General features: G+C 72.8%; 217 protein-coding genes, 5 tRNA genes and 1 pseudogene (1 of these 223 cut by a window edge). 77 read left to right on the top strand and 146 right to left on the bottom strand.

The features are described from left to right. A partial coding sequence (locus tag E8D34_RS09285) for an HNH endonuclease signature motif containing protein (protein WP_136594362.1) occupies positions 1-345 on the top strand: 345 nt, incomplete at its 5' end. 186 nt (positions 346-531) lie between these two features. Here the strand turns inward: E8D34_RS09285 and E8D34_RS09290 are convergent. Then, a complete protein-coding gene (locus E8D34_RS09290) occupies positions 532-1,530 on the bottom strand; it encodes an RNA polymerase subunit sigma-70 (RefSeq protein ID WP_206056649.1) in 999 nt (332 codons plus the stop codon). Between the two features lie 205 nt (positions 1,531-1,735). On the opposite strand from E8D34_RS09290, the gene E8D34_RS09295 reads away from it, so the two are divergent. Further along, positions 1,736-2,503 (top strand): SDR family NAD(P)-dependent oxidoreductase, encoded by a 768-nt coding sequence (locus E8D34_RS09295; protein ID WP_136594364.1) that lies wholly within the window; start codon positions 1,736-1,738, stop codon positions 2,501-2,503. 90 nt (positions 2,504-2,593) lie between these two features. Further along, on the top strand, positions 2,594-3,076 hold the full coding sequence (locus tag E8D34_RS09300; RefSeq protein ID WP_136594365.1) for an SRPBCC domain-containing protein: 483 nt from the start codon (positions 2,594-2,596) through the stop codon (positions 3,074-3,076). A 604-nt stretch (positions 3,077-3,680) separates the two neighbouring features. On the opposite strand, the gene ligD is transcribed toward E8D34_RS09300, so the two are convergent. Together ligD and E8D34_RS09315 are read right to left on the bottom strand one after the other, a co-directional pair. After that, positions 3,681-4,574: a non-homologous end-joining DNA ligase gene (gene ligD / locus E8D34_RS09310; protein WP_136594366.1), complete on the bottom strand. Its 894-nt coding sequence runs from the start codon at positions 4,572-4,574 to the stop codon at positions 3,681-3,683. Next, positions 4,571-5,554, bottom strand: coding sequence for a DNA ligase (locus tag E8D34_RS09315; protein ID WP_240771252.1), 984 nt, complete (start codon positions 5,552-5,554; stop codon positions 4,571-4,573). Before E8D34_RS09315 ends, ligD begins: the two co-directional genes overlap by 4 nt. A 51-nt stretch (positions 5,555-5,605) precedes the next feature. Between E8D34_RS09315 and E8D34_RS09320 the strand changes: the two genes are divergently transcribed. Further along, entirely contained in the window at positions 5,606-6,556 is a 951-nt protein-coding gene (locus E8D34_RS09320) for a Ku protein (protein WP_136594367.1), read from the top strand. Positions 6,557-6,565: 9 nt separating this feature from the next. Here E8D34_RS09320 and E8D34_RS09325 read toward each other — a convergent pair whose 3' ends face one another. From E8D34_RS09325 to E8D34_RS09345, 5 genes are all read right to left on the bottom strand, one after another. Then, positions 6,566-8,284 carry an FHA domain-containing protein gene (locus E8D34_RS09325; RefSeq protein WP_136594368.1) on the bottom strand — a complete coding sequence of 573 codons (1,719 nt, stop codon included), beginning with the start codon at positions 8,282-8,284 and terminating at the stop codon, positions 6,566-6,568. Positions 8,285-8,408: 124 nt separating this feature from the next. Beyond that, entirely contained in the window at positions 8,409-9,458 is a 1,050-nt protein-coding gene (locus E8D34_RS09330) for a hypothetical protein (RefSeq protein ID WP_168929388.1), read from the bottom strand. Between the two features lie 190 nt (positions 9,459-9,648). Further along, entirely contained in the window at positions 9,649-10,791 is a 1,143-nt protein-coding gene (locus E8D34_RS09335) for an ABC transporter permease (protein WP_206056650.1), read from the bottom strand. Beyond that, positions 10,788-11,687: an ABC transporter ATP-binding protein gene (locus E8D34_RS09340; RefSeq protein ID WP_136594370.1), complete on the bottom strand. Its 900-nt coding sequence runs from the start codon at positions 11,685-11,687 to the stop codon at positions 10,788-10,790. Before E8D34_RS09340 ends, E8D34_RS09335 begins: the two co-directional genes overlap by 4 nt. Before the next feature lie 43 nt (positions 11,688-11,730). After that, the gene (locus E8D34_RS09345) at positions 11,731-16,620 is read right to left on the bottom strand and encodes an NAD-glutamate dehydrogenase (RefSeq protein ID WP_136594371.1); all 4,890 of its coding nucleotides are present in this window, start codon (positions 16,618-16,620) and stop codon (positions 11,731-11,733) included. 172 nt (positions 16,621-16,792) lie between these two features. On the opposite strand from E8D34_RS09345, the gene E8D34_RS09350 reads away from it, so the two are divergent. Next, complete coding sequence (locus E8D34_RS09350; RefSeq protein ID WP_136594372.1) at positions 16,793-17,275, top strand: DUF2505 domain-containing protein; 483 nt, start codon at positions 16,793-16,795, stop codon at positions 17,273-17,275. A 107-nt stretch (positions 17,276-17,382) separates the two neighbouring features. Here the strand turns inward: E8D34_RS09350 and pruA are convergent, their stop codons facing one another. Both pruA and E8D34_RS09360 read right to left on the bottom strand, forming a co-directional pair. Next, entirely contained in the window at positions 17,383-19,020 is a 1,638-nt protein-coding gene (gene pruA, locus E8D34_RS09355) for an L-glutamate gamma-semialdehyde dehydrogenase (RefSeq protein WP_136594373.1), read from the bottom strand. Between the two features lie 63 nt (positions 19,021-19,083). After that, positions 19,084-20,526 carry a wax ester/triacylglycerol synthase family O-acyltransferase gene (locus E8D34_RS09360; protein WP_136594374.1) on the bottom strand — a complete coding sequence of 481 codons (1,443 nt, stop codon included), beginning with the start codon at positions 20,524-20,526 and terminating at the stop codon, positions 19,084-19,086. 135 nt (positions 20,527-20,661) lie between these two features. On the opposite strand from E8D34_RS09360, the gene E8D34_RS09365 reads away from it, so the two are divergent. Beyond that, positions 20,662-21,051, top strand: coding sequence for a hypothetical protein (locus tag E8D34_RS09365; RefSeq protein ID WP_136594375.1), 390 nt, complete (start codon positions 20,662-20,664; stop codon positions 21,049-21,051). Beyond that, positions 21,048-22,397: a hypothetical protein gene (locus tag E8D34_RS09370; RefSeq protein ID WP_136594376.1), complete on the top strand. Its 1,350-nt coding sequence runs from the start codon at positions 21,048-21,050 to the stop codon at positions 22,395-22,397. The genes E8D34_RS09365 and E8D34_RS09370 overlap by 4 nt, the downstream gene beginning before the upstream one ends. Here E8D34_RS09370 and E8D34_RS09375 read toward each other — a convergent pair. After that, positions 22,387-23,637 (bottom strand): chromosome partitioning protein, encoded by a 1,251-nt coding sequence (locus tag E8D34_RS09375; RefSeq protein ID WP_136594377.1) that lies wholly within the window; start codon positions 23,635-23,637, stop codon positions 22,387-22,389. The two genes, E8D34_RS09370 and E8D34_RS09375, sit on opposite strands and share 11 nt — an antisense overlap. A 28-nt stretch (positions 23,638-23,665) precedes the next feature. Then, complete coding sequence (locus tag E8D34_RS09380; RefSeq protein ID WP_136594378.1) at positions 23,666-24,337, bottom strand: hypothetical protein; 672 nt, start codon at positions 24,335-24,337, stop codon at positions 23,666-23,668. Between the two features lie 101 nt (positions 24,338-24,438). Here E8D34_RS09380 and E8D34_RS09385 point away from each other — a divergent pair, with 101 nt between their 5' ends. Next, the gene (locus E8D34_RS09385; RefSeq protein ID WP_136594379.1) at positions 24,439-24,675 is read left to right on the top strand and encodes a helix-turn-helix domain-containing protein; all 237 of its coding nucleotides are present in this window, start codon (positions 24,439-24,441) and stop codon (positions 24,673-24,675) included. Positions 24,676-24,725: 50 nt separating this feature from the next. On the opposite strand, the gene E8D34_RS09390 is transcribed toward E8D34_RS09385, so the two are convergent. From E8D34_RS09390 to sigE, 3 genes are all read right to left on the bottom strand, one after another. Next, complete coding sequence (locus tag E8D34_RS09390) at positions 24,726-26,228, bottom strand: trypsin-like peptidase domain-containing protein (RefSeq protein WP_136594380.1); 1,503 nt, start codon at positions 26,226-26,228, stop codon at positions 24,726-24,728. Positions 26,229-26,340: 112 nt separating this feature from the next. Then, a complete protein-coding gene (locus E8D34_RS09395; RefSeq protein WP_136594381.1) occupies positions 26,341-26,838 on the bottom strand; it encodes a hypothetical protein in 498 nt (165 codons plus the stop codon). After that, positions 26,835-27,431: an RNA polymerase sigma factor SigE gene (gene sigE / locus E8D34_RS09400; protein WP_206056651.1), complete on the bottom strand. Its 597-nt coding sequence runs from the start codon at positions 27,429-27,431 to the stop codon at positions 26,835-26,837. Before sigE ends, E8D34_RS09395 begins: the two co-directional genes overlap by 4 nt. Before the next feature lie 189 nt (positions 27,432-27,620). Between sigE and E8D34_RS09405 the strand changes: the two genes are divergently transcribed. Beyond that, positions 27,621-28,277, top strand: a complete 657-nt coding sequence (locus E8D34_RS09405; protein ID WP_240771255.1) for an O-methyltransferase — start codon at positions 27,621-27,623, stop codon at positions 28,275-28,277. An 81-nt stretch (positions 28,278-28,358) separates the two neighbouring features. Here E8D34_RS09405 and E8D34_RS09410 read toward each other — a convergent pair whose 3' ends face one another. From E8D34_RS09410 to dapE, 5 genes are read right to left on the bottom strand one after another with little or no spacing between them, the layout of a single operon-like run. Continuing rightward, a complete protein-coding gene (locus tag E8D34_RS09410) occupies positions 28,359-29,927 on the bottom strand; it encodes a leucyl aminopeptidase family protein (RefSeq protein ID WP_136594383.1) in 1,569 nt (522 codons plus the stop codon). Further along, the gene (locus E8D34_RS09415) at positions 29,924-30,091 is read right to left on the bottom strand and encodes a DUF3117 domain-containing protein (protein WP_136594384.1); all 168 of its coding nucleotides are present in this window, start codon (positions 30,089-30,091) and stop codon (positions 29,924-29,926) included. The genes E8D34_RS09410 and E8D34_RS09415 overlap by 4 nt, the downstream gene beginning before the upstream one ends. Positions 30,092-30,149: 58 nt before the next feature. Then, positions 30,150-30,692 carry a DivIVA domain-containing protein gene (locus tag E8D34_RS21045; RefSeq protein ID WP_240771257.1) on the bottom strand — a complete coding sequence of 181 codons (543 nt, stop codon included), beginning with the start codon at positions 30,690-30,692 and terminating at the stop codon, positions 30,150-30,152. Between the two features lie 51 nt (positions 30,693-30,743). Next, complete coding sequence (locus E8D34_RS09425) at positions 30,744-31,472, bottom strand: TIGR00730 family Rossman fold protein (RefSeq protein WP_136594385.1); 729 nt, start codon at positions 31,470-31,472, stop codon at positions 30,744-30,746. Next, positions 31,469-32,641, bottom strand: coding sequence for a succinyl-diaminopimelate desuccinylase (dapE, locus tag E8D34_RS09430; RefSeq protein ID WP_240771258.1), 1,173 nt, complete (start codon positions 32,639-32,641; stop codon positions 31,469-31,471). Before dapE ends, E8D34_RS09425 begins: the two co-directional genes overlap by 4 nt. Positions 32,642-32,745: 104 nt before the next feature. On the opposite strand from dapE, the gene E8D34_RS09435 reads away from it, so the two are divergent. Further along, positions 32,746-33,588 carry an LLM class F420-dependent oxidoreductase gene (locus E8D34_RS09435; protein ID WP_136594386.1) on the top strand — a complete coding sequence of 281 codons (843 nt, stop codon included), beginning with the start codon at positions 32,746-32,748 and terminating at the stop codon, positions 33,586-33,588. Positions 33,589-33,704: 116 nt separating this feature from the next. Here the strand turns inward: E8D34_RS09435 and ileS are convergent, their stop codons facing one another. Beyond that, positions 33,705-37,007: an isoleucine--tRNA ligase gene (gene ileS / locus E8D34_RS09440; protein ID WP_136594387.1), complete on the bottom strand. Its 3,303-nt coding sequence runs from the start codon at positions 37,005-37,007 to the stop codon at positions 33,705-33,707. 338 nt (positions 37,008-37,345) lie between these two features. Between ileS and E8D34_RS09445 the strand changes: the two genes are divergently transcribed. Both E8D34_RS09445 and E8D34_RS09450 read left to right on the top strand, forming a co-directional pair. Continuing rightward, positions 37,346-37,870: a DinB family protein gene (locus tag E8D34_RS09445; RefSeq protein WP_136594597.1), complete on the top strand. Its 525-nt coding sequence runs from the start codon at positions 37,346-37,348 to the stop codon at positions 37,868-37,870. Between the two features lie 46 nt (positions 37,871-37,916). Further along, positions 37,917-38,705 (top strand): thioesterase family protein, encoded by a 789-nt coding sequence (locus E8D34_RS09450; RefSeq protein ID WP_136594388.1) that lies wholly within the window; start codon positions 37,917-37,919, stop codon positions 38,703-38,705. 33 nt (positions 38,706-38,738) lie between these two features. Here E8D34_RS09450 and E8D34_RS09455 read toward each other — a convergent pair whose 3' ends face one another. Continuing rightward, positions 38,739-39,071, bottom strand: coding sequence for a hypothetical protein (locus E8D34_RS09455; protein WP_136594389.1), 333 nt, complete (start codon positions 39,069-39,071; stop codon positions 38,739-38,741). A gap of 120 nt (positions 39,072-39,191) precedes the next feature. Here E8D34_RS09455 and dapD point away from each other — a divergent pair, with 120 nt between their 5' ends. Together dapD and E8D34_RS09465 are read left to right on the top strand one after the other, a co-directional pair. Beyond that, positions 39,192-40,130, top strand: a complete 939-nt coding sequence (gene dapD / locus E8D34_RS09460) for a 2,3,4,5-tetrahydropyridine-2,6-dicarboxylate N-succinyltransferase (RefSeq protein WP_136594390.1) — start codon at positions 39,192-39,194, stop codon at positions 40,128-40,130. 91 nt (positions 40,131-40,221) lie between these two features. Next, positions 40,222-41,181, top strand: coding sequence for a hypothetical protein (locus E8D34_RS09465; protein ID WP_136594391.1), 960 nt, complete (start codon positions 40,222-40,224; stop codon positions 41,179-41,181). Positions 41,182-41,208: 27 nt separating this feature from the next. Here the strand turns inward: E8D34_RS09465 and E8D34_RS09470 are convergent, their stop codons facing one another. Both E8D34_RS09470 and E8D34_RS09475 read right to left on the bottom strand, forming a co-directional pair. Then, a complete protein-coding gene (locus tag E8D34_RS09470) occupies positions 41,209-41,397 on the bottom strand; it encodes a DUF1918 domain-containing protein (RefSeq protein ID WP_136594392.1) in 189 nt (62 codons plus the stop codon). A gap of 99 nt (positions 41,398-41,496) precedes the next feature. After that, positions 41,497-43,512 carry a hypothetical protein gene (locus E8D34_RS09475; RefSeq protein ID WP_136594393.1) on the bottom strand — a complete coding sequence of 672 codons (2,016 nt, stop codon included), beginning with the start codon at positions 43,510-43,512 and terminating at the stop codon, positions 41,497-41,499. A gap of 56 nt (positions 43,513-43,568) precedes the next feature. Between E8D34_RS09475 and E8D34_RS09480 the strand changes: the two genes are divergently transcribed. After that, a complete protein-coding gene (locus E8D34_RS09480) occupies positions 43,569-43,958 on the top strand; it encodes a cupin domain-containing protein (RefSeq protein ID WP_136594394.1) in 390 nt (129 codons plus the stop codon). Positions 43,959-43,999: 41 nt separating this feature from the next. Here the strand turns inward: E8D34_RS09480 and dapC are convergent, their stop codons facing one another. Together dapC and fdxA are read right to left on the bottom strand one after the other, a co-directional pair. After that, the gene (gene dapC / locus E8D34_RS09485; protein ID WP_136594395.1) at positions 44,000-45,121 is read right to left on the bottom strand and encodes a succinyldiaminopimelate transaminase; all 1,122 of its coding nucleotides are present in this window, start codon (positions 45,119-45,121) and stop codon (positions 44,000-44,002) included. Positions 45,122-45,128: 7 nt separating this feature from the next. Next, positions 45,129-45,455: a ferredoxin gene (fdxA, locus tag E8D34_RS09490; protein WP_136594396.1), complete on the bottom strand. Its 327-nt coding sequence runs from the start codon at positions 45,453-45,455 to the stop codon at positions 45,129-45,131. A 109-nt stretch (positions 45,456-45,564) separates the two neighbouring features. On the opposite strand from fdxA, the gene E8D34_RS09495 reads away from it, so the two are divergent. Further along, positions 45,565-46,500 (top strand): GNAT family N-acetyltransferase, encoded by a 936-nt coding sequence (locus tag E8D34_RS09495; RefSeq protein WP_136594397.1) that lies wholly within the window; start codon positions 45,565-45,567, stop codon positions 46,498-46,500. Positions 46,501-47,201: 701 nt separating this feature from the next. On the opposite strand, the gene E8D34_RS09500 is transcribed toward E8D34_RS09495, so the two are convergent. Then, complete coding sequence (locus E8D34_RS09500; protein ID WP_240771260.1) at positions 47,202-47,696, bottom strand: GNAT family N-acetyltransferase; 495 nt, start codon at positions 47,694-47,696, stop codon at positions 47,202-47,204. Positions 47,697-47,733: 37 nt separating this feature from the next. After that, positions 47,734-49,146, bottom strand: coding sequence for a cystathionine beta-synthase (locus E8D34_RS09505; protein ID WP_136594399.1), 1,413 nt, complete (start codon positions 49,144-49,146; stop codon positions 47,734-47,736). Between the two features lie 128 nt (positions 49,147-49,274). Between E8D34_RS09505 and E8D34_RS09510 the strand changes: the two genes are divergently transcribed. Beyond that, positions 49,275-50,360: an SGNH/GDSL hydrolase family protein gene (locus tag E8D34_RS09510; protein ID WP_136594400.1), complete on the top strand. Its 1,086-nt coding sequence runs from the start codon at positions 49,275-49,277 to the stop codon at positions 50,358-50,360. Between the two features lie 294 nt (positions 50,361-50,654). Here the strand turns inward: E8D34_RS09510 and E8D34_RS09515 are convergent, their stop codons facing one another. The 10 genes from E8D34_RS09515 to E8D34_RS09560 all read right to left on the bottom strand — a co-directional run bounded on the left by E8D34_RS09515 (position 50,655) and on the right by E8D34_RS09560 (position 58,047). Next, positions 50,655-51,500 (bottom strand): Bax inhibitor-1/YccA family protein, encoded by an 846-nt coding sequence (locus E8D34_RS09515; protein ID WP_240771261.1) that lies wholly within the window; start codon positions 51,498-51,500, stop codon positions 50,655-50,657. Positions 51,501-51,661: 161 nt separating this feature from the next. After that, positions 51,662-52,369: a class I SAM-dependent methyltransferase gene (locus tag E8D34_RS09520; protein WP_136594401.1), complete on the bottom strand. Its 708-nt coding sequence runs from the start codon at positions 52,367-52,369 to the stop codon at positions 51,662-51,664. A gap of 66 nt (positions 52,370-52,435) precedes the next feature. Next, positions 52,436-52,509, bottom strand: a tRNA-Leu gene (locus E8D34_RS09525). Positions 52,510-52,548: 39 nt separating this feature from the next. Beyond that, the gene (gene def, locus E8D34_RS09530; protein ID WP_240771262.1) at positions 52,549-53,148 is read right to left on the bottom strand and encodes a peptide deformylase; all 600 of its coding nucleotides are present in this window, start codon (positions 53,146-53,148) and stop codon (positions 52,549-52,551) included. Continuing rightward, positions 53,145-53,669: an ACT domain-containing protein gene (locus E8D34_RS09535; protein WP_136594402.1), complete on the bottom strand. Its 525-nt coding sequence runs from the start codon at positions 53,667-53,669 to the stop codon at positions 53,145-53,147. Before E8D34_RS09535 ends, def begins: the two co-directional genes overlap by 4 nt. A gap of 89 nt (positions 53,670-53,758) precedes the next feature. Next, on the bottom strand, positions 53,759-54,688 hold the full coding sequence (locus E8D34_RS09540) for a Ppx/GppA family phosphatase (protein ID WP_240771263.1): 930 nt from the start codon (positions 54,686-54,688) through the stop codon (positions 53,759-53,761). Next, a complete protein-coding gene (locus E8D34_RS09545) occupies positions 54,681-55,223 on the bottom strand; it encodes a DUF501 domain-containing protein (RefSeq protein WP_136594403.1) in 543 nt (180 codons plus the stop codon). The genes E8D34_RS09540 and E8D34_RS09545 overlap by 8 nt, the downstream gene beginning before the upstream one ends. Before the next feature lie 2 nt (positions 55,224-55,225). Further along, the gene (locus E8D34_RS09550; RefSeq protein ID WP_136594404.1) at positions 55,226-55,840 is read right to left on the bottom strand and encodes a septum formation initiator family protein; all 615 of its coding nucleotides are present in this window, start codon (positions 55,838-55,840) and stop codon (positions 55,226-55,228) included. A gap of 36 nt (positions 55,841-55,876) precedes the next feature. Then, on the bottom strand, positions 55,877-57,154 hold the full coding sequence (gene eno / locus E8D34_RS09555; protein WP_136594405.1) for a phosphopyruvate hydratase: 1,278 nt from the start codon (positions 57,152-57,154) through the stop codon (positions 55,877-55,879). A 125-nt stretch (positions 57,155-57,279) separates the two neighbouring features. After that, complete coding sequence (locus E8D34_RS09560; protein WP_136594406.1) at positions 57,280-58,047, bottom strand: ferritin-like fold-containing protein; 768 nt, start codon at positions 58,045-58,047, stop codon at positions 57,280-57,282. 322 nt (positions 58,048-58,369) lie between these two features. On the opposite strand from E8D34_RS09560, the pseudogene E8D34_RS09565 reads away from it, so the two are divergent. Beyond that, positions 58,370-59,557: pseudogene (locus tag E8D34_RS09565) on the top strand (DEAD/DEAH box helicase); the annotation flags it as partial. Positions 59,558-60,054: 497 nt separating this feature from the next. On the opposite strand, the gene E8D34_RS09570 reads toward E8D34_RS09565, so the two are convergent. Together E8D34_RS09570 and E8D34_RS09575 are read right to left on the bottom strand one after the other, a co-directional pair. Continuing rightward, entirely contained in the window at positions 60,055-60,843 is a 789-nt protein-coding gene (locus tag E8D34_RS09570; RefSeq protein ID WP_136594408.1) for a L,D-transpeptidase, read from the bottom strand. Between the two features lie 10 nt (positions 60,844-60,853). Next, the gene (locus E8D34_RS09575; RefSeq protein ID WP_136594409.1) at positions 60,854-61,651 is read right to left on the bottom strand and encodes a ParA family protein; all 798 of its coding nucleotides are present in this window, start codon (positions 61,649-61,651) and stop codon (positions 60,854-60,856) included. A 62-nt stretch (positions 61,652-61,713) separates the two neighbouring features. Here E8D34_RS09575 and E8D34_RS09580 point away from each other — a divergent pair, with 62 nt between their 5' ends. Then, positions 61,714-62,475 (top strand): SDR family oxidoreductase, encoded by a 762-nt coding sequence (locus tag E8D34_RS09580; protein WP_136594410.1) that lies wholly within the window; start codon positions 61,714-61,716, stop codon positions 62,473-62,475. Between the two features lie 116 nt (positions 62,476-62,591). Next, positions 62,592-63,563 carry a PDR/VanB family oxidoreductase gene (locus E8D34_RS09585; RefSeq protein WP_136594411.1) on the top strand — a complete coding sequence of 324 codons (972 nt, stop codon included), beginning with the start codon at positions 62,592-62,594 and terminating at the stop codon, positions 63,561-63,563. A 308-nt stretch (positions 63,564-63,871) separates the two neighbouring features. On the opposite strand, the gene E8D34_RS09590 is transcribed toward E8D34_RS09585, so the two are convergent. Both E8D34_RS09590 and E8D34_RS09595 read right to left on the bottom strand, forming a co-directional pair. Continuing rightward, positions 63,872-65,155: a cytochrome P450 gene (locus E8D34_RS09590; protein WP_136594412.1), complete on the bottom strand. Its 1,284-nt coding sequence runs from the start codon at positions 65,153-65,155 to the stop codon at positions 63,872-63,874. 50 nt (positions 65,156-65,205) lie between these two features. Then, positions 65,206-66,558: a glutamine synthetase family protein gene (locus tag E8D34_RS09595; RefSeq protein WP_136594413.1), complete on the bottom strand. Its 1,353-nt coding sequence runs from the start codon at positions 66,556-66,558 to the stop codon at positions 65,206-65,208. A gap of 123 nt (positions 66,559-66,681) precedes the next feature. Between E8D34_RS09595 and E8D34_RS09600 the strand changes: the two genes are divergently transcribed. Next, positions 66,682-67,512 carry an acetoacetate decarboxylase family protein gene (locus tag E8D34_RS09600; protein WP_240771265.1) on the top strand — a complete coding sequence of 277 codons (831 nt, stop codon included), beginning with the start codon at positions 66,682-66,684 and terminating at the stop codon, positions 67,510-67,512. Positions 67,513-67,529: 17 nt separating this feature from the next. Then, the gene (locus E8D34_RS09605; RefSeq protein WP_136594414.1) at positions 67,530-68,027 is read left to right on the top strand and encodes a MarR family transcriptional regulator; all 498 of its coding nucleotides are present in this window, start codon (positions 67,530-67,532) and stop codon (positions 68,025-68,027) included. Between the two features lie 54 nt (positions 68,028-68,081). On the opposite strand, the gene E8D34_RS09610 is transcribed toward E8D34_RS09605, so the two are convergent. Both E8D34_RS09610 and E8D34_RS09615 read right to left on the bottom strand, forming a co-directional pair. Then, positions 68,082-68,387 carry a YciI family protein gene (locus E8D34_RS09610; RefSeq protein ID WP_136594415.1) on the bottom strand — a complete coding sequence of 102 codons (306 nt, stop codon included), beginning with the start codon at positions 68,385-68,387 and terminating at the stop codon, positions 68,082-68,084. Positions 68,388-68,484: 97 nt separating this feature from the next. Then, positions 68,485-68,928, bottom strand: a complete 444-nt coding sequence (locus E8D34_RS09615) for a MarR family transcriptional regulator (RefSeq protein WP_136594416.1) — start codon at positions 68,926-68,928, stop codon at positions 68,485-68,487. A gap of 57 nt (positions 68,929-68,985) precedes the next feature. Here E8D34_RS09615 and E8D34_RS09620 point away from each other — a divergent pair, with 57 nt between their 5' ends. Beyond that, positions 68,986-69,576: a maleylpyruvate isomerase family mycothiol-dependent enzyme gene (locus E8D34_RS09620; protein WP_136594417.1), complete on the top strand. Its 591-nt coding sequence runs from the start codon at positions 68,986-68,988 to the stop codon at positions 69,574-69,576. A gap of 114 nt (positions 69,577-69,690) precedes the next feature. Continuing rightward, entirely contained in the window at positions 69,691-70,530 is an 840-nt protein-coding gene (locus E8D34_RS09625) for a methyltransferase domain-containing protein (RefSeq protein ID WP_136594418.1), read from the top strand. A 112-nt stretch (positions 70,531-70,642) separates the two neighbouring features. Here the strand turns inward: E8D34_RS09625 and E8D34_RS09630 are convergent, their stop codons facing one another. Genes E8D34_RS09630 through E8D34_RS09645 form a run of 4 tightly spaced genes read right to left on the bottom strand, consistent with a single transcriptional unit; the run spans position 70,643 to position 74,760 of the window. Further along, complete coding sequence (locus tag E8D34_RS09630; RefSeq protein WP_136594419.1) at positions 70,643-71,377, bottom strand: gamma-glutamyl-gamma-aminobutyrate hydrolase family protein; 735 nt, start codon at positions 71,375-71,377, stop codon at positions 70,643-70,645. Between the two features lie 34 nt (positions 71,378-71,411). Next, positions 71,412-72,272 (bottom strand): fumarylacetoacetate hydrolase family protein, encoded by an 861-nt coding sequence (locus E8D34_RS09635; RefSeq protein WP_136594420.1) that lies wholly within the window; start codon positions 72,270-72,272, stop codon positions 71,412-71,414. Between the two features lie 40 nt (positions 72,273-72,312). Further along, positions 72,313-73,278, bottom strand: a complete 966-nt coding sequence (locus tag E8D34_RS09640) for a 3,4-dihydroxyphenylacetate 2,3-dioxygenase (RefSeq protein ID WP_136594421.1) — start codon at positions 73,276-73,278, stop codon at positions 72,313-72,315. A 3-nt stretch (positions 73,279-73,281) separates the two neighbouring features. After that, positions 73,282-74,760 (bottom strand): aldehyde dehydrogenase, encoded by a 1,479-nt coding sequence (locus E8D34_RS09645; RefSeq protein WP_136594422.1) that lies wholly within the window; start codon positions 74,758-74,760, stop codon positions 73,282-73,284. A gap of 196 nt (positions 74,761-74,956) precedes the next feature. On the opposite strand from E8D34_RS09645, the gene E8D34_RS09650 reads away from it, so the two are divergent. Both E8D34_RS09650 and E8D34_RS09655 read left to right on the top strand, forming a co-directional pair. After that, positions 74,957-76,498, top strand: coding sequence for an APC family permease (locus E8D34_RS09650; RefSeq protein WP_136594423.1), 1,542 nt, complete (start codon positions 74,957-74,959; stop codon positions 76,496-76,498). 126 nt (positions 76,499-76,624) lie between these two features. Continuing rightward, a complete protein-coding gene (locus E8D34_RS09655) occupies positions 76,625-77,362 on the top strand; it encodes a type 1 glutamine amidotransferase (RefSeq protein ID WP_136594424.1) in 738 nt (245 codons plus the stop codon). A gap of 21 nt (positions 77,363-77,383) precedes the next feature. Here the strand turns inward: E8D34_RS09655 and E8D34_RS09660 are convergent, their stop codons facing one another. The 3 genes from E8D34_RS09660 to E8D34_RS09670 form a co-directional block, all read right to left on the bottom strand. Continuing rightward, the gene (locus E8D34_RS09660; protein WP_136594425.1) at positions 77,384-77,998 is read right to left on the bottom strand and encodes a MarC family protein; all 615 of its coding nucleotides are present in this window, start codon (positions 77,996-77,998) and stop codon (positions 77,384-77,386) included. Between the two features lie 77 nt (positions 77,999-78,075). Continuing rightward, positions 78,076-78,717 (bottom strand): DUF6758 family protein, encoded by a 642-nt coding sequence (locus E8D34_RS09665; RefSeq protein WP_240771266.1) that lies wholly within the window; start codon positions 78,715-78,717, stop codon positions 78,076-78,078. Positions 78,718-78,750: 33 nt separating this feature from the next. After that, positions 78,751-79,323, bottom strand: coding sequence for a histidine phosphatase family protein (locus tag E8D34_RS09670; RefSeq protein WP_136594426.1), 573 nt, complete (start codon positions 79,321-79,323; stop codon positions 78,751-78,753). A 66-nt stretch (positions 79,324-79,389) separates the two neighbouring features. Here E8D34_RS09670 and E8D34_RS09675 point away from each other — a divergent pair, with 66 nt between their 5' ends. Genes E8D34_RS09675 through E8D34_RS09685 form a run of 3 tightly spaced genes read left to right on the top strand, consistent with a single transcriptional unit; the run spans position 79,390 to position 82,220 of the window. Next, the gene (locus E8D34_RS09675; protein ID WP_346763608.1) at positions 79,390-80,655 is read left to right on the top strand and encodes an MFS transporter; all 1,266 of its coding nucleotides are present in this window, start codon (positions 79,390-79,392) and stop codon (positions 80,653-80,655) included. 5 nt (positions 80,656-80,660) lie between these two features. Beyond that, positions 80,661-81,164 (top strand): DUF6174 domain-containing protein, encoded by a 504-nt coding sequence (locus tag E8D34_RS09680; RefSeq protein ID WP_136594428.1) that lies wholly within the window; start codon positions 80,661-80,663, stop codon positions 81,162-81,164. Between the two features lie 51 nt (positions 81,165-81,215). Then, positions 81,216-82,220 carry a hypothetical protein gene (locus E8D34_RS09685; RefSeq protein WP_136594429.1) on the top strand — a complete coding sequence of 335 codons (1,005 nt, stop codon included), beginning with the start codon at positions 81,216-81,218 and terminating at the stop codon, positions 82,218-82,220. A gap of 72 nt (positions 82,221-82,292) precedes the next feature. On the opposite strand, the gene E8D34_RS09690 is transcribed toward E8D34_RS09685, so the two are convergent. The 6 genes from E8D34_RS09690 to E8D34_RS09715 all read right to left on the bottom strand — a co-directional run bounded on the left by E8D34_RS09690 (position 82,293) and on the right by E8D34_RS09715 (position 88,727). Beyond that, positions 82,293-83,327 (bottom strand): MaoC family dehydratase, encoded by a 1,035-nt coding sequence (locus E8D34_RS09690; protein WP_136594430.1) that lies wholly within the window; start codon positions 83,325-83,327, stop codon positions 82,293-82,295. A gap of 34 nt (positions 83,328-83,361) precedes the next feature. Next, positions 83,362-83,559: a DUF5302 domain-containing protein gene (locus E8D34_RS09695; protein WP_136594431.1), complete on the bottom strand. Its 198-nt coding sequence runs from the start codon at positions 83,557-83,559 to the stop codon at positions 83,362-83,364. Positions 83,560-83,635: 76 nt separating this feature from the next. Next, the gene (locus tag E8D34_RS09700) at positions 83,636-85,726 is read right to left on the bottom strand and encodes an acyltransferase family protein (RefSeq protein ID WP_168929389.1); all 2,091 of its coding nucleotides are present in this window, start codon (positions 85,724-85,726) and stop codon (positions 83,636-83,638) included. After that, complete coding sequence (locus E8D34_RS09705) at positions 85,719-85,997, bottom strand: DUF6752 domain-containing protein (RefSeq protein WP_136594433.1); 279 nt, start codon at positions 85,995-85,997, stop codon at positions 85,719-85,721. The genes E8D34_RS09700 and E8D34_RS09705 overlap by 8 nt, the downstream gene beginning before the upstream one ends. A 14-nt stretch (positions 85,998-86,011) precedes the next feature. Next, a complete protein-coding gene (locus tag E8D34_RS09710) occupies positions 86,012-87,568 on the bottom strand; it encodes a class I SAM-dependent methyltransferase (RefSeq protein ID WP_168929390.1) in 1,557 nt (518 codons plus the stop codon). A 136-nt stretch (positions 87,569-87,704) separates the two neighbouring features. After that, positions 87,705-88,727 (bottom strand): hypothetical protein, encoded by a 1,023-nt coding sequence (locus tag E8D34_RS09715; protein WP_136594435.1) that lies wholly within the window; start codon positions 88,725-88,727, stop codon positions 87,705-87,707. 100 nt (positions 88,728-88,827) lie between these two features. Between E8D34_RS09715 and E8D34_RS09720 the strand changes: the two genes are divergently transcribed. Beyond that, positions 88,828-90,072, top strand: a complete 1,245-nt coding sequence (locus E8D34_RS09720) for a glycosyltransferase family 4 protein (protein ID WP_136594436.1) — start codon at positions 88,828-88,830, stop codon at positions 90,070-90,072. Between the two features lie 50 nt (positions 90,073-90,122). On the opposite strand, the gene E8D34_RS21535 is transcribed toward E8D34_RS09720, so the two are convergent. Together E8D34_RS21535 and E8D34_RS09730 are read right to left on the bottom strand one after the other, a co-directional pair. Beyond that, on the bottom strand, positions 90,123-91,289 hold the full coding sequence (locus tag E8D34_RS21535) for a hypothetical protein (protein WP_136594437.1): 1,167 nt from the start codon (positions 91,287-91,289) through the stop codon (positions 90,123-90,125). A 23-nt stretch (positions 91,290-91,312) separates the two neighbouring features. After that, a complete protein-coding gene (locus E8D34_RS09730) occupies positions 91,313-92,509 on the bottom strand; it encodes an acyl-CoA dehydrogenase family protein (RefSeq protein ID WP_136594438.1) in 1,197 nt (398 codons plus the stop codon). A 120-nt stretch (positions 92,510-92,629) separates the two neighbouring features. On the opposite strand from E8D34_RS09730, the gene E8D34_RS09735 reads away from it, so the two are divergent. The 4 genes from E8D34_RS09735 (at position 92,630) to E8D34_RS09750 (ending at position 96,745) form a co-directional block, all read left to right on the top strand. Continuing rightward, entirely contained in the window at positions 92,630-93,679 is a 1,050-nt protein-coding gene (locus tag E8D34_RS09735) for a glycosyltransferase family 2 protein (RefSeq protein ID WP_136594439.1), read from the top strand. Between the two features lie 55 nt (positions 93,680-93,734). Next, positions 93,735-94,133, top strand: coding sequence for a hypothetical protein (locus tag E8D34_RS09740; RefSeq protein ID WP_136594440.1), 399 nt, complete (start codon positions 93,735-93,737; stop codon positions 94,131-94,133). 111 nt (positions 94,134-94,244) lie between these two features. Next, positions 94,245-95,615: a phospholipase D-like domain-containing protein gene (locus E8D34_RS09745; protein WP_136594441.1), complete on the top strand. Its 1,371-nt coding sequence runs from the start codon at positions 94,245-94,247 to the stop codon at positions 95,613-95,615. Between the two features lie 5 nt (positions 95,616-95,620). After that, positions 95,621-96,745 carry a hypothetical protein gene (locus E8D34_RS09750; RefSeq protein WP_136594442.1) on the top strand — a complete coding sequence of 375 codons (1,125 nt, stop codon included), beginning with the start codon at positions 95,621-95,623 and terminating at the stop codon, positions 96,743-96,745. Between the two features lie 31 nt (positions 96,746-96,776). On the opposite strand, the gene E8D34_RS09755 is transcribed toward E8D34_RS09750, so the two are convergent. Beyond that, complete coding sequence (locus tag E8D34_RS09755; RefSeq protein ID WP_136594443.1) at positions 96,777-98,261, bottom strand: endonuclease/exonuclease/phosphatase family protein; 1,485 nt, start codon at positions 98,259-98,261, stop codon at positions 96,777-96,779. Positions 98,262-98,566: 305 nt separating this feature from the next. Between E8D34_RS09755 and E8D34_RS09760 the strand changes: the two genes are divergently transcribed. Beyond that, on the top strand, positions 98,567-99,622 hold the full coding sequence (locus tag E8D34_RS09760) for a cache domain-containing protein (RefSeq protein ID WP_136594444.1): 1,056 nt from the start codon (positions 98,567-98,569) through the stop codon (positions 99,620-99,622). Between the two features lie 79 nt (positions 99,623-99,701). After that, positions 99,702-100,880, top strand: a complete 1,179-nt coding sequence (locus tag E8D34_RS09765) for an endonuclease/exonuclease/phosphatase family protein (RefSeq protein ID WP_136594445.1) — start codon at positions 99,702-99,704, stop codon at positions 100,878-100,880. On the opposite strand, the gene E8D34_RS09770 is transcribed toward E8D34_RS09765, so the two are convergent. Genes E8D34_RS09770 through E8D34_RS09780 form a run of 3 tightly spaced genes read right to left on the bottom strand, consistent with a single transcriptional unit; the run spans position 100,846 to position 103,750 of the window. Next, positions 100,846-101,928: a hypothetical protein gene (locus E8D34_RS09770; protein ID WP_136594446.1), complete on the bottom strand. Its 1,083-nt coding sequence runs from the start codon at positions 101,926-101,928 to the stop codon at positions 100,846-100,848. The genes E8D34_RS09765 and E8D34_RS09770 overlap by 35 nt on opposite strands. Beyond that, on the bottom strand, positions 101,928-102,131 hold the full coding sequence (locus E8D34_RS09775; RefSeq protein WP_136594447.1) for a DUF6752 domain-containing protein: 204 nt from the start codon (positions 102,129-102,131) through the stop codon (positions 101,928-101,930). The genes E8D34_RS09770 and E8D34_RS09775 overlap by 1 nt, the downstream gene beginning before the upstream one ends. Beyond that, entirely contained in the window at positions 102,128-103,750 is a 1,623-nt protein-coding gene (locus E8D34_RS09780) for a class I SAM-dependent methyltransferase (RefSeq protein WP_136594448.1), read from the bottom strand. The genes E8D34_RS09775 and E8D34_RS09780 overlap by 4 nt, the downstream gene beginning before the upstream one ends. A gap of 191 nt (positions 103,751-103,941) precedes the next feature. Between E8D34_RS09780 and E8D34_RS09785 the strand changes: the two genes are divergently transcribed. The 4 genes from E8D34_RS09785 to E8D34_RS09800 are packed head-to-tail and all read left to right on the top strand — an operon-like array spanning position 103,942 to position 107,329. Next, entirely contained in the window at positions 103,942-105,201 is a 1,260-nt protein-coding gene (locus tag E8D34_RS09785) for a CBS domain-containing protein (protein WP_168929391.1), read from the top strand. Further along, positions 105,194-105,772, top strand: coding sequence for a DUF1003 domain-containing protein (locus E8D34_RS09790; protein WP_168929387.1), 579 nt, complete (start codon positions 105,194-105,196; stop codon positions 105,770-105,772). Before E8D34_RS09785 ends, E8D34_RS09790 begins: the two co-directional genes overlap by 8 nt. Before the next feature lie 10 nt (positions 105,773-105,782). Continuing rightward, positions 105,783-106,958 carry a P-loop NTPase gene (locus E8D34_RS09795; protein WP_136594451.1) on the top strand — a complete coding sequence of 392 codons (1,176 nt, stop codon included), beginning with the start codon at positions 105,783-105,785 and terminating at the stop codon, positions 106,956-106,958. Positions 106,959-106,993: 35 nt separating this feature from the next. Further along, the gene (locus E8D34_RS09800) at positions 106,994-107,329 is read left to right on the top strand and encodes a sec-independent translocase (protein ID WP_136594452.1); all 336 of its coding nucleotides are present in this window, start codon (positions 106,994-106,996) and stop codon (positions 107,327-107,329) included. 103 nt (positions 107,330-107,432) lie between these two features. Here the strand turns inward: E8D34_RS09800 and E8D34_RS09805 are convergent, their stop codons facing one another. From E8D34_RS09805 to E8D34_RS09820, 4 genes are all read right to left on the bottom strand, one after another. Continuing rightward, positions 107,433-107,969: a hypothetical protein gene (locus E8D34_RS09805; RefSeq protein ID WP_136594453.1), complete on the bottom strand. Its 537-nt coding sequence runs from the start codon at positions 107,967-107,969 to the stop codon at positions 107,433-107,435. Positions 107,970-108,030: 61 nt separating this feature from the next. After that, positions 108,031-108,621, bottom strand: a complete 591-nt coding sequence (locus tag E8D34_RS09810) for a TetR family transcriptional regulator (RefSeq protein ID WP_136594454.1) — start codon at positions 108,619-108,621, stop codon at positions 108,031-108,033. 40 nt (positions 108,622-108,661) lie between these two features. Continuing rightward, positions 108,662-109,348, bottom strand: a complete 687-nt coding sequence (locus tag E8D34_RS09815; RefSeq protein ID WP_136594455.1) for an ABC transporter ATP-binding protein — start codon at positions 109,346-109,348, stop codon at positions 108,662-108,664. Next, on the bottom strand, positions 109,345-110,475 hold the full coding sequence (locus tag E8D34_RS09820; RefSeq protein ID WP_136594456.1) for an ABC transporter permease: 1,131 nt from the start codon (positions 110,473-110,475) through the stop codon (positions 109,345-109,347). The genes E8D34_RS09815 and E8D34_RS09820 overlap by 4 nt, the downstream gene beginning before the upstream one ends. 168 nt (positions 110,476-110,643) lie before the next feature. On the opposite strand from E8D34_RS09820, the gene E8D34_RS09825 reads away from it, so the two are divergent. Both E8D34_RS09825 and E8D34_RS09830 read left to right on the top strand, forming a co-directional pair. Further along, complete coding sequence (locus tag E8D34_RS09825; protein WP_136594457.1) at positions 110,644-111,297, top strand: hypothetical protein; 654 nt, start codon at positions 110,644-110,646, stop codon at positions 111,295-111,297. A gap of 13 nt (positions 111,298-111,310) precedes the next feature. Then, the gene (locus tag E8D34_RS09830; RefSeq protein ID WP_136594458.1) at positions 111,311-111,859 is read left to right on the top strand and encodes an Rv3235 family protein; all 549 of its coding nucleotides are present in this window, start codon (positions 111,311-111,313) and stop codon (positions 111,857-111,859) included. A gap of 72 nt (positions 111,860-111,931) precedes the next feature. Here the strand turns inward: E8D34_RS09830 and secA are convergent, their stop codons facing one another. From secA to E8D34_RS09855, 5 genes are all read right to left on the bottom strand, one after another. Next, the gene (secA, locus tag E8D34_RS09835) at positions 111,932-114,745 is read right to left on the bottom strand and encodes a preprotein translocase subunit SecA (RefSeq protein ID WP_136594459.1); all 2,814 of its coding nucleotides are present in this window, start codon (positions 114,743-114,745) and stop codon (positions 111,932-111,934) included. A gap of 90 nt (positions 114,746-114,835) precedes the next feature. Continuing rightward, positions 114,836-115,330, bottom strand: coding sequence for a DUF4233 domain-containing protein (locus tag E8D34_RS09840; RefSeq protein ID WP_240771267.1), 495 nt, complete (start codon positions 115,328-115,330; stop codon positions 114,836-114,838). Then, positions 115,327-116,679: a folylpolyglutamate synthase/dihydrofolate synthase family protein gene (locus E8D34_RS09845; RefSeq protein WP_136594460.1), complete on the bottom strand. Its 1,353-nt coding sequence runs from the start codon at positions 116,677-116,679 to the stop codon at positions 115,327-115,329. Before E8D34_RS09845 ends, E8D34_RS09840 begins: the two co-directional genes overlap by 4 nt. Before the next feature lie 493 nt (positions 116,680-117,172). Next, complete coding sequence (locus E8D34_RS09850) at positions 117,173-118,057, bottom strand: alpha/beta hydrolase (protein WP_136594461.1); 885 nt, start codon at positions 118,055-118,057, stop codon at positions 117,173-117,175. A gap of 29 nt (positions 118,058-118,086) precedes the next feature. Further along, positions 118,087-118,983, bottom strand: a complete 897-nt coding sequence (locus tag E8D34_RS09855) for a GNAT family N-acetyltransferase (protein ID WP_136594462.1) — start codon at positions 118,981-118,983, stop codon at positions 118,087-118,089. Between the two features lie 154 nt (positions 118,984-119,137). Between E8D34_RS09855 and E8D34_RS09860 the strand changes: the two genes are divergently transcribed. After that, entirely contained in the window at positions 119,138-119,899 is a 762-nt protein-coding gene (locus tag E8D34_RS09860; RefSeq protein WP_136594463.1) for a VOC family protein, read from the top strand. Between the two features lie 51 nt (positions 119,900-119,950). Here the strand turns inward: E8D34_RS09860 and E8D34_RS09865 are convergent, their stop codons facing one another. The 5 genes from E8D34_RS09865 to E8D34_RS09885 all read right to left on the bottom strand — a co-directional run bounded on the left by E8D34_RS09865 (position 119,951) and on the right by E8D34_RS09885 (position 126,749). Next, positions 119,951-120,895 carry a TIGR03619 family F420-dependent LLM class oxidoreductase gene (locus tag E8D34_RS09865; RefSeq protein ID WP_240771268.1) on the bottom strand — a complete coding sequence of 315 codons (945 nt, stop codon included), beginning with the start codon at positions 120,893-120,895 and terminating at the stop codon, positions 119,951-119,953. Between the two features lie 116 nt (positions 120,896-121,011). Next, the gene (gene metG / locus E8D34_RS09870) at positions 121,012-122,805 is read right to left on the bottom strand and encodes a methionine--tRNA ligase (protein ID WP_136594464.1); all 1,794 of its coding nucleotides are present in this window, start codon (positions 122,803-122,805) and stop codon (positions 121,012-121,014) included. 90 nt (positions 122,806-122,895) lie between these two features. After that, positions 122,896-124,149 carry an N-acetylmuramoyl-L-alanine amidase gene (locus E8D34_RS09875; protein ID WP_136594465.1) on the bottom strand — a complete coding sequence of 418 codons (1,254 nt, stop codon included), beginning with the start codon at positions 124,147-124,149 and terminating at the stop codon, positions 122,896-122,898. Positions 124,150-124,252: 103 nt separating this feature from the next. Then, positions 124,253-124,918: a DsbA family protein gene (locus E8D34_RS09880; RefSeq protein ID WP_136594466.1), complete on the bottom strand. Its 666-nt coding sequence runs from the start codon at positions 124,916-124,918 to the stop codon at positions 124,253-124,255. A gap of 127 nt (positions 124,919-125,045) precedes the next feature. After that, positions 125,046-126,749, bottom strand: a complete 1,704-nt coding sequence (locus tag E8D34_RS09885) for a CHAP domain-containing protein (RefSeq protein WP_168929392.1) — start codon at positions 126,747-126,749, stop codon at positions 125,046-125,048. Positions 126,750-126,938: 189 nt separating this feature from the next. Between E8D34_RS09885 and pepN the strand changes: the two genes are divergently transcribed. Both pepN and E8D34_RS09895 read left to right on the top strand, forming a co-directional pair. Further along, a complete protein-coding gene (gene pepN, locus E8D34_RS09890) occupies positions 126,939-129,527 on the top strand; it encodes an aminopeptidase N (protein ID WP_136594468.1) in 2,589 nt (862 codons plus the stop codon). A gap of 175 nt (positions 129,528-129,702) precedes the next feature. Beyond that, positions 129,703-130,158 carry a GNAT family N-acetyltransferase gene (locus tag E8D34_RS09895; protein ID WP_136594469.1) on the top strand — a complete coding sequence of 152 codons (456 nt, stop codon included), beginning with the start codon at positions 129,703-129,705 and terminating at the stop codon, positions 130,156-130,158. A 75-nt stretch (positions 130,159-130,233) separates the two neighbouring features. Here E8D34_RS09895 and E8D34_RS09900 read toward each other — a convergent pair whose 3' ends face one another. Then, positions 130,234-130,587, bottom strand: a complete 354-nt coding sequence (locus tag E8D34_RS09900) for a DUF5130 family protein (RefSeq protein ID WP_136594470.1) — start codon at positions 130,585-130,587, stop codon at positions 130,234-130,236. Between the two features lie 24 nt (positions 130,588-130,611). Continuing rightward, positions 130,612-130,980 carry a hypothetical protein gene (locus E8D34_RS09905; protein ID WP_136594471.1) on the bottom strand — a complete coding sequence of 123 codons (369 nt, stop codon included), beginning with the start codon at positions 130,978-130,980 and terminating at the stop codon, positions 130,612-130,614. An 84-nt stretch (positions 130,981-131,064) separates the two neighbouring features. On the opposite strand from E8D34_RS09905, the gene E8D34_RS09910 reads away from it, so the two are divergent. Both E8D34_RS09910 and E8D34_RS09915 read left to right on the top strand, forming a co-directional pair. Continuing rightward, on the top strand, positions 131,065-132,102 hold the full coding sequence (locus tag E8D34_RS09910; RefSeq protein ID WP_136594472.1) for a mechanosensitive ion channel family protein: 1,038 nt from the start codon (positions 131,065-131,067) through the stop codon (positions 132,100-132,102). A 7-nt stretch (positions 132,103-132,109) separates the two neighbouring features. Next, complete coding sequence (locus E8D34_RS09915) at positions 132,110-132,496, top strand: globin (protein WP_136594473.1); 387 nt, start codon at positions 132,110-132,112, stop codon at positions 132,494-132,496. 45 nt (positions 132,497-132,541) lie between these two features. On the opposite strand, the gene E8D34_RS09920 is transcribed toward E8D34_RS09915, so the two are convergent. After that, positions 132,542-133,432 (bottom strand): thioesterase family protein, encoded by an 891-nt coding sequence (locus E8D34_RS09920; RefSeq protein ID WP_240771270.1) that lies wholly within the window; start codon positions 133,430-133,432, stop codon positions 132,542-132,544. A gap of 111 nt (positions 133,433-133,543) precedes the next feature. Between E8D34_RS09920 and E8D34_RS09925 the strand changes: the two genes are divergently transcribed. After that, on the top strand, positions 133,544-134,758 hold the full coding sequence (locus E8D34_RS09925; RefSeq protein ID WP_136594474.1) for an acetyl-CoA C-acetyltransferase: 1,215 nt from the start codon (positions 133,544-133,546) through the stop codon (positions 134,756-134,758). Positions 134,759-134,922: 164 nt separating this feature from the next. Then, positions 134,923-135,429 (top strand): MarR family transcriptional regulator, encoded by a 507-nt coding sequence (locus tag E8D34_RS09930; protein WP_240771271.1) that lies wholly within the window; start codon positions 134,923-134,925, stop codon positions 135,427-135,429. Positions 135,430-135,717: 288 nt separating this feature from the next. Here the strand turns inward: E8D34_RS09930 and ettA are convergent, their stop codons facing one another. From ettA to E8D34_RS09955, 5 genes are all read right to left on the bottom strand, one after another. Then, positions 135,718-137,400 carry an energy-dependent translational throttle protein EttA gene (gene ettA, locus E8D34_RS09935; protein ID WP_136594476.1) on the bottom strand — a complete coding sequence of 561 codons (1,683 nt, stop codon included), beginning with the start codon at positions 137,398-137,400 and terminating at the stop codon, positions 135,718-135,720. 110 nt (positions 137,401-137,510) lie between these two features. Continuing rightward, complete coding sequence (locus E8D34_RS09940; protein ID WP_136594477.1) at positions 137,511-137,933, bottom strand: single-stranded DNA-binding protein; 423 nt, start codon at positions 137,931-137,933, stop codon at positions 137,511-137,513. 181 nt (positions 137,934-138,114) lie between these two features. After that, positions 138,115-139,740 (bottom strand): GTPase, encoded by a 1,626-nt coding sequence (locus E8D34_RS09945; protein WP_240771272.1) that lies wholly within the window; start codon positions 139,738-139,740, stop codon positions 138,115-138,117. Further along, on the bottom strand, positions 139,737-141,488 hold the full coding sequence (locus tag E8D34_RS09950; RefSeq protein WP_136594478.1) for a dynamin family protein: 1,752 nt from the start codon (positions 141,486-141,488) through the stop codon (positions 139,737-139,739). The genes E8D34_RS09945 and E8D34_RS09950 overlap by 4 nt, the downstream gene beginning before the upstream one ends. After that, on the bottom strand, positions 141,485-142,606 hold the full coding sequence (locus tag E8D34_RS09955) for a PrsW family intramembrane metalloprotease (RefSeq protein WP_136594479.1): 1,122 nt from the start codon (positions 142,604-142,606) through the stop codon (positions 141,485-141,487). Before E8D34_RS09955 ends, E8D34_RS09950 begins: the two co-directional genes overlap by 4 nt. A 59-nt stretch (positions 142,607-142,665) precedes the next feature. Here E8D34_RS09955 and E8D34_RS09960 point away from each other — a divergent pair, with 59 nt between their 5' ends. After that, complete coding sequence (locus E8D34_RS09960) at positions 142,666-144,105, top strand: aminopeptidase P family protein (RefSeq protein ID WP_240771273.1); 1,440 nt, start codon at positions 142,666-142,668, stop codon at positions 144,103-144,105. A gap of 79 nt (positions 144,106-144,184) precedes the next feature. Here E8D34_RS09960 and E8D34_RS09965 read toward each other — a convergent pair. Further along, positions 144,185-144,258, bottom strand: a tRNA-Arg gene (locus E8D34_RS09965). A 137-nt stretch (positions 144,259-144,395) separates the two neighbouring features. On the opposite strand from E8D34_RS09965, the gene E8D34_RS09970 reads away from it, so the two are divergent. Further along, complete coding sequence (locus E8D34_RS09970) at positions 144,396-145,547, top strand: carboxypeptidase regulatory-like domain-containing protein (protein WP_136594480.1); 1,152 nt, start codon at positions 144,396-144,398, stop codon at positions 145,545-145,547. A gap of 86 nt (positions 145,548-145,633) precedes the next feature. Beyond that, on the top strand, positions 145,634-146,548 hold the full coding sequence (locus tag E8D34_RS09975) for a CPBP family intramembrane glutamic endopeptidase (protein WP_136594481.1): 915 nt from the start codon (positions 145,634-145,636) through the stop codon (positions 146,546-146,548). Positions 146,549-146,555: 7 nt separating this feature from the next. Here the strand turns inward: E8D34_RS09975 and E8D34_RS09980 are convergent, their stop codons facing one another. From E8D34_RS09980 to E8D34_RS09990, 3 genes are read right to left on the bottom strand one after another with little or no spacing between them, the layout of a single operon-like run. Further along, positions 146,556-147,581, bottom strand: a complete 1,026-nt coding sequence (locus tag E8D34_RS09980) for an adenosine deaminase (protein ID WP_136594482.1) — start codon at positions 147,579-147,581, stop codon at positions 146,556-146,558. 40 nt (positions 147,582-147,621) lie between these two features. Beyond that, positions 147,622-148,371: a thioredoxin domain-containing protein gene (locus E8D34_RS09985; protein ID WP_136594483.1), complete on the bottom strand. Its 750-nt coding sequence runs from the start codon at positions 148,369-148,371 to the stop codon at positions 147,622-147,624. 23 nt (positions 148,372-148,394) lie between these two features. Continuing rightward, positions 148,395-148,958, bottom strand: coding sequence for a MauE/DoxX family redox-associated membrane protein (locus E8D34_RS09990; RefSeq protein ID WP_136594484.1), 564 nt, complete (start codon positions 148,956-148,958; stop codon positions 148,395-148,397). Positions 148,959-149,041: 83 nt separating this feature from the next. Here E8D34_RS09990 and orn point away from each other — a divergent pair, with 83 nt between their 5' ends. Both orn and E8D34_RS10000 read left to right on the top strand, forming a co-directional pair. After that, positions 149,042-149,659 (top strand): oligoribonuclease, encoded by a 618-nt coding sequence (gene orn / locus E8D34_RS09995; protein ID WP_136594485.1) that lies wholly within the window; start codon positions 149,042-149,044, stop codon positions 149,657-149,659. 70 nt (positions 149,660-149,729) lie between these two features. Next, positions 149,730-149,802, top strand: a tRNA-His gene (locus E8D34_RS10000). Between the two features lie 205 nt (positions 149,803-150,007). On the opposite strand, the gene E8D34_RS10005 is transcribed toward E8D34_RS10000, so the two are convergent. Genes E8D34_RS10005 through E8D34_RS10015 form a run of 3 tightly spaced genes read right to left on the bottom strand, consistent with a single transcriptional unit; the run spans position 150,008 to position 153,614 of the window. Further along, positions 150,008-150,736 (bottom strand): exonuclease domain-containing protein, encoded by a 729-nt coding sequence (locus E8D34_RS10005; RefSeq protein ID WP_206056656.1) that lies wholly within the window; start codon positions 150,734-150,736, stop codon positions 150,008-150,010. After that, complete coding sequence (locus E8D34_RS10010) at positions 150,733-152,643, bottom strand: DUF294 nucleotidyltransferase-like domain-containing protein (RefSeq protein ID WP_136594486.1); 1,911 nt, start codon at positions 152,641-152,643, stop codon at positions 150,733-150,735. Before E8D34_RS10010 ends, E8D34_RS10005 begins: the two co-directional genes overlap by 4 nt. Before the next feature lie 53 nt (positions 152,644-152,696). Continuing rightward, entirely contained in the window at positions 152,697-153,614 is a 918-nt protein-coding gene (locus E8D34_RS10015; RefSeq protein ID WP_136594487.1) for a phosphatase PAP2 family protein, read from the bottom strand. Positions 153,615-153,726: 112 nt separating this feature from the next. Between E8D34_RS10015 and E8D34_RS10020 the strand changes: the two genes are divergently transcribed. Both E8D34_RS10020 and E8D34_RS10025 read left to right on the top strand, forming a co-directional pair. Further along, on the top strand, positions 153,727-154,233 hold the full coding sequence (locus tag E8D34_RS10020) for a SigE family RNA polymerase sigma factor (RefSeq protein ID WP_136594488.1): 507 nt from the start codon (positions 153,727-153,729) through the stop codon (positions 154,231-154,233). Then, positions 154,230-155,084, top strand: a complete 855-nt coding sequence (locus tag E8D34_RS10025; protein ID WP_136594489.1) for a hypothetical protein — start codon at positions 154,230-154,232, stop codon at positions 155,082-155,084. The genes E8D34_RS10020 and E8D34_RS10025 overlap by 4 nt, the downstream gene beginning before the upstream one ends. On the opposite strand, the gene E8D34_RS10030 is transcribed toward E8D34_RS10025, so the two are convergent. From E8D34_RS10030 to E8D34_RS10040, 3 genes are all read right to left on the bottom strand, one after another. Beyond that, positions 155,065-155,814, bottom strand: coding sequence for a hypothetical protein (locus E8D34_RS10030; RefSeq protein ID WP_136594490.1), 750 nt, complete (start codon positions 155,812-155,814; stop codon positions 155,065-155,067). The two genes, E8D34_RS10025 and E8D34_RS10030, sit on opposite strands and share 20 nt — an antisense overlap. A gap of 75 nt (positions 155,815-155,889) precedes the next feature. Beyond that, complete coding sequence (locus E8D34_RS10035; protein ID WP_136594491.1) at positions 155,890-157,251, bottom strand: ATP-binding protein; 1,362 nt, start codon at positions 157,249-157,251, stop codon at positions 155,890-155,892. Beyond that, entirely contained in the window at positions 157,248-157,934 is a 687-nt protein-coding gene (locus tag E8D34_RS10040) for a response regulator transcription factor (protein WP_136594492.1), read from the bottom strand. Before E8D34_RS10040 ends, E8D34_RS10035 begins: the two co-directional genes overlap by 4 nt. 141 nt (positions 157,935-158,075) lie before the next feature. On the opposite strand from E8D34_RS10040, the gene E8D34_RS10045 reads away from it, so the two are divergent. Then, entirely contained in the window at positions 158,076-158,393 is a 318-nt protein-coding gene (locus tag E8D34_RS10045; protein WP_168929393.1) for a PepSY domain-containing protein, read from the top strand. Positions 158,394-158,420: 27 nt separating this feature from the next. On the opposite strand, the gene E8D34_RS10050 is transcribed toward E8D34_RS10045, so the two are convergent. Beyond that, positions 158,421-160,337: a penicillin acylase family protein gene (locus E8D34_RS10050; protein ID WP_136594494.1), complete on the bottom strand. Its 1,917-nt coding sequence runs from the start codon at positions 160,335-160,337 to the stop codon at positions 158,421-158,423. Between the two features lie 385 nt (positions 160,338-160,722). On the opposite strand from E8D34_RS10050, the gene E8D34_RS10055 reads away from it, so the two are divergent. Further along, positions 160,723-161,628 (top strand): hypothetical protein, encoded by a 906-nt coding sequence (locus E8D34_RS10055; RefSeq protein ID WP_136594495.1) that lies wholly within the window; start codon positions 160,723-160,725, stop codon positions 161,626-161,628. A 219-nt stretch (positions 161,629-161,847) separates the two neighbouring features. After that, positions 161,848-162,447 carry a hypothetical protein gene (locus E8D34_RS10060; RefSeq protein ID WP_136594496.1) on the top strand — a complete coding sequence of 200 codons (600 nt, stop codon included), beginning with the start codon at positions 161,848-161,850 and terminating at the stop codon, positions 162,445-162,447. Here the strand turns inward: E8D34_RS10060 and E8D34_RS10065 are convergent. Both E8D34_RS10065 and E8D34_RS10070 read right to left on the bottom strand, forming a co-directional pair. Next, positions 162,429-163,040 (bottom strand): hypothetical protein, encoded by a 612-nt coding sequence (locus E8D34_RS10065; RefSeq protein WP_136594497.1) that lies wholly within the window; start codon positions 163,038-163,040, stop codon positions 162,429-162,431. The genes E8D34_RS10060 and E8D34_RS10065 overlap by 19 nt on opposite strands. Before the next feature lie 23 nt (positions 163,041-163,063). After that, positions 163,064-166,597 (bottom strand): VWA domain-containing protein, encoded by a 3,534-nt coding sequence (locus tag E8D34_RS10070; RefSeq protein WP_136594498.1) that lies wholly within the window; start codon positions 166,595-166,597, stop codon positions 163,064-163,066. A 361-nt stretch (positions 166,598-166,958) separates the two neighbouring features. Here E8D34_RS10070 and E8D34_RS10075 point away from each other — a divergent pair, with 361 nt between their 5' ends. Beyond that, the gene (locus tag E8D34_RS10075) at positions 166,959-167,318 is read left to right on the top strand and encodes an MmcQ/YjbR family DNA-binding protein (protein WP_136594499.1); all 360 of its coding nucleotides are present in this window, start codon (positions 166,959-166,961) and stop codon (positions 167,316-167,318) included. Between the two features lie 317 nt (positions 167,319-167,635). On the opposite strand, the gene E8D34_RS10080 is transcribed toward E8D34_RS10075, so the two are convergent. Continuing rightward, positions 167,636-168,451, bottom strand: a complete 816-nt coding sequence (locus E8D34_RS10080) for an SDR family NAD(P)-dependent oxidoreductase (RefSeq protein WP_136594500.1) — start codon at positions 168,449-168,451, stop codon at positions 167,636-167,638. A gap of 47 nt (positions 168,452-168,498) precedes the next feature. Then, positions 168,499-169,449 (bottom strand): pirin family protein, encoded by a 951-nt coding sequence (locus E8D34_RS10085; RefSeq protein ID WP_136594501.1) that lies wholly within the window; start codon positions 169,447-169,449, stop codon positions 168,499-168,501. A gap of 101 nt (positions 169,450-169,550) precedes the next feature. On the opposite strand from E8D34_RS10085, the gene E8D34_RS10090 reads away from it, so the two are divergent. Continuing rightward, entirely contained in the window at positions 169,551-171,146 is a 1,596-nt protein-coding gene (locus tag E8D34_RS10090) for an NAD(P)/FAD-dependent oxidoreductase (RefSeq protein WP_136594502.1), read from the top strand. Between the two features lie 107 nt (positions 171,147-171,253). Beyond that, positions 171,254-171,326 (top strand) — tRNA-Lys (locus E8D34_RS10095). A 65-nt stretch (positions 171,327-171,391) separates the two neighbouring features. On the opposite strand, the gene ppk2 is transcribed toward E8D34_RS10095, so the two are convergent. The 3 genes from ppk2 to E8D34_RS10110 form a co-directional block, all read right to left on the bottom strand. Continuing rightward, complete coding sequence (gene ppk2 / locus E8D34_RS10100; protein ID WP_136594503.1) at positions 171,392-172,255, bottom strand: polyphosphate kinase 2; 864 nt, start codon at positions 172,253-172,255, stop codon at positions 171,392-171,394. A gap of 172 nt (positions 172,256-172,427) precedes the next feature. After that, positions 172,428-172,748 carry a DUF1905 domain-containing protein gene (locus E8D34_RS10105; protein ID WP_136594504.1) on the bottom strand — a complete coding sequence of 107 codons (321 nt, stop codon included), beginning with the start codon at positions 172,746-172,748 and terminating at the stop codon, positions 172,428-172,430. 37 nt (positions 172,749-172,785) lie between these two features. Further along, on the bottom strand, positions 172,786-173,193 hold the full coding sequence (locus E8D34_RS10110) for a hypothetical protein (protein ID WP_136594505.1): 408 nt from the start codon (positions 173,191-173,193) through the stop codon (positions 172,786-172,788). An 89-nt stretch (positions 173,194-173,282) separates the two neighbouring features. Between E8D34_RS10110 and E8D34_RS10115 the strand changes: the two genes are divergently transcribed. Both E8D34_RS10115 and E8D34_RS21050 read left to right on the top strand, forming a co-directional pair. Beyond that, on the top strand, positions 173,283-174,566 hold the full coding sequence (locus E8D34_RS10115) for a solute carrier family 23 protein (protein WP_136594506.1): 1,284 nt from the start codon (positions 173,283-173,285) through the stop codon (positions 174,564-174,566). Between the two features lie 55 nt (positions 174,567-174,621). After that, positions 174,622-175,971 (top strand): TIGR04338 family metallohydrolase, encoded by a 1,350-nt coding sequence (locus E8D34_RS21050; protein ID WP_136594507.1) that lies wholly within the window; start codon positions 174,622-174,624, stop codon positions 175,969-175,971. Between the two features lie 35 nt (positions 175,972-176,006). On the opposite strand, the gene E8D34_RS10125 is transcribed toward E8D34_RS21050, so the two are convergent. The 9 genes from E8D34_RS10125 to E8D34_RS10160 all read right to left on the bottom strand — a co-directional run bounded on the left by E8D34_RS10125 (position 176,007) and on the right by E8D34_RS10160 (position 182,020). Next, positions 176,007-177,014, bottom strand: coding sequence for a WYL domain-containing protein (locus E8D34_RS10125; protein WP_136594508.1), 1,008 nt, complete (start codon positions 177,012-177,014; stop codon positions 176,007-176,009). Continuing rightward, complete coding sequence (locus E8D34_RS10130; protein ID WP_136594509.1) at positions 177,014-178,021, bottom strand: WYL domain-containing protein; 1,008 nt, start codon at positions 178,019-178,021, stop codon at positions 177,014-177,016. Before E8D34_RS10130 ends, E8D34_RS10125 begins: the two co-directional genes overlap by 1 nt. Before the next feature lie 75 nt (positions 178,022-178,096). Then, a complete protein-coding gene (locus tag E8D34_RS10135) occupies positions 178,097-178,864 on the bottom strand; it encodes a crotonase/enoyl-CoA hydratase family protein (RefSeq protein ID WP_136594510.1) in 768 nt (255 codons plus the stop codon). 34 nt (positions 178,865-178,898) lie between these two features. Then, on the bottom strand, positions 178,899-179,198 hold the full coding sequence (locus E8D34_RS10140) for a co-chaperone GroES (RefSeq protein ID WP_136594609.1): 300 nt from the start codon (positions 179,196-179,198) through the stop codon (positions 178,899-178,901). Positions 179,199-179,243: 45 nt separating this feature from the next. Beyond that, a complete protein-coding gene (locus tag E8D34_RS10145) occupies positions 179,244-179,492 on the bottom strand; it encodes a DUF3618 domain-containing protein (RefSeq protein WP_136594511.1) in 249 nt (82 codons plus the stop codon). Continuing rightward, a complete protein-coding gene (locus E8D34_RS10150) occupies positions 179,489-180,253 on the bottom strand; it encodes an ABC transporter ATP-binding protein (protein WP_136594512.1) in 765 nt (254 codons plus the stop codon). Before E8D34_RS10150 ends, E8D34_RS10145 begins: the two co-directional genes overlap by 4 nt. Further along, the gene (gene cbiQ, locus E8D34_RS10155) at positions 180,250-180,936 is read right to left on the bottom strand and encodes a cobalt ECF transporter T component CbiQ (RefSeq protein ID WP_136594513.1); all 687 of its coding nucleotides are present in this window, start codon (positions 180,934-180,936) and stop codon (positions 180,250-180,252) included. Before cbiQ ends, E8D34_RS10150 begins: the two co-directional genes overlap by 4 nt. A gap of 5 nt (positions 180,937-180,941) precedes the next feature. Continuing rightward, the gene (locus tag E8D34_RS20750; RefSeq protein WP_168929394.1) at positions 180,942-181,310 is read right to left on the bottom strand and encodes a PDGLE domain-containing protein; all 369 of its coding nucleotides are present in this window, start codon (positions 181,308-181,310) and stop codon (positions 180,942-180,944) included. Beyond that, positions 181,307-182,020: an energy-coupling factor ABC transporter permease gene (locus E8D34_RS10160; protein ID WP_168929395.1), complete on the bottom strand. Its 714-nt coding sequence runs from the start codon at positions 182,018-182,020 to the stop codon at positions 181,307-181,309. Before E8D34_RS10160 ends, E8D34_RS20750 begins: the two co-directional genes overlap by 4 nt. Positions 182,021-182,145: 125 nt before the next feature. Between E8D34_RS10160 and bcp the strand changes: the two genes are divergently transcribed. After that, positions 182,146-182,631 carry a thioredoxin-dependent thiol peroxidase gene (bcp, locus tag E8D34_RS10165; RefSeq protein ID WP_136594514.1) on the top strand — a complete coding sequence of 162 codons (486 nt, stop codon included), beginning with the start codon at positions 182,146-182,148 and terminating at the stop codon, positions 182,629-182,631. Between the two features lie 107 nt (positions 182,632-182,738). After that, positions 182,739-182,820 (top strand) — tRNA-Leu (locus tag E8D34_RS10170). A 16-nt stretch (positions 182,821-182,836) separates the two neighbouring features. On the opposite strand, the gene rdgB is transcribed toward E8D34_RS10170, so the two are convergent. The 6 genes from rdgB to murI all read right to left on the bottom strand — a co-directional run bounded on the left by rdgB (position 182,837) and on the right by murI (position 188,058). Beyond that, the gene (gene rdgB, locus E8D34_RS10175; protein WP_276606592.1) at positions 182,837-183,466 is read right to left on the bottom strand and encodes an RdgB/HAM1 family non-canonical purine NTP pyrophosphatase; all 630 of its coding nucleotides are present in this window, start codon (positions 183,464-183,466) and stop codon (positions 182,837-182,839) included. Between the two features lie 462 nt (positions 183,467-183,928). Continuing rightward, positions 183,929-184,636 (bottom strand): ribonuclease PH, encoded by a 708-nt coding sequence (gene rph, locus E8D34_RS10180; protein WP_136594515.1) that lies wholly within the window; start codon positions 184,634-184,636, stop codon positions 183,929-183,931. A gap of 59 nt (positions 184,637-184,695) precedes the next feature. Continuing rightward, positions 184,696-185,499, bottom strand: a complete 804-nt coding sequence (locus E8D34_RS10185) for an ABC transporter permease (RefSeq protein WP_136594516.1) — start codon at positions 185,497-185,499, stop codon at positions 184,696-184,698. After that, positions 185,496-186,407: an ATP-binding cassette domain-containing protein gene (locus E8D34_RS10190; protein WP_136594517.1), complete on the bottom strand. Its 912-nt coding sequence runs from the start codon at positions 186,405-186,407 to the stop codon at positions 185,496-185,498. Before E8D34_RS10190 ends, E8D34_RS10185 begins: the two co-directional genes overlap by 4 nt. A gap of 47 nt (positions 186,408-186,454) precedes the next feature. Then, a complete protein-coding gene (locus E8D34_RS10195; protein WP_240771275.1) occupies positions 186,455-187,240 on the bottom strand; it encodes an MBL fold metallo-hydrolase in 786 nt (261 codons plus the stop codon). After that, positions 187,237-188,058: a glutamate racemase gene (murI, locus tag E8D34_RS10200; protein ID WP_136594518.1), complete on the bottom strand. Its 822-nt coding sequence runs from the start codon at positions 188,056-188,058 to the stop codon at positions 187,237-187,239. Before murI ends, E8D34_RS10195 begins: the two co-directional genes overlap by 4 nt. 74 nt (positions 188,059-188,132) lie before the next feature. Here murI and E8D34_RS10205 point away from each other — a divergent pair, with 74 nt between their 5' ends. Then, entirely contained in the window at positions 188,133-189,269 is a 1,137-nt protein-coding gene (locus E8D34_RS10205; protein ID WP_136594519.1) for an alkaline phosphatase family protein, read from the top strand. 40 nt (positions 189,270-189,309) lie between these two features. Here the strand turns inward: E8D34_RS10205 and E8D34_RS10210 are convergent, their stop codons facing one another. From E8D34_RS10210 to clpS, 6 genes are all read right to left on the bottom strand, one after another. Then, entirely contained in the window at positions 189,310-190,260 is a 951-nt protein-coding gene (locus E8D34_RS10210) for a cysteine synthase (protein WP_136594520.1), read from the bottom strand. Positions 190,261-190,307: 47 nt separating this feature from the next. Then, the gene (locus E8D34_RS10215; protein ID WP_136594521.1) at positions 190,308-190,865 is read right to left on the bottom strand and encodes an NYN domain-containing protein; all 558 of its coding nucleotides are present in this window, start codon (positions 190,863-190,865) and stop codon (positions 190,308-190,310) included. A gap of 15 nt (positions 190,866-190,880) precedes the next feature. Next, positions 190,881-191,153, bottom strand: a complete 273-nt coding sequence (locus tag E8D34_RS10220; protein WP_136594522.1) for a MoaD/ThiS family protein — start codon at positions 191,151-191,153, stop codon at positions 190,881-190,883. Further along, positions 191,153-191,593: a M67 family metallopeptidase gene (locus E8D34_RS10225; RefSeq protein WP_136594523.1), complete on the bottom strand. Its 441-nt coding sequence runs from the start codon at positions 191,591-191,593 to the stop codon at positions 191,153-191,155. Before E8D34_RS10225 ends, E8D34_RS10220 begins: the two co-directional genes overlap by 1 nt. 78 nt (positions 191,594-191,671) lie before the next feature. Beyond that, positions 191,672-192,271 carry a DUF2017 domain-containing protein gene (locus E8D34_RS10230; RefSeq protein WP_136594524.1) on the bottom strand — a complete coding sequence of 200 codons (600 nt, stop codon included), beginning with the start codon at positions 192,269-192,271 and terminating at the stop codon, positions 191,672-191,674. Between the two features lie 36 nt (positions 192,272-192,307). Then, a complete protein-coding gene (clpS, locus tag E8D34_RS10235) occupies positions 192,308-192,568 on the bottom strand; it encodes an ATP-dependent Clp protease adapter ClpS (RefSeq protein ID WP_240771282.1) in 261 nt (86 codons plus the stop codon). 163 nt (positions 192,569-192,731) lie between these two features. On the opposite strand from clpS, the gene E8D34_RS10240 reads away from it, so the two are divergent. Together E8D34_RS10240 and E8D34_RS10245 are read left to right on the top strand one after the other, a co-directional pair. Next, positions 192,732-193,274 carry a helix-turn-helix domain-containing protein gene (locus E8D34_RS10240; protein ID WP_136594526.1) on the top strand — a complete coding sequence of 181 codons (543 nt, stop codon included), beginning with the start codon at positions 192,732-192,734 and terminating at the stop codon, positions 193,272-193,274. Then, a complete protein-coding gene (locus tag E8D34_RS10245; protein ID WP_136594527.1) occupies positions 193,271-194,557 on the top strand; it encodes an MFS transporter in 1,287 nt (428 codons plus the stop codon). The genes E8D34_RS10240 and E8D34_RS10245 overlap by 4 nt, the downstream gene beginning before the upstream one ends. Here E8D34_RS10245 and E8D34_RS10250 read toward each other — a convergent pair. The 3 genes from E8D34_RS10250 to E8D34_RS10265 form a co-directional block, all read right to left on the bottom strand. Beyond that, positions 194,529-195,074 (bottom strand): DUF1697 domain-containing protein, encoded by a 546-nt coding sequence (locus tag E8D34_RS10250; protein ID WP_136594528.1) that lies wholly within the window; start codon positions 195,072-195,074, stop codon positions 194,529-194,531. The genes E8D34_RS10245 and E8D34_RS10250 overlap by 29 nt on opposite strands. A 65-nt stretch (positions 195,075-195,139) precedes the next feature. Further along, the gene (locus E8D34_RS10255; protein WP_136594529.1) at positions 195,140-195,757 is read right to left on the bottom strand and encodes a TetR/AcrR family transcriptional regulator; all 618 of its coding nucleotides are present in this window, start codon (positions 195,755-195,757) and stop codon (positions 195,140-195,142) included. An 87-nt stretch (positions 195,758-195,844) separates the two neighbouring features. Further along, complete coding sequence (locus E8D34_RS10265) at positions 195,845-198,118, bottom strand: arylsulfatase (RefSeq protein WP_136594530.1); 2,274 nt, start codon at positions 198,116-198,118, stop codon at positions 195,845-195,847. Positions 198,119-198,249: 131 nt separating this feature from the next. Between E8D34_RS10265 and E8D34_RS10270 the strand changes: the two genes are divergently transcribed. Continuing rightward, positions 198,250-199,209, top strand: a complete 960-nt coding sequence (locus E8D34_RS10270) for a bile acid:sodium symporter family protein (RefSeq protein ID WP_136594531.1) — start codon at positions 198,250-198,252, stop codon at positions 199,207-199,209. Between the two features lie 265 nt (positions 199,210-199,474). Continuing rightward, positions 199,475-199,792: a hypothetical protein gene (locus E8D34_RS10275; RefSeq protein WP_136594532.1), complete on the top strand. Its 318-nt coding sequence runs from the start codon at positions 199,475-199,477 to the stop codon at positions 199,790-199,792. Between the two features lie 108 nt (positions 199,793-199,900). On the opposite strand, the gene heR is transcribed toward E8D34_RS10275, so the two are convergent. Together heR and E8D34_RS10285 are read right to left on the bottom strand one after the other, a co-directional pair. Beyond that, positions 199,901-200,677, bottom strand: coding sequence for a heliorhodopsin HeR (heR, locus tag E8D34_RS10280; protein ID WP_136594533.1), 777 nt, complete (start codon positions 200,675-200,677; stop codon positions 199,901-199,903). A 123-nt stretch (positions 200,678-200,800) separates the two neighbouring features. Then, complete coding sequence (locus tag E8D34_RS10285; RefSeq protein ID WP_136594534.1) at positions 200,801-201,280, bottom strand: PaaI family thioesterase; 480 nt, start codon at positions 201,278-201,280, stop codon at positions 200,801-200,803. Between the two features lie 62 nt (positions 201,281-201,342). Between E8D34_RS10285 and E8D34_RS10290 the strand changes: the two genes are divergently transcribed. Then, positions 201,343-201,855, top strand: coding sequence for a helix-turn-helix domain-containing protein (locus tag E8D34_RS10290; RefSeq protein WP_136594535.1), 513 nt, complete (start codon positions 201,343-201,345; stop codon positions 201,853-201,855). Between the two features lie 24 nt (positions 201,856-201,879). Here E8D34_RS10290 and E8D34_RS10295 read toward each other — a convergent pair whose 3' ends face one another. The 7 genes from E8D34_RS10295 to E8D34_RS10325 form a co-directional block, all read right to left on the bottom strand. Next, positions 201,880-203,466, bottom strand: coding sequence for a hypothetical protein (locus tag E8D34_RS10295; RefSeq protein WP_168929396.1), 1,587 nt, complete (start codon positions 203,464-203,466; stop codon positions 201,880-201,882). 279 nt (positions 203,467-203,745) lie between these two features. Next, positions 203,746-205,467: a DEAD/DEAH box helicase gene (locus E8D34_RS10300; protein ID WP_240771283.1), complete on the bottom strand. Its 1,722-nt coding sequence runs from the start codon at positions 205,465-205,467 to the stop codon at positions 203,746-203,748. Between the two features lie 86 nt (positions 205,468-205,553). Further along, a complete protein-coding gene (locus E8D34_RS10305) occupies positions 205,554-205,811 on the bottom strand; it encodes a DUF3039 domain-containing protein (RefSeq protein ID WP_240771284.1) in 258 nt (85 codons plus the stop codon). An 18-nt stretch (positions 205,812-205,829) separates the two neighbouring features. Continuing rightward, a complete protein-coding gene (locus tag E8D34_RS10310; protein WP_240771276.1) occupies positions 205,830-207,323 on the bottom strand; it encodes an MFS transporter in 1,494 nt (497 codons plus the stop codon). Next, entirely contained in the window at positions 207,320-207,877 is a 558-nt protein-coding gene (locus E8D34_RS10315) for a TetR/AcrR family transcriptional regulator (protein ID WP_136594538.1), read from the bottom strand. Before E8D34_RS10315 ends, E8D34_RS10310 begins: the two co-directional genes overlap by 4 nt. Positions 207,878-207,971: 94 nt before the next feature. Continuing rightward, positions 207,972-208,538: a YqgE/AlgH family protein gene (locus E8D34_RS10320; protein WP_240771277.1), complete on the bottom strand. Its 567-nt coding sequence runs from the start codon at positions 208,536-208,538 to the stop codon at positions 207,972-207,974. 52 nt (positions 208,539-208,590) lie between these two features. Further along, the gene (locus E8D34_RS10325) at positions 208,591-209,127 is read right to left on the bottom strand and encodes a hypothetical protein (protein ID WP_136594540.1); all 537 of its coding nucleotides are present in this window, start codon (positions 209,125-209,127) and stop codon (positions 208,591-208,593) included. A 209-nt stretch (positions 209,128-209,336) separates the two neighbouring features. Between E8D34_RS10325 and E8D34_RS10330 the strand changes: the two genes are divergently transcribed. Continuing rightward, complete coding sequence (locus tag E8D34_RS10330; RefSeq protein WP_136594541.1) at positions 209,337-210,077, top strand: TetR/AcrR family transcriptional regulator; 741 nt, start codon at positions 209,337-209,339, stop codon at positions 210,075-210,077. A 23-nt stretch (positions 210,078-210,100) separates the two neighbouring features. Here E8D34_RS10330 and E8D34_RS10335 read toward each other — a convergent pair whose 3' ends face one another. The 5 genes from E8D34_RS10335 to E8D34_RS10355 form a co-directional block, all read right to left on the bottom strand. Then, positions 210,101-211,120: a DUF3048 domain-containing protein gene (locus E8D34_RS10335; RefSeq protein WP_168929397.1), complete on the bottom strand. Its 1,020-nt coding sequence runs from the start codon at positions 211,118-211,120 to the stop codon at positions 210,101-210,103. A 162-nt stretch (positions 211,121-211,282) separates the two neighbouring features. Further along, on the bottom strand, positions 211,283-212,050 hold the full coding sequence (fabG, locus tag E8D34_RS10340) for a 3-oxoacyl-ACP reductase FabG (protein WP_136594543.1): 768 nt from the start codon (positions 212,048-212,050) through the stop codon (positions 211,283-211,285). Positions 212,051-212,110: 60 nt separating this feature from the next. Continuing rightward, positions 212,111-212,524, bottom strand: coding sequence for an HIT family protein (locus E8D34_RS10345; protein WP_136594544.1), 414 nt, complete (start codon positions 212,522-212,524; stop codon positions 212,111-212,113). 21 nt (positions 212,525-212,545) lie between these two features. Beyond that, entirely contained in the window at positions 212,546-213,583 is a 1,038-nt protein-coding gene (locus E8D34_RS10350; protein WP_136594545.1) for a glycerophosphodiester phosphodiesterase, read from the bottom strand. A gap of 102 nt (positions 213,584-213,685) precedes the next feature. After that, positions 213,686-214,807: a prolyl oligopeptidase family serine peptidase gene (locus E8D34_RS10355; protein ID WP_206056659.1), complete on the bottom strand. Its 1,122-nt coding sequence runs from the start codon at positions 214,805-214,807 to the stop codon at positions 213,686-213,688. A 120-nt stretch (positions 214,808-214,927) separates the two neighbouring features. On the opposite strand from E8D34_RS10355, the gene E8D34_RS10360 reads away from it, so the two are divergent. Beyond that, positions 214,928-215,587, top strand: a complete 660-nt coding sequence (locus tag E8D34_RS10360) for an SDR family oxidoreductase (RefSeq protein WP_136594546.1) — start codon at positions 214,928-214,930, stop codon at positions 215,585-215,587. Between the two features lie 34 nt (positions 215,588-215,621). Here E8D34_RS10360 and E8D34_RS10365 read toward each other — a convergent pair whose 3' ends face one another. Both E8D34_RS10365 and E8D34_RS10370 read right to left on the bottom strand, forming a co-directional pair. Then, the gene (locus E8D34_RS10365) at positions 215,622-216,047 is read right to left on the bottom strand and encodes a DUF1801 domain-containing protein (protein ID WP_136594547.1); all 426 of its coding nucleotides are present in this window, start codon (positions 216,045-216,047) and stop codon (positions 215,622-215,624) included. A gap of 200 nt (positions 216,048-216,247) precedes the next feature. After that, positions 216,248-217,975 carry a PxKF domain-containing protein gene (locus tag E8D34_RS10370; protein WP_136594548.1) on the bottom strand — a complete coding sequence of 576 codons (1,728 nt, stop codon included), beginning with the start codon at positions 217,973-217,975 and terminating at the stop codon, positions 216,248-216,250. 287 nt (positions 217,976-218,262) lie between these two features. On the opposite strand from E8D34_RS10370, the gene E8D34_RS10375 reads away from it, so the two are divergent. Beyond that, positions 218,263-218,613: a DUF805 domain-containing protein gene (locus E8D34_RS10375; RefSeq protein ID WP_136594549.1), complete on the top strand. Its 351-nt coding sequence runs from the start codon at positions 218,263-218,265 to the stop codon at positions 218,611-218,613. 18 nt (positions 218,614-218,631) lie between these two features. On the opposite strand, the gene E8D34_RS21055 is transcribed toward E8D34_RS10375, so the two are convergent. From E8D34_RS21055 to E8D34_RS10390, 3 genes are all read right to left on the bottom strand, one after another. Then, positions 218,632-219,354 (bottom strand): hypothetical protein, encoded by a 723-nt coding sequence (locus E8D34_RS21055; protein ID WP_206056661.1) that lies wholly within the window; start codon positions 219,352-219,354, stop codon positions 218,632-218,634. A 148-nt stretch (positions 219,355-219,502) separates the two neighbouring features. Continuing rightward, positions 219,503-222,049, bottom strand: coding sequence for an ABC transporter permease (locus E8D34_RS10385; protein WP_136594550.1), 2,547 nt, complete (start codon positions 222,047-222,049; stop codon positions 219,503-219,505). Position 222,050: 1 nt separating this feature from the next. Further along, positions 222,051-222,839 carry an ABC transporter ATP-binding protein gene (locus E8D34_RS10390; protein ID WP_136594551.1) on the bottom strand — a complete coding sequence of 263 codons (789 nt, stop codon included), beginning with the start codon at positions 222,837-222,839 and terminating at the stop codon, positions 222,051-222,053. Between the two features lie 214 nt (positions 222,840-223,053). On the opposite strand from E8D34_RS10390, the gene E8D34_RS10395 reads away from it, so the two are divergent. Both E8D34_RS10395 and E8D34_RS10400 read left to right on the top strand, forming a co-directional pair. After that, complete coding sequence (locus E8D34_RS10395; protein ID WP_136594552.1) at positions 223,054-224,373, top strand: sensor histidine kinase; 1,320 nt, start codon at positions 223,054-223,056, stop codon at positions 224,371-224,373. Then, positions 224,370-225,352 carry the 5' end (the start) of a hypothetical protein gene (locus E8D34_RS10400; RefSeq protein ID WP_136594553.1) on the top strand. The gene runs 1,111 nt beyond the window's last position, so only the first 983 of its 2,094 coding nucleotides appear in the window; the start codon lies at positions 224,370-224,372; the stop codon falls past the right edge of the window. The genes E8D34_RS10395 and E8D34_RS10400 overlap by 4 nt, the downstream gene beginning before the upstream one ends.

The raw sequence follows: 225,352 nt of genomic DNA on the forward strand, positions 1-225,352 counted from the left end.
ATTTCGGCGGCCCACGCCCGCCGCCTGGCCTGCACCGCCAAGATCGTCCCCGCCGTCCTCGGCAGCAAGTCCGAGGTCCTCGACCTCGGCCGCGCCCACCGCCTCTTCACCCCCGCCCAACGCAAGGCGCTCCGGCTCCGCGACACCACCTGCCGCGCGGAAGGCTGCTCGGTCCCCGCCACCTGGTGCGAGGCACACCACGAACACCCCTGGTCCCGCGGCGGCGCGACCGACCTCAAGAACGCCGTCCTGCTGTGCGGGTTCCACCACCACCGCACCCACGACCCGGCCTACGACACCGACAAGCTCCCCAACGGCGACCACCGCTACCACCGCCGCCGGTGACATCCGCCCCGCCTTCTGTGCGCCCCACCCGGCGCGCCCACAGGCGGGCGGAGTGCGTCAGGCGCGGATCGCTCGGTTGGCGTTGTGGGTGACCGGGCGCGACATACACGTGCACGGGCCTCAGGTCGCGACGCGCCAGGGGCGACGCTGTCGGCCAGGTGGAGGTCGCGAGACCTACCGCCCCGATCAGGCAAGCATCCGAGGGAGCCCGAGCTTCACCCCGACCGACGACTCGAAATGGGTGAGCGCGGCGATGGCACCCTTGCGGAGGTCCAGCACGAGGACGCCGGTCAGACACTCGTGCCCCGTCGAGGGGTCTGCGACGTACTCTCCCCACCCGAGCTGGCCGTTGCAGCTGACCGGAACCATCGAGGTCAGGCTGGCGGTGTGTGCTCGGACTGCCTCGAGGAAGCTGGCAGCCGCCTCTCGACCGTGGTACTCAAGCGTCAGCGGTGGCATCCGAACCCAGATCTCGTCATCGAAGAGCTCGACGACCCCAGCCACGTCGCCACCGGTGAAGCGCTCCACGAACGTGTCGACGAGACGCTGCTCATCGCCCGTGACCTCACGGGACCGTGTCCCGTCGACCTGCTCCTCCTTCAGTCGGGCGCGCGCCCGCTTGAGGGCGCCGTTGGCGCTGTCCACCGAGATCGCCAACAGCTGGGCGGTCTCGCGTGCGGAATAGCCCAGCACATCGCGGACGATCAGGACGGCGCGCTGCTGCGCGGGGAGCTGTTGCAGCGCCCGGATGAAGGCCAGCGAGATGGCCTCCTTCATCTCGAAGCGGCCTTCCGGGCCCGGCGCGGTCTCGGGTAGGTCCACGAGATCGAGGTCGCCGATCGGCTGCAACCACACGACCTCGCCGTTGCTGCTCGGCGACGGTGGGCTTCCCGGCAGGGGGTTCGCGATCTGCGGTCGGCGCGCCACGGCCCTGACGTGGTTGAGACATCGATGAGTGGTGATCCGGTAGAGCCACGTGCGGATCGACGAGCGGCCCTCGAAGCCCGGCAACCCCAGCCATGCAGCGACGAGCGCCTCCTGCAGAGCGTCCTCAGCGTCTTCGTAGGAGCCGAGGAGCCGGTAGCAGTGCACCAGGAGCTCGGTGCGATGCGGCTCCACCAGCTCGTCGAACGCCTCGCGGTCCCCCGAGCGGGCCGCCCGCAACAGCTCGTGCAGGTCGCCCACGTCAACCTCCTTGGTCGTGACCGACTCCCTTGATGAGTAGACACCCGGTTTCTCCAGAAGTGGTCGTCGGGCTGGTCCCGCCCCCGGTTGGTCCCGCCGCTCGTGGATCGGCGCGCACGTTCCCTCGATCGCGCACTGGCGCGCCGAGGGCGCTGGCGTCGACGCATGGGGGACGTGACCAGTTCCTCGTGGCGACGGTGTCTTCATGGATGTGCGCTCCGGGAGCGCCGCCACCAGAGAGGAGAACCCGATGGTCCACCACGCAGTCACGAGACTCGACGGGGCAACAGTGCTGATCACAGGTGCCAACCGCGGCCTGGGCGCGGAGCTGGCGAGGGCGGCGAGACAGCGCGGCGCCGACCTGGTCATAGGCGCCAGCAGGAAGGCACCAGCCGACAGCGGAACCGAGTGGGTCGAGCTGAACCTCGACGACGACGCCTCGATCGACCACGCCGCCCGACAGGCGGGTGCGGTCGACCTGCTGGTCAACAACGCCGGCCTGTGCGTGGCCGACTGGCTCACCGACGGCACGCTTCTCCATCGGCACCTGCGGACGAACGTGGAGGGTCCACGCCGGCTCACCGACCTGATGCTGCCGGGCCTGCGGGCCCGCGGCGGTGCGGTGGTCAACGTCTTGTCCTTGGCCTCCATCTACCCCATCCCGGGCATGGCGTCCTACTCGGCGTCGAAGTCCGCGGCCATGTCATGGACCCAGACGCTCGCGATCCGCGAAAGGGCCCGCGTCGCGGTCCACGCCGTGTACGCCGGTCCGATGGACACCGACATGGTGCGAGACCTCGCCATCCCGAAGTCCCCGCCGGGCGACGTCGCTGCCGCTGTCCTCGATGCCGTGGACGACGGGGTGCTCGACATCTTCCCCGACGCGATGTCAGCCAGCTTCGCCGACGCCTGGCTCCAGGGCCCAGCCGTGGGTCTGCAGCGAGCAAACGCTGCCATGGCTGAGGCGAGATGAGGGAGCGCGTGCTCGACGCCACCGCCCGTGCGATGGCCGGCGGCGTTCCTCCCTCGGCCCACCACCGACCCATCAGAGAAAGGGAACTCAATGCAGCCACACTCCTTCACCACCACCTACCTCGTCGACCGCGCACCAGGTGAGGTGATCTCAGCCATCTGCGACGTCCGTGCCTGGTGGTCCGGCGACATCGTCGGTCCGACCCGAGCGCCCGGCGACGTGTTCGAGTACCGGTTCGAGGACATCCACCACTCAAGGATCCGTGTCGAGGCGGTGAGTGACACGCGCGTCGTCTGGCTCGTCCTCGACACCCACCTCGCCTTCGTCGAGGACCAGTCCGAGTGGGTGGGCACCCAGATCGTCTTCGACGTCGACGACGCAGGAGAGGCCACCCGGTTCACCTTCACCCACGACGGGCTGGTCCCCGACTTCGAGTGTTACGACGCCTGCCAGCAGGGCTGGACGATGTACGCGGGCGGAAGCCTGCAACGCCTGCTCCGGACCGGTCGGGGCGACCCCGCCGGTGACGGCAACGCGCGCACCGCGGCCGAAGCCGCTCAGCTCGCGAACTGAGAACCAGGCAGCGCCAGTTCTGGGTCGACTCGACGGACGCCTCGGGCCTCGCACCCTTCTGCTCACCACCATCACGGAAGGTCAGGGCACACCTGATGAACATTCTGGTCACCGGAGCCAACGGACATGTCTGCAATGCGCTCCTCGGCGCGCTCGCGCGGCAGTCGGCAGCGGACGTTCGGGCACTCGTACGCCACACATCACGAGCGCCGGACCGCTCCGACGTCGCGACGTACGTCGGTGACCTTGACGAACCGTCGTCCCTGGCTGAGGCGCTCGCCGGTGTCGACGTGCTGTGGTTGCTCACTGCCATGGGAGCCAACGCTCCGCACGCCAGCTCCAACGCGGTCGCAGCGGCCAAGGGCGCCGGCGTGCAACACGTCGTGCGCATGTCGGCTGTCGGTGCGGCCTACGACGCTCCCACGCGCAACGGTCGGATGCACGCGCTGTCCGACGCAGAGCTCCAGTCATCAGGCCTGGGCTGGACGATCCTGCGACCACACTTCTTCATGCAGGTTCTCCTCGGAGCGAGACGGCCCCCCCGCAACAACCTGTCACGCTGGGCACCCGTCGCCCCTCCCCGCCCGGCGCACGCGCACGCGACTCAGGCGAACAGGTCGCCGTGCTCCTCCACTCGCGCCAGCACCGCCGCCGGGCCGAGCTGCTCCAGCGCCAGCGGGTCCTCGGCGCCGGCCTCGACCTCCGCCCAGGTGAGCGGCGCGGCCACCTGCGGCCGGTCCGTCCCGCGCAGCGAGTACGGCGACACGGTGGTCTTCGAGCCGGCGTTCTGCGACCAGTCCAGGAAGACCTTCCCGCGACGCCGCGACTTCGTCATCGAGGCCGTCACCTGCTGCGGGTGCGCCGCCTGCAGCTCCTCGGCGACCAGCCGGGCCACCTCCGAGGTCTCCTCCGAGGGCAGGTACGCCGACAGCTCGGCGTACAGGTGCAGGCCCTTGCTGCCGCTGGCCACCGGCCGGGCGTCCAGGCCGCGGCGACCGAGGGCCTCGCGCACCAGCAGCGCCACCTGGCTGCACTCCCCCAGCCCGGCGCCGTCGCCGGGGTCGAGGTCGACGACCAGCCGGTCGGCGCCCCGCGGCTCCCCCGAGTCGTCCACGGTCCACTGGTGCACGTGCAGCTCGAGGGCCGCCAGGTTGACCATCCACATCAGCGTGGCCAGGTCCTCCACGATCGGGAACTCCAGGGTGTCGCCGTGCCGGCTCGGCCCGCGGGACCCGGTGGTCGGCACCTCGACCGTGCGCACCCACGACGGTGTGCCGGCGGGAGCGTTCTTCTCGAAGAAGCTCATCGCGTTCACCCCGTGCGGCCAGCGCACGCGGGTCACCGGGCGCCCGGCCAGGTGCGGCAGCAGCACCGGCGCGACCCGCGCGTAGTAGTCCAGCACCTCCCCCTTGGTCGTCCCGGTCGCCGGGTAGAGCACCTTCTCCAGGTTGGTCAGCTTGAGGGTGCGACCCTCGACCTCGACCCAGGTCTCGCTCATCGCGCTCCCGCCTCCCCCGCGGCACCGGGCAGCAGGTCCGCGGGGACCAGGTCGCCCCGCACCCCCTGGTACGACGGCTGCCGGAGCCGCTCGTAGCCGACCCCGTGGGTGTCCACGTCCACCACCAGCAGCGGCTCGACCCAGTGGGTGCCGGCCGCGTCCACCCGGGGCACCTCGTCGGCGAACGGGGAGTCCGCGCGCCCCAGGCCGGCGACGAGCTCGGCGAGCAGCCGCGACTGCTTCGGGCCGATCCCGCTGCCGACCCGACCCCGGTAGCGCAGGCCGTCGGCGGTGGGCTCGCCCACCAGCAGCGCAGCCAGCCGTTCGCTCCCGGGGCGCGATCCGGTCTGCGGGCGCCACCCGCCCACCACGTAGGAGCCGCGGTGCCGGTGGGCGAACTTGAGCCAGGCCGCGGACCGCTCGCCGGGCCGGTAGGTGGAGTCGAGCCGCTTGCTGACGATCCCCTCGAGCCCCTGTTGCCGGGTCGCCTCCAGCAGCATCTCGCCGTCGTCGTACTGCGCCGGGACCTGCCACCCCGAGGCGCCGAGGTCGAGGCCCTCCAACCGGGCCCGACGCTCGGCCAGCGGCAGGCCGGTGAGGTCCTCGTCGCCGACGCGCAACAGGTCGAAGGCCATGAACGTGGCCGGCGTCGCGGCCGCGTGCCGGGCGACCGCGCTCGCCCTGCGCACGTGGATCCGCTCGGCGAGGACCCGGAAGTCGGGGAGTCCGCGCTCGTTGAGCGCGATGATCTCGCCGTCGACCACCAGGCCCGGTCCGGGCGGCGGCGTGGCGAGCTCGGGCCACGCCTCGGTGATCCGGTTGCCGTTGCGGCTGCGCAGCTCCACGCCCCCCTCGTCCCCGGTGGTGAACGCCAGCGCGCGCACCCCGTCCCACTTCACCTCGTGCCGCCAGCCGGCGCCGGCCGGGACGTGCTCGCCCGGTGCGGCGAGCATCGGACGCAGGTCGGCGGGGGCGGGCACGTTCCCATCTCACCAGAACCGGGGGTCGGTGCGGGCGCGTAGGCTCGGCCCATGCGTGCGATCTGGAAGGGCGCGGTCTCCTTCGGGCTGGTCAGCGTCCCGGTGAAGCTCTACTCCGCGACCGAGAGCCACGACGTCTCCTTCCGGCAGGTGCACGCCGCCGACGGCGGCCGGATCCGCTACCAACGGGTCTGCTCCATCGACGGCGAGGAGGTGGCCTACTCCGACATCGCCAAGGGCTACGAGACCGAGGACGGGGAGATGGTGGTGCTCACCGACGACGACCTGGCCGGGCTGCCCTCGACGTCGTCGCGCGAGATCTCGGTGGAGAAGTTCGTGCCCAGCGACCAGATCGACCCGATGCTCTTCGAGAAGTCCTACTACCTCGAGCCGGAGTCGACCGGGGCCAAGCCCTACGCGCTGCTGCGCCAGGCGCTGGTCGAGGCCGACCGGATGGCCGTGGTCACCATCGCGCTGCGGCAGCGGACGACCACCGCGGTCCTCCGGGTCCGCGGCGACGTGATCGTGCTGCAGACGATGATGTGGCCCGACGAGATCCGCACCCCGGACTTCACCGTCGAGACCGGCGAGGTCAAGGACGCCGAGGTGCAGATGGCCCGGATGCTCGTCGAGACGCTGGCCGGCGACTTCGACCCCGGCGAGTTCGAGGACGACTACGCCGAGGCGGTGCAGGCCGTGGTCCGGGCGAAGATCGAGGGCGGCGAGGTGCAGCGGACCCCGACGTCGACGAAGACCGGCGGCGAGGTCGTCGACCTGCTGGCCGCGCTGCAGCGGTCGGTGGAGGCGGCGAAGACCGCGCGCGGAGAGGACGCCCCCGAGGCGGCGGAGCAGGACTCGGAGTCCGACGACGCTCCCGCGAAGAAGGCCCCGGCGAAGAAGGCACCGACGAAGAAGACAGCGGCCCAGAAGGCACCGGCGAAGAAGACAGCGGCCAAGAAGACAGCGGCCAAGAAGGCCCCCGCCAAGAAGAAGGCGAGCTGAGCCGAGGGCTCAGCCGACCTTTGCCTCGGCGTCGGCGATCAGGTCCTTGACCGCGTCGATCGACCGGATCCGGCCGCTGGCGACCGGGCTCGACGGGTCGATGTAGAGCGACGTCGGGATGCCGATCAGCTCACCGTCGTCGTCGATCGCCATCCCGCCCGAGTTCCCGGGCGCGATCCGTGCGTCGGTGTCCAGCTCGGAGCGGGGGCCCAGCTGCGGGTCGTTGAGCACGGTCGAGATCACGCCGGTGGTCACCGTGATCGAGTCGCCGGCGCCGGCCACCGCCGGGAAGCCGAGCACCGTCACGTCGTCCCCGGCGCGCAGCGGCGCCGAGCTGCCGATCGGGACCGTCGGCAGGTCCGGCTCCGTGGTCAGCGGCCTCCCACCGGCGTCGGCGTAGATCTCGATGATCGCGGCGTCGAGGTATCCGTCGGCCTCCACCACCCGCGCCCGATAGGCGGCCGGCTCGCTGGTGTCGGTCAGGCCGTCGGTGAGCGAGATCAGCAGATAGTCGGGGTTCGCGATCGCCTCGCCCTGGCCGTACTGCTCGGCGATCCCCGGCGCCTCCGGCGCCGCGACGTGGGCGTTGGTGAGGATCAGCCCGTCCGAGCGCAGGATCGATCCCGATCCGCCGTAGGTGATCACGCTGCGCCCGGGGTCGTCGAGGTAGTAGCTCTCCGCGCTGATCTTGACGGTGGCCGCCTTCGCCGCGTCCAGGTCCGCCCGGGCGAGGCCACCCGACCCACCCGTCCCGCTGGGCGTCGGCTCCACGGGCCGGCCGACCGACTGGTCGCGGTCGCCGGTCCACCAGGCCACCCCCGCCACCACGCCGACCAGCAGCACGACCACCGCGGCCGCGACGCCGACCACGGCGAGCCGACGGAGCCGGCGGCGGCGGGCGATGCGCTGCTCCTCCTCGGCGGCGGAGAGGATCGGGACCAGCGTGAGCTCGGGGCCGGCCACGGGATGGCCGAGGCGCAGCACGGTGCGCTCGTGGAAGCGGAGCGTCGCCACGCGCCGCCCCTCGTGGAAGGTGCCCTCACCGGAGACGTTGGTATAGGTCCACGCGCCGGGCACCCCCTGGACCAGGCCGTGCTGCCGCGAGCACGCGGGGTCGGTCAGCACCACCGTGCAGTCGGTACGCCGCCCGACGCTGATCTGGGCGGGGTGCCGGAACCGGTACTCGCGCCCCTCGGCCACCAGCAGCAGGTCCGGCCCCGTCCGGTCCGGGGCCGGCCCGCGGGGCCCGGCCGCCCGCGGTCCGGGATAGGCGGCCAGGACCTCGGTACGGTCCTCCCCCGGCGGCACCGGGGCCTCCGGCGCAGGCGGGGCTGGCGCCGGGGCAGGCCGCTCCGTGCTGGTCGTCCCCGGCGGCTCCGCGATCGGCGCCGGGGACACCGGCGCCGACGCGTCCGCCTCGTCGGCGGGCACCTGGTCCGCGGGGGTGATCACCAGCTCGACCCCGGAGGCGGGCGGTCCGCAGCGGACCACGACCCGGCCCTCGATCCTCAGCTCGCCGATCCGGCGCCCGTCCACGAAGGTGCCGAACTGGCTACCGGCGTCGACCAGCAGCCAGCCGCGCTCGTCGGCCCGCAGCTCGGCGTGCCGGCGCGAGACCGAGGTCGCGGTGAGCAGCACGTCCGCCTCGATCGCGCGGCCGATCAGGAACCGGCTCTTGCCGTCCAGGCGCAGCACACGGCCATCGACCTCGACGACGAGCGGCGTCACCCGTCCACCTCAGGCGCCTCGGCGTCCGCCTCGACGCCCGCAGCCAGCACCATCGGTGGGAACCTCCGTGCTCGCTCGACCTCTCCTCGCCAATGTAACGCCTCGCGCCGAGCCGGGGAGCGGCTCAGAACACCCGGTCGTAGAGGGCCCGCGGGTCCTCCGCGCCGGCGTCGCTCAGCTTGATCCAGCACGGGCAGGAGGTGTCGTCGAGGTAGAGGGCAGGCTGCCCGGTGGCGTCGGTGTAGCCGAAGATCTTGCCCTGCTCGGGCTCGCCGCGCTGGCGGCCCTCCTCGCCGTTGGTGTCGTGGAACCAGAAGTCGGCGAGCCCCTCGTCCTGGTCGTCCGCCGCTGCCGCCGCCTCGGCGCGCAGCGACAGCAGACCGCCGGCCGCCTCGAAACGGCCGACCCGCGCCGTGGTGCCGTTCCAGCGGCACTCGCTCTCCTCCGACTCCCCCGCGATCCGGACCGGGACCCGGCGGCAGTCGGTGAGGGAGAAGATGCCGGCGAGCTCGGTGAGCCCGCGGTCGGCCGGCACGGTCGGCGCCGTCACGCTCGGCTGGGCGCTCGCGGCGGCCCGGCGCAGGGTGGCCAGCGCGGCGCCCCGGTCCCCGACGAGGTGGGCGGACTGCCGCGCCGCGCGGTCGTCCCAGTAGATCGTCGCCCGCGCGGAGCCGCCCGCCACCGCCGGGTCGAGGCTGTAGTAGGTGGCGGCCCTCCCGGGCGCGGCGAGGGACCCGACCCGCTGGTCGAGGACGTCGCCGCGCGCCGCCACCAGGTCCTTGGCGGCGGCGTACGTGGTCAGCTGGAGCGTGCCCCACTCCGTCGGGCAGCGCAGCACCTCGCTGCGGCCGGAGCCCGTCCGCCGCGGCGACCCGCAGTCCCGGGTCAGGCGGCGGAGGTCGGCCGCGAGCGCGGCGTACCGCTCGTGCGGCTCCGGCGCGGCCGTGGTCTCCTCCGAGGAGGCGGACGCCGTCGTGGCGGTGGAGCCCGACGACACCGCCGGGGTCGTCCCCGCCGACGGCGGTGCGGACGGCTCGGCGCCACTGCTCACCACCAGGTAGGCGGCGAGGGCCACGGCGAGCACGATCGCCACGACCCCGAGCACGAGACCGGCGACCGGGACCCGGGCGGGACCGCGCGCGGCACGCTGCGCCTTGCGCCGACCACCGCTCATGCCCGCCCTGTTCTCCGTCTGCCCGTACCCGCCGGTGATCCTACGTACGAACCGCGCCCCCCGACGAAGTCGCGGCCACGATCCGAGCAGGGATCCGAGCCGGGATCCGAGCCGGGATCCGAGCAGGGATCCGAGCCGGGATCCGAGCCGGGATCCGAGCAGGGATCCGAGCAGGGAGCTCAGTCGGCCCTCAGGCGGTGTCCCACCGGAAGACCTTGGCGGCCACCAGCGTCGTCACGGTGGCGAACGCGGCCAGCACCAGCATCGGCACGATCGCCGAGGACGCCGGCTCGCCGCGCACCATGACGTCCGTCATCGCCTCGTTGAGCCACTTGAGCGGCATCAGGTCCGACAGCGTCTGCAGCCAGCCGGGCGCGCCGTCCAGCGGGAAGAACGCCCCGCTGAGGAACGCCATCGGGAGCACCAGGAAGTTCGCCATGTTGACCGCTCCCTCGGTGGTCTTCGCCACCGCGCCGGACAGCAGGCCCACCGCCATGAAGCAGAAGGTGCCGGCGACGATGAGGGGCACCGACATCCACCACGCGCCGGTCAGCTGCAGCCCGAAGAGCAGCACGCCGGTGGCGAGGAAGATCGTGAGCTGGCCGAGCGCGACCACGACCGTCACCGCGACCCGGGCGCCGACGACCGTGGTGGTCGGAACGGGGGCGAGCTGCAGCCGCCGCAGGAGCTTGGACTGCCGCCACCCCTGCAGGGTCGCGGCCGCGCCGAACGCGGCGCTCATCGCGACCGCCCAGCCGAGCAGGCCGGGCGTGTAGAACTGGATCGCCGTCAACGACTCGTCCTCGACCCGCTCGGACTCGAAGCCGTACGTCGGCGGCTGGCCGCTCGCGGCCACGTTGCTCGCGTCCACGAGCGATCGCAGCACGCCCTGGGTGACCGCCGCCTGGACCTGCTCGGTCTCGGCGTAGTGCGCGACGAGCGTGTCGCCCCGCTGCTCGATCGCGACGTCCGCGTCGCCGGAGCGGACCTCGCCGACCGCGGCGTCGACGTCCGAGGAGGTGGTCACCTCGAAGGTGTCGTCGAAGACCGCGCGTGCACTGTCCGGGAGGTCCTCGACCAGTGGCACCTCGCCGACCACGATCATCTGCACCTTCCCCTCCCCCAGGTTGCCCAGCAGCCCCCCGAAGAGCACGAGGAACATCAGCGGGAACACGACGGCGAAGAAGACCGACGGGCGGTCCCGGACGAAGCCCCGCATGATCGCCGCCGACAGCGACCAGAACGGCGACGACGCGCGGTCGCCGACCTCCCCCGCGGCGCCTCCGCTGGTCCGCCCGCTGGTCCGCCCGCTGGTCCCCTCGGTGCGGCTCATGCGCGGTACGCCCGTCCGGTGAGGGCGAGGAAGACGTCCTCGAGCGTCCCGGTGTGGACGCTCACCCCGTCGAGCATCCCCCCGGCAGCGAGCGCGCCGATGACGCCCGCGGGGTCACGCGTGGTGATCACGGTGCCCTCGGGCTCCTCCTCGGCCCGGTCGACCCCGGCGATGCCGCGGGCCCGCTCGGCGCGGAGGACGCCCGGCGCCACGGTGATCCGCGTCGGCGCGTCCAGCCCTCTGACCAGCGCGGCGGGGGTGTCCAGCTCGAGGATCCGGCCGGCGTCCATGACGGCGACGCGGTCGCACAGGGCCTCGGCCTCATCCATGTAGTGGGTGGTCAGCACCACCGTCCGGCCCGCCTCGTTGATGTCGTTGAGGAGGTCCCACAGGTTCCGGCGCGCCTGCGGGTCCAGCGCAGCCGTCGGCTCGTCGAGGAAGACCAGCTCGGGATCGTGGACCAGGGCGCACGCGATGGAGAGCCGCTGGGCCTGGCCGCCCGAGAGGTCCTCGACCCGGTTGCCGGCCTTCTCACCGAGCCCCACCCGCTCCAGCCAGGCGTCCGCGGCCGAGGCGGGCACGCCGTACAGCGAGGCGAAGGTCCGGATCTGCTCCCGCGCGGTCAGCCGCTCGAAGAACGACGAGGCCTGCAGCTGCACCCCGACGCGGCGCTGCAGGCCGGGGTTGCGCGGGTACACCGAGCCGCCCAGCACCTCGACCTCCCCGCGGTCGGGCGGCCGCAGCCCCTCGACCATCTCCAACAGGGTGGTCTTGCCGGCACCGTTGGGACCGACGACGCCGAAGAACTCGCCCTCCTCGACGACCAGGTCGACGCCGTCGACCGCCACGAGGTCCCCGTAGGCCTTGGTCAGGTCGCGCGCCGCGATGGCAGCCATGGCACGACCCTAGCCAGCGCGCTCGGCCGCGTGCAGGAAAGCGTCAGGACCGCAGCGAGCGGACCACCCGCAGCCCGACCGAGGCCCGGGCGAGGTCGACATGCTCCTCGGCGCAGACCTCGCGCAGCGTCGCCTCCGCCTGGCCCACGATCGGGCCGGCCTGCTCGCTCCACTGCGCCACCCGGTCGGCCGCCGGGAGGCCCTCGTCGGTGCCGGCGAGCACCTGGGCCGTCAGCTGGGCGTGCACGGAGTGCAGGTCGTCGCGCAGCGCCGCGCGCGCCATCGTCTGCCACTGGTCCAGCCGGGGCAGCGAGACGATCCGCTGCTGCAGCTCCGAGAGTGCGAGCCGCTCGCCGAGGGCGAAGTGGACCCGCGCGACCTCCTCCGCGTCCAGGTCCTCGCGCGCGGCGATCTCCACCATGTTCAGCAGGCTGTAGGCGACGTCGAAGGTCGCCACCCGGGCGGCCAGGTCCTCGGGCACGCCGAGCCCCTCCAGGGCGCGCCGGCGGCCGTCGTACGCCTCGAGCTCGCGGCCCACCAGCAGCGTCGGCAGCGCCGCCATCGTGCGCTGCACCGGGCCGGAGAAGAAGTCGACGGTCGCCTGGCTGTCCAGCGGCGGACGGCGGTTCGTGACCAGCCAGCGCGAGGCCCGCTCCACGAGGGTCCGCATCTCCACCCGCATCCGGGTCTGCAGGCCGGCGTCGATCACGTTGTCGTAGGTGGCCAGCTCCTTGCGGACCGCCAGCGAGCCGAAGATCTCGCGGGCCACGAAGTTCGCCCGGGTCAGGTCCGCGGCGGTCGCCCCGGTCTCGCCGGCCAGCCGCGCCCAGTAGGTCATCCCGGCGCCGTTGACGATGTCGTTGACCACCTGGGTCACGATGATCTCGCGGCGCAGCGGGTGCTGGGCGACCTGGTCCGCGAAGCCGTCGCGCACCGGCTCCGGGAAGTAGCCCATCAGGTCCTGCACCAGGTACGGGTCCTCGGGCAGGTCCGTGGCCAGCAGCTCCTCGGCCAGCGCGATCTTGGTGTAGGACATCAGCACCGCGAGCTCGGGCTGACTGAGCGCCCCCTTCGCCTCGACCCGGCGCGCCACCTCCTTGCTCGAGGGCAGCGCCTCCAGGTCCCGGTCCAGCACCCCCTTCGCGCTCAGGTCCCGCATCCACTGCTCGTGCACGTGCAGCAGCGAGGGGGCGTTGCGCGCGGCGTTGGCCAGCGCCAGGTTCTGGTCGTAGTTGTCGCGCAGCACCAGGTCGGCGACCTCGTCGGTCATCGAGGCCAGCAGCGCGTTGCGCTGCTTCTCGGTCAGGTCGCCGTCGGCAACCACCCGGTCCAGCAGGATCTTCAGGTTGACCTCGTGGTCGGAGGTGTCCACGCCGGCGGAGTTGTCGATGAAGTCGGTGTTGATCCGGCCGCCGTTGCGGGCGTAGGCGATCCGCCCCCGCTGGGTCAGCCCCAGGTTGCCGCCCTCGCCCACGCACCGCACGCGCAGCTGCCCGCCGTCGACCCGGATCGCGTCATTGGCCTTGTCGCCGACCTCGGCGTTGGTCTCCTCCTCGGCCTTCACGTAGGTGCCGATGCCGCCGTTCCAGAGCAGGTCCACCGGGGCCAGCAGGATCGCCCGCATCAGCTCGGCCGGCGTCATCCGCTCCACGTCGCCGGCGATGCCGAGCGCGGTCCTGATCGAGGCGTTGAGCGGGATCGACTTCGCGGTCCGTGGGAAGACGCCGCCGCCCTCGGAGATCAGCGCGCGGTCGTAGTCCTTCCAGCTCGACCGGGGCAGCTCGAAGAGGCGGCGCCGCTCCGCGAACGAGGTGGCGGCGTCCGGCTCGGGGTCGACGAAGATGTCGCGGTGGTCGAAGGCCGCGACCAGCCGGGTGTGCTCCGAGAGCAGCATCCCGTTGCCGAACACGTCGCCGGACATGTCGCCGACGCCGACACAGGTGAAGTCCTCCGTCTGGCAGTCGACACCCATCTCCCGGAAGTGGCGGCGCACCGAGACCCACGCTCCCCGGGCGGTGATGCCCATCGCCTTGTGGTCGTAGCCGACCGACCCGCCGCTGGCGAAGGCGTCACCCAGCCAGAACCCGTAGTCGGCCGCCACCCCGTTGGCGATGTCGGAGAAGGTCGCGGTCCCCTTGTCCGCGGCCACCACCAGGTAGGCGTCGTCGCCGTCGTGCCGGACCACCCGCGGCGGCGGCACCGTCTGGCCCGCGACCAGGTTGTCGGTGACGTCGAGCAGCCCGGAGATGAAGGTCGTGTAGCAGGCGACCCCCTCGGCCAGCCAGGCGTCGCGGTCGGAGGCGTCGGGAAGGTTCTTGGCGTAGAAGCCGCCCTTGGCGCCGACCGGCACGATCACCGTGTTCTTCACCATCTGCGCCTTGACCAGGCCGAGGATCTCGGTGCGGAAGTCGTCGCGCCGGTCCGACCAGCGCAGCCCGCCGCGCGCGACCGGCCCGAACCGCAGGTGCACCCCCTCCACCCGCGGCGAGTAGACGAAGATCTCGTAGCGGGGCCGCGGCTCCGGAAGGTCCGGGATCGCCGAGGGCTCCATCTTCAGCGACAGGTAGGGCTTCGGCGGCCCGTCGGGCTCGCCGTCGGCGGTCTGGAAGTAGTTGGTGCGCAGCGTCGCCTCGATGTGGGTGAGGTAGGAGCGCAGGATCCGGTCGTGGTCGAGGCTGGCCACGGCGTCCAGTCCGGCGCGCATCTGCTCGTCCAGCGCCGCCGTACGACGGTCCCGCTGGTCGTCGTCCAACGCCGGGTCGAACCGGGCCTCGAAGAGCGCCACCAGCAGCGCGGCCAGCTCGACGTTGCCGACCAGCGCGCCCTGGATCGAGTCCGGGGCGAACGGGCTGTTCCCCTGGCGCATGTACCGCGCGTAGGCGCGCAGCACCGTCACCTGGCGCCAGGTCAGCCCGGCCCGCAGCACCAGCGGGTTGAACCCGTCGACCTCGTTGTAGCCGTCCCACATCGCCCGGATCGCGTCGGAGAACAACTCCCGACCGTCCTCGGGGTACGCGCCGGCGTAGCGCAGGCCGAAGTCGTAGACGTGGGAGAGCCGGGGCACCCCGCTGAGGGCGTAGGGCCGCTCGTCGACGACCTCGACCCCCATCGAGGAGAGCATCGGCAGGACGTGGGAGAGCGACAGCGGCGACCCGATCCGGTACACCTTGAGGCGGGCCTCCCCCTCCGCCGCGTCCAGGTCCTCGTAGAGGCTCTGGTCGATGCCCTCACCGCCGGCGATCCCCTCCAGCCGGCCCAGGTCGACCGCCGCGGTGCGCGGCACGAAGTCCTCCTTGTAGGCCTCCGGGAACGCCTCGGCGTAGCGGCGTCCGAGCACGGCACCGGTCTCCTCGCCGTACTCGGCGAGGACGGCCTGCTGGAAGTCGTCGTCCCAGGAGCGCGAGGCGTCGATCAGGCGGCGCTCCAGGTCGACGGTGTCGATGTCCTCGGGGATCAGCGCCCCCCGCGGCCGCCGCACCACGAAGTGGACCCGGGCGGTCGTCGACTCGTTCATGCTGACGTTGAACTCCACCGAGTCCGCGCCGAGCTGCTCGGTCAGGATCCGGGAGAACTTGTGCCGGACGCCGGTGTTGTACCGGTCACGCGGCAGGTAGACCAGCACCGAGAGATACCGCCCGTAGGTGTCGCGGCGCAGGAACATCCGCACCGCTCGCCGCTCGCGGGCCTGCATCGCGGCGGCGGCGATGGGCGCCAGCTGCTCGACCGGGGTGTGGAACAGGTCGTCGCGCGGATAGGTCTCCAGCGTGTCCAGCAGCGCGGTGCCGTCGTGGCTGCGCGGGTCCAGCCCGCTGTGCCGGATCACCGCCTCGGCCTTGTCCCGCAGCAGCGGGATCCGCAGCACGGACTCGGTGTAGGCGGCGCTGGAGAGCAGCCCCAGGAAGCGGCGCTCGCCGGTGACCTCGCCGTCGGGGCCGAAGGTCTTCACGCCGACGTAGTCCAGGAACGCCGGCCGGTGCACCGTCGACCGGGAGTTGGCCTTGGCCAGCACCAGCAGCGTGCGCTCCCGAGCGCGCGCCTTCACCGCCTCCGGGAGCCGGCTGAAGGCCATCGACTCCTTCGCCTCGGTGCTCGACTCGCGCAGGATGCCCAGGCCGCTGTCGGGGACGACGCTGAGCACGTCGTCCTCCACGCCGTCGACCTCCTCCCGGTCCAGGCGGTACTCCCGGTAGCCGAGGAAGGTGAAGTGCTCGTCGGCCAGCCAGGTCAGCAGGTCGGCCGCCTGCCGGACCTCCTCGGCCTCCAGCGGCGGCGGGTCGGCGGCCAGGTCCGCGACCACCTCCTCCACCTTGTCGTGCATCGCCGGCCAGTCGTCCACCGCCTCGCGGACGTCGCCCAGGACCCGCTCGATGTCGTCCGCCAGGCGACCCGCGTCGTCCCCGTTGCCGGAGAGGCGGTCGATCTCGACGTGCATCCAGGACTCGCGGATCTTCCCCTCCGCCGGCGCGGAGGCCCCCAGCGGGATCGGCGCGATCGCGACCAGCCGGCCCTCCTCGTCGCGCTCCACGTCGAACGTCGGGTGCACGACCAGGTGCATGTCGTGCAGCTGCCGGGACAGCTCCATGGTCAGGGAGTCGACGAGGAAGGGCATGTCGTCGACCACGACCTCGACCACCGTGTGCCCCGCCGCCGACCAGCCGTGCTCGGCGACGGTCGGGGTCAGCACCCGGACCCGGGGCTCGTGCGGCCGGCGCTCGGCGCCGAGGTGGAAGTGAGAGGCGAGCGCGCCGTACACGTCGAGGTCTGCCCGGCCGCGCAGGTCCTCCGCGGCCACGTGCTGGTAGTACGCCGGGAGCAGGTCGTCGAGCTGCTCCCGCGGAGGCCCGCCGGAGCCCTTGCTGTGCTGCGCCGCGGCGGCCGCCTGCTCGAAGAGCCGCTGCCTGGCCGACACCTCCGCGGCGTCACGCTGCGTCATCACCGCCACCCCTGCGACACTAGGACCGCGCGGGCGCGATCACAACCAAGCAGCGGTACGGCGGTGGCCGGCGTCGACCCCGTGGACCGGCGCCGCCGACCTGCGGCGATGATGGGGGGCGACGGCGGGGCCAGGACCCCGCGCACCGGCTGCCCGAAGGAGCCCACCGGCGATGACAACCCGCCTGGTCCACACCCTGACCTACGACGCCGACGCCGCCACCAGCGCGGCGATGCTGGCCGACCCGGAGTTCCGCGAGCAGGTATGCCGCAGCCAGCTCGCGACCTCGCACCAGGTGAGCATCGAGGGCTCGCCCGGGCCGGGGATGCAGGTCCACGTCCAGATGACCCTGCCCACCGACAAGGTGCCCTCGTTCGCCAAGAAGATCGTCGGCACCGAGACGACGCTGGTGCAGACCGAGGAGTGGCAGAGCGCGAGCGAGGCCCGTGTCTCCATGGCGATCCCCGGCAAGCCCGGCGAGATCCGCGGCACCTCCGTGCTCGCCGAGGCCGACGGCCGGACCACGCGCACGGTCACCCTCGACATCACGATCAAGATCCCGCTGGTCGGCGGCAAGATCGAGGACCTGATCAGCAAGCTGCTCGGCAGCGCGCTGCGGGCCGAGGAGCGGACGGCCAAGGAGTACCTCGCCTGATCGGGCCGAGCGCCGCCGCTGGTTGAGGTGCGAGGCGCCCCGGCGCCGAGCCTCGAAACCGAGGCACACCCGTCGGTGGTGGCTTCGAGGCTCGCTACGCTCGCACCTCAACCACCGGGGGCCATGTGCGGATAGAGGTGGTCCGTCGGCGGCACCAGCGTCTCCTTGATCGAGCGCGGCGAGGTCCAGCGCATCAGGTTGACCGGCGCGCCGGCCTTGTCGTTGGTGCCCGACGCGCGGGCCCCGCCGAACGGCTGCTGCCCCACCACCGCGCCGGTCGGCTTGTCGTTGACGTAGAAGTTCCCCGCGGCGAACCGCAGGGTCTCCGCGGCCCAGGCGATCGCCCCGCGGTCCCGGGCGATCACCGCGCCCGTCAGCGCGTACGGCGCCGCCGCCTCGGCCTGGGTCACCACCCGCTCGAAGTCCCCGTCCTCGTACACGTGCACCACCAGGATCGGGCCGAAGTACTCGGTGGAGAACATCGCGTCGGTCGGGTCGTCGGCCAGTACGACGGTGGGCCGGACGAAGTAGCCCTCCTCGGCGTCCAGGGTTCCGCCGGCGGCCACCGTCAGCCCGGTCGTGGCGTAGGCGCGGGCGATCGCGGCGTCGTGCTTGTCGAAGGCCCGGCGGTCGATCACCGCGCCGAGGAAGTTGCCGAAGTCCGCGGGGTCACCCATCCGCAGGTCCTCGGTCTGGTCGATGAGGTCCTGCCCCATCCGGTCCCACACCGACCGGGCCACGTAGGCCCGCGAGGCGGCCGAGCACTTCTGGCCGGCGTACTCGAAGGCGCCGCGGAGCAGGGCGACGCGCACCACGTCGGGGTCCGCCGAGGGGTGCGCGATCACGAAGTCCTTGCCGCCGGTCTCTCCCACCAGCCGCGGGTAGGTCCGGTACGACGCGATGTTCTCGCCGACGGTCCGCCACAGGTGCTGGAAGGTCGCCGTCGAGCCGGTGAAGTGGATCCCGGCCAGGTCGGGGTGGCGCAGCGCCACCTCGGAGACGTCCAGGCCGTCGCCGGGCAGCATGTTGATCACGCCGGGCGGCATCCCGGCCTCCACCAGCAGCTCCATCGTCAGGCTGGCGGCCAGCTGCTGGGTGGGTGAGGGCTTCCAGATCACCGTGTTGCCCATCAGCGCCGGCGCGGTCGGCAGGTTGCCGGCGATCGCGGTGAAGTTGAACGGAGTGATCGCGTAGACGAAGCCCTCCAGCGGGCGGTGGTCGGTGCGGTTCCACACGCCGGGCGAGTTGGCGATCGGCTGCTCGGCCAGGATCTGCTTGGCGTAGTGGACGTTGAACCGCCAGAAGTCGATCAGCTCGCAGGCGGAGTCGATCTCGGCCTGGAACGCTGTCTTCGACTGGCCCAGCACGGTGGCCGCGTTGATGCGCTGGCGCCACGGACCGGCCAGGAGGTCGGCCGCCTTGAGCAGGATGGCGCAGCGATCGTCGGCGGAGAGGGCGCGCCACGCCGGCGCGGCCTCCCGGGCGGCCTCGATCGCCCGCTCGGCGTCGGCCTTGCTGGCGTGCCGAGCCGTGCCCAGCACGTGCGCGTGGCGATGTGGCTGGACCACCGCGAACTCCTCCCCGCCACCGGCGACCCAGTCGCCGCCGATCCGGGCGGGCAGGTCGTGGGTGGTCGCGGCGAGCTCGGCGATCTGGGTCGCGAGGGCATCGCGCTCCGCGGTGCCCGGCGCGTAGGTGAGGTTCGGCTCGTTGGATGGAGCCGGCGGGTAGGTGATGGCGTCCATGCGGTCGACACTAACCCCGGCCCGCGGGGCCGCCGGCGGGTCAGGAAGGTCGGGACGTGCGGATCAGGACTTGCGCGAGCGTCGACCGCGGGGCGCCCGCGGCCGCGTCGGGGACGAGCCGTCGAGCAGCTCGTCCAGCGCCTCGGTGATGCAGGTGCCCAGCAGCTCCACGTCCGGGATCCAGTCGCGATCGGCGGTGATCCCGTAGTAGACGCCCCCGTCGTACGACGTCACGCCGATCACCAGCGGGTGCCCGGCCACCAGCGGCGGCACCGGGTAGGTGGCCAGCATCCGGGCGCCGGCGGCGTACAGCGGGGTCTGCGGCCCCGGGACGTTGGTGATGGAGAGCTGGTAGCCGCGCCGGAGCTCGGTGGCGGCCACCCGGGAGCCGATCGCGTGGAACGTGGTGGGCGCGAAGCCGGCGATCCCGGCCAGCCGGTTGGCGGCGACGCTGCGGCCGGTCTCCTTGTGCGCCTGGAAGGAGTACGAGACCTGGTGCAGCCGGACCAGGGGGCTGGGCTCGCCGATCGGCAGGTCCACGTAGTGAGCGGCGATCTGGCTGCCCAGCGACGTCGCCTCGAGCTCCTCGTCGATCACCGAGACCGGGACCAGGGCGCGCACCTTGCGCAGTCCGCCCAGCGACTCCGCCCGGGCCATCAGCCAGCCCCGCAGACCGCCGGCGATCGTGGCCAGGATGACGTCGTTGACCGTGCCGCCGTGGGCGTCGCGCACCTTCCGGTAGTCCTCCAGCCGGGTGTCGACGGTGACCACCCGCCGCTGCTGGGAGAGGGGTCCGCTGATCATCCCGCTGGTCCGCGGCCGGCGACCGGTGACGGCGTTCAGGAAGCCACGCGTACGACGGCTGCGCATGTCGGCCTCCCGGGCCAGCGCGCGGGAGCCGGTGCGCAGGGTGTCCAGCAGCGTCCCGACGTCGGTCAGCGAGTCGTGCACCGCGCCGGCGACCAGGTGGGCCGGGGTCGGCGGCCGCCGGGCCTGCCAGTCGTCCGGCTCGAGCTTCCGCGGCGTCGGCGAGGGGTCGAGGAGCAGCTGGCCCAGGTCGACGGTCTGGACGCCGTCGACGAGCGCCTGATGGGTCTTGGAGAGGATCGCGACGCGACCACCCTCCAGGCCCTCGACGAAGTAGACCTCCCACAGCGGACGGCCACGGTCCAGCGGTCGGGAGATGATCCGCGAGACCAGCTCGCGCAGCTGTCCGGTGCTGCCCGGCCGGGGCAGCGCGGACCGGCGTACGTGGAAGCCGATGTCGAATGCGTCGTCGTCGATCCACAACGGGTTGGCCAGGTGGCCGGGCACCGACTGCAGCCGCTGCCGGTAGCGCGGCACGAAGGCGATCCGGTCCGAGACCAGCCGGACGAGCCGCTGGTAGTCCAGGGCGTCGGCGCCCTCGCCGGGGTCGAAGATCTCGATCGTCGCGTTGTGGGCGGGCGTGGTGGTCGTCTCCTCAGCCACGAACGTCAGGTCCCGTGGCCGCACCCGATCCACCACGACTACCCCTCTCCCGATCCGGCCCGGTCCGGCCGACCACCTTCGTGAGATTCTGACAGACGACGCGGCGCGGGGGACGGGTGTCCGCCAGCGCTCGCCACGAGCAGCGAGGCAGCGGAGACGGAAGGCGGACGGATGGGCAGCAGGCCGAGGTTCAGGCGCGGGGTCGCCGCGGCGGCGGGCGGGATGGCGCTGGTCGCCGCGCTGGCCGCCTGCGGTGGCGACGACAACGGGGAGACCGGGTCCGGCAGCGGGTCCAGCGACCCGGTGGTCGTCCGGATCACCTTCGACGGCGACACCGTGACCCCGGTCGGCGAGCGGGTCGAGGTCGAGGCGGGCCAGCCCGTCGACCTGGAGGTCACCGCGGACCAGCCCGGCGAGCTCCACATCCACTCCGACCCCGAGCAGGAGCTGGAGTACCCGGCCGGCACCCAGACCTTCAAGATCGCCATCGACCGTCCCGGCGTGGTCGCCGTCGAGTCGCACGACCTCGACCAGGTGGTCGTGCAGCTCGAGGTCCAGTGATCGAGGCCCACGGGATCGGGGGTCAGGCCGACCTCCCGATCCCGCTGTCGTACGCCGTCGCGGGCGCGGTCGCCGCCCTGGTCGTCTCCTTCGTGGTGCTGATCGTCGCCTGGCGCACGCCCCGGTACGCGACGCCGGGCGGCCGCCCGGCCTGGCGCTGGCTCGACGCCGCCGCCGGCTCGCCGGTGACCGCCGTCGCGCTGCGGGTCGTCGGGATGGTGCTGCTGCTCTTCACAGCCGCCACAGCGGTCGCCGGCCAGAACGCGCTGACCAACCCGTTCTTCGGGATCGTCTACGTCTGGTGGTGGGTCGGCCTGGTGGCGGCCTCCCTCCTGCTCGGTCCCGTGTGGCGGGCGATCAGCCCGGTGCGCACCATCAACGCCCTGTTGGCGAAGGTCTCCGGCGGTGACCCCGAGCAGGGGATCCTCGCCTACCCCGAGCGGCTCGGCCACTGGCCCGCCGCGCTCGGCCTGTACGCGTTCGTCTGGCTCGAGCTCGTCTACCGGTACCCGGCCGACCTCGGCGCGGTGCGACTGTGGTGCGCGATCTACCTGGCGGCGATGCTGGTCGGCGGCGCCCTCTTCGGCAACCGGTTCTACGAGCGCGCCGACCCCTTCGAGGTCTACTCGACGCTGATCGCACACCTCTCGCCCTGGGCGCGGCACGAGGGCCGGCTGGTGGTGCGCAGTCCGCTGGCCAACCTGGCCACGGTCACCCCGCGTCCGGGCCTGGTCGCGGTGGTCGGCGTGCTGTTCGGCAGCACCGCCTTCGACTCGTTCCGTGAGTCCAGCTTCTGGATCAGCACCACCTACGACGCCTCCTGGTCGAAGTTCACGCTCGACAACCTGGGCCTGCTCGTCTTCTGCGGCGTCGCCGTCGGCGCGCTGTCGCTGGCCTGCAGCCTGGTCGGCATCGACGTCGCCGCCAGCGGGCGGCGCCGGCTCGAGCTCGCCGACCTGCCGGTGCCGCACCGGCAGCTGCCGGCGATGTTCGCCCACTCGATGGTGCCGATCATCGCCGGCTACATCGTGGCCCACTACCTGACGCTGCTGATCGACGTCGGCACCCAGACCCTGGCCCGCGCCAGCGACCCGTTCGGGCGCGGCTGGGACATGCTCGGCACGGCCGGGCTGGAGCCGTCGTACTGGTTCTCCTACCACCCGACGGTGCTCGCCACCACGAAGGTGCTCGCGGTGGTCGCCGGCCACATCGCCGCCGCGGTCGCGGCCCACGACCGGGCGGTGGAGATCCTGCCGCGGCGCCACCAGGTCATCGGCCAGCTGCCGCTGCTGGTGGTGATGGTCGCGTTCACGGCCGGCGGGCTCTACCTGCTCTTCAACGCCTGAGCACGGGCGGCGCGGACGCTCGCCCGGCGCTCCCGGCGATCTCCTCGACCAGGGCGGCCACCGAGCGCGTCAGCGCCGACTCCCCCACCTCCACCGGGGTCCGCCCGGCCACCAGCGCCCGATCCAGCGCCGCCTGGTCCTCCGGCACGAAGTGGACGCCCCGCTCGGCGCCGAAGCCGGCCAGCATCGCCGCGACGTCGCGCTCGCGCCAGCCCAGGCTGGGGCGCATCCGGTTGACCACCACCCGGACGCTCACCCCCGGCACCCGGTCCCGGAGCTCGCTGAGGCCCCGGGCGAGGCGGGCCAGGCCGACCGGGTCCGCCGCGCCGACCGCGACCACCTCGTCGGCGACCTCGAGCGCCTCGAGCGTGAGCCCGTTGCGCGCGGGCCGGCTCAGCGGGTCGACACCCGGCTCCACCTCCAGGCTGAAGCCGGTGTCGAGCACCACCGCGCCCCGGCTCGCGGCGGCCTCCACCAGCTGCGCGACCGTGTCGGGTCGCACCTCGGTCCACCGGTCGGCCCGGGGCAGACCGGTGACCACCCGCAGCCGCTCGGAGACCGTGCGCTCGACCGTCGCCACCCACGGCGCCAGCCCACCGGCGGCGGAGAGCCGGGCCGCGGCGAGGATCCCGGAGACCTCGTCCATCACGCCGAGCTGCTGCGCGATCGTCCCGCCGTACGGGTCCGCGTCGACGAGCAGGGTGGAGCGGCCACGGCGGGCCAGCTCGGCCGCGAGCGCCACCGCCAGCGTCGACCTGCCCGGAGCGCCGGCCGGCCCCCACACCGCGAGCACCGGGCCGGGCGCCTCCGGCGGCCCGGCCGCGACGGCACCGGCCTGCTCGTCGCCGGGCGCCTCGTCACCGGCGGCCGGCGTGCGGTCGACGGCCCGCGCCGGGGCGGGCGCCTCCAGCACGGCGGCCACCAGCTCGTCCGGTGCGCCGGCCGGCACCACCGACCGCACGACCGCACGGGAGACTGCCGGGAGGCCGGCGCCGGGATCGTCCGCGACGGCGACCACCCGGACGCCGTACCGCTCCAGCTCGGCGAGGACGGAGGCGTCGAGCGCGGTCAGCTGGGCATGGGCCACGGCGACCTCGGCCTGCCCGGTGCTCGCGGTGGCCAGCAGGTCGGCGACGTCGACGCAGCGCTTGAGCACGACGATGCCCGGGTGGGCGTTGAGCGCCCCGAAGGCCGCGGCCTCCCACGACGCACCCGTCGACACCAGCAGCGCGACGATCACCGGACACCCACCCGCTCGACCTCCCGGCTCAGCCGTCGACGTGGACCCGCAGCACCGGGTCGTCCATCGAGGCCAGGAGCTGCTCGAAGGCCTCGGCCGTTCCGCCCGGGACCGCCACGACCAGCTGCCGGTGGCCCGATACGGCGAAGGCCGCGTCGTAGGCGGGGGCGTCGACGACGGTGACCCCGACGAGCGCCCGCACCCCGTCCGCGCCACGACGCGCCGCCCGGTCGTCGAGGTACACCGAGATCACCGAGCCGCGGTCGACCGCAGCCGGGACCCGGTTCGGCTGGACCTCCAGCGGGACCTGCACCAGGTCCACCTGGTCGCCGGCGACGACCGCCGAGCGGGGCACCAGCTCGCCGGCGCCGATCGAGCGGGTCAGCACGCTGCTCTCCGGGAACGGGACGTCCGCGGCGAAGTAGCGTCCGAGGTCGGCGTCGTCGACGAACCGGACCCGCCGCACGGTGAGGTCGTCGGCTGCCAGCGTCGCGCCGCCGCCCTGGTCGGCGGCCACCGCCCACACCGCCACCGACTCGTCGGCGGAGGCGAGCAGCCGGGCTCCGACCACGACGGAGACCGCGACGAGGAGCACGCCGACCCACAGCCGCGGGTCGCGCCAACCGGCCCGCTGGAACCGGAGGGCCGGCGGCGCGACCGCACCGCTGACGGCGCTGGTGGCTCCCGGACTCCTCGACACGCCGGTCATCATGGCGCGTCGGCGCGCCGGCGTCAGAGGTTCATCCACAGCCGACGCGGATCCGGGGCACCGGCACCGCGGCGGGATGCAACGATGGCCCCATGCCCCCCACCCCGCGCTTCCTCACCCTGGCCGACGTGGCCGAGGTGCTCAACACCTCCAGCGCGCAGGTCTACGCCTTGGTGCGGCGGGGCGAGCTCCCCGCCATCAAGATCGGCGGCCGCGGCCAGTGGCGGGTCGAGTCGGACAAGCTCGAGGAGTACATCGAGAAGATGTACGTCGAGGCCCGCCGGTTCGTGGCCGACCACCCGTTCGTGGAGTCCGACGTCTCCGACTGACCGACTGTCGACCGACCGTCGGGCCGCCGACCCGCCGGGGTCGGTCCGCCTCAGCCGACCTGCCCGTCGAGGGTCACCTCGATCTCGCGCTCCCGGCCGTTGCGGACCACGGTGAAGGCGATCGTCTCGCCGGGCTGGTGGGTGCGGATCGCCACGATCAGCGCGAGGCCGTTGGTCACCACCTGGTCCTCGACCCGGGTGATCCGGTCGCCGGCCTTCAACCCGGCGGCCTGGGCCGGGCTGCCGGCGTCGATCGACTCCAGGACCGCGCCCTCCTCGGCGGATTCGCCACCGGTCTGCACGCGGGCCCCGATCACCGGGTACTGGGCCTCACCGGTGCTCAGGATCTGGTCCGCGGTGACCATCACCTGCTCCACGGGGATCGCGAAGCCGACGCCGATGTTGCCGGCGTCGCTCGAGGTGCCACCGCTCGTCGCGATCGCCGAGTTCACGCCGACGACCTGCCCGCGCAGGTCGACCAGCGGTCCGCCGGAGTTGCCCGGGTTGATCGCCGCGTCGGTCTGCACGGCGTTGATGTAGGACGACTCGTCCGCGGAGGACCCGGTCGTGACCGGTCGGTTGAGCGCGCTCACGATGCCGGAGGTCACCGTGGCGCTCAGGCCCAGCGGCGAGCCGATGGCGACCACCGGATCACCCACCCGCAGCGCCTCCGAGCGCCCCAGGGAGGCCGGCTTCAGGTCGGCGCCCTCCTTCACCTCCAGCACCGCGAGGTCGTAGACCGAGCTGCGCCCCACCACCGTCGCGTCGTAGCGCTGGCCGTCCTGGTCGACGATCTCGATCGGGCCCTCGTCGGCGGCGGCCTCGGCCACCACGTGGTTGTTGGTGACGATGTGGCCCTGCCTGTCGAGCACGAAGCCCGAGCCCGTGGCGCCCGCGGCGACCCCGTCGTACTCGGCGATGATCTGGACCGTGCTGGGCAGGACCGCGTCGGCGACCGCCGCCACCGAGCCGCCGTCCTCCAACGGCGGGAGCGGCTCGAGGTCGACGTCGGCGAGGCCGCCGGAGTAGGTCCCGCCCTCGTCGGCCAGCACCAGGTCGTAGACCGCCGCGCCGGCGATGCCGCCGCCCAGTCCGACCACGAGCGCGAGCGCGGCGACCCCGAGACCGCGCATGCCGGGGCGGCCGCCGCGATGACTGTGCGGGGCCGTGCCGGGGCTCGGGTAGGGCTGCGCGCCGTAGGCGCCGTAGGCGCCGTGCGCACCGTACGCGCCGTACGGGGCGGTCGGCGGGGCAGTCGGCGGGGCGGTCGGCGGGGCAGTCGGCGGGGCGGTCGGCGGAACGGTCGGCGGCGGTCCGAGCGGAGCCGGCGGGGGCGGCGCCACCCCCGGCCCACCCACCGGGCGGGCGTCCGGAGCGGGGGGCGCCCAGTGCTGAGCCGGCACCCCCGAGATCGGCGCGGTCTCCCCCATCGGGCTCCCCGCCGTGGCCGCGGCGGGCGCGGTTCCTCCGGCGGCGCCCTCCGTGGGAGCGACCGGGGTGGTGCCCTCGTCGCCGCTGTCGGGGGCCGGGCCGGGGTGCTGCGCGTCGTTCACGGACGCCATCATGTCCGATCGGCCCCAGCCGCGCCCGCATCTCCGGCTCCCGGGACGGCTCCCGCGTCGTCCGCGGCGGGCACGAGGGGCGCGCAGAGCCTCCCGGGGCGGCTCAGGGGAAGATGTCGCGCGCCGGAGCGGTGATCTCGCTGGCCACGTCCTCGGGCGAGCGGGGCGCCGGCGACGCCGGCTGCGGACCGGGCGCGGTCGGCGTCACCACGTTGTTGATCTGCGAAGCCGGCGGTCGGCGGTCGGCGGGGGTGCTGCCCGGAATCGCGCCGAGCGCCAGGACCCCGAGGATCGCGGCGCCCACCGCGCCGCCACCGACCAGCACCACCCCGGTCGTGATGCCACGGCGGCGCTCGACCGCCGACGCGGCCAGGTACTCCTCGCCGGGGGTCAGGCTGAGCAGCGACCCCTTGAGCGACGAGGGGGTCTCGCGCCCGTCACCGGTGAGGCCGGCCAGGCGGGTCTTGACCCAGCCCTCGCGCTCGACGAGGTCCCGGCAGGCGTGGCAGGCGTAGACGTGGCTCCAGGCCTCCTCGGCCTCGGCCGCCGACAGCTGGCCGTCCAGCAGCGCGCTGACCCGGGGTCCGAGGTGTCCGATCACGCGTGCGCCCCCGGGGCGAGGGAGGTGCCGCGGCCGGCGTACCGGGTGCGCCCCTCGCCGGGCGCGCGGTGTGCGAGCGCGGAGCGGAGCAGCGACCGGCCGCGGTGGATCCGCGACCTGATCGTGCCCAGCTTGGCGCCCATGATCTCCGCGATCTCCTCGTAGCTGAGTCCCTCGATGTCGCAGAGCACGACGGCCGCCCGGAAGTCGGGCGGCAGGGCCGCCAGCGCGTCCTCGACGTCGTCGTCGAACATCCGGTCCGCGAACAGGTCGTCCGGCAGACCGGTGGCGCTGGTCAGGCGGGCCGCGCGCTCCTCGGAGAGGGCGTCGAACCGGATCCGCTGCTTGCGCCGCGCCTGGTCCAGGAAGAGGTTGGTGGTGATCCGGTGCAGCCAGCCCTCGAAGGTTCCGGGCGTGTAGGTGTGCAGCGACCGGAAGACCCGGACGAAGACCTCCTGCGTGAGGTCCTCGGCGTCGTGGCGGTCACCGGTGAGCCGCAGCGCGAGCCGGTAGACGCGGTCGGTGTGCTGCTCGACGATCTCCTGCCACGCGGGCGCGGTCCACTCCTGCTCCGGAGCAACCTGCTGCGTCATCCCCGCACTCCCCCTCCGCGTCACCCTCACCAACCCTGTCGGCCCCTTCACGCTAGACATCACACCTGAGGTTTCCCTGTGAAGAACCCCAACGAAGGCCGCGAGCGGGATGTTCCCGCCCCCGATCGGCCGGCGTCCGGCACGGCGCGGGGCGGACGCGGCGGCGCCGACAGGCTCTAGGGTTGAGCCGTGGCCGTGACACCGATCAACACGAGCAGCTGGTCCTACGCAGAGAAGTACGTCGCCGAGGACGAGGTGCTCGCCTCCGCCCGGGCCCGCGCTGAGGAGGTCGGCGTCGTCGCGATCGGCAGCGGCGGAGGCGCCGCGCTGCGCTTCCTGGCCGCGGTGCTGGAGGCGCGCGCGGTCGTGGAGATCGGCACCGGGACCGGCGTCTCCGGACTGTGGCTGCTGCGCGGCATGCGCCCCGACGGGGTGCTCACCACGGTCGACATCGAGACCGAGCACCAGCGCCTGGCCCGACAGAGCTTCAAGGAGGACGGCATCGCTCCGCAGCGCGTGCGCACGATCGCCGGCGCCGCCCTCGACGTGCTGCCCCGGCTGACCGACGGCCACTACGACCTCGTCTTCGCCGACGGCGACAAGCGGGAGTACGGCGCCTACCTGACCGAGGCGCTGCGGCTGCTGCGGCCCGGCGGCGTCCTGGCCTTCGACAACGCCCTGTGGCACGACCGCGTCGCCGACCCCGCGCAGCGCGACGAGCAGACCGTCGCGATCCGCGACCTGGTCACCCAGGTCGCGGAGACGGAGGGCCTGGTGCCGGCGCTGCTGCCGGTCGGGGACGGCCTGCTGGTGGCCAAGAAGGTCTGGGCGGCCGAGGGCGACTGAGCGCCTGCCCCGGCCCCGCGGCGGGGCCGAGACCCCGGCCGGCGCGAAGCCGGGCCGGGGATCAGGACGCGCGGCCGGCCCTCACGCGCCGATGCCCTCGGTCGGGTCGGCCGAGGCGAGCCAGGTGAGCAGCGCGCGGGCTCCGAAGCCGGACGGGCCAACGGTCCACTCGTGCCAGTCCTTCTCGACGTCGCCCACCGAGGCGATGTCCAGGTGGGCCCACGGCACGTCGCCGACGAAGCGCTGCAGGAACAGCGCGGCCATGATGGCCCCGGGCCCGCTCGGCGCGTTGTCCGCGTCGGCGACCTTCGAGGCCAGCTTGTCGGCGTAGCCGGCGTAGAGCGGGAACCGCCACAGGGGCTCCCCCGCGGACTCCCCGGCGGCGCCGAGACGGTCGGCGAGCACGTCGTCGTTGGCGAACAGGCCGGCGACCTGCTGCCCCAGCGCCACCTTGGCCGCACCGGTGAGCGTGGCCACGTCGACGATCACGGTCGGGTCGAGCTCGGCCACGGCGTAGGCGAGGGCGTCGGCCAGCACCAGCCGTCCCTCGGCGTCGGTGTTGGTCACCTCGCTGGTGCGACCGCCCCAGTGCTTGACCACGTCGCCGGGGCGCAGCGCACCCCCGGAGACGGCGTTCTCCGCGGCCGGCACCAGCCCGACCACCCGGACCGGGCAGCCGAGGTCGGCGAGCGCGGCCATCGTCGAGAGCACCACGGCGCCGCCGGTCATGTCGCGCTTCATCGACACCATGCTCTGGCCCGGCTTGAGGCTCAGGCCGCCGGAGTCGAAGGTGATCCCCTTGCCGACGAGCACCACGGTCGGCAGCTTCTTCAGCGCCCGCCCCGAGACGCCCGACGGGACGTAGTCGAGGCGGATCAGCCTCGGCGGACTCTCCGAGGCCTGCCCGACGCCGACGATGCCGCCGAAGCCCTCGCGGGCCAGCTCGGCCTCGTCCCACACCCTGCAGGTGAGGTCGGGCGCGGCCGCCGCGATCTCCTCGGCCTGCTCGGCGAGCCAGGCGGGGGTCTTGAGGTTGGAGGGCACGGTCGCCAGCTGCCGGGACCGCCAGCCGGCGCCCCCCAGCGCGACCGCGCGCTCGACGACGTCGCGGGCGGGGCCCACGCCGGCCCCGAGGGCCAGCACGACCTTGCGCACCGGGTGCTGCTCGGGACCGGTCGATCGCCAGTGGAAGCCGAAGGATCCCAGCATCGCGCCGACCACGAACGCCTCGACACCCGCGGCGGGGTCCTCCGCGACCGCGGGCACCGACGTCGCGACGGCCTCCCGGTCCTTGACCACCCGCGCGAGCGCCGCACCCGCGCGGCGCAGGTCGACCACGCGGCCGGCACCCACGCCGACCAGTACGACGAGTCGCAGCGCGGGGTTGGCCGCCGATCCGTCGGGCACCGCGACCAGCGCGGTCTCCCCGACCGCACCGGTCAGCGCCTGCAGCTCGGCGATGCCGACCAGGTCGAGGCCGAGCTGGTCGCCCAGGTCCGCAGCGCCCGGGCCGAGGGCGATGCCGTCCTCGCCGCTCCCGGCGAGCACCGGGAGGGCGACGACGTCGACGCCGACGATGGCCGCGGGCAAGTGATCGCTGAGCGCGAACTCCGGCGGTGCGACCTGAGCCGGCAGCTGGGGTCGGGTCACCCGACCACGTTCTTGAGGGCCTCGCCCAGGGCGCCGGCCTCCTCGGCGTTCAGCTCCACCACCAGGCGGCCACCACCCTCGAGCGGGACGCGCATCACGATGCCGCGGCCTTCCTTGGTGACCTCCAGCGGACCATCCCCGGTCCGCGGCTTCATCGCCGCCATGCGGCACCCCTTTTCGATCAGGACTGACAAGGTTCGCTGCGCCGAGACAGCGTGACCATTATCGCTTATCGGTTCTCTGGCGCGCAGGCACCCACGGGATCCGGCCCGCGAGGCCCCGCGCCGAGCTGCGCAGCCGGGCGCCCGCCCCCGACGCGTCGCGCCCGCCAGCGGCCGACTCGACACCCCGGTCGTCGCCGTCGCCCCCGTCGTCCCCATCGCCCCCGTCGCCGGGCTCGCCCGGGCCGCCGTCGGCGGCTGCGACCGGCTCCGCCGACTCGTCGATCCCCTCGTGCCCGGCGTTCGGCCGGCGCGCCAGCCGAACCCGTCCGACCGGCTTCGGCTCGGGGCGCTGTGCCGCCTCCTCCAGCTCCCGCGCCAGGCGCTCCACCAGTGCGTCGACCTCCGACATCCGGTAGCCGCGGAACGCCAGGCTGAAGCGCACCCGACGCAGGTCGGCGGCGGCCAGCGGGCCGTCCGCGGGGACCACGGCGTCCGGCCGGTCGTCGTACGCCGGCTGCATCGGCTCCCCGCGCCCGGCGGCGAGCATCGCGATCACGCCCATCGCGAGCACGATCATCACCGCGAAGACCCACATCATCATCGCCACTCCTCCACGCGGTCCGCCTCGTGCCTCATCCGTGCCTCACCCGTCTCACCGGTGCCGTCCTCGCGCGGCGACCATCAGGTCGACGGCCTCCCCGACGTCGTCGGTCAGGGTGAGCATGTCCAGGTCCGACTGCTTGATCCGGCCGTCGCCCAGCATGGAGCCGCGCATCCAGTCGAGCAGGCCCGACCAGTGCTCCACGCCCATCAGCACGATCGGGAACTGGGTGATCTTCAGGGTCTGGGACAGCGTCATCGCCTCGAACAGCTCGTCGAGCGTGCCGATCCCACCGGGCAGCACGACGTACCCCTGCGAGTACTTGACGAACATCATCTTGCGGACGAAGAAGTAGCGGAAGTTCAGCCCGAACGTCACGTAGTCGTTGAGCCGGGCCTCGAAGGGCAGCTCGATGCCCAGCCCGATGCTCTGCCCGCCGGCCTCGGCGGCTCCCTTGTTGGCCGCCTCCATCGCCCCCGGTCCGCCGCCGGTGATCACCGTGAAGCCGGCCTGCACCAGCGCCGCGCCCACCTCCTCGCCGAGGCGGTAGCCGAGGTGGTCGGGCGTGATCCGGGCGGAGCCGAACACGGAGATCGCCGGCCCGACCTCGGCGAGGTCGTTGAACCCCTCGACGAACTCGGCCTGCATCTTCAGCACCCGCCACGGGTCGGTGTGCACCCAGTCGGTGTCGCCCCGACTGTCGAGCAGCCGCTGGTCGGTGGTGGAGCCGGCCGGTCGGCCCTTGGTCGGCCGCGGCCCACCCGCGGTGCGTCGAGTCATGCGCCCTCCACCCTGCCTTCCACGTCATCGCCCACGCTGTCGTCGGGGCCGTCGGACCCGCGGCCCTCCAGCCAGGCACGCAGTTGCTGCTCGCACCGCTCGATCTGGGCGACCGGCACGTGCTCCTCCTGCTTGTGGGCCAGCATCGGGTCACCGGGCCCGTAGTTCACGGCAGGCACGCCGAGCGCGGTGAAGCGGGCGACGTCCGTCCACCCGAACTTCGGATTCACGACACCGCCGACGGCCTCGACGAACGCCGCCGCCGCCGGGCGATCCAGGCCCGGGAGCGCACCGGGAGCGGTGTCGGTCAGCGTCACGTCGTACGGCGCGAAGAAGTCGGTCACGAACGCCAGCGCCTCCGCCTCGCTGCGGTCGGGCGCGAACCGGTGGTTGACCTCGATCACGCACTCGTCGGGCAGCACGTTGCCGGCGACGCCGCCGGAGATGAAGACGGCGTTGAGCCCCTCGTGGTACTCCAGGCCGTCGATCACCGGGCGCCGCGGCTGGTAGTCGCGCAGCCGGCCGAGCACGTCGGCCGCGCCGTGGATGGCATTGACGCCACGCCACGCGCGGGCGGAGTGGGCACGCTCGCCGCGGGTGCGGACCTCGACCCGCAGCGTCCCCTGGCAGCCCGCCTCCACGACGGCGTTCGAGGGCTCCATCAGCACCGCGAAGTCGGCGGCCAGCAGCTCCGGGTCAGACTCGCTGAGCAGCCGCAGGCCGTTGTAGCGGGCGTCGATCTCCTCGGCCTCGTAGAGCACGAAGGTCAGGTCGTGCACCGGCTCGGCGACGGTGGCCGCGAGCCGGAGGATCACCGCGTCGCCGCCCTTCATGTCGCAGGTGCCCAGTCCGTGCAGCAGCCCGGTCTCCTCGTCCAGCCGGCTGGGCAGGTTGTCGTTGACCGGGACGGTGTCCAGGTGTCCGGCGATCACGACCCGCGAGGCCCGACCGAGGTCCGTGCGGGCCACGATCGTGTGGCCGCGTCGCTCAACGCTCAGGTGGGGCAGCGCGCGCAGCGCCGCCTCGACCGCGTCGGCGATCGCCTGCTCGTCACGGGAGACGGACTCGATGTCCACCAGCCGGCGGGTCAGGGTGACCGCGTCCGCGGTGAGGTCGAGGGGCGGCGGGGCCGTGGGCACGGCGTCGGCGGTCACCGGGTCAGTCAGCACGGGACCAGTCAATCAGGCCGGCGGCGAAGGGCCGGCCGATGTCAGCCCAGCGGAACCAGACAGGTGTCTAGAACACGTTCTACTTCTGGGCTAGGGTGCGAGGCATGCGCAACGGAATCGTGCTCTTCACCTCCGACCGCGGGATCACCCCGGCCGCCCTCGCCGTGGCGGCCGAGGAGCGGGGCTTCGACACCCTCTACGTCCCCGAGCACACCCACATCCCGGTCCGCCGCGACGCGGCCCACCCGACCGGCGGCGACGACCTGCCGGACGACCGCTACCTGCGCACCCTGGACCCGTGGGTCTCGCTGGCCACCGCCGCGGCCGTGACCTCCCGGATCGGTCTCTCCACCGCGGTCGCCCTGCCGGTGGAGTCGGACCCGATCACCCTGGCCAAGACGATCGCCACCCTCGACCACCTCTCCGGCGGCCGGGTCACCATCGGCGCCGGCTTCGGGTGGAACACCGACGAGCTCACCGACCACCACGTGCCGGCGGGCAAGCGTCGTACGGTGCTCAAGGAGTACCTGGAGGCGATGCGGGCGCTGTGGACCGAGGAGGAGGCCTCCTACGACGGCGAGTTCGTCTCGTTCGGCCCCTCCTGGGCCTACCCGAAGCCCCCGCAGGGCCGGGTGCCGGTGATCATCGGCGCGGGCGGCGGACCCAAGACGATGAAGTGGATCGCCGCGCACGCCGACGGCTGGATGACCACCCCGATCGAGACCGACATCGCGGACAAGGCCGCGCTGCTCCGCAAGGAGTGGGCCGAGGCCGGCCGCGACGGCTCCCCCGACGTGCGGGTGCTGGTCGCCAAGAAGCCCGCGGCCGAGGACTTCGCCGACTGGGCGGCCGCCGGGGCCAGCGAGCTGATCTGGGGCGTTCCGGACGCCGACGAGGCGACCGTCCACGCCTATCTCGACAAGCTCGCCGGCCGCCTCGGCCTCTAGCGCGAGCCGGGCCTCAGACACCACCCAACCGGGCCTCAGGTACCACCGAACCGGGCCTCAGGCACCGCCGAGTCCGCAATCCACGGCTCGGCGGCGCCCAACCCACGGCTCGGCGGCTAGGCGCGCTCGAGGTCGAGGACCGCGGTCTCGCCGTCGCCGACGGTGACCGAGGTGCCGACCAGGTGCCCGCCCTCGACCACCGCGTACGACGTGGCCAGGGTCTCCCCCGCGATCAGCGCCTCGTGGGCCGTCGCCGCCGCGGCGACCGCGTGCGAGCCGCCGATGGTCAGCGCGATCCGGTCGGTGACCTCCAGCCCCGCGTCGCGGCGGGCCTGCTGGATGGCGCGGACCAGGTCGCGGGCCACACCCTCCTCGGCGAGCTCCGGGGTCACCGTGGTGTCGAGCACCACGAAGTCGCCGCCGGGCAGCATCGCGGTCGCGGCACCCTCGGTGGCCGCGCCGACCACGGTCTCGAGCGTGTACTCGCCCTCGACCAGGTCCAGCCCGCCGGAGGTGACGGTGCCGTCCTCGGCGACCGACCAGTCGCCGGACTTGGAGCCCTTGATGGCGAGCTGGACGCCCTTGCCGAGCCGCGGTCCGGCGGCACGGGCGTTGACGGTCAGCTTCTGCTCGACCCCGTAGCCGGCCGCCTCCTCGGAGTCGGCGGCCACCAGGCGGACCTGCTTGACGTTCACCTCGTCGGCGACGATCGCGGTGAACGGCGCGAGCGCGTCGGGGTCGGCGACCACCACGGTCAGGGTGGCCAGCGGAAGGCGGTTGCGCAGCTTGGCGGCCTTGCGCAGCGCCGACGTCGAGGAGCAGACCTCGCGGACCTCGTCCATCGCCGCGACCAGCGCCTCGTCCGCCGGGCCGCCGGGGAACGACGACACGTCGGGCCAGTCGGCCAGGTGCACCGAGCGTCCGCCGGTCAGGCCCCGCCAGATCTCCTCGCTGACCAGCGGCAGCAGCGGCGCCACGGCCCGGCAGACCACGTCGAGCACGGCGGCCAGCGTCTCGAACGCCTCCGGCTTGCCCTCCCAGAACCGCTCGCGGGAGCGGCGCACGTACCAGTTGGTCAGCACGTCGAGGTAGGCGCGGGTGGTCTCACAGGCGTCCGCGATGGCGTAGGCGTCGAGCTCGCCGGTCAGCTTCTCGACGTACTGCCGGGTCTTGGCCAGCAGGTAGCGGTCGAGCGGGTCGGAGGAGTCGGTGCGCCCCTGGGCGTCGTAGTGCTCGGCGTTGGCGTAGAGCGCGAAGAAGTACCAGGCGTTCCACAGCGGCAGCATCACCTGGCGCACGGCGTCGCGGATGCCCTGCTCGGTGACGACCAGGTTGCCGCCGCGCAGGATCGGCGAGGCCATCAGGAACCAGCGCATCGCGTCGGCGCCGTCGCGGTGGAAGACCTCCGAGACGTCGGGGTAGTTGCGCAGCGACTTCGACATCTTCTCGCCGTCCGAGCCCAGCACGATGCCGTGGCTGATGCAGGAGGAGAACGCCGGCTTGTCGAAGAGCGCGGTGGCCAGCACGTGCAGCGTGTAGAACCAGCCGCGGGTCTGGCCGATGTACTCGACGATGAAGTCGGCCGGGAAGTGCGCCTCCTTGGACCCGTCCTCGGTGCCGGCGAACCACTCGGCGTTCTCGAACGGGTAGTGCGCCTGCGCGAAGCTCATCGAGCCGGAGTCGAACCAGACGTCGAGGACGTCGGTGACCCGACGCATCGTCGACCTCCCCGTCGGGTCGTCGGGGTTGGGCCGGGTCAGCTCGTCGACCCACGGGCGGTGCAGGTCGCGCTCGCCCTTGTCGTTGAGCGGCAGCCGCCCGAAGTCGCGCTCGATCTCCTCGAAGGAGCCGTAGACGTCGATCCGGGGGTACGCCGGGTCGTCGGACTTCCACACCGGCACCGGGCTGCCCCAGAACCGGTTGCGGGTGATCGACCAGTCGCGGGCGTTGGCCACCCACTTGCCGAACTGGCCGTCCTTGATGTGCTCGGGCACCCAGCGGATCTGCTGGTTGAGCTCGGACATCCGGTCCTTGAACGCGGTGACCTCGACGAACCAGGACGAGACGCCCTTGTAGATCAGCGGCTGCCGGCAGCGCCAGCAGTGCGGGTAGGAGTGGCTGTAGGACTCGCGCCGCAGCAGCACCGTGCCGGGGCTGACCGAGCCGGTCTCCCCCGCACCCTTCGTGGTGTGCTTGAGGTGGTCGATGATGTGCGGGTTGGCGTCGAAGACCAGCATCCCGGCGTACTCGTCGACGGGCGCGGTGAACCGGCCGTCCTTGCCGACCGGCATGACCGCCTCGATGCCCTCGCGGTCGGTCACCTCCTTGTCGACCTCACCGAACGCGCCGGCGGTGTGCACCACGCCGGTGCCGTCGGTGGTGGTGACCGCGTCGTCGGCGGCGACCACGCGGAAGGCGTTCTCGTGGCCGGCGTAGTAGGAGAACGGCGGGGTGTAGGTGCGTCCCACCAGGTCGGCGCCGGTGTAGCTGCCGAGCACGGTGAACTCGCCGTCCTCGTCCGCCAGCTCCCGCGCGTACGCCGCCAGGCGCGCCTGCGCGAGCACGAACCGGCCGCGGTCCTCGGTGCCGGGCACGACCGCCTCGACGACGACGTACTCGATGTCGGAGCCGACCATCACCGCGAGGTTGGAGGGCAGGGTCCAGGGCGTGGTGGTCCAGATCAGGATCCGCGCGCCGTCCAGCACCGGGTCGGTGCCCAGGTCGTCGAGCGTGTAGCCGACGGTGACCGCGGGGTCGTTGACGTCCTTGTAGACATCGTCGTCCATCCGCAGCTCGTGGTTGGACAGCGGGGTCTCGTCGTTCCAGCAGTAGGGCAGGACGCGGAAGCCCTCGTAGATCAGGCCCTTGTCGAAGAGGCTCTTGAAGGCCCACAGCACCGACTCCATGAACTCGGGGTTCATGGTCTTGTAGTCGTTGTCGAAGTCGACCCAGCGCGCCTGGCGGGTGACGTACTCGCGCCACTCGTCGGCGTACTTGAGCACCGAGGCGCGGCAGGCGTCGTTGAACTTGTCGATGCCCATCTCGACGATCTCGTCGGTGGTCTTGATGCCGTTGAGGCGCATCGCCTCGAGCTCGGCGGGCAGGCCGTGGGTGTCCCAGCCGAAGCGCCGCTCGACGCGCTTGCCGCGCATCGTCTGGTAGCGGGGGACGATGTCCTTGACGTAGCCGGTCAGCAGGTGGCCGTAGTGCGGCAGGCCGTTCGCGAACGGCGGGCCGTCGTAGAAGACGAACTCGTTCTCGCCGCGCTCGCCGGGGTCGCGCTGCTCGACGGAGGCGCGGAAGGTGTCGTCCTCGGCCCAGTAGGCGAGCACCCGCTCCTCGATCTCGGGGAAGCGCGGGGAGCTCGGGACGGCGCCCTGGCCGTCGTGCGAGTGCGTGGTGACCTTCGGATAGGTCATGGCTCTGGGGTCTCCTGGGAGTGGCGGTGGTGGTGAGCTCGGCTGTGCAACCACAGGGACGATCCGAGGACCGCGGTACCACCCCGCTTGCTCCCCCACCCACGGGCGAGCCACTCGTTGACGGCTGTGACGGGCCGGCCCCGTCCGGTTCTACTGGGCCCACCCCCGGGTCGGGGCGGCTGTTCTTCCGGAGGCTCGCCGCTGATGACGGCTCGAGCGCCTGTGGGGCCAGCCTACGGCTCGCACAGGGAGGCCTGCCAATCGGTTCTCGGCAACGGTGGGCGGCGACCCCCTTGCCAGCCGGCGCCCGCGCACCGTTGGGTGGAGGGGTGAGCCAGATGTGGGTGGACGGCGACCAGGACCCGCGGACCTACGGGGAGCCCGACGGCGAGCTGGCGACCTACCGGGAGTACCTGACGAACTACCGGCTGACGCTGGGCATGAAGTGCGAGGGCCTCGGGCCGGAGGAGCTGGCGCGCCGCTCGGTGCCGCCGAGCGCGATGAGCCTCCTCGGCCTGGTCCGGCACATGGCGCGGGTCGAGCACTTCTGGTTCCACCGGGTGCGGCGCGGCACCACCGGCGCCCGCCTGTACGACGACGGGGACGCCGGGTTCGCCGAGGTGGAGCCGACCGAGAAGGCCCGCGCCGAGGCGTGGGCGACGTGGCAGGCCGAGGTCGCCTCGGCCGACGACTGGCTCGACGGCGAGGACGACGCGGCGCTCGGCGAGGTGGTCACCTTCCGCGACGGCACCGAGACCGCGACCAAGCGCGACATCCTGGTGCACCTGATCGAGGAGTACGCGCGCCACTGCGGCCACGCCGACCTGCTCCGCGAGGCGATCGACGGGCGGCGGGGCCAGTAGCCGGACCGGCGGAGGGACCGGCGACGCCGACGGGCAGGATGGCCCCGTGGCTTACCTCCTCGACGAAGCGGTGGCGTGCGAGCCGCTGGGCGGCGGCGTCCAGCGGGTCGAGCTGACCACCGACTGGAACACCGCCAACGGCACGCCGAACGGCGGCTACATCCTCGCCGTGCTCCAGCACGCGGCGATGCAGCACGCGGCGCACCCGGACCCGTTGAGCATCGCGGTGACCTACTTCCGCCCGGCGACCGCGGGCCCGGCCGAGGTGCACGTGCGCGAGGTCCGCGTCGGGCGCCGCGTCTCGACGTACGACGCGATCCTGGTCCAGAACGGCAAGGAGATCGCGCACGCGGTGCTCAGCACCCACGACTGGGACAAGACCGGGTCGATCGAGCACACCCCGCACGCCGCGCCCGAGATCCCGGGCCCGCTGGAGTGCCCGGACAGCCCCGCGTTCCCCGCCGGGTTCATGCCGATCCTGGACCGCTACGCCTACCGGACGAACTACCAGCCGGGCTGGCTGGTGGGCGAGCCGTCGGGCAGGACCGAGGTGCTCGCCTGGATCCGGGCCGCCGACGAACGCCCCGTCGACGCGCTGCTCGCCGGGGCGATGGTGGACGCCTTCTTCCCCGCGACCGCCGAGATCGGTCACGTGGCGTCCTCCACCATCCAGCTCACCGTCCACTACCGGCGGCGCCCCGAGTCGCTGTGGGCGCTCGGCCACGTCGTCGCACGGCACGTGATCGCCGGCTACCACGACGAGGACGTGGAGCTGTGGGACGAGCAGGGGCGCCTGATCGCCCAGAGCCGGCAGCTGGCCATCCTGGCGGAGTAGGGCGCGGCACCGTCCCTCGACGCCCGCCGGACCTCAGCGGTCCTCGGGCTCCGGTGGGATCGTCGGCTCGCCGCGCGGCGTCAGCTCGTACAGCCGGTAGACGAGGTAGCGCAGATCGGCCGGCTGCCCGCGCACGAGACCGACGACGTACGCCGCGGCCGCGTCGACGTCGCCCCAGGCGACCGCGGCGAGGTCGTCCCACTCATCGGGCGTCATCACGATCTCGACCTCGAACCGGGAGCCGTCGGCCCGCGCACCCGCCACGACCAGGCCGTGGGGCGCGCGCTGGGCAACCCCCGCGTCGCCGTAGCAGGACGCGAGCGCCTCGACGAGCACCTGCCACGCCACGTCGTACGAATCGACCATGCGGCGAGGGTGCCAGTGCCGGAGCAGGTCCGCACCGGATTGTCCGGCGGAGCCGGCGACGGTGTCAGCCGTCACGCCCGCGTCGGTCCGCCGACCGCGCGCCCCGTAGACTCCCCCACCGTGACCCGCACCGCCTGGGCCTTCGGCCTCACCACGTACGCCTCCGACGACTCGGTGCTCGACACCTGGTTCCCGCAGCCCGCGCTCGGCGACGCTCCGGTCGGCGTGGTCGCACCGAAGGACCTGGTCGCACTCACCGGGAGCGACGCGGTGCGCCGCGTCGAGCGCCAGGTGGCGCTGGTCCAGATCGACCTCGACAAGGCGCCGCGGACCGCCCAGGACGTGTGGCTGCGCCTGCACCTGATCTCGGCCCGCCTGGTGCGGCCGCACGAGATCAACCTCGACGGCGTCTTCGGCCTGCTGACCAACGTGGTGTGGACCAGCGCCGGCCCGTGCGCGGTCGACGGCTTCGAGCAGACCCGCGCCCGCCTGCAGGCGGCCGGCCAGCACGTCACCGTGCACGGCGTGGACAAGTTCCCGCGGATGGTCGACTACGTGCTCCCGACCGGCGTCCGGATCGCCGACGCCGACCGGGTCCGCCTCGGCGCGCACCTGGCCGAGGGCACCACCGTGATGCACGAGGGCTTCGTGAACTTCAACGCCGGCACGCTCGGCGCCTCCATGGTCGAGGGCCGGATCTCGGCCGGCGTGGTCGTCGGTGACGGCAGCGACGTGGGCGGCGGCGCCTCGATCATGGGCACCCTGTCGGGCGGCGGCAAGGAGGTCATCTCGATCGGCCGGCGCTGCCTGCTCGGCGCGAACGCCGGCATCGGCATCTCCCTGGGCGACGACTGCGTCGTGGAGGCCGGCTGCTACATCACCGCCGGCACCAAGGTGACCGTCCTCGATCCCGGCCAGGAGCCCCGCGTGCTCAAGGCCCGCGAGCTCTCCGGCGCGAGCAACGTGCTGTTCCGCCGCAACTCCGTCTCCGGCGCCATCGAGGCCGTGCCGTGGCAGGGCGAGGGCATCGCCCTCAACGCCGCGCTGCACGCCAACTGACGGCCGCCGACCACCGGCACGAGCACGACCCCGAGCACGACCGCACCCTCATGACCGCCATGCGCCACCAGCGACCCCGGACACTGGTCTGATGCGGAGGGGTACGGGCGCGATCTTCCTCGGACTGGTCGTGCTGGCGATGATCGCCGTGATCGGCGTCGCCGTCCTGCGCGCCACCGACCAGCTCGGCCTCGGCCCGGACGGCGACTGCACGGCGAGCGTCGACGACCACACCGTCGTGGTCAGCGGCGAGCAGGCCGAGAACGCGACCCTGATCACCGCGATCGCGATCGAGCGCGGGCTGCCGGCGCGGGCGGTCTCGATCGCCCTGGCCACGGCGTACCAGGAGTCGAAGCTGGAGAACATCGAGCACGGCGACCGCGACTCGCTCGGACTCTTCCAGCAGCGTCCCTCGCAGGGCTGGGGCACCGAGGAGCAGGTCCTCGACCCCGTCTACTCCACCAACGCCTTCTACGACGCCCTGGAGAAGGTCGACGGCTACGAGGCGATGGAGATCACCGACGCGGCGCAGCGCGTGCAGCGCTCGGCGTTCCCCCGGGCGTACGCCGACCACGAGGCCGACGCCCGCGCGCTGGCCTCGGCGCTGACCGGCTACTCACCGGCCGCGTTCAGCTGCGACCTCGACGGCGGCGCGCCCACGGCCGAGCCCGTGCTGCGCCCCAACGGCCTGACCGACCGCGCCGACGCGGTGCGCCGCGACCTGCTCGAGCGCTTCGGCCGGCTCTCCCTCGGCGGCTACGAGCCCGGCGGCGCCACCAGCGGCCACATCGAGGGCTCCGCGCACTACGACGGCCGCGCCGTCGACATCTTCTTCCGTCCGATCACCGAGCAGAACCAGACGCGGGGCTGGGCCGTCGCGCACTACCTGGTCGGCAACGCGGCCCGGCTCGACGTCCGCACCGTCATCTTCGACGGCATGATCTGGCGGGCCGGCCAGGCCGAGTGGCGCGACTACCGGGCGCCCGACGGCCCCGGTGACCCCGAGATCCTCGAGCACCGCGACCACGTCCACGTCGACGTCTTCCGCTGAGCCTGGCTGCAGGCTGAGCCGGACGGATCAGTCCCCGCCCGGCAGCACGTGGGCGTCGCCGCCGGGGAAGACCAGGCCCTCGTGGCCGTCCTCCCAGCGCACCAGGTACGGCGGGCCGCCGTCGGCGCCGCGCACCTCAAGAATCTCGCCGCGGTGCCGTGGTGAGTCCACCTTGTTGCTCTCCGCGACCAGCACGTCGCCGACCTGCGCGTGCATCGCACCACCTCCGGATCCTCGATCTCCACCATGCGCCAGACCGCGCGCCGGGACAAGGGGTGGCACGAGCCAGCGAGGGACCACGGGGTCGGCTGACCCTCAGCAGCGCACCCGCCACGCCAGCGGCGCCACGGGATCCGGCTGGTAGCTGCAGCAGGCGCCGGTCCGCACCGCGCGGGCCAGGTGTGCCCCGAGCACCGGGTGCAGCGCGGTGATCCGGCGCAGGCCGTAACGCAGCGACCGGGTCACGCTGGTCCGCGCCCGCTCGGCCGTGCCGCCGACCAGGCGGGCGCGGCCGGCGAGTCCGACCGCCCCGGCGAGCTCGGCCAGCAGGTAGTCCCGGTCGCGCGCTGCGAGAAGCCGACGGGCCTCGTCGTTGTCACGCTCCGCCTCCTCGAGGTCGGCCTCCACCTCGACCAGCCGCCGGCGGTAGGCCTCCCGCGCCTCCTGGTCGAGCACGGGAAGACCCGGCTCGACGACGCCGGCGCCGGCCAGGTCGAGCGCGTGGAACTCGCGCCCCGGAGCGGCGAGCAGCCGCGCCAGCAGCGCCACGCCCTTGAGGTCGGGCACGGAGACCTCCTTGTCGGCGTACCCGATCCGCCAGCGCTCGCCGTCGCGTTCCAGCCACGCCACGGCCGGGGCGGGTGCCGGACGCGCGGGCGCCCCGGCCAGGTCCGCCAGCCTCGCGACCTCCGCCGCGCGGCGGTGCGCGCCGAACGCGCCGAAGCCCGTCGCCGCGGCCCGCCACTCCACCCGGGCCAGCTCGCCCCGGCCGCAGGCCGCCAGAGCGCTGCCCAGCACGACGCGCGCCTCCCCCGCGTCGTACGGCGCCTCCAGCTCGGTCCAGGCGGACGCGGCGTCCTGCGCGGGCTCGATGGCCTCCTCCGGCCGACCGGCCACGAGCGCCGCGCGGGCCCGCGCGAGCCGCGCCTCGGCCCGCAGCAGCGGGCCCCCGTAGCTGCCGCAGATCTCCTCGAGCTGAGTCGCCGCCTCCTCGGCGCCGGCGGCGTCCCCCGCGGCCGCGGAGATCGCCGCCTTCGCCGCCAGCAGGGGCACCAGCCGCAGGCCGCCGAACGGCGGCCGCTCCTTCCAGGGCACCGACATCGGGTGCTCGATCTCGGCGCGCACCATCGCCGCCGCCACCTCCGGCTGCCCCTGCGCCAGGCGCAGCAGCGCCAGTCCCGGCTGCGGCGCCCACGCCTGGCCGTGGGCCTCCAGGAAGGCCTCCTCGGCGCCGTCGAGGTCGCCGCGTCGGAGCCGGATGTTGCCCAGCTCGGTCAGCGGCCAGCCGTACTCGCGCCGCATCCAGGGCCGGAGCTCGGCGCAGGCGCCCAGCGCCTCCGCCTCGGCCGAGGCCACCGGCCCGGAGATCCGCAGCAGCTCGGCGCGGTGGATCCGGCACCGACCGTGCGTGGAGCCGAGGGCGGGGCCGGTGCGCCACCGGTCCATGACCGTGGTCCACTCCCGCGCCCGGTCCTGGTGCCCGACCCACAGCGCGGCACAGACCAGCTCGCAGTAGACGTTGCCGGTGGTGAGCGGGTCGAACTCCCCCGCCGCCAGGTCCACGGCAAGCTCGTCGAGCAGGGCGAGCCCGTGCTCGACCTCACCGGCCTGCATCGCGATCCGCGCGACCGCGGTCCGACCGAGCCCCCGCGCCGGGTCGACCCCGAAGCGCTCGCCGAGCTCGACCGCCTCCCGGGCGTGCGCCGCGGCCCCCTCCGGGTCACCGGTCAGCAGCCGCTCGTACGCCGTCACCAGGGCCAGCAGGGCGTGGACCGCGCCGGGTGGCGCATCCCCGAGCAGGCGCCGTGACCGCGCCGCCCAGCCGCGGACCGCCGCCATCAGCCCGCTCTCGCACAGCAGCAGCACCGCGACCATCGCCGCGGCCCGCGCCGCCGCCTCCGATCGGCCCGCGCCGGCCTCGAGCGCCGAGAGCCTCTCCCAGGAGCCGATCGCGCCCTCCAGGTCGCCGAGGCCGTACCGGGCGGCGGCCGCCACCTCGAGGCCCTCCGGGCTCCCCGGCGCTTCGGGGTCGGCGGCCAGCGCCTCCAGCGCGCCACCGAAGTCGCCACGCTCCACCGCGGCGCGCGCGAGGGTGAGGTCGGGGACTGTCACGATGTGACATCGCTTGTCACGCCTTCAGGGTATCCACCCACGAAGGAAGGCACACCATGCACATCGCCACGCAGGACCTGCCGATCACGATGAACGCCCTGGGCGCGGTGGCCCGCCACCAGGGGGACTTCGGCGTCGCCGACGGCGCGCTGGCCGCCGAGCACCTCTCGCTGGCCGCGGGCGTCGACATCGCGCCGCTGCTGACGGGCCTGGAGCACGACCTCTGCGGCGCCCCGCACTGGGGCTACCTGAGCACGGGCCGGGTGGTGGTGACCTACGCCGACGGCCGGACCGAGACGTGCGCGGCGGGCGAGATGTTCCACTGGCCGGCGGGACACACGGTCCGCGTCGAGGAGGACGCCGAGATCCTGATGTTCAGCCCCGCGGCGGAGCATCGCCGGGTGATGAACCACATGCTCGGCATGCTCGCCGTGAGCCCGGCCTGACCTGCGCCGCCCGGTCCCGTCGACTCAGCCTGGATCCACGCTCAGGCGGCGAGCCGGGCGGCCGCGGCGGCGACCCGCTCGTCGGTCGCGGTGAAGGCGACCCGCACGTGGTGGCTGCCCGCGGCTCCGTAGAAGGCACCGGGCGCGACGAGGATCCCGCGGCCGGCGAGCTCGTCCACGATCTCCCAGCAGTCGGGGCCGTCGGGGCCCTTGGTCGCCCAGAGGTACAGCGAGGCCTCGGAGTGGTCGACGGTGAACCCGGCCGACTCCAGCGCCGCACGCAGCTGTGCCCGTCGTACGGCGTAGCGGGCGTGCTGCTCGGCGACGTGGGCGTCGTCGGTCAGGGCCGCCACCATGGCGGCCTGCTGCGGGGCCGGCATCTGCAGGCCGAGGTTCTTGCGGACCGCGAGCAGCTCGGCGACCACGCGAGCGTCACCGGCGACGAAGGCGCACCGGTAGCCGGCCAGGTTCGAGCGCTTCGACAGCGAGTGCACCGCGAGGATCCCCTCGGTGCTGCCGCCGCAGATGTCGGGGTGCAGGACCGAGTGGGCCTCCCCCTCCCACACGCAGTCCAGGTAGCACTCGTCGCTGACCAGCAGCACACCACGCTCGCGGCACCAGTCCACGACCTTCTTCAGGTGCGCCGGCGGCAGCACCCGACCGGTCGGGTTGGACGGGCTGTTGAGCCACAGCAGCTTCGGCGTGCGCGGGCCGAGCGCGGTCAGCGCGTCGGTGGCGATCGCCTCGGCACCCGCCAGCGCCGCGCCGACCTCGTACGTCGGGTAGGCCAGCTCCGGGTAGACGATCAGGTCGCCCTCGCCGATGCCGAGGTGGATCGCGAGGGAGCCGATCATCTCCTTGGAGCCGATCAGCGGCAGCACCTGGTCCACGCCCAGCCCGGTCACGCCGTGGCAGCGCGCGAACCAGTCGACGACGGCCTGCCGGGTCTCGACGCGACCGACGGTGAGCGGGTAGCCGGGCGCGTCAGCGGCGGCGCGCAGCGCCTCCTGCACCACCTGCGGGGTCGGGTCCACCGGCGTACCGACCGACAGGTCGACGATCCCGTCGGCGTGGGCCGCGGCCTTCTCCTTGAAGGGAGTCAGCTTGTCCCACGGGAAGTCGGGCAGGCGTCCCGAGACGCCGAGGTAACGCTGGGTGCTCAACAGGTGCTCAGTGGTCCTGGTTCTGCGGCTCGAGGGCGGCGATGAACGTGGCGTCGTGGTCGATCTCGCCCATCTTGGCGGCGCCACCGGGCGAGCCGAGGTCGTCGAAGAACTTGACGTTGGCGTCGTAGTAGTCCTTCCACTCCTCCGGCACGTCGTCCTCGTAGAAGATCGCCTCGACCGGGCAGACCGGCTCGCAGGCACCGCAGTCGACGCACTCGTCGGGGTGGATGTAGAGCATCCGCTTGCCCTCGTAGATGCAGTCGACGGGGCACTCGTCGACACACGCACGGTCCTTGACGTCGACGCAAGGCTGGGAGATGACGTAGGTCATCGGATCCTCCTGGGACGGATGCGGCGCTGCGGACCGGGTCGGTCGCTCACGTTCTGGCTCGGTCGGCCACGAATGTCTTTCGTGCCTCGGTCAACTCTAGTATCCCGCCGTGGAGAACGAGCAGGGACACCACGATCCGGGCAGGCATCTTCTCGGTCCGCACGTGATCGGTCAGCGGGTGGTGATCCGCCGACTGGTCCGCGGCGAGACGGGACCGACCGGTGGTCCGGCCTTCACCGACCTGCTCGGCGAGTGCCTCGCCTGGGGCGACGGCGTCGCCGTGGTCCGCCCCGCGTCCGGCCCCGCGGTGGAGATCGCGATCGCCGACATCGTCTCCGGCAAGCCCGTCCCGCCCCGCCCCTCGGTGCGGCACCGGGTGTCGGTGGCCGACGCCGAGGCCCACACCGCCCGCCTGTGGGGCGGGATCGAGGCCACCGCGCTCGGCGAATGGGTGCTGCGCACCGAGCCCGCCCCGCGCGGCCGGCCGCGCAAGCGCGCCAACTCCTGCCTGGCCGTGGGCGATCCGGGCCTGCCGCTGCCCGACGCGGCGGCGCGGGCCGCTGCGTTCTACGCCGAGCGCGACCGGCCGGCACTGCTCCACGTCGAGGCCGCCTCCGACGAGGAGGCCGCGCTCACCGAGCTGGGGTGGGCGCCGCTCGGGCACGGCGACGCCGATCTCCGGCTCGCCTCGGTCTCCCGGGTGCGTCGAACGCTGCGGCGCCCCTCCCGTCCGGTGGAGGTCACCGCCTCCGGCCCGTTCGCCACCGCCACGGCGGGTGACGGCTGCGACCCGACCGCGGAGGGGCGCGCCGCCCTGGACGGCGACTGGCTCGGCCTGCACGGGGTGACCGTGGACCCGGCGTACCGCCGCCGCGGCCTGGCCACCGATGTGATCGCCGCGCTCCTGGAGTGGGGCGCCGAGCAGGGCGCGACGACGGCCTGGCTGCACGTGGAGACCGACAACCCCGGCGGTGGCGCGCTGTGGGAGTCGCTGGGCTTCACCACCCACCACACGATGCGGTACCTGACCCGGCCCGGCTCCTGAGCGGCTGTCGTGCCGCGAGCACCGCATCCGCTGCCGCTGGCTGAGCTGCCGGCCGCCGGTCCCGGAGGTGGGTCGTGTGCCTGAGACATCGGTATAGCGGGTTCCTGGGCACACGACCCCGTCCGCACCGGAGCTCGGCTCGAGTCGTGTGCCTGAGACATCGGTATAGCGGGTTCCTGGGCACACGACCCCGTCCGCACCGGAGCTCGGCTCGAGTCGTGTGCCTGAGACATCGGTATAGCGGGTTCCTGGGCACACGACCCCGTCCGCACCGGAGCTCGGCTCGAGTCGTGTGCCTGAGACATCGGTATAGCGGGTTCCTGGGCACACGACCCCGTCCGCACCGGAGCTCGGCTCGAGTCGTGTGCCTGAGACATCGGTATAGCGGGTTCCTGGGCACACGACCCCGTCCGCACCGGAGCTCGGCTCGAGTCGTGTGCCTGAGACATCGGTATAGCGGGTTCCTGGGCACACGACCCCGTCCGCACCGGAGCTCGGCTTGAGTCGTGTGCCGCACACAGCGGAATAGCGGGTTCTCGGGCACACGACCCACACCGGCGGTGTCGACCCCGTCCCCGACGGTCGCGCCGACGCGGTAGCGGTGGTCGATCCCCGCGGCCTGGCCGGACCAGGATCAGGTCGTCACCGGTCCGAGCGGTGAGCGCGTCACCCTTCGCCGCGTCTCAACCGTCTCGGCCGTCTCACTCGGCGAGCGCGCGCAGGTCCTCCCCGACCAGTCGGTAGGTGCTCCACCCCTTCATCGGGCGCCCGCCGAGCCGCTCGTAGAACTCGATCGACGGCGTGTTCCAGTCCAGGACCACCCACTCCAGGCGCTCGTACCCGCGGGCCACCACGATCGCCGCGAGCGCGCGGAAGAACGCCTTGCCGAAGCCGCGCCCGCGGTGCTCCTCCTCGACGAACAGGTCCTCGAGGTAGACCCCGGGCACGCCGGTCCAGGTCGAGTAGGAGCGGTACCACAGCGCCACGCCGACGACCCGGCCGTCGTACTCGGCCAGCAGCGCCTCGGCGACCGCGTCGGGGCCGAACAGCCAGGTCCGCAGCTTCTCCTCGGTGTTCACGACCGCGTCGGGGTCGCGCTCGTACTCGGCCAGCTCGCGGATCAGGCGCAGGATGTCGGGCACGTCGTCGGCGGTGGCGGCGCGGATCCCCTCGGGCAGTGCAGGTGCGGTGGTCACGGCGCCCATCCTGCCGGTCCCGCGCGCGCCGCCGGCGTCAGCCCCGGGCGAGGAAGGCGAGCAGGTCCTGCCGGGTCAGTACGCCGACCGGCTTGCCGTCCTCGTGGACCAGCACCGCGTCGGCGTGCTCCAGCATCCCGACCGCCGCGGTGGCGGGCTCGGTCGAGCCGATCGTGGGCAGCGCCGGGGACATGTGCTGCTCGACGGGGTCCGCGAGCTTCGCCTCGCCGGCGTAGAGCGCGTCCAGCAGTGCCCGTTCGGAGACCGAGCCGGCCACCTCGGCGGCCACGATCGGGGGCTCGGCACGGACCACGGGCATCTGCGAGACGCCGTACTCCTGGAGGATGTGGATCGCCTCGGCGATGGTCTCGGTCGGGTGGGTGTGCACCAGCGCGGGCAGGGCGCCGGTCTTGCCGCGCAGCACCTCCCCGACCGTCCGCGCCTGCGAGGACACGCCGGTGTCGAAGCCGTACTGGGCCAGCCAGTCGTCGTTGAACACCTTGCTCAGGTAGCCGCGCCCGGAGTCGGGCAGCAGCACCACGATCACGGCATCCGTGCGCCCCTCGGCGGCCAGCTCGGCGGCGAGCTGCTTGGCGGCGTACGCCGCCATCCCCGAGGAGCCGCCGACCAGCATCTGCTCCTCGCGGGCCAGGCGCCGGGTGAACGCGAAGGAGTCGGCGTCGGAGACCTCGATGATCCGGTCGGCGATGTCGCGGTCGTAGGTCTCGGGCCAGAAGTCCTCGCCGACGCCCTCGACCAGGTAGGGGCGGCCGGTGCCGCCGGAGTAGACCGAGCCGGCCGGGTCGGCCCCGATCACCTGGACGTCGGGGTTCTGCTCCTTGAGGTACCGCCCGATCCCGCTGATCGTGCCGCCGGTGCCGACGCCGGCCACGAAGTGGGTGATCCGTCCCTCGGTCTGGCGCCAGATCTCCGGGCCGGTGGTCTCGTAGTGGGAGCGCGGGTTGTGCGGGTTGGAGTACTGGTCGGGCTTCCAGGCGCCGGGCTGGGAGGCGAGCCGGTCGGAGACGTTGTAGTAGGAGTCCGGGTGCTCGGGCGCGACCGCGGTCGGGCAGACCACGACCTCGGCTCCGTAGGCGCGCAGCACGTTGCGCTTGTCCTCGCTGACCTTGTCGGGGCAGACGAAGACGCAGTGGTAGCCCTTCTGCTGGGCGACCATGGCCAGCCCGACGCCGGTGTTGCCCGAGGTCGGCTCGACGATCGTGCCGCCCGGCTGGAGGGCGCCGGAGGCCTCCGCGGCCTCGATCATCCGGGTCGCGATCCGGTCCTTCACCGAGCCGCCCGGGTTGAGGTACTCGACCTTCGCGAGCACCAGCGGTCCGGGGTCTCCCCCGGCCCCCTCCCCCTCGGACGGGGGCAGGTCCAGGCTGCGGCGCAGGCGCACCAGCGGGGTGTTGCCGATCAGGTCCAGCAGCGAGTCGACGTACTCCATGGGCTCACGGTATTCCCTCCCCATCGCCGCGCCACTCCCCCCTCGGCGCACCGGCCGGACGCAGGTATCTCCACGTCGGGCCATCTCCCGGGAACCTGCCGGTAACAAGCGGTTCGTAGAGTGGGCGGGTGAGCAAGGCTGCAGCTGCAAGGAAACTCGCCGCCGCCGCACTCTACGGTGGCGGCGGTCTGTCTGCCGTGGGCGCCGGCCTGTACGGCGTACTGACCGCCGAGGCGAAGCTGGCCCGCAGGATCATCGGGCCGACGCTGGAGGCGCCGCCCCCGGACGCCACCGGCTGGTACGGCCGGGGCCGTCCCGGGCCCGCGATCCGGCTGGCGCTGCTGGGCGACTCCAGCGCCGCTGGCTACGGCGTCGAGCGGGTCGAGGAGACACCCGGGGCACTGGTGGCCAGCGGCCTCGCCGAGTACGCCGACCGCCGGGTCTACCTGCGCGAGTTCTGCGTGGTGGGCGCGAAGTCCTCCGACCTGGCCAGCCAGGTCGACCGGGCGCTGCTGATCGAGCCCGAGGTCGCGGTGATCCTGATCGGCGGCAACGACGTCACCCACACCGTGCTGCCCTCGCAGTCCGTGCGCCACCTCTCCGAGGGGGTACGGCGGCTGGTCGCGGCCGGCTGCGAGGTGGTCGTCGGGACCTGCCCGGACCTGGGCACCATCCAGCCGATCGCTCCCCCGCTGCGCCAGGTCGCCCGCGCCTGGTCGCGCCGACTGGCGGCCGCCCAGACGATCGCGGTCCTCGAGGAGGGCGGCCGGACCGTCTCTCTCGGCTCGATCCTCGGCCCCGAGTTCGCGGCCGCGCCGGCCGTGCTCTTCGGCCCCGACCAGTTCCACCCGTCCTCGGCCGGCTACCGCGCGCTGGCCAACGTGCTGATCCCCTCGGCGCTGGCGGCGCTGGGCGAGGTGCCCGACCACGAGGAGGCCCTGGAGGCCTACCGGGGCGAGGCGGTGCTGCCGATCACCCGGGCCGCGGTCCAGGCCGTCAACGAGCCCGGCACCGAGCTGGACGGCACCGAGATCGAGGGACGTCGGACCGGTGTGCGCGGGCTGTGGGTCGAGCTGCGTCACCGCCGGCGCCGCGCCCAGATCCCGGGCGAGGCCCCGGAGGACGGGGAGGCGCAGAACGGCGGCGAGGTCCGCACCATCGGCGCCCACGAGGCGGGGACCGGCACCGACGAGCCCGCCCAGGCCAGCGGCTAGCGGCACCGCGACGCGACCAGCGACGAGGGCCCACCCGGTGTCACCGGGTGGGCCCTCGTCGTCCAGTCGGCACAGCGCTGCGTCGTACTGCTGCGTGCGGCTCGGGTCTGCTGCGCGGGGAACGCGACGCAGGCGCTCCGGAGGAAGCGACGGAGGAGCGACCGGAGGACGCGAGCGGCGCTTCTCCGCGCGCAGACGCCGTACGACGCCAAACGGCCTCGCGGCGAGGGAACCTCGACCGCGAGGCCGGCAGCGCGGCCGAGCGCAGCGAGAGACGCGCTCGGCCCCGACGGGCTAGTCCTGCTGCAGGATGGCGAGGATCCGGAGCAGGTTGGTGTAGATCCAGACCAGGCTGACCAGCAGGCCGAACGAGGCGCGCCACGACTCGCGGGCCGGAAGCCCGTTGCGCACGCCCTGCTCGACGAAGTCGAAGTCCAGGATCAGCATGAACACACCGAGCACCAGGCCGCCGATGGAGAACAGCAGACCCATCGCGCCGAGCTCGAAGATGCCGAGGCCGGTGCCGAACAGGCCGAGCACGATCTCCATCAGGCTGAGGGCCACCATGCCGAACATCGCCGCGATGACGAAGGTTCGGAACTTGTTGTTGACCTGGATGTTGAAGTACTTGTACGCCGCGAGGGTGCCCGCGAACGCGGCGAACGTGCCGATCACGGCCTGGATCACGATGCCGCCACCGAACATGGCGTCGAACGACTTGCTCAGCGCGCCGAGGCAGAGACCCTCAGCGGCCGCGAACGCCAGCACCAGCGCGGGGCTGACGACCCGCTTGAACGAGTTCACCAGCGACAGCACGAACGCGAGTCCGCTGCCGACGATGGCGATCCCGTAGAGCGTGCCCAGGGCCGCGGTGTCGTCGATGGCGGGGGTCATCATCCAGGTCGCACCGGCGACGCCGATGACGACGGCGAGGGTGATCGCGGTCGACTGGACGACCGAGTCGATCGTCATCCGCTCGGTGCGCTCGGTCGGCGGGGCGCCGAAGCCTGTCGGGGCGCCGTAGCCCTCGTAGCCAGCGCCGTTGCCCTGATAGGTCGTCGTCCCGTAGCCCGAGGAGCTCCGGTTGAACTCCTCCGACCGGCTGAACACCGGGTTGTTGCTCTGCATGGTCTCCTCCATGGGGATTCCTCGTGGCGAGGCCCCCAGTCTAGGGGGGTGGTACCTGGCTAACGCACCGGATCCCCGCGACGTTCCCGCAGGTGGCACCCGATTCCTTGGCGGATCGCGGGGCGGATCGCGGGGCGGATCGCGGGGCGGATCGCAGGGCGGATCGCGGGGCGTCAGCCCGCGCGACGCAGCCGGACGACGGTGTCCCGCACCTTCATCGGCCCCTCGGGCATCTGCTGCTCGCGCACCGGACTGTCGGCGACCTCGACCTCCCACGGCGAGTCCGGCCCCTCCACACCGAGCGCGGTCAGCACCCGGTCGGGCTCGAAGAGCATCCCGTGGCCGTGCGGGCGTCGTACGCCGGAGCTGACGTCGTCGGGGTGGTGGGCGGTGACCAGCAGCCGACCGCCGGGCGCCACGGCGTCGGCGATGCCCCCGTAGATCGCCGCGAAGTCCTCGACCGGCGTGTGCAGGAAGCTCACGGTGACCAGGTCGAAGGTGGAGCCGGGCACCGGGCGCGGGTCGGCCAGCGCGTCGTAGCGCTGCGTGGCGACCCGGTCCTCGACCCCGCGCTCGCGGGCGTGCTCGGCGACCCGGTCCAGCGCGACCGAGGAGACGTCGACGGCCGTCACCCGCCAGCCGTGCTCGGCCAGCCAGATCGCGTCGCCGCCCTCGCCGCAGGCGACGTCCAGGGCGGTGCCGGGGACCAGGTCGGCGGCCTGCTCGACGAGCCGCTGGTTCGGGCGGCCGCTCCAGATCCGGTGGTCGGCGGCGTAGCGCTCGTCCCAGGCGTCCGCGCTGAGCAACGCGCGCTGCTCCTCGAGGGTCTCGGCCTGCGGGTGGTCGTGCTGGTGGTCGTGCTGGTGGTCGTGCTGTGCCATGGCACCACTCTCCGACTTCACCTCAAGGTGAAGTCAAGCCGCGACACGCGCGCCGGCGGGCGGCGGTGCCCCCACTGGGATTCGAACCCAGACTGAAGCGTTTTTAAGACGCCTTCCTCTGCCGGTTGGGACATGGGGGCCGCTCGGGCACGAGCGTGCCAGAGACTGTCGGGGAGCGGTCAGAGATAGGTCTGCCGCGGGTGGATCGCGTGCGCGCCGGCGACGCGGTCCAGGAACAGGAACCCGTCGGTGTGGTCGATCTCGTGCTGCAGCGCGCGGGCCTCGAAGGCGTCGGTGGCCACCGTGACCTCCTCGCCGGTGCCCGGGATCTGGCCGCGGACGGTGATCCGCGAGGGCCGCTTCACGTCGCCGGTGAAGTCGGGGACGCTCATGCAGCCCTCCCGCGCCTTCTCGTTGCGGCTGGAGGCGACCACCTCGGCGTTGCAGAGCGCGAAGGTGCCGTGGTGGGTGCGCGTCTTGGGGTGCTCGGAGACGTCGACGCAGAACACCCGCACACCGACGCCCACCTGATTGGCGGCCAGGCCGACGCAGCCCGGGCTGACCCGCATGGTGGCGACCAGGTCGGCGGCCAACCGGACGACCTCGGGGTCGGTCGGGTCGACGTCGGCGCCGCGGGTGGAGAGCACGTCGGCGGGCGCCGTCACGACCGCGCGGATCGCGCCCTCGACACCCAGCTCGGCCTCCGTCCAGCCGGCCAGCCGGGCGCTGCCCGCGGCGAGGACCTCCGCAGTGGGCTCGGGGGTCGACGCAGGGCTCACAGCTCGTCGGCCTCCACCGGGCGCAGGGAGGCGTGCACCCCGACCCGCTCGGCGGCGGCCTTGATCGCGCCCTCGACGGCGCCGGCGTCGGCGTCCGCGGGCAGGTCGAGCTCGGCGACCAGCAGGTAGAGCTCGCCGGCCAGGCGGGTGGTCAGGTCGGTGATGTTGCCGCCGACGGCCGCGACCTGCGCGACCACCTCGGAGACGATGCCGGGCCGGTCGCCACCGTGCACGGTGAGCACCCAGGCGGACCCGGCGGCGGCCGGGGTCGGCTCGTCGCGCACCGGACGGACCGAGACGTCCAGGTCGCCGCCGGCGGCCAGCGGCGCCAGCGCCTCCTCGATCCGGGCGCTGTCGGCGGCGCCGCGGCACAGCAGCATCATCGCGAAGTGGCCGCGCAGCAGGGTCATCGTCGAGTCCTCGATGTTGAGGCCCAGGCCGGCGAGACCCGCGGTGGTGTCGGCGATGATGCCCGGACGGTCGTGCCCGAGGACGGTGACGGCGTGCAGTTCGGTGCTCACCGGTCCATCCTCTCAGGAGCGCCCGGCCGATCCGGCCACCGCCCGCTGGGCCGAGACCGCGCCCGCCGCCCGCCCGCAGCACCGCGCGGTCAGTCGACCAACGACCAGGCGATCCCGTCGAGGATGTCGGTCTCCGCGACGCGGAGCTCCGGTACCGCGACCCGGCGCAGCACCCGGGAGAGGATCAGCGCGCCGGCGTCGATCACGTCGGCGCGACCGGGGTGCATCCAGGGCAGCGCGCGGCGCTCGGCCACCGTCATCGCCAGCAGCCGCTCCACCTGCGCCTGGACCTCGGGCACCGGCAGCAGGGCGCCGTCGATCACCCCCGGGTCGTACGCCGTCAGGTCGAGCACGCCCGCGGCGATGGTCGTGATGGTGCCGGCCACGCCGACCACCGTCGCGGCGGAGGCGGGGTCGATCCCGCTCGCTTCGCGCGCGGCGTCCAGTGCCACGTCGATGTCGGCCACGCAGGCGGCGATCTGCTCGGGCGTCGCCGGGTCGCCGCCGAGGCGCCGCTCGTGCAGGCGGACCGAGCCGATGTCCATCGAGAAGGCAGCGCCGGGAGCCGCACCGGGTCCGGCCGCCGGGTCGCCGAGGATCAGCTCGGTGGAGCCGCCGCCGATGTCGACCACCAGGGTCGGCGCGGCGAGATCCGCCGCGCCGCGCGTCGCGCCGGCGAACGCGAGCCGCGCCTCCTCCGCGCCGGAGAGGACCTCGGGCTCGATGCCGAGTCGCTCGCGCACGCCGGCGGTGAACTCCGCGGCGTTGGCCGCGTCGCGGGTCGCCGAGGTCGCACAGAAACGGACCCGGGTCGCGCCCTCGCGGCGGATCAGGTCGGCGTACTCGTCGATGGCGGCGAACGCCCGGTCCAGCGCCTCCGGCGCCAGCACGCCGGTGGCGTCGACGCCCTGACCGAGCCGCACCATCCGCATCTCGCGGACGGCCACCTCCGGCACGGCGCCGATCAGCAGCTTGATGGTGTTGGTGCCGCAGTCGATCGCGGCGACCGTCTCACTCACCCGCGGGCGCGGTCGCCTCGGCCGGATCCACGCACGGCCCCTTGGCCCACCAGTCGCCGAGGATCGCCAGCACCTCGTCGCCGAGCGGGTTGACGCCCGGACCGGCGGCCAGGGCGTGCGCGGCCAGCACGTGCAGGCACTTGACGCGGTCCGGCATCCCGCCGGCGGAGATACCGTCGATCTCGGGGACGTCGAGCTCGCAGGCGGCGCCGATCGCGGCGCGGTCGGCCAGGTACGACTCGTGCGCTGCCCGGTAGGCGGCGGCCAGCTCGGGGTCGGTACCGAGCCGGTCCTGCATCTCCTTCATCAGCCCGGACGCCTCGAGCGTGCCGATCCGCGAGTTCACGCGCGGGCAGGTGAGGTAGTACGTCGTGGGGAACGGCGTGCCGTTGGGCAGCCGCGGCTCGGTGACGACCACGGACGGGTTGCCGCAGGCGCACCGGTGACCGATGCCGTGCACCCCCCGGGGCGGCCGGCCGAGCTGGGCGGTGATCACCGCCGCGTCGTCGGCCGAGAAGCCGGGGTCCTTGCTCATCGTCACTCTCCCAGGTCCCCTGCCGGGGCCGTGATCTTCTTGCGGGGCGGGTCAGGGATCCGCGTCGGTGGGTTCCCGGCGACCTCGGTCGAGGCCCACATCTCGTCGTACCAGGCGGGCTCCTCGTGCTGGCCCACCGAGTCCGGGTCGGAGAGCTCGACGGTGGCGTCGAGCGGGTTGCCGTCCTTGTCGACCACCACGTACGGCGTCTCGCCCCTCGCCACGTAGCCGAAGCGCGCTCGGGCCTGCTGGGCGACGAAGGCGGGGTCCGTCCAGCGCTCCTTCTCCCGCTCCAGCGAGTCGATGGCGCTCTCCCGCTCCGCGATCTGCGCCTCGACGGCGTCGATCTGGCTGCGCTGCTGCAGGTAGGCGCGCAGCGAGGAGGCGTAGGAGACCGCGAGCACCGCCAGCACCAGCACCAGCACGGCGGCCCGGCCGGTCAGCCGGGTGCGTCGCTTCTCCTCGGCCTTCGCCGCCGTCCGCGTCGCGGCCTCGGCGACCACCCGGTCGCGCTGCGCCCGGCGGTCGGCGGACGGCGCCGACGAACGCGAGCCACCCGGGCCCGAGCGCCCCCGCGGGGATCGCCCGGGTGCCCGGTTGCGACGTTCGTCGGCCATCGGCCCTCCGCCCCGTGCTCCGTCAGCCCTGTGCCGTCAGCCCTGGAACCGCGGGAAGGCGGCCGCACCGGCGTAGCGGGCGGCGTCGGCGAGCTCCTCCTCGATCCGGAGCAGCTGGTTGTACTTCGCCACGCGCTCGGAGCGGGCCGGGGCACCGGTCTTGATCTGGCCGCAGTTGGTGGCCACGGCGAGGTCGGCGATGGTGGTGTCCTCGGTCTCGCCGGAGCGGTGGCTCATCATGCAGCGGAAGCCGTTGCGGTGCGCCAGGTCGACGGAGTCGAGGGTCTCGGTCAGCGAGCCGATCTGGTTGACCTTGACCAGCAGGGCGTTCGCCTGACCGCCGGTGATGCCGCGCTGCAGGCGCTCGACGTTGGTCACGAACAGGTCGTCGCCGACGATCTGGATCTTGCTGCCGAGCTCGTCGGTGATCGTCTTCCAGCCGTCCCAGTCGTCCTCGTCGAGCGGGTCCTCGATGGAGACGATCGGGTAGGCCGAGACCAGGTCGGCGTAGTAGGCCGTCATCTCGGCCGCGGACTTGGAGGTGCCCTCGAAGGTGTAGGCGCCGTCGGCGAAGAACTCGCTGGCGGCGACGTCGAGGGCCAGGGCGATGTCCTTGCCGAGCTCGTAGCCGGCGGCCTGCACGGCCTCGGCGATCAGGTCGAGCGCGGCCCGGTTGCTGTCCAGGTTGGGGGCGAAGCCGCCCTCGTCACCGAGGCCGGTGGCCAGGCCCTTCTTCTTCAGCACCGACTTCAGCGCGTGGTAGACCTCCGCGCCCGAGCGCAGCGCGTCCTTGAAGGACGGCGCGCCGATCGGAGCGATCATGAACTCCTGGATGTCGACGTTGGAGTCCGCGTGGGAGCCGCCGTTGAGGATGTTCATCATCGGCACCGGCAGCACGTGGGCGTTCGGGCCGCCGACGTACCGGTAGAGCGGCAAGCCGGCGGAGTCCGCCGCGGCGCGGGCCACGGCCAGCGAGACGCCGAGGATCGCGTTCGCGCCGTACTGCGCCTTGTTGGGGGTGCCGTCGGAGGTCAGCATCGTCTGGTCGACGAGCCGCTGGTCGGCGGCGTCGAGGCCCTCGAGGGCCGGGCCGATGGTGCGGACCACGGCGTCGACGGCGGTCTGCACGCCCTTGCCGAGGTAGCGCTCACCGCCGTCGCGGAGCTCGACCGCCTCGAAGGCGCCGGTGGACGCGCCGCTGGGCACCGCGGCCCGCGCGAACGCGCCATCGTCGAGGAGAACCTCGACCTCGACAGTGGGGTTGCCGCGCGAGTCGAGGATCTCGCGGGCGCCGACGGCTTCGATCGCTGCCACGTGGTGCTCCTGGGGAGGTCGTAGGGCTGTCCGCTGGTCAGCGTAGACCGCCCGGGTGGCGCTTCGAAGCAGCACCCACCGGGCAGACCCAGTTCCCGGCCACCGGCGCGGCCCGGGAACGGAGCTCAGGCCTCCAGACCGAGCTCGCCCATCCGGTCGGCGTGGCGCTCGGTGAGCCGGGTGAACATCCGCCCCAACGCGACCAGGTCGAGGCTGGGCCGGTCGACCCCGCCGGTCAGCAGCGCGGTCAGGGCGTCGCGGTCGGCCGCCACCCGCTGGGCCTGGATCAGGGCCTCCCCCATCAGCCGGCGTCCCCAGAGCGCGAGTCGGCCACCCAGACGCGGGTCCTCGGCGATGCCGGCACGGACCCGGTCCACCACGAACCGCGAGTGGTGGGTGCCCTCCATCGTGGCGACCACCAGGTCGCGGGTGGTCGGGTCCAGGTACGCCGCGATCTCGCGGTGGAAGTCGCTGGCCAACCCGTCGCCGACGTACGCCTTGACCAGGCCCTCGTACCAGTCGGCCGGCGCCGTGTGGGCGTGGAACTCCTGGATCGACTCCGTGAACGGCTCCATCGCCGCGAAGGGATCGCCGCCCAGCTCGCGGATCCGGGCATGCAGGCCGTGCACGCGGTCGAACTCGACGCAGGCCATCGTCGCCAGCTCGACGGTGTCGGGCAGCGTCGGAGCCAGCCGGGCGTCCTCGACCAGCCGCTCGAACGCGGTGATCTCGCCGTACGCGATCACCGCGAGCAGGTCGACGACCGCCTGCCGGTAGGCGGGGTCCGCGAGCGCGGACGACTCCTCGACGGTCGCCTCGGGGCCGGCCCCGGTGCTGGGCTCGGGCTCCTCGGCCCCGGCTGCGGCGGCGGGAAGGTCGGCGGTTTCGGGCATAGGCGCAGCGTACCGATAGCATGGGGTCGGGTAGAGCGCCGCGGGAACCGCCTGCGCGCCACCCACGTATGTGCGCGGCTGAGTGTGAAGGGCCGACGAGGTAGTCGTCTCGCAGCCGCATCGATCGAATCAACTGCACGGCCGCGAGCGCGACGCACGCGCGAGCCGCGGCCCGACGGCTGACACTCATGAAAGCGACAGGACACTGACGAACGACATCCAGGCCGGCGCCGCGAGCGCTCCGGCCGAGAACGACACGCCCACCGAGATCGCCGTCGAGGCCGAGGCGACCCCCGGGCCGACCTTCCGCGACCTCGGCGTGATGCCGGCGATCTGCGACTCCCTCGAGCGGGCCGGGATCACCCACCCGTTCGCGATCCAGGAGATGACCCTCTCGGTCGCCCTGATGGGCACCGACCTGATCGGCCAGGCCCGCACCGGCACCGGCAAGACCCTGGCCTTCGGCATCCCGGTGCTGCAGCGCAGCGTCGCCCCCACCGACCCCGACTACGCCGAGCTGCCCCAGGGCAAGCCGCAGGCGCTGATCGTGGCCCCGACCCGCGAGCTGGCGATCCAGGTCGCGAGCGACCTGACCATCGCGAGCCGCGACCGCGGCCTGCGGGTGCTCACCGTCTACGGCGGCGTGGGCTACGAGCCGCAGCTGGAGGCGCTCGAGACGGGCGTCGACATCGTGGTCGGCACCCCGGGTCGCCTGATCGACCTGGCCAACCGCCGCGCGCTGGACCTCTCCCACGTGCACGCGCTCGTCCTCGACGAGGCCGACGAGATGCTCGACCTGGGCTTCCTGCCCGACGTCGAGCGGCTGCTCCGGCTCACCCCGGAGACCCGGCAGACGATGCTCTTCTCCGCGACGATGCCCTCGGCGATCGTGGCGCTGGCCCGGATGCACATGCGGCACCCGATGAACATCCGCGCCGAGTCGTCGTACGAGAACGCGACCGTCCCGGCCACCGCGCAGTTCATCTACCTGGCGCACGACCTGGACAAGCCCGAGATCATCGGCCGCGTCCTGCAGGCCGAGGACGCCGACAAGATCATCGTCTTCACCCGCACCAAGCGTCAGGCGCAGCGGGTGGCCGACGACCTCGAGGAGCGCGGCTTCAAGGCCAGCCCGCTGCACGGCGACATGCAGCAGGCCGCCCGCGAGCGCGCCCTGACCAAGTTCCGCGAGGGCAAGCTCCGGGTGCTGGTGGCGACCGACGTCGCGGCCCGCGGCATCGACGTCTCCGGCGTCTCCCACGTCATCAACTACACCTGCCCCGAGGACGACAAGACCTACGTCCACCGGATCGGCCGCACCGGCCGCGCCGGCGCCTCGGGCATCGCGATCACGCTGGTCGACGCCACCGACGTGCACCGCTGGAAGATGATCAACAAGACGCTCGACCTGCCTTTCGACGAGCCGCTGGAGACCTACTCCACCTCCGAGCACCTCTTCCACGACCAGGGCATCGCGCCCGGCACCAAGGGCCGGATCGTCGAGCCGAAGCCGGTCGAGCGGGCGCCGCGCGAGAAGCGCGAGGGCGGCCGCGACGCCGAGCGTCCGGCCCGCAACCGGAACCGCAACCGCCAGCGCACGCGCGGCGGGCGCCCCGCCGAGGGCGGTGCCGCCGAGGCGGCCCCGGCCACCGAGGCGACCGCGGGCGAGCAGGCGTCCGGCGAGTCCGCCGGCCAGCCCGCCGGCGAGGGCCAGCAGCGCAGCGGCAACCGACGCCGTCGTCGCCGTCGTAGCGGCGGTGGCGGCCAGGGTCAGTCCGGCCAGTCGGGCCAGTCCGGCGAGTCCGGCGCGCCGCAGGCGTCCTCCGGCGACGAGGGCTGAGCAGCTCCACAGCGGTCACGGGCCGCCGTCGATGACTCCGGTCGTCGGCGGCGGCCCGTGTCGTTGGCGGGCTGCCTGGGTGCGCCGCGCGCGGCCAGGCCTGCGCTGGGTCGTGTGCCCGACGCCTACCTATGGGTCGCTCTCAGGCACACGACCCAAGCCACCGGTCAGGCCGTGACGACGACCGTCGTGCCCTCGGGGGCGAAGCGCCACAGCGCCACCGCGTCGGCGCGGGCCTGGCGGATGCACCCGTGCGAGCGGGGCGACCCGAGCTCGGCCCGCGTCTGCAACGGCCGACCATCCTTGACCGGGATCGTGTGGAAGCCGATCGCCGCCCCGCTGGTGCCCTGGGTGAACCGGACGAAGTACTCCATCGTCCCCGAGTCGTCGATGCCGATCGCGTGCCGGGATCTCGAGTACACCGCGTAGGTGCCCGGGAAGAGGTTGTCCAGGGTGCTGCCCGAGACCGGGTAGGTGCGGACCACGGCGTCCCCGTCGGCGCCGGACTCCACCAGCCAGACCCGCTGCCGGCTCTCGCTGAAGACGACCCGGGTGCCGGTCCCCGACCCCTCCGGCAGCGGCGACCCCTCGGCGGTGCTCGCGTCGGGCCCGTCCGGCGCGGCGGGCTCGTCGACCTCCGCCGGGTCGGCGGCGTCCGCTGCCCCGGTCGCGCCGGCTGACCCGTTCGCCTCCGCGGGCTCCGCGGAACGTCCCCCGGAGCGCCCCTCCGGGGCGGTGCGCTGCGGCGTGGGCGTGTCGACCTCGGCGCCGCCGGACCCCTCGGTCACCGAGATCGGCTGGGCGACGACGCCGGCCTCGTCGGTCGGGTACAGGCCGAGCGCGCCCAACAGCGCGACCACGGTCACCGCGGCCGCCAGCAGGGCCACGCCGATCCGCCCGTAGCGCGGGCGGACCTCTGCCCGGTGGCTGCCGCGGGTCGGACGTGCGCGCCTCACCCGACCGCGCTCAGCGCGTCGCTCGCGCCAGCAGGTTCGACGCCACCTCGCGGTAGGCCTTCGCCCCCTTGCTGGTCCTGCTGGTGGCCAGGATCGAGCGGCCGGCCGCGGGGGCCTCCGCGAACTTGATCGTCTTCGGGATCGGCGGCTCCACGACCTCGAGGTCGTAGGTCTCCGCGATCGTTTCGAGCACCGCCCGGGCGTGGTTGGTGCGTCCGTCGTACAGCGTCGGCAGCACGCCCCAGACCGCGAGTCCGCGGTTGGTGAAGCGGCGTACGTCGTGGACGGTGTCGAGCAGCTGACCCACCCCGCGGTGGGAGAGCGTCTCGCACTGCAGCGGCACCAGCACCCCGTCGGCGGCGGTCAGCGCCGCCACGGTGAGGACGCCCAGCGACGGCGGGCAGTCCAGCAGCACCCAGTCGTAGGCGCGGCCGGAGGCGGCCAGGTCCTCCAGCACCCCGCGCATCACGTGCTCGCGGCCGGTCCGGGTCAGCAGGTCCGCCTCGGCCCGGGCCAGCTCGATGGTGGCCGGCAGCAGGTCGACGCCGTCCTCGGTCTCGATGATCACCTCGGCGGGGTCCGAGCCCTTGGTCAGCACCTGGTGCACCGACAGCTCGAGGTCCTCGGGGTCGATGCCGAGCGAGAACGTCAGGCAGGCCTGCGGGTCGAGGTCGACCAGCAGCACCGACTGGCCGAGCTCGGCCAGCGCCGCGCCGATCGAGGCGACGCTGGTCGTCTTCGCCACGCCACCCTTCTGGTTGGCGACGGCGAGAACGGTGGGGCCGACCACGGCGGGCTGTGCGTTCATCGAACGCCATCATGCCGGAACCAGCCGCTCACCTGTGGACGTTCGATGCTTGGATGGTCGGCATGTCGACCGCCCTCATCACCGGCGCCACCGCCGGCATCGGCCACGAGTTCGCCGTCCAGCTCGCCGCACGCGGGGACGACCTCGTCCTGGTCGCCCGTGACCTGGCCCGACTGGAGTCGGTCGCCGAGGAGCTGCGCACCACCCACCACGTCGGCGTCGAGGTGCTGCCGGCCGACCTCGCCGACCCCCAGCAGCTCGCCGTGGTCGCGGCCCGCCTCGCCGACCGGGACCGACCGGTCGACCTGCTGGTCAACAACGCCGGGTTCGGGCTGAGGAAGAACTTCCTGGACAACCCGATCGAGGTCGAGCAGGCGCAGCAGGACGTGCTGGTCCGCGCGGTGCTGCAGCTCAGCCACGCCGCCCTGGGCGGGATGGTCGAGCGGGGCCACGGCGGCATCATCAACGTGTCGAGCGTCGCCTCGTTCCTCCCCCGCGGCACCTACAGCGCCGCGAAGGCCTGGGTGAACAGCTTCGGATCCTGGGCGAACCTGGAGTACGGACCGCGGGGCGTGAAGGTGATGACGCTGTGCCCCGGCTTCGTGAGGACCGAGTTCCACGAGCGCCTGGGCATCGACCGCGACAAGAGCGCGCCGGCGTTCCTCTGGCTGGAGGCCGACCGACTCGTCCGCGACGCGCTCGCCGACTTCGACAAGGGACGGGCCACGTCGATCCCGTCCAAGCGGTACAAGGCGCTGGTGGCCGTGACGCGGGCGGTGCCTCGTTCGGCGCTGGTCCGACTGCAGGGCCTGGGCCGCAAGTAGCGCGACGGTCCGGCGCGGGGTGCCGGCAGGTTTCCTGCCGGCACCCCTGGACCGTGCTCCCGATCACAGGTATCGTTTGGGCACGAACGATCTACCCAGGAACGGTTGTGACCCCCATGACGCTGACTGCCGACGCCCCCACGACGAGCGAGCTCGCGACCACGACCGTCGTCACCGCGCTCGAGACGATCGCCGACGACGTGGTGCTGCTGACACTGACCCCCGCCGACGGCGCCGAGCTGCCGGCCTGGACCGCCGGCGCCCACGTCGACCTTCTGCTGGGCGAGGACCTGGTCCGCCAGTACTCGCTGTGCAGCAGCCCGGCCGAGCGAGGTCACTACCAGGTCGCCGTGCTCCGCACGCCCGACAGCCGCGGCGGCTCCACCGCCGTGCACGCGCTCACGGAGGGCACCCGCGTCGAGATCCGCGGCCCCCGCAACAACTTCGACCTGGCCGACAGCCCGCGCTACGTCTTCGTCGCCGGCGGCATCGGGATCACCCCGATCCTGCCGATGATCGAGGCCGCCGAGGCCGCCGGCGCGGAGTGGGAGCTGCACTACGGCGGCCGGACCAGCGAGTCGATGGCCTTCCGCGACCTGCTCGCCAAGCACGGCGACCGCGTGCACCTCGTCCCCCAGGACCGCGCCGGCCTGCTCGATCTGGACTCCGTGCTCGGCCGGCCGCGCCCGGACACGCTGGTCTACTGCTGCGGCCCCGAGCCGCTGCTCGCAGCGGTCGAGGAGCGCTGCGCCTCGTGGCCGGCCGGCAGCCTGCACCTGGAGCGGTTCGCCGCGAAGGAGCGCGAGGACACCGGCGACGACACCGCGTTCGACCTGGTCCTCGAGCGGTCCGGGATCACCGTGACCGTCGAGCCCGGCGTGACCGCCTTCGAGGCCATGCGCGCCGCCGGCGTCGGCGTGCTCGGCTCCTGCCTGGAGGGCGTCTGCGGCACCTGCGAGCAGACCGTGCTCGAGGGTGAGGTCGACCACCGCGACTCCGTCCTCGACGAGGACGAGCAGGCCGCGAACGACTGCATGATGGTCTGCGTCTCCCGCGCCTGCGGCGCGCGCCTGGTGCTCGACGCCTGAGCCGCCACCCAGCGCCATCCGACGGGGCGCTCGGTCCGATCCGGACCGGGCGCCCCGTCGTCGTACCTCCGCCCGCCGGGTGTGGACGATGCCGCCCGCCGGGCGTGGACGATGCCGCCCGCCGGGCGTGGACGATGCCGCCCGCCGGGGGTGGACCACCATGGGCCGGGCCGACGCCACCGGCGGGGAGCCTCCCACCGCGGTGCACCACGGGAGCGCCGCGACCTCCGGACCCGCGAAAAACGCTGCGGCACCGACCCCCAAGGGGCCGGTGCCGCAGCCAGCAGTCAGCGCTCAGCGCGCTGCGCTCAGCTCGCGGCGGGCGTGATCCGCACCGGGAAGCGCTTGATGCCGTTGACGAAGTTGCTGCGGATGCGCACCACGTCGCCGGCCAGCTCGATCTTCTCGATCCGCGGGAGCAGCTCCTCGAACATGAGCCGGATCTCCAGCCGCGCCAGGGCGTTGCCCAGGCACAGGTGCGGGCTGCCCTTGCCGAACGTCATGTGGTCGACGTTGGTGCGGGTGACGTCGATCGAGTACGGGTCCTCGAACTTGGTCTCGTCGCGGTTGCCGGAGGCGAACCACATGACGACCTTGTCGCCGGCCTTGATCTGCTTGCCGTTCAGCTCCACGTCGCGCGTCGCCGTACGACGGAAGTGGTAGACCGGCGAGGCCCAGCGCAGCAGCTCCTCGACGGCGGACGGCATCAGCTCCGGCTTGTCCTTGAGGATCTGCATCTGCTCGGGCTGCTCGATCAGGCCGAGCATCGAGTGGCTGATCGCGTGCCGGGTCGTCTCGTTGCCGGCGATGACCAGCAGCGAGAAGTAGTTGTTGAAGTCCTGCTGGCTCAGCGGGATCTGGTCCTCGGGCATCCGGTTGGCCAGGATCGAGACCAGGTCGGTGCCGTCGCCGCCGACCCGCTTCTCGCGCAGGTCGTTGCCGTAGTCCCAGACCTCCTGGACCGTCGGCGAGCGGAACGGGAGGTGCCGGTACTTCTCCGACTCCTCCGAGTCGAGGCGGACCTTCGCGTAGTCGGGGTCCGTGTTGGCCACCATCTCGTTGCCCCAGGCGATCAGCTGACCGGTGTGCTCGGCGGGGACGTCGAGCAGCCGGGCGAGCACCTGGATCGGGAAGTCGGCGCTGATGTACTTCACGAAGTCGATGACGCCGTCGTTCTCCGCCGCGGCGGCGAGGGCGCGGTCGACGGTGGACTTGGTCAGCTCGCGCAGGAAGCCCTCGTAGTTCTTCATGAGGTTGCGCGGGGTGAACTCGCGGTGGATCAGGCGGCGCAGCGCCTGGTGGCGCTCACCGTCGGTCTCCAGCATCGAACGTCGGAAGTCGGCGAGGTCGTCGTCGATGTCCTCGAGGTTGACGAACTTCTCCGACGTGAACGACTCCGGGTCCTTGTCGACGGCCCAGATGTCGTCGTACCGGGTGACGGCCCAGAAACCGGTGCCGTCCTTCTCCTCGGTCCAGTGGACCGGGTCCTCGGCACGGAGGGTGTCGAGCTGCGCATAGCCGCGCTCGTCGGCGAAGCCGTCGAGGTCGGCGAGGTCCACCTCGGAGAGCGGAACGGGCGCGTGACGGGGCATGGGGGTACTCCTCAGGTCAGCGGGGGGTGGGGCGGCAGTGCCGCGAAGTCTCAGATGTGCGAGGTGTACTCGTGGAACTCCCAGTCGGTGATCCACGTGCGGAAGCGCTCGACCTCGTCGCGCTTGTAGGCGAGGAAGGCCTTGGTGAAGGGCTCGCCGAGCAGGTCGCCGAGCTCCTTGTCCTGCTCCAGCGCGTCCAGCGCCTCGGTCAGGTCCTGCGGCAGCTTGTCGGACCTCTCGGGGTCGTAGCCGTAGCCGATCAGCGGCTCGGGCGGCTCGATCTTGTTGCGGATGCCGAGCAGGGCCGCGGCCAGCATGCCGGCGATCGCCAGGTAGGAGTTCGCGCTGGCATCGCCCAGGCGCATCTCGAGGCGGGAGGCCGCGCCGCGCTCGGGCGGGATCCGGACCATCGCGCTGCGGTTGTCCAGGCCCCAGTCGATCAGCCAGGGGGCGAGGGTGTCGGGCCCGAAGCGCTTGTAGGAGTTGATCGTCGGGTTGTTGAGCGCCGCGACGGCCGGGGCGTGGGCGATCAGGCCACCGATCGCGTGGCGGGCGAGGTCGGAGAGCCCATGCTCGGAGGCGGCATCCTCGAAGAGGTTCTTCCCGTCGGCGTCGACGATCGAGAAGTGCAGGTGGAAGCCCGAACCGCCCTCGTCGTTGAACGGCTTCGGCATGAACGTCGCGAGGTGGCCGCGGCGGCGCGCCAGCTCCTTCACCGCGTCCTTGAACCGGTGGGCGCGGTCGGCGGCGTCGAGCGCCGGGGAGTGCCAGAGATTGATCTCGAACTGGCCGGAGGAGAACTCGTGGTTCGCCGCGATCACGTCGATCCCGAACTTGCCGAGCTCGCGCAGCGCGTCGAGCAGCACGTTCTCGGGGTCGCCTTTGCGACCGGCGGTGTAGACGTTGCCGGTGCCCTCGCCGTAGCGCTTCCACCCGGAGGCGGAGTCCGCCGACTCCTCGAGGATGTAGAACTCGAGCTCGGGGCCCACGATCGGGACCAGGCCGAGCTCGGCGAACTGCTCCACCAGCTGGCGCAGCACGAAGCGCGGGCTCTCCTGCGCCGGGGTGCCGTCGGGGTTGAACACGTCCGCGATGCAGTGCGCGACGCCGGGCTCCCACGGGACCGGGAGCAGCGTGGACACGTCGGGGAAGGCCTGGACGTCCGGCAGGCCGTCGGAGAGGCCGCCGTCGAAGTCGACGACTCCGCCGCGCGGGGTGGTGCCGAAGACCGAGCGGCAGAACGCCACGCCACTGGAGACGGTCCGGGCGAACCGGTTGACGAGCACGTCGCGGCCACGGTCCACGCCGATCAGGTCGGCGTACCCGAGCCGTACGACGTCGATGCCCTCGTCGGTGAGGCGGTCCTGCGCCGGCTGCAGACCGGAGGTGTCGAAGTGGGTCACGGTCAGGTCCCTTCCAATCGTTTGGCCCCGAACGTTAACCGCCTGTGGGCGAGAACACAAGGGTTTCACGTCACAGCGATTCGGCGTATCGTATGGACCCAAACGATTCTCAGGAGCTGCACGATGAACCAGAGCACGACCCTGCGCCCGATGAACGGGTTCCTCTACCCCCGGACCGCGTCCGGCGCCTCGTCGCTGATCCCGTCGCCCCCGTGGTACTACTCCGGCGACCTGCTCACCGTTGAGTACCGCACCGACCCCGCGAACGTGGAGGCGCTGCTTCCCGCGCCGCTGGAGCTGGCCCCGGAGGACCCCGGCGCCGTCGCGCTGATCTGGGCCGACTGGCAGTCCTGCTCCTCCTCGCGCGAGCAGCTGCTGGACCCGGTGCGCTCGCAGTACAAGGAGGCGTTCGTCGTCGTCCGCTGCTCCTACGAGGGCGTCACCTACTCCCGGTGCGTCTACATCTGGGTCGACAAGGACTTCGCGATCGCGCGCGGCCTGCACCAGGGCTACCCGAAGAAGCTCGGCTCGATGTGGCAGACCCGTCCCCACCCCTTCTCCCACGCCGCGCCGCAGATCGGCCCCGGCGGCGTCTTCGGCGCCACCCTGGCCGCGGGCGACCGCCGCCTGGCCGAGGTCGTCGTGACGCTGCGCGAGGAGTCGGAGACCAACGGCTTCGTCAACGGCCACCCGATGGCGCACCACCGGGTCTTCCCCGACATCGCCGGCAACGGCGACGCCTACGCCGAGCTGATCTCGTCGGGCGCCAGCGCGTTCCAAGGCGGTCAGTCCTGGAAGGGCGACGCCGAGATCCGCCTCTTCGACTCCCCCACCGAGGAGCTCGCCTCCCTGGAGGTCGAGGAGATCATCGGCGGCTACTACCGCCAGGTCGGGGTCGAGTGGAACGGCGGCACGACGCTGGCGAACCTGAAGCCCGCTGACCGGACCGTCTAGCCCCTAGAGTTCCGGGCATGCCCGACCGACACACGCTCGAAGAGACCGAGCGAGCGACACGCGAGCGGGTCCAGCACCTTCCGCTGGACTTCGCCGCGTCGCACGCCCTGCTCAGCATCTACCGGGCTGCCAACGCCGTGCGCGCACGCCTGACCAACTCGGTCCTACGGCCCAACGACCTGACCTGGACCGGGTTCCTGGTGCTGTGGACGCTGTGGATCTGGGACTCGATGGAGACCCGCGACATCGCCGAGTCGGTCGGCATCAGCAAGGGCACGCTGACCGGCGTGGCCAAGACGTTGATGGCCCGGGGACTGATCGAACGGGTGCCGAGCACCGAGGACCGGCGCCTGGTCAGCCTCAAGCTCAGCGACTCCGGACTGGCACTCATGGATCGGATCTACCCGGAGTTCAACAAGACGGAGTCCCGGATCGTCGGCAGCGTCGGCGCCGTCGATCTCGAGACCATGACCGCGGCCCTGCGGGCGCTCGTGGAGTCCTCCGAGCGCGACTGAGCCGTACACCCAGCGACGCCCGGGGCGGCCCGATGCGGCGCCGGCAGAGCCCGGTCAGTCTTCGCCGAGAAGCCAGGTCCGGACCGCCCAGGAGGCAACGAGGCCCTCGGTGACGAAGGGGTCGCCCTGGGCGAACTCCTCGGCGGCCTCGCGGGTGGTGAAGACGTTCATCGCACTGGGCTGCCCGTCGACCGGTTCGGCGAAGGGCCCCGTGAGCAGCAGCTCACCGGGCCGATGGCTCTGGAAGTCGCGGGTGTAGGCATGGTGCGCCGGGAACACCTCGGGCACCCGGGCGCGCCCTTCGGCGTCGGAGAAGTAGAGCAGCACGGCTCGTTCGGTCCACTGGGGCAGGTCGGTCATCGCTGGCTCCTCCATGGTCTGCGGTCGTTGCCCGTCGCGTCGCCGGCCGTCTCGTGACCGCGGGCGGGATCATCGTCGTCCCGCCGATGGGCAGGGATCAATGCCAGGGATCGGTGATGTCGCGCAGGTCGCGCAGCGTCTCGTGCATCTGCTGGAGTCGCTCCGGGCCGACGTGCTCGGCCCACTCTGCGAGGGTGCGCCGGACCTCGGCGTCGGCGGCTTCCGCGACGGGCCGAGCCCGGGCGGTCAGTCGGACCAGCCGTGCGCGACCGTCGGTCGGGTCGGGGACGCGCTCGACGTAGCCCGCCGCCTCGAGCTGCTCGACCGAGGCAGCGGCACTCTGCTTGGTGATCCGCGCCTGCTCGGCGAGGTCCGACACCCGGGACCCGTGCGGGCCGATCCTCGCCGCCACCCGTGCCTGGGAGAGCGTGATGTCGGTGAAGCCGGCCGCGACGACGGCGTCGAAGGCGCGCTTCTCGAGCGCCCGGTTGGCGACGAAGAGGAGGATGCCGAGCTCCTGCCGTTGACCTGCGGTGTCCACCGTGCCAGATTAGACAGGAAAACTGTCCAATCGAAGGAACGTGCAGGGTGACACGCCATGGACACTGACACCGTGTGGCGCCATATCGACGACGAGCGAGCGTGGCTGGCGGACCTGCTGGAGTCGCTGCCCGACGACTCGTGGCGACAGCCGAGCCTGTGCGAGGGCTGGACGGTCCGCGACGTCGCGGCGCACCTGGCCTTCGCCCAGACGCCCGTGCGCGAGCTGCTGTGGCCCGCGGTGCGGGCGGGCTTCCGCTACGACGCGATCATCAAGGAGACCGCGCTGCGCAGCCCGTTGACCCATCAGGAGATCGCAGCCACCCTGCGTGGCTTCGTCGGGTCCCGCCGCAAGGTCGCCTTCATCACCGACCTGGAGCCGCTGATCGACGTGCTCGTCCACAACCAGGACATCAGCCGCCCGCTCGGCGTCGAGCACCCGATGCCGCCCGAGGCGGCGGCCGCGGCGGCGGACCGGGTGCTCTCGACCCCGCGCCCGATCCGGAGGTGGCGGCCGCCCGCGGGGGTGCGGTTGATCGCGACCGACGTCGCCTGGGCCTACGGGACCGGCGAGGAGGTCCGAGCACCGATGCAGGATCACCTGCTCGCGCTGACGGGGCGGATTCCGATACCCACGGGGTCACGCTGACGGGCGGGTGCGTGGCTCGGGAGGGGGCGCCGCGTGACACCGGGCGCGTCTCCGGTCGCGTGACGGAGCCGGAGGGGCCTGGCGTCGACGGCCTCCGGGAGGTGAACTGGACCCATGGCGACTGAGCCGGGGAGGCGCATCCATCCCGAGGGGTTCGTCCGGGGCCACGTGCCCGAGGACCCCGAGGAGGAGCTCGCCGGCCTGGTCTTCGCACTGGACGCACAGGCGGCGACGCCCGCGGTGATCCGGCTGCGGGAGTGGACCCGCCACCAGCTCTCCCCCGGGCCCGGGGACCTCGCGCTCGATGTCGGCTCGGGGACGGGCAGCGAGGTGCTGGCGCTGGCCGACCTGGTCGGGCCAGGCGGCCGGGCGGTGGGGGTCGAGCCCCACCAGGGGCTGCGTGAGGTGGCCGAGCACCGTGCGCGCGCCGGGCGAGCGAAGGTGGAGTTCGTCGACGGAGAGGCCGCCGAGCTCCCGTTCGAGGATGCGAGCGTCGACGTCCTGCGCTGCGAGCGGGTCTTCCAGCACCTCGCCGATCCCGCCGCGGCGGCGGCGGAGTTCGCGCGCGTGCTGAAGCCGGGTGGGCGGGCGGCCGTCCTCGACTCCGACTGGGCGACCGCCGTGGCGGCGCCCGGGGACCCGGAGCTGCACCAGAAGAGGATGAGGGCGATGCTGTCGACCACGCCCAACCCCTTCGCAGGGCGCCACCTACGCCGACAGCTGCGGACCGCGGGGCTCGACGTCGATCCGGACATCGGGTCGGCGGCCCTCGTCCCGGACGACCAGCTCGGCGCGGTCATGTCGGAGCTCTCCATCGTCCGGGCCGTCGAGACGGGCGACCTGACCGACGACGAGGCCGAGCGGCTCCGGCGCGAGTTCGTGTCGGCGCTCGAGCGCCACGAGGCGTTCCTGTCGGTGACGATGTTCTCGGTGATCGGCCGCAAGCCCCGCTGAGTCGGCGGGTCGCCACGACGCCACGCGGTCGACCGCTCACCCTGCACCAACGGCCATCCCGGGGACCCCGCCCCGGAGCGCAGTCCGGACGCGCGACCGCGGAGCGCCGCGCTCAGCGCGCGGCGTCGACGAGCCCGCGGAGGACCGCCAGCTGCTGCTCGTCCTCGGCCCAGGTGTCCTCCGGATGCCACTGCACCCCGAGGAACCAGCCGGGCGTGTCAGCGATCTCGACCGCCTCGATGACGTCGTCCTCGGCGCGCGCCACGACGGCCATCCCCTCACCCAGCTCGGCCAGGCACTGGTGGTGGTAGCAGGAGGCCTCGACCTTGTCCCCCACCACGCCGGCCAGCAGCGAGCCGGCGTCGACGGCCACCGAGTGGACCCGGTGACGGTGGTGGCGCATCTCGCCGTAGGCCTCGTCCATGTCCTGGACGACCCGGCCGCCACGCGCCACGTTGACCACCTGCAGCCCGCGACAGATCGCCAGCAGCGGGATGCCCCGCTCCAGGCAGACCCGCGCGACCGCGAGGTCGAACGCGTCCTGCTCGACGTCGACGTCGTAGAGCGTCTCGTGCTCCGGCTGCCCGGACCACCGGCCGGCCAGGTCACCCCCGCCCGGCAGCAGAACGCCGTCCGCGACGGCGAGCCGACGCGCCACCTCGGCGTCGTCGGCGACCCCGCCGGGCGCGTGCGGGTGGACGACCAGCGGCTCGCCGCCGGCCGCCCACACGGCCTCGACCAGGTTGCGCGAGGTGACCTCCGCGGCGTACCTCAGCGCGGAGGCGCTGCCCGAGAACCGGGCGGGGATCAGGATCCGGGGACGCTCCCCGCCGGCCTCGAGGCTCATGCTCACTCCGTCGTACGTCGTTCGGTCGTTGCGATCAGTGCGCGGCGGGCTGCGGCTTGCGGATCCCGCGGAACTCCCAGTCGCCGCCCTTGGCCGTGGAGAGGACCTCCTCGGACTCGGTCGGCTGGGCGCCCACGTCGCTGCGGATCGGGGTCGGGCCGGTCACGATGTGGTTGCGCAGCGTGCCGAGGCCCTCGACCTCGACCTCGACGACGTCGCCGGGGTAGACGGTGCGCGAGATCGCCGGGGTGCCCGAGAGCAGCAGGTCGCCGGGGTGCAGGGTGATGGTCCGGGCGATGTCGGCGACGAGGTAGTGCATGTCCCACTCCATCTCGTCGGTGGTGCCGTCCTGCTTCACCTCGCCGTTGACGCGGGTCTGGATCCGCTTGCCGCGGAAGTCCCAGCCCTCGATCACACCCGGGCCGACCGGGCAGAGCGTGTCGGCGCCCTTGACCCGCAGCATCGAGCCGGAGTCGGTGTCGCGGAAGTCGTGCAGGCCGTAGTCGTTGGCCACCGTGTAGCCGCGGATGTAGTCCCCGGCCTCCTCGGGCGAGATGTTGCGGGCGGTCTTGCCGATCACGATCGCGATCTCGCCCTCGTAGTTCAGCCACTTGCAGCCCTCGGGGCGGACCACCGCGGCGTCGTGGGAGTTCAGCGCGGAGACCGGCTTGTGGAAGTACGTCGGCGCGGGCGGCAGGCTGACCTGCAGCTCCTTCACCCGGCTGATGTAGTTCAGGTGGACGCAGACGATCTTCGACGGGGTCACCGGCGGCAGGTGGATCGCGTCGGCGATCGCGACCTCGCGGCCGTCGCCGGCGACGAGGGTCTCGCCGCGGCGTACGACGTCGACGGGGTTGCCGTCGAGCAGGATGCGGCGGGTCTCGCGGAGCGTCATCGGGTTCCTCTCAGGGGGGTGGTGCGGTCGGTGTCGGCGGTCAGCCGGCGGCGGGGACGTCGGCGACGACGGCGTTGCCGCTGGTCTGCCGCACGAAGTCGGGGTCGGTCGGGGTGGGGTTGGCCGGCGCGAAGCCGTCGGCTGGACGGTCGAACCAGAGGTGCACCTGGCCGGTGCCCACGGAGTTCTCGTACTCGCCGTACTGGCGCGCGGTCGCGGTGCAGTGCTCCTCGCCGAGCGCGCCGATCATCATCAGGTAGTGCTGGAAGCGCGCCTCGGGCTTGAAGCGGAGGAACTCCGGCATGGTGTCGAGGACCCGCTTGTGGTCGCCGGCCTTGAACCACTCGATCCGCTCCAGGTCGGCGGCGAGCGCCTCGGGCGAGTAGATGTGCTCGTGGCCGGCTGCCTCGTGGTCGCGCAGCTGGCGCAGCGGCCAGAACGTGTGCGACATGGCGCCCGAGGCGATCAGCAGCACCTTGCGGTCCGACTCGGCGATCGCCTGGCCGAGGGCGCGGCCGAGCCGCAGCGCGTCCTCGGAGTCGGCGGTCTGGCAGACGCCGATGGAGATCCACTTCTTGTCCGGCAGGCCCTGACCGAGGAACTCCCACAGGTTCGTGGTCGCGTAGAAGATCGGCAGCGAGTGGTCGTCGATCGCGGTGATCCACGTGGAGTGCTCCGGCGCCTTGCTGGCGATCAGGTGCGCCAGCTCGGGGTCACCCGGGAAGTCGTAGTGGCGCCGCTCCATGCCACGGGGCAGCTCCTCGGAGGTGAACAGGCCGCTGCGGCGGTCCTGCGCGGTCACCACGAACTCGACCGTGGTCGCCCAGTGCGAGTCGAGCACCACGACGGTGTCGTAGTCGAGGGTGTCGAAGACCTCCCGGCGCAGCTGGTTGAGGCCGGCGACGAGGGTGGTGTCCTCGCCGTTGTTCAGCTCCCGACGGATCTCCTCGGGCAGCACGATCGTGGGGACGTGCGCCAGCAGGCCGGCGCCGACGATCTCACCCATGCCTCAGTCCTCCTTCCAGCCCGTGGGGCTGAAGACGCTGTTCTTGATGTCGGTGTAGAAGTCGAAGGACCAGATGCCGCCCTCGCGACCGATCCCGGAGCGACCGTTGCCGCCGAAGGGCGCCTCGAGGTCACGGACGAAGAAGCAGTTGACCCACACGGTGCCGGCGTTCAGCGCCGACGAGACCCGCTCGGCGCGGTCGCGGTCGCCGGTGACGAGGGTCGCGGCGAGGCCGAAGCGCGTGTCGTTGGCGATCCGGACCGCCTCCTCCTCGGTCTCGAACGGCGTGATCGTGACGACCGGGCCGAAGACCTCCTCGGTCATCACCTCGGAGTCCAGCGCGGCGTCCACCAGGACCGTGGGCGAGAAGTAGAGGCCGCCCAGGTCGGCGTTGGGGCCGCCGCCGAGCAGCGGGCGGGCGCCGTCGGCGATCGCCCGCTCGACGAAGCCGCTGACCTGCTCGAAGGCGCGCCGCGAGATCAGCGCGGAGACGTCGGTCTCGGCGTCGCGGGGGTCGCCCTGACGCAGCGTGGCGGCCTTGGCCACGACCCGCTCGGTGAACTCGTCGACGAGCGAGGAGTGGACCAGCATCCGCGCCGCCTTGAGGCAGACCTGGCCGGCGTTGTCGAACTGCTCGACGGCGATCTCGACGGCGAGGTCCAGGTCGGCGTCCTCGAAGACCACCAGCGGCGACTTGCCGCCGAGCTCGTAGGAGAGCGGCACGATGTTCTCAGCGGCCGCCTTGGAGATCACCCCGGCGGTCGGGACGGAGCCGGTGAACGCGAGCCGGTTGATGTCGGGGTGCGCCGTGAGCGGCGCCCCGGCCTCGGCGCCGGTGCCCTGGACGACGTTGAAGACGCCGGCCGGCACGCCGGCCTCGGCCATGATGTCGGCGAGCAGGCTGGCGGTGAGCGGCGCCCACTCCGGCGGCTTCACGACGACGGTGTTGCCAGCGGCGAGCGCCGGGCCGATCCGCCAGGTGGCGAGCATCAGCGGCGCGTTCCAGGGCGTGATGATGGCGACCACGCCGGCCGGGTCGTAGGTGATCCGCTCGCGGTGACCGCGTCCGGGGACCTCCATGTCGGGGTGGCCGAGCTGCTTCTCGGCGAAGTCGGCGAAGGCGCGGAAGTTCATCGCGACCCGCGGCATCACGCCGCGGCGGTGGCTGCGGATCAGCGAGCCGTTGTCACGGGTCTCGACCAGGGAGAGGTCCTCGATCCGGGCCTCGATACCGTCGGCGACGCGGCGCAGGATGTCGCACCGCTCGGAGACGGGGAGGCCGGCCCACGCGGGGAACGCGGCACGGGCGGCGGCGACGGCCGCGTCGACCTCAGCCGCGCCGCCGGCGGCGACCTGGCCCAGCTCGGTCTCGTCGATCGGCGAGATGTCGGCGAAGGTGCGCTCCGACGCGACCCGCTCGCCGCCGATCCAGTGTCGGAGGTCGACGCGGACGCCCTCGACCTCGGCGGTGTGCTGCTGCATGGGCCCTCCGGACTTTCGACGATCGTTTGGATCCAAACGTAAATGCCGGCCCCCGGCATCTGTCAAGGGGTCCGGGGCCTACTCGACGGGAACTTCATTCGGAAGCAAACGTTTTTTCTGCAACCTCTCGACAGATCGTTTGGGTCCGAATATCTTCGCATGATCCAGGTCACACCGATGAGAGGGTTCGACTCCCATGACCACAGACCAAGGCTCCTCGTCGCTGTCCCCAGCGCCCGAGCTGACCGCCGATGAGACGCTCGCCGCGGGCCGGCTGGGCATCGCCGGCATCGTCTTCTTCGTCGTCGCCGCGGCGGCACCGCTGGTCGGCATGACCGGCGCGGTGCCGGTCGCCATCGTCCTCGGCAACGGCGCGGCAGCGCCCGGCGCCTACTTGGCCGTCGGCCTGGTGCTGCTCGTGTTCAGCGTCGGCTACGCGGCCATGAGCCACCGGGTCAGCAACACCGGCGCCTTCTTCGCCTACGTCGGCCGCGGACTCGGCATCGCCCCGGGCGTCGGCTCCGCCTTCGTCTCGCTGCTCGCCTACCTCGCGATCCAGCTGGCGATCTTCGGCTTCTTCGGAGCGATCGCCTCGGCCCAGTTCGAGGCCGAGCTCGGGATCAGCCTCTCCTGGTGGGGCTGGGCACTGCTGGCATGGGCGATCGTCTCCGCCCTCTCGCTGCTCCAGGTCGACATCGGCGCCAAGCTGCTCGGCGTGCTGATGGGCCTGGAGGTCCTCTCGCTGCTGCTGGTCGCCGTGGTCGTACTGTTCCAGGGCGGCGGCCCCGACGGCCTCGACTTCGCGGCCTCCTTCGCCCCGTCGAACATCTTCGCCGGCGGTTTCGCGGGCTCCGCCGGCATCGCACTGGCCTTCGCCTTCGCCTCCTACATCGGCTTCGAGGCCACCGCGATCTACGCCGAGGAGACCAAGGACCCCAAGCGCAGCGTCCCGATCGCGACCTACGCCGCCGTCACGCTCATCGCGGTGCTGTTCGCCATCACCTCCTGGGCCGTGGTCAGCGGTGTCGGCAGCGACCACGTCGTCGACCGCGTCGCCGAGATCTCCGCGATCGAGGGCACCCCGCTGGCCGACCCGGCCGCCGTGCTCTTCTCCGTCGCCGAGGAGTACGTCGGTCACTGGCTGGCCGTCCTGATGAGCTGGCTCGTGATCAGCAGCCTCTTCGCCGGCCTGCTGGCCTTCCAGAACAGCGCCTCGCGCTACTTCTACTCGCTCGGCCGCGCCGGCGTCCTGCCGCGAGCCCTCGACCACGTCAACGGTCGCGGCGCGCCGGCGATGGGCTCGGTGGCCACCTCCGCCGTCACCCTGGTCGTGATCCTGCTCTTCGTGGTCACCGACAAGGACCCCGTGCTCAACCTCTTCTACTGGTTCAGCGCGCTGGCCGTGCTGGCGATCGTGCTGGTCGAGGTCCTGGTCTCGATCGCGGTGATCGTCTTCTTCCGACGCGAGGGCGACCGGCGGATCTGGAACACGGTGATCGCCCCGGCGATCGCCGCTGTCGGCCTGGCGCTCGGCGCCTACCTGGTCGCGGCGCGCTTCGGTCTGCTCGCGGGCACCGTCGCGGACGGCGTCGACCCGACGACCCAGACCTTCGGCCTCTCCGCGCTCGGCTGGACGCTGGTGCTCGCGCCGTTCGCCGTGTTCGCGGTCGGCACGCTGGTGGGCAAGCTGCGCCGCAACGAGGAGAACGAGGACGCGGTGGCCGACCTGGTCACCTGATCCGACCTGCCACCCACCGGGGCCCGGGGAGTCGCTGGCGACTCCCCGGGCCCCGGCTCCATCTCCCCGCACGCCTTCCCCGCTCGGCCCTTTGTTTGGGACCGAACGATTACCTAGGATGGATCCATGCGCGTCCTCTTCATCGCCCACGACCACATGTCGCCCGAAGGCCCCATCGGCGAGCGCTTCGCCCAGCGCGGCTACGAGGTCGTCGTGCACCGTGTCGTCCCGCGCGAGCGCTACGACTCCCCCGGCGTGGACGCGGACTTCCCGGACTTCACCGAGTTCGACGCGGTGGTCGCCCTCGGCGCCCCCTGGTCGTCGTACGACGCCGGCGTCGCCTCCTGGGTCGACCCGGAGATGGCGCAGCTGCGCCGCGCCGACGAGGCCGGCGTCCCGGTGCTCGGGATCTGCTTCGGCGGGCAGCTGCTGGCCCAGACCCACGGCGGCAGCGTGGGCCGCTCCGACCACCCCGAGATCGGCTGGGTCGAGGTCGAGAGCGACGAGCCCGCGATCGTGCCGCCCGGCCCCTGGTTCCAGTGGCACTACGACCGATGGACGCTGCCGGCGGGTGCCCGCGAGGTGGCGCGCAACGCCGCCGCCTCCCAGGCCTTCGTGCTGCGCCGCAACCTCGCCCTCCAGTTCCACCCCGAGCTGGTCAGCACCACGCTCGCGGGCTGGCTCGGCAACGGCGGCGCCGCCGAGGCCCGCACCTTCGGCCACGACCTCGACGAGCTGTTCGCCGGGACCGCCGCGGTCGACCAGCGCAGCCGCGAGCGCGCTCACGCGCTGGTGGACGGCTTCCTGGACCTCGTCGCCCCCGGCGACGCGGCCGGCGTCACTGCCGCCGCCGGCCGCCTCTGACGCCTGCCGCCGCCGGCGGGCTCAGCCCTCGCCGGCGATGAACGCCCGGACCGAGTCAGCGACCAGCTGGACCGCGATCGCGGAGAGCAGCAGACCGGCGATCCGGGTCACCAGCAGCACGCCGCCCTCGCGGATCACGCGCAGGATCGGCAGGGAGTAGCGCATCGCGAGCCACAGCGAGAGGTGCACCAGCACGATGCCCACCGCGATCGCGACGACGTCCGCGCTGTTGTCGATGCCGCGCACGAAGAGCATCACCGCCACGATCGCGCCCGGACCGGCCAGCAGCGGCGTGCCCAGCGGCACCAGCGCCACGTTGACGTCCTGGTGGGCGACCGCCTCCTCCTCCTTGCCGGTGAGCAGCTCGAGGGCGACCAGCAGGAGCAGCAGGCCGCCGGCACCCTGGAGCGCAGGCAGCGAGATGTGCATGTACTTCAGGATCTGCTGCCCGAAGAACGCGAAGAGCGTGATCACCAGGAACGAGACGGCGACCGCCTGCCACGCCGCACGGCGCGCGGTCTCCTGGCTGCGGCCGGCGGTCAGCGACAGGAAGATCGGCACCGTGCCGACCGGGTCCATGATGACGAAGAGGGTCACGAAGACCTCCGTCAGGAGCACCACGTCGATCACGCTCATCCCCGCGCTCCTCCCGAGTTCCGCACGGCCGAATCCTAGTGACTCGGACGGGTCCTACCGCCTTCGAGGACGACGGCTCACCAGGAGGGAGCCGGGCCACCGAAGGTCAGGGTCATCAGCTGCGGCCCCACCGCCGACAGGTCGCGCAGGATCCAGCCGTCCCGCAGCAGCAGGATCGCCGAGGCCGGCCGCAGCACCAGCCACAGCCAGCGCCCCTCCGCCTCGCCGGCCAGCACGGAGCGGTCCCACTCGCCGTCGGCGGCGCTGGTCGAGACCGGCCACAGTCCGACGGGGTAGGTCTCCAGCCGGATCCGCACCTCGGGCGGGCCGGCGCCACCGCTCGGGGCCCCGTCGCTGCCCAGGTCGAGGCCGGCCAGCCGCGCGCCGAGCCCGGTGCCCGGCTCCTCGCTGACCACGATCACGTCGACCGGCCCGTCCAGCGCGGTGGTGCCCGAGGCACAGGTCATCGTCGCGCGCGTGGAGTCACCCGCGACGACGGCGAAGTCCGAGACGACCCACCCGGGGCCGAGCGGCCACGGCAGGTAGGTCGGGAACGCGCCGGCCCGCGCCAGGTGGTCGACGAAGGCCTCGTACGAGGAGTCGGTCGGGCGCCACATCGGCACCACCTCGCCGTGGGCCGGGCACGACCATGCGCCCGCCCCGGTCTCCGCGATCGGCTCGGCACAGCGCGGGCAGCCGACGCGCAGCGACTCGGCCATGACCGCCACGGTGCTGTGCTCGGGGCCGCGGCGTCAAGCGTTCCAGCGCAGGACCGCCGGCGCCTCGCGCTCGTAGCCCAGCACCGACACCGTCGCGGTGTCCAGCCGCAGGAAGCGACCCATCGCCACCGGCTGCCCCAGCCAGCGCGCGGCCAGCACCCGCAGCGAGTGGCCGTGCGCGAAGACCAGCGTGTCCCCGACGGTGGTCCGCGCCCGCGCCACCACCCGGTCCAACCGCGCGGCCACCTCCGCGGCCGTCTCGCCCCCGGGCGCCGGGTCCTTCCAGATCGACCAGCCGGGCACGGTCTCCCTGATCTCCGCGGTGGTCCGGCCCTCGTAGGAGCCGTAGCCCCACTCGGCCAGGTCCTCGTCGACCTCGGCATCGCCGAAGCCCGCCAGCGCAGCGGTCCGCCGCGCCCGCAGCCTGGGGCTGGTCAGCACCGCGGCGAAGTCCAGCCCGGCCAGCCTCGGCGCCAGCGCACGGGCAGCCTCCTCCCCCTCGGGCAGCAGCGGCAGGTCGGTCACCGAGGTGTGCTGCCCCGTCGTGCTCCAGGCGGTGGGGCCGTGCCGCACCAGCCACACCCTGTTCTCGACGGTCTCCGCCATCACGCCCTCCTTCGGCTCGCGAGCTCGTCCGGCCGCGGCTCCCTCGACACAGCCCGCTGCGCACTCGTGACTCGGGACCAGGCGCATCGCGCCGTTGTCCCACCGGACGCCTCCCAGCGTGCCAGGATCTCCGTCGTGAGTCTCGCCCGGAACCGGATGGCGGTCGCCGCGGCGTTCGCGGCGCAGGGCCTGGTCTTCATCAGCCTCACCACCCGCCTGCCCGACATCAAGGAGCGCTGGGGCTTCTCCGAGCTGGACGTCTCCGCCACGCTGCTGGCCGTCGTCCTGCTCGCCGGCGCCGGCTCGGTGCTGACCGAGAAGCTGGCCCACCGCATCGAGAGCGCGGTGCTGCTGCGCGCCGGGCTGGTCGCGATCGCCCTCGGGATGCCGCTGATGGTGGGCGGCTCCACGATCGCCGTCTACTACCTCGGCGTCCTCGTGTACGGCGTCGGGCTCGGCGTCGTGGACGCCACCACCAACATGCAGGCGGTGGCGCTGGAGCACGCGTACGGCCGCCCGATCCTGCCCTCCTTCCACGGCGCCTGGACGCTCGGCGGCCTCGTCGGCGCCGCGCTGACGCTGGCCACCGCCCACCTGCCCCTCACCGCGGCAGCGACGATCGGGCTGGTCCCGGTCGCCGCAGCGCTGCTGCCCTACCTGTCGCGCGACGTCCATCCCGGCGGTCCCGAGCTGGTCGGCGGCATGGAGGCGCTGCCGGTGCCGTGGCGCCCCATCGTGCTCGTCGGCGCCGCGATGGTGGTCTTCTACATGGTCGACACCGCCTCCCAGACCTGGGGCGCGGTCTACCTCGACGAGGTCTTCGACGCCCCGTCGCGCTGGGTGGCGCTGGCGACGCTGCCCTACCTGATGGCCAGCCTGGTGACCCGCCTGGCGGGCGATCGGCTGGTGGCGGCGTACGGCGCCGTCCTGGTGCTGCGCATCGGCGCGGTGGTCGCCTGCGGCGGGCTGGCGCTGGTCACCTTCGCGCCGTCGTGGCCGATGGCCGTGCTCGGCTTCACGGTCGTCGGGCTGGGGGTCTCGGTGGTGGCGCCGCTGAGCTTCTCCGCGGCGGCCGCGATCGCCGGACGCGACGCGCCGGGGGCGGTCCCGGACAGGCGCCGGGTGGATGCGGTGATCGCGCGGTTCAACCAGTTCAACTACGCCGGCGGGCTGCTCGGCGCGGTGCTCACCGGGGTGGTCGGTCAGCACCACCTGAGGTTCGGCTTCTGCGTGCCGATGGTGCTCGTGCTGGCACTGTGGCCGTTGGCGCGGCAGTTCGCCGCGATCCACCAGGGAACCAGGATCGACGCCACGGCGTCGGAAGGGACGTGAGCAGCGTGCGCACCAGGAACCACCGGACCAACGACCGGCGCCTGGCCCCGATCGCCTCGGTGGGGCTCGTCCTGGGACTCGCCCTGGCCGTCGCCGGCTGCGCCGGGAACGACGACCCTGACGAGGCGACGCCTGCGTCCACCGCCCCGCTGACCACCTCCGGCCTGGAGGACGAGCGGACGTTCGAGCCGGCCACCTACCGCTACCGCCTCGAGCTGCGCTGCCACTGCCCGACCACCGGGAAGGTCGAGGTGCGGGTCCGCGACGGCGAGGCGAGGTCGGCGAAGCTGGCCACCGGGCCGGACCGGGGCAAGGCCGCACCGGAGGCCTACCTGCTGACCATCGCCGAGATCCTCTCCGACGCGGCGCTGCCCGGCGAGGAGGGCGAGGCGGAGGTCGTCTGGCCGGCGTCGAGCGAGTGGCCGACGAAGGTCTACGTCGACCGGAACAAGCGCGCGGTGGACGACGAGGTCACCTACCTGATCAGCGACGTCGACATCGCCGGCTGACGGCGGGGTCCCTAGGATGGTGCGGTCCGTCCCGCCATCCGAAGGAACTCGATGAGCCGCCGCCTGATCGTCCACATCGGCGTGATGAAGTCGGGTACCACCTACCTGCAGAAGAAGCTGTCCCGCAACCACCAGCGGCTCGCCGAGCAGGGCATCCACTTCGCCGTGCCGTGGGCTCGCCAGATCCAGGGCTACAAGGAGCTGCGCGGCGCCACCTACGCCTCGACCGGCGCCTGGGCCGACCTCAGGTCGGCGATCGACGGACACCCCGGCACCTCGCTGATCTCCGTCGAGCACTTCGCGTCGATGGACCCCGACTCGGTGCGCAGGCTCGCCGAGGAGTTCCCCGACACGACCGTCGACATCGTCCTGACGGTGCGGGACCTCGGGCGTCAGGTCCCCTCCGCCTGGCAGTCCACCCTGAAGAACGGCCACGCGTGGAGCTTCGAGGAGTACGTGGCCGGCATCGCCTCCTCGGAGCCGAACGACGCCCGGCGCCAGTTCTGGTCCCGGCAGCACATCCCGCGGATCGTCCGGAAGTGGAGCCAGGTCTTCGGCACGGACCGGCTGACGGTGGTGCTCGTCCCGCCGCCGGGCTCGCCGCACTCGCTCTGGGAGCGCTTCTGCGCCGCCGCCGACATCGCCGACGCCGACGGGTGGCCGGAGCCGGAGCGGACGAACCAGTCGCTGGGCGCCGCCTCGGCGCAGCTGCTGATCAAGGTGAACGCCCTCGCCGGCGAGCTCACCCCTCCCGACCAGCGACGACTGATCAAGCCCCTCGCTCGCGACGTGCTCCCCGCACTGGCGCTCGACGAGCCCGCCATCGGCTTCCAGGTGCCCGACTGGCTGCGCGCGCGAGCGGCCGCCGACGCCGACGCCCTGAAGCGGTCGGGCGTGCGGCTGATCGGCGACCTCAGCGACCTCACGCCGGTCGACGTGCCGGGCGTCGCGCCGTCCGGCCTGGGCCCGACGGACGAGCTGGAGGTGGCAGCGAACGCGCTGACCGCGCTCCTGATGGCCGGCGGGGGCGCGGCGGCCCGGGCCGACCGCGACTGACCCACCGGGCACGGCTCCGGGACCGGGCCGGACGCGGCGTCGTCGCCGGTCGGCGCCGACCCGGGACCGGGTTCAGCGCGGGACGAGGACCCAGCAGTCGAGGTCGAGCAGGACGCCGGCGGCGTACTTGCCGTCCTCCCCGCGCAGGGTCATCGACTCGTCGCGCCCCTTGGTCGCCACCAGGCGCAGCCGCAGGGCGCCGACGCCGGGCGCCGAGGTCTCGGCCTTGTCCAGCACCTCCGACCACGCGTAGACGGTGTCCCCCGCGAACGCCGGCGCGACGTGCGAGCCGCCGTTGATCGCGGCCACCAGCTGTGCGTTGGCGAGTCCGTTGAAGGAGAGCGCGCGGGCCAGGGAGATGACGTGCCCGCCGTACACGAGGCGGTTGCCGTCGGGGCGGGCCTCGGTGTTGAAGTGCACCTTGGCAGTGTTCTGCCACAGGCGGGTCGCCATCATGTGCTCGGCGTCGGTGAGGGTGACGCCGTCGACGTGGTCGATCCGCTCCCCCACCGCGTAGTCGTCGAAGCGGTGCGGCTCCCCGGCCGCCGCGAAGTCGTACGACGAGAAGTCGAGCCCGGCCGGGATCACCAGGTCCTCGGCCGCGACGTGCGAGGCGACCTCGGGCAGCACGGTCTCCGGCGCCGGCGCGGCGTGGTCGCGCTTGTGCACCATCACCCAGCGGCACCAGTCGATGACGACGTCGCCGCGCTGGTCGGTCGCGGTGGACCGGACGTAGACCACGCCGGACTTCCCGTTCGAGTTCTGCTTGAGGCCGATCACCTCCGAGCGGGTGGCCAGGGTGTCCCCCGGCACGACCGGCCGGTGGAAGCGCAGCTCCGCGTAGCCGAGGTTGGCCACGGCGTTCAGCGAGATGTCGGGGACGGTCTTGCCGAAGGCGACGTGGAAGCCGATCAGCTCCTCGACCGGGTGCGGGTCCAGGCCGACCGAGGCGGCGAACGCCGCCGAGGACGGCACAGCGAACCGGGTGGGGTACAGCGCGCCGTACAGCGCACGGTCGCCCTCGGTGATGGTGCGCGGCGTCGCGTGCTCGATCACCTGCCCGACGGTGAAGTCCTCGAAGAAGTTGCCCGGGTTCGTCTTGGTCACGCCCGGCATTGTGCCGTGCCGGCCGCGACCGTCCTCACGAACCCCCGCCGCCGGCCTTGCGCCGATGCATCTTCGGCCCGCCGCCGACCACCTCCGAGCCGTGGGCCTTCTCCCGCAGCGGCCCGTCGGCGTGCACTCCCTGCTCCGCGCGGTTCTTGTGGTCCAGCGCCTCTCGCATCCGCGCCTTCAGGTCCGCCTGCGGACCCTGGTCAGGGTTGGTCTCCTCGGCCATGGCCGTTCCTCTCCCTCGACTGCGTCCCCCACGGTGCCCCCACACTGACACGCGGGCCGGCCCCGGGAAAACCCGATTAGCCGGCCGCCCGGGCCCGGTCGGCGGCGACCAGCCGCAGGCGCTCGGCGAGCGGCTCGGCCAGCTGCTCGGCGTACGGGACGGTGACGTGGCCGGTGTCGCGCATCGGCACGGTGCTGCCGATCACCGAGGGGCACCGCGCATCGACGCAGAACCAGTCCAGCGCATCGACGTACTGCGCGCCGGCTGCGCGGGCGATCGCACCGAACCGGCGCTGCAGCCGCTGCTGGTCACCGCCCGCGGTGAGCAGGCAGTCGCCGAGGTCCACGTCGCGCGTGCTCAGGCAGGTGCCGGGCGCCCGGGAGAGCTCGGGCGTGTTGCCGAGCAGCGCCACCCGGGGCGCCGCCGCCGTCAGCTGGGCCAGCTCCTCGGAGAGCCCGGCCAGCTGCTCGCGGCGGTAGCTCCCGCGCAGGTAGGCGTTGTTGGCGACGACGACGAGGTCCGGCTGCAGCTGCTCCACCTGCGTCACGGCCCAGTCGTTGAAGTCGCTGCACGCGGACCAGGTGCCGCCCGACTCCGGATCGGCGCGCGTGGCCTGGTTGGCCGGGCAGCCGGAGAGGACGAGCTGGTAGACCGCGTAGCCGCGCTGCTGTCCGATCGTGGTGAGGGCAGGGCCCCAGGCGCGGGCGTGGGAGTCGCCGAGGAGGACGATGGAGCGATCCGCCTCGGCATCGCCGAGCGGGCACAGCTGCGTGGTCCCGGTGCGGTAGTCGCAGGAACCCAGCGGTGCGATCGAGTCGCGGACGCTGGCCAGCGCGGGCGCCAGGTTCCCCGGCACCGCCCGCCCCTCCTCGGAGGCACGCACCGAGGCCTCGACCAGCGCGACGGCCGGGTCGGTGTCGAGCTGTCCGCGCCCGTAGTCGCCCAGCGTGATCGGCGGGTTGGCATCGAGCGCGTCGAGCTGGTGCTGGATCGCCGCGCGGCCGCCGAGCGCGGCGGCGACGACGACCGACAGGCTGACCGGGTAGAGCACGATCGCCCACCCGGGCCGTCGCCACCGCACACCGCGGCGGAAGGGCTGCTCGACGCCGTAGTACGTGGCCGCGGAGAGCACGAAGGTGACCACCAGCGCCGCGACGAGCTGCGCCCGGTCCAGCGGACCCCACTCGGCGGCGGCGAACCGGAAGACCGGGAAGTGCCACAGGTACAGGGAGAAGGACCAGTCGCCCATCAGCCGGGCCGGCCGGCAGGACAGCACCCGGCCGAGCAGGCTGCGCTCGCCGCCGGTGGTGGCGCCGGCCGCCAGGAGCAGGAGCGCGCCGACGACCGGGACCAGCGCGGCCCAGCCGGGGAACCGGGTGGCCGCGGAGTAGGTGAGGGTCGCCCACCCGACCAGCAGCAGCCCGGCACCGGCGAGGCCGTCGGCGAGCCAACGGCTCGCCCGGATCTGCCGACCCCAGAGCAGCACCGCGAGCAGGCCGCCGGCCGCCAGCTCCCAGGCGCGGGCGGTGGTCGAGAAGTACGCCGCGGTCGGGTTCGCCGCGGTGGCGTACAGCGACCAGGCGAACGAGCCGACCACGACCGCGCCGAGCACGAGCGCCAGCGCACCGCGCAGCGCGGGCGCGCCGCCGCCGGCGTTGCGTCGGTGCAGCAGGTAGGCGACCGCGGCGATCAGCAGCGGGATGACGAGGTAGAACTGCTCCTCGACCGAGAGCGACCAGTAGTGCTGCACGATCGACGGCGGCTCGTCGGCCGCGAAGTAGTCGGTCTCGACGCTGGCGAACCGGAGGTTGGCTCCGAAGAACGCTGCCCAGACGGTGTCCTTGAGCACCTCGAGACCACGCACGAAGGGCAGCAGCAGCGCCGAGCCCGCGGCGACCACGAGCAGCACCAGCGTCGCCGCCGGCAGGATCCGTCGCGCCCGCCGGGCGTAGAAGCCGAGGATCGAGACCCGGCCCGACTTCTGGACCTCGCCGAAGAGCAGGCCGATGATCAGGAAGCCGGAGATGACGAAGAAGACGTCGACGCCGACGAACCCGCCGGCGAACCGCTGCAGGCCGGCGTGTGCCAGCAGGACGACGCCGACCGCCAGGGCGCGCAGCCCCTGGACGTCCTCCCGGAAGCCCGAGCGCCGACCGGGATCAGTCATCGGGGTCGGCGGCATCCAGGTCGTCGCTGAACCGCTCGAGCAGGGCGGCGACCTTCGCCTCGTCCCGCAGGGCGATCGGGAGCAGCAGCTCCTGGACCAGGTCCAACAGCTCGGCGAAGCGGACGTGCGCGCTCTCCATCACCGCGAGGCGCTCCTCGACGCTCCGCAACCGCGCCGCGAGGGCGTCGGTGCCGGCCGCCCGCTTGATCGGCCACGTCAACCGACGCGTGGGGCCGGAGACGACGGACTCGTCCTTCGCACTGTCCTTCATTGCGTCCCCCTTCATCAGAACTCCACCACCATGCGACAGGCGCGCGGGGCCGGATCCCAGTCCGGCATCCGCGGCGGCACCTCGAAGGAGTTCATGTCGAACCAGCTCACTTCCCGGACCTCTCCACCATGTCGCCGCGCCTCCGCGGCCAGCACCTCCGGGTCGATCTCCCAGACCAACGGCTTGCCGACCTTCGGCAGCTTCCGTGGCTCCGTGGAGCCCAGGAACTCCAGGTAGAGGCGGCCACCCCCGCGCAGACCCATCGACGCCATCCGCCACAGGCCCTCGCGACCGCGCTGCACGGTGGCGTTGACGACGTGGCGCGCCATGATCACCCGCGGGCCGTCCATGCGCGCAATCCGCGCCCCCCAGACGAGCGCGTGCCGCAGCTCGAGCAGGTTGGCGCAGTGGAAGTCGATCGGCAGGCCCTGCTCGGCGGACTCGCGCGCCAGGTACCGCATGGCGGGCGCCGAGTAGTCCAGCGCGACCACGCGGTGGCCCCGCTCGGCCAACCACACGGCGTCGCGGCCCCGACCGCAGCCGACGTCGACCACGGTCGCGCCGGGCTCGGCGTCGTGGACGATCCGGGCGAGCTGGTGGGGCTTCAGGAGCGGAGAGTCCTTCGCGCCGGGGGCGTACCAGGCGTCCCACTCGTTGCGGTGCCAGCGAATCCCGCGGAACCAGCGGTTGAGCCATTCGCGCGCGTCGGTCCCGGGCTCGAACACGAAGGTCGGGTCCGGCACCCGCCAGCCCGGTCCGTACATCGCCTCGAGGAGCTTCTCCGGCCGGGCCGGGGCGGGGAAGGTCTCACCCTCGAGCTGCACCGTGCTGAGCGGCTCGACCCAGTCGCGCTCGAACGGGGTGAGCAGCTCGCCCAGGAAGGCCAGCCGGTCGCCGTGCCAGAAGCCGCCGAAGACGTCGAGGCCGCGCCGCACGCCCCCCTCGTCCGTGACCCAGATCTTCAGACCCGCGCCGCTGTACCGCTCGGTGCTCATCCCGGCGCGGGCCAGCGCGTGCTGCAGCCGCAGCGACTCCGCCACCACGTCGACCGGTTGGGCGTGGGCGCTGACGTAGCCCAGGTCGAGGTCGTTGTCGTGCCCGATGAACGCACCCTCGCGGACCGCGCCGAGCAGGGTGCCGTAGGCGAGGAAGCCTCCCAGGCCCTGGTCGGCCATCACCTCGAGCACCCGTCGCGCCGCCGCCAGCATGGCCTGGGCGGTCTCCTGGTGGTCACCGAAGGAGAGCATCAGCTTCCCGTTGGGTCCGACCACCAGCGGTCGCCCCTCGCGGTCGACCACCTGCGTCCGCTCCTCGGAGCCCGGGAACCGGAGCTCCCGACGGGCCACCTCGACGCCGCCGTCGGTCAGGACGGCCTCGGTGACCCCGCGCAGCAGCGGCCGGAGGGCACCGGGCCAGGCCACGCTCAGCAGTCCGTCGGCGTCGACGGTCGCCTCCCGGCCGGCGACGCCGGTCCTGAACGACCAGATCCGCCGCCCGTCCATCGAGACGTCGACCACCCGGTCCGGGTCCGCGTGCACCCGCACGCCCTCTTCAAGGATCTCGGCCCTCATCCGCCGCGACCTCCGATCGGGCACTGCACATCCGTCTGACATCCCCGACGCGATGCCCTGGCGAGCCGGGATCCTAGCAACCACCGCCCGGCTTCCTCGGCATCCCGGCAGCCTTCCGAGCGTCGCAGGAGCGGCGTCATGATCCCGTCGACGCCGCCCGCACCTCGCGCAGCAGCGCGCCGCTCACCACTCCGGCACGGCGCAGCACCTCGCGGACGTCGACGTCGTCGGGGTGCACCGCCCCGGAGCGCACCCGGGCCGTGAGCAGGTCCTGCGGATCTCCGACCAGGTCGTAGCCCGCCGCCGAGATCCGGGCGACGCTCTGCTCGGCGCGCTCCTGGATCGCGGCGGCATCGGCCGGTCGCAGCCCGATCGGGCTGCCCCCCAGGGGGACCAGCACCTCGTGTGCGACCTTGTTCCGGATCCAGCGGTACCGCTCGTTCCACGGTGTCGTCCCCGGATCGGTGGCGGCGAGGAGGTCGGGACCGATCTCCTGCAGCAGCCGGGCGGACTCCGCTCCCAGCGACTCGTTGCGCCGCGCGACGCCGGTGTCGGTGCCGGCGGCGTCCGCGCCGGTCACGCCGAGGAATCGCCGCCACAGCAGCTCCGGGTCGGCGGCCGACGTCGGCACCGTCACCACGTGGATGCGCTCGGGTGGCAGCACCGCGGCCCAGGGCTCGACGCCGACCGCGGGGTCGAGCACCCCCCACCGCCACTTCGCCGTCGGGTCGTCCAGCTGCGCCAGGAACGCGTCGAGCGATGCCCCGCTGCCCAGCTTGAGCTCCTCCTGCCACCCGGCCGGCACCTGGGCCAGCAGGTGGCGTGCGGTGACGACGACGTGCACCCGATCCTCGCCGAGGTCGCGGACCATCCCCTCGACCTGCTCCGGTGAGGCCGCGACGTACCACTCGTTGCTCAGGATCGTGTCCCCGTCGAACTGCCTGGAACGGCGCACGAACCGCTGCCAGACGTCGGCCTCCCCCCGCAGGTGCCGCCCCGAGCGCACCTCGATCGAGGCCCGGTTCTGCTCGAAGGGACGTCGCCCGGGGAACAGCAGCCCGCGAGCACGCAGGTGCTCCCGGTTGGTCCACAGCAGCGACTGGAGGTAGGTGGTCCCGGACTTCGGCGCGCCGATGTGCAGGAAGACGCGGTGACCCATGGCGCCACTGTATTGGCCCCGTCCCGGGCGTCCGCGAGGCAGCCCGGAGCGCCCTCGGTCGGCGCCGGGGCGCTCCGCGAGGTGAGGTAGGGTCCGCGATGTGCTTCGCCCCATCCGATCCGAGCGGACGCGGCGGATCACCTTCGTGGTTCCCTCGGCCTTCTACGCAGGCGGCATCGCCCGCGTCGTGGCGACCCAGGCCTCGGTGCTGGCCCAGCGCGGCTACGAGGTCACGGTGCTCACGCTCGTGCGGCCGACCGACGAGCCGGTCTTCGACTTCGACCCGCGGGTGCGAATCGTCGCCCTGCAGGACCTGCGGCCGCCCGCGGGCGGGACGCAGCAGCGGCGCAGGCCGCGTCGCGACCCCGAGGCCGACCCGGCCACCCGGCGGCTGGACCGTCAGCCGTCGACACTGGTGCCGGGCGCGCACAAGACGATCACCGCGTACGTCGACGGGCTGCTGCGCGAGCACCTCTCGGCGCTGCCGCCGAGCACGGTCGTGACCACCCGGCCGGAGTTCGCGATCGCGGCGTCCCGGTGGACCGACCCCCGCTCGCTCATCATCCACCAGGAGCACCTCTCGTTCGTGCCGCGCCCGGCCCCGCTGCGGGCCGGCCTGCGCTCTGTCGCGCGCGGCGACGACGGAGCGCGACGCCTCGACGCGCTGCTGACCCTGACCGAGGCCGACCTCGAGCGCTGGCGCGCGTTCCTGGACGACCCGACGGTGCGGACCGCGGCCATCCCCAACCCGAACCCGTTCCCGATCGGTCCCGCGGCCCCGCTGACAAGCAAGGTGATCGTCGCGGCCGGCCGGATGACGTCACAGAAGGGCTTCGAGCGCCTCATCGACGCGTTCGCTCCCCTGGCCGCCTCGCACCCGGACTGGCAGCTGCGGATCTACGGCGACGGCCAGCAGGCCGCCGACCTCGCGGCACAGGTGGCGGCGTTGGGGCTGACCGACCACATCCTTCTCCCCGGCGTCACCGACCGGTTCGAGGAGGAGCTGGCGGCGTCCTCGATCCTCGGCATGTCGTCGCGGTGGGAGGGCCTGGGCATGGTGCTGCTGGAGGCGATGAGCAAGGGCGTGCCGCCCGTTGCCTTCGACTGCCCGGAGGGGCCCCGCCAGGTCATCTCCGACGGCGAGAACGGGTTGCTCGTCCCGGAGGGTGACGTGCCCGCGCTGACCGAGGCGCTGCGCCGCGTCATGGACGACGCCGATCTCCGCTCACGGCTGGGGGCGGGCGCCCTCGCCTCCGCCCGCCGCTTCGAGACCGGCAGCGTCATGGACCGCTGGGTCGAGCTGATCGACGAGATCGACCGGGAGCGTGCCGGCGCCGGCAGCTGACCGGCGCTCCGCCCGACCCCGCCCGGGATCCCTGCCCCTCCGGGGCCCGGTCAGCCCCCGACCCGGGAGCGCAGCCGGGACAGCAGCGACCGCTGCCGCGATGCCCTCGCCGGCCGCCCACCGGTCCCCCGGTCGGCGCCCGAGCCGCCGGTCGCGCCCGATCCCTGGGCCGCGGCGGATCCCTCCGGCCGCGCCGTCGCGCCGCCGAGCACCATCGGCACCAGCAGCTCGATGGCCAGCTCGAGCAGCTGCGCGTCGGTGACCTCGTCCGGGAACGTCCCCCCGGGGCGGAACGCCGGGGTGAGGTCGTCGATGTCGCCGTGCACGGCGTACCCGCGTCGGCGGATCTCCTCGACCATCTCCCCGGCGATCCGGCGGATGGGCTCGTGGTGCACGTCCGGCACGCCCAGCGCGCCACCCGAGCTGTACCTCACCAGCTGACGCTGGGCGAAGCGCCGCTTGACCAGCCGCGCACGGTCGGGCCACGCCAGCTGGTCGGGCAGACCCAGGTTGAATCGGCGCAGGAACTCCGTCTCCACCGTGCCGAGCGAGGGGTTGCCGGGCGTGCTCGGCTGCGCGTAGGCGAGCTCGGGCAGGTCGACCGCCGCCGCGAACCGGTTCCAGAGCCCGTCGGGGTCGCCTCCGGGGGCGGGGACCGTCACCAGCGCGACGCGGTCGGGACCGACCACCGAGCCCCACCGCTGGGCGATCGAGGCGACGTTCTGGGAGCTCCAGAGCCTGGAGCTCGCGTCCACGCCGTCCCAGGCGTCGAGCGCGTGGCCGAGGAACTCCTCGTAGCGCCCGGTGTCACCGTTCTTGACGCCCTCCTGCCACACGGCGGGCAGCTGGCGCCCGAGGTCGCGGCAGGTCACGACGACCCGCACCTCGCGGTCCACGAAGGCCTCGACGGCGCGGCGGATGGTCCGCACGCCCGCGGGGGCCAGCGTCTCGTGCGAGATCAGCGCCGGGCCGTCGTGGGCGTTCACGTCGGCGACGAGCTTCTCCCACGCCTCGCGCGCACCGGGCTGCAGGTAGCCCCGGAAGCCGCGCCCGATCAGCCCCATCGCCTCGACGAAGTGACCGGGGTTGCGCCCCGGATAGAGGTACCCGTTGCGCCGCAGGAGGCGTCGGTTCTTGGAGAGCGCGCGCTGCAGGTACGTCGTACCGCTCTTCGGCGTGCCGACGTGGATGTAGACCGTGCGATCCGCGGCGCTCACCGCTGCCTCCCGACTGACGTTGCTCAACGCTGCTGGTACTCCTTGAGCAGGCTACGGCCGATGATCATCTTCTGGATGTCCGAGGTGCCCTCGCCGATCAGCATGAACTTCACCTCGCGCATCAGGCGCTCGATCTCGTACTCCTTGGAGTAGCCGTAGCCGCCGTGGATCCGGAACGAGTCCTCGACCACCTCGTTGGCGTACTCCGAGGCCACCATCTTGGCCATGCCGGCCTCGACGTCCATCCGGCGGCCGGTGTCCTTGAGGCGGGCGGCGCGGACCATCATCGTGTGCGCGGTCTCGACCTTGGTGGCCATCTCGGCGATCCGGAACAGCACCGCCTGGTGGTCGGCGATCTTCTTGCCAAAGGTCTTGCGCTGCTGGGCGTAGGCGATGCCCAGCTCGAAGCCGCGCCAGGCCAGGCCGCAGGCACGGGCGGCGACGTTGACCCGGCCGACCTCGACGCCGTCCATCATGTGGAAGAAGCCCTTGCCCGGCTCGCCGCCGAGGATCTGGTCCGCGGAGATCCGGTGGTCCTCGAGGATGAGCTCGGTCGTCTCGACGCCCTTGTAGCCCATCTTGTCGATCTTGCCCGGCACCGTGACGCCCTGGGCGGTCTCCCCGAAGCCGGCTTCCTTCTCGACGAGGAAGGTCGTCATGTTCTTGTAGACCGAGTCCGAGCCCTCGTCGGTCTTGGTCAGCAGCGCGACGAGCGTCGATGAGGCGCCGTTGGTCAGCCACATCTTCTGGCCGGTGATGGAGTAGGAGCCGTCCTCGAGCCGGGTGGCCTTGGTGGCGACCGCCGAGACGTCGGAGCCGAGCCCGGGCTCGGACATCGAGAACGCGCCGCGCACCTCGCCGACGGCCATCCGCGGCAGGTACTTCTGCTTCTGCTCCTCGGTGCCGTGCTGCATCAGCATGTAGGCGACGATGAAGTGGGTGTTGATCACGCCGGAGACGCTCATCCAGCCGCGAGCGATCTCCTCCACGCAGAGCGCGTAGGTGAGCAGCGACTCGCCGAGACCGCCGTACTCCTCGGGGATCATCAGCCCGAAGACGCCGAGCTCCTTGAGCCCCTCGATGATCTCGGTCGGGTACTCGTCGGCGTGCTCGAGCTCCTGGGCGACCGGGATGATCTGCTCCTCGACGAACACGCGGACCGCCTTGAGGATCTCCTTCTGATCCTCACTCAGTCCGTCGGTCTCACACAGGCGTGCCATGGGCTTCTCCTTCTGGTCGCGAACGCGTCGATCCTACCGATGAGTAGCGGCCCGCCCGCGTGCGGCCGAGGGCCGGGCGCCCGAGGGATCCGCGGGCCACGATGCCCTAGGGTTTGCCGCATGCTGATCACGGCCTCCACGATCAAGGACGAGGCCGCGAACGTTCGGTTCTTCGTCGAGGCCAACCTGGCCTCCGGCGTGGACCACCTGGTCGTCTTCCTCGACGCGCCCCGGGCGCCCGGCCAGCCCGAGGTGGCCGACTACCTCGAGCAGCATCCCCAGGTCACCTGCGTGCGCGCCGGCGGCCCCGGCTGGTGGCTGGGCGAGCGGCCGGCCAGCCTGAACACGCGCCAGGAGATCAACGCGAACTGGGCCCACCAGCTGCTGGCCCCCCTGGGCGCCGACGCCTGGCTGGTGCACATCGACGGCGACGAGGTGGCCCTGATGGACCGGGACGCCCTGGCCGCGGTGCCTGCGGACGTCGAGGTCCTCCGCCTGGCGACGCTCGAGGCGCTGGCCAGGACCGGCGCCACCGAGCGCAGCACCCAGTTCAAGCGCCTCCTCGACGACGACGAGCTCAACCTGCTCCAGGTCCTGGGCGTGATCGACGAGGCGACCAACCAGGCCTACTTCCACGGCCACGTGATGGGCAAGTCGGCCATCCGGGTCTCCTCCCCCCTCTCGTTCTCCCTCCACGACGCGATCTCCGCCGACGGGGCCCGCCACGCCGGGCACGAGCACGACGGCTTCCGCGTCCTGCACTACGACGCTCCGACCGAGACCGAGTTCATCCGGAAGTGGGCGGCCCTGGCCTCGGCCGGACCGGCCCGCTACCGGGCGTCCCGCCAGCCCTCCGCGCGCGCCCTCAAGTCCCTGGTCACCAGCGACCTGCCCGAGCAGGTCCGCGAGAAGTACCTGCGCCGCATCTACGCGCTCACCATCGCCGACGACGTGGAGGCCCTCGGGGACCTCGGCCTCCTCGTCGAGCACGACCCGCTGCGCGGCACCGCGGCGACCGGGGGCCTCACCGACGAGCAGCGGCGCACGCTCGCCGAGCGGGCGGCGCTGCTGCGCGAGGAGCCCAAGGCCGCGTTCCAGGCGCCCGCGCGCGAGGGTCGCACCCGGCCCGACGGGGAGCCCCGCGCGTCGCGTCTCTTCCGCCGCGGCTGAGCGACCCACCCGGGAAACGACCGCTGGCCACGGGCCCGCGACCTAGACTGGTCGCATGCGCAGCGCTCGTCGGTCCTCAGCCCTGGTCGCCCTCGCCGTCCCGGCTGCCCTGGTGGCCCTGGCCGGCTGCGGCGGCGACGACACGGCCGCGACCGATCCCGTCGCCGAGCCGACCACCGAGTCCACCGAGTCCACGGGCGCCGGCGACGACGCGACCCTGCCCGACTGCTCGGCCGTCTGGCAGGAGGGCGCGGACCTGCCCTCCGAGTACGGCGGCTGCGCGGCGGAAGGAGCCGCGGTCGAGCCCACGATCATCGAGTGCTCGTCGGGCCAGCGCGTGGTGACCTACGACGACCACTACTGGGCGCTGCGCGGTAACGTGATCGGGTTCGCGGCGGACGGGCTCAAGGACGACCCCGCCTACAAGAAGATGATCTACGCCTGCCTCGCCTGACCCTCTGCGGCCAGCGCGGCCCACTACCTCAGTTTGGGCCCGCCTTCATCGCCAAAGGTAGGGTGACGGCGACATCCCGTCCATGACGTCTCGGAAGCCTTGGGGTAAAGCGTGTCTCGTGTCCGACACTCACTGTCGCTCGTCCTGATCTCGACGGTCCTCATCGGTCTCCTGCTCGCCCCGCAGGGCAGCAGCGCGGCGGCCGGTACGGCGCAGGCCGCGCCCGGCGCGACCGCGGAGCTGGGCGTCACCGAGGGCGCCGCCCGCGTCGCGGCCCGGCAGAAGTTCCGGGTCAAGTCCGGGGTCACCTTCAACAGCCCGGTCGGCAACACCGCCACCAAGCGGGCGATCATCAGCAAGGTGAACCGCGCCATCAGCAACACCAGGCGCGGCTCCCAGATCCGGATCTTCAGCTGGAAGATCTGGACCAGGGCCGGCGTGACGGCGCTGCTGAACGCGCAGAAGCGCGGCGTCGTGGTGCACGCGATCATGGACAAGAAGAACACGGTCGTGGAGGACAACCCCCACTTCTGGCGCCTCAAGCGCGGCCTGCAGGCCGGCAACAAGGGACGCAAGCCCGCCAAGCGCAGCGGCGCGATCCTGTGCGACCACTCCTGCCGCGGCAAGGGCGGCGCCGCGCACTCCAAGTTCATGCTGTTCAGCAAGTCCGGCGCATCCCGCTACGTCTACATGCACGGCTCGGCGAACTGGGGCGACGCGGCCGCCAACCTGCAGTGGAACGACATGTACACCTTCGTCGGCCAGAAGCGGATCTACGACTTCGCGGTGAAGATGTTCGACCAGGCCTACCAGGACAAGCCGCGCAAGAGCCCGTGGCGCGAGATCAGGACGAGCGACGGCTCCGCCGTGCTCGCCTGGTCCCCCTCGGACCCGAGGTCGAAGCGGAACGACCGACTGATGGCGACGCTGAAGAAGGTCAGGTGCACGGGCGCGACCGGCGGTGCCGGCAACGCGAACGGCCGCACCATCATCCGGACCGCCCCCGACGTCATCCGCGGCAAGCGCGGCATGACCGTGGCCACCCAGCTCCGCCGGCTGTGGCGTGAGGGTTGCGACGTCAAGATCGGCTACACCGTGATGGGCAAGGACGTGTTCCGCCTGCTCAACGACGGTGGCGCCCGCGGCCCGGTGCCGAAGAAGCACTTCGCCCAGGACTTCGACGGCGACGGCGTGTTCGACCGCTACTTCCACCTCAAGGTGTACACGGTCAACGGCGTGATCGGCAGGGACACCAGCGCCTACTGGATGGTCTCGGGCTCCGCCAACACCTCGCAGCTGGGCCTCGTCTCGGACGAGACCTACTCCTACTTCTTCAACAAGGCGAAGCTGACCAAGCGCTACCAGAACCACATCGACTACTGGTACCGGAACTACCCGGAGTCGTCGGTGCTGACCGGTGGTGCCGAGCGACGGATCGCGAACGGCGAGATCGACCCGTACGCGAAGATCGAGCTCGACTGAGTCCAGTGGACCAGCGCCCCCTCTTCATCCACATCGGGCTCCAGAAGACCGGTACGTCGTACCTGCAGCGGATCTTCTGGGACTCGGTGCCGGAGCTGGCCAGCCAGGGCCTGAGCCTCGTCCCGGGCAGCAAGCTCGCGATGTTCCGGCTCGCCCTCGACGTCCGGGACCGCTACAACCCCGAGATCGACCCGCCGTCGGTCGCGCACGCGCTGGAGCGGCTGCCCCGCCTGCTCGAGGAGGCTCCGGGGGCCGCGCTGATCACCCAGGAGGCGCTCTCGGCAGCGACGCGACCCCAGGTGGAGCGGCTGCTGGCCGCCACCGAGGGTCGCGACGTGCGGGTGATCGTGACCGTCCGGGACCTCGGCCGGCTGATCCCCTCGGCCTGGCAGCAGACGCTGCAGGGCAGCCGCTCGCAGACGCTGGACGAGTTCGCCCGGCGGCTCGAGGCGAGCGTGGGCACCAACGCGACGCCCTGGCGCACGATGGACGTGCCGACGATCCTGGCGCGCTGGAACCGTTTCGTCCCGGCCGACCGGATCACGGTGGTCACGGTGCCGCCCTCCGGATCGGACCCGCAGCTGCTGCTCGACCGCTTCTGCGGCGTCCTCGGGATCTCCGCCGACGGCCTCACGGTGGACGAACGGAGCCGCGGCAACCGCGGCCTGCGGGCCGAGCAGGCCGAGGTGCTGCGTCGCGTGAACGCACTGCTCCCCGACGAGGTCAAGCGTCGCGACGTCTACGGGGACCTCGGCAAGCGGTACTTCGCGGTCCAGGTGCTCGGCGGTGACGAGGGCACGCCGATCCGCCTCCCTGCCGCGCGGCAGGAGTGGGTCACGCACATCTCGCACGAGTTCATCGACGCCATCAAGGCCGGCGGCTACGCCGTTGCCGGCGACCTCGACGACCTCCTCCCCCAGGCCCGGCACTTCGCCACCGACGACCTCGAGGTGCCCGACGAGGCGGTGGCCGGCGTCGCCACGAAGGCACTGGCCGACATGCTCGTCGACCGGATGCACGCCCGCGCCGAGGCGGCCGCCGAGCCGGTGCAGCCGGCTCAGCCACCGGCCGCCGAGCCGGCCGCACCCGGCTGGCGGGCGCGCGTCGCCCGGCTTCGCGCCGCCTGGTGACCCACCTCCCGGCACCCGAGCGCGGACCGGCTCAGTAGCCCCGCCCGATCACCGCCAGGTAGGCGCGGTAGAGCGTGTCGTAGGTGCCGCCGTCAGTGCTGATGGTGGCCTTCGTCCGCTTGCGGTAGCGCTTCGTCAGCGGCGCCCGCCCCATGTTGCTGGTGGCCACCATGCCGTAGGCCGGCGTCGCGCCCGCCTGACTGATCAGCAGCACCGTCGGGTCCAGCTTCGCCACGCCGCGTCCGGAGGACCGCCAGGCGCGCTTCCTGATCACGAAGTAGTCGGAGGCCGACTTCTTGGTCCCGAGCATGGCCCGCAGCGCCTGCTGCCGGGCGTTCAGCCTCTTCTCGGCGGTGATCACCGTGACGTGAGCGCCGCGCTCCTTGGCCTTCATCAGCGCGTCGAGCAGGACCCGGCCACGGATCCTGTCGCTGGCGACGTGGATCGCGGCGCCGGCCGGCGTGGCGCGGATGGCCTTGAGCTGCATCCGGCGGACCACCGTGCGCTCCGCAGCGGAGCCGCGCGGCGTGGTCGTGACCTTGCCCGGCGAGAAGCTGACCGCGGGCTTCTCCTGCGTCTCCGAGTCCGTGTCCGGGTCGGACCCGGGGTCCGCCGGCGGCTCGGCCGCGGACGAGCGCAGGCGCAGGTGCGCCACGATCATCCGGTGGTCGGACTTCAGCAGCACCGGGTAGTGCTCGTCGACCTCGAACTCGCTGGTCGGTCCGAGGAAGACGTAGTCGATGGTGCCGCCACCCCTGTGCGTGGGGAACGAGGTCCCGAGCACGTCGTACGTCGAGGTCAGGCCGGCCTCCGTCAGGTAGCGCGGCTTGTACCGAGAGCTCCGCAGGCCCATGTTGAAGTCGCCGCCGAGGACCACCGGTCCGGCGGCGCCCAGCTCGGTGGCGAGGGTGGCCAGCCGCTTGAGCGAGGGGACCAGCAGGCCCGCGGTGTCCCTGGAGTTGGGCGCGATGTGCGCGCTGATCACCGACAGGACCTGGCCCTCGGCGTTGGTCAGCGTGACCCAGTTCGCGTAACGGACGCCGGTCATCCCCGGCGTGTTGCGCAGCTTCTTCGGCTTGCCGCTGATCTTCCAGGTCCCCTGGTCGATCGCGGTCCACGCGTCGGTCCGCCAGACCACCGGCGCCCAGCCGGTGCGCGGCCCCGGAGTGCGGAAGATCTCGTAGCCCTCCGGCGCCAGCTTGGCCGAGTCGCGGTTGTGGACCTCGTTGAAGGTGATGATGTCGGGCCGCTCGGCGAAGACCTTGACCAGGTCCTTGTCGAACTTGGCCACGCGCATGTCCTTGTTGATGTTCGCCTGGACGAAGGTGATCGGCTGCTCGGTCGCCCCGACGGCCGCCATGACGTCGCCGTCGACCAGGCTCACCGCGTCCTGGGACGCGTCGATGACCGGGCCTCCCGGCGCGGCGATGGCAGCGCTCGCCACCAGCGCGACGAGCGCCACGGTGGCTGCCCGCAGTCGGCTGGTTGACGCTCCAGCAAGGCCGTCGACCGTCATGCGTTGTGTCCTCTCGTCCCCCACGGCGTTCACCGCGATTCCCCCCACGTCCACCGTGATCAACAATGATCCCAACAGTCACATACGTCCCACGGCAAGTCGTTCTGAGTAACTACATCGGTGTAGTTATGGCCGCCGCCGTCGGCCCGGGTCGCCGGGCCGCGAGTGCCCGAAACATTTGTCACGGCCGGTGCCGCATGCCCCACGATGAGCCCCAGCAGGGCGCCGCCGTCATCACCGGACGAACGGTCGCCATCGTTGGTCCGGTGGCACCGCCACCGATGTCCGGAGGAAGGCGGCAACGGATGCCCGAGCGCGTGGTTCGCATCGCCGAAGAGGTCTCGGCACTGACCAAGGCCCGCCTCCGGGAGGTCGCCGGCGTCGCCGCGACCACCAAGATCCTCGCCATCAACGCCGACATCGAGGCCGGTCGGGCCGGGGCCGCCGGCGCCGGGTTCGGCGTGGTCGCCAAGGAGGTCGGAGCGGTCGCGGACACCGTCCACCACCTCTCCTCGACGCTCAACCAGCAGCTCGCTCCCCTGGTGGACGAGCTCGCCTCCCTCGGCGCCGACCTGGTCCAGCAGGTGCGCGGCTCCCGGCTCGCCGACCTCGCGCTCAACGCGGTCGAGCTGATCGACCGCAACCTCTACGAGCGCTCGTGCGACGTGCGGTGGTGGGCCACCGACTCCGCGATCGTGGACGCCTGCGAGGCCGCCGGCGCCGGGTCCGACGGCGCCGAGGCGGCGCGCGCCGCGGCGTACGCCGCGCAGCGCCTCGGCGTCATCCTCTCCTCCTACACCGTCTACCTCGACCTGTGGGTCACCGACGTCCACGGCCGGGTGATCGCCCACGGCCGCCCGGAGCGGTTCGCCTCCGTGGTGGGTACCGACGTGTCCCACGAGCCGTGGTTCCGCAACGCCGTCGCGACGTCGTCCGGCGCCGACTACGTCGTCGACGACGTCACCACCAACCCGGCCCTGGCCGGCGCGACCGTGGCGACGTACGCGACCGCGGTCCGGGCCGGCGGTCAGGAGCGCGGCGAGGTGATCGGGGCGCTGGGCATCTTCTTCGACTTCGCGCCGCAGGCGCACGACATCGTGACCGGGATCCGGTTCAGCGCCGAGGAGCGCGACCGCACCCGGGTGATGCTCGTCGACGCCGACCACCGGGTGCTCGCCTCCTCCGACGGCCGCGGCATCCTCACCGAGCGCTTCGACCTGACCGGCGCCGGCGGCGGCACCGGCGGCTCCTTCACCGCGCGCAGCGGCGAGGTCGTCGGCTACGCGCAGACGCCCGGCTACGAGACCTACCGGGGACTGGGCTGGTACGGCGTCATCGCCCAACGCCCCCAGACCGGCTGACGGGTCACGCACGAGCGAGCCGTCTCCCGGTTCGTCGCCAACGCGGTGCTCGGCCGGTGGCCCCGTTACGATGAACCGCATGAGCAGGCCTACCGAGCCGCGGGGAAGTCGCCGGCGGCGAGCGCGGCGCGGCCTATCGTTCCGCGAGGTCGTGCCGGTGATCGGCATCTGCGTGATCGGCGCCCTCCTGCTCGTATTGGCTCTCAACCTCGGCGAGCCCAGCACGGTGGCCGCCGACGTCTCGAGCGAGCTGCCCGACGGTCCGGCGGCGGCCAGCAGCGCCGCGACCACCGCCACCGGGTCCAGCTCGACCGAGGAGGCGACCACCGCCGGCACCGCGGGCAAGAAGGGCACGGAGGGCGACCCGAAGAAGGGCACGGAGAAGGGCACGAAGAAGCCCGCCGACCGACGGGTCACCGCGTCCGCCGAGCCTGCTCAGAGCCAGCAGGAGCTGCGCCGGATCCGACGCCTCGCCCGCAGCGTCTCGGCGGGCGGTATCGACCCGGTGATCGGGCCGCTCAGCGTGCGCGTCGGCACCTTCAACATCCTGGGGTCCCAGCACACCGGCCCCGGCGGCGACAAGGGCGCCGGGTGGCCCGGCTGGGCGGCGAGGATGCCGGGCACGATCGAGCGGATCAAGGCGCACGGCGCCTCCGTCGTGGGTCTCCAGGAGGCTCAGCCCGACCAGATCGCGTCGCTCACCCGCGGCACCGGCTACGCGATCTTCCCCGGCAGCGGCACCAACTCGCTGGACCGGGTCAACTCGATCATCTACGACCCCGGCGTCTTCGAGTTCGTCAGCGGCTCGACGTTCCAGATGTCCAACGGCATCGGCACCCGGGCGCAGCCGATCCTGCTGCTGCGCCACCGCGAGTCCGGCCGCGAGATCTACTTCGTCAACGCCCACCCGCCGTCCGGCCACAGCGGCAGCCAGACCGCCACGAGGATGGGCACCTTCACCCGCCTCGTCAGCGAGGTGAACCGCCTCAAGGCGACAGGTCACCCCGTGGTGCTGACCGGCGACATGAACGACCGCGCGCCGTTCTTCTGCCGCGTGGTGGCGCCGACCGGAATGGTCGCCTCGGCGGGCGGGAGCACCTCCGGCGGCTGTCGCCCGCCGGCCCGGATGCCGGTGGACTGGGTGGTCGCCACCTCCGGGGTGACGTTCAGCAACAACTGGTTGGACGACTCGACGATCAAGCGCCGGATCACCGACCACCCGTTCATCTCCGCGACGGCCACCATCGCCGGCGACTGACCTTCGGCTCCTCGCCGGTCGCCTCCGCCTGCTGACGGGTGCGCAGCGCCCGCACGTCCCCCAGCAGCACCGCGACGAGCTCGGTCGCGGCGTCGGCGACCTCCGCCTCGGTCACCGTCTCCGGCGTACGGCGGGGCGGCAGCGTCGCGGGCACCCGCAGGTTCTCGAGGCTGCCCACCACGTCGAAGCCACCCTGCTCGACGAAGGCGACCGCGGCCTCGCCGCGCTCGCGGCAGTCCTCGACCTGGTCGGGCCGCGGCCAGAACGGCTCCCCCCGGCGCGGCACCAGCCGCTCGTCGGCGAGGAAGGACCGGATGTAGACGCCCTTGTCGAAGGCCTTGGTGAAGCCGTCCAGGTTCCGGTTGACCCGCCGCAGCACCTCGGCCTCGACCACGCCCATCGACTCGTTGGGGAACGACATCGAGGTGTCGTAGGCGTCGCTGGTGAGTCCGATCAGACCGGCGAAGCGGTGCCAGATGTCGTCACGGGGCGCGCTCCGGTCCAGGGGCAGCACGTGGATCCGCTCCGCGGGGACGGCCTGCGACCACCGCTCGAGCACCAGCCGCAGGTCGAGCGTGCGCCAGTTCCAGATGTCGCTGGGGCTGTCGGACACGTCGCGGCCGTACTCCGCCAGCGGCGTCGTGTTGCGGTTCTTGAGGCTCTCCTGCCAGCTCGCCGTGAACAGTCCCAGGGGCTCGCGGGCGGTCACCACCAGGTGCACCTCGGCCGGCGCGAGCTCCTCGACCATGGCCCGTGCCTGGTCCGCGCTGGCCGCGGCGAAGAACTCGTGGGAGACCAGGCCGGTGCCCGACCACTCCGCCAGCTCGGCACGCAGCCGCTGCCACGCCGTGCGCTCGCGGGGCCGCTTGCGTGCGACCGACGGCTCCTCCCGGACGACGCGGCTGGCCCACAGGTGGTCGCGACGCTCCTGGCCGGGCAGCAGGACGCCCTCGGCGCGCATCTGGTCGCGCGAGGCCCAGCAGATGGTCTGCAGGTAGGTGGTCGCCGTCTTGGGCAGTCCGATGTGCAGGTAGACCCGGTCGGCCATCACAGGCTCTCGTTGAAGGCGTCGATCGCCCGGTCGATGCGCTCCTGGTCGCGGCTCGCCAACGGTACGACGAGCTCGGTGACCACGTCGGTCAGCTCGGCCAACCGGAGGTGGTGACGCCGCAGCTCGGCGATCTCGGCGCGCAGCCGATCGACCTCCTCCTCGAGCGCTCGCACCCTCTTCGCCGACGCCCAACCCATCATGTCCACTCCGCAATCACTCGCACGACGCCGCGCCGCTCGCCGGCCGGCTCCGCCTCGGTGTCGTCCCCGATCGGGAGCACCTCCTCGACCGAGAGCACCGTGCCCCCGGCCTCCGTCACCAGCGCCTCGACCTCCGCGGCCGGCACCGGGTGCTGACCGGGGCCGCCCTGACCAGCACCGTCACCGGGACCGGTCCGGAACTCAGCATAGAGTCGCCCGCCGCCGCGCAGCGCCATCGAGGCGAAGCGGCAGAGGTTGGCCCGGCCCGACGCGCTGGTCGCGTCCAGCACGTGCCGGGCCAGCATCGCCGTCGGTCCCGGCTCGCGGCTGACCCGGGCGCCCGCGCCGAGGACGGACCGCAGCTCGGTCAGGTTCAGCGGCCGCAGCGTGAGGTCGTGCCCGCGCCGCTCGGCGCGACGCTGCGCCGCGCGACCGGCCCGCGCGACGTAGTCGTAGCCGACCACCGAGCGCCCCTGCGCGGCCAGCCAGGCCAGGTCGCGGCCGTCGCCGATGCCGACCTCGAGCACCCGCGTCCCGGGCGGCTCGTTCCGGTGCAGCCAGCGGGCCAGGGACGACGGGCGCCGGGCACCGGGCGGGCGTCCCGCCAGCTCGCGCTCCCAGTCGCCGCGGTACGGCGCCGTGCCGCGGAACCACGCGTCGAGGCGGGCCGCGACGTCCGGCGGCGTGCTGAACTGGAAGGCGGGGTCCGGCGTCCGCCACCCGGGGCCGTAGGAGGCCTCGAGGACCTTCTCGGGACGCGCGGGGGCGGGGAACTCGCGGCCGGCGATGCGGCAGGTCGTGTACGGGACCAGCCACTCCTCGCGGAAGTCGGTGCCGACCTCCCCCATCAGGTAGAACCGCCCCTGGTCGAAGAATCCGGCGAACAGGTCCAGGCCGCGGCGCGAGCCGTCGCTCTCGACGACCTGGATCCGGAAGGCGGCGCCGCTGTAGCGGTAGGTCTCGAAGCCGCGCCGGTTGAGCAGCCGCTGGAGCGCGAACGACTCCCGCGCGACGTCGACCGGCGTGCTCCCCCGGGAGAGGTAGCCCAGGTCCGCGTCGGAGTCGTGCCCGATCAGGTCCTGCTCGCGCACCGCGCCCAGCAGTGTCCCCCAGGCCGGGAACGCCACCACGTCGGCCTCGGCGAGGACCGCGACGACCTGCTCCATCGCGTCCAGCAGCGGAGCCCGCTGGTCCTCGGAGCGGCCCGAGAACGTGGGGCTGAACCGCCCGGACTTGTCGAGGCTCACCTCGACGCCCTTGCTGCTCACGAAGGCGACGCGGCCCTCGCCGGCACCGAACGTCAGCTCCCGATCGTGCAGGCACTCGTCGGCGACGTGGTCGACCACGCTCACCCGTGCCGCGCCGTCCAGGAAGCGCCGCATGCGCTCGGGCCACGCGACGAACCGGCGGAGCCCGCCCGCCGGCGTCGTGTCGCGGACCGCCCAGAACGACCAGATCCGGCGGCCGTCGAAGAGCACGTCCAGGGCGCGATCCGGGCCGCGCACCGTCAGCGCGATGCCCGCCTCGTCGACCCCGCGGACGGTCACCCGGGCGCCGAGCCGCCGGGCGAGGCGGTTCGGGACGGCGGGGAGAACGCCGCCGTACGCCTGTGACGCCACGGCCCACGACCTCCTCGACCCGTCCGGTGAACGCGGTCCGCCGACCTTGCTGGTCCCGCCGCACCGCGGCGCCACGATAACCGACGCGCTCCGCCCGCCGGGTCGCAGCCGCACCACGACACGGTGGCGAGGTGGTCCGCACCCGTCGCGGCTGCCGACCCCCGAGCCACCCACCCGATACCGTTCGGGCTGTGAGTGCCACCCCGTCGCGTGTCTACGTCGCCCGGCTGGTGGGCCTTCCGATCTTCGACCCCCAGGGCGACCAGGTCGGCAAGGTCCGCGACGTCGTGGTGACCCTGCGCACCGAGGGCGCGCAGCCCCGGGTCCTGGGTCTGGTCGCGGAGGTCTTCGGGCGACGGCGGATCTTCGTGCCGATGACGCGGGTCACCAACATCGACAGCGGGCAGGTGTACACCACCGGGCTGCTCAACATGCGCCGCTTCGAGCAGCGGACCACCGAGACGCTGGTGATCGGCCAGATGCTCGACCGCACCGTCACCATCACCGGCAGCCAGATCACCGGATCGGTCTACGACGTGGCGATGGAGCGCTCCCGCACCCGCGACTGGGTGCTGAGCCGGGTCGCGGTGCGCGAGCCCAGCAAGGGCTTCCGGCGTCGCGGGCAGACCCACGTCGTGGAGTGGAACGAGGTGCAGGGCCTGGCCGGGCGCGACGAGCACCAGGGCGCCACGCACCTGGTCGCCGCGCTCAACGACATGCGCCCCGCCGACGCGGCGAGCATCCTGCACGACCTTCCTCCCGAGCGTCGTACCGCGGTGGCGCTCGCGCTGGACGACGAGCGGCTCGCCGACGTGCTCGAGGAGCTGCCCGAGGAGGACCAGGTCGAGATCCTGGAGGGCCTGGACTCCGAGCGCGCCGCCGACGTGCTCGAGGAGATGTCGGCCGACGACGCCGCCGACCTCGTCGCCGACCTGCCGCCGGAGACGCAGGAGATCCTGCTCCGGCTGATGGAGCCCGAGGAGGCCGAGGACGTCCGGCGGCTGATGATGTACGTCGAGAACACCGCCGGCGCGATGATGACGCCCGAGCCCGTGATCCTCGGGCCCGACGCGACCGTCGCGGACGCCCTCGCCCACGTGCGCAACCCGGACCTGACGCCGTCGCTGGCCGCGATGGTGTACGTGTGCCGGCCGCCGCTGGAGCCGCCCACCGGCAAGCTGATCGGCATCGCCCACATCCAGCGCCTGCTGCGCGAGCCCCCGTCGACCCTGGTGGCCGGGGCGCTCGACGAGTCGCTGGAGCCTCTCCCCCCGGAGGCGACCATCGATGAGGTCGCCGCCCACCTGGCCACCTACAACATGGTGGCCGCTCCGGTGGTCGACGAGAACGGCCGCCTGCTCGGGGCCGTCGCCGTCGACGACCTGCTCGACCACATGCTGCCCGCCAACTGGCGCGAGCGGCAGCCGCGAGAGGAGTCCCGCCGTGTCTGAGACGCGCCGCGCGGAGCGGCTCGACACCCCGACCGCCGCCCACCGCCAGCTGGTCCGCCGCCCCTCCTACAACTCCGACGCGTTCGGGGTGTTCGCCGAGCAGTTCGCCCGGTTCATGGGCACCGCGACGTTCCTGCTGTGGATGACGGTCTTCGTCGCGATCTGGATCGGCTGGAACGCGCTCGCGCCGGGTGAGGCCCGCTGGGACGACTACCCCTACATCTTCCTGACGCTCATGCTGAGCCTCCAGGCGTCGTACGCCGCACCCCTGATCCTGCTCGCGCAGAACCGCCAGGAGGCCAGGGATCGGGTGATCGCCGAGCAGGACCGGCAGGCCGACGCTCGGGCGCACGCCGACATGGAGTTCCTGGCCAGGGAGGTCGCCTCGCTGCGGATGTCCGTGGGCGAGATGGCCACCCGGGACTACCTGCGCTCCGAGCTCAAGTCGCTGCTCGCCGAGCTGGACGAGCGCGCCGAGCTGCGCGCCGAGCACAGGACGGAGGCCGACCGGGCCCGGGGTGCCACGTCTCACGGCGACGGCGCCGACGGACGTTCGCCAGGCACTGCCTAGACTCTGGGGCGTGAGTACGTCCCACGCCGTCCCCTCCGTCGAGCAGGTCACCGCCGCGCTGGCGACCGTCAACGACCCCGAGATCAAGCGACCGATCACCGACCTCGGCATGGTCGAGTCGGTCGTGGTGGGCGAGGACGGCGTCGTCGACGTGCGCGTGCTGCTGACGGTCGCCGGGTGCCCGCTCAAGGACACCATCAACCGGGACGTCACGGCCGCGGTGCACGGGCTGGACGGCGTCAGCGACGTGCGGATCGACCTCGGCGTGATGAGCGCCGAGCAGCGCTCCGGCCTGCACGAGCAGCTGCGCGGCGGCCAGGCGCAGCGGGAGATCCCGTTCGCCCAGCCCGGGTCGCTGACCAAGGTCTTCGCGATCGCCTCCGGCAAGGGCGGCGTCGGCAAGTCCTCGGTCACCGTGAACCTGGCGATCGCGCTGGCCAAGGCCGGGCGCAAGGTGGGCCTGGTCGACGCCGACATCTACGGCCACTCGGTGCCGGCGATGCTCGGCGTCGCCGACGCCCGACCGACCCAGGTCGATGACCTGATCATGCCCGTGCCGACCCCCTCGGGCGTCTCGGTGATCTCGATCGGCATGCTCAAGCCGCGACGCGACCAGGTCGTCGCCTGGCGCGGACCGATGCTCGACCGAGCACTGGTGCAGATGCTGGCCGACGTCTACTGGGGCGACCTCGACGTGCTGCTGCTGGACCTGCCCCCGGGCACCGGCGACATCGCGATCTCGATGGGCCAGCACCTGCCCGGCGCGGAGGTGGTCGTGGTGACCACGCCGCAGGAGGCCGCCGCCGAGGTGGCCGAGCGCGCCGGCACGATGGCCTCGATGATGCACCAGCGCGTCGTCGGCGTGGTCGAGAACATGAGCTACCTGCCCTGCCCCCACTGCGCCGAGGAGGGCACGGACCACCGCCTCGAGGTGTTCGGCACCGGCGGCGGCGACCGGGTCGCGGAGACGCTCTCGGCGCGCTTCGGCTACGACGTGCCGCTGCTCGGGCGGATCCCGTTGGACCTCGCGCTGCGCGAGGGCGGCGACGCCGGCAAGCCGATCGTCGACGCCGACCCCGCCGCACCGGGCGCCGTCGCGCTCTCCGCGATCGCCGAGCGCCTCGGCGGGCGTGGCCGCGGGCTGGCCGGGATGCAGCTCGGCCTGACCCCGAGCAACCGGTTCTGAGCCGGTCCCAGGCAGAGGACCGAGGGGGCAGGGACGTGTTCGGCATCGGCTTCGGCGAGCTTCTCGTCATCGCCTTCGTCGCCGTCGTGGTCTTCGGGCCGGACCGGCTCCCCGGCCTCGCCCGCCAGGCGGGTCAGCTGGTGCGCCAGGTGCGTCGCTTCGCCGACAGCGCGCGCGACGAGCTGCGTGCCGAGCTCGGGCCCGAGTACGCCGACCTGGAGCTGCGTGACCTCGACCCCCGGCAGATCGTGCGCAAGCACATCACGGAGGCGATGGCCGACGACGAGGGCAACGGGGCCGGGCCCGCGGTGCGGGTCGCGGAGACACTGCCCGCGGGTGAGCGGCCGCCGTTCGACGACGAGGCCACCTAACGGCCCGACGTGGGGTTTGTGGCGGCCCGACGTGGGGTTTGTGGCGGCGCTGTGGGCCGCCACAACGCCCAAGCGGGCCCGCCACAACGCCCAAGTCGGCGGGTCAGCCGCCGCTCTGCGCCGCGGCGAGCGCGGAGAACGCGACCAGGACCATTCGCCGATCCTCGCCGGCCGCGACCTCGCAGAAGTCCTTGCCCACGCGGCGCACCGTGCCGTCGTACCGGCTCCCGTCGCGCAGGTGCAGCACGCAGCGCTCGCCGACATCGGCCAGCCGACGCAGCGCCGAGCCCAGCCCCAGCCGGGACAGCGGCGACCAGGCCAGGTCCGGGATGGCCCGGACCGAGGCGCCCTCCACCGACGCCACCGCGTCGGCGTTGACCACCCAGTCATGGTCGCCGGAGGAGACCAGGAGCCAGCCGTCGGAGACCCGCTGCAGGGTCCCGGCGAGGTGACCGACGCCGACGACGCCCAGCGTCACCTCGCCACCGACGGTGGCCATCAGTCGTCCGGAGAGGGAGACCTGCTGGTACTCCGCCCGGCTCCGGTCGGCGATCTCGGCATCCCGGTCGGCCGCGGCGAGGGAACCCGCCTGGTGCTCGAGGTCGTCGAACAGCGCGAAGAGATCGTCCTCCCAACCCATGGGTCCACCATCGCAGACTGCGCCGGATTCCCGCAGTCGAGGGGCCGTGTCGCGGGCTCGGTCAGGCCTCCAGGCCGAGGTAGCCACCCAGCAGCCGACGCACCCGCGACAGCACCACCTCGCGGGGAGCGCCGCCGGCTCCGGGGTGGCCGATCTCCTGCGCGGCGCGCACGATCACGGCGTCGACCAGGGCAGCCATCGGGTCGGGCTCGGACTCCCCCAGGTCGGCCAGGGCCTCGCGCAGCGGCACCTGCAGGCCCGCGTGGAACTCCTGCATCGGCCCGCGCAGCACCTCGGGGCCGACCACCCGGGTCAGCGTCCGCGCCAGTACCTGCTCCCTGCTCGAGAAGAGGTCCACGGTGGCCTCCACGTAGGCCCAGACCCGCAGCGCCGGCGTCTGCTCGGCCGCGACCCGCGCCCGCACCTGGCCGGACCAGTCCGGGAAGACGTCGGCCACCACCGCCGCGAGCAGCTCGTCGGCCGAGGCGAAGTACTGGTAGACGCTGGTCCTCGCCAGCTTCGCCCGGGCGCCGACGGCCGCCATCGACGGCACGTCCTCGGTCTCCGCGAGCAGCGCCCGGGCAGCGTCCAGGAGGGCCCGACGTTGGCGGGCGTGGTGCTCCGCCACCGTCGGTGCGTCGATGCGGGGCACTCAGGCCCTCCTTCCCGGTCGGTGGTCACCGGGTGCCGCGTCAGGTCGCCATCGCCGCCAGGCGGCCGTCGATCATCTCCAACACCCGATCGCAATGATGCAGTACGTCGTGGTCGTGGGTGACCATCACCGTCGCCACGCCGTGCTCGCGCGTCTCGCGGGCGAGCAGCGCGACCACGTCCTGGCTGCGCTGCCGGTCCAGGGCGGCGGTGGGCTCGTCGACCAGCAGCAGCTCCGGGCGGGTCACCAGCGCGCGGGCGATGCCCACCCGCTGGCGCTCGCCGCCGGAGAGCTGGTGCGGGCGACGATCGGCCTTGTGGTCCATGCCGACCTCGGCCAGGAGCGCGAGCGGATCGCGCGGCTCGGCGACCTTGCCGAACGTGAGCGGCAGCCGCACCTGGTCGACGGCGGTCAGCGCCGGGACCAGGTTGCCGCTCTGGAAGACGTAACCGATCCTCTGGCGGCGCAGCGCGGTGAGCTGGCGCCGGCCGGCGGTCGTCAGGTCCTCACCGCCGATCCGCACCCTGCCGGAGGTCGGCGTGGTGAGCGCGCCGGCGACGGCGAGCAGGCTCGACTTGCCGGAGCCCGAGGGACCGACGACCGCGACCAGCTCGCCGGCCGCGACGTCGAGGTCGACGTGGTCCAGGGCGGTGACGGTCTCCTCGCCGTCGCCGTGCAGGAGGGTGACGTCGGCGAGGGAGAGCACGGGGCGAACGGTCGCGGTCATCGGCTGCCTCCCAGGGCGGCGAGCGGGTCGACCCGGGTGATCCGGAGGACGGCGACGCCGGCCCCGGCCACGCCGAGCAGGATCAGCACGGCGGTGGCGAGGGCGATCGGCCCCGCCTCGAGCGCGAACGGCATCGGGGTGGACGAGATCGCCGCACCGGCGCCGAGCCCGATCCCGACGCCGACCCCGGCGGAGGCGATCAGCAGCAGCAGCGACTGCAGGAGGCTGTCGCGCAGCAGGTACGACGTACTGGCGCCCATCGCCCGCAGCACGGCGATCTCCTGACGCCGCTGGATCGTCAGCACGGTGAAGAAGGCGCCGACCACGAGCGCTGAGATCGCGTACAGGAAGACCTGGATCATCATCAGCGTCGAGGTCTCGGCCGTGTAGCCGGGCGAGGCGTTGTAGGACTGCTTCAGGGTCATCGACGTGGTCCCCGCCGCGCCGTCGCCGGCGGCCAGGTCCACGGACCCGCCATCGGTCGAGCCCACGCCGACGGCCGTGATCTCGTCGTAGACGTGGTCCGGCACGGCGTCGCCGGGCCGGATCCCCGCGTGGATCTCCTGCCAGGTGGCGAGCGGGAGGTAGCCGACGTCGACGTGTCCGAAGGTGTTCTGCTCGCCGAGCTCGCCGACGACGTGGAGCTCGGTGCCGGACGGCTCGAGCACGACGGTGTCGCCGATCTCGACGCCGCTCTCGATCGCGGTGGGGCTGACCACCAGGTCGTGCGCACCCGAGATCGCGTCGCCCTCGGTCGGCGTGGGGTCGAGGAAGGAGCCGACCTCCACACCGAACAGCGCGAGGTCGATCTCGACGCCGCTGCCGGTGCGGGCATTGGCGAGCGCGACGCCGAGCGGCGCCGCCTCCTCCACCCCCGGCTGGCCCTGCCAGGTCTTGACGGCGTCCGGGGAGACCACGCTCCGGGTGAACGCGGCGTCCTTGCTGACGTCCTCCTGGAACGCCAGGGACGTGACGGGCAGCCGCTGCAGGCCGGAGACGCCGTCGTTGACGAGGCCGACGGAGAGGCCGCTGAGCAGGACCATCAGGATCGCGATGAGCGCGACCACGGAGCCCATCAGGGCGAACCGCCCGCGGGCGAAGGAGAGCTCTCGGAGCGCGAGGAACATCGCGGCTACCGGACTGAGAACGGTTGTACCGACATCATGTCGGGAACCTTACCGACTGCATGTCGGCATCTTCGGGGAACCGAGCTAGACCCCTGTGCACGACCGATTGACACGCTCGCTCAACGAGTCCAATCTCAGGCAAACCAACGCAAACGCAAAGGTTGGAGTATGGGAATGCTCACAATGGCGGTCCGCCCGCGGGTGCTGGCCGGATGGTGCGCGGCGACCGCCGCCCTCGGCGCCACCGGCCTCCTCGCCGCACCCGCCGTCTGGCGCCCGCACTCCCCCGACCCGACGCCCACGACCTTCGTCGACCTCCTCGTCGCCGGATGCGCGGTCACGGCGACGCTCGCCGCGGCCTGGCTGTGGCTGCTGACGACGCTGGTCGCGCTCCCTGCCCTGGCCGGGCGAGCCCCCGGGCCCGGTGGCGCCGGACGGGGCGCCGGCCGCTCGCTGGCGCTGGCGCTGTGCGGCCTCGCCGTCGTCGCCGGGGCCGGGACGGCGACCGCGGCAGGGCCGACCGACCGGCCGGCCGAGCCGGCCGCACCGACGGCCCCGCCCGAGCCGGCCGCGTCGCGCGTGCTGGACGGGCTGCCGCTGCCCGACCGTCCCGTCGGCGGGCTCCGGCCGACCGTCCGGGTCACCGACGGCGACTGCCTCTGGAGCCTCGCGCAGGCCCGCCTCGGCGTCGGCGCCCGGGACGGCGAGGTGGCGGCGTACGTGGCCCGATTGCACGCGCGCAACCGCGACGTGGTCGGGAGCGATCCCGATCTGATCCACCCCGGGCAGGAGCTCCGCCTGCCCGGCACCACCGCACCCTGACCCGGGAGGCCGCATGTCCGTCACGCCCATGTCCGTCACGCCCGTGCCCGTCAGCACCGACCCCGCACGCGGGAGGTTCGGCGACCGGATCCTGCTGCCGGTCCCGATCGCCGAGACCCAGGGAGCGCTCGCCCTCGACCTGGTGCCGCGCGAGGCACCGCCGCCGGTGGCGCCGACCCGACCGGGCGCCGCGGTGGTCCCGATCGACCAGCGGATGCGGCGCGCCATCGAGTCGTGGGCCCGCCGGTACGTCCAGGCGGCCGTGGAGATCGTCGCCGGCGACCGCCCCTCCTCGCAGGTGGTGCGCTGGACCTCCGGCGATGTCTACGCCGACCTGCGGCGCCGCGCGCAGCTGGTGGCACTCGCGGGCGGGCACCAGCCCGGGCTCGGCCGCGTCCAGCAGGTGCGCCCGCGGATCCACAGCGTCCACGCCTGCTTCGTCACCGACTCCGTCGTCGAGTGCGGAGTACACCTGCGGTACGGCGAGCGCGGGCGTGCGGTGGCGGCGCGTTTCGAGCGGCGGCGCGAGCACTGGCTCTGCACCGCGCTCGACTTCTCCTGAGCCCCGGCTCGGCGGAGACGGCAGAGCCCCCGCCCCGGCCGATGGCCGTGGCGGGGGCTCGGTGCCTGTCGGTCAGCCGTTGACGCGCGTGGTCAGCCCGGTCGGGCCGCCCGCAGCGCCGTGGCACCGCTTGTACTTCTTGCCCGAGCCGCACGGGCACAGGGCGTTGCGGCTGGTGCCGTCGAACTCGCCGCCGCCGGAGGTGGCCACGGAACGGACCACGGCCTCCTCGCCCTGCTCGTCCGGGGCCGTGTAGGAGAGGTTCTGCGGCGTCGCCGGACGGTCCAGGCCCTTCGCGGTGACGTGCGGGTGCGCCTTGAGCGCGGAGGCGATGTCGCCCAGCGCGGCGCCGGCCTCCGCCTCGAGCTCGACCTCGGGCTCCGGCTCCTCCTCGACCTGGACCTCCAGGTTGAACAGGAAGCCGACGGTCTCCTCCTTGATGCCGTCCATCATCGCGGCGAACATGTCGTAGCCCTCGCGCTGGTACTCCACCAGCGGGTCGCGCTGGGAGTAGGCACGCAGGTAGATGCCCTCGCGGAGGTAGTCCATCTCGTAGAGGTGCTCGCGCCACTTGCGGTCCAGCACGGAGAGGATCACGCGGCGCTCGAGCTCGCGCATGACCTCCTCGCCGACCTCCTCCTCACGGCGGTCGTACGCCGCGTGGGCGTCCGCGCGGAGCTTCTCGATCAGGTCGTCCTTCTCGAGGGCCGCCTGCGCACCGGCCTCCTCGACCAGGTCCTTCCAGGAGATCGAGACCGGCCAGAACTGCTTGAGGTCGGTCCACAGCTGCTCGAGGTCCCACTGCTCGGCGAACTCGTCCAGGGTGCCCCGGACGTAGCCGGAGACCACGTCGTCGATGAAGGTGCGGATCTGCTCCTCCAGGTCGACGCCCTCCAGCACCGAACGGCGCTCGCTGTAGATGACCTTGCGCTGCCGGTCCATCACGTCGTCGTACTTGAGGACGTTCTTGCGGGACTCGAAGTTCTGCGACTCGACCTGGCCCTGGGCGTTGGCGATCGCGTTCGTGACCCGCTTGTTCTCGATCGGGACGTCGTCCGGGATCTTCAGCATGACCAGCACGCGGTCCACCCAGTCGGACTTGAACAGGCGCATCAGCTCGTCCTGGAGCGACAGGTAGAAGCGGCTCTCACCGGGGTCGCCCTGGCGGCCGGAGCGTCCGCGGAGCTGGTTGTCGATGCGCCGCGACTCGTGCCGCTCGGTGCCGATCACGTAGAGGCCGCCGAGCTCGCGGACCTCGTCGTGCTCCTCGGAGACCTGCTTCTTGAACCGGTCCACGGTGGCCTGCCAGGCGGCCTCGTAGGCCTCGGCGGTCTCCCCGGTGGGCTCCAGGCCCTGCTTGCGCAGCTCGAGGTCGGCGAGGAACTCCACCGATCCGCCGAGCATGATGTCGGTGCCGCGACCAGCCATGTTGGTGGCCACGGTGACCGCGCCCTTGTGGCCGGCCATCGCGACGATCTTCGCCTCGTCGGCGTGGAACTTCGCGTTCAGCACCGAGTGCGGCACGCCGCGCTTGGTGAGCTGGGCGTGCAGGTAGTCCGACTTCTCCACCGAGACGGTGCCGACCAGGACCGGCTGGCCCTTGGCGTGCCGCTCGACGATGTCGTCGACGACGGCGTCGTACTTGGCCTCCTCGGTCCGGTAGACCAGATCGGGGAGGTCCTGGCGCAGCACCGGCTTGTTGGTCGGGATCGGGACCACGCCGAGCTTGTAGATCTTGTCGAACTCGCTGGCCTCGGTCATCGCCGTACCGGTCATCCCGGACAGCTTCTCGTAGAGGCGGAAGTAGTTCTGCAGCGTGACGTTCGCGAGGGTCTGGTACTCCTCGCGGACCTTCACACCCTCCTTGGCCTCGATGGCCTGGTGCAGGCCGTCGTTGTAGCGACGACCCGCCAGCATGCGGCCGGTGTGCTCGTCGACGATGAGCACCTCGCCCTCCATGACGACGTACTCCTTGTCGTTGCGGAAGAGCTCCTTGGCCTTGATGGCGTTGTGCAGGAACGAGATCAGCGGGGTGTTGGCCGACTCGTAGAGGTTCTCGATGCCGAGGTGGTCCTCGACCTTGGTGATGCCGGCCTCGAGGACGGAGATGGTCCGCTTCTTCTCGTCGACCTCGTAGTCGGTGTCCCTGGTCAGTCGGGCCGCGATCTTGGCGAACTCGCCGTACCACTTGACCTCGTCCTGCGTGGGGCCGCTGATGATCAGCGGGGTCCGCGCCTCGTCGATCAGGATCGAGTCGACCTCGTCCACGATCGCGAAGTTGTGGCCACGCTGGACGCACTCCTCCAGCGAGGAGGCCATGTTGTCGCGCAGGTAGTCGAAGCCCAGCTCGTTGTTGGTGGCGTAGGTGATGTCGCAGTTGTAGGCCTCGCGACGCTCCGGCGGACGCATCGACGGCAGGATCACGCCGGTGCTCAGGCCCAGGAAGTGGTGGACGCGGCCCATCATCTCCGACTGGTACTTGGCCAGGTAGTCGTTGACGGTGACCACGTGGACGCCCTTGCCCTCCAGGGCGTTCAGGTACGCCGGCAGGGTGCTGACCAGGGTCTTGCCCTCACCGGTCTTCATCTCGGCGATGTTGCCCATGTGCAGGGCGGCGCCGCCCATGATCTGCACGTCGAAGTGACGCTGCCCGATCACGCGCTTGGCGGCCTCGCGGACGGTCGCGAACGCCTCCGGGAGGATGTCGTCGAGGGTCTCGCCCTCGGCCAGGCGGGTTCGGAACTCGTCGGTCATCGCCCGGAGCTCGTCGTCGGACATCGCCACGAAGTCGTCCTCGATGGCGTTGACGGCCTTCGCGATCGACTCGAGCTGGCGGAGGATCTTGCCCTCTCCGATACGGAGGAGCTTGTCGATGATCACGGGCACGGCGGTGAAACTCCTGGCCATTGAGGGTGCTGAGCGGAACTTGCAGTGCGACCCCGGCCGGGGTCGGGCGGCGCGAGGCGCGACGCCACTCTACCCAGCGGGGGGTGATGAGTCCGACGACTGTCGGCGGTCGTACTCGGCGAACGCCGCAGCGCGCTCGGTCTCGATCCGGCGCCCGAGCAGGTACGCCGCAGCCCAGAGCCCGGCGAAGATCGGCCCGAGCACCCACATCACGGGGGTCAGGAAGCCCAGCCCGATCGCGGCGGCCTGGAGCAGGTGGCCGAGCAGGTAGCCCCGCTCCGAGCGCAGCATCCCCGCGACCAGGAGGCTCGCGGCCGCCAGGCCGAGGCCCAGGCCGAGGGCGATCCCGGTGTCCACGCCACCGAGGGTGATCATCACCGGGGTGGTCAGGCCGAGGGTGATCGCCTCGAGGGTGAGCACCGCGGCACACATCGAGCGGCGCGGCGACCTCGTGCGCTCCCGGTCGACGGGTGCCGGCCCGGGCGTGTCGCGGGGCAGGTCGCCGGGCAGGTCGCCGGGCAGGTCGCCGGGCAGGTCCTGGGGCTGGGGCGTCGGCTCGCTCACTTGGCACCGCCCAGCAGCACGCGGGCCTCGCCGACGGTGACCACCGAGCCGGTGACCAGCACCGCCCCGGAGCTCAGCGAGTCGGCGCCCGGCTCCTCGGCGAGGCCGGCGGCGACGTCGATCGCGTCGGCCAGCCGCGGCACCACGGTGACCCGGTCCTCGCCGAAGATCTCCCGGGCACGGGCGCCGAGGTCCTCGGCGGGCATCGCGCGCTCGGTGGAGTTCCGGGTCACCACCACGTGGCTCAGGTGCGGCTCGAACGCGGCGAGCAGGCCCTCGGCGTCCTTGTCCCCCATCACGCCGACCACGCCGACCAGCGGCGAGAACCGGAACGAGTCCTCCAGCGCCGCGGCGACGGCCTCGGCGCCGGCGGGGTTGTGGGCCGCGTCGAGCACGATCGTGGGGCTGCGCCGGACGATCTCCAGCCGGCCCGGCGAGGTGGCCTCGCCGAACGCGCCGCGCACCACGTCCTCGCCGAGCGGCTCGTCGCCGCCCACGAAGGCCTCGACCGCGGCCAGCGCCAGGGCGGCGTTCTGCGCCTGGTGGGCACCGTAGAGGGGCAGGAAGACCTCGTCGTACCGGCCGCGCAGGCCCTGCAGCGTGACCGCCTGGCCGCCGACCGCGGAGACCCGGTCGACCACGCCGAACTCCAGGCCCTCGCGAGCCACGGTCGCGCCGACCTCGGCCGCGCGCTCCAGCAGCACCTCGGCAGCCTCGCGCGGCTGGTGGGCCATCACCACGGTGCTGCCGGGCTTGATGATCCCGGCCTTCTCCCGTGCGATCGCGGCCAGGGTGTCGCCCAGGTACTGCGCGTGGTCCATCGCCACCGGCGTCACCACCGCGACGTCGGCGTCGATCACGTTGGTGGCGTCCCAGGAGCCGCCCATCCCGACCTCGACCACGGCCACGTCGACGGGGGCGTCGGCGAACGCGGCGTAGGCCATCCCGACCACCGTCTCGAAGAAGGACAGCGGGTGCGGCTGGTCGGCGTCGACCAGGTGCGTGTACGGCGCGACGTCGTTGAACGCCCGCACGAACGCCTCGTCGTCGAGCTGCTCGCCGTCGACGCTGATCCGCTCGCTCATCTTCTCCACGTGCGGGCTGGTGAACCGCCCGGTGCGCAGGTCCAGGGCGCGGAGCAGGCCGTCGATCATCCGCGACGTCGAGGTCTTGCCGTTGGTCCCGGTGAGGTGGATCGAGCGGTAGGCCCGGTGCGGGTCGCCGAGCACCTCGACGAACGCGGCGATCCGGTCCAGCGACGGCTCCAGGCGCGTCTCGGGCCAGCGGGACAGCAGGGCGTCCTCGGCCTCGGCGAAGGTCTCTGCGGGACGTGCGACAGGCTCGTTCATGACGCCTGGGAGTCTACGGAGTCCGGGCGCCCGGCCGGCAATCACGCCCGCGGGAGCGCCGGGGCCATCGCGCCGGCCGGGAGGGCGGGCCGCGCTCATGCCGCGGGGTCGCGGGCGCGACGCCGCGGGGTCGCGGGCGCGACGCCGCGGGGTCGCGGGCGCGAGAGGGGTCGTGTGCCTGAGACCTCGCTGTGCCGATGCGTGGGGCACACGACTCGGCGCTGGCCGATGGCAGGCCGGGCAGGGCGCGGTCGTGTGCCTGAGACCCCGCTATGGCGATGCGTCAGGCACACGACCCCACCCCGGCGGGACCGGTAGCCGCGCTCAGCAGCCTCGTGTGCCTCAGAACCCGCTATGCCGATGCGTGGGGCACACGACCCGACGCCGACGGGACCCAAGCCGCGCTCAGCAGCCTCGAGTGCCTCACAACCCCCTCTACCGATGCCTCAGGCACACGACCCGGATCGGCCCCAGCAACAAACAGCCGGCACCCTCAGCGCTCGGCGACCATCCGCAGCCAGCCCGCGACCTGCCGCATCAGCGGCTCCGCCGCCGGGAACACGGTGTCGTGGCGCCAGAACCCGTGCACCTGGCCCAGCGCCCGGGAGGCGACCACCTCGACGCCCGACTCGGCCAGCAGCACCGCGAGGTGCTCCCCCTCGTCGCGCAGCGGGTCGTGCTCGGCGGTGACCACGATGGTCGGCGGCAGCGTGCCGAGCCGGTCCGAGAGCAGCGGCGCGAGGTCCGGGTCGGTCAGGTCGGCCGGCGTGGCGGCGTACTGCCGCCAGTACCAGTGCGCCTCGGCGGGGTCGAAGCCGTCGGCGGCGGTGCGGTAGGAGTCGAACGACGCGGTCGGGTCCAGGAACGGGTAGATCAGCGCCAGCCCGGCCAGTACGCCGGGGCGGCGCAGCGCCGCGACCAGCGCCAGGTTGCCGCCGGCGCTGTCGCCGTGCGCGAAGACCGGCAGCCCGCTCAGCTCCGGCTGCTCGCGAACCCAGTCGAGCGCGGCCGTGACGTCGTCGGGCGCCGCCGGGAACCGGTGCTCGGGCGGGCGCCGGTAGTCGACGCTGAGCACCGCCATGCCGGACCGGTTCGCCAGGCGGCGCACGGACGCGTCGTGGACCTCGACGTCGTTGAAGACGAAGCCGCCGCCGTGGGCGTGCAGCACGACGCCGTCGTATCCGGCGGGCAGGTAGAGCCGCGCGGGGACCCCGTTCGCCAGCACGTCGCGGACCTCGGCGACCTCCTCGCGCGGAGTGTCCGCGACCGCCTTGCGGGCCTCCTCGCGGGCCGCGGCGATGTCGTAGCCGGGGTCGGCGACCGACCGCTCGCGGGAGTGGTTCTCGACCGCGCGGCGGGCCTGGGGGTAGAGCGCCATGCGGACACCCTAGGACCGACGCCGACGCATCAGGCGGGCAGGATCGCCAGCTCGACGGTGTCCTCGACGGCCTCGTAGCCGAGCGCGAGGTAGATGCCGTTGGAGACCGCGTTGGCCTGGTCGGCGAAGAGGATCACCCGGTGCCCGGCGTCGCGCAGGAGCGCCGAGACCTCCGCCACCGCGGCGCTGGCCCACCCTCGGCCGCGCTCCTCGACCGGGGTGAAGACCGGACCGACGCGGGCCACGCCGAAGGCCGGTGGGTTGGCGCCGGTCAGGTGGACGGGCCGGTCCTCGTCGTCGACCCAGAACCACAGGGTGCCGTCGTCCCGCTTGCGCTCGACGTCGGCGAGCGTGAACGACTCGACGGCGGTGTGGCCGTCGCCGGGCGTCCGGCCCGCCTGCTCGTCCGCGTCGGCGAAGAACCGGCGCAGCCACGCCAGGGCGAGCTCGTCCTCCTCGGGGCGGACCGCGCGCAGCCGCCCGGGCACCGTCCGCGGCGGGACCAGGGCACCGAGCTCGAAGAGCCGCATGTGCACGCCGACCTCCACGGTGCCGCCGCGGCGTTCCACGATCCTCGCGGCGAGCACGTCGGCCGCGGGACGCGACCCGTTGACGGCGCCGACCGGCTCGCCGCGATCCACCAGCGCGTCGGCCAGCGCGACGGCGGACGCCTCCGGCATCGGCAGCACGTACGGCGGATGCGGCGCGGCCGGGTGGGTGCGGATCGCGAGCCCGGGCTCCTCGCCCGGACGGTCCGGCTCGACGACGGCGAACCAGCAGAACGGCGCCGAGCGCGCGGCGCCGGGGCGTGCCAGCCGCTCGGCGACCGTGGCCACCACGGTCGCGCTGGCCGGGTGGGCCGCCAGCGTCGGCCCGGCCTGCTCCAGGAAGCGCGCCGGGTCGTCGAGGAAGGTGACCGTGACCATGGGACGATTCTTCCTGGGTCAACCAGCGCGGTCGCCCGATTTTCTCGGGGTCGCGCGCGGTGCGAGCGATGAGTCGGGTGTCGGCGCCGGGTCCTACTGTCCAGGCAGGCCTCCGCGGAGGCACCCCACCCACCGATCGGACCAGGAGACCACCATGACCACGACGCCCGGCGCTCCCTGCTGGATCGAGCTCACCACCTCCGACCGCGACAAGGCCGTCGCGTTCTACGGCGAGCTCTTCGGCTGGACCGCCACCGAGCCCGCCGAGCAGTTCGGCGGGTACTCGCAGTTCGAGCTGGACGGCCGCCCGATCGGCGGCATGATGCCCGAGATCCCCGGGATGACCGGCGCCCCGGGCTGGTTCGTCTACCTGGCGGTGGAGGACGCCGAGAAGATCGCCGAGTCCGCGACCGCCGCCGGCGGCGCGGTGGCCGTGCCGCCGATGCCGCTGCCCGACCTCGGCAGCATGGTCGTGGTCACCGACGCCTCGGGACTCGCGCACGGCGGCTGGCAGCCGGCCCCCTTCTCCGGCTTCCAGAGCGTCGACGGAGCCGGCGACCCGGTCTGGTTCGAGACCTACTCGAAGGACTTCGCCACCACCCGGACGTTCCTGCAGGAGGTCTTCGGCTGGGAGACGGTGATGGCCGGCGACACCGACGAGTTCCGCTACGCCACCAACGGCGAACCCGAGAGCGCCACCGCCGGCCTGATGGACGCGTCCGGCTGGGGCGACGACTTCGTGCCGACCTGGACGACCTACATCAAGGTCGCTGACATGGCCGCGACCCTGGAGAAGGTCGCCGACCTCGGCGGCTCGGTGCTCCAGGGCCCCGACGACACGCCGTACGGCGTGCTCGCGACCATCGCCGACCCGAACGGCCAGTCGCTGAAGGTGATCGTCCCGCCGGTGCGCTGACCGGCACCCCGGGGCCGGCGGGGACTCCGCCGGCCCGCGGGACGCGCTCCCCTACAGCGCCTCGACGCGGCGCATCACGTCGCGCAGGAACGCGGGCAGCTCGGCGGGGTCGTCGATGAACTGCGACGGCTTCACGCAGAACGTCGTGAACCCCTGCTCGATCTGCTCCGCGATCGGCGCCATGGCGGCGCCGAGGTCGGCGACCGAGTCGTCGTCGGCGAACGTCGCCCGGGTCCCGCCGACCATCTCGATCTCCGCCGGGTCGCGGCCCGCCTCCGCGAGCGCCGTGCGCAGCGCGGCGAGGTCGTCGGCGGTCGGCGTGCCGAACGGGTGGAAGCCGTGGCCGTAGCGGACCAGCCGCTCCAGCACCGGGCCGTGCACGTGCTGGCCGCCGAACCACAGCCGCGGCCCCTCCGGCCGGAAGGCCTTCGGCTCGAGGTAGACGTCGTCGAAGTCGAAGAAGTCGCCGTGGAACGAGGCGGGGCTGTCGCGCCAGACCCGGTCCAGCACCGCGAGCTGCTCGTCGAGGATCCGGCCCCGCTTCCCGAACGGGACGCCCAGGGCGGCGTACTCGTCGCGGCTCCAGCTCACCCCCGGCTGCACGACCAGCCTCCCCTCGGAGAGCAGGTCGAGGGTACCGAGCTCCCGGGCGAGCAGCAGCGGGTGTCGCAGCGGGGCGAGGATCGCGCTGGCCACGAGCCGGATCCGCGAGGTGACGGAGGCGATCGCACTCAGCAGCATCAGCGAGTTGGGCCACGGCGTCGCCGGGTCCTGGTTGCCCGGCGCGGCGTAGGCGCGGGGGTTCCCCATCACGCCGCGGGCTCCGGCGTCCGGTCCGAGCACGACGTGCTCGCTGAGCATCACCGAGTCGAAGCCGGCGTCCTCGGCCTCCCTCGCCCAGTCGACCAGTCGAGGCAGGTCCCGGCCGTCGGCGAGGGTCCAGTTCTCACTCAGGATCAACAGCATCCGCGGGGCGACCCCGGCGCGTTCGGGCATTCCGCCATCTCCTCGCAACGATCGTTTGGATCCGAACGTTAGGAGTGCGGGGTACGCCCGTCAAGAGGCCCGCACCCCCGAGTCGGCAGGAGACTCCCGCCGACTCGGCGGGTGACTCAGCCGTCGAGGCGGGCGAGCTCCTCCTCGATCACGACCGGGTCGAGCTTGACGAAGACCGGGGTCGGCTTGGCGACCGGGGTGCCCGGCACGATCGGCCTGCGCCCCCAGGCCGGGAAGCCGGAGTAGTCGCCCGTGATGATCGGGTACGGCGCGCCGCCGTCGAGGTCCTCGGCCTCCTCGATGCGCGGCATCGGCGCGACGTCGCCGGCGCCGCCCAGCGCCACGTCGACGGCGTTCGCCGAGAACGGCAGGAACGGCGAGAGCACCAGGTTGAGGTCGGCCACGCACTGCGCGGCGACGTGCAGGATCGTGCCCAGCCGCTCGCGCTGGTCCTCCCCCTTGAGCTTCCACGGCTCGAGGTCCGCGAGGTACTTGTTGACCTCGCCGACGGCCTTCATCGCCTCGCCGATCCCGGCCTTGAGCCGGTGGTGGCCCAACAGGTCGCCGACCGTGTCGAACGCGGCCAGGGAGCTGGCCAGCACGGCCTCGTCCTGCTCGGTCAGGTCACCGGCGGCGGGGATCTCGCCGAAGTTCTTGGCGATCAGGTTCGCGGTGCGGTTGACCAGGTTGCCCCAGCCGGCGACCAGCTCGTCGTTGGTGCGGCGCACGAACTCCGACCAGGTGAAGTCGCTGTCCTGGGCCTCCGGGCCGGCGGCGGCCACGAAGTAGCGGAACGCGTCGGGCTGGTAGCGCGAGACCAGGTCGCGGACGTAGATGACGACCTTCTTGGAGGAGGAGAACTTCTTGCCCTCCATGGTCAGGAACTCCGAGGAGACCACCTCGGTGGGCAGGTTGAGCTCGCCGTAGGCGCGGGCGTGACCGCCCTTGTCGCCCTTCCCGGAGTAGGCGAGCAGCTCGGCCGGCCAGATCTGGGAGTGGAAGGTGATGTTGTCCTTGCCCATGAAGTAGTACGCCAGCGCGTCGCTGTCGTTCCACCACTCGCGCCACCGCTCGGGCTCGCCGGTGCGCCGCGCCCACTCGATCGAGGCCGACAGGTAGCCGATCACGGCGTCGAACCAGACGTAGAGCTTCTTGGTCGGGTTCTCGCGCCAGCCCTCGAGCGGGATCGCGATGCCCCAGTCGATGTCGCGGGTCATCGCGCGCGGGCGGATCTCGTCGAGGATGTTCTTGGAGAACCGGATCACGTTCGGGCGCCACAGGCCGGTCGCCTCGCGCTCGTCGAGCCACGCCGAGAGCGCGTCGGCCAGTGCCGGCAGGTCGAGGAAGAAGTGCTGGGTCTCGATGAACTCGGGGATCTCGCCGTTGATCCGGCTGACCGGGTTCTTCAGGTCCTGCGGGTCGAGCTGGTTGCCGCAGTTGTCGCACTGGTCGCCGCGGGCGCCGTCGTACCCGCAGATCGGGCAGGTGCCCTCGATGTAGCGGTCGGGCAGGGTGCGCCCGGTCGAGGGGCTGATCGCGCCGTGGGTGGTCTTCTCGACGAAGTAGCCGTTCTCGTAGACCCCGAGGAACATCTCCTGCACCACCGCGTGGTGGTTGCGGGTGGTGGTCCGGGTGTACAGGTCGTAGGAGAGCCCCAGGCTGACCAGGTCCTCGGCGATCAGCCGGTGGTTCTTGTCGGCCAGCTCCTGCGGGGTCAGACCGGCCTCGTCGGCGGCGATCAGGATCGGCGTCCCGTGCTCGTCGGAGCCGGAGACCATGAGCACGTCGTGGCCCGCCATCCGCATGTAGCGGCTGAAGACGTCGGAGGGTACGCCGAAGCCGGCGACGTGTCCGATGTGGCGGGGGCCGTTCGCGTACGGCCAGGCGACGGCCGACAGGACGTGACTCATGGGCCCGATCCTAGGAGGCGCCCGCGGTCCCCGCCGAACCAGCGCTCGGCGGGGCCGCGAGCGGGGCCGCGGGCGGGGCCGCGAGCGGGCTCAGCCGAACCGCTTCATGCGCCGCGCGGTCCGCCGGCGGATCGCGGGCAGCTTCTTGTAGAGGTGCCGTCCCGGGCAGGCGGTGTCGTTGGTGTCGCGGTGCCCGTCGATCACCGGAAGCCGCACCCGGCGCCCGGCGTCGTACTTGTCGCTGCCGGTGGAGAGGACCCTGATGTTCGCCGTCGGGTCGCGGTCGAAGCGGTCGAGCTTCCAGGCCGCGATCCGCGCGATGGCGCCCAGCACCTCGGTGCGCGGTCGGGCGGTCTCGAAGTCGCCGATCACCGACACCCCGACCGAGGTGTCGTTGAAGCCCAGGGTGTGGGCGCCCTGGGCCATCCCCAGGCTGCCCTTGCGGCCGACCCAGATCCGGCCGAACCGGTCGACCAGGAAGTTGTAGCCGATGTCGGACCAGCCGAGCGTCTTGGTGTGGTAGCGGTACATGCTCCGGATCAGCCCGGGCACGTCCCGACGGCGGTAGTCGTTCGCGCTGACCGTGTGGTGGACGTGCACCTGCCGCACCGTCCTGACCTCCCCGGGGCCCTCGCCGAGGAGCCGGCGGTTGGGACCCCATGCCTTGCGGCGGCGCACCTCGGGGCGCGGCACCCGGCGGGGCCTCCGGGGCGCCGACGCGCGCCGGACGCTCGAGCGATCGACGCTGTCGGCCTCGTCGTCGACCCGATCGGGCCCATCGGCCTCGGCGTCCTCGGCCCGGACGCCCGGGTCGACCAGCGCCAGCACCGGGCGTTGCAGGTCGCCGTCGATCTCCACCTGGACCGCCTCGCTCGCGCCCACCCACAGCGGCTCGGTGGCGTGCGGCGTGGCCCGCCCTTCGGCGGTCGAGCGGTCGGGGCCGTCGGCCAGGACCGGCAGCGCCCGCCAGGGGGTCCAGCCGCCGCCGGCGGTGCGGGTCCGGACCCGGATCCGCGCCCGCCCCGACCCCCAGGTGAGGCCCACCATCGCGAACCGGCCGGTCTCCAGCACCGGCGTGCGGACCGGTCCCCCGGCCCGGGCGCGGGCGGCGCGCGCGGCCAGCGGCACGTCGAGCGCGGAGACCACCGAGCCCGGGTCTCGGCGCAGTCGCAGCCGCTCGGGGGCGCCCGCGGGAGCGCCGGCTGGAGCGGCGGCGGCCGGCAGGTCGGGGAAGAGCCCGATCACCGGGACCGCCGCGACGGCGGCGGCGAGCCCGCCGAGGTCGCGACGGCGTAGCAGTCGGGGCGGGGTGGGGTCGGGAGAGCGAGGGTCCGAGATGCTCATGCCGATCCATGATGCGTGATCGCCACCAGCGATCGGCGGACCCGCGCTCGTGGCGGGCCGGCCGATCGCCGGCGGCGGGATCGGGACGCCACCCGGCCGCGGGTCAGCTGAAGTCGAGCTCCCCGGTCCGGGTCCGCTTCAGCTCGTAGAAGTGCGGGAAGGAGGCCACGGCGACCGCCCCGTCCCAGAGCCGGCCGGCCTCCTCGCCGCGCGGCGCCTTGGACAGCACCGGCCCGAAGAACGCGACGCCGTTGACGGCGATGGTGGGCGTGCCGACGTCCTCACCGACCTGGTCCATGCCCTCGTGGTGGGAGGCGGCCACGGCCTCGTCGAGCGAGGCGTCGTCCATCGCGTCGAGCAGCGTCGCGTCCAGTCCGACCTCGTCCAGCACCTCGGCGATCAGGGCGCGCCCCGCGTCGGGCTCCTCGTGCAGCGGGCGGCCGTCGAGGTGGATGCGCTGGCCGAACGCGTTGTAGAGCGGCAACAGCACCTCGTCGCCGTACTTCTGCGCGGCAGCGATCAGCACGCGGACGGGTCCCCACGCGGGCGCCAGCATCCGGCGGTACTCGTCGGAGATGTCGCGCTCGGCGTTGAGGTAGCCCAGGCTCATGACGTGCCAGTCGACGTCGATGTCGCGGACCTGGGTGACCTCCAGCAGCCAGCGGGAGGTGATCCACGCGAAGGGGCAGAGCGGGTCGAACCAGAAGTCGGCCCGATCCCGCGCGCTCCCGTCGGCGGCGCTCGGAGTTCCTTGATGCGAAGAAGTCACGGTTTCAACCACAACCGTCACAACGCACGCGGAGCCGCCTCGATTCCCGGCGACCGGCGTGAGGTCACCCACGGGCCCGGCAGCGCGCCGGGGCTGGCGGTGCGGGTGGGGCGCACCCGGGCCCCGGTCACCGCAGGACGCGGACCGGGATGCGCTCGACGGCGCCGTACGCCGTCTGACCGGCCTGGAGGAAGGCGCGGACCTTCCGCACCCCCGGCGCCACCGGCGCGAACACGACACGGGCGCGCCCCTTGTCGAGCGTGACCCACTCCTGCTTCGTGCCGAACCTGACCAGCAACCGGCCCTCGACCGGCCCCAGCCCCGGCGCGGTGACGCGGATCCCGACCGCGACCCGACGGCGCTTGCCGACCGGCCGCAACGAGACCGTGGGGCGGGTGCGGATGAGCTCCTCGAGGCCGGCCAGCGGCGCCTCCGCCGGCGGCAGGTAGCTGTCACGGCTCAGTGCCGCGCTCACCGTGATCTGCGCGCCGAGGTCGGCCGCCGTGGTGACGTAGGTCGGCCCGACGGCATCGGGGATCGCCACGCCGTCGCGCAGCCAGGTGTAGGTGACCTCGGCGTCGGCGGGCGTGTACTCCCCCGGCGCCACGGTGAGCTGCTCGCCGAGCTCGGGCTTGCCCGCGAGGGCGAACGGCGTCGTCACCTCGATCTGGCCCTCCCAGACCTTCTCGGTGGAGACCGACGGCATCTTGGCGTTGGCGAACCCGGCCCCCTTGACGACCTCCACCACCGAGACCCGCTTGCCGGCGAGCTTCGGGGTGAGCACGAGGCTGGACTCCGTGTGACCCTGGATCACCTTGCCGCCGGCGCGCCAGCGGTAGGTGATCGTCTCGGGCGCCGGCGACCAGCTGCCGCCCACGACGGTGAGCTCCTCGTCGAGCATGGGCGTGCCGTCCAGCGCCGGTGCGGTGACGTTGGCGTACGCACCCTTGGCGACGACCGCGGTGGCCGGGGTCGTCGCGGTGGCGGACCGCAACCCCTTCTTGGTCGCGGTCACCGACACGGTCACCGTCTTGCCGAGCTGGTCGGCGGTCGGCGTGAAGGTGCGCCCGGTGGCGCCGCCGATGGCGACCCCGCCGGCCTGCCACTGGTAGGCGTACGACGACGGGGACGGCGTCCAGCTGCCCCGGCTGACGGTCAGCGGGACACCGACCTGCGGCTCGCCGGTGATGGCGGGCGCGGCGGTGTTCGTGATCGGCGGATCGACCGGCTGCTCCGGCTCGGTCGGCTCGGTCGGCCCCTCCGGCTCGACCTGCTTGACGTCCCTGAAGTGGATGAAGCCGCTGGGCCACCGGCCGCTGGACCTGGTGATCGAGCGCCAGTGGAAGGTGCCGTTCCAGCTGTCCTCCGAGATCACGATCTCGGTGGCGGAGACGACCTTCTCGACGTAGGCGACGTGGCCGCTGGAGCCGATCCCGTTGTGGTAGCGGTCCCACCACGCGATCGCGCCCACCGCGGGCTTCGTGTCGGTGATGCTCTTCATCGCCTTGCCCCAGTTGTAGGCCATGCCGCTCCCGCTCCACGGGCGGGAGTTGGGCATGCCGGCCCGGATCATCCGGTAGGCGGCGTAGTTGGTGCAGTTGTGGCCGGAGTACATCAGCCAGTACATGCGCCCGTTGTTCGCGCCGTACCCGTCGTCGGAGTAGCCGGCCGAGCGACAGCCGGAGTATCCCGAGCACAGGTACGTCGAGCCCGCGACCGGCGCGGTCCGGGCCGTCTGCTCGGCCCCACCCGACACCACCAGCAGGGTCGCGACCAGGACGCTGGAGGCCAGAGTGGACCACCAGCGCACGATCCGGGCTTCTCGGCGCATGGGCGCAACCTTGGGGCACTCCAGCCCCATCTCGCAACAATTTGCACAACAAACCCACCTGCCCCGGGCGTGTCGCGCTTGACTTTTTAAAATCACATCCATGTAATTCGCGCCCCGCGTTCGGGCGCGGCGCGACGGCGTGGTATCCCCGATTCCGCGCCGCGTGGGCTCGCGAGGAGAATGACCGGCATGCCCGGTATGAACCTGACGCGTGACGAGGCCACCGCCCGCGGAGCGCTGATCGATGTGACCGCCTACGACGTCGACCTCGACCTGACCCAGGCCACCGAGGACGGCGCCACCACCTTCGGCTCCACCAGCACGATCACCTTCACGTGCGCCGAGCCCGGTGCCGAGACCTGGCTGGACCTGGTCGACGCCACCATCGAGGAGATCACCCTCAACGGCGCGCCGATCGACCCCGCCACGGCGTACGCCGACAGCCGGATCGCCCTGCCGGGCCTGGCCGCGGAGAACACGGTCGTCGTGCGCGCCGCGTGCACCTACTCGCGCAGCGGCGAGGGCCTGCACCGCTTCGTCGACCCCGCCGACGACCGGGTCTACCTGTACTCGCAGTTCGAGGTGCCCGACGCCCGCCGCGTCTACGCCTGCTTCGAGCAGCCCGACCTCAAGTCGGTCTTCACCTTCACCGTCACCGCCCCGGCGCACTGGAAGGTCGTCTCCAACGCGCCGACGCCGGCTCCGGTGCCGGTCGACGGCGACCCCGCGTCGGCCGTCTGGGCGTTCCCCACCACCCAGCGGATGTCGACGTACATCACCGCGATCGTCGCCGGCGACTACGTGGAGTTCCAGGACGTCTACGAGGGCCCGAACGGCTCGATCCCGCTCGGCCACTACGCGCGTCACTCGCTGGCCGCCGAGATGGAGCGCGACCTCGACGAGATCGTCGGGCTCACCAAGCAGGGCTTCGCATTCTTCGAGGACGCGTTCGGCGTGCCGTACCCGTTCGAGAAGTACGACCAGCTCTACGTCCCGGAGTACAACTCCGGCGCGATGGAGAACGCCGGGTGCGTCACCTTCCGCGACGAGTACCTCCCCCGCTCGCGCCAGCCGCGCTCGTTCTACGAGTACCGGGCCTCGGTCATCCTCCACGAGATGGCGCACATGTGGTTCGGCAACCTGGTCACGATGAAGTGGTGGGACGACCTCTGGCTGAACGAGTCGTTCGCCGAGTGGGCCTGCTACCACGCCGAGGCCCTGGCCACTGAGTACACCGACGCCTGGACCGGCTTCGCCAACATGCGCAAGCAGACCGGCTACCGCGCCGACCAGCTGCCCTCGACCCACCCGATCGCGGCCGACATGGTCGACCTGCACGCGGTGGAGACCAACTTCGACATGATCACCTACGCCAAGGGCGCCTCCGTGCTCAAGCAGCTGGTCGCCTGGGTGGGCATCGAGCCGTTCCTCGCCGGGCTGGGTCAGTACTTCCGCGACCACGCCTACGACAACACCGAGTTCAGCGACCTGCTCAGCGCCCTGGAGAAGGCGTCGGGCCGCGAGCTGACCGGCTGGGCCAAGGAGTGGCTGCAGACGGCCGGCGTCAACACGGTCCGCCCGGTCTTCGAGCTCACCGAGACCGCGGACGGCGAGCCGACCTACGCGTCGTTCGCGATCCGGCAGACCGCCGCGGAGAGCCACCCGACGCTGCGCCGGCACCGGATCGGCATCGGCGCCTACCGCCACGACGACGGCAAGCTGGTCCGCGACAGCTACGTCGAGGTCGACATCGAGGGCGAGCTGACCGAGATCCCGGCCCTCGTCGGCCAGACCCAGCCGGACCTGCTGCTGCTCAACGACGGCGACCTGACCTTCGCCAAGGTCCGCCTCGACGAGCGCTCGCTGGCCACCGCCGTCGAGCACCTCTCGGACATGGACGACTCGCTGGCCCGCGCGCTGGTCTGGAGCGCCGCCTGGGACATGACCCGCGACGCGGAGATGTCGGCGACCGACTTCGTCGACCTGGTGCTCGGCAACATCGGCGCCGAGACCGACTCCTGGGGCGTCACGGCGTTCCCGCGCTTCGCCGCGCAGGCGGTCGGCTTCTACAGCGCGCCGCAGAACCGGGCCGCGCTGTCGCAGCGCTGGGAGGAGGGCCTCCGGGGCCTGCTGGCCGACGCCGGCGCCGGCACCGACCACCAGCTCACCTTCGCCCGCGCGTACGCCGGAGCGGCGCACTCCGAGGCCGCGATCGCCGACCTCGAGGCCCTGCTCGACGGCTCGCTGACCTTCGAGGGCCTCACCGTGGACCAGGACCTGCGCTGGGTGCTCCTCAACAACCTGGCCCGCCTCGGCCGCGCCGACGACGCGCGGATCGACACCGAGCTCGCCGGCGACAACACCAACACCGCGTTGGAGAAGGCCGCCGCGGCCCGCGCGGCGCAGCCCCGCGCCGAGGCCAAGGACCGCGCCTGGCAGGCGGCGATGGTCGACGGCGCCACCCCGAACGAGACGGGCCGTGAGATCGCGTTCTCCTTCTGGCGCGGCGGCCAGGAGGAGGTGCTCGCGGAGTACGTCGAGCGCTACCTCTCCGACGCCCCGCACGCGTGGGAACGGATCGGATCCCACCGGGCCGCGGTCGCCGTGGAGCACCTCTTCCCCCGCGTCCTGGCCACGCCGGCGACGCTGAAGCGGGTCGAGGCCTGGCTGGCCGAGGAGTCCGAGGGCGTCAACTCCGGAGCGCGTCGCTACATCGACGAGGGTCGCGCCGACCTGGCCCGCGCCCTGGCCGCCCAGGAGCGCGACGCGCGCGGCTGATCCGGCGCCGACCGGCACCACGCAGCACCGCCGACGCCGGCGTCCCGGAGCCCGGGGCGCCGGCGTCGTACGTCGCGGCCAGGCGTGCCGACCTCGACAACGTCGCAGGTGGCGGGCACGCCGGGGCCGGACGCGAGTTTGGAGCCCGTCGCGGGTTGACGTAACGTCGAGGACGATGATCCGTGAAATCGCACAGCACGACCACGACCAGGTAATCGACCTCAACCAGGGCGCACTGCACGCCGTCAGCCCTCTCGACCACGAGGGACTGTCGCTGCTGCTGAAGATGTCCGACCAGGCCTACGTGGCCGACCGGGCCGGCGACGTCGCCGGCTTCGTCATCACGCTCCCGCCCGACGCGACCTACGACTCCAGCCGGTTCCGCTGGTTCGCCGAGCGGTACGAGGACTTCGTCTACCTCGACCGGGTGATCGTCTCCCCCGACCACCAGCGCCAGGGCGTCGGCAGCGAGCTCTACGACCAGCTGCCCACCGACGTTCCGGTCGGCCTCGAGGTCTACTCCGACAACGACAAGTCCCTGGCGTTCCACGCCGAGCAGGGATTCCGCGCCGTCGGCGAGCTGGAGCACAACGGCATCGTCAACGTGATGATGCTGCGCGCGGCCGCCTGACCGGCCTGAAGACCCGTCACGCACGAAGCGCCGGCCCCCACGCGGGGACCGGCGCTTCGTCGTACGGGCGTGAGGTCAGTCCAACGCGTGCTCGCCGAGCAGCTGCACGCCGCGGACCAGCCCGCCGGCCAGGTCCCCCTCGGCGAACGCCGCGCCCATCTGGGCGACCGCGTCGGCAGCCTCCTCGTCGGTCAGCGTGCGCCGCACGTGGCCGCCGGTGACGATCTCGACGATCCGGCGGCTCGGGTCCACCATGATCAGGATGCTGCGGGAGGGCAGCACCATCGTGTTGTGCAGGCTGGTCGCGAAGTCGCGCTGGTCGCCCTCGACCGTGCCCAGGTAGACCGAGATCTCGGCACGGCAGGCCTGCTCGGCGGCTCGGATCGCCGCGTCGAGTCGGGCCTGCTCGGCAGGCTTGAGGTAGGGCATCGCGGGCCTCGTCGTCGGCGTAGGCTACCAGGAGCCGCCGGCGCCGCCGGCCGCCGAGCCCTCGCCGTCGGGGGCGGCGAGCTCGCCGGCCTCCTTGCTCGGGCCGCCGAGCCACTGCTCCTCGGGGGCGCGCTTGGCGGGGTTGATCGTCTCGCCGCGGGCCAGCGCCGGGGCGATGAAGACGGCACTGATCAGCACGAAGGCCAGCAGCGGGACGCCCACGAAGAGCAGCCAGACCTCGAGGTGGTCGATGTCCGGCTTGGGCTCCCAGCCGCCGTCGCTGGGCAGCGGGGTGTCGGCCGACGCCGGGCCGGCGGCGAGGACGAAGCCGACCCCGACGAGGGTCAGGAGCGAGAGCGCGGCGGCGGAGCGGCGTACGGCAGAGCTGATCACGGGGATACCTTATCGAGTCTGAGCGGCGACTCCTCATCGCGCCCGGGGTCGTGGTCCGCGGGCGCCCTTTGGTTCACTGGGGCAATGGCGATCTGGGCTCCCGCGGCACTCGTGCTCTCCCTGGCCTCCAACCCCTGCGACTCGGAGGAGCAGATCTGCAACGTCGCGTGGGACTGGTTCCACAACGAGCACGTCGCCCGCTGGTCGACCATCGTGATCGGCAAGCCGCTGGCCGTGCTCAGCCTGATCCTCCTCGGCTGGATCAGCCGCTGGATCCTGCACCGCCTCATCGACCGGCTCGCGTCCCGCGCAGAGAAGGGCGTGCTGCCGGACAAGGTCGACTTCACCGCCACGGACCGCCGCGCCCAGCGCGCGAAGACGATGGCGGGCGTCGCGAAGTCGATCATCTCCGGCCTGGTCGGGGTCATCGTGGTCACGATGATCCTCAGCGAGCTCGGCGTGAACATCGCGCCGATCATCGCCAGCGCCGGCATCATCGGCCTGGCGCTCTCGTTCGGCGCCCAGTCCCTGGTCAGGGACCTGGTGTCCGGCACCTTCATCTTCCTGGAGGACCAGTACGGCGTGGGCGACGTGGTGGACCTCGGTGAGGCCAGCGGCACGGTGGAGGCCGTCTCGCTGCGCTCGACCCGGCTGCGCGACATCAACGGCGTCGTCTGGCACGTGCCCAACGGCGAGATCGTCCGCGTGGGCAACCAGAGCCAGAACTGGTCGCGGGCGGTGATCGACGTGGGCGTCGGGTACGGCGAGGACCTGGTCCGCGTCCAGCAGGTGCTCCGCGAGATCGCCCACGACCTGTGGGAGGACGAGGACTACCGCGACGTGGTGATCGAGGAGCCCGAGGTCACCGGCGTCGAGAACCTGGCCGCCGACGCGGTCACGGTCCGGGTGATGGTGAAGACCGCCCCGCTGCAGCAGTGGTCCGTGGCCCGGGCGCTGCGCCAGCGGATCAAGGCGCGGTTCGACTACGAGGGCATCGAGATCCCGTTCGCCCAGCGGGTCGTCTGGCACCGCGACGAGCGGGGGCGAGACGACGCGGCGCCGGCCGACGAGCGGTCCGACGAGCGGTCCCGAAGCGGGCGTTCCGCCGGCTCCGAGGGATGATGGGCTCGTGACCCAGAGCGTCGAGGCGGAGACCTTCTACGAGGAGATCGGCGGGTTCGAGACCTTCCGGCGGATCGTCGCGCGCTTCTACGAGGGTGTGGCCACGGACGAGGTGCTCCGGCCGATGTACCCGGAGGAGGACCTGGGGCCGGCGGAGCAGCGGTTCCTCCACTTCCTGGTGCAGTACTGGGGCGGCCCGACCACCTACTCCGACGAGCGCGGCCACCCGCGGCTGCGGATGCGGCACGCGCCGTTCCGCGTCGACGCCGAGGCGCGCGACCGGTGGCTGACCCACTTCCGCGCGGGGCTGGACGCCGTCGAGCTGACCCCCGAGCAGGACGAGCGGTTCTGGGCCTACGTCACCCACGCCGCGAACTTCATGATCAACACCTGACGGCCCGAGCGCGCCGCTCGCGCCTGACGGGCGCCGGCCCGCCGGCTACTCCGCGGCCGCGAGCCGATCCAGGAGCGCCCGGTGCTCGTCGGGGAACGGCGTCGGCCGCTGCGTGGCGGGGTCGAACAGGACCAGCACGACGCGTGCCCGCGCGAGCACCGTGTCGGTGTCCTCGGGTGCGGTGATCGCCGCCTCCATCGTCACCGAGCTGGTGCCGACCGACGCGATCCGGGTCCAGCAGTCGTAGGGGTCGGACCGCAACGTCAGCGCGCGGTGGTAGTCGACGTCGGTCTGCGCGACGACGAAGTGGTAGCGCGCGCCCTCCCGCACCTCGGAGGCCAGGTCGGTGATCAGCCGGATCCGCGCCTCCTGGAAGTACTCGAAGTACATGACGTTGTTGACGTGGCGGTACACGTCGACGTCGGAGAACCGGACGTGGACCGGGTAGTGCCGCTCCGGCGCGGGCCGCACCGCCACCGCGGCGGGCCGCTTCGCCGCCGGCTCCGGCTCCAGGAACTGCTCCAGCATCGCGCGCTCGGCGTCGCTGAGCCGCCGCGGCTGCTCGGCATCGAACCGGTACGGCGCGAGCACGGTGCTCGCCCGCAGGTAGACCCGTCGGGTGCCGTCGGCCCGCTCGTGGAAGACCTCGTAGGCCAGGGTGAAGGAGGCGGTGCGGATCCGCGTCACCCATACCTCGATCGTGACCGGGGTGCGGCTGAACAGCAGCGGGCGCAGGTAGGTCACCTCGTGGCGGACCACCACGATGCCCTCGACCAGCGCCTCCCCCGGCGTACCGCCGTCGTAGCGGTCGTGGCTGTGGCTGCGGAACAGGTCGACGCGCGCCTCTTGGAGGTAGTCGACGTACCGGACGTTGTTGACGTGTCCCAGCATGTCCATGTCGCCCCAGCGCAGGGGGCAGAGGTAGCGGTGCCGCACTTGGGCATGGTGCCAGACACCATTGAGCGGACCGACCGCGCCCGCGTTCGTGGACAGGTGCCACACTGGGCGCCGAATACCTGTTCCCAGCTTCAAAGACGGAGTAGCCGCATGCCCGAAGCAGTGATCGTTTCCGCCGCCCGCACGCCGATCGGGCGCGCCAACAAGGGCTCGCTGAAGGACTTCCGCGCCGACGACCTGTCCGCGTTCATCGCGAAGGCCGCGCTGGACAAGATCCCGGCACTGGACCCGAACGAGATCGACGACTACATCCTCGGCTGCGGCCTGCCCGGTGGCGAGGCCGGCAACAACATGGCCCGCAACGTCACCGCGCTGATGGGCTACGAGATCCCCGGCACCACGGTGACCCGCTACTGCGCCTCCTCCGTGCAGTCCACGCGGATGGCGTTCCACGCGATCAAGGCCGGCGAGGGCGACGTCTTCCTCTCCGGTGGCGTCGAGGCCGTGTCGCGCTTCCAGTTCGGCACCTCCGACCACATCCCGAACACCAAGAACCCGAAGTTCGCCGACGCCCAGCAGCGCACCGCGGAGTACGCGCAGGGCGGCAAGGACTGGCACGACCCCCGCGAGGACGGGCTGCTGCCGGACGTCTACATCGCGATGGGCCAGACCGCGGAGAACGTGGCGCGCATGCGCGGCCTGGACCGCAAGACCCTCGACGAGTTCGGCGTCCGCTCGCAGAACCTGGCCGAGAAGGCGATCGCCGACGGCTTCTGGGCCCGCGAGATCACCCCGATCACCACCCCGGACGGCACCGTCGTCACCGCCGACGACGGCCCGCGGGCCGGCGTCACCTACGACGCGGTCAAGGACCTCAAGCCGGTCTTCCGCCCCGACGGCGTGGTCACCGCGGCCAACTGCTGCCCGCTCAACGACGGTGCCGCCGCCGTGGTGATCATGTCCGACACCAAGGCCGCCGAGCTGGGCCTCACCCCGCTCGCCCGGATCGTCTCCACCGGCGTCTCCGGCCTCTCGCCGGAGATCATGGGCCTCGGCCCCGTCGAGGCGACCCGCAACGCCCTGAAGTACGCCGGCATGAGCATCAACGACATCGACCTGGTCGAGATCAACGAGGCCTTCGCCGCCCAGGTGCTGCCCTCCGCCGAGGACCTCGGCGTCGACCTGGACAAGCTGAACGTCAACGGCGGCGCGATCGCCGTCGGCCACCCGTTCGGCATGACCGGCGCCCGCCTGCAGAACACGATGCTGAACAGCCTCGACTGGCACGACAAGTCGACCGGCCTGATCACCATGTGCGTCGGCGGCGGCCAGGGCATGGCGCTGATCCTGGAGCGGATGAGCTGACCCACTCGGTCCCCCGACCGACGTAGCGACGAGCGCCCGGCCACCGATGGTGGCCGGGCGCTCTGCGTTCCCCGGACCGGACGCGCGCACCCGGGCGGCGGCTGCCGGAGATGCACCTGAAAGTAGGGCCGCCACCGACGGTCCGCCGACCTACACTGGCTCGCGTGAGCGACCCGGATGGCCCAGCGGCGACGGAGCCCCGCTGGCTCGATGCCGAGCAGCAGCAGACCTGGCGGGCCTTCCTGCTCGGCACCACCCTCCTCAACGACCGGCTCGAGGAGGACCTGCGTCGCAGGTTCGGCATGTCGCTGGTCGAGTACGAGGTGATGGTCCGGCTCTCCGAGTCCGACGGCCAGATGCGGATGGCCCAGCTCGCCGATTCCCTGGCCCACAGCCGCAGCCGGATCACCCACACGGTGGCCCGGATGGAGCGCGACGGCCTGGTCGAGCGGTGCGACTCCCCGGAGGACCGGCGCGGCGTCCTCGCCCGGCTGACGCCGGCCGGCTGGCAGGCGCTGGAGACGGCTGCCCCGGTGCACGTCAACGGCGTCCGCGACTACCTGGTCGACCTCGCCTCGCCCGAGGACTTCGCCGCCCTGCGGCGGGTGATGGACGCGGTCGCCGACCGACTGATCGGCGACCACCCCGCCCGCGAGCTCCGCGCCACCTGACCCGCCCACCGCGAGGACCTACGCCGCCGACCTACATGTAGCACGGGTTTCACGTGGCCTCTGTTGACCAACGCCACCGCCTGACCCCGCGAGAGGCTCGACGTCTGCAGCGCGGGGAACGCGAAGCAGGCGCTCCGGAGGAAGCGAGGAACGAGCGCCCGGAGGGCGCGAGCGAGCCTCCCCGCGCGCAGACGCCGCTGGCCGCCAGGACACCTGGCGGCCAGCGGCGGTCGACTGCGCGGCCGGCAGCGTGTCAAGCGAAGCGCCGACACGCTCGGCCCATCCAGCTCAGTCGCGGGTGAGGCGGCGGTGGGTGACGCGGTGCGGGCGGGCGGCCTCGACGCCGAGGCGCTCGACCTTGTTCGCCTCGTAGGAGGCGAAGTTGCCCTCGAACCAGAACCACTTGCCGCCGTCCTCGTCGTCGCCCTCCCAGGCGAGGATGTGGGTGGCGATGCGGTCGAGGAACCAGCGGTCGTGCGAGGTGACCACGGCGCAGCCGGGGAAGTCCAGCAGGGCGTCCTCGAGGCTGGAGAGCGTCTCCACGTCCAGGTCGTTGGTCGGCTCGTCGAGGAGCAGCACGTTGCCGCCCTGCTTGAGGGTGAGCGCGAGGTTGAGGCGGTTGCGCTCACCGCCGGACAGCACGCCGGCCTTCTTCTGCTGGTCCGGGCCCTTGAAGCCGAACGAGGCGACGTAGGCGCGCGAGTTCATCTCGAAGTTCGCGACCTTGATGAAGTCCAGGCCGTCGGAGACGACCTCCCAGACGTTCTTGTTGGGGTCGATGCCGCCGCGGGACTGGTCGACGTAGGAGAGCTTGACGGTCTGGCCGACGGTGAGCTTGCCCTCGTCGGGGGTCTCGCCGCCGGTGATCATCCGGAACAGCGTCGTCTTGCCGACGCCGTTGGGGCCGACCACGCCGACGATGCCGGCGCGCGGCAGCGTGAAGCTGATGTCGTTCCACAGCGTGCGGCCGTCGAACGCCTTGACCAGGTGGTCGGCCTCGAGCACCACGTCACCCAGGCGCGGACCCGGCGGGATGTTGATGTCGGCGGTGTCGACCTTGCGGGCCTTGTCGGCCTCGGCGGCCAGCTCCTCGTAGCGGGCCAGACGCGACTTCGACTTGGTCTGGCGCGCCTTGGCGTTGGAGCGCACCCACTCCAGCTCCTTCTCGAGCATCTTGGCGCGCTTGGCGTCCTTCTGACCCTCGATCTTGAGCCGTTCCTTCTTGGTCTCCAGGTAGGTGGAGTAGTTGCCCTCGTAGCCGTGGATCTGGCCGCGGTCGACCTCGGCGATCCACTCGGCGACGTTGTCCAGGAAGTACCGGTCGTGGGTGACGGCGAGGACCGCGCCCGGGTAGCTCTTCAGGTGCCCCTCCAGCCACTGCACCGACTCGGCGTCGAGGTGGTTGGTGGGCTCGTCGAGGAGCAGCAGGTCAGGCTGCTGGAGCAGCAGCTTGCAGAGCGCGACCCGGCGGCGCTCACCACCGGAGAGGTTGTCGACGAGCAGCTCCGGCGGGGGGCAGCGCAGCGCGTCCATGGCCTGGTCGAGGCGGGAGTCCAGGTCCCACGCGTTCGCGTGGTCCAGGTCGGTCTGCAGGTCGCCCATCTCCGCCAGGAGCGTGTCGTAGTCGGCGTCGGGGTCCGCCAGCTCCTCGGAGATCTTGTTGAACCGGTCGAGCTTGGCCTTGATCTCGCCGACGGCCTCCTCCACGTTCTCAAGGACCGTCTTGCCCTCGGACAGGGGCGGCTCCTGCTGGAGCATCCCGACGGTCGCGTCGGGGTCACGGACGATGTCGCCGTTGTTCGGCTGGTCCAGGCCGGCCATCAGCTTGAGGAGCGAGGACTTGCCCATGCCGTTCGGGCCGACGACGCCGATCTTCGCGCCGTGCAGGAACGACAACGTCACGTTGTCGAGGACGACCTTGTCGCCGTGGGCCTTGCGCACGTTGCGCAGGGAGAGGATGTATTCCGCCATGGCCGCAAGGCTACGCAGATTCGCGCCCGGAAGCCCGTTCGGGGTGGCCGCCGTCCCAGACCACGACGGCCACCCGGGAGACGGGTGCCGCGGCCCCGCCTCCCCAGCGCTCAGGCGGCGGCGCCGGACGCCCCCGCCCCCGCCCCGGCCGCGGGCTCGAACCCCTGGGCGGGAGAGGTCCGGCGGAACTCGGTGCAGCCACGCGACAGGTCGTGGCCGACCGTGATCGCCTCGACCTCCAGCGCGACCACCTCGGTGTCGGCCTTGTTGACGTAGCTGCGGTGGGTGAGCCGGCCGTGCACCACGACCGGGTCACCCTTGCGCAGGGAGCGCAGGCAGTGGTCGGCCAGCGCCCGCCAGGCGCTGACGGTGTACCACTGCGTCTCGCCGTCGACCCACTCCTCACGCTGGCGGTTGAACCGCCGCGGCGTGCACGCCACCCGGAAGTGGGTCACCAGCACGCCGCCGACGTCGCGACCGGACGGCTCCCCGCCCAACCACCCCTGCAGCGTGACCATCGTGTCGTTGGCCATGGGACTCTCCTCTCCTCGTGGCCCGCCGGTGCGGGCCGTGCGAGAGGAGTCCACGCAACGCCCCCGACGCTGCCGCCCCGACCGGCACGAGGCCTGGGGACAGCGGCGGAGGGATCGACGGCTGTGCGCGACAACCGGGCCGCGGCGTCAGCGCTGGGGCAGTCGGTCGAGGTGGACGACGTCAGCCGCGCGCGGCGCGGACCCCGGACCGGAAGTCCGAGTAGTCGCGGACCACGGCGCGGACCGGACGGACCACCTCGCCGTCGAGCACGCCCGCCACCGCCCGGTCGAGCGCATCCTCGGCGCCCTGGGAGCGGGAGCGCGCCAGCGACGAGCTGGCGATACGGCCGATCACCGCCAGCACCAGGCCGGCGCCAAGGGCACCACCCAGCACGAGCGCGGGCACCGGGAGCCCGCCGACCTCGGGCGCCGGGTCCACGACTCCGAACGCCGCGAGCGCCCACCACGCGCCGCCGGCGATCGCGGCGAGCAGCAGCAGCCACTGCAGCACCCGCAGGACGTGCGCCCAGAACGGCAGCCGGGAGGCGCCCAGCTCCGCGCCGCGCAGCTCGCGATCGATCCGGTCGCCGGTCTCCGCGAGACGGTCGGTGGCGGCAGCCTGGATGGCGTGTGCCCACGGCAGGGCCAGGCCGCCGCTGCAGTCGTCGGCGAACTCGCGGATCGCGGTGTTCAGGGCACCCCGCTGCACCTCGCCGACCTGCGGCAGGTCACGGCGGTCGGCGGACCCGGCACCGAGCTCGGTCGCGAGCTCGGTGTCCGGCCTGCGGCTCAGCAGCGCCAGCGGCGGCCAGGTGGTGGCCCGGCCGGCCCGAGCACTGACGCTGCGGCGTACGCCCTGGGCGATCACGGGGATGCCGACGGCCTCGCCGACCTTGCGCTCCAGGTCCGTGACCGCGTCGGCCGAGACCTCCGGCGCGTCGGCGTCACCGCCGGCCTCCTCGAGGCGGCGCGCGGCGGCGGCCACGTCGGCCTCCAGCCGCATCGCGGCGGCGCGCTTGGAGGTGACCCGCTCGGTGATCTCGCGGCGCAGCTCCGCCATGCCGAGGCCGTGGCGGGCGCTCACGGGGAGGACCTTGACGTCGCGCAGGCCGTCCTCGGCCAGCAGTCGGCGCACGTCGTCGACCATCGCCTCCCGCTTGTCCTCGGGGATGGTGTCGATGTGGTTGACCGCCACGAGCATCACGTCCTCGTGCCCGGCCAGCGGCTTGAGGTACCGGTCGTGCAGCGCCGCGTCGGCGTACTTCTGGGGGTCGACGACCCAGACCAGCAGGTCCGCCAGCTCGACGAGGCGGTCCACCTCGAGGTGGTGGGCCACCTCCGTGGAGTCGTGGTCGGGCAGGTCCATCAGTACGACGCCGTCGAACTCCTGCTCGTCGCCGCCGGCGTCGAGCAGGGAGTCCCGCATGGTCTGGTGACGCGGCGGGATGCCGAGCCAGTGCAGCAGCTCCCCGGCGCCCTCGTGGCCCCAGACGACGGCGGTCGCCCAGGACGTGGTGGGCCGGCGCACGCCGACCGAGGAGAGCTCCAGGCCGGCCAGCGCGTTGTAGGTGGAGGACTTGCCCGAGCCGGTCGCACCGGCGATGGCGACGACGGTGTGCTGGGCGGAGAGCCGCAGCCGCTCGGTCGCGCGTCGCGTGCCGGCGGTGATGTCGTCGAGGAGCGCGTCGTCCAGCCGCCCGCGTGCCGCGGAGACCGCGGCGTCGAGGCCGTCCAGGCGCGCACCGATCGCGGTGCCGCGGGTGGCGAGCTCGCGCACCTCGTCGAGCTCGTCGGTCAGGGCCGTCACCAGCGCTCCCCCATCTCCTTCTTGGCGGCGAACCGCAGGTCGTCGACCCGGCGCGCCGCGTGGCGCAGCTGCTCGGGCGCCTCGGGCGTGAGCTCCCACTCCTGGGCCGGCGCCAGGTAGCGCTCGCGCTCCCCGGCCAGCAGCTCACCGAGCCGCTCCTCCAGCGAACGGCCCGCCGCGGCCACCATGGCGTCGGTCGCCTCGGCGCCGACGACGGTCTCCAGCAGGTTCCGGCCGAGCCGCACCGACTCGTTGGCGGGGCCCTGCGGTGCGGCCTCGCCGAGGGTGACCACGGCCAGTGCGATCGCGAGGCCGCGCACCCCCAGGGCGAGGAACCGTGCGGTCGCCCGCACGTCGCCGCTGCCCTCCTTGACGAGGGCCTGCAGCTCGGCCTGCCAGTCGCGGGCCGAGCCGGCGGCGCGGGTGCGCAGCGCGCGTCCGGCGCGGGACAGGTCGTCGGTCGCCGCCGACAGCAGCGCCCGGCCGTGCTCGTCGCCGGACCAGGCGGCGGAGGCGGTCGCGGCGGCCAGCTCGGCGCGGTCGGCGGCCAGGGACTCGTAGGCGACCTCGATCGCGATCGCGACGCGCTCGGCCTGTTGGGGCTTGCCCTTGATGGCGTTGACCAGTCGTTCGCGGACGAAGCCGACCTTGGCGTCCAGGGAGCGGACGAGCTCGCCGCTGCCCACGAACTCCTGCCAGCGCGCGAGCAGCTCGCCGCGCAGCATCGAGCCGTCGCGGCCGGCGGCCTGCAGCGAGGCGGTCGCCTCGTCGTACACCCGGTCGGCGGTGGCCAGCAGGCCGGCCACGGCGTCGACCTGCGCGGTGGCGGCGTCGGCGATCGGGTACGCCTTGCGGGTCACCGTGCGCACGGCGCCGCCGACCGTCTGGTTGACCACGCCGCGGCGCGCGGGGGCGTCGTCGGCCAGCGCCTCCAGCCAGCCCCGGACGTCCGCGACGTGCCCGGCGGGCAGCAGCCCGTCGTCGTCGACGGGTCCCTCGGCGACGCCGAAGAGCGGGGAGTCCTTGAGCCCGCGGGAGGCCATCATCCGGGCCAGGTGGGCGGAGACGGTCGAGACCGACTCCGCGGGGGTGCGGTCGAGGATCAGCGCGACGGCGGTGGAGCGCTCCACGGCCTGCTTGAGGTACTCCCACGGCACCTGGTCGGCGTAGCGCGCCGAGGAGGTGACGAAGAGCCACAGGTCCGCGGCGGCCAGCAGCTGGCCCGCCAGCTCACGGTTGCGGGCATCGACCGAGTCGACGTCGGGCGCGTCCAGGATGGCGATGCCCCGCGGCACGGAGTCCGAGGCCACCAGCTGGATCGAGTCCTGGTCCGTGGTCGGCGCGGCCACCCGCTTGAGGTCGGGCAGCAGCCGGTCCGGTCCGAACCAGTGTCCCTCCTCCGGATGGTGCACCAGGACGGGCGACCGGGTGGTCGGACGGAGCACCCCCGGCGTGGTCACGCGGTGGCCGACCAGGCTGTTCACCAGGGTCGACTTGCCGGCCCCGGTGGAGCCGCCGACGACGGTCAGCAACGGCGCGTCGAGCGTCATCAACCGCGGGATGACGTAGTCCTCGAGCTGCTCGATCAGCTGGGCGCGGGACTCGCGCATGGCGTCGACGCCGGGCAGGTCGAGGGGCAGCGGGGCGGCCTTGAGCGCGCCGTTGAGCCGCACCACCTCGGTCAGCAGCTTGCCGCCGCCCGATGCGTCGGCGAGCACGGCCGTCACGGCTGCCTCGGTTCCGGTCATTGCTGGGGTACCACCTGTCCGGGGAAGGCGAACCGGGGGCGATTCGCCTGGATGCTGTGCAAGAAGGACTGCCCACGGGCCTGCCAGTCGACCGGCGCGGTGCCCCGCAGCAGCCGGTGGTGCAGGTAGCCGAGCTCGATCGCCGCCTGCTGGTAGTCCCGCATCGCCCGCTGCGCCTGGGCACCACCCACCGCGCGGGCGTGCCGGCGCGCGATCCGCCGCGCGCGGAGGTCCACCACCCAGCCGATGTCGGTGGCCGGGATCAGGCCGCGCCGGGCGGCGTCCTCCAGGGCCGCGGCCAGCATCCGGCGCTCGGACCCGCGCGCCCACAGCGCCAGGCCGACCATGCCGCCGAACGCGGGCGCCATCAGCACGGCGTACACCAGCAGGAACGAGCCGAGCCCGTAGACGGTGGACGCGTTCCACGTCCCGTGCGCGACGACCGCGCAGGCGTAGCCGACCACCGGGGCGGTGGCGCGCACCAGGGGCGAGCGGGTGGCCACCGCGACCCCCACGCCGACGCCGATGAAGGCGGTGAAGAGCGGGTGGGCGAACGGGCTGAACAGGCACCGCATCACGAAGGTCGAGGTGATCCCGGCGATGCCGCCGGGGCCCATCCCGTCCATGCCGTCGTAGGCGGCGGCCAGGTAGAGGATGTTCTCGGTGAAGGCGAACCCGATGCCGACCATGCCGGCGTAGACGATGCCGTCGAGGATGCCGTCCACCTCGGCCCGACGCCACCACAGCAGCAGGAGCAGGAAGAGGCCCTTGGAGGCCTCCTCGGTGACCGGCGCGACCACGGCCAGCTCCGCGGTGCTGGCGAAGCCCACGACGAAGCCGCCCAGTCCCTGCAGCAGCAGCGCGGCGACGGTGGCCACGCAGGCGCCCCAGAGCAGGCCGAGCGCGAGCAGCGTCTTCGGCTCGGGCTCGTAGCGATCCAGCCACAGGTACGCCACCAGCAGCGGCCCCACCGGCAGTGCTGCCATGATGGTGGCGAGCAGGGTGATCGACGGGGCCCCCGACACCGCGAGCAGGAGCAGCACTGCCGACGCCCCGAGCGCGACCGCAACGGTCACGAGGACCGTGAACGAGACGCTCTCGCGGTAGTGGGCAGGCATGGGTCGAAGCCTATCGGCAGCGACTTCGTAGCCCGGATTCGCCGGCGTACCCTGGTGACGTGGACAACGAGCACGCAGCAGTACCGATCGACGCCCCCGAGAGCGCACCGCGGACCGAGTCCCACGACCAGCCCGTGCCGGACGCCTACGCCGCTTTCATGCGCACCGGGTGGCACGACGCGGAGCGCGACGTCTCCGAGCACCCGATCGCGCCGTACGCCCGCGATCGCCGGGCGCGGCTTGCGGCGATGTTCCCGGGCGAGCGCCTGGTGCTGCCCGCCGGCACGTTCAAGGTCCGCGCGAACGACACCGACTACCGGTTTCGCCCGGACACCGCGCACACCTACTTCTCCGGCAACCAGACCTCGGACGCCGTGCTGGTGATCGAGCCCGACGGCGGCTCCACGCTCTACGCCCGCCCGCGCTCGGGCCTGGACAGCGACGAGTTCTTCCGCGACCGCCAGTACGGCGCCCTCTGGGCAGGTCGCAGGCCCTCCCTGGGCGAGCTCGAGGCCCAGCTGGGCCTGCCCGTACGCCACGTCTCCGAGCTCGGCGACCTCCTCGGTCACCCGGTCAAGACCCGGGTCCACCGGGGGATCTCCGCCGACGTGGACGCACTCGTCTCCGCCGACGCGACCCGCGACGCGGACCTCGCCCGGGTGGTCTCGGAGATGCGCCTGATCAAGGACGAGTGGGAGCTCGGCGAGCTCCAGGAGGCGGTCGACGCCACCGCGCTCGGCTTCGAGGACAGCCTGCGCGACTGGGCCAACGTGCTCCGCTACGGCGAGCGCTGGCTGGAGGGCACGTTCTTCCGCCGCGCCCGGGCGATGGGCAACGACATCGGCTACGACTCGATCGTGGCCAACGGCTCGCACGCGACCACGCTGCATTGGATCGAGAACTCCGGCGCGGTGGTCCCCGGGGAGCTGATCCTGCTCGACATGGGTGTGGAGAATCACAACCTCTACACCGCGGACATCACCCGCACGCTCCCCGTCACGGGCCGGTTCACCTCGCTGCAGCGCGACCTCTACACGATGGTCTACGACGCCCAGGAGGCCGCGATCTCCGCGCTCGCCCCGGGCAAGCCGTTCCTGGCCGGCCACGAGGCCGCGATGGTGGTGCTGGCCAACGGGCTGGGCGACCTCGGGCTGCTCCCGGTCTCGGTCGAGGAGGCCCTGGACCCGAGCTCGAAGGTCTACTCGCGCTGGACCCTGCACGGCGTCAGCCACATGCTCGGCATGGACGTCCACGACTGCGGCCAGGCCGCGCCGGAGTCCTACCGCGACGGCGTCCTGGCCGAGAACATGGTGCTCACCGTGGAGCCGGGCCTCTACTTCCAGGAGGACGACCTGCTGGTGCCCGAGGAGCTGCGCGGCATCGGCATCCGGATCGAGGACGACGTGGTGGTCACCGCCGACGGCGTCCGCAACCTCTCCTCGGCGATGCCCCGCGACGTGCAGGGCGTCGAGGACTGGATGGCCGGCCTGCGCGGCTGACCCTCCGCACTCCCCCGGACGCGCGACGCGGCGGCCCCCTCGGGGAGCCGCCGCGTCGGCGTTTCTCGGTGCTGCGCGGCGCCCCCGACAGGATTCGAACCTGTGACCCGCGGATTAGAAGGCCGCTGCTCTATCCAGCTGAGCTACGGAGGCCTCGGGCCTGAACCCGCGGCTAGTATGCCGCAGCGGCCCGTCCCGGGCGGCCTCGGGCGCACCGTTCAGGTCCGGCGTTCTCCTGCCGATCCACGCCCGGAGACGAAACTCGCGCCCCGGCGACAGAAGGACGATCCATGCAGCGACCACACCCTGGCACCGACAACCGGCGGCGGGGAGCGGCGGTACGGCGCTTGGCGGGCCTGGTGGCCGTGCTGATGCTCGCGGCGGTCGTCGAGGCCGCCGGGCTGGCCCGCCCCGCCGCCGCCACGACCGACCACACCGGCACCCTCGCCGGCGAGGTCGCCTACTACGTCGCGGGCACCCCGATGGAGTGCGACCCGGCGGACCCCTTCTGCGTCACCTACGTCGGGGGCTCCCCCGGCGACCCGATCGCCGGCGTGACGGTCGAGGCACGGTCGACCGACGCCCCCGACGACGTGGTCGGCACCGCGACCACGGACGCCGAGGGCAGGTTCTCGATGGTGGTGCCGCTCGGCCGGGACGGCGGCGGCGACTACTACCTCGACGAGTTCCAGCTGCACTTCTCCGCGGAGGCGATCGAGGACGGCTGGTGGCTCGCCAACCCCGAGGCGCTCACGGCGGCGCAGGCCGATGCCAGCACGGTGGGACTCGGGCAGGGCTCGACCAGCTCGGTCATCGCGCTGGCCCAGCCGGCCCCCACGCCGGTGGTCCCGGGCGACGTGACCGGCACGGTCGTCACCGCGCAGGACGCCCCGGTCGCGGGCGCCGACGTCACCGTGTGGCGCCAGCCCGCCGGCGGCGACTGGGAGGCCGCGGCCACGGACACCACCGACGCCGACGGCGCCTACGCGATCACGTTCGCCGAGGTCGACCCGGAGGCGGCGTACACCGTGTCGGCGACGAAGGACGGCGTCACGGTCTACGCCGGCAACGTCGCGACCCTCGAGCTGGCCAGCGTCGTCACGCTGACCGGCCCGCACACCTTCGCGGCGCTGACCCTCACCACGGCCGACGTCGCGGTCGCGAAGAAGAGGGCGACGTTGAACGTGAGGGCCATCGGTCGCACGCGGGCCGCGAAGGTCATCGTGAGGCTGTCGCTGGACGGCCGCGCGACCGACCGGGTGACCGGCCGGGTGAAGGTCGCCGTCTCCGGCGCCAAGGCCGTCACGGCGAAGGTCAGGAGCGGCCGAGCGACGGTCCTGGTGCGCAAGCTGAAGAAGGGCAAGCACACCGTGACCGTCAGCTACGCCGGCACGAAGGTGTACAGGAGCGCGCGGAAGCGGACCACCGTCCGGGTCCGCTAGCCCGAGGGGCGTCGCCGGGACCTCCGTCGCGGCGACGCCGACCATCGGCACTGCCGCCGGACCCCGTACGGCGGTGGACTGGTGCCATGGCCACCGAGCTCGTCTCGATCGCCACCCCCCGCACCCGCGGGCTCCTGTGGACCGGCTGGGTGGTGGCGGGGCTGCTTCTGCTGCCGGTCGCCGGCGGCGGCTGGTACCTGGCCGCGGTCGGCGGCTCGGCCGCGCTGCTCGCCCTGCTCCCCGGCGCCGTCCCGCACCGGGAGCGCACGCCCGACCGGGCCGACCTCGCCGTCATCGCGCTGCTCTACGTCGCCGTGGTGGCGCTCGAGCGGGTCGCGTTCGTCGGCTTCGGCACGGACCGGGTGGCCGGGCTGTTCCTGTTCTTCGCCGCCGCGCTGCTGGTCGGCGTCGCCGGGCCGGTCGTCTACACCGTGGCGGTCCGCCGCCGCGGCCTCGCCGACCTCGGCCTGCGCCGCGACGACCTCCGCAGCCCGCTCGGGTTCGCCCTGCTCTTCGGCGGCGTCCAGTTCGCGCTCACCCTGTGGGGCTACGACCTGCCCGCGCCGGTCGACTGGGTCCCCCTGCTGGTGATGTCGCTGGTGGTCGGGGTCTTCGAGTCGATCTTCTTCCGCGGCTTCGTGCAGACCCGGCTGGAGGCCCAGCTCGGCACGCCGGCCGGCGTCGGCGGCGCCGCCGTCCTCTATGGCGCCTACCACGTGGGCTACGGCATGGGCGGCGAGGAGCTGCTCTTCCTGACCGGTCTCGGGGTGGTCTACGCGGTCGCGTTCGCCCTCGCCCGCCACCTGGTCGTGCTCTGGCCCCTGCTGACGCCTCTGGGCTCGTTCTACGCCAACCTGGAGGCCGGCGACATCGACCTGCCCTGGGCGTCGATCCTCGGCTTCGTCGACGTGCTGGCGTTGATGGCGGTCGCGCTCTGGCTGACCGCTCGCTACGCCCGGCGGGCCGCGAGTCGGCAGGAAGCTCCTGCCGACTCGCGCTAGGAGGCCGCTACCGGGCGTCGATCTCGGCCCGGATCCGCGCCTTCACGTCGTCGGGTGCGAACGACGCGTCCACGCCCGCCCGGGCCAGGTCGGCGATCCCGTCGGCGTCCAGGTCGAGCAGCTCGGCGGCGATCTCGTACTCGCGGTTCAGCGTGGTGCCGAACATCGGCGGGTCGTCGGAGTTGATGGTGACCGTGACCCCGGCCTCGACGAAGGTCCGGAGCGGGTGCTCGTCGAGCGTCGGGACCGCGCGGGTGGCGACGTTGGAGGAGGGGCAGACCTCCAGCGGGATCCCGTTCTCGGCCAGGTGCGCCAGCAGCTCCGGGTCCTGGGCCGAGGAGGTGCCGTGGCCGATCCGCTCGGCGCCGAGGTCGCGCAGCGCGGACCAGACGGTCTCCGGGCCGGTGGTCTCCCCCGCGTGCGGCACCGAGCGCAGCCCGGCGGCCCGGGCGGCGTCGAAGACCGGCTTGAACTGCGGCCGCGGCACCCCGATCTCGGGGCCGCCCAACCCGAAGCCGACCAGCGCGTCCGGTGCGTGGTCCAGCGCGAAGCCCAGGGTCGCCTCGCCGGCCGGGACGCCGTCCTCGCCGGGGATGTCGTAGATCCAGCGCAGCACGATCCCCAGGTCCCGCTCGGCGGCGACCCGGGCGTCCTCGATCGCCTCGGTGTAGGCCTCGATCGGCATCCCCCGGTCGGCCACGTGCGGCAGCACCGAGGTGTACGGCGTGCAGGTGAGCTCGGCGTACCGGACGTTCTGGGGCCCGGCCAGCTCCCGCGCGATCTCGTAGGTGAGGAAGCGGATGTCCTCCGGCGTACGGATCAGGTCGACGACGGCCAGGTAGACCTCGATGAAGTGGGCGAAGTCGCGGAACTCGAAGAACCGGCGCAGCTCGTCGAGGTCGCTGGGCACGGTGCCCGGGTGCCGGGCGGCCAGCTCGGCGACCATGGCCGGCGAGGCCGAGCCGACGTGGTGGACGTGCAGCTCGGCCTTCGGCAGCGCCGCGACGAAGGCGGTGCGCTCATCGGGTGTCATGGCACCCGATGATGTCACCCCCGCGGAGCCGCCGGAGCCGTCACTGCAGCGCGGCGATCAGGTTCGCGGCCAGGTCGTCGACGGTGCGGCCGTCGCTGAACTGCTCGCCGTCGAGGATGAGCGTGGGGGTGCCGTTGACGCCGGCGTCACGGGCCTCCTGGGTGGCCTCGGTGACCCAGTCCTCCATCGCCAGGTCCTCGATGCCGGGCCGCACGTCGGCCTCGTCGGCACCGGCCTCCACGGCCAGGTCGACCAGGTCCTCGTCGGTCACGGCGTCGGGGTTGCTCTCCGAGGGCTGGTTCTCGAAGAGCAGGTCGTGGAACTCCTTGGCGACGTCGGAGCCGGAGGCGTCCAGGACGACGGCGAAGGCGTTGGTGGCCCGGATCGGGTAGTCGCCGAACGACCCGCTGAGCAGGTCGAAGGGTCGGTACTCGACCTGGACGTTGCCCGCCGCGGCGAGCTCGGTGAGGTCGTCGCGGGTCTGCTTCTCCAGCTCGCCGCAGTAGGGGCAGAGGAAGTCCTCGTAGATGACCAGGTCGTGCGGGGCGTCGTCGGGCCCGATGGTGACGCCGTAGCTGCTGGCCGCGCTGCCCGCGGCCGCCAGCTTCTCGTCCTTCCTGTTCTGCTCGTTGAGCGTGAAGGCGAGGATGCCGCCGATCAGCACCACCATCACCAGCACGACGCCGCCGATGGTGAGGAACCGGCGGTTGCGCTCCCTGCGCTGCTGCTCGGCGCGGGCGGCGGCGGCCCTCTCGGTGCGGGCGGCCTTCTTCGAGTTGCTGCTTGCCATCGGGCGTCGGTGTCCTTCGTCGATCAGGAGGAGACGACCGGCGCCTGGTCGGCGGCGTCCGGTGCGGTCGTGTCGGTGTCGTGGTGCTCGTCGGAGTCAGGGTGCTCGGGGTCGCGGTCGCGGGCCGGGAAGAGCAGGCCGTCGAGCGCCAGCGGCGTACGGCGGAGGAACGCCACCAGCAGGGACGCGGCGAGCAGCGCGGCGTCCCGCGCGATCTCCCAGGGGTACGCCGACGCGGCGCCCTCCTTCGCGCCGCCGCCGCCGAAGCAGCCGCAGTCGATCTCGATGCCGCGCGCCCAGACCGAGGCGATGCCGACGATGAAGGCGGCGAACAGCAGCGCGCTGACCACGGCCGCACCGCGGGCGAACACGCCGAGGATCAGCGCCAGGCCGACCACGATCTCCAGCGCGGGCAGCACCAGGCCGACGGCCTCGGCGCTGTTGCCGGGGAGCAGCTCGTAGGCGCGCACCGCGTTGATGCTGGCGTCGGGCGTGGTCACCTTCAGCGCGCCCGCGACGACCCAGACCGAGCCGGTCACCAGCCGCGCGAGCAGGCCGATCCAGGCCCAGACTTGTCCCCGTTCCACGGGCAGAGGGTAACCGCCGGCCCTGAGCGCCGGCTGAGAGGCGAACGGCAGGGAGTGTCGTCGCACGGCGTAGGGTCTGCACCGTGAACGAACGACTGGTCTGGATCGACTGCGAGATGACGGGGCTCGACCTCGGCAGCGACGCCCTCATCGAGGTGGCCGCGCTGGTGACGGACTTCGACCTCAACGTGCTCGGCGACGGCGTCGACATCGTGATCAAGCCGCCGGCCGAGGCGCTCGACCAGATGATCGAGTTCGTCCGCAACATGCACGCCTCGTCGGGACTGCTCGAGGAGCTCGACGCCGGGGTGACCCTGGAGGAGGCCGAGGAGCAGGTGATGGCCTACCTGCGCGAGCACTGCCCGGCCGACAGCCGCCCGCCGCTGGCCGGCAACTCGGTGGCCACCGACCGCGGCTTCCTGGCCCGCGACATGACGAACCTGGACGCGTTCCTGCACTACCGGATCGTCGACGTCTCCTCGATCAAGGAGCTCTCCAAGCGCTGGTACCCGAAGGCGTACTTCAACGCTCCGACCAAGCGCGGCAACCACCGCGCGCTGGCCGACATCCAGGAGAGCATCGAGGAGCTGCGGTACTACCGCGACGTGGTCTTCGTGCCTCAGCCGGGCCCCGACAGCGACGCCGCCAAGGCGGCCGCGGAGCGGCACGGCGGGGCGATCACCGGCCTGCTCGGTTCCTGACCGCCCCGATTCAACGAACCGGGGCGCGTGCGTCTACACTCGTGCACGCCCGCTCAGCGAGTGGGCGATGGTGGGTATAGCTCAGCTGGTAGAGCACCTGGTTGTGGTCCAGGGGGCCGCGGGTTCAAGTCCCGTTACTCACCCCGACCGATCAAGCCCCGGCCTCCTCGAGGCCGGGGCTTGACGCATTTCGGCCGACGACGGCCCGCGGGCGTCGGGCTACCCCATCTCGGCGACCTCGACCGCTGAGCCCGCCGCGTCCCGGGCGGCCGCGCGTCTCGCCGCGTCACATGGATCTCCGCCCCTTGTCGGGCATCTCGGGGGCGGGAATCCAGGTGACGTCGAAGCTCAGGAGCGCAGGCGCTTGAGCGTCACCCGCCGGTCCGCGTCGAGCTCGGCCACCTGCGCCAGGTAGAGCTCGGCGCAGGCCAGCGCGTCGGTCAGCGCCGCGTGCGCGGCGTACCGGGGCAGCCCGTAGCGCTCGCGCGCGCTCCACAGCCGCAGTTCGCCGCTGCGCGTCTCGTCGGGGCTGCGCCGGGACAGCCGGCGGGCGAGCAGCAGGGTGTCGACGACCGGGGGCACGAACGGCGCACCGAAATGCCGCTCGCACGCCCGCGACAGCAGGCCCACCTCGAGGGTGGCCCAGTGCGCCAGCAGGACGCGACCGGCGCACGCCTCCAGCGTCGCCTCGACCGCCTCGGCCAACGGCGCGCCGGCGGCCACCACGTCGTCGGTGAGGCCGTGGAAGACCGCGCTCTGACCGACCCCGGCGTCCGGGTCGTCGGGGTCGTCCGGCTCCTCCGGCTCCTCGGGCCGCACGATCACCTGGCGGGCGCCGGCGAGCACGATCGCGTCGCCGTCCACCGGGACGAAGCCGACGCTCAGCACCCGGTCGGTGGCCGGGTCCAGGCCGGTCGTCTCGACGTCCACGGCGAGCAGCCGGAGCTCCGCGGCGGGCGTCCGGTCGTCCGGCACGGGCGCCGCGTAGTACGCCGCCAGCGGCCCGGTCGAACGGGCCGCGGCGCGCTGCCGCCGGCGGTGCTGCCGGTGGTGCAGGTGGCCGGGGAGCGGGCTCACGTGACCAGGTCGGTGCGGTAGCGGACGGAGAGCTCCCCCTGCGCGCTGCGCACCACCGCGAAGGCCTCCTTGAGGTGGCGCCGCTCGAACGGCGCCAGCATCGCGGGCGGCACGTGGTTGTCGGGCTGCTCGCCCCGGCCCAGCTGCTCGACCTGGTGCCGGACCCGGATCAGCGAGAGGAAGTCGAACGCCGCGGACAGGTCGGCCGCGCTCTGCTCGGAGATCCCGCCCGCGGCGGCGGCCGCGCGCAGCCGCTGGCGGGTGCCGTGCTGCCCCTGCCCGCTGGCCAGGCTCGCGAGCCGGGCGATCTGGACGATCGGCGCGATCCCGCCGGCCTTGATGTCGAGGGTCTTGCGGTGCTCGCCGGAGTGCTCCAGCACGAAGTCGCGGAAGAAGCCGAGCGGCGGGCGGAACCGCTGCGCCGAACCGGCGAGGTAGAGCAGGAACCGCTGCTGGCCGGGCGCCCCGGTACGCACCGCGTCCTGGATCGCGTCGCACAGCGCCCGGTCCCCGTGCACCGGTCGCATGTCGAAGAAGGTCTGGGCCCGCAGCACCGACTCCGGCTGCTGCGAGGTGAGCCAGGAGTCGACGTACCGCCGCCAGGTCCGCAGCGGGACGCACCACCGCGGGTTCGTCGCCATCATGTCGCCCGGGCAGCGCGGGTAGCCGCACGCCTCGAGCCCGGCGACCACCCGCTCGGCCAGCTCCGCGAAGTACGCCGCGCGGTCCTCGCCGAGGTGGCCGTCGAGGTCCTCGCCGCGTGCGTCGTCGAGAGCGTCGTCGATGATGAGCGCGTTGTCCTGGTCGGACTGCAGCCCCGTCTCCATCCGGCCCTGCGACCCGAGGGCCACCCAGCAGTACCGGACCGGCGGCGGGCCGAGCTCGGCCTCGGCCTGCTCCAGCAGGCGCCGGGTCACCGAGTCCGCGAGCGCGGTGAGGACCCGCTCGACCTCCTCGGCGGTCGCGCCGCCGGCCACCGCCGCGCTGACCGCCTCCGGCGCGCGCGCCGTCGCCTCGCGCAGCCCCTCGACGCTCGTCTGGCGGGCGACCTCGCCGACCAGGTGCACCGGATTGGAGCTCTCGAGACGGATCAGGTCGCCCGCGGTGACCATCCCGACCACCGCTCCGTCGTCGACGATCGGGAGGTGGTGGACCCGGTGATGGGTCATCTCGACCAGCGCCTCGAAGGCCAGCGCCTCGGCGGGGACGGTCACCGGCCCGGCGGTCATGATCCCCGCCACCGGCCCGGTCGGGTCGCCGCCGGCCGCCACCACCTTCGAGCGGATGTCACGGTCGGTCACGATCCCGACGAGTCCGGTCGCGTCGGTGACCATCAGCGCCGAGATGCCGCCGGAGGCGTCCATCAGCCGAGCGGCCTCGGCGACCGTCGTACCGGGATCGACGGTGACCGGCTCGCGGGCGACGATCTCCCGCACCGGCGTCCGCATCACCGGGCTGCCGGCCCCCGAGGTGGCCGACGACGCGGCCCCGCGCAGCGCCGCCTCCAGCCGGCCGACCTGCTGGCGCAGGAAGAACTCGGAGAACCCCGGGTGCTGGGCCATCAGCCGGTGGAAGTGCTCCGCGGGCAGCAGCAGGCACAGCGAGTCCTCGTGGGCGACGATCCGGTAGAGCGACGGCCCGCGGGCGAGCACCGAGGAGAGCCCGAACGAGGTACCGGGGTCGCTGCGGTCGACCAGGTCCCCGTTGCCGTCGAACAGGTCCACCGCGCCCGAGCGGAGCACGTGGACCTGGTCGTTCTCGCCGCCGAGCGGAACGATCACCGAGCCCCGGCGGAAGTACCTCGCGGTCAGCCGGCGCGGCAGGTCGGCCAGCACCTCGGCCGGCAGCGCGTCGTACGGCGGGTGCGCGGCGAGGAAGTCGCGCACCTCGGCGAGCTCGACGTCCATGGCCCCATCGAACCGCGTCCGGCGTCGGCGCGCACCTGTTCCGCCCGGTGGCGTCAGGCCACGTCCGGGGGCCGGGCGCGGTCACCCGGCGGTGGGTGCTCGACCCGGCCCATGGCCGCCACCACCGCGAGGATGCCCAGCATCACGCCGATGCCGGTCGCCACGATCAGCAGGCTGGCCGCGACGAACGCGGTGCTGGCGCCGATGTCGCTGTCGCGGGCCGTGGCCGAGCTCCGGAGCGCGCCCATCAGCAGGGTGCCGAGGACGAAGAGGCCGGCCGACAGGACGGCCGCCCACCGGATCCACGGCGGCCGAGCGGGGCGGCCGGACGGCCCCTGGGCCTGACCACTGAGGAGGACCGCGGCCGCGGCGATGGCCGTCCAGGCGCCCACCAGGAGGAAGGCGGCCATCGAGTCGCCGGCGCGGTGCCACCCGGCCGACAGCGTGGCCAGCGCGACGACCGTCGCGGCGAGCAGGCCCAGAAGCGCGGTCGGGTAGCGCCACCGCAGTGGCATCACCAGCAGGAGGGCGGCGACGGCGGAGGCGACCGCGGTGGTGTGCCCGCTGGGCAGGCTGTTGAGCGTGGCCGGCGCCACCTCCTGGATGCCGAAGTCGGGCCGGTCGAGGAGGTGACGCTTGAGGACCTGCGCCGAGACGTTGGCCCCGACGAGGAGCCCCACAGCGGCCAGGCCCTCGACGCGGGCCAGCCGGGCCAGCGCGATCATCGCGACCAGCGCGACCGCCCCGAGCAGCGAGGCCACCGAGACCACGTTGAGGACCGAGTCGGCGCCGTCGGCGAACGCCGGGCGCGCAAGCAGCGCGCCCCGCAGCGACGCGTCCCCGAACAGCCGGCCGCCCATCGTGCGCACGCTGACCAGGTAGACCACCACGAAGCCGATCACGCAGACCAGCCCGATCAGGCCGATCTGCACCAGCGGGCGCCAGTCGCCGCGGACCCGCTCGAACCTCACGGCAGCATCGTCGCACCGGATGTGAGGGGCGGGACAACCATTCGCGCCACTCGCGGCGTAGAGCTAGTGAGTCAGCCGGTCGACGGCGACCGGCGCCGGGGCGGTGAGACGGGTGGCGACGAAACCCGAGTTCGATGACTTCGTCGTCGCGCGTTCCCCGGCGCTGCTGCGCACGGCGTACCTGTTGACCGGCGATGCGGCGCTGGCCGAGGACCTGCTCCAGACGGCGCTGGTGAAGGCGTGGTCGGCATGGTCCCGGGTGCACGACGACCCGGAGCCCTACGTACGCCGGATCCTCGCCACCACCCGATCCTCCTGGTGGCGTCGGCGGCGCGACCACGAGATGCCGGTCGACCTCTCCACGGCGACCGGCGAGGCGACGCCCGAGGGGACCGATCCCGCCGAGCGCGAAGACCTGTGGCAGGCCCTGCGCCACCTGCCGCCGCGGCAGCGTGCGGTGGTCGTGCTCCGCTACTACGAGGACCTGACCGAGGCCCAGACCGCGGACGTCCTCGATTGCTCGATCGGGACGGTCAAGAGCCAGCACGCCAAGGCGCTGGCCCGGCTCCGCCTCGATCCCGCCGTCCAGCCGGCAGTCAACGACGGGAGCGCGCCATGACGGGGTCCACGGGCACCGACGACCTGCGCCGCCTCCTCGCGGAGCGGGCGGGCGGTCTCGAGACCGACAGGCCGGAGCGGCTCGCGGAGGTGCAGGCGCGGATCGACTCCGCGACCCTCCGCGGTCGGCTCCGTGCCACGAACGAGAGGAGCGGCGTGATGAACCCACGCGTCGCCATCCCCGCGGCCGCCGCGCTGGCCGTCGTCGCACTGGTCGCGGTCGGCCTGGTGCTGTTCCGCGACGACCACCCCGACAACGTCCGTCCGGCCGGGCCGGGAACCACCCTCGAGGCCCCGACGGCGATCGCCACCGACGGCCGACTGGCGCCCGGCCGCCACCGCTTGCCCGTCTACGCCTCCCCGGTCGAGGTGGACCTGACGCTCGACGAGGGGTGGACCCTCAGCGACTCCGTGCTCGACAGCCACCAGGGGGTGCGGATGACCCTGGGCGAGATCGAGAAGGTGTACGTCGATGCCTGCGGCGGTCCCCGGAGCGAGGCCGAGACACCGTCCCCGGACACCGCAGCCGGCGCGGCGGCGTGGCTCGACCACCAGAAGTCCACCCACCAGCAGGCTTCCGAGGAGACGGCGGTGGGTGGCCTCGGCGCTGTCCGCGTCGAGCAGGTCGTCCCCGACGTCGTCTCCCCCGAGGAGTGCCGCGGCGGACGGCTCTACGTCTTCACGAACCCCAACGGCGGCAAGCCGTTCTGGTCGAACGAGGACGTGGCGATGTGGCTGGTCGATGTGGGCCCTCGCCTCGTCGCGGTGATCGCCGCCTACGACCTCGCGGACCCCGACCTCGCTGCCGCGGCCCAGGACGTGGTCGACTCGATCACGTTCCGGGAGGGCTGAACCGCACCAGCTCGAAGCGCTCGGAGCCGCCGGACAGGTCGCGCTCGGCGACCTGGCCGTAGCCGCGCAGGTAGAGCTTCTGCGAGACCACCCGCGGCTCCAGCCGGGTCCACTCCAGGGTGCGGATCCCGCGGCCGCTCGCGGCGGGGGTCGCGACCCTGGTGCCGCGCTGCACGACCCACGCCTGGTCCTCGGCCTCGCCCTTCCAGTACTCCTGCCGGTACGCCGTGTCCACCCGGGGATGTGCCGGCATGATCCGCCCGGCGACCGCACCGTCGACGCCGGCCTCCCAGGAGCCGTCCCGGTCCTCCAGGTCGCCGTGGCGGTCGTAGGTGGCGGTGGCCTCGCCGAGGTACCAGACCGTGCCGCGGTCGTCGACGGCGTACCAGTCGCGGGTGCGCTCGGCGATCGACCCATCGGCCCGGCGCACCACGTCGCGCACCACCCGGGCGCGGATGCCGGCGACCACCCGGTGCCGGCGGGTGACCACGACCCGCTCGACGAGCCGGTGCCCCTCGTCGACGCCGCGCAGCACCCAGCGCGTTCCCGGCCGCAGCGGGAACCACGGGTTGCGGCCCGGGTGTGCGAAGGCGCTCGGGGGCGGGGCGGCGCGGCCCGCGACCGCGGGCACACCGCCGGCCGCCGTGCCCGGGCTCCCGGAGGGTGCCGCCGAGGCGGCGGGGGCGGCCAGGCAGGCGACGGCGGTCAGGGTGAGGGCGATGCGCTTCATGGCTCCTCCTCGGGCCAGGGATGTCCCTCGATCATTCGCCGCGACCGCTGAAGCGGGCCTGAACGTCGGCTGACGTCACGCGGGGGCGGCTGGCAGCAGCAGCCGCAGGTGGGCGCCGCCCGCCGGGGCCGGCGGGTCGAGCAGGTCCAGCCGCCCGCCGCCCCGCTCGGCGAGCCCCCGCGCGATCGCGAGGCCCAGCCCGCTGCCCCCGCCCGGCCGGCGGGAGGCATCCATCCGGTGGAACCGGTCGAAGACCCGCTCCCGGTGCTCGGCCGGGATCCCCGGGCCGTCGTCGGCGACGTCGAGACGCGCCCACCCGTCCTCGACGGCGACCGTGACCGCGACCCGGGTGGCGGCGTGGGTGATCGCGTTGGTCAGCAGGTTGCGCACGATCCGGCGTACGTCGGCGGGGTCGGCGTACGCCGGGGCCGCGGAGACACCCGTCGTGTCGACGACGACGCTCGCGCCGACGCGGGCCCGGGCGGCCTCCTCCAGCACCAGGGCGTCCAGGTCGAGCAACGCGGGCTGGTGGGCGACTCCGGCGTCCACGGACGCCAGCACCAGCAGGTCGCCGACCAGCCGCTCCATGTCGGCGGTGGAGGCGAGGAGGTCGGCGCCGAGGCGCTCGACGTCGGCCGCGTCGGGTCGGGCCAGCGCGAGCTCGATCGCGAGGCGCTGGGCGGCCAGCGGGCTCTGCAGGTCGTGGGAGACGTCCGCGACCAGGTCGCGCTGCCGCCGGGCCGAGGCGTCGAGCCGCGCCAGCATCGCGTTCATCGTCGCGGCCAGCCGACCGACCTCGTCGTCGACGCCGTCGCCGCTCACCCGGGCGTCGAGGCTCTCCTCGGTGATCCGGTCGACCTCGGCGCGGATCCGGTCGAGGCGGCCGAGGGCCCGCCCGAGGAGCAGCCAGATCACGGCGCCGAGCACCGCGACGGCGAGCGGTACGCCGATCCACAGCGCCCCGCGCAGCGCCGCCGAGGCCTCGCCGACGGATTCCAGGCTGTCGCCGACGTAGGCGGTGACCTCGCCCTCGGGGCTCGGGGCGGCGGCGTACCAGAAGCGGTAGGTCTCGGTCTCGGCGTCGTCGGGCGCCTCGAAGGTGGCGGTGGCCGGATCGGCGCCGGCGGGCAGGTCCGCGACCGCGGGACGGCCCGTGATGTTCGCGGAGGCGGCGAGCACCTCGCCGCCGGGGCCGACCACCTGGGCGACACCGTTGTCGCCGGTCCGCAGCGTCGCCGGGAGGTCCCCCGAGGCGGCCAGGTCGAGCAGCTCGGCGACCCGGGCGCGGGCGACCTCGTCAGCGGCATCCGTGAGCCGGTCCTCCAGCGTGGTCACCAGCAGCACCGCCCCGACGCCGAGCAGTACGGCGAAGGCCAGCGTGCCGAGCGCGGTGGCCCGGGCGCGCAGGCTCATCCGCCGCGTCGCCCGGGCGGTCACGGGGCCGCCTCGGCGTCGTCGACGAGCCGGTACCCGACGAGCCGCACGGTCCGGATCGAGGAGCGTCCGAACGGCTCGTCGACTCGCTGGCGGAGCTGACGGACGTAGACCTCGACGATGTTCGGGTGGCCGTCGTACGCGAAGTCCCACACGTGCTCGAGGATCGTCGCCTTCGGCACCACCTCGCCGGCGCGGCGCATCAGGAACTCCAGCAGCGAGAACTGCCGCGGCGTCAGGTCGACCGGGACGTCCCCGCGCCACACCGCGTGCGCGGCCGGGTCCAGGCGCAGGTCGCCGACCGCGAGCACGGCGGGGCGCTCGCGGCTCCCCCGCCGCAACAGCGCCCGCAGCCGGGCGGTCAGCACCACGAACGAGAACGGCTTGGCGAGGAAGTCGTCCGCTCCGGCGTCCAGCGCCCGCGCCTCCTGCTCCGCTCCGTGGCGCGCGGTGAGCATCAGGATGGGCGTCCAGTCACCGGCCTCGCGGCGCCGCGCGCAGAGCGCGTCGCCGGCGAGGCCGGGCAGCATCACGTCCACGACCATCGCGTCGTAGGCGTTCTCGGTCGCGTACCACTCGCCCTCGGTGCCGTCGAGGGCCACGTCGACGGCGTACCCCTCCGCCTCGAGGCCGCGCCGCAACCCGGCCGCGAGCTGCTTGTCGTCCTCGACCACCAGGAGCCGCACGCCTGCCAGCCTGGCACCGGCGCGCTGAAGGCGCACTGAACGCCGGCTGAACCCGGTCGGGGCGCGCCCGGTTCAGCGAGGCTTCAGCACCGCGGGGGGATGCTGGTGGCACCAGTGGACGGGGCAGGAAGGGAGCGCGCGATGCGCAGACGAGTGATCATCGGCGCGGCGGGGATCGCGGTCGCCGCGGCCGTGGCCGCGGGCGGGGTCGCCGTCGCCACGGGCGGCGGGGACGACGGGCCGGAGAGCCACCGGTACACGCCGGAGCAGGCGGCCAAGGCGAAGGAGGCCGCGCTCGCGGCGACCGGCGGCGGCACGGTCAACAGCGTCGAGACCGACGACGAGGACGGCGCCACCTACGAGGTGGAGGTGACCACGCCCGCGGGCGACACGGTCGACGTGCGGCTCGATGAGCGGTTCCGGGTGGTCGTCATCGAGGGCGACAGCGAGGGCGGCTGAGGCGTGGCCGGCTGACGGGCGGTCGGCTCAGGGCTCGGGCGTCAGGTCGTCCCAGTCGGAGACGATCGGGACGAGCGTGCCCGCGGCCCAGTGCGGCTGCTGGTCACGCTCGTGCGGGCCCGGCAGCCCTGACGCACCGGTCGGCACCACCCAGCCGCCCCGCTCGCGGTCGGCGAGATCCCAGACGTAGCGGGCCACCGACCCCTTGCTGCAGGCGTCCGTGATCGCCGGGTACGACGCCGCGGCGCGCACGCAGTCCTGGTCCCCGTCGAGCGGCGGGGCCGGCAGGTCGGGGTCGTGGAGGCCGTGCTCGGCCAGCGCGTGCACCGGCGCGGCGACGTGGGTCTCGCCCCAGGTGGCGGGCAGGTCGCCGGTGGCAGCGAGCGCGTCGACCTCGGCCAGCGCGTCGCGGGCCAGCGCGGCCAGGTCCAGGCCGAGCGGGCTGTGCCCGGCGGAGGCCGCGGCGGCCAGCGTCGGCAGTGCGAGGCCGACGCGGTAGGTGACGCCGAGCCAGGGCGCGAAGAGCGGTCCGTGGTCGTGGGTCGCGACGGCGTGCCGGAGCCGGGCGAGCTCGGGCGCCTCCGCGATCCGGTGGACCAGGGCGGAGCGCCAGGCGGCGTACCGGGCGGCGTGCGGGGAGCCCGCCCGCATCCGGCCGTCGAAGTCGTCGAAGGCGCCCGGCACCAGTGCGGCGACCGTCGGCACGCTGAGCAGCAGGCTGTCGTCGTGGATCGCGACGAAGTCCTCAGCGGTGAGGCCGGAGCGGCCCGCCAGCAGGTCACGGATCCGCCTCGCCCGGTACGGCGGCGCGAAGACCGACCCGATCCGCGCGCTCTCCGGGCCGCGGCGCTCGTTGGCGGTGACGATCGCGCCGTCGGGGTCGACGGGGTCGAGGTCGGCGCGGTGCGGGTCGTCGAGCCAGCCGACCCACTCCCCCTGGGCGTTGCGGACGGGGACGCGGCCGGCGATCCGGTAGCGGACCGCCCCGGCGCGGTCGGCGATCACCGCGTTGTTGACCGGCTCGACCCAGCGGTCCAGGGCGTCGTCGACGTCGGCGACGCTGCGGGCGCGGAGCAGCGGCAGCAGGGCGTCGAAGCCGAGGTCGCCGAGGACCCGGTAGGAGGCGCGGACCGCGAGGCCCGGCTGGAGCTCGAGGAGATCCTCGGGCAACGGTTCGCCCGGAGTCACCTCGACGAGGTCCTGGTAGTCGGCGCACGCGTTGGTGATCGCCCAGGCCACCTCGCCGGCGTGCGCGAAGTGCTGCACCCCGGGCACCCCGACGAAGCTGAAGCCGGCCACGTCGAAGGCGTCGTCGGGGTCCTCGCAGACCAGCCGGACCTGCTGGTAGACGCCGGGCTGCTCGATGGTGCGGTGCGGGTCGCCGCCGATCAGCGGCACGCCGCTGGCGGTGCGGGCCCCGCCGACGGCCCAGGCGTTGCTGCCCGAGGTGAACGGACCCTCGTGGGAGAGCAGTCGGGCGTCCGCGCCGAGCACGGCGCCGGAGAGGCGCTCCCAGAGCCGGGTTCCGATGCTGCCGAAGAGCAGGTGCTGGGCCAGGAAGGTGGCCAGCGGCGTCCACGGCTCCCACGGCCCGGGGGCGACCCCGAGGCGGTTCAGCTCCGGGACGGTGGTGGGGTCGAGGGTCGCGAGCGCGGCGTTCACCCCGTCGACGTACGACGCCACGAAGGCCTGCGTCGCGGGCTCGCAGGCGTCGTACGCGCGGCGCGCGGACTCCGTGGTCCGCATCCGGCGGGAGAAGTCGTCCCAGGCCACCCCGTCGTCCCCGACGAGGGCCGCGGTGGTGCCGGTGGCGCGCCGCCGCAGCCACTCCAGCTGCCAGGCGCGGTCCCGGACCGTCACCGCGCCCTGCGCGCGGGCCAGGTCGGTGACCGAGTCGGCCCGCAGGTGCGGGATGCCGTAGGTGTCGCGGTAGAGGCGGGCCACGCGCCGAGGCTAGCCAGCGAACGCGCGACGCGCCGACGCGGACGCGGACGGCGTTCCGAGCGCCAAGGACGCACCGGGGGCCGCTTAACAGCGCCTCGACGACTGACCCCGACTGTCTACGCGACGCAGCGGCGAACGCGGCGCTATGACGCATCCTGACGTCCGGCTTGTCCGCTGTTGATGCCACGCGTTCGGAGTCCCGGATAGCTGCTGACGAGAGGTCGCGGGGCTAGCGCGCAGCCAACCAGCTCGGCGGGGACGATCCGCGCACGCCCTCGTCACACCACTCCGACTGCCCATCGGGCTAGCAGCCCGAGAAGGCCCGCGGCCACGCGTGGGGTGCCCTAGCCTGGGGCTTTCCGCCGCCTTCTCGTCGAGGGACGACATGACCACATCGACCATGGCCGACCGTCTCCAGCGTTGGGTCCTCGGCGCGGGTGCGGTCTGGCTGACGCTTGCCGGGGTCTCGTTGTACGCGGCGCTCCGCCTCCCGGCGACGCTCTTCTACGCCCAGTTGGAGGCGACACCCGAACGCGCTGGGCTTGGATACGTGGATCTGCTCACCGGGTCGACTCTGGGCGTGATCGCCGTCTTCATCCTCGTCGGCGCCTTGTTCTACGCCCTGACGTTCGTGGTCGGGTTCGGCAGCCTCTATGCGCGCATGGGCAGGTTGATGTTTTCCCCCGAAACCCGCGCGTACCAGAAGGCCCGCGGCAAGAAGACGCTGGGCGAGTTAACAGACGACGAGTTCGAGCTGCGAGTCGACTTGCTACGCAGGATGTACGACGCCGTTCCCGAAATAGCCGAGCAGGTGCCGTTCGCTGCCATGGAAGCGAGCCTCCGCGCGGAACGACTAGCCAGCATCGCCCAGGAGGAAGATCCCGACAACAACGCTCGGACGACCGGCCAAAGCGGCATCAAACTGAAGGTCTTCCGGCTGCTGTTCGACACCCAGGCGGCCGCCATGCGGCGACACTGGAAGGCACTCGTCGGCGTCTCGGCGGCAGCGGCCTTCTTCGTCGGGCTGCCGCTCGTTGCGATCTCCCAGGCGGTCCAGGTTCGCGAGGGCGAGCCCTTCATCGGCGGCAATCTGGGACTCTTCGCGTACCAGGCCAGTCCGGTCGACGTACGGCTGAACGGTGAGATGCCTTCCGGACAGGCGCCGATCGACCCGGACGGTGACTACTTCCTCCTGGGCGGCACGCCGCAGTTCGTCACGTTGTACGACGCGGAGGCAGATGTCTCGATCCAGGTTCCCGCCTCGCTGGTCACCATCACGAGCCGCGGCTAGCGGATGCCGCTAGCTCAGGGCGTCCGCCGGTCCCTCCGGCGCGGGCGTGGGGCGTCAGCCACATACTCGGGTCTGCTGAACGGCTCGGGCAGACCGTCACCTGATCGTGCGGCATCAGTCGAACGACTCCAACCCCGGAGGGAAGTCGACACCGATGGCGGCACCTTCCAACAGCATGCGGTCGACCGACGCGCGCAACCAGCACAAGGAGACTTGACGGTGGCTGACGACGCGAGCAGCAAGGTTTCCGATCTCTATGCCTACCGCAACACCAAGAAGGAGCTCGACAAGGTCACGACTGCCGCCGTTCAGGGGAGTCACCCAGCGGGCCTACAGGCCCGTCGAACTCTGTCCCGCAGGCAACCTTGCGATGAGTGCCCTCGGCGAACGCGATCTCTGCTGACCTCACCGCGCGCTTCGCGGCGCTTTGACGCAGGCAGGTCAGAGTCCCGCGAGCCGATCGGCTACTGGGACACCCTGAACTTCTGGGACCAGTCAGGCCACGCCGGGTTGATCCAAGAACCTCCGCCACCAAGTGGCCAGCCAGGACTCGAGCTCGGATCCAGTGACCGCTCCACCGACCAGAACGACTTCACGATCCTCACGCACCGCGCGGGCGACATCGATCCGTTCGGCGAGCTCGGCGACCAGACGATCGACCGCGGCGTCGTACACAACTGCGATCTCGCCATCGAACACGACATAGTGATTGAACTCGGGGTGGTCGTGGTCGAGGACCTCGAAGAGGTCCCCGGCCTCAAGCAAGCTTGTCAGCCAGGCCATCTCGGACGGGCCCGAACTCACTTCGTGCCCGCCTGAGCCGTCGAGCGCCAGTACATGAGGATCTCACCGAGAGTCTCGGGCTCTAGGAGCGGCGAAAGCGTTCGGTCTACTGCCTCCACACAAGCGTGGATAGGGCTCGCTTCATCGAGAGATCCGGCGAGCACGGGTTGGTTGGCCACCATGTTGCCCTTCGGCCGGGTCGAACCTGACGCCCAGCGACTGCCGGGGATGCAGCGGATCGCAACCTCCCCGACATAGCGCGCAAGGGCGTCGATCAGCCACAATGTGTCTGCCGAGAACCTGGCAAGTCCGACCCCGCTCGGATGGCGGAACCAACTGGGAAGCTCAGCAGGCCCTTCCAGGTAGTTCGGATTGAATCGTGGCCGGACGTCGGCCGCAGATGTCGGGGGCTGATAGCCCGTGCGCCATGCGAGCCGAGGCACCGCCCATTCCCACAGCGCGTCCACGGACTCTACGGAGAAGTCCAGGTCCGATGCCTTCGGCCCCCCGGCTCCGGCGGAGAGGTCCGCCAGCCAGGCGAGCCGATCCGGTGTCTCGGCCAGAAACCGTTCGAGATAGGAGCGCGCCTCAGTTCGCGTCATCGCGACGAAGTCGGTGTAGCCGGTCACGGCCGGCGAGCCTACCTTTCCGATCATGACGGGTGGATGGAGTAGGTGATCCCATTGGCCTTGAGCAGTTCAAGAACCTTGTCATCTGGGCCGATCGTGTTCGAGCTGGAGCTGGCGAAGAAGTGCCAGTGCGCCTTCGTCACACCGTTGCCGGACTGCTGGACGAGCCATGCGTCCTTCTTGATCTGGACCTCGATGGCGGTGCTCCACTTGACTCTGCCGACCTTCGACTCGTGCGCCACACCGTCAACGAGCACGTCGAAGAACCGGCCCTTGCCGATGAAGTCCTTCGTGGTTCGCCAGACCTGCTTCTCTTCACCCTTGGCACCCGCCTCCAGGTAGCCCTCGAGCCATTCTTCACCAGCCTTGCCCGTTGCGAAGTCGCCCGCCTTGGCGCCAGGAACATGCAGGGCGCAGGCTTCCGCCGCAGCCAGGGCGATAGCTCGGCCGCTCCGCGCACATCCCTTCATCGCTGCGGCGACCTCGTCGAGGTCGCCCCTGCCCTTGGACAGCTGGAGCAGCGCGTCGTCGGTGAAGCCCGCATCAGTCAGGTCGTCCCAGGTGGGGCCGAGGATCTTCTTGACGGTGTCGATCTTGATCGCGTCCGGGGCGATGTTGCCGTCGATCTTCGCGATGAACGTGACGGTTTCGTCCGCCAGTTCGGGGGCATTGTCGGCGAACCTGACGGCCTTGCCGGGGATCGAAACTGCGTCGCCGGCGTAGGGGAGTATGCCGACGAGGCTCAGGCCAGCGCCGACCCAGTCGGCGTGAGCGACCGAACCGATGGCGTCGCGAAGATCCGCGATGGCGCCGAGTCCCCAGCCGTACACCGGGATGAAGCTGAGACCGCCCGAGGACAGGTTCCCGGCCAGCCAGGCCAGGGAGTCGCCGCGCCACATGTCGCCGGCGATGAAGCCCTGGAGGAAGTCCTTCGCATACGTCCATGTGCTGACGGTCTTGTCGTAGAACAGCGGGTCGAGGCCCTGGTCATCGCGGTGCCCGTTCTCGTAGGAATCGTCGTATCCGTCGCCGTCGGTGTCATGCGCCTCGGGGTTGGACCCGATGGTGCCCGCTTCGTCGCCGTCGGACAGACCGTCACCATCGACGTCGCTGTTGAACGCGTCGAGCTCGAGCTCGATGTCGGCGGGGTCGATCAGCCCGTCGCTGTCGGAGTCCTCGAGGTACGGGTCGGAGATGACCGAGTAGATCGGCTCGTCCCGCTCCAGGAGGTCGGACACGCCCGCCATCTCCCAGCCGAGGAACACCTCCCCGATCGACCGGGCCTCGCCGACCTCCTCGGCGTCGGTGAGGCCGTCGCCGTCGGTGTCGGGCAGGGTCGGGTCGGAGGTGTAGCGGTGACCGGTGGAGTCCTGGGCGCCCTCGATCTCGATGCAGTCGCTGAGACCGTCGCCGTCGGTGTCGACGCTGGCACGCGGGTCCCCGCCGCCGGTGTCGTTGGAGATCCGACGGAACACCTCGGGGAGCTCTTCGGCGGTGTCGACGTGGTGGTACTTGCCGCCGGTCTGAGTGGCGATGTCGCTGAGCAGGGCACTGTCGACGCTGGCGCCGAGGCCGATCGTGTAGATCGCGATCCCCGCGGTACGCGCCTGCTCTGTCAGCGAACTGCTGTAGGAACCCTCACCGTCGGTGAGCAGGATCGCCATCCGCGCCCGCGCGGGGTCACCGTTGTTGATCAGGATGCTGTTCGCCAGCGAGACACCGGCACCGATGTTGGTGCCACCGACGTCATCGATCTGGTCGATCGCGGCCTTGACCGCGTCATGATCGGTGGTCAGCCCCTGCGTGACGTACGCGCTGTCGTCGAAATCGACCACCGCGGCCCGGTCTTCCGGCAGGAGCGCGTCGACGAAGTTCTTCGCCGCCGATCGGCGCAGCCCGTCGGGGTCGTTCCAGTCCATCGAGCCCGAGCTGTCGAGCACAAGCGCGAGGTCGAGCAGCACGATGTCGGTGCCACCGCCGCCGTCACCGCGGGTGCGGCACGGGTTGTCCTGGGCGGTCCAGATCTCGCCCCAGTTCTTGATGTCGAAGATCGCGTACGTCGAGAAGTGGGTGACCGTCGCCCGGACCACGCTGGCCTGGAGGTCGACCTCCTGGTCTGCGGTTGCCGGGCCCCAGACCCGGAGCTCGGGGTCGAAGTAGAACAGCCGCAGGTCGGCCGGGTCGGTGTCACCGATGGCCGTCGGGTCGAACGGGATGGACAGCTCTGCCTGGGCGAAGCCCTCATAGGCGGGCGGGGAGAGCGAGAAGTCGTAGGCCGGGCCGACCTGGCCACCCGCACCGATCATCCGGGCGTCGGTGGTGACCTCGGTGACGTTGAACGTGGAGACCAGATCCCCGGTGCCGACCAGGGTCGCGGTGATGCCGTCGACGCCATGGACCTGTTGCTGGAGCTGCTCGTCGCCGTCCAGGACGCCGTCGTCGTCGGTGTCGGCGTCGGTGGGGCTGGTCGACATGGCCGGCTCGATGCCGTCAAGCAGCCCGTCGTCGTCGGTGTCGGCCTTGACCGGTGAGGTGCCCAGCGGGCCCTCTTCCTTGTCGGAGAGGCCGTCGTTGTCGGTGTCGGGTTCGGTCGGCTTCGTGCCCAGGGTCTGCTCTTGCAGCGCGGTCAGGCCGTCGCCGTCGAGGTCTTCCTTGCCGTCCGCGAGTCCGTCGTCGTCGGTGTCGGTGTCGGCGGGGAGGCTGAAACCGAACAGGGCGTCGATCTCGAACAGGTCGGTCAGGCCATCGCCGTCGGAATCAGCGGCCAGCGGGCTCGACCCCACGCGGAGCTCGAGCTCGTCCGGAACCCCGTCACCATCGATATCGCTGTTGGGGGTGATGCCGAGGTGGTCGAGTGCGTTGACGCCGTGCAGCCAGGCGTAGGCGAAGTTGACCTCAGCGGTGACGGGGTAGGCCTTGTCCAGTGCGGCTTCGGCGCGCGCGGTTGCCGACTGGGCCAACCGCAGTTCGCGGAGCGCAGCGCTGCGTCCGCCGCGGACCAGGACGCCCTCGACACCAACCAGCAGGTCGAGCCCTGCGGTGACCTGGCTGGTGAGGGAGAGCTCGCCGGCCAGGGTGACCAGGGAGTACTCGTCGGCTTCGGCGGGAACCCGGAGCGCCGCGGCCGCGTCGTGGACCGCCGTGGCGGCGGTCAGCCTGCCGGCCATCAGCAGGTCGGTGAGCGCGTCGGCCTCGGCGGTGTTGCTCTTCAACCGCAGGCGCCCGGCGAGCCAGCCGGCGAGCTTGAGGTCGTTGAAGTAGGTCTGTCGGCCGGTCTTCTCCGACACCATTCGCACCTGGTCGCGGTACGCCGAGGTGGCGCCGGTCGTGACGGCGTCGACCAGGGCGTTTCGGACCTTGTCCGACCCGGCAGGGAGCGTGGCGGAGATGCGCTGCTTGTGCGCGACCGACGTCAACGAGAACGGCCGGTCGGCGACATCGGACACGTCCGCGCGCCAATCGGTCGCGGCCTGGGCTGGCGGTACGTAGCCGAACAGCGCGGCCACGATGCCGCTCAGCACGACCGCGATCACGGCACGCTTCAACAGATACCCCATGAAAAGCCCCCAGCCTTCAGCGCCGGAAATCGCGCGTGAGTTGTCGACCGCGGACGCTAACCGCGCCCGGTGGCCGGCCTAGGCCATTTGTTAGGGGTTCGCGCGATTCTTTACTTTCGGGGTCGGGTGTGCCGTGCGGGGCCTGAAGCGCAAGCTGGCATCAGGGACCCGCGCCGGGGATCCCGCAAGCCGAACCCCGATTGGGAACGTTGCACGTCCGAGTCACCGTCGGCGATGGCGCGTCCCGCAAGGCCCGTTCGGAGGCTTGTCCCGGGACGGGAGCGTCTTGCGGGTGCAGTGACGGAACGCGTCGGACGCGGCGGATCGTCGCGGCGCACGCGGCTACTCGATCAGCGGCATCATGGGTCGCGTGCCCTGCGAGATCCCTGACTTCCTCGATCTGGTTTCGCAGCTCCCCGGGGTCAGCCGCTCAGACCGGGACAAGTGGCTCCGGTTCGACGTCGGGAGCCGTACCTTCGGCTACCTCTGGCCAGCGACCCGAACAGTGGGGTTGAAGCAGACGATCGTCGAGCAGCTCTCCCTGGTGGCCGAGCGCCCTGACGTCTTCGAGGTGCAGTTCACCTCCGGAGGCTACGGCTGGGTCGTCTGCCACCTTGAAGGACTTGAGCGCGACGAGCTGGCAGAGCTCACCTTCGAGGCGTGGCGGTTGACCGCGCCCGACGCATTGCTCGAGGAACGCGCCGACGAGTTGCCGTCGTAGGCCGCGGGTCGACGCGGTCCAGGGAGACCCCGAGACCCCGGGGAGGTCGCGTCACACCACCCGGGCCGCAGCATCCGGGCCGCGGCGCGGGCCGAGGTCGATCAGTGCCGCTGCTGGATCAGCGTGACGTAGCCGAGGGCGATCGTGGCCAGGCGATCAGCGCCCCCCTGATCTTGATCGCGACGCTCGGGCCGCCGTACCGGTTCCCGGGATCCAGGTCGTTCATCACGGCAAGCCCAGGCGCGGCGCGACGGCCCGCCGCCACGGGCCACGGGCCACGGGCCACGTGTCGCGCTCGGCCGCGCGGATCGGCGTGGTCACGGGGCCGCGGGGCTGCCCTCCTCGGCCACCGAGTTGCCACCGTCGACGACCAGGCACTGACCGGTCACGTAGGAGGCGCCGGGGGCGCAGAAGAACGCGACGGCCGCGGCCACCTCGTCGGGCGTGGCGCTGCGCCCCATCGGGACGGACCGACCCTCGGCGGCCTCATGGGCGGTCTGGCTCCCGGTCGCGATCCACCCGGGCGCCACCGCGTTGAAGGTGATGCCGTGTCGGGCGTAGTCGACGGCGCCAGACCGGGCGAGTCCCACCATGCCTGCCTTCGCCGTGGCATACGCCGCTTCCTCGCGCATCGACATCACCGGCCCCGTCACCGAGCTGACCATCACGACCCGCCCCCAGCCGTTCGCGACCATCCCGGGGAGTGCGGCGCGCGTCATCAGGAAGGCCGTGTCGACGTTGCGGGACAGTGATCGCCGCCACTGCTGGAGGCTCATCTCGCCGAGCATCCCCGACTCCGTGACCGCTGCGTCCCCCAGGGCCGGACTCGTCACGCTGGTCATGCCCGCGTTGTTGACGAGCACGCTGACGGCCCCGAGCGCGGCGGCCGCCTCTGCGCACGCCCGTCCGGCCTGATCCTCATCGGTGAGGTCCGCCACGACGCCGATCGCGTCGATACCGAGCGCCCGCAGCTCGTCGGCCCGTGCCTGCGCGCGGGCCGACGTGGCCGCCACCGCGACCCGCGCACCCATCCTGCCCAGCACGCGCGCCGTGGCGAAGCCGATGCCGTCGGGGTCTCCGGCGCCGGTCACCAGCGCGACCCTGCCCGCGAGCGAGAAGACGTCGATAGTCATGCCCGGACGCTACGGGGTGCACACCGAGCGAACGGAACGGCGGTGGATCAGCCGGCCGGGATGTGCCCGAACCGCCCCTTCTGGAAGTCCTCGTAGGCACCGAGCACCTCGGACTTGGTGTTCATCACGAACGGCCCGGCCCAGGCGATCGGCTCGCGGATCGGCTGGCCGCCGAGGACGACCACGTCCAGTCGCGGCGATCGGGACTCCTGCGCCGCGTCCGCCGCGAGCGTCACGAAGTCGCCGGGACCGAACAGGGCGGTCTGGCCCGCCCCGATCGGGCGGCCGTCGAGCCCGACGGTGCCACGCCCGTTGAGCACGTAGGCCAGGGCGTTGAACTCCACCTCCCAGGGAAGGTCGATCCGCGCGCCCGGCTCCAGCGAGAGGTGCACCAGGCTCATCGGGGTGTGGGTGGCGCCGGGGCCGCGGTGGCCGGCGACGCTGCCCGCGATCACCCGCACCAGCGCACCGGCGTCGGCCGAGGTCAGCAGCTGCACCTCGCCGGACCGGATGTCCTGGTAGCGCGGATCGGTCAGCTTGGCCGACCGCGGCAGGTTCACCCACAGCTGGATGCCGTGGAAGAGCCCTCCGGACTGGACCAGCCACTCCGGCGGCGCCTCGATGTGCAGCAGCCCCGACCCGGCGGTCATCCACTGGGTGTCGCCGTTGGTGATGGTGCCCCCACCGCCGTGCGAGTCCTGGTGGTCGAAGACGCCGTCGATCATGTAGGTGACGGTCTCGAAGCCCCGGTGCGGGTGCCAGGGCGTTCCCTTCGGCTCCCCGGGCGCGTACTCCACCTCCCCCATCTGGTCCATCATGATGAACGGGTCCAGGTCACGCAGGTCGAGGCCGGCGAACGCCCGGCGCACCGGGAACCCCTCGCCCTCGTAGCCCTGCGGGGCCGTGGTGATCGCGCGGACCGCCCGCGGCTGGTCGCCCAGCCCGGGCTCCTTGATCCGCGGCAGCACGGCCAGGTCGTCAACGGTGATCGCCGGCATCGGACACCTCCTCGTGGGAGCCAAGCCGTGTCTCGACTTGGTTTCCATTTCAACCACATTCGGTCCCGCATTGTTCCGACTTCCCGCACTAGGGTCGGAGCGTGGACACAGGCCCCGCGAGAACCAGCTACGACGTCGCCATCGTCGGTGGTGGCCACAACGGCCTCACCGCTGCCGCGTACCTCGCGCGCGCCGGACTCTCCGTGCTGCTGCTCGAGCGTGCCGACCACGTCGGCGGCGCCGCGATCTCCACGCAGGCCTTCCCGGCCTACCCGACCCGGCTCTCGCGGTACTCCTACCTGGTCTCGCTGCTCCCCGACGAGATCGTCCGCGACCTCGACCTCGACATCGCGCTGGCCAGCCGGCGCACGGCCTCCTACACGCCGTACCTGCACGACGGCGTGCCCGGCGGCCTGCTCGTCGAGCGCGAGGAGGGCGAAGCCACCCGGGCCTCCTTCCGCGAGCTCACCGGCTCCGACGAGGAGTACGACGCCTGGCGGGCGTTCTACGCCGGCGTCGGTGACCTGGCCGCGGCGGTCGCGCCGACCCTGACCTCGCCGCTGCCCGCCGAGGCGGAGCTGCGCGCGGCCGTGGACCCGCAGATCTGGGCCGACGTGGTGCAGCGCCCCCTGGGCGAGGCGATCGAGCGGCGGTTCCGCGACGACGTGGTCCGCGGGGTCGTCGGCACCGACGCGCTGATCGGCACCTTCGCCTCGCTGCACGACCCGTCGCTGATCCAGAACCGCTGCTTCCTCTACCACCTCATCGGCAACGGCACCGGCGAGTGGCGGGTGCCGATCGGCGGGATGGGCGCGGTGACCGGCGCCCTGGAGGCGGCGGCGCGAGCGGCCGGCGCGGAGATCCTGACCGGCGCCGGCGTGAGCCAGATCGTGCCCGACGCCGACAGCCCGGACGGCTCCGGCGGCGCCGAGGTGCGCTGGCACGACGGCACCTCCGAGCGCGGCGTCCACGCCCGGTTCGTGCTCGCCAACGTGGCGCCGTGGATCCTGCAGATCCTGCTCGGCGGTCCCGAGGACGAGGCGACCAAGCCCGAGGGCGCCCAGCTCAAGATCAACCTGCTGCTGGCCCGCCTCCCCCGGCTGCGCTCCGGCGCCGACCCGGCGGAGGCGTTCGCCGGGACGCTGCACCTGGCCGAGCGCTACGGTCAGCTGGAGGCGGCGTACACCGCGGCGGCCGCGGGCGAGGTGCCCGACCCGATGCCCGGCGAGGTCTACTGCCACTCGCTGACCGACCCGTCGATCCTCGGCGACGTGCCGCCCGGCACCCACACGCTGACCTACTTCGGCCTGCACACCCCCGCGTCGCTGTTCGCGGACGACCCGGAGGCGACGAAGGCGCTGGCGGTACGCCGCGCGCTGGCCGCCCTCGACGAGCACCTGGTCGAGCCGATCGACGAGGTGGTGCTGCGCGACCCCGACGGCACGCCGTGCATCGAGGCGAAGATCCCGCAGGAGGTCGAGGCCGACCTGGCGATGCCGGGCGGCCACATCTTCCACGGCGACCTGGACTGGCCGTGGGCCTCGGCCCGCACCCGCCTGGACACCCCGGCCGAGCGCTGGGGCGTGCACACCGACCACCCCCAGGTGCTGCTGTGCGGCTCCGGCGCCCGGCGCGGCGGGGCGGTCTCCGGGCTCGGCGGACACAACGCGGCACGGGCGGTGCTGGAGGCCCGCTGAGGCGGGCGCAGATCACACCGGGAGGACCTTCCTCGATTTCGTACCCCGCCGCGGCGCGTGTAATGTTCTTCTTGTTCACGGCGCTGCCGGGAGCGACAAAAGAACAAGCGGCATTAGCTCAATTGGCAGAGCAGCTGACTCTTAATCAGCGGGTTCGGGGTTCGAGTCCCTGATGCCGTACCGAACACGAAGGCCAGGATCTCTCGCAGATCCTGGCCTTCGTCGTCGTCCGGGTGCGGAGCGCCTCAGTACAGCCGGGGCACGAACGTCTGGTCGGCCATCGGCGGACGCACGTAGGCGATCTCCTTCATCTGCGGCAGGACCACCTCGTCGGGGACGGCGTCGCCGTACTCGAACTGGCTCAGCAGGTGGCTGATGCAGTTGAGCCGCGAGGCCTTCTTGTCGTCCGAGGGCACGACGTACCAGGGCGCCTGCTTGATGTCGGTGTACTGGAAGGTGGTGTCCTTCGCCATCGAGTAGCGCACGTAGAGCTCGTGCTCGGCGAGGTCCATGTCGGAGAGCTTCCAGCGCTTGATCGGCTCCTCGTTGCGGGCCTCGAACCGCTTGCGCTGCTCCTCGAAGGAGACCGAGAACCAGTACTTGAGGACGATGATCCCCGACCGCACCAGCATCCGCTCGAACTCCGGGCAGCTGCGCAGGAACTCGGTGTGCTCCTCCTCGGTGCAGTAGCCCATCACCCACTCGACGTTCGAGCGGTTGTACCAGCTGCGGTCGAACAGGACCATCTCGCCCGCGGCCGGCAGGTGCTTGGCGTACCGCTGGAAGTACCACTGCGTCCGCTCGCGCTCGGTGGGCTTGGGCAGCGCGACCACCCGGACGATGCGCGGGCTGGTGCGCTCGGTGATCCGCTTGATCACGCCGCCCTTGCCCGCGGAGCCCCGGCCCTCGAAGATCACCGCCACCTTGAGCCCCTGCGAGGCGATCCAGTGCTGCAGCCGGACGAGCTCCTCCTGCAGTCGAGCGATCTCGGCGTCGTAGACCGAGCCCCTCAGCCGGCCGCTGCTGTTGTAGTCCGACGGGTCACGCCCGACCGGCGGTTCCGGGATCGTGCCGATGTCGTCGGCATCGCCGGGCGGACCACTCGTCATCGCTGCCTCCGAATCTGTGGAGCTGCTGCGTCAGGTGCCCGGCACCGGTGCCGGCGGCGCAGACGACGCTACCGGAGGAGGCGACGCGCCGTCGCCCTCCAGGGCGGACGGCCCCGAGAGCCGAGCACAGGGCCGAGCACCGGGCCGATGACAGGGCCGAGCACCGGCCCGATCACAGGGCGCGCAGCGCGACGTCGACCGGGCCGCCCTCGACGAGGCCCTCGCGCACCCGGACGGCCTTCTTCACCGGCAGCACGAACGTCTTGCGCTCCTGGCTCGGGAAGACCGAGGTGCGCCAGGTGCTCGACCCGACGGTCACCTCGACCCGGACGCTGCCGAACCCGCCGGCCCTCCCCGAGGCGGCCTCGTCGATCGCGTCGGCCACGTCGAACGGCAGCGCGACGAACCACCAGCCACCCGGCTCGTCCCGGGCCTGCCACTGCCACAGCTCCGCCGCGAACTCGTACGTCGTCGCCGTGCCCTCAACGGTCATAGCACCACCGTGCCACCGCCCGCCGACACCGGACGCGTCACCCGTCCGCGGACCGGTCCTTGCGCCCCAGCAGCCCGCCGCCGAAGAGCGCCCAGAGCACCAGCACCGGCTGGAAGAAGAGCCGGACCAGCCGCTTGCGGTCCGTGTCGAGGCCGAACGCGTCGGTGCCCTCCACGTACTGGGCGATGTTGCCGGGGAAGATCACCACGAAGAACGCCGCCAGCAGCGCCCCGATCAGCCCGCGCCGCTTCGGCAGCGCGACGAAGGCCACGCCCAGGCCGATCTCGACGACGCCGGAGGCGACCACGACGAGGTCGTCGTCGACCGGGAACCAGTCCGGCACCTGGGCCTGGAACTCCTCCCGGGCCGTGGTCAGGTGGGTCACGCCGGCGACGGTCATCACCGAGCCGAGCGCGACGCGGGCCAGGGTCTGCGGAAGCGGCATGCCGGCACCCTAGGGCCGTCGGGCGCGGCCTCGCTAGAGTCGCCCGGAGGCATCGCACTCGGGTCGCGGTGCCGGCGAGAGGGAGAGCCATGTCCTGGACCGTGCACGGAAACGGCCGCACGGTCGCCGCGGAGGCGATCGTCCGCCCCACCGAGCGGCTCTCCTGGCCGCGCACCATCGGCTTCGGCGCCCAGCACGTGGTGGCCATGTTCGGCGCGACCTTCCTGGTCCCGCTGCTGACCGGCTTCCCGCCGACCACCACGCTCTTCTTCTCCGGCGTCGGCACGATGCTCTTCCTCGCGCTGAACCGGAACCGGCTGCCCAGCTACCTCGGCTCGTCCTTCGCCTTCATCACCCCGATCCAGGTCTCGATGGCCAGCGACGGGATGGGCGCCGCGCTCTTCGGCATCCTGGTCACCGGCCTGCTGCTGGCCGCGGTCGGCGTACTGGTCACGGCGACCGGGACCGGGTGGATCGACGCCCTGCTGCCGCCGGTGGTGACCGGCGCGATCGTCGCGCTGATCGGCTTCAACCTCGGCGGTCCCGCCGCCGAGAACTTCGCCGCGGCGCCCGGCGTCGCCACGATCACCCTGGTCACCATCTGCGGCGTCGCCGCGGCGTTCCGCGGCATGCTGGCGCGCCTGTCGATCCTGGTCGGTGTGACGGTCGGCTACGTCGCGTCCGCGATCGCCGGCGACCTCGACTTCACCGAGGTCGAGAGGGCGACGTGGCTCGGCCTGCCCGACTTCTCCGGCCCGACGATGACCTGGTCGGTGGTCCCGATGTTCCTGCCGATCGTGCTGGTGCTGGTCGCCGAGAACGTCGGCCACGTGCGCAGCGTCGCGCACCTGGTCGGCGACGACTCGATCAACGAGCGGACGGGCACCGCCCTGCTCGCCGACGGCCTCTCCACGGGCCTGGCCGGGCTGGGCGGCGGCTCGGCGACCACGACGTACGGCGAGAACATCGGCGTGATGACCGCGACCCGGGTCTTCTCCACCGCCGCCTACTGGGTCGCCGGCGCGGTCGCGGTGCTGCTCAGCCTCTCCCCGAAGTTCGGCGAGCTGCTCAACACCATCCCGGCCGGCGTCCTGGGCGGCGTCACGGTCGCCCTCTACGGCCTGATCGGCCTGATCGGCGTCCGGATCTGGATCGACAACCAGGTCGACTTCTCGCGGCCGGTCAACCAGTTCCCGGTCGCCGCGGCGCTCATCATCGCGATCGGCAACCTCACGCTGACCTGGGGCGACATGACCTTCACCGGGATCACCCTGGGCACGCTCGCCGCGATCGTGCTCTACCACGGCATGGTGCTGCTGGAGCGGCTGCGCGGGACCGGCGACACCCGTCGCCGCTCCGACGACGCCTTCTGACCGGCCCGACCGCGCCGGCTTCGTTCGTGTCGGGCCTCCCCGGCACACTCCTCCCATGAGCACCGACCCGGACCGCTGGGCCGCCTACGCCGCCGAGGACCGGCTGGCGGCGTGGCTCGACACGCTCACCCCGGAGCGGGCCGAGATCACGGTCGACGGCCGCACCTTCCGGCCCGAGACCGAGCCCCGGTTCACCGACCCCGACGCCGCGGGCCGCTACGTCGACCGCGTCCTGGCCCACCTGCGCGAGCGCGGCAAGCAGTACGGCGGGCGCGAGGCCGTGCCGGTCGCGGTCCGGCCGCGCCGCGGCAACAGGGCGGCGACGTACTCGCTGAGCACCGCGACCATCGCCGTCCCGCCGTTCGAGCGCGGCGGCCGGTGGGCGCTGCGCGGGCTGGTGGTGCTGCACGAGATCGCCCACCACCTGCACGGCGAGGACGGCCACGGACCCGCGTGGCGGGGCACCTTCGTCCGGCTGCTCGAGGACATCGGCTCCCCGGTCACCGCCGAGCTGCTGCAGCACGCGTACGCCGAGGAGGGGCTCGGTCAGGTCACGCACAGCGTCGACGACGGCACCCTGGCCCGGATCGCCAAGCTGCTGCGCCAGGCGGAGGGCACCCACAACGAGCACGAGCGCGAGGCGTTCCTGGCCAAGGCGCAGGGCATGGCCACGAAGGCCTCGATCGCCCTCGCGCTGGCCCGCGCCCACACCGCGCGTCAGGAGCGGCGCGACCAGCCGGTCGCCGAGAGCTACCGGATCGGCGAGCCGGGCAAGCGCGGGCTGGCCCGCTACGTCCGGCTGCTGCTGAACGTCGCCCACACCAATGACCTGCGTTGCACGATCAGCCACGACTCGACCGCGGTCACCCTCTACGGGTTCGCCGCCGACATCGAGGTGACCAAGGCGCTCTACGAGTCGCTGCTGGTGCAGATGGTCACCGACTGCGAGCGGTTCCTGGCCTCCGGGAAGCGCGAGGTCGTCCGCTCCTGGAACGCGCGGCGCCGCCGGTGGGAGACCAAGCCGGTGGCCACGATCACCGCGCGGCTGGCGTTCTACGAGGCCTACGCGATGCGGATCCACCAGCGGCTGGATGCTGCCCGGAAGGCCGAGATCGCCGCGGCCAGCGCCCAGGAGCGCGCCAGCACGGCCTCGGACGCCACCTCACCGGCCTCCGCACCGACCTCCTCCGAGACAGCGCTCGCGCTGCGCGAGAAGGAGCTGGCCGTCCACGACTACTTCGCCGACGCGCTGCGCCGCAACCGGGTGCGCGGCTCGTGGAAGGGCGACCGGCGCTCCTCGATCGACGCCGCCCCGGCGGCCGCCGGCGAGGGGCACCGGGCCGCCGGTCGCGCCCGGCTCACCGACGACCCCGCCCGCGGCCGGCAGCTGGGCCCCGCCGGCTGAGCGGGGCGCAGCCTCCGCCGGCGGACCAGCCGCGTTCAGCCGACCGGGGGCGGCGGCTCCTGGTGGTGCCTCAGCAGCTCCGCGGCGAGCCCCTCGTGCACCAGCTCGAGGGACTGCGGCGCCACCACGAACGCCTCGGGCCCCGCGGCCAGCAGCATCATCGCGACCCGCCGCTCCAGCGGCGGCAGCAGCTCCACGTCGAGCGCGACCAGCTCCTCGTCGTCCTGGACGACGGTGACCCGCTCGGCGTAGAAGTCCGCCGCCCAGCGGGCCTCGTGCGGCACGCAGACCCGCACCGTCTCGGTGGCGCGCTGCGCCTCGAGCCGGGCGGCCAGGTCCGCGGGCGGCTCGAAGGTGCGCTCGGTCAGCTCGACCTCGCGGATGTTGGAGAGCAGGTAGGTGCGCACGCTGCCGTCGGCGGCGGGCGGTCCGGCGTCGACCTCCCAGCCGCGGCGGGTCTGCACCAGCCGGTAGGGCTCGATCTCGCGCTCGGTCACCCCGTGCTGCCAGGCACGCGAGTAGACGATCCGGGCGGCGCGGCGCTGGGCCTGGGCCTCCTGGAGCCGCGGCAGCGGCTGGACCCACTGCCGCACCGCCGGCTCGTCCGCGCCGCGGTCCGCCGAGCCGAACATCGTCTCGGTGAGCACGTCGATCGCGTCGGCCAGGTCGGTGTTGTCCGGCTCGATGTCCTGCAGGGCCAGCGCCGCGGCGTGCACCAGCGCCAGCTCGGAGGCGCCGACGTACTCCACGCCGAGCTCGCCGTGCTCCTCGACGAAGCGGACCACCTCGGCGACCGCAGGGTCCTCCTGGTCGCCGTCGGGGCCGAGGAACTCGAGCACGTCGGGCCGGGTCAGCCCGAGCAGCCAGTCGGAGGAGACATCGGCGGCGAAGAAGGCCACGAGGTCCTCGCGCAGCTCGGCGGCGGGGATGCCGAGATCGGCGGCGAGGTCGGCCAGCGGCAGCCCCTCGGGGTGCGCGGCGAGCCGCTCGAAGACCCGCGGCAGGCGCGCGATCCGGGCCGCGTAGACGGGAACGCCGGCCATCAGCGTCCCTCCTCGGTCGCGGCGGCACTGACGACGTCTGCGGCGGGTCCGGCGGTGTCGGCCGGAATGCCGGCGGCGGCCGCCAGCTCGGCCAGCACCTCGGCGCGGACGTCCGCGGGCCCCTCGATCCGCACCCGGCGGCCGAGCTCGTAGAGCCGGGTCCGCAGCGCCGACCGGTTGGTCACCCGGTAGGTCATCCGGACGCCCCACTCATCGTCCGCACCGGCGACCCCGCCGGCCCCGGTCGACTCGGTCGACTCGCTGGCCGCCGGCTCGCCGAGCCAGCGCCGTACGTCGGGCTCGAAGGCCGCCGAGGTGCGCAGCACCACGTCCACCGGCGGGTCGATCTCCCAGGTCATCGGGTGCAGCCCGGCGTGCCGGACGGAGGCGACCACCTCGGCCGAGCCGACCGGGCCGGACTCGGCGTCGACCATCCGGGCCACCACGTAGGTCTTGAGCGGGCCGCCCACCGCGAGCGCCTCGGACTCCACGCCCCGGAGGTACCAGATGCCGTTCTGGTTGCGCACCGACTCCGGGTGCACCTCCCGCGGCGTGCCCTTGTAGCCGAAGCGCAGCACCGCCCGGTCCCGGACCGCCGGCACCACGACGGCCAGCGCGTCGGCGAGCGCGTCGGCAGCGGTGCCGGCGGCGGCCGGCACCTGGGCGCTGACCTCGGCGGGCCGCTTGTCGCGGGGCAGGCCGAGGCGCGTGACCAGGTCGTCGCGGTCGGCGAGCAGCACGGCCCGCCGCAGCTGGGTCTGCTGCTCGGGGGTGAGCCGGACCCGCAGCCGGTTGTCGACGGTGGTCATCGCGTAGACCGCGCTCTCCCCGGACCCGCCGACGTTGTCGATCTGCCAGCCCTGCTTGGTCAGCGCACGCAGGTCCCGGCTGAGCTGACTGGCGGGATCGGCGCCGTCGAAGCCGGCGAGCTCGGTGAGCCGGGTGCCGCGCACCCCCGCCGCTCCGGCGGCCTCGAGGACCGCCAGGATCCGCACCAGCCGCTCCATCGGGCCCCGCTGGTCACGCCCCGGCCCCTTCGCCACTCGTCCTCCCCCTCGTCACCGGGGTCAGGCCCCGGTTGCTCACCCGTCGAACGCGCCGTGGCGGCCGGCCCCGCCGGCGAACCGCGTCGCGCCGTCGAGGGTATCGCTGGCGATGGCCTCCATCCCGTGCCGCCACTCCGCGGCGATCGCATCGTCCAGCGGCAGCCCGGCCTGCTCGTACGACGCGAGTCGGTCGCTGCGCAGGCAGGTCTGCGGGAAGCCGGCCAGCCGCTCGGCCAGCGCGACCGCCTCCGCCAGCGCGGCGCCGGGCGCGCTGACCCGGTTGGCCAACCCCATCCGCAGCGCCTCGTCGGCGCCCACCTCACGACCGGTGAGGATCAGGTCCAGCGCGCGGGAGTGGCCGATCAGCCGCGGCAGCCGGACGTTGCCGCCGTCGATCAGCGGCACGCCCCAGCGGCGACAGAAGACGCCGAAGGCCGCCTCGGGGTCGGCGACCCGCAGGTCGCACCAGAGCGCGAGCTCCAGGCCACCGGCGACGGCGTACCCCTCGACCGCGGCGATCACCGGCTTGGAGAGCAGCATCCGGGTCGGGCCCATCGGCCCCGGACCCTCGCCCGGATCGAAGATCTCGCGTTCGCCGCGGCTGACCGCCTTGAGGTCGGCGCCGGCGCAGAACGTCCCACCCGCGCCGTACAGCACCGCGACCGAGGCGTCGTCGTCGGCCTCGAACGCCTCGAACGCCTCGACCAACGCCCGGGCGTGCGCGTCGTCGACGGCGTTGCGCACCTCCGGCCGGTTCAGCGTCACCACGGTCACCGGACCGCGCTTGTCCACCTCGACTGGCATGGCCCGACCCTACGACCAGGGCCGCGGGGTGGTCCTACAGGTACAGGCCGGCGTTCTCGTCGGCGAGGCGGTCCGCGGCGACGGCGTGGATGTCGCGCTCCCGCATCACCACGTAGACCTCGCCGCCCACCTCGACCTCGGCCTTCTCCTCGGGGTCGTAGAGCACCCGGTCCCCGGACTCCACGGCGCGGGCGTGCGGGCCGACGGCGACCACGCGCGACCAGGCCAGGCGCTTGCCGCCCATCGCCGCGGTCGCGGGGATCACGATCCCGCCGGCCGAGCGCCGCTCCCCCGTCTCGGTGTCGAGCTCGCAGAGGATCCGGTCGTGCAGCATCTTGATCGGAGTCTTGTCCGACACGCTTCGGCTCACGGGGCTGGGTCAGCCGGCGATCTTGCGGATCACCACGAGCGTGGTGATCACCCCGACCGTGATGCCCACGGTCTTGAGGATGTTGTCGGTCCGCGGCTCGCCGGTCGCCGGGTCGACGTAGTACGCCTTGATCTGGGCGATCTCGCGCTGCGCGATCGTCTTGGGGTGCGAGCGGTAGAGGAGCTGGTCGATGGTCCCGGCGAGACGCTCGCGGGTCTCCTCGATCTCACGCTCGATGTCGGCAGGGTTGTTGCTCACGGACGAAGGCTACCAACGGGAACGGGCACGAAGCCGAACGGGAGTTCCAACCGGTGGGCGCTCATCAGCTCCTGGTCGGTCAGCAGGTCGTACGTCGCGCCGTCCGCGACCACCCTGCCCTGGCTCAGCACCACCGAGCGAGGGCACAGCTCGAGGGCGTACGGCAGGTCGTGGGTGACCATCAGCACGGTGACGTCGAGCGAGCGCAGGATCTCGGCGAGCTCGCGGCGCGAGGCCGGGTCGAGGTTGGAGGAGGGCTCGTCGAGGACGAGGATCTCGGGCTCCATCGCGAGCACGGTGGCGACCGCGACCCGGCGCCGCTGGCCGAACGAGAGGTGGTGCGGCGGGCGGTCCGCGAAGTCGGCCATGCCGACCATCTCCAGCGCCTCCATCACGCGACGCTCCAGCGCGGCGCCCTTGAGGCCGAGGTTCGCCGGGCCGAACGCGACGTCGGCGCGCACGGAGCCGAGGAAGAGCTGGTCGTCGGGGTCCTGGAAGACGATCCCGACCCGGCGCCGGATCTCGAGGAGGTTCTTCTTGGTGACCGGCAGTCCGCTGACGGCCACCGAGCCCGCACCCTGGCCGGCGGCCGCGGTAAGGATGCCGTTGAGGTGGAGCACCAGGGTGGTCTTGCCGGCCCCGTTCGGGCCGAGCAGCGCGACCCGCTCGCCGGCGTGGACGTGCAGGTCCACCCCGAACAGCGCCTGGTGGCCGTCCGGGTAGGCGAACGCCAGCCCCTGGACGTCGAGCACCGGGGTCATCGGATGCCCTCCGGCAGCCGGCCGTCGTAGCCGCGGGAGAGCATCGCGAGGTGGACCCGCTCCCCGCGCTCGTAGGAGCGGACGAAGAGCGCGCCGAGGGTCTTGGCCAGCGCCGGCCAGTGCCGGGGCGAGCGGGGGTCGACGCCGCGCGATCGCATGGCGGTCATCATCCTCCTCAGGTCCGCGGTGACCACGTCCAGGTAGCGGATCATGAAGCCCATGATCTGCACGATGAGGTGCGGCATCCGCAGCCGCTGGAGGCCGAGCAGTACCGCGTCGGTCTCGGTGGTCGCGGCCAGCGTCAGGGAGGCGATGACGCCCAGGGTGCCCTTGACCGCGAGCCCCCAGGCCGCGACCAGGCCGGGCTGGGAGACGGTGACCGCCTCCCAGCCGAGCAGCGGCACCCGCGGCCCCTCGGCGACGAACGGGATCAGCGCGGCGAAGACGAGGAACGGCACCTCGATCACGGCCCGGCGCAGCACGTAGCCGAGCGGCACGCCCGCGAGGGCGATCACCGCGAGCAGCAGCGCCAGGTAGACCCCGAAGACCGGGTACCAGGTGCGCGGCGTGGCCACCACGGTCAGCACGAACGCCAGCAGCACCAGGATCTTCAGGTGCGCCGGCGCACGGTGCACGAAGGAGTGCCCGTGGAAGTGGAGCCGGTGGCCGTGGCCCGCGCCCACGCCGCTCAGCCCTTCTCGGCGTCGGCGGTGGCGCGGTCGCCGGCGTCCCGGTCGGCTGCTGCGCCGCCCTCCGGCCCGTCGCCGGGCGTACGCCGGCGCAGCACCAGGAACAGGCCCGTGCCGAGCCCGAGCACCAGCAGGACGCCGACCACGCCGGCGATCCCGCCGCCGAGGCGCTCGTTCTCGACGCCGGTCGTGCTGTAGTCGGCGAACGGGCTGCCCGCCGCGGCCGAGTCGGAGCCGGAGTCCAGGAACCCGGTCCTCTCCGCGACGAACTCCAGCCCGTCCGGGTGGCTGCTGGCATAGAAGCTGCCGACGCCGGCGATCAGCAGGGTGACCAGGAGTCCGACCACCAGGAAGCGGCGGTTCCTCATCGGGAGACCCCCGGGGCGACCTGAGGGTCGACCTCGGCGGTGACCAGGAGCGGCCGAGCCGCGCGCACGCCGCGGGCGCCGTGCACCAGGTCCGGCCGGGAGCCCACCACGGCACCCACCACCAGGGCGGTGATCGCGGCCTCGCCGACGCCGATCACGGTGTGCCAGCCGAGCATCGCGGTGAGCACCGTGCCCGTGGCGATGTCGGCGGTGCCGCCCAGCGCGAAGAGCAGCGTGAAGACGGTCGCCGCCGCGGGCACCGAGACGAAGGCGCCGACCGCCGCGGCCACCGGCACCGAGGCGGTCCGCTTCGGCAGGACCAGCATCGCGAGGCGGAAGACGCCGTACCCGACGACGACGCCGACCAGGGCCATCAGGGTGATGTTCGTGCCGAGCGCGGTGAGTCCGCCGTCGGCCATGAACAGGCCCTGGACGAGCAGCACCACGCTGATGCAGAGCGCCGCCGTCCACGGTCCGACCAGGACCGCGGCCAGGGCGCCGCCGAGCAGGTGACCGCTGGTGCCGGCGCCGACCGGGAAGTTCATCATCTGGCCGGCGAAGACGAACGCGGCGACCAGCCCGGCCATCGGGGCGGTGCGGTCGTCGAGCTCGGCCCGCGCCTTGCGCAGCGCGATGCCGACGCCGGCCACGGCCACCGCACCGGTCGCGACCGAGGTGGGCGCGTCGAGGAACCCGTCGGGCACGTGCATGGAGCTGCTCCCGGCTGTAGTTGGATGGTGGGGCGCCGCCGGAGGCGACACCACGGCGAGCCTATTGCATGTCGTTTGCAATAGCGACGACGGCGCCGTCACCACGACCCAGCGAGGAGAACCCCATGAGCGCAGAGAATCGCCTGGCCATCGGCGACCAGGCCCCCGACTTCACCCTGCCGGACGACCGGGGCAACGAGGTCTCGCTCGCCGAGGCGCGCCGCGACGGCAAGGTGATCGTCTACTTCTACCCGGCCGCCATGACGCCGGGCTGCACGAAGCAGGCCTGCGACTTCACCGACTCGCTCGACGCCCTGCAGGCCGCCGGCTACCGCGTCCTCGGCATCTCCAAGGACACCCCCGCCAAGCTGGCGAAGTTCCGCGAGCGCGACGGCCTGACCTTCCCGCTGCTCTCCGACCCCGAGCTCACCGTCCACCGTGCGTTCGGCGCGTACGGCGAGAAGAAGCTCTACGGAAAGGTCGTCGAGGGCGTGATCCGGTCCACGTTCGTGGTCGACGCCGACGGTGCGATCGAGGTGGCGCAGTACAACGTGAAGGCCACCGGCCACGTCGCGAAGCTGCGCCGGGACCTCGGCCTCGCCGAGGCCTGAGCAGCCGCCCGACCCGGGGCGGCCGCGCGGCGGGGGACGCTGCTGCGAGGATGGTCCCGGGTCGAGCGAACCGGACGGGGTGCCCCGGCACGGCCGCCCCGTCCCATGCCGGAGTGGTGGAACAGGCAGACACGCAGGTTTTAGGTACCTGTGCTCTAGGGCGTGCGGGTTCGAATCCCGCCTTCGGCACCCCGACCCGGGCGGGTCAGCGCAGCAGCGCCGCCGCCTGCGGGGCGATCTCGCGCAGCGCCTTCCCGCGGTGGGAGATCGCGTCCTTGTCCTCCCGGGACAGCTCCGCGGTGGTCAGGCCGGGCCGGTCGTCGGCGACGAAGAGCACGTCGTAGCCGAACCCCCCGGCGCCGCGGACCTCACGGATCACCGAGCCGTCCATCCGGCCCTCGACGACCAGCTCGCGGCCGTCGGGCAGCACCAGCGCCACCGCGCACGTGAAGTGGGCGCCGCGCCGCTCGTCCGGCACGTCGGAGAGCTGGGCCAGCAGCAGCTCGTTGTTGCGCTGGTCGGACTTCGGCGGCCCGCTCCAGCGTGCCGAGAGCACGCCCGGCATCCCGTTCAGCGCGTCGACGCAGAGACCCGAGTCGTCGGCGATCGTGGCGATCCCGGTGGCGGCCACCCCGGCGCGGGCCTTGAGCAGCGCGTTGCCGGCGAAGGTCGGCTCGTCCTCGACCGGCTCGTCGAACGTCGCGACGTCGTCCAACCCGAGCACCTCGACCTCCGCCAGGTGCTCGAGGAGGATGCGGTGCATCTCCTCGAGCTTCTTGGCGTTGCGGGTGGCGACCAGGACCCGGGGGGTTTCGAGGCTCGCTTCGCTTCGCACCTCAACCACCGACCCGGCTCGCTTCGCTTCGCACCTCAACCACCGACCCGGCTCGCTTCGCTTCGCACCTCAACCACCGACCCGGCTCGCTTCGCTTCGCACCTCAACCACCGACCCGGCTCGCTTCGCTTCGCACCTCAACCACCGACCCGGCTCGCTTCGCTTCGCACCTCAACCACCGACCCGGCTCGCTTCGCTTCGCACCTCAACCACCGACCCGGCTCGCTTCGCTTCGCACCTCAACCACCGACCCGGCTCGCTTCGCTTCGCACCTCAACCACCGACCCGGCTCGCTTCGCTTCGCACCTCAACCACCGACCCGGCTCGCTTCGCTTCGCACCTCAACCACCGACCCGGCTCGCTTCGCTTCGCACCTCAACCACCGACCCGGCTCGCTTCGCTTCGCACCTCAACCACCGACCCGGCTCGCTTCGCTTCGCACCTCAACCACCGGATCCACCGTCAGCGCCCCAGCGCCTCGGCCTGCAGCCGGGTCAGGTCGGCGCAGCCCTTCTCGGCCAGCGCGAGCAGCGCGTCCAGCTCGGACCGGTCGAACGCGGCACCCTCGGCCGTGCCCTGCACCTCGACGAACTTGCCGTCGCCGGTCATCACCACGTTCATGTCGGTCTCGGCGCGGACGTCCTCGACGTAGGGCAGGTCCAGGCGCGGTACGCCGTCGATGATGCCGACGCTGACCGCGGCCACCGAGCCGGTGAGCGCGCCGGGCACGCCGAGCTTCGCGCAGGCGTCGGCCAGGGCGACGTAGGCGCCGGTGATCGCCGCGGTGCGGGTGCCGCCGTCGGCCTGGAGGACGTCGCAGTCGATCTGGATGGTGTTCTCGCCCAGCCTCTTGTCGTCGATCACCGCGCGCAGCGAGCGGCCGATCAGGCGGCTGATCTCGTGGGTGCGACCGCCGATCCGCCCCTTGACCGACTCGCGGTCCGAGCGGGTGTTGGTGGCGGCCGGCAGCATCGCGTACTCGGCGGTGACCCAGCCGAGCCCGCTCCCCTTGCGCCAGCGCGGGACCCCCTCGGAGGCGGACGCGGCGCAGAGCACCCGGGTGCGGCCGAACTCGACCAGCACCGAGCCGGCCGGGTGGTCCAGCCAGTTGCGGGTGATCGTGATCGGGCGGAGTTCGTCGTCGGCGCGGCCGTCCTCACGGGTGCTCATGACCCACCAAGTTAGCGGTCGCCCCGGACGTCGGTCCGGCCGGGCTCACCGCGCTCGGGTCACTTCACCTCGGCGCGCAGGATCCGGACCATCCCTGCCACCAGCGGCAGCACGATCCACAGCGCGGTCGAGACGAGCAGCTTGCCCCACTCCTCCGCGGTGTCGAGCTGCCAGTCGCCCAGCGGCGCGACCGCTGCCTGGAAGTTGACCCACTCCAGCAGGTCCCCCAGCCACTCGCGGATCGTGCCCACGGCGAACAGCACGATCGGCAGCAGGTACCAGTAGAGGAAGAAGACCACGATCGCGGCCGGCGTGTTGAGCAGCAGCGCGCCGAGCGCGAAGCCGATCGCCATCGTCAGCACCTGCACCAGCGCGAAGCCGACGGTCCCGCTGACGTCGAACCGCCACGACGTCTGCTCCGGCTGGACGAGCTCGCAGAGCGAGGTCGCGACGAGCGCGATGGCGTTCATCGCCACCAGCGTGGCGACGACGTAGAGGACGGAGACCGTCAGCTTGGCCAGGACCACCCGGGTGCGCCGCGGCTCGAGGCTGAAGGTCACCATCGCGCTGCGCTGCGTCCACTCGGTGGTGACCAGCAGGATCGCCAGGACCGGAAGCAGCAGCGAGGTGATCCCTCCGGCGATGATGGCGTAGTCGCTGTAGGCGATCGAGGTGCCGTTCACCAGGGTCAGCACGAGCACGAAGCCCTCGACCAGCGCGACCAGGCCGGCGATGGCGGCCAGCAGCCAGAAGCCGGCGCGGGTGTCGTAGGACTTGCGGAACTCGACCAGCACCTGGCGCCAGAAGGGCGTCGGCGTCGTTCCGCTGACGTCGAGGTGGAACGAGGGGCTGATGGTGCTCATCGGGTGGCTCCGATCGCGTCGCGCTGGGTGGACGAGGTGAGGTCGAGGAAGAGGTCCTCCAACCCCGCCCCGCCGTCCCTCAGGTCGGTCAGGACGACCTGGGCGGCGAGGGCCGCCCGGCCCACCTGCTCGGGCGTGGCACCGACCCTCAGACCCGCGCCCGCCGGCTCGACCGGGTGACCGGCGGCGGCGAGCGCGGCGCCCAGGGCGGCGTTGTCGAGGGAGGTGACCAGCGTGGTGGCGACGCCACCGCGGGAGGCGAGCAGGGTGCCCTTGTCCCCCTGGGCCACGATCCGGCCGTTGCCGATCAGGATCATCTCGTCCGCGATCATCTCGACCTCGTGCAGCAGGTGGCTGGAGAGCAGCACGGTGCCGCCGCGGTCGGCGTAGGAGCGGAGCAGCCCGCGCATCCACCGGATGCCGGCCGGGTCCAGCCCGTTGGCGGGCTCGTCCAGGATCAGCACGGACGGGTCGCCGAGCAGGGCGTGCGCGATGCCCAGCCGCTGCTTCATGCCCAGCGAGTAGTTGCGCAGCCGGCGCTTGGCCTCCGCGTCGGTGAGGCCGACCAGGTGCAGCATCTCGTCGACCCGGCTCGCCGGCAGGCCCATGCTCAGGGCCCCGAGGCCGAGGATCTCCCGCCCGGTGCGGCCGGCGTGCTGCGCCGAGGCGTCCAGCAGGACGCCGACGTGGCGGCCGGGGTTGGGGATCTCGGCGAACGCGTGGCCACCGATGGTCACCGAGCCGCTGGTGCCCGGGGTGAGGCCCACCATCACGCGCATCGTGGTGGTCTTGCCGGCCCCGTTGGGTCCGAGGAAACCGGTCACCCGGCCGGGCTGGCAGACGAAGCTGACGTCCTCCACGGCGGTGAAGGCGCCGTAGCGCTTGGTCAGGTGGTCGACGACGATCATGGGCACAGCCTGCCGGACCGCCGCCGGGAACGCGGGATTTGGACGGTCTACAGGTCGTAGACGGCGCCCGCGCGCGCCAGCTCGCAGGGACCGGAGTACGACGAGCGCGCCTCGGCGAGCATCTCCTGGGCGTCGTGCCACGGCGGCACGTGGGTGACCGCCAGGCGGCGGACCCCGGCCTTCGCCGCGGTCTCCCCCGCCTCGACGCCGGTCAGGTGCAGGTGCGGAGGGTTGTCGTCGCCGTCGCGGAACGAGGCCTCGCAGAGGAACAGGTCGGCGTCGGCGGCGACGTCGAGCAGGGCCGGCGTGGGGCCCGTGTCGCCGCTGTAGGCGACCACCTTGCCGTACGCCGAGACCCGCATCGCCCAGGCCGGGACCGGGTGGTCGACCGCGGCGGGCTCGACGGTGAACGGGCCGATCCGGAACGGCTCGCCGAAGCTGCGGAACTCGAACTCCTCGCGCATGCCCGGCGACTTGGGCAGGTCGTAGGCCCGGGCCAGGCGGCGCGCCGTGCCTTTCGGCCCCCACACGGGGATCCGCGGCTGCGACCCGCTCGGGTGGTACTTGCGCAGCACGTAGTAGCTGGTCATGTCGACGCAGTGGTCGGCGTGCAGGTGGCTGATCAGCACCGCGTCCACGGCCAGCGGGTCGACGTAGCGCTGCAGGGCGCCGAGCGCGCCGTTGCCGAGGTCGAGGACCAGGGTCCACACCCGGGCGGGGTCCTCCTCGTCGACCGCCTGGACGAGGTAGCAGCTGGCCGGGGAGTCCGGCCCCGGGTAGGAGCCCGAGCACCCGACGACGGTGACCCTCATCCCGCCCTGCGGCACGCTCATGCGAGGCCTCCCGCGAACTGCGCCGCCGCGACCAGCTCCGGGCCGAGGAAGCGGCGTCCGATGGTGGCGAACTCGTCCGGCGAGCCGGTGGTGGAGAACGCGTACGTCGGGTCGCCGGTCGGCCGCATCAGCCCGCGGTCGGCGAGCACGTGGTAGAGCTCCTTGGCGCTCTCCTCGGCGCTGCTGACCAGGGTGACGTCGTCGCCCATCACGTAGGAGATGACGCCGGTCAGCAGCGGGTAGTGGGTGCAGCCGAGGATCAGCGTGTCCACGTCGAGCTCGATCAGCGGGTCCAGGTACTCGTGGGCCACGGCGAGCAGCTCGTCGCCGCCGGTGACGCCCGCCTCCACGTAGTCCACGAAGCGCGGGCAGGCGCGGGTGGTCAGCGTCAGCTGGGGCGCGGCGGCGAACGCGTCGTCGTACGCCATCGACTCGGCGGTGGCCCGGGTCGAGATCACGCCGACCCGGCCGTTGCGGGTGGCCGCGACGGCCCGCCGGGTCGCCGGCAGGATCACCTCGACCACGGGCACGTCGTAGCGCTCGCGGGCGTCGCGCAGCATCGCCGCGCTGGCCGAGTTGCACGCGATCACCAGCGCCTTGACGCCCTGGTCGACCAGGTGGTCGAGGCACTCCAGGGCGTACTCGCGGACCTCGGCGATCGCCTTCGGGCCGTAGGGCTGGCGCGCGGTGTCCCCGAGGTAGGTGATCGACTCGTGCGGCAGTTGGTCGATCACGGATCGGGCGACCGTGAGGCCGCCGAATCCGGAGTCGAAGATCCCGATCGGGGCGTCCACATCGACGTGGTCCTGGCGCTGCACCGTCCCACCCTAAAGCGTCGCGACACCGGTGGGCCGGATTCAGGACGCAGGTCACGCGCCGTAGGCTCGGCGGCGTGACGCTCCCCACGTCCCGGCCCACGCCCGCCCCGGTTCACCTGCCGGCACGCCTGCCCGCACGCCGCCTCGGGGGCCGACCCCGCACCGGACGCGCCGGCACCCTCCGGCGGGCCGCCGCGCTCGTGCTGGCCGGGGCGCTCGGCGCCGGCGCGGTCGCCGGCGTCGCCGCGGCCGAGCCGTCGGCGACCCCGGAGCCGGCGCCGGCGGCCACCCGGGTCGCCCCGCACGGGCGGGTGCTGGCGATCTCGCTGGACGGTCTCAACCCGACCGCGCTGACCCGGCTCGGCCGGGCGGGGACGCCCGCCCTGCACCGACTGCTGCGGCAGGGCGCCTCCACGCTGAACGCGCGCGCCCAGGTGGAGCAGACGGTGACGCTGCCGAACCACTCCAGCATGGTCACCGGTCGCCGCATCGACGCCGCGCACCGCGGCCACGGCGTCACCTGGAACAGCGACGAGCCCGGCACCACCATCCAGGAGTCCTCGGGCGTCCCGCGCATCTCCTCGGTCTTCAAGGTCGTCCACCGGGCCGGCGGTGGCACCGCGCTCTTCTCGACGAAGACCAAGTTCTCGCTGTTCGAGCGGTCCTGGCCCGCGGCCATCGACCGCAGCGTGATCCGTGAGGAGGAGGACGCGCTCCTGGTCCGGGCCCTGCGACGGGACCTGGTCCGGCACGACCGCGCCTTCACCTTCCTGCACCTGGGCCTGGCGGACCAGACGGGGCACAGGGAGGGGTGGATGAGCGCCGCCTACCTGGACGCGGTCCGCACCCTGGACGGCCTGGTCGCGAAGGTCCTGCGCACCATCGAACGACGCCCCGCCCTGGCCTCGACCCGGATCGTGCTGACCGCCGACCACGGCGGCCGGCCGGGCACCGGTGACCACGGGGACGCGGACGTGCGGGCGAACTACCGGGTCCCGTTCCTCGTCTGGGGACCGGGGGTGGACCGCGGAGACCTGTACGCCATGAACACCGGCACCCGGACCGACCCGGGCAGGGGGCGCCCCGGGTTCGACGGCCGCCAGCCGATCCGCAACGGCGAGGTCGCCAACGTCGCCACCGACCTGCTCGGCCTGCGACCGGTGCCGGCCAGCCGCTGGAACCGCCAGCACGGGCTCGACTGGACCCGGTGAGGCCCGGGGGCGCCGCCGGGGTGCGGTCGCCGCTGGGGGCTCAGGCCCAGAGCTGACCCTCGAGGCGGTCCTCGGCGTCGTCGATGGTGCCCTCGTAGGCGCCGGTGGACAGGTACTTCCAGCCGGCGTCGCAGACCACGAACGCGATGTCGGCGGGCTCCCCCGCCTTGACCGCCTTGGCGGCCTGGCCCAGCGCGGCGTGCAGGATCGCACCGGTCGAGATGCCCGCGAAGATCCCCTCCATCTCGAGCAGCTCGCGCACCCGGCGCACGGCGTCGCGCGGACCGACCGAGAACCGCGTGTCGATCAGCGAGGCGTCGTACAGCTCGGGGACGAAGCCCTCGTCGAGGTTGCGCAGGCCGTAGACGAGCTCGCCGTAGCGCGGCTCGGCCGCGACGATCCGGACGTCGGGCTTCGCGCCGCGGAAGAACCGGCTGACACCCATCAGGGTGCCGGTGGTGCCGAGGCCGGCCACGAAGTGGGTGATCGAGGGCAGGTCGGCGAGCAGCTCGGGACCGGTGCCCTCCTCGTGCGCCAGCGCGTTCGCGGCGTTGCCGTACTGGTAGAGCATCACCCAGTCCGGGTGCTCGGCCGCGATCCGCTTCGCCACCCGCACGGCCTCGTTGGAGCCACCCGCGGCCGGGCTGGAGACGATCTCGGCGCCCCACATCCGCAGCAGCAGCCGGCGCTCCTCGGAGGTGTTCTCCGGCATCACGCAGACGATCCGGTAGCCCTTGAGCTTGGCGGCCATCGCCAGCGAGATGCCGGTGTTGCCCGACGTGGGCTCCAGGATGGTGCAGCCGGGGCGCAGCGTGCCGTCCTTCTCCGCCTCCTCGATCATCTTCAGGGCGGGGCGGTCCTTGATCGAGCCGGTCGGGTTCCGGTCCTCGAGCTTCGCCCAGATCCGCACCTCGGGCGAGGGCGACAGCCTGGGCAGCCCGACCAACGGCGTACCGCCGACGGAGGATAGCAGGTTGTCGAAGCGGGTCATGGAAGTCGGATGCCTTTCGGAGGGGACGCGCGGCCGGACGGTCGGGCTCAGCGCAGGAAGTACTCGGGGTCGAACTCGGCCAGCGGGATGATCCGCACCCGCGGCAGCGGCAGGTTGAACGCCTTGATGTCGTCCTCGAGGTCGAACATCGGGACGCCGAGCGAGGTGAGCTGGCTGCTGGTGAACTCGCGGAACCCGAGCAGGCCGACGCGCCGCTCGCCGCCGATCAGCTCGCCCAGGTGCTGGGCGAAGTCGGCGTCGTGGCTGGCCAGCAGGACGTCGGCGTCCTCGTGCGCGAGCAGCGCCGAGAGGGTGCGCTGGATACCGACGTCGACGACCTTCTCGTCGGCGCTGCCCGACAGCGGCACCGGGCGGTAGTTCATCGCCAGCAGCGCCTGCACGAACGACGTCGGCAGGCTGCCGGTGGAGGCGTTCAGGAAGAACAGACCGGTGACCGGCTGCCCCCAGATCCGCTCAGCGAAGTCGGTGATCCGCTCCCAGCGGGGCCGCTCCTCCGGTGCCGGGCGGCGGCCCAGCACCGAGTTGCCGAGGGTGGCGTCGATGTTCTCGCCGTCGACGAGGACGAACGTACGTCGCGTGCTCACCCGCGGCGGCCTCTCTCAGCCGCCGGCGACGGCCGGCAGGATGACCACCTGGTCACCGTCGGCCAGCGTCGCCTCGAGGCTGCCGAGGAAGCGGACGTCCTCGTCGTTGATGTAGATGTTGACGAAACGGCGCAGGTCGCCGTTGTCGATGAGCCGCTCCTTGATGCCCGGGTGGCCGGCCTCGAGCGAGTCGATCAGCGCGCTCAGGCTCTCACCCTCACCGGTGACGGCCTTCTCGCCGCCGGTGTAGGTGCGCAGGATGGTCGGGATTCGGACCTCGATGGCCATCAGGATTCGCTCCTCGCGAGGGTCGGGACGATCTCCACCGGTTCTTCGGTGACGACGCCGTCGGTGATTCTGTAGGACCTGAACTCCACCGGGCCGTCGTTATTCCCGTGCTCGCGTGTGCTGACCAGCACATAGTGCGCTCCGGGCTCGCCGGCCAGGTTGATGTCGGTGACGCTCGGGTACGCCTCGGTGGCGGTGTGGGAGTGGTAGATGACCACCGGCTCCTCGTCGCGGTCGTCCATCTCCTTGTAGAGCTCGAGCAGGTCCGTCGAGTCGTACTCGTAGAAGGTCGGGCTGCCCGCGGCGTTCACCATCTCGATGAACCGCTCCGGGGAGTCCGAGCCGATCGGGCCGACGACCATTCCGCACGCCTCCACCGGGTGGTCCCGCTTGGCATGCTCCACGATGGCGTCGTACGTCGCCTGGTCGATCCGCAACACGAACCCAGCCTAGGCGGTCCGGTCTGCTGCGACGGAATCCGCCCGCGCCACGGACAGGCCCCGAGCGCGAGCCGCGCGTCAGCGCCGGCCGGAGACGGCGTGGACCAGGGTCTCCTGCAGGAAGCCGAGCCACTCGAAGATGTGGTGCGCCTGGGCGCGCGGGTCCTCGTCGGGCAGCCCGGCCCAGTAGTCCTCGTCCCCCTCGACGACGCCGAGGCGGGTGGCCAGCGCCAGCCGCAGGTCGGTGAGCGAGCGCATCCACACCTGCGCCTGCGCCTGGTCGAGCTCGACGTCGAGGGTGATCGCCTCGGCCTCCGGCCCCTCGGGCTCGTCTGGCAGACCGGCCTCCTCCAGCGTCTCGATCACGGTGACCGCAGCGCGGGACTTGGAGTCGCGCAGGCCGTTCTCGGTGAACCGCCGGAACTCGCCGGCGGCCTCCGCGTCCCCCCGGTAGGCATTGGGCAGCAGCCGCTGCAGGACCGGGTCGTCGGGCTCGGTGGTGGGACCGCTGAAGTCGAGCAGCGCGGCGAGCGGATCGTCGTCGCGCGCCGGGACGGCCGCCTCGTTGTGCAGCAGCTCGATCAGCTGCGCCGCCAGGGAGCGCAACAGATCGGCCTCGAAGGCCGAGAAGGTCGCGATGATCTGCTTGCTCCGGCGATGCCGGACGAAACCCGCCATGGTTGGGCCTGACCTCACTGAACTTCTCGTCGGCTTCTAGTCGGACTTCTGGAGCGTCGCCCAGAGCCCGTACTCGTGCATCGCCTGCACGTCGCGCTCCATCTCCTCGCGACTGCCGCTGCTGACCGCCGAACGGCCCTCCTCGTGCACCTCCAGCATCAGCTTCTCCGCCTTCTTCTTGGAGTAGCCGAAGTACGAGGTGAACACGTAGGAGACGTAGGACATCAGGTTCACCGGGTCGTTCCAGACCACGGTCACCCACGGCGTGTCGGCAACGGTGATCGCGTCCGGCGTCAGGTCCTCCTCGACGCCCGGATCGGCCTTGACAGGGCTCGCGGTCGTCACGGCTCCATGGTGGCACACCGCCTCGGGGCGCCGGCCGGCACCACCCCCAAAGAAGTGTTTGACAGTTCCCGGTCCCGATGGTCGAATACTCCCAAAGACATCTTGGGGAGTAGTCATGGTGGAACGACCGAGCCAGCACCCGGGCACGAGCACGCTGCGGGCGACCGCCCACCCGCTGCGCCTGCGGATCCTCTCGCTGCTCACCGGCGCCGCGATGAGCGCCGCCGAGGTCGCGCGCGAGCTCGGGATCAGCCACGCCAACGCCTCCTACCACCTGCGCCAGCTGCACGACGCGGACCTGATCGTGGTCGAGGGCGAGGAGCGGATCCGGGGCGGCGTGGCCAAGCGCTACCGCTACCGCACCGACCACCCGGAGCCCCCGGCCGACCAGGAGCAGCTCCCGCTGGACGTCCGGGCGATGTCCGACGAGATGCTGCGCCGCCTCGAGGACCGTGAGCCCGAGGGCGCGTTGTTCACCGACGCCGAACTGTGGGTCGAGCCGGAGGTCTGGGACCGCGTCCGCAGCCTCGTCCAGCAGGCGTCGTACCTGCTGCACGACAGCGCCCGGCGCCCCCGTTCCGCCGGGACGATCCGCACCAGCCTGACCGTGGCCGCGTTCCGGATGGGCCCCGATGACGCACCCGAGGACCACCGGTGAGCGCTCGTCCCGCGGCGCTGGCACCGCTGCGCCACGCCGCCTTCCGCTGGTACGTCGCCGCCCGGGCCATCAACCTGCTCGGCGGAACGATGGGCTCGATCGCCCTCGCCTTCGCCGTCCTCCACGTCAGCGACTCGCCCGGGGCGCTGGGCGCCGTGCTCGCCGCCCACAGCATCCCGATGATCGCGTTCCTGCTGCTCGGCGGGGTGCTCGCCGACCGGTTCGGGCGCGCGCTGGTGATCCAGGTCGGCAACGTCGCCTCGGGCCTGAGCCAGCTCACCATCGCCGCGCTGGTGCTCTCGGGATCGGCCGAGGTCTGGCACCTGGTGGCGCTGACCGCTGTCAACGGGACGGTCGCCGCCGCGAACCAGCCGGCGTTGGCCAGCCTCCTGCCGCAGCTGGTGCCCCGCGCCGAGCTGCAGCAGGCCAACGTGCTGAACTCGATGCTGCGCAACACGATCATGGCGCTCGGACCCGCAGCGGCCGGCGTGCTGGTGGCCACCGCCGGACCGGGGTGGGCACTGGCCGTGGACGGCGCGGCGTACCTGGCCTCCGCCGCCCTCCTGCTGCGCATCCGGATGCCGGCGGCCGCGCGCCTCGGACACGCGGCGCGCGCCAGCATGGTCGAGGACCTGCGCCGCGGGTGGGCGTTCTTCCGGGCCACCCCGTGGCTGTTGACGGCGGTGCCCACCTTCGGCGCCCTCAACGCACTGCAGAGCGGCGGCCAGAACACCCTCGGCCCGGTCTATGCCCAGCAGGGCGCGATCGGTGCGGCCGGCTGGGGCCTGATCGCGTCGGCGACCGCGGTCGGACTGCTGGTGACCAGCCTCGCCTTCACCCGCGTCCGGCTGGAGCGCCCGCTGTTCTGGGGCACCTTCGGCGTGGCCGCCTTCGGCCTCCCGATGCTCGCACTCGGACTGACCGACGAGCTGTGGGTGGTCCTGCTCGCGGCGGTCGCGGCCGGGGCGGGGGTCGAGGTGTTCGGCCTCGGCTGGGACCTGTCGATGCAGGAGCACGTGCCCGAGGAGATGCTCTCGCGCATCTACTCCTACGACATGCTCGGCTCGTTCGTCGCGATCCCCGTCGGCCAGCTGACCTTCGGCCCGCTGGGCGCGGCCTTCGGCGTCCAACCGATGATCCTGGTCGCGGGAGTCGCCTACGTCGCGATCGCGCTGCTCCTGCTGTGCTCGCCCGCGGTGCGCCACCTGCGGCGGGCCCCGGTCCGCACCCCCGTCGCCGCACCCGCCGGACTGGTCAGCACCACTTCCGCACCAGCGTCCTGACCACCGTCACGTTCCGGTTCGTGGCCACCCCGAGGTGGCGCTCGAGGAAGGCGTTGGAGAGCTTGGCGGTGTGGTACTGGCTCTCGCCCTCGGCGAGCAGGAGGTGCGCCGCGCGCCCCTCGACGTGCACCCGCTCGCCGTCCACGCCGGCCGCGCCGATCGCCTCCTCCAGCGCCGCGAGGGTCGCGGCGGTGGGCTCGGCCTTGAGCAGGGAGACGTAGTGCCGCCCGTGGTGGTCGAGCGCGTCGGCGACGACGGCGACCGCGGCCAGCTCGGCGGCGGTGAAGGCGATGGTGGGCACCTCGAACCCGGCCTCCGCCCGGTACGCCGCCTCCAGCGCCGACTCGATCCGGGCCCGCGACCGCATCGCGGTGTCCAGCCGGACGTTGCCGGTGTTGATGTGCGTGGCGACACCGTCGAAGCCCGCCGCCTCCGTGGCCGCGACGATCGCGGCCCGGGGGAACTTGCGGGTCGCACCGAGGTTGATCGCGCGCAGGAACGCGACGTAGGTCGTCATGGGGATCAGTCTTCACCGCGGCGCCGACGCCGGCACCGACGCCGCGGGAAGCATCGAGCAGACGCCTAGGGACGCAGGGCGGCGTGCAGCGCCCGCAGGTGACCGGCGAGGTCATGCTCGGGCTGATCGCTCTCGAGGTCGGCCTGCCACCGCTCGACCGCGTGCTGCCACAGGGCCACCGCGGCGGCCGCGGCGGCGACCACCTCCGGCGCATCGGCGGCGACACCGGCCCGCTCGGCGAGCGCCCGGCGGATCTTGTCCTCCCAGGAGAGCAGCACCTCGTAGAGCCGCCCACGCAGCAGCGCCGAGGAGTAGGCGGCCTGGGCCCACAGCCGTACGACGTCGCCCTCGCCCTCGAAGTCGGGGGCCATCCGGCACAGCCCGGCGACGGCCACCGACAGCAGGTCGCCGGCGTCCTCGGGCACCGCCAGCAGCTCCTCGCGGAGCATCCCCTGCCGGATCTCGCGCAGCGGGTTGAGGACGTCCTCCTTGGTGGCGAAGTAGCGGAAGAAGGTACGGGTGGAGACGCCCGCCTCCGCGGCGATCGCCTCCACCGTGGTCTCCGCGAAGCCGTCCCGGGCGAAGAGCCGGAGCGCGGCCAGCTCGAGGGCGTGTCGGGTGACCTGCTTGCGCCGCTCGCGCAGGCCGGGCGGCGGGAGCGGGATCGGCGCGTGGTCGGGCATCGGCGGCCTCCTCGGTCGGGGCTCGGTCGGGGCTCGGTCGGGGCTCGGTCGGGGCTCGGTCGGGGCTCGGTCGGGGCTCGGTCGGTCTCAGTCCGAGGCGACCGCGGCGCGCAGCCGGGCCCCGTCGTCGGGTTGGACGCCCGGCCGACCGGCGACCAGCTCGACCTCCAGCAGGTCCCCGGTGAAGGCGAAGGGCGGGCGGTAGTCCTCGCTGACCGAGAGTCCCCGATCGCGGCCCACCAGCATCCCGACCGCCCCGGTGGAGAGGTTCGGGAAGAAGAACAGGCCGGGCAGCGGCGCGCTCGCGCACTCCTCGCCGTCGACCAGCAGTGCGGCCCTCGGCTCGGTCCCCGGCAGGTACTGCAGGGAGAGCTCGTGCGGGCCGGGAGCCAGCGGCTGCTCGGTGGCGAGGCGGACCGCACCGTCGAACATCGCGAAGGTCGCCACCGGCCGACCGTCCAGGAGGTACCAGGCCCAGCCGCCGTGGCGGTCGCCGATCGCGGTGACCACCCCCTCGGCGCCGCCGTCGGGGACCACGATCCGGGCACGCATCTCGAAGCCGCCGACGGTCATCGGCAGCTGGCTGTCGTGCACCGGCCCACCCCCAGGGGTGAACCAGGCGCGGCCCGGCTGCGGGAAGGCCCCGGGGTGCATGTGGGCCATCGAGTCCGGGAACTCGAACAGCGGCAGCACCTGGTTGCGACCGGCCTCGGCCCACCACAGCTCCTCCAGGCGCCGTACGACGTCCGGGTGGTCGTCCGCGAGGTCGACCGCCTCGGAGAAGTCGTCGGTCAGCCGGAACAGCGACCAGCGGTCGGTGCCGAAGTCGTGGCTGCCGGCGATCACCTCGCGCTCGCCGAACTGGTTGGGGACGTGGTCGGTGACCGCCTTCCAGCCGTCGGCGTAGATGCCGCGCGAGCCCATCATCTCGAAGTACTGGACGCCGCGGTGCTCGGCGGCGCCCGCGTCGTCGACCGAGGGCAGCATCGAGCCGCCGTCGATCGGCTGCTGCGGGATCCCGTCCACCGCGTCGGGCGCCGGGATGCCGGCGGCCTCCAGCACGGTGGTGAAGACGTCCACGGCGTGGCAGAACTGGTCGCGCACCGCTCCGGGGGTGCGGACCCGAGCGCCCCAGTCGAGGATCAGCGGGGTCCGGGTGCCGCCGAGCCAGGAGTAGCGCTTCCACATCCGCAGCGGGGTGTTGCCGGCCCAGGCCCAACCGAACGGGTAGTGGTTGTAGCCGTCGTGGCCGCCGATGTCGTCGATGCGCGCCAGCGACTCCTCGACGCTCTCCCCGTGGCCGAGCCACCCGGCCGCCTCGTTGAGCGTGCCGGTGGTGCCGCCCTCGCCGCTGGCGCCGTTGTCGGAGGTGACGATGACCAGGGTGTCGTCGGCGATCCCCCGCTCCTCGAGGTAGTCGAAGAGCCGACCGAGGTGGTGGTCGGTGTGGGTCATGAACCCGGCGAAGACCTCCATGTAGCGCGCGAAGAGCCGCCGCTGGTCGGCCGGCAGCTCGTCCCAGTCGGGGATCCACGCCGGGCGCTCGGGCAGCACGGTGCCCTCGGGCACGACGCCGGCCGCGACCTGGCGCTCGAAGACCTGCTCGCGCCAGGCCTCCCAGCCACCGTCGAAGGCGCCGGCGTACGGCTCGACCCACTCCTCGGGGACCTGGTGCGGCGCGTGCGCGGCGCCCGGGGCGAGGTAGAGGAAGAACGGCTTGCGCGCCTCGGCCTGCTGCTGGTCCTGGACCATCCGGATCGCCTCGTCGACGAGGTCCTCGGTGAGGTGGTAGCCCTCCTCCGGCGTCCGGGGCGGGTCGACGTGGGTGTTGTCGCGGACCAGCTCGGGGGCCCACTGGCTGGTCTCCGCGCCGAGGAAGCCGTAGTACCTCTCGAAGCCCATCGCCAGCGGCCAGTGCCGGTAGGGGCCGGCCGCGGAGTAGTCGGTCTTCGGCGTCAGGTGCCACTTGCCGACCGCCATCGTGTTGTAGCCGCCGTCGCGCAGCACCCGGGCCAGCGTGGCGGCGGAGGCGGGGATCCGGCCGGTGTAGCCGGGGAAGCCGAGCGCGGCCTCCTCGGTCACCCCCATGCCGACCGCGTGGTGGTTGCGCCCGGTGAGCAGCGCGGCCCGGGATGCGGAGCAGACCGCGGTGACGTGGAACCGGTTGTAGCGCAGGCCGCGGGCGGCCAGCCGGTCCATGTTCGGCGTGGCGATGGTGGAGCCGAAGCAGCCCAGCTGTGCGAATCCCACGTCGTCGAGGACCACCACGACCACGTTGGGCGCGCCGTCGGGCGCGACCGGGTAGTCGACGAAGGAGGGCGTCGCTCCAGCGACGCGGGACGGCACGACCGGTCGATCCATGGCCGGGACACTAACCTCGATCGAGCCAAATGTCACTCGACTGCCACTTGGCAGACGAATGTCATGAATCCCCTTGCCAAGCGACCACCATCCCTCCACGCTGTGACCCACATCACTGGGAGGGAATGCGGATGCTGGTGCCGGAGATCGTGACCTGGGTGACCGACCTCGACCACGCGTCGACCGACCCGGGGACCGCGCTCCAGAACGCCTCGAAGGTGATCATCGCCTTCTTCATCTTCGGCATCGCCCTGGACACCCACCTGGCCGACTTCCGCGACGTCGTACGACGCCCCGGGGTGATCGCGGTCGGGCTGGTCGCCCAGTACCTGGTCGCCCCGGCGCTGACGCTGGCCCTGACGCTGGCCCTCGACGTCCGCGGCTCGGTGGCGATCGGCATGCTGCTGGTGGCCTGCTGCCCGGCCGGCAACCTCTCCAACATCCTGACCCATCGCGCCCGCGGCGACGTCGCGCTGTCGATCTCGATGACCGGCACCTCCAACGTGCTCGCCGTGGCGGTCACCCCGGTGGCCCTGGCCTTCTGGAGCAGCCTCAACCCCGCCGCCGACGCCCTGCTGACCGAGATCTCGCTCGACCCGTGGGAGATGGTCGGCGAGGTCGCGCTGCTGATCGGCCTCCCCTTCGCCGCCGGCCTGTTCGTCGCCTGGAAGTGGCCGGCGATCGCGGCCCGCGGCTCACGGTTCGTCGAGCCGGCCGCCCTGGCGATGCTGCTGCTGATCATCGTCGGCGGCCTGGCCACCAAGGGCGGCACGATCATCACCTACGCCGGCGTCGTTACCGCGCCGATCCTGCTGCAGAACGCGATCGCCCTGGCCACCGGCTACGGCACGGGCCGCGCGCTGCGACTGCCCGTCGCCGGCACCCGGGCGATGACCTTCGAGCTCGGGGTGCGCAACACCGCCCTGGCCCTGGTGCTGGCGCTGGCGTTCTTCGGTGAGCTCGGCGGCGTGATCCTGGTCGCCGCCCTGTGGGGACTGTGGGACGTGATCACCGGCCTGGCCCTGGCCACCTGGTGGAGGCGGCGTACGCCGACGGCCGAGACGACCGAGGAGCCGGCCCGGTCGATGTGACACCGGCGATCCCCCTCGCGCTCGCACAGGTCAGCATGCGGGAAGGTGCCCATCGCCGAGTTCGTTCGACGCGGCGCCGGGGTGGCGGGTGCTGAGCGCCAGCCCGGTCGGGGTCGTGTGCCTGAGACCCCGGCATCCCGATGTCTGGGGCACACGACCCGGATCCGCGGGCCGAGGCGGACGGTCCCGCCGCTCCCGCCGCAGCCGGATGCCTCATCGATGCCTAGGCTGGAGCAGCCATCCCCGAGCACGAGACGAGATCCCCATGCCCGCCAGTCGCTCCGCCCGACTGAGGAAGGCCAGCGCCGAGGCAGGGGCGCTGGCCGTCGTCCGCATCGACCTGAGCCCCGACGACTCCTACGCCTACAAGATCTCGTGCACGCAGTGCGAGGTACCGCGGCCCGGGACCGGCACCCGCGCCTGGAGCACGCGGCGGCCGGGCGAGGACAACGGCTACATGGCCGCGATGGATCGGTGGATCTTCCACCTCACCTCCCGGCACCCCGATGCCGAGGCCCCGTGCCTGACCTACCTGGACCAGGCTCGCGCGCGCCTCCAGGAGCGACGAGACGCCCAGGGCTGAGGCACGCGCCCGGCCGCTCGGCACGGGCGGCGAGGCACCCCGGGGCCCGGCGACGTCGCCCACCAGCCGGCTCGGTCGCCCGTCGGGAGATGCCAGCGCGGCGGGGCGCTAGGCCAGCGAGCCGCCGAAGATCTGCCAGGCCAACGCCGACTTCGCCACCAGGCTCAGGACCAGGTACGCCTTCTCACCGAAGAGGTAGTCCGCCCAGCGACCCACGCGGCGGTACTGCAGCCACTGGTTGGCAGCGAAGCTCATGAACAGCACGAACAGCGAGACCACGATCCCGTAGACGAATCCGGGGACCGTGTCTGCGCCGACCACGTTGATCACGATCGCCACCCAGGGCGCTGCGCCCACCAGGGAGCCGAACCAGAACGGCACCATGGTCGTGCGCGACCGGTCCGGCGGGTTCATGACCTCCTGGATCCAGCCGAACAGGATCATCGCGACATTGGCGCCCACCACCGCGACCACGGCCGTGATCTCGGTGATGCCGTTGTAGAACCCGATCAGCACCACCATCACGGTGGCGCTCAGCGAGTACTCGATCCATCGGAACCTGTTGAACCCTCGCTCCAGCTCGGCCTCGTACCGCCGGCGGAACACCGTCGCGGTGAGGGCATGGTCGAGCGCGGCGAGCGCCAGGAACACCGCGACCGCCACCGCGACGTTGACGTCGACGAGCGGCTCCGGCGCAGGCGCCGGGGTCCCCGGAGGGCCCTGGGGGTACGACGAGGTCACCGTGATCGCGAAGTCGCTGGCCAGCACCAGGACCGCGACCGCCTGGGCCGCGTGGAGAACGGCCAATCCGATGTTCCACCGGCGAAGATCGGCCAACCGATCACCGCTCGGGGCCGCCTGCGCCGCGTGCGTCTGCTCGCTCATCGCCACCACCTCCCTGGTCGCTCTCCTGCACTCCCCAACCTAGAGGCCCCGGTCGTGCGCCGCAGGGTCATCCACCCGGGCGGCGAGCCGGCCGAGCCGGCCGCGGGGGCCCGGGCGCCCGCCTCAGCTGAAGATCATGCAGCTCGACGTCGCGTGGGCGACGAGACGGTCCTGGGCGTCGTACAGCTTCGCCTCGGCCAGCGCGGTACGACGGCCGCGCTGGAGCACCGTGCCGACCGCGCGCAGGCGACCGGAGTCGACAGTGGCGGCCCGGAGGAACTTCACGGACAGGTCGAGGGAGGTGTAGCCCTCCCCCACACCCAGGGTGGAGTGCACCGAGCAGCCGCAGGCGGTGTCGAGCAGCGTGGAGTGGACGCCGCCGTGCACGCTGCCGATCGGGTTGTAGTGACGCGGCTCGGGGACCAGCTCGACGGCGACCGAGCCGCGGTCGAGGATCTCGAAGTTGACCATGCCGAGCGTGCCGGCGATCGGCGCCGGAGGCAGCCGGCCGTCGATGATCGCGGACAGCTGCTCGTAGCCGTCGTGCGCGGCGGGGTCGAAACCACTGCCTTCGACCTGGGTTTCGACAACAGACTCAGCCATGGCCCCATCGAACCAGCGAGAACCTGGGTCTGTCAACGAGACCCAGGGGCTATGGTGGAGCCATGGGCACCCCGTCGACCTCGACGCCCCCGACCGCGCTCACCTGGTCGGTGGACAACTGCTCCCTGGGCCGGGCGATGGCGATCCTCGGCGAGCGCTGGACGGTCGTCGTGCTGCGCGAGGTCTTCCTCGGCGTACGCCGGTTCGCCGACATCCAGCGTCACGCCGGCATCCCGCGTCAGGTGCTCACCGCCCGGCTGGCGACGCTCGTGGAGCACGGCATCCTGCACCGGGTCCCCTACCAGGACGAGGGCGCCCGCACCCGGCACGAGTACCGGCTGACCGAGATCGGGATGGAGCTGCAGCCGATCCTGCTCGCGATCACCCGCTGGGGCGACGCGCACCTGGCCGACCCGGCCGGGGTGCCGACCGAGTTCGTGCACCGCGACTGCGGGGCGCCGGTGCACGTCGAGATCCACTGCGCGGCCGGGCACCACCTGGCCGACCCGCGGGAGGTGACCAGCCGGCCCGGCCCGTCTGCCAAGCCCTTCGGCGCGGCGGCACGGGAGGCCTGAGGACCCCGACCGGCGGCGCGCGGATCAGCGCACGAAGACCTTCAGCGCCTTCCGCGCGCCGCCCAGGTTCCTGGTCTGCGGGTGGATCACCGTCAGCGTGACCCGGGTCTTCTTCCGCACCGGAAGCGCCCGCTTCGTGATCCGCACCTTCGCCACGAAGCCGCAGCCGTCGCGCACCGGCACGGTCACCTTCGCGAGCTGCCGCTTGCCCTTGATGGCGCGCACCGTCACGGTGCCCGCGCAGGTGGCCGGGTCGACCGCGAACGCGCCTGCGAGCGAGCCCTTCACCCGGTAGACGTACGGCGGCTTGCGGTCGCGCCGGGGCTGGCGCTGGACCGACAGCCGGACGGCCGCGCGGACCCGGACCGCCGCCCCGACCGGGACGTCCCCGGCGGCGGCCGGGGTCTCCTTGCCGCCGACCGTGCCGTCGCCGACCGAGTCGCCGTCGCCGTACCCCAGTCGCCCCGCGGTCCCGAAGCCCCAGCAGCGGAGCGCACCGGTGGTCAGCGTCGCGCAGGTGTGCACGCCACCGGCGGCGACCGCGACCGCGGTGCCGCCCAGCGGCAGGTCGCCGGCGTCGCCCGGGGTTGCCCGACCCGGCGGCACGGTCAGGCCGGCGCCGATCTCGACCGGGTCCCCGTAGCCCAGCCGCCCCGACCCGCCTGCGCCCCAGCAGCGGACACCGCCGGCACTCATCAGCGCGCACGAGTGGAGGCGGCTGGCGGTGATCGCGACCGCCGTGCCGCCGAGCGGCACGTCCCCGGCGTCGGCCGGGGTCTCCTTGCCGGGCACGCTCCCGTCGCCGACGGTGTCGGTGTTGCCGTACCCGAGCCGCCCGAAGGAGCCGGTCCCCCAGCAGCGGACGGCACCGGTGGCCATCAGCGCGCACGTGTGGCCAGCGCCGGCGGTGATCGCGACGGCCTTCCCGCCCAGGGGCACGTCCCCGGCGTCGGCCGGGGTCTCCTTCCCCGGCGCCGAGCCGTCGCCGACCGTGTCCGTGTCGCCGTACCCCAGCTCGGCGAGGCCCCCGTAGCCCCAGCAGCGGACCGCGCCGGTGGCCATCAACGCGCAGGTGTGGACGTCGCCCGCGGTGATCGCGACCGCCCTTCCACCCAGCGGCACGTCCCCGGCGTCGGCCGGGGTCTCCTTCCCCGGCGTCGTCCCGCCCCCGACGTCCGCGGCGTCGCCGTACCCCAGCTGGCCGGAGTTCGCGCGGCCCCAGCACCGCACCGCGCCGGTGGCCATCAGCGCGCAGGTGTGGGCGCCGCCGGCGGCGATCGCGACCGCCTTCCCGCCCAGGGGCACATCGCCCGCGTCGGCCGGGGTCTCGTTGCCCACGCTCCCGGCGCCGACGCCCGAGGTGTCGCCGTACCCCAGCCTCCCGTCGGCCCCAATGCCCCAGCACCGGACGGCATCGGTGGTCAGCAACGCGCAGGTGTGATCCTCGCCCGCGGTGATCGCCACCGCCCTGCCGCCGAGCGGTACGTCACCGGCGGCGGCGGGGGTCTCCATCCCCGTCGTCGTCCCGTCGCCCACGGCCTGGCTGTCGCCGTACCCCAGCGCTCCGGTGTCGCCGAAGCCCCAGCAGCGGACCGCACCGGTGGTGGTCAACGCGCACGTGTGCGATCCGCCGGCGGCGAGGGAGGCCGCGGCCACCCGCCACCGAGGCGAGGAGGCTGGTTCCGCCGACGCCGTCGGACCCGGTACGACGGAGGACAGCGCGACGACCAGGCAGAGAGCGATGGCCGCCGGCCAGCGCCCGCGGAGCCGCGCCCGCCGTCGATCCCGTCGGGTGGACAACACGCGAGACCGCTCGGTCGCCGTCGACACCCCCAGCACGCTACGCGCGCGGGGGGCGGCCTGCCTAGGCCTGCCTAGGCAGGCTCGGGCTCAGGAGGTCCGACGCATGGCCCACTCGCGGATCGCCTCGATCCGCTGCTGCAGCTGGTCCGCGGTGGCCACCGCGGCCGCCGGCCCGCCGCACTGCTTGCGCAGCGCCGCGTGGGTGACGCCGTGCGGCTGGTTGGTCCGGTGGTACCAGGAGGCGACCAGGCCGTTGAGCTCGCGGCGCAGCACCGCGAGGTGCTCGTGGGTGGTCACGTCGGCGACGGTGTCCGGCTCCGGCTTCGCCGTGATCGACTCACGGGCAGCACGCTGGGCGCTGCGCCGGTCGTCCTGCCGCTTGCGCAGCAGGTCCTTGACCTGGTCCGGCTCGAGCAGGCCCGGGATGCCGAGGAAGTCCATCTCCTCCTCCGACCCGACCTGCACCTCGCCCTCGTGGCCGAACTGCGCGCCCTCGTAGAGCGCGTGGTCGAAGCGGGCCTGGGAGCCCAGCGCCTCCCACGGACCGGTCTCCAGCTCACCCGAGGCCTTCTCCGAGGCGTTCGCCTTGGCCATCAGGTCCTCCTCGGCGGCGAAGATGTCGCCGTCCTCGGACTGCGGCTTGCCCAGCACGTGGTCGCGCTGGGCCTCCATCTCGCCGGCGAACTTGAGCAGGCCGGGCACCGAGGGCAGGAAGACCGAGGCGATCTCGCCCCGGGTCCGGGCCCGGACGAAGCGGCCGACGGCCTGGGCGAAGAAGAGCGGCGTGGAGATCGTCGTCGCCCACACGCCTACCGCCAGGCGCGGCACGTCGACACCCTCGGAGACCATCCGGACGGCGACCAGCCAGCGCCGTTCGCCGTCCTCGGAGAACTCGGTGATCTTCTTCGAGGCGGCCTTCTCGTCGGAGAGGACGACGGTCGGCAGCTCGCCGGTGATCTGCTTGAGCGTCTTCGCGTAGGACCGGGCGGACTCCTGGTCGGTGGCGATCACCAGGCCGCCGGCGTCGGGGACGTGGCGGCGCACCTCGGTCAGCCGCTTGTCGGCGGCGGCGAGCACCGACGGGATCCAGGCGCCCTTGGGGTCCAGCGCGGTGCGCAGCGCCTGCTGGTGCATGTCCTTGGTCAGCGGGCCGCCGAGGCTCGCGGCCACCTCGTCGCCGGCCTTCGTCCGCCAGCTCATCTCGCCGGAGTAGGCGAGGAACAGCACCGGGCGGACCACGTGGTCGCGCAGCGCGTCGGCGTAGCCGTAGGTGAAGTCCGCCTTCGAGGTCGGCACCCCGCCCTCGCCGGGCTCGTAGCTGACGAACGGGATCGGGTTGATGTCGGAGCGGAACGGCGTACCGGTCAGGGCCAGGCGGCGGGCCGCCGGCTCGAACGCCTCACGGACGCCGTCACCCCACGACAGCGAGTCCCCGGCGTGGTGCACCTCGTCGAGGATGACCAGGGTGCGGAACCGCTCGGTGCGGATCCGCAGCGCCAGCGGGTTCACGCCGACACCGGCGTAGGTGACCGCGACGCCGACGTAGTCCTTGGAGATCTTGCCCTGGCCGGCCGAGTAGTTCGGGTCGATCGGCAGGCCGGCCTTCGCGGCCGCGTTCGCCCACTGCGTCTTGAGGTGCTCGGTGGGCGCGACGATGATCAGCCGGTCGACGACCCGCCGGTTCATCAGCTCGGAGGCGACGGTCAGCGCGAACGTCGTCTTGCCGGCGCCGGGCGTCGCCACGGCGAGGAAGTCGCGCGGGCTCCGCTCGAGGTAGTCGGTGAGGGCGGCCGCCTGCCAGGCGCGCAGCGACGGCGCCGTTCCCCATGCGGCCCGCTCGGGCCAGGCCGGACCGAGCCCGGTCCGGGGAAGCGCGGCGCCGTGATCGGCGCCGCTCACTCGCCGTCGTCCGGGTTGTCGTCTCCGCCGAGCTCTTCCCAGATCTCCTTGCACTCCGGGCAGACCGGGTACTTCTCCGGCGCCCGGCTCGGGACCCAGACCTTGCCGCACAGGGCCACCACCGGGGTGCCCATCACCATCGCCTCGGTGAGCTTGTCCTTGGTGACGTAGTGCGACATCCGGTCGTGATCACCGGCGTCCGTCGGGACGGTACGGCGGTCCTCGCGGACGTCCGTGTCTGTCGAGAAGCCGATCGTGGTCACGGGAGCAGTCTAATGCCCACCGGACACATCCACCTCCCCCGGGAGCTGCCAGCGCACCACGACCGCCACCGCCAGGGTGAGCACCGCACCGGCCAGCCCGACCGCCGCGACCGCGTCGGCGAACGCAGCCGTCGCGGCGGGCTCGACCGCGGTCCCGAGCGCTCCCGTCAACGACTCCGTGGCCACCTCGGGCGCCCCGGCGGGCAGGCCCGCCCGGTAGACCGCGCCGGCCAGCGTGCCGAAGAGCGCGATCCCGAGCACGCCGCCGATCTCGTAGGACATCTCCTCCACCGCGGCCGCCGATCCGGCTTGGTCCGGCGGCGCGCTGCCCATGATCAGCGCGGAGGCCAGGCCGAGTGCCGCGGTCCCGAAGCCGACCAGCAGCAGCGCCAGCGCCACCCCCGGGTAGGGCAGCGGACGCGGCAGCAGCCACAGCGCCGCGAGGCCCACGGCGAGCACCAGCAGGCCGGCGACGAGCACGCGTCGCGCGCCGACCCGGGCCGCGACGGCCGGCGCCAGCGGTGGCCCGACCAGGCCGCCGACCGCCATCGGCAGCAGCGCGAACCCGGCGACCAGCGGCGACCACCCCTGGACCAGCTGCAGCCACTGCGAGCCGACGAAGAGCAGCGCCATGATCACCGTGCTGCTGACCAGCGCGGTCAGCACCCCGGCCCGGAAGACCGGGTCGAGGAAGAGCCGGACGGCCAGCATCGGGTCGTCCTGCCGGGCGCAGCGGCGCACGAACGCCGCGAGCGCCGCGCCGCCGAGCGCGAGCAGCGCCAGCGTCGCCGGGTCGACGCCCTCCTTGCCGAGGTGCTTCACGGCGTAGACGACGGCGACCATGCCGGCCACCGAGAGCAGCACGCCGGCGGGGTCGATCCGTCCCGGCCGCTCCGAGCGGCTCTCGGGCAGCAGCAGCCGGCCCGCCACCAGCGCGGCGACCATCAGCGGGACGTTGACCAGGAACGCGGCGTGCCAGCTGAACGCCTGCAGCAGGGCGCCGCCGACGATCGGGCCGATCGCGCCGCCGACCGCCGCCGTCGAGGCCCACAGGCCGAGCGCCGTCGCGCGCTCCCGCGGGTCGGGGAAGAGCACCCGGATCATCGACAGGGTGGCGGGCATGATCATCGCGCCACCGAGGCCGAGCAGCGCGCGGAGCGCGATCACCTCGCCCGCGGAGTCGGCGCCGAGCACCGCCAGCGAGGCGACGCCGAAGATGGCGAAACCGGTCAGCAGCATCCGACGACGGCCCCAGCGGTCGGCCAGCGCGGCCACCGGGACCAGCAGCCCCGCCAGGACCATGGCATAGGCGTCGACGATCCACAGCTGCGCCAGCGCGCCGGCGCCGAGGTCCGCGGTGAGATCGGGCAGCGCGACGTTGAGCACGGTCATGTCCATGACCACGACCAGCAGGCTGGCGCCGAGCACTGCCAGGCCCGCCCACCGGCGCGGAGCCGGGGGCGTCGCCGGGGCCCCCAGGGGGGCCGGAGCCTGCAGGGTCACCGCGACCCCCCTCCCTCGAGGAAGGTGGTGCGCACGAGCGCGCGGGCGTCGCGACGGGTCACGTCGCCGGCGACGAGGGCGTCGCGAGCCCCGACGAGCAGTCCGTACACGGCGTGGGCGAACCAACGCGCCGGCATGTCGCTGCGCAGCACGCCCGCCCGCTGGGCGGCGGCGTACAGCGCGATCTCGCGGGAGAACAGGGACTCGGAGCGCTCCCGCAGGCCGGGGTCGGTGACCACGGTGGGGTCGGTGAGCGCGATGCCGAACTCCTCGGCGTCCCCGACGTACTGCTCGAGCATGCCGACCAGGACGCCCCGGAGCCCGGCGGCGTCGCGGCCACCGGCGGCCGCCGCCTCCGCCGCGGAGAGGCTCTGCTCCCAGCGGTCCAGCGAGCGCAGTCCGATCTCGCGCAGCAGGTCCTCCCGGCTGGCGAAGTGGCGGTGCACGGTGGCGCGCCCGACGCCGGCCGCGGCCGCGATCTGTGCCATCGACGCCGTCGGCTCCACGGCGAGCAGGCGCTGCGCCGCCACCACCACGGTGTCCCGCGTACCCATCACGAACCCCTCCACTACGAATGAGACATCAGTGTCTCACTTGAGACACTGATGTCTCAAGTAGCGGAGATCGCGGGGCCGAGTCTCTCGCCCGTCAGTTCATCTCCGGGTCGGCCGGGCGGGTCACGTGCAGCGCGAGGTCGCCCGGCTGGCGGCGCATCACGGCGCGCCACAGTCCGCCGGTGTCGCCGGTGAACACGTCGTCCCTCGTCGCGGGGACGACGTACCAGCTGCCCTCCTCGATCTCGGCCTGCAGCTGGCCGGCGCCCCAGCCGGCGTACCCGGCGAAGATCCGCAGCCGGTGGACGGTGCCCTCGACCAGCTCCGCGGGGGTGTCGAGGTCGAGCAGGCCGAGCTCCTCCCAGACCGGCTGGAAGCCGGCTGCGCCCTGGCCGCCCGGCAGCGCCTCGGCGACGGCGAGGGCGCCGTCGGTGGAGACCGGTCCCCCTTGGAAGAGCACCTCGGGCTCCTCGACGACATCGCCCCACGCACCGAGCACCTCGCCCACCGGCACCACCGAGGGCCGGTTGAGGACGACGCCGAGCGCCCCGTCGGCGCTGACGTCGAGCAGCAGCACCACGGTGTCGACGAAGTTCGGGTCGAGCAGATCGGGGCTCGCCAGCAGGAGCATCCCCGCGGCCGGTGCCAGCTCGTCACTCACCGGACCATCATCCACCACGACACAGGCCATCGGGCCGAGTCGAGGCGGGAGGTCAGGCGGCGAGCGCGGCGCGGATCCGCTCGAGCAGGCCGACCCGCCTGCCGGCGGCCGGTGCGGGGTCGAGGGCGGAGACGCCCCGGTGGAGGCGGCGAGCGCGCTCCTCGATCTCGGCGCCGATCCGGCGCGCGGCCGGAGCGGCCAGGCCGGAGCGGCCGGCCATCACGGCGAGGAAGGCGTGCTCCTTGCCGGTGGCGACCTCCATCGCGTGCGCGATCGCCTCGTCCGTGGGCTCGGCGCGGTAGCGGTCGAGGACCAGCCGGACCCCGGCGAGCTCCTCGGCGGTGCGGCTCCACGCCAGCGCCACCGCCTCGGTCAGGTCCAGCGGCTGGCCGGCGAGCACGCCCTCGATCCGGCCGGACAGGCGGGTGTGCCACTTCAGCTGCAGCGCGGCGAGCAGGTCGAGCTCGTCGCGGAAGGTCTCGGCGACGCCGTCGACGTCCATCGGCAGGAGGCCGTCGCGACGGGCCGCCGAGGCCGCGATCACGGCACGCAGGGTGTCGCCGCGGCGGTGGTAGGCCTTCCAGCTCATGGTCAAGGCTCCTCGTTCGGGGGCGATCGCCGGAGCCCGCCGAGGCACCTCGTCCCGGAGATACCGGGAGCATCCGACATACCGCTGGTACGTACCTCGAGTATGGCCCAGTCCGCCACCCGATCGCCCCTCCGCTCGGCGTGATTCGAACCACCTCGCACGGGTGACGCGAGTCACGGACGGACCGGCTCACCCCTATGCTGACGCGGGTGGCGAAGACACCGGTGTCGAAGTTCATGCCGAAGGTCCCGAAGGTGCCCGGCGTCGACGCGATGCCCGGCGCCGGCCGCCGAGCGGCGTACTCGGCGTCGACGAAGCGCGCCCTGGTCGACGTCGCCGAGGAGCTCTTCACCGCGAACGGGTACGCCGCGACCTCCCTCGACGCGGTCGTGGCCGGCGCCCAGGTGACCAAGGGCGCGCTCTACCACCACTTCTCCGGCAAGCAGGCACTCTTCGAGGCGGTCTTCGAGCGCGTCGAGGAGGACGCCGCCCGGCGGATCCAGCAGGCGCTGCGCGCTCACCGCGACCCGTGGGAGAAGGCCCGGGAGGGCCTGCGGGCGTTCCTGACGGTGGTCCGCGAGCCGGGCTACCGCACGATCGTGATCCAGGAGGGACCGTCGGTCCTGGGCTACGAACGGTTCCGGGCACAGGAGGAGCGCTCCACCTACGCCAGCGTCGTGGAGATCGTCCGCTCGACGCTCGCCGCCGGGTCGTGGGACCTGCCGGAGGAGATGCTGCAGACCTACGCCCAGATCTTCTTCGGCGCGCTCTCCTCCGCGGGCGCCTCGGTGGCCACCGCGAGCGATCCCGCGCTGGCCGCCCAGCGCGTGGAGGCCGCGATCGGCTTCCTGCTCAGCGGCGTCGAGGGCCTGGTCGCGGCCGGCGTGGAGCTCCCGAACGGCGTCGGCCGGGCCACCGTGGGTGACCCGGCCGAGGAGGCGCGGGGGTAGACCGCCCGCGGGCGGTCAGCGACTCACTTGCCGAACGTCAGCGATCCGCCGGAGGCGTCGTTCGGCACCAGCTCGATCCACACGTGGCCGGCCGGGACGGTGAGGTCCCCGTCGGCGGTGGAGAGCTCGAGCGGAGCGTCGGCACCGTCCTTGGTCCAGGTGCCCTTCACGACCCTGCCGCCGTGGAAGAGCAGCGCGTCGCCGGTGCTGTCGAACTTGCTCTCCGGAACCGGGTTGCCGGCCGGGTCCTTGTAGCCGGCGTCACCGACCGGCACGCGCAGCACCAGCACGGTGTCGGCCGGGAACTGGTCCTCGGCGGGCGCGTTGGAGTTCTGGTTGACGTAGCCGCTCTTCTTGCTGAAGGACCACTGCGTGGTGTGCGAGCCGAAGTCGGCGGCGATCGTGGTCGCCTTCCTGCCGGCCGGGACGTCCTCGCCGGTCCCCCACGGCAGGTAGTCGTCGGGGCGCGCGGCCTCGCCGTCCTCCAGCCCCTTCGCGACCTTGGTCAGGTCGGCCATCAGGTTGTACGGCGCCCGCCGGTCGCTGGCCCGGTAGAAGCCGGCCGATCCCTCGGTCTTCCAGGTGACGCCGGCCTCCTTGAGGCGGCCGTAGGTCACTGGGGCGGCACCGCTGGTGACGACGGTGGCGTCCACGGGCGAGACGATGCCGATGTCGCTGGCGCGCATCGACCGGACCGGGCCGACCTCGCCGGGGAGGTCGGAGTAGTAGAACGCCGCCAGCCGGGTGACGCCGCCCTCGACGAGCTCCTCGACGACCAGGTCGGCGTGGCTGAGGCCCTCCTGCGGGGAGCTGGAGGGGGTGTTGTCCATCTTCAGCACCAGCACCGGGCGGTCCTGCTCGGCCGACTGCTTCCCGGTGACCTCGAGGCCGGTCATCGGCCAGGTCTCGGGCGCCGCCTCGGGAGTCGGGGTCGCGGACGGCTCGCTGCTGGCCGGCTCCTCGTCACCTCCACCGCAGGCGGCGACGGCGAGGCTGAGGGCGACCAGCGCTGCTGGCAGCGCGGCACGGTGGCGGATGTTCACTGGCGGATGCTCCGATCGATCACTGTCTGGCGCGGCCATCGTCCAGTCTGGCCCGAGACGCGACACGCCCGCGCAGTCTGCGCGGGCGTGTCGTGGTTGGCCAAATTTGGCGGGCTGCGGTGCCGAGTCGGCAGAAGTCTCTGCCGACTCGCACTCCGGACGTCAGCCCAGCGTGGCGCCGCCGTCGACGTACAGGGTCTGGCCGGTGATGTACGAGGCCTCGTCGCTGGCCAGGAACGTGACCGCGGCGGCGATGTCGGCGGGCTCGCCGACGCGCTTGACCGGGTTCGCCTCGGCGCTGAGCCGGCGGAACTCGTCCACGTCCATCTTGAGGCGGGCCGCGGTGGCGTCGGTCATCTCGGTGGCGATGAAGCCCGGCGCGACGGCGTTGACGTTGATGCCGAACGGGCCGAGCTCGATGCCGAGGGTCCGGGTGAAGCCCTGGATGCCCATCTTGGCGGCGGAGTAGTTCGCCTGGCCGCGGTTGCCCAGCGCGGAGGTCGAGGAGATGTTGACGACCTTGCCGTACCGCTGCTCCACGAAGTGCTTCTGCGCGGCCTGGGTCATCAGGAACGCGCCCTTGAGGTGCACGCCCATGACCAGGTCCCAGTCGACCTCGGTCATCTTGAACAGCAGGTTGTCGCGGGTGACGCCGGCGTTGTTGACGAGCACGTGGATGCCGCCGAGCTCGGCGACGACGCGCTCCACGGCGGCGGAGGCGGACTCGGCGTCGGCGACGTTGCAGCCCACCCCGATGGCCTTCGCACCGTCGACCAGGGGCAGCTTCGCGGCGGCCTCAGCGGCGGCGGCCTCGTCCAGGTCGAGGATCGCGACGGACGCGCCCTCCTCGGCGAACCGCACGGCGGTGCCGAACCCGATCCCGCGCGCGGCGCCGGTGATGACGGCAACCCGTCCTGCGAAACGACCCATGCCTGATCCCTCTTTCGACGTGTGGTGGTCTGTGCTGGTCGGTCCCGACCGGGCGGCAGCCTACGCGTCGAGCGCGGCGCGCAGGCGGGCGGCGTACTCCGCGGACTCGCCGGCGGCGTACTTCCGGCGGGGCCAGAAGAAGCCGCGCAAGCCGTCGCCCCTGGTCCGGGGCACGACGTGCAGGTGCAGGTGCGGGACCGACTGGCTGACCGTGTTGTTCACCGCGCAAAAACTTCCTTGGGCACCCAGTACATCGACCATCGCCGCGCAGAGGCGCTGCGCCGCGGCCAGGAACTCCTCGCGCAGCGCCGCGGGGAGGTCCGGCAGCGTGACCACGTGCTCGCGGGGCACCAGCAGCACGTGGCCCTTGAAGAGCGGCCGCCGGTCGAGGAAGGCCACCAGCCGTTCGCTCCCCCACACGAGGTCGGCGGGCTCGGCGCCCGCGGCGATGGCGCAGAAGACACAGTCCTCCATGCACCGGAGACTAGGGCTCCCCTAGCCGGCGCGCAGCGTCCGACCGACGGTCCTGGGCGCCCGTTCGAGGCCCGCCCGGACGACGACGTCGGGGTGATCGGAGAAGACGGCGTCCACGCCGGCCTCGACGAACGCCGCGACCTCGCCGGCGAGGTCGCCCGTGGCCGCGGGGTCCTCGCCGAGGCGCAGGTTGCTCGGCAGGAACCGGTTCTCGGCGCGCAGGGTCCAGACGACGACCTTGAGCCCGGCTGCGCGCGCGTCCTCGACGACCGCGCTCGGGGCGCCGATCGCGCCGTCGGCGTCGCGCGGCAGCACCAGGTCCTTCGCCGGGGCGACCCACTGCGCATAGGTCGCGATCTCGGCCAGGCCGTCGGGCGTGACCAGGTCGCGGTAGGTGGTGGTGTCGCCGGCCGCCACCAGGTCGTACGGCGCCTCGCGCTCGTCGTCGACCAACTGGGCCAGCGGGACCCGCGTCATCGTCGCCAGCTCGCGCAGCACGCCGGGCTCGAAGGACTCGACGAGCACGGGCGCCTCCGGTCGGTCCAGGCCGTGTCGCCGCAGCGCGGCCACCACCCGCTCGGCGACCGGCAGGCCGATCGAGGCGTAGTAGGCGGCGTTCTTGATCTCGGGCACCACGCCGATCCGGCGCCCCGTGCGCAGGGACGCCCTCTGCGCCAGGACGAGGATCTCGTCGAGGGTCGGCACGTGGAAGCGGCCGTCGAACCGGGCGTTCGTGGGCCGCAGGCCGGGCAGCCGCTCCTTGGCCCGCAGCGTGCGCAGCTCGGCGAGGGTCAGGTCCTCGGTGAACCAGCCGGTCACCTGCCGGCCGTTGACCGTCCGGGAGGTGCGCCGCTCGGCGAGCTCGGGGTGGTCGGCGACGTCGGTGGTGGCGCCGATCTCGTTCTCGTGGCGGGCCACGAGCACGCCGTCCCTGGTGCAGACCAGGTCCGGCTCGATGGAGTCAGCGCCCATCGCGATCGCCAGGCGGTATGCCGCCAGGGTGTGCTCGGGTCGGTAGCCGGAGGCGCCACGGTGCGCGATCACCAGCGGAGATCTCATGCGGCCAGCCCAGCAGCGCCAGGTGGCGCGACGGCGAGCCGCAGGTGAAGCGCCGGCGAGCGCCGGAGGACGACCCGGTTCGGCGGGCGCGTCGGCGCGGGGTCAGGCGGGCATCCGGGCCCGCAGGAACCGCACCGTGCGATCCATCGCCGCGACGAACGCCGGGCCGAAGGCGTGCTGGTCGTCGTACCACTCCAGGGTGGCGTCGACGCCGGCAGCCTCGAGCGCGCGGTGGGTGGCCGAGGCCCAGCGCGGCGGGCAGGTCTCGTCGGCCCGTCCGTGCGCCATCAGCACCGGCTCGGTGATCCGGTCGAGGTAGGGGCGGGAGGAGACGCCGCGCCAGAAGCCGGGGTCCTCGTCGGGGAACCCGACGCCCTTCAGCTGGGCCCGGAGCTCGGACTCGGGGGTGTCGGAGCGGTTGAAGTGCTCGAAGTTCTCGGCCTCCAGGCTCGACACGGAGGCCCAGACCACACCGGCCGCGACCAGCCCGGGCTCGGCCTCGAGCGCCTTGAGCACGACGCCGCTGCCCATCGACCGGCCGAACAGCGCGACCCGGTCCGGGTCGACGGCGACGTCGTCGGAGGCGAGCAGCGCGCGGACCGCGGCGACCACGTCGGCGCTGTAGCCGAGCCGGACGGCTGGCGCCGAGCGCGGGTCGTCGTCGGACTCGGCGTGGTTGCGGTAGTCCACGTGCAGCGCGACGTGGCCCCGGTCGGCCAGGTAGCCGCGCTCGCGGGTCATCCCCTGTCCCCGCACGTAGTACGCCGGGTCGATGTAGCCGTGCGCGAGCACGACCGCCGGGAACGGGCCCCGACCGGTCGGGACGTTGAGCACGCCGCTGATGGTCAGCGGGGCACTGCCGGCCCCGCGGAGGCTGGAGCGGAACGTCACGTCGTAGGAGGTGAACCGGTCGGTGCGCTCGCGGACGGCGCCGAGCCGCAGTCCGCCGCCGACGAGGTCGGCGTCGGCCAGCGCGGGGACGGAGATCGGGCGGGGCTTCCGCGCCCGATCGCCGGCGGCGGGCGTGGTCGGCGCGGTCGGCGTGGTCGGCGCGGTCGTCGCGGTCGTCGCCGGCGGGTCGCTCGTGGACGTCGCGGCAGAGGAGCTGCCGCCCCCGGAGGGCCGCTGCGGCTCCTCGGCCGAGCAGCCGAGCCCCAGCGACACCAGCGCCGCCGCGACGAGCGCGCCGGCGCCGCGTCGCGCGGTGGTGGACTCCAGCGCCATGCGGCGACGGTAGCGCGGCGTCCCCCGCCGGCCCGGCCGCCGCGGGTGACGCGCGGCGCCCGGATGGCGCTCGGGCGGCGACCGGGTGGCGCGGCTGGCGCCGCGGCGTACGTTGGGCACATGCGGATCGCCATCGTCGGAGGTCACGGGAAGATCGCCCGCCTGCTGCACCCACTGCTGGTCGGCGCGGGGCACCAACCGGTCGCGCTCGTGCGGCGCGACTCCTACCGAGAACGACTGGAGGGAATGGGCGCGGAGGTGCGCCTGGTCGACCTGGAGAACGACGACGAGTCGGCCCTGGCCGAGGCCTTCGCCGGCTGCCACGCGGTGGTCTTCGCGGCCGGCGCCGGCCCCGACGGCAAGGTGGAGCGCAAGCGGTCCGTGGACCTCGAGGGGGCGCTGAAGTCGATCGCGGCGGCCCGCATCAGCGAGATCCAGCGGTTCGTCCAGGTCTCGGCGATCAACGTCGACGAGCCGGTGCCCGACGACGCCGAGCCGGCCTGGCGGGCCTACGTCGCCGCGAAGCGGGACGCGGACGCCGCCCTGCGCGCCAGCGACCTCGACTGGACCATCGTGCGCCCGGGGCTGCTGACCGATGCGCCGGGCACCGGGCTCGTCGCGCTGGGGCCCGACGTGGCCCGCGGGGAGATCCCGCGGGCGGACGTGGCCGCGGTCATCGCGGCGGTGCTGACCGAGCCGGCGACCGTGGGCTACCAGTGGAACGTGGTCGGCGGCGCGACGCCGGTCAAGGCGGCGATCGACGCCGCCCTCGGCGGCTGAGCCCGACCGACGCCGCTCGGCCCTGCGTTGAAGCTCAGCCGACCGCGCGGCGGACCAGGTCGGCGACCGCCTTCTCGACCTCGTCGGTGATGGCCGTGACCGCGAACGCGGTGGGCCACATCGGACCGTCGTCGAGCTGCGCGGGCTCGTTGAACCCGAACGAGGCGTACCGCTCCCCGAACTTCGCGGCGCCCTTGACGAAGCAGACCACCTTGCCCTCCTGGGCGTAGGCCGGCATGCCGTACCAGGTCTTCGCCGCCAGTCCGGGCGCGACGTCGAGGACGATGGCGTGGATCCGCTCGGCGATGGCGCGGTCCGCCGCGGGCATCTCCGCGATCGCGTCGAGGCAGGCCCGCTCCTCCTTGACCCGCTTGTTGCCGCCCCTGGCGACCCTGAGCTCCTCGGCCCGCGCCGTCATCGCCGACCGCTCCGACTCGGTGAATCCTCCGGTGGTGGTCATCGCGCCCTCCTGTGGCTCGCCCCTGTCGGTCCGTGCGCCGGCGAGATCCGCCGACACCGACGACGCTAGGCGGGACCGCTGACCGGCGCTTCTCCGTTCCTGACCGGTTCAGCGGGCGGGCGGGCGCCGCGCGGCGCGCCGCCAAACGCCGACCGCGCGGCGCCCCGGTGGCCGGGTGCGCCGCGCGGTGACGAGGGGTGCTACTTGTTGAAGCCGATGGTCACGGTCTTCGGCGCCGTGCCGTCGCCGAGGTTGATCAGCAGGTCGTACTTCTTGTTCGCGGCGAAGGTGACGTTGTTGTACGCCGCCTTGGTCGAGAGGTTGAAGATGTACTGACCGTCGGAGTACCGGAACGCGTTGCCCGTGGTGGCGGCCGAGGTCGACACCGCCTCGTCGACGCCGGTGCCGGACACGGAGCCGGCGGCCACGACGCTGAGGGTGGGCTTGGCGTTCGTGATCGGGACGCCGCCGCAGGCGAGGGTGAACTTCACCGGGACGGTCGAGCCGACCTTGAACAGGCTGGAGCCGTCGCGGTTGATCGGCTGGAGCACACCGGTGTACGCCGAGCCGTAGACACCGCGGTAGGTCCGGCTCTCGTCCTTGACGTTGCCGGCGAGGTCCGTCGCCGTCGCCGTGTAGACGAAGTCACCGAGGCCGAGGGTGGCCGGCGCGGTCCAGCTGTCGCTGCTGTCGACGACGCCGGAGCCCTCGTTCCCGTCCTTCAGCAGCGGGTCGCTGGGGTCGAACGTCGGCGCCTGCGCGGTGCAGATGTCGATGCTCGCACCGTCGACGGCGCCGCTGATGTTGAGGTCCGGCGCGGTCAGGTCGATCTTCGCCCGGTCACCGCTGCCGTTGGTGTTTCCGGCGAGGTCGGTGGCCGTGCAGGAGACGTCGTGGATGCCCTCACCGACGGCATCGAAGGTGCCGACTCCGCCGGTCAGAACGACCGACTCGGTGATGGCACCGTCGGTGCAGGTCACACCCGCGAGGCCGCTGAGGGCGTCGCTGGCGGTCACCGTGACCTCGACCGGGCTGTCCTTGAACCACTCGGCATCCGGCGCCTGGACGGTGATCTCCGGCTGGGTCAGGTCGATCTTGACCTGGGCGGTCGCGGCCGCCGACGTGTTGCCGACCGCGTCGGTCGCGGTGCAGGTCACGTCGTGGATGCCCTCGCCGGTGGCGTCGAAGGTGCCGACCCCGCCGGTCAGGGCGACCGACTCGGTGGTGGCGCCATCAGTGCACGAGGCGGTGACTCCGGGGCGGTCGTCGCTGGCGGTGACGGTGACCGGGACCGGGCTCGTCCTGAACCAGCCGCTGGCCGGGGTGTCCACCGAGAGGTCGATGGTCGGCGGGGTGGTGTCCTTGGTCTCGACCGGAGGCGCGGGCACGCAATCGACGCTGACGCCGTAGGACGGCCGCGACGTGACAGCGCCCGACTCCGCCTGGAGAACGAAGCCGGACTCCGCTCCGGTCAGAGTCAGCGTGACAGTTCCGCTGAGCGTGGTGATGTCGTCATCGATCGTGGTGGTGAATCCGACGGTGGTGGTGCTGTTCTTCGCCCAGTTCGTGGGGATGGTCTGCGTCGTCGGACTGAGTGCCACAGTGACGCCAGCCGGTGCGGTGGGGGTGAGCACGATCCGCTCGCCCGGCTTGAAGTGCAGCGACGAGATCTGCACCTGGCCGTCGCTGATGTTCTTGATTCCCAGCGAGCCGGAGACCGCGGTCCCGAGAGTGGTGCACGCGCGCCCATCCGCCGAGTAGACGACGTCGTTGGGCATGGAGGGAGCGACATCGGCGTCGAGCTGCTGAGCCTTGTCCTCCGCAGAGGCCCAGGTGGCGGTACCGAGAACGAGTACGCCGGCCGCGCCGAGGGCGGCGATGCCCCGGCGACCCCGCCGCTCAATCGGGCGGGAGAAGAGAGTGGTCATGGGTGGCTTTCACTTCCAATCCAGTGGAGGCGGTCAGGAGCAGCGGGACCGACCCCCGGATTGAACGGTTCCGCATCCACCGAAACGAGGACCGAGACCCGGGGTTAGGGGTTCTCGGGTAAAGAAATGCCCACGTCCGTCAGCGCCCGGATCGCGGCCTCTGCAGGCACGGCAACGGCCCACCGCTCACGCGGTCGCCTCTCTGTTCCCGACCGCCTGCGGGGCGCTCGACGCGCACGGGGCGACCTGCCACGATGGAGGCCCCGTCCGCCCACCGGAGGGACGCCGTGACCTTCATCGAGGCCGTCCAGGTCTGCCTGGCCAAGTACGTCGACTTCACCGGCCGCGCGCCGCGCTCGGAGTACTGGTGGTTCTTCGTCTTCAACCTGCTGGTGAGCATGGGTGCCACGACCGTGGACCAGATCATCGGCGGCGACGTCGTCGCCGCGCTCGCTGCGCTCGCACTGCTGCTGCCGGGCCTGGCCGTCGCGGTGCGGCGGTTGCACGACACGGGCCGGAGCGGGTGGTGGGTCCTGATCGTGCTGGTCCCGATCGCGGGCTGGATCGTGCTGATCGTCTTCTTCGTGCTGCCCGGCGACCGGTTCCAGAACCGGTACGGCTTCCCCTTCGAGTTCTAGCCCGGCCCGGGGCGAGCGTCAGTTGCCGCTGCCGGGCAGGCGGGGCAACGTGCTCGGGAGCGGGGTCGTCCGATCCTTCGGCGTGGCGGCGACCGTCGGGGGCCGCGAGCTGCCCGTGGCGCGCGGCGGCGCGGTCGTGCTGGTGGTCGGGCCGGTGGTCGGTGCCGTCGTGCTGGTCGTCGGCCCGGTCGTCGTGCCGGTCGGCTCGGTGGTCTCCGACGTCGGCGGCGTCACCGGCTCCGTGGTCGGCTCCGTGGTCGGCTCCGTGGTCGGCTCCGTGGTCGGCTCCGTGGTCGGCGGCGTCACCGGCTCGGTCGTCGGCTCGGTGGGCGTCTCGCAGACCACCGTGCCGGACGCGGTGCCGCTGAACGGCTCCGTGGTCTGCCCGCCGGGGTAGTCGACCGTGACGGTCCAGTCGTAGGACCCGCCAGGCACCGGGTAGGACTCGTGGAAGCCCGACAGGTCGCCGTCCAGCGCGTAGTCGTCGCTGACCGGGTAGACGGTGCCGCCGATGTCGATGGTGATGGTCACGGGCACGGTCACCACGTTCATCTCGATCCACTCCGGGGCCGGGTTGTAGGTGATGTCGGCCCGGAACATCTCGCAGGTCGCGTTGACGCCGATCGTCGGCGCATCGGCGGCGGCGCTCTGGGCGAGGACGATGCCGCCCACCCCCAGACCGGCGAGCATCCCCGACGCGGCGAGCGCCGCGACCGGCGTGGCAAGGACTGAACGGCGCACGGGGTCTCCCTCCCGATACCTGCAGGACTCGGGACCATCGTCCCCACCAGCTGGTCACGTCACACGTGACCCGCGCCACGACCGCGCGCGCCGGGGCCCGGCAGCCCCCTACGGGGAGCCACCGGGCCCGGTGCGGACCGCCGAGCGGTCAGTCGGTGACCACCGCCTTCAGCACGTCGACCTTGGCGGCCGAGCGGGCCGGGCCCACGGCGGCGAGGACGCCGGCGACGGCGGCGATGGCGACGTACACCCCGATCTGGCCGAACGGGACCGAGATCGCCTCGATGCCCTCGTCCTTGAGGACCTGCGACATCGCCACTCCCAGGCCGGTGCCGAGCACCGCTCCGGTGAGGGCGCCGATCAGCGAGATCACCGCCGACTCCCAGCGGACCATCGCCCGGACCTGGCCGCGGGTCATGCCGACCGCGCGGAGCAGACCCAGCTCGCGGGTGCGCTCGAAGACCGAGAGCGCCAGCGTGTTGACGATGCCCAGCAGGGCGATCACCACGGCCAGGGCGAGCATCACGGTCATGAAGGTGAGCAGGGTGTCGATGAACCCGCTGGCCTCCTTCTCGAAGCCGGCCCGGTCGAGCACCTTGGCGTCCGGGTGGTCGGCCAGCGCCGCGTCGACCGCGTCCTGCACCTCGGCCCGGTCGGCCCCGGCGTCCAGGGTGACGAACGCGTTGGTGACCAGCTGCGGTCCGGCCAGCGCCTGCTGCGCGGCCCGGCTGATCACGAAGCTGTCGCTGATCCAGCCCTTGCCGCTGTAGACGGCGGCGATCTCCAGCTGGTGCGCGCCGCTCTGGGCGAACTCGGCGGTGACGGTGTCACCGACGTGCCAGCCGTTGTCGACCGCCGCGTCCTCGGCCACCATCACCGAGTCCCCGTCGAGATCGGCGATCGAGCCCGCGCTCACCCCGAGGTTGAAGACGTCCTCGGCGTTGCTCGGGTCGACGGCGGAGTAGCTGCCGTCGGCTCCGTCGAAGCGAGCCAGCCCCCAACCGTTGGCGGAGACCTGGTCCACCCCGCCGACCGCCTCGACCGCGTCCAGCACCGACGGGCTGTAGCCGGGGCCCTGGGCGCTGGCGGTGACGACGTACAGGTCGGCGTCGACCCGGTCGTCGAGGACGTCGCCGAAGGAGGCCTTCAGCGAGGAGGCGAAGACGCCCATGCTGACCACCAGCGTCAGGCCGATCATCAGCGCGGCCGCGGTGGCGGAGGTACGGCGCGGGTTGCGGACCGCGTTCTGCCGGGCCAGGTCGCCGGGGAGGCCGCGCAGCCGCAGCGGCGCCGCGATCAGGGCCGCGAGCGGGCGGACCGCGATCGGCAGACCGATGACGACCCCCAGCATGGCCCCGGCCAGTCCGAGTCCGAACGTCGACATGCTGCCCTCGCCGAACAACGCGTAGAGGATCGCCGCGACCCCGGTACCGACGACCATCAGGCCGACCAGGGCGCGCGCCCACGAGGAGCGCTCACCTCCCGGGGCCGACTCGCGCAGGGCCTCGATCGGCAGCACCTTGGTGGCGCGGCGGGCGGGGACCAGCGCGGCCAGCACGGTCACGCCCGTGCCCACGGCGAGCGAGATCCAGACCTGGCTGGCCTCGATCTGCAGGGCGGTGAAGGGCAGGGCCAGGCCGGTCACGTCCATCAGCCACTTCAGGCCCTTGGCCAGCGCGACGCCGATCCCGAAGCCGGCCGCGGAGGCGACCAGGCCGAGGCCGAGCGCCTCCAGCAGGAGGCTGCCCATCACCTGACGCCGCTTGGCGCCGACGGCCCGCAGCAGCGCGATCTCACGGGTGCGCTGGGCGACCGTCATGCTGAACGTGTTCCAGATGATGAAGGATCCGACGAAGAGCGCGATCCCGGCGAAGATCCCGAAGATGTAGCCGACGATCTTGAAGTTCTCCTTGGTGGCCGTGGCGTTCTCCTCCGCCGCAGCCTTGCCCGTGATCGCCTCGGCGCCCTCCGGCAGCACCTGGGCGACCCGGTCGGCGAGCTGCGTCTGGCTGACGCCGTCGGCGGCGCTCACCTCGATCCGGTCGAACCAGCCGGGACGGCCGAGCACCTGCTGGGCGGTCGCGTCGTCGAAGTACGCCGACGTGGTGCCGCCGAGGTCGGTGATCCCGTCCCCGTAGCCGACCGTGCCGACGACGGTGAACTCACGGGTCGGGCCCTGGAAGAGGACCTTGATCGTCGAGCCCAGCGCGATGTCGTGGTCGGTGGCGCTGGTGGCGTCGATGGCCACCTCGTGGCCGTTGGTCGGGGCGTCCCCGCTGAGCAGCTCGACGTCGCCGCGGAGCGCCTCGTCGGCCGGCATGCTGTAGCCGTTGGTCGGGGCGCCGCCGTTGGTGGTGATCGCGCGACCGTCGGTGTCGGTCAGCAGGGCGTAGCCCTGGACCGCGCCCTCGGCGGCGCGGACGCCGTCGACCTGGCGGACCTTCGCGAGGGCCTTCTCCGAGATCGGGCCGCGGTTGGTGCCGACCCCCTCGGTCTGGGTGTACGGGGCCTCGGTGCGGACCACCACGTCGGTCCCGGCGCCGATCCTGCCGAACAGGTCGTCGAAGGCGACGCCCATCGTGGTGGTGAGGATCATCGTGCCGGCGAGCAGGGAGACGCCGAGTGCGATCGACGCCGTGGTGAGCAGGAAGCGCAGGCGATGAGCCACCATCCCGCGCAGGGTTGCGGTCAACATGTCAGGCTCCCAGGTTCTTCATGTGGTCGAGGACGTCCTCGGCGGTCGGGGCGTGGATCTCGCCGGCGATGCGGCCGTCGGCGAGGAAGATGACCCGGTCGGCGTAGGCCGCCGCGGTGGGGTCGTGGGTGACCATGACGACCGTCTGGAAGAGGTCGTCGACGGCCGAGCGCAGGAAGCGGAGCAGCTCGGTACCGGACCGGGAGTCGAGCGCGCCGGTGGGCTCGTCGGCGAAGACGATCTCGGGCCGCGAGGCCAGGGCGCGCGCCGCGGCGACCCGCTGCTGCTGGCCACCGGAGAGCTGCGAGGGCCGGTGCCCGAGCCGCTCGGCGAGGCCGACGGTCTCCACGATCGAGGCGACCCAGTCGCGGTCGGGCCGGCGGCCCGCGATCCGCAGCGGGAGCACGATGTTCTCCGCGGCGGTCATCGTCGGCAGCAGGTTGAACGACTGGAAGATGAAGCCGATCCGGTCGCGGCGGAGCTTGGTCAGCCTGCCGTCGCGCATCCGGGTGATCTCGGTGTCGCCGAGGTACACCTCGCCGGACGTGGGCCGGTCGAGGCCGGCGAGCACGTGCAGCAGGGTCGACTTGCCGGAGCCCGACGGGCCCATGATCGCGGTGAACCGGCCCCGGTCGAGCTCGACGCTGACGTCGTCGAGGGCGACCACGGCGGCGTCGCCGGATCCGTACTGCTTGCTGGCGCCGACGACCCGGGCGGCGGGTGTGGTCGGGGCGGCGGCGCCGGTGCGGTGCGCGGGGTGCTGCGCGGCGGTGCTGGTGAAGACGGACATCTGGGATCTCCTCGGATCTCCTGGTGGGTTCGCCACCCGATCGAGCGGCATGTGTCCAGCGCACCGCGATCCGTCGCTGTCGACGATCGGGCAGGCCGCACGGCGTACGGCGCTGGCCGCACGGCCCGGGACGCTGCCCGGGTGGGGCCAACCCCACCCCCGGGGTGTGGCCAGCCCCCTCGCCGCGGCCGGCCGGAGCGGGGAGACTGCAGGCATGACGTGGCGGCTGCGCCTGCGCCGGCCCACGCGCCAGGAGGTGCTCTGGACCGGCCTCGTCTGGGGCGCCGTGGGCGGGTTCGTGGTGCTGTCCTACGTCGTGGTCGTGGTCGGCGGTGGGGCGCTGCTCGGCGACACGTCCGCGCCGCGCCTGGGCCTCTCGGTGCTGGCCACCGCCGTGGTCGCGCTGGGCTTCGACCCGGTCGCGGCCGGGGCGCGCCGGATGGCCTCGCGGGCCGTGGCCGGTCGCCGCCCGTCCCCCTACGACGCGCTGCGCCGGTTCACCGGTGCCGTGGCCGGCACCGGCCCGGCCGAGGACCTGCCCGAACGGCTGGCCCGCCTCCTCGTCGAGGGCACCGGGGCGGCGTGGGCGCAGGTCTGGGTCGACGTCGACGGTCGGACCGTCCCCGCCGCGGCCTGGCCACCCGACGCCCCCGGCGCACCCGGCGCCCCCGGCGCACCGGTCTCGCCGGAGCGGGCGGTCGCGCTCCCCGGAACCCACCTGCTCCCCGTGCTCCACGGCGGCGAGCGGCTCGGGGTGCTGGTGCTGCGCGAGCGCGACGGCGTCCGGCTGACCCCGATCGAGGAGCGGCTCTTCGCCGGGCTGGCCACGCAGTCCGGTCTGGTCCTGCGCGGGGCACGGCTGCGGGCGGCTCTCGAGCAGCGGCTGGACGAGCTGTCGGCCCGGGAGGCCGAGCTGCGCGGTTCCCGGGAGCGGCTCGTCGACGCCCAGGACGAGGCGCGGCGACGGCTCGAGCGCGACATCCACGACGGGGCCCAGCAGCACCTGGTGGCGCTGGCCGTCAACCTCCGCCTGGCGGCGACGCTGGCCGATGGCGCCCCGGAGCGGGCCGACGCCCTGCTCGACGCCCAGCACCGGGCCGCCGACGACGCCATCGAGACGCTGCACCGCCTCGCCCGCGGCATCTACCCGCCGCTGCTGGCCGAGCACGGCGTCGCGGTGGCGCTGCGCGCGGTCGCCGGCGACGGGGTGGAGGTGGTCGAGCGCGGTGCGGTGCGGCAGCCGCTGCCGATCGAGGCCGCGGCGTACTTCTGCTGCCTGGAGGCGATCCAGAACGCCGCCAAGCACGCCGACGCGACCACGCTGCGGGTGGTGGTCGACGGCACCGAGGCCGGCCTGACGATCACCGCGGTGGACGACGGGGTGGGCTTCGACCCCGCAGCGCCGACCGTGGGCACCGGGCTGGCCAGCATCCGCGACCGGATCGACTCCGCCGGAGGCACCGTGGCGATCGACTCCACCCCGGGGCACGGCACCCGGGTCACGGCGGTCCTGCCCGGACGGGTCGCGCCGTGACCCGGCGCGGCGGCGAGGTGCTGCCCCGGCTGGCCTGGTCGGCCCTGGCCGTCACCGTCGCGCTGGTGGCCGCGGACGTCGCCGTGGCGACCCGCGCCGTGCCGCTGTTCTCGGAGACGGCCGTCGCGGTGCACGGCTTCCCGTTCGTGGAGGCCGCCTCCGTCGGCTGCGCGCTGATGGGTGCCCTGATCGTCGCCCGGTACCCCCGCCACCCGGTCGGCTGGCTGCTGATCGTGGTCGGCCTGTCCACCGCGATCTCGCTGGTCGCCGAGGCCTACGCGTACTGGGTGCTCGAGGCCGGCGGGCCCGGCCCGACGGCGCTCGGCGGCGTCGGGGCCTGGCTCGCCCAGCTCTGCGGCGGCCAGCTCGTGATCGGCGTGCTGGCCTGGCTCTTCCTGCTGGCCCCGGACGGGCACCTGGCCTCGCCCCGCTGGCGGTACGCCGCGGCGGTGCCGACGGTCGGCAGCGCGTTGTGCCTCGGCGCGATCCTGACCGTCGACCCGACCACGTTCGACCTGGTCGCCGCCAACGACCGGTTCGGGCCCACCCGCCTCGTCGTGCTCAGCATCGGCTTCCTGCTGATCCTGATCGGCATGGCACTGGCCTGGATCTCGGTGCTGGTGCGGCTGCGGGCCGCCACCGGGGACGAGCGTCAGCAGCTGCGCCCCATCGCCCTCTCAGCAGGGTTGGCGGCAGCGGGCCTGGTGATGCTGGTGACCGTCCAGCAGGTGACCGGCGGCGTGCAGACGTGGCTGGCCGGAGTGCCGCTCTTCGTCGCGTTCCTGCTGATGCCGATCCTGTTCGCGGTCGCCGCGCTGCGCTACCGCCTCTACGACCTCGACGTGATCATCGGGCAGACGGTCCTGGTCGTCGCCGGCACCGCGTTCGCGGCCCTCGGCTACACCGCACTCGTGGTGCTCGCCGGACGGCTGCTGGAGGGGCGCGCCGGCGGGTTCTGGCTGTCGCTGGTCGCCACCGC

Source organism: Nocardioides sp. GY 10113, assembly GCF_004919105.1.
In the GTDB taxonomy this organism is placed as follows: domain Bacteria; phylum Actinomycetota; class Actinomycetes; order Propionibacteriales; family Nocardioidaceae; genus Nocardioides.

Bases quoted from the DNA above. Each gene is read 5' to 3' on its own strand.
- E8D34_RS09295 (WP_136594364.1), top strand. From the start codon at position 1,736: ATGGATGTGCGCTCCGGGAGCGCCGCCACCAGAGAGGAGAACCCGATG.
- E8D34_RS09300 (WP_136594365.1), top strand. From the start codon at position 2,594: ATGCAGCCACACTCCTTCACCACCACCTACCTCGTCGACCGCGCACCA.
- ligD (WP_136594366.1), bottom strand. From the start codon at position 4,574: ATGAGCGAGACCTGGGTCGAGGTCGAGGGTCGCACCCTCAAGCTGACC.
- E8D34_RS09320 (WP_136594367.1), top strand. From the start codon at position 5,606: ATGCGTGCGATCTGGAAGGGCGCGGTCTCCTTCGGGCTGGTCAGCGTC.
- E8D34_RS09330 (WP_168929388.1), bottom strand. From the start codon at position 9,458: ATGAGCGGTGGTCGGCGCAAGGCGCAGCGTGCCGCGCGCGGTCCCGCC.
- E8D34_RS09335 (WP_206056650.1), bottom strand. From the start codon at position 10,791: ATGAGCCGCACCGAGGGGACCAGCGGGCGGACCAGCGGGCGGACCAGC.
- E8D34_RS09340 (WP_136594370.1), bottom strand. From the start codon at position 11,687: ATGGCTGCCATCGCGGCGCGCGACCTGACCAAGGCCTACGGGGACCTC.
- E8D34_RS09345 (WP_136594371.1), bottom strand. From the start codon at position 16,620: ATGACGCAGCGTGACGCCGCGGAGGTGTCGGCCAGGCAGCGGCTCTTC.
- E8D34_RS09350 (WP_136594372.1), top strand. From the start codon at position 16,793: ATGACAACCCGCCTGGTCCACACCCTGACCTACGACGCCGACGCCGCC.
- pruA (WP_136594373.1), bottom strand. From the start codon at position 19,020: ATGGACGCCATCACCTACCCGCCGGCTCCATCCAACGAGCCGAACCTC.
- E8D34_RS09365 (WP_136594375.1), top strand. From the start codon at position 20,662: ATGGGCAGCAGGCCGAGGTTCAGGCGCGGGGTCGCCGCGGCGGCGGGC.
- E8D34_RS09385 (WP_136594379.1), top strand. From the start codon at position 24,439: ATGCCCCCCACCCCGCGCTTCCTCACCCTGGCCGACGTGGCCGAGGTG.
- sigE (WP_206056651.1), bottom strand. From the start codon at position 27,431: ATGACGCAGCAGGTTGCTCCGGAGCAGGAGTGGACCGCGCCCGCGTGG.
- E8D34_RS09415 (WP_136594384.1), bottom strand. From the start codon at position 30,091: ATGGCGGCGATGAAGCCGCGGACCGGGGATGGTCCGCTGGAGGTCACC.
- E8D34_RS21045 (WP_240771257.1), bottom strand. From the start codon at position 30,692: ATGATGATGTGGGTCTTCGCGGTGATGATCGTGCTCGCGATGGGCGTG.
- E8D34_RS09425 (WP_136594385.1), bottom strand. From the start codon at position 31,472: ATGACTCGACGCACCGCGGGTGGGCCGCGGCCGACCAAGGGCCGACCG.
- E8D34_RS09435 (WP_136594386.1), top strand. From the start codon at position 32,746: ATGCGCAACGGAATCGTGCTCTTCACCTCCGACCGCGGGATCACCCCG.
- ileS (WP_136594387.1), bottom strand. From the start codon at position 37,007: ATGACCTATCCGAAGGTCACCACGCACTCGCACGACGGCCAGGGCGCC.
- E8D34_RS09445 (WP_136594597.1), top strand. From the start codon at position 37,346: ATGTGGGTGGACGGCGACCAGGACCCGCGGACCTACGGGGAGCCCGAC.
- E8D34_RS09455 (WP_136594389.1), bottom strand. From the start codon at position 39,071: ATGGTCGATTCGTACGACGTGGCGTGGCAGGTGCTCGTCGAGGCGCTC.
- E8D34_RS09465 (WP_136594391.1), top strand. From the start codon at position 40,222: ATGCGGAGGGGTACGGGCGCGATCTTCCTCGGACTGGTCGTGCTGGCG.
- E8D34_RS09470 (WP_136594392.1), bottom strand. From the start codon at position 41,397: ATGCACGCGCAGGTCGGCGACGTGCTGGTCGCGGAGAGCAACAAGGTG.
- E8D34_RS09480 (WP_136594394.1), top strand. From the start codon at position 43,569: ATGCACATCGCCACGCAGGACCTGCCGATCACGATGAACGCCCTGGGC.
- fdxA (WP_136594396.1), bottom strand. From the start codon at position 45,455: ATGACCTACGTCATCTCCCAGCCTTGCGTCGACGTCAAGGACCGTGCG.
- E8D34_RS09505 (WP_136594399.1), bottom strand. From the start codon at position 49,146: ATGGAGTACGTCGACTCGCTGCTGGACCTGATCGGCAACACCCCGCTG.
- E8D34_RS09515 (WP_240771261.1), bottom strand. From the start codon at position 51,500: ATGGAGGAGACCATGCAGAGCAACAACCCGGTGTTCAGCCGGTCGGAG.
- E8D34_RS09520 (WP_136594401.1), bottom strand. From the start codon at position 52,369: ATGGCACAGCACGACCACCAGCACGACCACCAGCACGACCACCCGCAG.
- E8D34_RS09545 (WP_136594403.1), bottom strand. From the start codon at position 55,223: ATGAGCAAGGACCCCGGCTTCTCGGCCGACGACGCGGCGGTGATCACC.
- E8D34_RS09550 (WP_136594404.1), bottom strand. From the start codon at position 55,840: ATGGCCGACGAACGTCGCAACCGGGCACCCGGGCGATCCCCGCGGGGG.
- E8D34_RS09560 (WP_136594406.1), bottom strand. From the start codon at position 58,047: ATGCCCGAAACCGCCGACCTTCCCGCCGCCGCAGCCGGGGCCGAGGAG.
- E8D34_RS09575 (WP_136594409.1), bottom strand. From the start codon at position 61,651: ATGAACGCACAGCCCGCCGTGGTCGGCCCCACCGTTCTCGCCGTCGCC.
- E8D34_RS09580 (WP_136594410.1), top strand. From the start codon at position 61,714: ATGTCGACCGCCCTCATCACCGGCGCCACCGCCGGCATCGGCCACGAG.
- E8D34_RS09585 (WP_136594411.1), top strand. From the start codon at position 62,592: ATGACGCTGACTGCCGACGCCCCCACGACGAGCGAGCTCGCGACCACG.
- E8D34_RS09590 (WP_136594412.1), bottom strand. From the start codon at position 65,155: ATGCCCCGTCACGCGCCCGTTCCGCTCTCCGAGGTGGACCTCGCCGAC.
- E8D34_RS09600 (WP_240771265.1), top strand. From the start codon at position 66,682: ATGAACCAGAGCACGACCCTGCGCCCGATGAACGGGTTCCTCTACCCC.
- E8D34_RS09605 (WP_136594414.1), top strand. From the start codon at position 67,530: ATGCCCGACCGACACACGCTCGAAGAGACCGAGCGAGCGACACGCGAG.
- E8D34_RS09610 (WP_136594415.1), bottom strand. From the start codon at position 68,387: ATGACCGACCTGCCCCAGTGGACCGAACGAGCCGTGCTGCTCTACTTC.
- E8D34_RS09620 (WP_136594417.1), top strand. From the start codon at position 68,986: ATGGACACTGACACCGTGTGGCGCCATATCGACGACGAGCGAGCGTGG.
- E8D34_RS09625 (WP_136594418.1), top strand. From the start codon at position 69,691: ATGGCGACTGAGCCGGGGAGGCGCATCCATCCCGAGGGGTTCGTCCGG.
- E8D34_RS09630 (WP_136594419.1), bottom strand. From the start codon at position 71,377: ATGAGCCTCGAGGCCGGCGGGGAGCGTCCCCGGATCCTGATCCCCGCC.
- E8D34_RS09635 (WP_136594420.1), bottom strand. From the start codon at position 72,272: ATGACGCTCCGCGAGACCCGCCGCATCCTGCTCGACGGCAACCCCGTC.
- E8D34_RS09640 (WP_136594421.1), bottom strand. From the start codon at position 73,278: ATGGGTGAGATCGTCGGCGCCGGCCTGCTGGCGCACGTCCCCACGATC.
- E8D34_RS09645 (WP_136594422.1), bottom strand. From the start codon at position 74,760: ATGCAGCAGCACACCGCCGAGGTCGAGGGCGTCCGCGTCGACCTCCGA.
- E8D34_RS09650 (WP_136594423.1), top strand. From the start codon at position 74,957: ATGACCACAGACCAAGGCTCCTCGTCGCTGTCCCCAGCGCCCGAGCTG.
- E8D34_RS09655 (WP_136594424.1), top strand. From the start codon at position 76,625: ATGCGCGTCCTCTTCATCGCCCACGACCACATGTCGCCCGAAGGCCCC.
- E8D34_RS09660 (WP_136594425.1), bottom strand. From the start codon at position 77,998: ATGAGCGTGATCGACGTGGTGCTCCTGACGGAGGTCTTCGTGACCCTC.
- E8D34_RS09665 (WP_240771266.1), bottom strand. From the start codon at position 78,717: ATGGCCGAGTCGCTGCGCGTCGGCTGCCCGCGCTGTGCCGAGCCGATC.
- E8D34_RS09670 (WP_136594426.1), bottom strand. From the start codon at position 79,323: ATGGCGGAGACCGTCGAGAACAGGGTGTGGCTGGTGCGGCACGGCCCC.
- E8D34_RS09685 (WP_136594429.1), top strand. From the start codon at position 81,216: ATGAGCCGCCGCCTGATCGTCCACATCGGCGTGATGAAGTCGGGTACC.
- E8D34_RS09695 (WP_136594431.1), bottom strand. From the start codon at position 83,559: ATGGCCGAGGAGACCAACCCTGACCAGGGTCCGCAGGCGGACCTGAAG.
- E8D34_RS09700 (WP_168929389.1), bottom strand. From the start codon at position 85,726: ATGACTGATCCCGGTCGGCGCTCGGGCTTCCGGGAGGACGTCCAGGGG.
- E8D34_RS09705 (WP_136594433.1), bottom strand. From the start codon at position 85,997: ATGAAGGACAGTGCGAAGGACGAGTCCGTCGTCTCCGGCCCCACGCGT.
- E8D34_RS09710 (WP_168929390.1), bottom strand. From the start codon at position 87,568: ATGAGGGCCGAGATCCTTGAAGAGGGCGTGCGGGTGCACGCGGACCCG.
- E8D34_RS09715 (WP_136594435.1), bottom strand. From the start codon at position 88,727: ATGGGTCACCGCGTCTTCCTGCACATCGGCGCGCCGAAGTCCGGGACC.
- E8D34_RS09730 (WP_136594438.1), bottom strand. From the start codon at position 92,509: ATGGCACGCCTGTGTGAGACCGACGGACTGAGTGAGGATCAGAAGGAG.
- E8D34_RS09735 (WP_136594439.1), top strand. From the start codon at position 92,630: ATGCTGATCACGGCCTCCACGATCAAGGACGAGGCCGCGAACGTTCGG.
- E8D34_RS09740 (WP_136594440.1), top strand. From the start codon at position 93,735: ATGCGCAGCGCTCGTCGGTCCTCAGCCCTGGTCGCCCTCGCCGTCCCG.
- E8D34_RS09755 (WP_136594443.1), bottom strand. From the start codon at position 98,261: ATGACGGTCGACGGCCTTGCTGGAGCGTCAACCAGCCGACTGCGGGCA.
- E8D34_RS09760 (WP_136594444.1), top strand. From the start codon at position 98,567: ATGCCCGAGCGCGTGGTTCGCATCGCCGAAGAGGTCTCGGCACTGACC.
- E8D34_RS09765 (WP_136594445.1), top strand. From the start codon at position 99,702: ATGAGCAGGCCTACCGAGCCGCGGGGAAGTCGCCGGCGGCGAGCGCGG.
- E8D34_RS09770 (WP_136594446.1), bottom strand. From the start codon at position 101,928: ATGGCCGACCGGGTCTACCTGCACATCGGACTGCCCAAGACGGCGACC.
- E8D34_RS09775 (WP_136594447.1), bottom strand. From the start codon at position 102,131: ATGATGGGTTGGGCGTCGGCGAAGAGGGTGCGAGCGCTCGAGGAGGAG.
- E8D34_RS09805 (WP_136594453.1), bottom strand. From the start codon at position 107,969: ATGGGTTGGGAGGACGATCTCTTCGCGCTGTTCGACGACCTCGAGCAC.
- E8D34_RS09815 (WP_136594455.1), bottom strand. From the start codon at position 109,348: ATGACCGCGACCGTTCGCCCCGTGCTCTCCCTCGCCGACGTCACCCTC.
- E8D34_RS09820 (WP_136594456.1), bottom strand. From the start codon at position 110,475: ATGTTCCTCGCGCTCCGAGAGCTCTCCTTCGCCCGCGGGCGGTTCGCC.
- E8D34_RS09825 (WP_136594457.1), top strand. From the start codon at position 110,644: ATGGGAATGCTCACAATGGCGGTCCGCCCGCGGGTGCTGGCCGGATGG.
- E8D34_RS09830 (WP_136594458.1), top strand. From the start codon at position 111,311: ATGTCCGTCACGCCCATGTCCGTCACGCCCGTGCCCGTCAGCACCGAC.
- E8D34_RS09845 (WP_136594460.1), bottom strand. From the start codon at position 116,679: ATGAACGAGCCTGTCGCACGTCCCGCAGAGACCTTCGCCGAGGCCGAG.
- E8D34_RS09850 (WP_136594461.1), bottom strand. From the start codon at position 118,057: ATGGCGCTCTACCCCCAGGCCCGCCGCGCGGTCGAGAACCACTCCCGC.
- E8D34_RS09855 (WP_136594462.1), bottom strand. From the start codon at position 118,983: ATGGTCACGGTCACCTTCCTCGACGACCCGGCGCGCTTCCTGGAGCAG.
- E8D34_RS09860 (WP_136594463.1), top strand. From the start codon at position 119,138: ATGACCACGACGCCCGGCGCTCCCTGCTGGATCGAGCTCACCACCTCC.
- E8D34_RS09865 (WP_240771268.1), bottom strand. From the start codon at position 120,895: ATGCCCGAACGCGCCGGGGTCGCCCCGCGGATGCTGTTGATCCTGAGT.
- metG (WP_136594464.1), bottom strand. From the start codon at position 122,805: ATGAGTCACGTCCTGTCGGCCGTCGCCTGGCCGTACGCGAACGGCCCC.
- E8D34_RS09875 (WP_136594465.1), bottom strand. From the start codon at position 124,149: ATGAGCATCTCGGACCCTCGCTCTCCCGACCCCACCCCGCCCCGACTG.
- E8D34_RS09885 (WP_168929392.1), bottom strand. From the start codon at position 126,749: ATGCGCCGAGAAGCCCGGATCGTGCGCTGGTGGTCCACTCTGGCCTCC.
- pepN (WP_136594468.1), top strand. From the start codon at position 126,939: ATGCCCGGTATGAACCTGACGCGTGACGAGGCCACCGCCCGCGGAGCG.
- E8D34_RS09895 (WP_136594469.1), top strand. From the start codon at position 129,703: ATGATCCGTGAAATCGCACAGCACGACCACGACCAGGTAATCGACCTC.
- E8D34_RS09900 (WP_136594470.1), bottom strand. From the start codon at position 130,587: ATGCCCTACCTCAAGCCTGCCGAGCAGGCCCGACTCGACGCGGCGATC.
- E8D34_RS09910 (WP_136594472.1), top strand. From the start codon at position 131,065: ATGGCGATCTGGGCTCCCGCGGCACTCGTGCTCTCCCTGGCCTCCAAC.
- E8D34_RS09925 (WP_136594474.1), top strand. From the start codon at position 133,544: ATGCCCGAAGCAGTGATCGTTTCCGCCGCCCGCACGCCGATCGGGCGC.
- ettA (WP_136594476.1), bottom strand. From the start codon at position 137,400: ATGGCGGAATACATCCTCTCCCTGCGCAACGTGCGCAAGGCCCACGGC.
- E8D34_RS09940 (WP_136594477.1), bottom strand. From the start codon at position 137,933: ATGGCCAACGACACGATGGTCACGCTGCAGGGGTGGTTGGGCGGGGAG.
- E8D34_RS09950 (WP_136594478.1), bottom strand. From the start codon at position 141,488: ATGACCGGAACCGAGGCAGCCGTGACGGCCGTGCTCGCCGACGCATCG.
- E8D34_RS09955 (WP_136594479.1), bottom strand. From the start codon at position 142,606: ATGCCTGCCCACTACCGCGAGAGCGTCTCGTTCACGGTCCTCGTGACC.
- E8D34_RS09970 (WP_136594480.1), top strand. From the start codon at position 144,396: ATGCAGCGACCACACCCTGGCACCGACAACCGGCGGCGGGGAGCGGCG.
- E8D34_RS09975 (WP_136594481.1), top strand. From the start codon at position 145,634: ATGGCCACCGAGCTCGTCTCGATCGCCACCCCCCGCACCCGCGGGCTC.
- E8D34_RS09980 (WP_136594482.1), bottom strand. From the start codon at position 147,581: ATGACACCCGATGAGCGCACCGCCTTCGTCGCGGCGCTGCCGAAGGCC.
- E8D34_RS09985 (WP_136594483.1), bottom strand. From the start codon at position 148,371: ATGGCAAGCAGCAACTCGAAGAAGGCCGCCCGCACCGAGAGGGCCGCC.
- E8D34_RS10010 (WP_136594486.1), bottom strand. From the start codon at position 152,643: ATGGACGTCGAGCTCGCCGAGGTGCGCGACTTCCTCGCCGCGCACCCG.
- E8D34_RS10025 (WP_136594489.1), top strand. From the start codon at position 154,230: ATGACGGGGTCCACGGGCACCGACGACCTGCGCCGCCTCCTCGCGGAG.
- E8D34_RS10030 (WP_136594490.1), bottom strand. From the start codon at position 155,814: ATGAAGCGCATCGCCCTCACCCTGACCGCCGTCGCCTGCCTGGCCGCC.
- E8D34_RS10045 (WP_168929393.1), top strand. From the start codon at position 158,076: ATGCGCAGACGAGTGATCATCGGCGCGGCGGGGATCGCGGTCGCCGCG.
- E8D34_RS10055 (WP_136594495.1), top strand. From the start codon at position 160,723: ATGACCACATCGACCATGGCCGACCGTCTCCAGCGTTGGGTCCTCGGC.
- E8D34_RS10070 (WP_136594498.1), bottom strand. From the start codon at position 166,597: ATGGGGTATCTGTTGAAGCGTGCCGTGATCGCGGTCGTGCTGAGCGGC.
- E8D34_RS10075 (WP_136594499.1), top strand. From the start codon at position 166,959: ATGGGTCGCGTGCCCTGCGAGATCCCTGACTTCCTCGATCTGGTTTCG.
- E8D34_RS10080 (WP_136594500.1), bottom strand. From the start codon at position 168,451: ATGACTATCGACGTCTTCTCGCTCGCGGGCAGGGTCGCGCTGGTGACC.
- E8D34_RS10085 (WP_136594501.1), bottom strand. From the start codon at position 169,449: ATGCCGGCGATCACCGTTGACGACCTGGCCGTGCTGCCGCGGATCAAG.
- ppk2 (WP_136594503.1), bottom strand. From the start codon at position 172,255: ATGACGAGTGGTCCGCCCGGCGATGCCGACGACATCGGCACGATCCCG.
- E8D34_RS10105 (WP_136594504.1), bottom strand. From the start codon at position 172,748: ATGACCGTTGAGGGCACGGCGACGACGTACGAGTTCGCGGCGGAGCTG.
- E8D34_RS10110 (WP_136594505.1), bottom strand. From the start codon at position 173,193: ATGCCGCTTCCGCAGACCCTGGCCCGCGTCGCGCTCGGCTCGGTGATG.
- E8D34_RS10115 (WP_136594506.1), top strand. From the start codon at position 173,283: ATGTCCTGGACCGTGCACGGAAACGGCCGCACGGTCGCCGCGGAGGCG.
- E8D34_RS21050 (WP_136594507.1), top strand. From the start codon at position 174,622: ATGAGCACCGACCCGGACCGCTGGGCCGCCTACGCCGCCGAGGACCGG.
- E8D34_RS10125 (WP_136594508.1), bottom strand. From the start codon at position 177,014: ATGGCCGGCGTTCCCGTCTACGCGGCCCGGATCGCGCGCCTGCCGCGG.
- E8D34_RS10130 (WP_136594509.1), bottom strand. From the start codon at position 178,021: ATGGAGCGGCTGGTGCGGATCCTGGCGGTCCTCGAGGCCGCCGGAGCG.
- E8D34_RS10135 (WP_136594510.1), bottom strand. From the start codon at position 178,864: ATGCCAGTCGAGGTGGACAAGCGCGGTCCGGTGACCGTGGTGACGCTG.
- E8D34_RS10140 (WP_136594609.1), bottom strand. From the start codon at position 179,198: ATGCTGCACGACCGGATCCTCTGCGAGCTCGACACCGAGACGGGGGAG.
- E8D34_RS10150 (WP_136594512.1), bottom strand. From the start codon at position 180,253: ATGACCCCGGTGCTCGACGTCCAGGGGCTGGCGTTCGCCTACCCGGAC.
- E8D34_RS20750 (WP_168929394.1), bottom strand. From the start codon at position 181,310: ATGAGGAACCGCCGCTTCCTGGTGGTCGGACTCCTGGTCACCCTGCTG.
- E8D34_RS10160 (WP_168929395.1), bottom strand. From the start codon at position 182,020: ATGCACGTGCCCGACGGGTTCCTCGACGCGCCCACCTCGGTCGCGACC.
- bcp (WP_136594514.1), top strand. From the start codon at position 182,146: ATGAGCGCAGAGAATCGCCTGGCCATCGGCGACCAGGCCCCCGACTTC.
- rph (WP_136594515.1), bottom strand. From the start codon at position 184,636: ATGAGCACCCGTGAGGACGGCCGCGCCGACGACGAACTCCGCCCGATC.
- E8D34_RS10185 (WP_136594516.1), bottom strand. From the start codon at position 185,499: ATGAGCACCATCAGCCCCTCGTTCCACCTCGACGTCAGCGGAACGACG.
- E8D34_RS10190 (WP_136594517.1), bottom strand. From the start codon at position 186,407: ATGATCGTCGTCGACCACCTGACCAAGCGCTACGGCGCCTTCACCGCC.
- E8D34_RS10195 (WP_240771275.1), bottom strand. From the start codon at position 187,240: ATGAGCGTGCCGCAGGGCGGGATGAGGGTCACCGTCGTCGGGTGCTCG.
- E8D34_RS10210 (WP_136594520.1), bottom strand. From the start codon at position 190,260: ATGACCCGCTTCGACAACCTGCTATCCTCCGTCGGCGGTACGCCGTTG.
- E8D34_RS10220 (WP_136594522.1), bottom strand. From the start codon at position 191,153: ATGGCCATCGAGGTCCGAATCCCGACCATCCTGCGCACCTACACCGGC.
- E8D34_RS10230 (WP_136594524.1), bottom strand. From the start codon at position 192,271: ATGGCGGGTTTCGTCCGGCATCGCCGGAGCAAGCAGATCATCGCGACC.
- E8D34_RS10240 (WP_136594526.1), top strand. From the start codon at position 192,732: ATGGTGGAACGACCGAGCCAGCACCCGGGCACGAGCACGCTGCGGGCG.
- E8D34_RS10250 (WP_136594528.1), bottom strand. From the start codon at position 195,074: ATGACGACCTACGTCGCGTTCCTGCGCGCGATCAACCTCGGTGCGACC.
- E8D34_RS10255 (WP_136594529.1), bottom strand. From the start codon at position 195,757: ATGCCCGACCACGCGCCGATCCCGCTCCCGCCGCCCGGCCTGCGCGAG.
- E8D34_RS10265 (WP_136594530.1), bottom strand. From the start codon at position 198,118: ATGGATCGACCGGTCGTGCCGTCCCGCGTCGCTGGAGCGACGCCCTCC.
- E8D34_RS10270 (WP_136594531.1), top strand. From the start codon at position 198,250: ATGCTGGTGCCGGAGATCGTGACCTGGGTGACCGACCTCGACCACGCG.
- E8D34_RS10275 (WP_136594532.1), top strand. From the start codon at position 199,475: ATGCCCGCCAGTCGCTCCGCCCGACTGAGGAAGGCCAGCGCCGAGGCA.
- heR (WP_136594533.1), bottom strand. From the start codon at position 200,677: ATGAGCGAGCAGACGCACGCGGCGCAGGCGGCCCCGAGCGGTGATCGG.
- E8D34_RS10285 (WP_136594534.1), bottom strand. From the start codon at position 201,280: ATGGCTGAGTCTGTTGTCGAAACCCAGGTCGAAGGCAGTGGTTTCGAC.
- E8D34_RS10290 (WP_136594535.1), top strand. From the start codon at position 201,343: ATGGGCACCCCGTCGACCTCGACGCCCCCGACCGCGCTCACCTGGTCG.
- E8D34_RS10315 (WP_136594538.1), bottom strand. From the start codon at position 207,877: ATGGGTACGCGGGACACCGTGGTGGTGGCGGCGCAGCGCCTGCTCGCC.
- E8D34_RS10325 (WP_136594540.1), bottom strand. From the start codon at position 209,127: ATGAGCTGGAAGGCCTACCACCGCCGCGGCGACACCCTGCGTGCCGTG.
- fabG (WP_136594543.1), bottom strand. From the start codon at position 212,050: ATGGGTCGTTTCGCAGGACGGGTTGCCGTCATCACCGGCGCCGCGCGC.
- E8D34_RS10345 (WP_136594544.1), bottom strand. From the start codon at position 212,524: ATGGAGGACTGTGTCTTCTGCGCCATCGCCGCGGGCGCCGAGCCCGCC.
- E8D34_RS10350 (WP_136594545.1), bottom strand. From the start codon at position 213,583: ATGAGATCTCCGCTGGTGATCGCGCACCGTGGCGCCTCCGGCTACCGA.
- E8D34_RS10355 (WP_206056659.1), bottom strand. From the start codon at position 214,807: ATGGCGCTGGAGTCCACCACCGCGCGACGCGGCGCCGGCGCGCTCGTC.
- E8D34_RS10360 (WP_136594546.1), top strand. From the start codon at position 214,928: ATGCGGATCGCCATCGTCGGAGGTCACGGGAAGATCGCCCGCCTGCTG.
- E8D34_RS10365 (WP_136594547.1), bottom strand. From the start codon at position 216,047: ATGACCACCACCGGAGGATTCACCGAGTCGGAGCGGTCGGCGATGACG.
- E8D34_RS10370 (WP_136594548.1), bottom strand. From the start codon at position 217,975: ATGACCACTCTCTTCTCCCGCCCGATTGAGCGGCGGGGTCGCCGGGGC.
- E8D34_RS10385 (WP_136594550.1), bottom strand. From the start codon at position 222,049: ATGTTGACCGCAACCCTGCGCGGGATGGTGGCTCATCGCCTGCGCTTC.
- E8D34_RS10390 (WP_136594551.1), bottom strand. From the start codon at position 222,839: ATGTCCGTCTTCACCAGCACCGCCGCGCAGCACCCCGCGCACCGCACC.
- E8D34_RS10395 (WP_136594552.1), top strand. From the start codon at position 223,054: ATGACGTGGCGGCTGCGCCTGCGCCGGCCCACGCGCCAGGAGGTGCTC.